Here is a 230,686-nt window from a genome sequence, read left to right as displayed (position 1 = left end):
ACAGCCCGACGGGGCCATGGACGGATCCAATCGGCCAAGCGCTCGTCTCCCGATCGACGCCCGGCGTCGAGGACGTGACCTGGTTGTTCGATCCGGCCGTCTTCATCGACGACGACGGCAAGGCTTATCTCTATTTCGGCGGTGGCGTCCCCGAAGGCAAGGACGAGATGCCGAACACCGCGCGCGTCATGCAGCTCGGGGCCGACATGACGAGCGTCGCGGGCGAAGCCGCCGTCATTCCCGCGCCGTTCATGTTCGAGGACTCCGGCATCAACAAGCGCAACGGAATCTATTACTACACGTACTGCTCGAACTTCTACGGCGGAGCTCGGCCGGAAGGGAGTCCGTCCGGAGGAGAGATCGCCTACATGACGAGCAGTCATCCGACGGGGCCGTGGACGTACCGCGGCACGATTCTGAAGAATCCGGGCTTCTTCTTCGGCGTAGGCGGGAACAACCATCACGCCATTTTCCAATTCGGCAAGGACTGGTACATCGCCTATCACGCGCAGACGCTATCCAATGCCATAGGCGTTCCGCAAGGATACCGGTCGACCCATTTGAACAAGATCGATTTTAACGCGGACGGTACGATCCAAGAAGTGCTGGCGGATTACGGGGGCGTTCCGCAGCTGAAGCCGCTCGATCCCTATACCCGCCATGCCGGCGGCACGATGGCATGGAGCGCGGGCGTCGAGACGGGCACCGCGTCCGGCGCCGGATCCGACGGCAACGATCGATTGGCGGTTACGGCCATCGACGACGGAGACTGGATGGCCCTGTCGAAGGTCGACTTCGGCTCGAAGGGGGCTTCCGCCTTCCATGCGGACGTATCCTCGGCAAGCGAACCGGCCGCCATCGAGCTTCGCCTCGACCAGCCGGACGGCAAGCTCGTCGGAACGCTCTCCGTTCCGCAAGCGCCGGCTTCGGATTGGATCGAAGCGAAGGCGGAAATCGCGGGCGCCGAAGGCGTGCGCGACATCTACTTCGTCTTCCGAGGCAAGCCCGGAAGCCGATTGTTCAAGCTTGGCGATTGGCGGTTCGGCGAGTAAGACAATTCCAGCGTATAGAGCGGCCGTTCGGGAGTTCAGATTCCCGAACGGCCGCTTTTCTTGTCCGTCATACAGAATGTATAAGTTTTAGCCCTATCCATTTCTGTATGACCTTCGATAAAAACGTGCCGCCATCATCTGAGGACGGCGGAGCTGGTTTTACTTGCCGTTTAGAAGAGGCTATCTCATAAGGTTGTATGGGGACCCGAGAGTCGGCAGCGCGGTTTTAAATGCGGCTTCATTGACATCAATTGACGATCTTTCCACTCATGACGGCCGCCTCGGACGCATGGCTATTTGCGAAGCTGGTTTCGAATGACTCAGTTGGGTCTTGGTGCAAATTCGTCCGATTCCGGCCGATGGTTCGCCACTAGTGTAAGCCAATCGGTTCCTTGTTTGCGCTCGGTTCGGGGTCGCTCAGTATATTAGTTGCATTCGTACATCTATTTGGGGCCATTTCGGGAGGGTGGAGCGATTTACTTGTAAAAGTACATCTAATTTAGCGGAAATCCGTCCTATTAGCAGAAAATGGATTAATTAGTTGTACAATTGCAACTAAATGACCGTTAAGCAGGAATATAGCAAAACTAGATGTACATTTGCATCTAAATCGCCGGATGCGGGGTAGGCAACACGGAAAGCGGATTCCGGCGTTTTCTGCTTTGCGTCTTGCCGAAGGTAAGCTTGGAGGTCGGATGGCTTTTGCTTGCCCATCTTTTGTTGAAGAAGGAAGCAGTGAATCGAAAGCGAGAAATGGCGGTGCAGGGATCATCTCCCCAAACACCGCCCTTTCTTGTTTTCGACGTTTTGGGATTAAGGAGAGCTGTCTGGAGAGCTGTCTGTCGCGTGAACAGACTTGCATTTGAGATCTTTAAAAGGGTCTCCGATAAAACCCTGCCGCCGTCCAGGAAGACGGCGGTGCCGTTTTTACTTGGTATCCTTCCGCTAAGAGATATCGTTGCTAGGGTTATCGGGTATAATCTCGCGGATTGTTGGAAGCGGTGTCCGGTTTTACAATCGAGGCACGACGGTTTGTGCCATTCGGATATCGTAGACGAAAGAGAGTGATACCTATTGTGTTGAAGCGTCTTCTGCGTCATCGGTACTTTAAGCCCGCGTGTTGGACCCTCGTTGTCGCCGGCCTGTTGACCTGGTATATGTCGGGCTCGTCCGCCGGATCCATACACGCGAATCTCGTTCCGGAATTGGATAAGCTGCAGGCTTACTCGCAAGGAAGCTACCAGAACTACCTCAACCCCATCACAGAAGCGGCCAGGCCGTTGGAGCCGGTCCGGATCAAGGGCGAGTCCTACTCCACGGCAGACGGGTGCGATTGTCAAATCTTGCAGGATTACGAGGGCGCGGAAGGCAACGTTTTGCGTACCGGCGATTCCGGATCGGTGACGTGGCGCTTTAACGTTCCGTCGGAGGGGCTGTATCAGCTGAAGCTGCGTTACTACACGGCCCCGGGCAAGAGCGCGGCGATCGAGCGCAAGCTCTCCATCGACGGCAAGGTCCCGTTCGATGAAGCGTCTTCCCTTACGTTCGACCGAGTGTGGCGCAACGCGACGGAGGCGTTCAAGAAGGATAACCGCGGCAATGAGATCCGGCCCAGCCAGGAGGAGATACCGGCATGGCTGGAAGAGCCCTTTAAGGATCCGCAGGGGCTCTACGCCGAGCCTTTCCGCTTTTTCTTCGCCAAAGGCGATCATACGTTGACTTTAACGGGTCTCCGGGAGCCGATGGTCATCGATTATATCGAGCTCTATCAAGAACCGGAATTGACGTCCTACGCCGAGATTCAGAGGCAATACGAAGCCAAGGGGTATGCGAAGGCGCAAGGCGTCGCCGTCAAGGTTCAGGCCGAGCATGCCGCATACAAGTCCTCGCCGACGCTCTTCCCGGTGGCGGACCACTCCAGTCCGGCGACCGAGCCTTACAGCGCGTCCAAGATCCGCCTCAATACGATCGGCGGAACGAACTGGAAGCTGCCGGGCCAATGGATCGAGTGGGAGGTCGAAGTACCGGAGGACGGCCTTTACGAGTTGGGACTGAAGGTTCGCCAGGATCAATTGAGAGGCATTTATTCCAACCGGAAGCTCTATGTCGATGGGGCCGTGCCTTTTAAAGAAGTGGAATCGCTGCCCTTTTATTATAATTCCGATTGGCAGATGTTCGTTCCGGGACAGGAGAAGGGGGAGGGGAAAGAGAAGGAGCCCTACCTGTTCTACTTGACGAAAGGCAAGCATTCCATCAGGCTCGAGGCCGATCTTGGCGAAGTGTCCGCGCTCGTTCGCAGCGTTCAATCCAGCATGATGGAATTGAACCGGATGTACCGGAAAATCATCGTCATCACGTCCGCCGATCCCGACCCGATTCGGGATTATCAGCTGGGCAAGCGGCTGCCGGAGATCCCCGAGATCTTCCGGAAGCAGAGCGATATCGTCTATACGGTGGCCGAGAAGCTGAAGGGGCTCACGGGAGAGAAGAGCGACAAGACGTCGATTCTCTACCTGATGGCGGATGAGCTTCGCAGGTTCGCGGACGATCCGGAGACGATCCCGAAAAACCTGAAGCAGTTCAAGCTCGATCTCGGCTCGCTCGGCAGTTGGCTGCTGACGGTTCGGGAAATGCCGCTGCAAGTCGACTACTTGGTCGTATCCAGTCCGGACCGGAAGATGCCGAGCCCGACCAAGGGGCTCTGGGCATCCGTCGAGCATAACCTGGCTTCCTTCGGATATTCGTTCATCGAGGATTACAACTCGATCGGCAGTACGGCCAAGGACGGCAAGAAGATCACCGTCTGGATCGGAGCCGGGCGCGATCAGGCCCAGGTCATCAAGATGATGGTCGACGATTCGTTCACGCCGGACAAGAACATCGGCGTCGATCTGAAACTCGTCGACATGAGCGTACTGCTGTCCGCGACGCTGGCCGGGCAAGGGCCCGACGTCGCCATGATGGTCGGCAACGGCGATCCGATCAATTACGCCATGCGCGGTGCCGTATACGACATCAGCCGATTCCCGGATTACGCGGACGTCGCGAAGCGGTTCGCCGACAGCGCCTCGGTCCCGTACCGCTACAACGGAGGCGTCTACGCCTTGCCGGAGCAGCAGGTCTTCGACGTCCTCTTCTACAGGAAGGACATTCTGGAGGAGCTAGGCCTCAAGGTGCCCAAGACTTGGGACGACGTCTATAAGCTCATTCCGTTCCTCAAGAAGAACAACATGGACTTCGGCCTGCCGATCGTCAGCTCGACGGCGCAACAGGCAGGCGCTTTGCCGATCAACGACGCCTTCGCTACATTCCTCTACCAGCACGGAGGCAGCTTCTACAAACCGGACGGCTCGGCTAGCGACCTCGACAGCGAAATCGGCATGTCCGCGTTCAAGCAATTGACGGACCTGTATACCGACTATAAGTTCCCGATCGACTACGACTTCGTGAACCGGTTCCGGCTCGGCGAAGTGCCGCTAGGCTTCGCCGCCTATACGACCTACAACACGCTGTCGGTGTTCGCGCCGGAAATTCGCGGCCAGTGGGGCTTCACGCTCGTTCCGGGCACGAAGAAGGACGACGGCTCCGTGGACCATTCGGTGGCCAGCTACGGCTCGGCAGTCATGATGCTGAAGGCGGCCAAGGAGAAGCAGGCGGCCTGGGAATTCATGAAATGGTGGACCGACGAGAAGACGCAGGTGCAGTACGGCCGCGAAATGGAAAGCTTGATGGGCGAATCCGCCCGCTATCCGACGGCGAATCTGCAAGCGTTGTCCGACCTGCCGTGGCCGGTCGAGGATTACAAGACGTTGGCCGAGCAGCAGAAATGGGTGAAGGGGATTCCCGAAGTGCCCGGCGGCTACTTCACGGGACGGATTCTCGACAACGCCTTCCGAAGGGCCGTCAACGCGGGCCTAAACCCGCGGGATGCCCTCTACGATCAAGTCATCTTCATGAACAACGAGATCGCGAGCAAGCGGAAGGAATTCGGATTGAATGGAAGCGGATCGGAGGGAGCAGTCGATGGACAGGGCGGAAATTGAAGGGCCTTCCCGGCAGGAGCAGGCGGCGCGTTCGATGTTGCCTTCCGCGCTGAGATGGCGGTTGCTGGAAGCGAAAAAGCACAGGCATTCCTATGTGCTGTTGGCGCCGTACACGATCTTGTTCCTGCTTTTTACGGTGCTGCCGGTATTGATAGCGATCGTGATCAGCTTCACTAGCTTTAACTTGCTCGAGTTCCCGAAGTGGGTGGGTTGGCACAATTATACCCGCATGTTCTTGGAAGACGAGGTCTTCCTCATCGCCGTGAAGAACACATTCCTGTTCGCAGGCATCGTCGGGCCGCTAAGCTATCTGATGTGCTTCGTGTTTGCCTGGCTGGTCAACGAGCTGAAGCCGAGGACGAGAGCGCTGATGACCCTGTTCTTCTACGCGCCGTCCATCTCGGGGAATGTTTTCTTCATCTGGCAAATCATCTTCTCCGGCGACCGTTACGGGTACGTCAACGGCTTCCTGCTCGATCTTGGCATCATACAACAACCCATCATCTTCTTGAAGAACGAACAATACGTGCTCTGGATCGTGCTGCTCGTTCAGCTGTGGCTGAGCTTGGGAGTCGGCTTCCTCGCATTCATCGCAGGCTTGCAGACGGTGGACCGCACGTTGTTCGAAGCCGGCGCCGTAGACGGCATTCGCAACCGCTGGCAAGAGTTGTGGTTCATCACGCTCCCGTCCATGCGCCCGCAGCTCATGTTCGGCGCGGTCATGCAAATCACCGCGTCGTTCGCGGTCGCCGATGTCTCGACGCAGTTAGCGGGCTTCCCAAGCGTCAACTACGCGGCCCATACGATCGTCACGCATCTGGAAGATTACGGCTCGATTCGCTTCGAAATGGGGTATGCTTCGGCAATCGCTACCATGCTGTTCATCGTGATGGTCGGGTCGAACATCGTCGTGCAAAAACTGCTGAGGAAAGTAGGCGATTGATTCCCGATGAGCACAATATCCACCGGCAACCAAAAACGATTGAACCGTTCGTTCACGGGGGATCTGTTCCTGACTCTGTTCCTGGCCGTGTTCGCCGCCTTCATGGTCATTCCGCTCGTCTTCACGGTGAGCAACGCCCTGAAGCCATTGAACGAGCTGTTCTTGTTCCCGCCGACGTTGCTGGTACGGCACCCGACGCTTACCAATTTCGCCGATCTGTTTCATTTGATGTCCAATTCGTGGGTGCCGTTCAGCCGCTATGTCTTCAATACGATCTTCATCACGCTCGCGGGAACGGCCGGCCATGTGCTGTTCGCTTCCGCCGCCGCTTATCCGCTGGCCAAGCACCGTTTTCCCGGCGGCAGGCTGCTGTTCTCGATCGTCGTCCTGTCGCTGATGTTCTCGCCGAAGGTAACGAACATCCCGAACTACGTCATCATGTCCCGGCTTGGCTGGATCAACAGCTACGCGGCGATTATCGTGCCGGCATTCGCCGCTTCGCTCGGCCTCTATTTAATGAAGCAATTCATGGAGCAAATTCCCGATGCCTTGTTAGAAGCCGCCAAGATCGACGGCGCGAGCGAATACCGGATCTTCTTCCGGATCGTCATGCCGCTGGTCAAGCCGGCCTGGTTGACGCTGATCATCTTGTCCTTCCAAGCGCTATGGGGAACGTCGGGCGGCAGCTTCATCTATAGCGAGCAGTTGAAGCCGTTGCCCTATGCGCTTGGACAGATCATACAGGGCGGAATCGTCCGGGCGGGCCCCGGAGCGGCGGTCGCGTTGTTCATGATGATCGTTCCCGTCGCCATCTTCATCGTTTCCCAGAGCAGCATCATCCAGACGATGACCAGTTCCGGGATGAAGGAGTAGAGCGATGAGAACAACACGGAACTGGATACGCGCGATCGTTGCATCGACGGCGCTGACCGCAGCATGCCTGATGTTCTCCGGCTATGCGAAGGCCGAAGCCGTGCCCTATATCGGCTATACGTACGACGGATGGGGCGACCGGGTATGGTCGCCTGCGGCCTACGTGCCCGACCGGGTCGTCGACGGCGAGACGCTCGGCATCGGAGGCTTCAACAATCCCGAAGATCTGTTCGTATCCCTAAATAAGCACGTCTACATCGCGGATACCGAGAACAACCGCGTCGTCGAACTGAACGAGAAATATGAATTCGTCCGCCAGATCGGCCAGTTCATCCATCAAGGCAAAACGGATTCGCTCCTTAAGCCAAGGGGGATCTACGCAACCCCGGAAGGCGATCTGTACATTGCCGACACGGGTAACCATAGAGTCGTCCGCTTGAAGCAAGGCGGCAACGAGGCGGACCTCATCATCCTCGCGCCGAAGTCGGAGTACTTCGCCGGCGACTACGTGTTCGACCCGAAGAAGATCGCCGTCGATTCCGCCGGCCGCATTCTCGTCATTGCCGACCGGGTCTTCGACGGCATCATGGAATTCGACGAGAAGGGCATCTTCCAGAACTTCTTCGGCGCCAACCGGGCTACGTACAACGCGGCCGATTACTTCTGGAAGCGTTACTTCGCCACCAAAGCCCAGAAGGAGAGGATGGTGCAGTTCGTGCCGACCGAATATACGAACCTGGCGTTGGACGAGATCGACTTCGTCTTTACGACCAACGCCGAGCGGAACGGAACGCCGATCAAGCGGCTGAATCCGTCGGGGACGGACGTTCTGCTTCGCCAAGGCTTATTCAATCCGATCGGCGACGTCAAATACGACAGCCGCAGCGGCCCATCGACGCTGGTCGATATCAGCGTCGGACCGGACGGTACCTACAGCGCGATCGATGTGATTCGCGGCCGAATCTTCACCTACGATTCCGAGGGCAAGCTGTTGTATGTCTTCGGGCACGACGGCGACCGGGTAGGCAACTTCAAGACGCCTTCCGCCATCGAACGGATGGGAGACTCGATCGTCGTACTGGACAAAGAACTGGCGCGGATCACGACGTTCAAGGCGACGAAGTTCGGCCGGCTGGTCAACGATGCGGTGCACAATCACTACATCGGCAAAGAGAAGCAGGCCGCGGAGCTGTGGCGTGAAGTGCTCTCGCTGGACGAGAACTACGAGCTCGCCTACAGCGGAATCAGCAAGGCCGATTTCCGGGCGGGGGATAACGAGAAGGCCGTGAAGGAAGCGAAGTACGCCTTGGACCGGAACGCTTATTCCAAAGCGTATAAGCACCTTCGCACGGACGTCCTGAAACGGCACTTCAATACGATTCTTACGACGATTCTGGCGCTCGTCGCCGCTTGGATCGCCTGGACCCGGGTCCGGACATTCAAGCGAAGAAAAAGGGGGGCCTCCCATGTGGATCGAACGCTTTAAGTTTCCTTTTTACGTCATCGTCCACCCGTTCAAGGGCTTCTGGGAAATGAAGTACGACAAGAAGGGACATTTGACCGTCGCGCTCGCGATCGTTTTCTTGGTCTCCTTGGCCTCGATGTTCCAATATCAGTACGCCGGATTTATTGTCAATCCTCATTCGCCGTATTCGTTCAACAGCATGATTCAGCTTCGGAACGTCATCCTGCCGTTCTTTCTCTGGTGCGTGGCGAACTGGTCGCTGACGACGCTCATGGACGGGGAAGGCAAATTCGGGGAAATCGTCGTCGCATCCGCGTATGCGCTGCTGCCTATCTTTCTGTTATTCGTTCCGGCTACGATCTATAGCCGGTTCATCACGCAGGAAGAGACGGCGTTCTACTATTACTTGAACGGGTTCGCGATCATCTGGTTTCTGTACTTGATCTTCGTCTCGACGATGACCGTTCACCAGTACACCGTGCTCAAAACAATCGTTACCATTGGCCTCACCGTTGTGTGCATGGGCTTTATCGTCTTCCTGTGCATGCTGTTCTTCAGCTTGATCCAGCAGATGTACAGCGTCTACTTCACGATTTACCGAGAGTTGCAATTTCGTTGATGGGAGGCCGAACCGGTTTGAAGAAAATCGTCAGATTAGCCGTCGCGGTCGTCCTGGTGTTCGGCTCCGGACTCTATTTGTATGCCCGATACAAGCCGCTGCCTGCGCTGAGCCAGTCTGAGCTGCCCGATCTGCGGGACAGCAAGCCGCAAATATCGGCGTCAGACCGTTACGCGAAGCCCGACGCGCCTCTCGAAGGCATGGAAGGCGTGGCATCCAACGGACAGCTGTCTCTATATTACGATCCGAAAACGATGGAGATCGCGGTTCGGGACAAGACGGGCCGCGTATGGCGATCCAATCCTTCGTCTGCGGAGGACGGGATCGCAAACGCTTCCGTCAAGGATCAGCTGTCCTCCCAGATTATCGTCAACTACAGCGACAAGAACGGCCAACAGTCGTACAAGACGTCGAACCAGGACAGCGTTCAACTGAAGCAGGCCGTCGCGGAACCGTTCGAGCAGGGCTTGAAGGTAACTTACACGCTGGGAAAGGCGACCAGCGAGATCGACGTCCTGCCCAAGAAAATAAGCGCCGAACGATACCAGAAGCTTATTCTCGACAAGGTCGGCAAGAAATACAAGCGGTATTTGGTCCAGGCTTATCAGAACGATAAGAACAAGAACGTCTACGAACGGAACGACAAGAGCCTGGCGGCTCTCTTGCTGAACAAGGTCATTGAAGCCTTCCAAGAAGCCGGCTACACGGCCGAGGACCTGGCGAAGGACGACAAGGAAAACGGAAACGGCGGGAGCAACGAAAAGCAAGTGTTCACGATTCCGGTCGAATATACGCTATCGGGCGATCAGTTCGTCGTCAGGGTGATCGGCAGCGGGATTCAGTATCCGGCCTCGTATCCGCTCACGGACATTGCCCTGCTCCCTTATTTCGGAGCCGCCGGACTTCAGGATCAGGGCTATATGTTCGTACCCGACGGTTCCGGCAGCCTGATCTACCTCAACAACGGCAAGGAGCGCTACGATTCGTTCGACCAGCCGGTCTACGGGGACGACGGAGGTACCTGGAACGGAGAGAACGACGACGATCCGACGATCGAGCCTATCCGGCTCCCCGTTTACGGGATCAAAACGCAAGACAAGGCCTTCGTCGCGATGATCGACCAAGGGGCGGCCGCCGCGTCGATTCATGCCGAGGTGAGCCGGAAGCGCAACTCCTTCAACAGCGTCTATGCGAGCTTCAAATATATTTCCGAAGAGAAAGTCAGCCTCACGTCAACCTCCCAGTCGGGAAACCGCAGCAAGGTCATTCCCGTGTTCCAGCAAAGGCCCGTCATGTCCGACTTTAGCGTTCGTTATGCGTTCCTGTCGGGAGATGAGGCCAGTTACGCGGGGATGGCCGACTACTATCGGAACGATCTGTTGTCGAAAGGATGGTTGAGCAAGAAGGAGGAGTCGACAGGCGAATTGCCGTTCTATCTCGAACTGGTCGGCGGCATCCCGAAGCGAAAGTCGGTTCTGGGCATTCCGTACAAAGCCATTGTGCCGCTTACGACGTTCGATCAAGCGCAGACGATCGTCTCCGGTCTCAAGGAACAGGGGATCGACAACCAGAAAGTACGGTTGTCCGGTTGGTTTAACGGCGGCTACTCCCACAAGATAGCCGACACCGTCAAGGTGGACGGCGTCCTGGGAGGCAGTTCCGGCTACAGGAATCTGATCGGCTTCGCGAAGAAGCAAGGCGTCGGCTTGTACCCCGACGTTTCGTTTACGCACCTGTACGCGACGGACGGGAAATATACCGAAGCCAAGGCCGTATCCCGTTATATCAATCATGAGGCTGCCTGGGTATGGGAGCGGACGGATTGGACGCAGCCTCTGTCGCCGAGATTGCTGCCGGACGTCGTGGACGGCTTTTTGAACGCCTACAAGCGATTCGGGGATACCGGCATCTCCTTGCGCAATATAGGGAGCCAGCTCGAGGGCGATTATCGGAACGGACACGTCGTCGACCGGGTTCAATCGCAGGAGATCGACAGGCAGCAGTTGGCGAAGATCGCCGGCCAGCTTCCCGACCTGATGGCAGACGGCGGCAACGCGTACATGCTGAAGTACGCGAAGCATATCGTGGAGGCGCCGATGTCCAACAACGGGGATAACGTCACGGACGAAGCCGTGCCTTTCTACGAGATCGTGCTTCACGGCTATGTCGATTACGCGGGGGCGCCGCTCAACCTGTCTCGCGTCGCGGACGTGAAGAGCTACGTGCTCAAATGCTTGGAGTACGGATCTAGCTTGTATTTCAAATGGATCTACGCGGACAACAGCGAAGTGAGGAATACCGACTTTCAATATTTGTACTCCGTCCATTACGAAACTTGGATGAAGACGGCCGTCGAATCGTACCGGACGGTGTCGAAGGCGCTGGGCGACGTTCAGAACAAGCCGATCGTCGGACACGAGAAGTTGGCCAAGAACGTATTCCGTACAACCTTCGAAGGCGGCAAGACGATTACCGTTAATTACAACGACCATGAAGTCGACGTGGACGGCCAGCGCATTCCGGCCGAAGACTTCCTTGTTGGAGGGCATGGATGATGAGGTTGGCCAAACGTTCGTTCCAACAAAGAAAAGCGCTCACGGGCATGCTTTTCCTGACGCCGTGGGTTCTGGGTTTCCTATTCTTTTTCCTGGTCCCGATTATCGACTCGATCCGGTACAGCTTCAACGATCTCAAGGCGTCCGACAACGGATACACGCTGACGTTCGAAGGATGGTCCAACTATCGTCAGGCGCTCTACGTGGACGCGAATTTCACTCGCAACCTGACGTCGGTCGTCACCGATATGATCGTTAACGTGCCGCTTATCATCATATTCAGCTTGTTCATCGCGGTGCTGCTCAACCAAAAATTTCTCGGGCGCTCCCTGACGAGAGCGATCTTTTTCCTCCCGGTCATACTGGCGTCCGGCGTCATCGCGAGCATCAACAACGCCGGCTTTATGCAGCAGATCTTAAACGCGAGCATGGCGTCGGGCGATCCGTCGGGAGGAACGGTCAACGGCTTCCTGCAGAGCATCGAACTGAAGGGGATGCTGCTCGATATCGGGGTCACGGAATCGATCGTGAACTATCTCACGGGAGCCGTCGACCGGATCTACGAGATTATCAGCCAGTCCGGCGTTCAGATCATTATCTTTCTCGCCGGCCTGCAGTCGATCTCGCCTTCGTTGTACGAGGCGTCCCGGATCGAAGGCGCGACGGGCTACGAGGCGTTCTGGAAAATCACGTTTCCGATGGTCAGTCCGCTCATTCTGACCAACCTGGTGTATTCGATCATCGATTCGTTCCTCAATAACAAGGTAACGCAGCAGATCAACTCGATCGCCTTCCAGACGCTCGATTTCGGTCTTAGCTCGGCGATGGCGTGGGTGTATTTCTCGCTCATTGTCGTGATCCTCGCGATCAGCGTATTTCTCGTGTCCCGCAAGGTGTTCTATCACGATTGAGGAGGGATCTATAGTGGCCAATCCGACCGACGCGGAGGCAGGCGCCGGGCTTGCCGGCGACAGAACCGAGGCGACGTCCGACCTCTACCGATTCAAGAAACGCGTGACGAACCTGAACAAGTGGTCGAAGCTGCTCTGGTCGCTGGTACGGGCGGTGCTTCTCATTGGCATGTGCTTCGTCATCTTGTATCCGATCCTCCTCAAGGTGTCGGCATCGTTCAAATCGATGGAGGATTTGACGAACCCGGCCGTCATGTGGATTCCGGAGCACGCTTCTTGGAGCAATTACAAGCTGGCGATGAACGTCATGGACTATTTCACCGCGATCCGCAACAGCATTACGCTGTCGTTGGTCACGACCGTCCTGCAGACGTTCAGTTGCGCGCTGGCCGGTTACGCATTCGCCAAGCTGAAGTTCAAGGGCATGAACGTTCTGTTTGCCGGCGTGATCCTGACGATTCTCGTGCCGCCGCAGACGATTCTCGTCCCGAGCTACATCAACTTCAAATCGTTCGATTTGTTCGGCCTGTTCCACTTGATCGCCGGGCACGGCATCAACCTGCTCGACACCTATTGGCCGTTCATACTACCGGCGATTACGGGCAATGCGTTGAAGTCCGGCTTGTTCATCTATATCTTCCGGCAGTTCTTCCGAGGCATCTCGAAAGAGATCGAAGAAGCGGCGTTCGTCGACGGGGCGGGCGTATTCAAGAGCTTCCGGTCGATCATGCTTCCCAACGCCATCCCTGCCATGGTCACCGTGATGCTCTTCGCGTTCGTCTGGCAATGGAACGATTCGTACTTCTCCTCCAACTTTTTGCCAAGCATGAACACGCTGACTACCGCAACGCAAGCCTTGCCCTACAAAGTCAACGTCATGCTGAACCAGACGGCCAGCAACGTCGATCCTTTCTACGCGTCGATGCTGGTAGACACCGGGCTGCTGCTCTCGATCTTCCCGCTTATTTTGATGTATCTGTTCGTGCAGCGATATTTCGTTGAAAGTATCGATCGAACGGGACTTGTGGGTTAGCAGAGCGGATTCCGAATAGTATAATCGCTAAGGTCAAAAGTGCATTTACCCGGATTGTTGCCGCTTGCGATGGCGCTTTACAATAATTCAAGAATCCATTTCATAACGATAATGTCGTTATATGGAGTGAAAATCATAGGGGAGGTATGCAAGTTGATTCGAACAAAAAAGATGCTTCTGTTGAGTTTGACCGCCGCTTTCGCTTTCTCGCTGACCGCATGCGCGGGAAGCGGCACCAATAATTCCGCAAGTTCCGATCCGAGCGCGAGCCCCGATGCCTCCGCATCGGCTAATCCGAGCGCCGAAGCTTCTCCGTCCGCAAGCTCGGACGATGTGGATTACGATCTCGGCGGGCGCACGATTACGATCGCTTCGTGGTGGGATCCGACGCCCAAGGGCGAAACAGAAGAGGAAAAGAAGATATTGCAAAATATCGCCGAGTATGAGAAGCAATACAACTTCAAGTTGAAATTCATGCAAGTGGATTACGGGCAAATCGCCGACAAGACGGTCAGCTCCGCGCTGGCAGGGCAGCCTTTCGCCGATGTCGTCCGCTTGACCCCAAGCTGGATTTATCCGGGCATGATCAAGAAGGGCATTCTTCAACCGCTCGACGATCTGATGGAAGTGGCCGGCATGGACAAGCAAACCTATAACGATCCGATCATTAACAAGCTCTCCACTTATAACGGCAAGCTCTACGGGTTCTCTCCGGGTCGGGTGTTCACCTACACCGGCATCCTCTATAACCGCACGTTGTTGCAGAAGCTGAACATGAAAGATCTGCAGGAGTACGTCAAGGATGGCACCTGGAACTGGGATACGTTCAAGAAGGTAGCCCAGGAAGCCACCCAAGGCGATTCGTACGGCCTCGCCTCCTGGAACGGCAGCATTCTGGATAACGCGCTTCTGTCCAACGGAGCCGACCTGATCGACCTCGAGTCCAACAAGCAGACGCTTGACGATCCGAGGACCGTCGAAGCGATGCAATTCACGCAAGACGTCAGCAACGCGACCTTCATTCCGAAAGGCGTCGCCAAGGACTGGCAAGCGCCGACGCCGGCCTTCCAGAAAGGCAACGTGCTGATGATGGATATCGCCAACTGGCAAGTGCCGGACATGAAGCAGAAAATGAAGGACATCGACCTCGGCTTCGTCCCGTACCCGAAGGGGCCTTCCGCTACCGCATTCTATTCGAACGACAGCGGGGAGCACTTCTGGACCATTCCGAAGGGCGTCAAGGACCCCGAGAAAGTCTTGTACCTGGTGAGGAAGATCTACGACGTGCCGTCGGACGAGGAATACCTGGGTCAAACGTGGCTGGAGAAGGAATACGCGAAGCAAGAGGATATTGACGCGGCCATCGAAGCCTCTAAAAATCTGGCCGTTCTGAACTATCCGCTGTTAATGTCGGTCTACAGCAATGATTTCTACGCGATGCTCGATGAGTTGACGACGCAGAAGAAATCGCCGGCGGCGGCGACGGCCTCGCACAAGAACGTTTTCCAGAAGGCGCTTGACGATAACGCGGGGGATTCGCACGGGAAGTAAAAAGCAGCCGGTCCAAGAAGGCTGGATCCAAGACGACTTTCATTCAAATGGCGGCGCAAGGGAGCTCATCCCTTCGCCGCCGTTTTATTTGTCATTCGGAATGTAAAAGTTTAACCCTCCCCCCCCCCCACCCCCCGCCTCGTGCGATTCAGGAAGGAACAAGCTGCTTCCTGTACATGTTCGCGCTGATTCCGGTATATTCTTTGAACCTTTTGTAAAACCAGTCGAGTTCCGAATAGCCGACTTCGTTCGCAATCTCGTAGATTCGCATGTCCGTTTGCTCCAGCAGCCGCTTTGCCTTTTCCATTCGCTGCTGCAGCAAGTACTCGTTAAAGGTCATGTTCTCTTCGTTTTTGAATTTCCTACCCAGATAAGCGCAGTTAAAGTGCAGGGCGTCGGAGATTTTCTTCAACGTGATGTTCCGGTGCATTTCCGCCTGCACGTAATTCATCACGATCTCCACGACCGAAGGCTGCGTCGAGCGCTCCTTGGACGACTCTGCCGGAATCGGTCTGTCGGGAGCGGTCCGGCCTGCCAATTCTCGTCTCACGTTCCGAAGGCTTGCCGTCAGATGGAAGCTCTGAACGGGCTCGGCCAAGTAATCGCTTGCTTGATGGATCAGCGCTTGCCTTACCAGCGCAAAATCGGCGCTGCCCCCGAGAAGAAGGATCGGCACCCGGCTTGTCTGCCGAATCTGCTCGCATAACTGCAACCCGTCGGATTGCAGGCGCTTCATATTGATCAGGACGAGGGAGAAGTTCAGCTTGTCGAATAAAGTGCGGGCCTCGGCGCCATGAGAGGCTCGTGCCCGAATTTCAAAGCCTAGACGGGCCCAGTCGATCAACCGTTCCGTGGCTTCCCTTGATTGCGCGTCCGAATCTACATGCAACACCTTATACAAAACAGCTACCTCGCTTTCATTAGGAATGGCTGGCAAAAGAGGGTTTTCGGATGGCAGCCGCATTCAATGACTGCGCTTTCATTATGATTCACCCGAAACGAGACGGGCAATGTGCAACTTTTTATTTAGGGTGCAATTGTTTACCAGTTGGATCGGCTCGCCGCTGCGCGAGCATCGGCCATGGCACAACAACTATACAACAACGGGTTGTTTGCCAAGGATGGAAGCATTACATTTATTCTCAAAACCACAATCAGAGGGGCTGCAGATGCATATGAAAAGGAAAATAGCGAGCCTGGCGGGACTGGCGCTGATCGCGGCATTAACCGCCTGCGACGGACGCGAACCCGGCGGCGTCGCTCCCGGCGGCAGCACTCCGGCAACGATAGTGCCGGGGCAACCTTCCGCCAGTCCCGCGGCGACGGCACTCGCCGCGGCAACTCCGTCGTCCGTCCCATCCTTGTCTCCGACCCCGTCCGTGCAGACGGACATTCCATCGGTGGCGGAGACGTACAAGGCTTATTTTCCGATCGGAACCGCGATCGAGCCGTATGAGACCGAGGGACTGACGGGGGAGCTTCTGAAGAAGCACGTAAACGCGATCGTCGCGGAGAACGCCATGAAGCCCGATGCGATCGAACCGGCGGAAGGCGACTTTCGTTGGGAGCAGGCGGACGAGATCGTGAACTTCGCGAAGGCGAACGGGATGGCCGTTCGGTTCCATACGCTAGTCTGGCATAACCAGACCCCGAGTTGGTTCTTCATGGACGCCGAAGGCCATCCGATGGTCGACGAGACCGATGCGAAGAAGCGGGAAGCGAACAAGAAGCTGTTGTTGAAACGGTTGGACACGTACGTCAGTACGGTCGTCGGACGGTACAAGAACGACATCAAGTCGTGGGACGTGGTCAACGAAGTCATCGAACCCGGGGACCCGGACGGCATGCGGAACAGCGATTGGCTTCAGATTACGGGAAAGGATTATATCGCGACGGCTTTCCGTGCAGCTCGCAAAGCGGGAGGACCGGACCTGAAGCTATACATGAACGATTACGGGACGGACGATCCGATCAAGCGCGACCGGCTTTTCGAACTGGCGAAGGAGCTGTTGGCCAAGGACGTGCCCATCGACGGCATCGGACATCAGACGCATATCAGCCTCGTCTATCCGCCCGTGGACGCGATCGTCGAATCGATGAAGAAGTTCCGCGAACTCGGCTTGGATAATATCATTACCGAGCTGGACATGAGTCTCTATGCCTGGAACGACCGCAGCGATTACGAAGAAGAGGTGCCGAAGGATGTGCTGATGCGGCAAGCGGACCGGTATCGCGAGCTGTTCGACGCGCTTAAGGCGAACAAGGGGCTCGTCAGCGCCGTCACGTTCTGGGGCATCGCGGACGATCACACTTGGCTGAGCACGTTCCCGATCCCGCGCACCGAAGCGCCGCTGCTGTTCGACAAGCAGCTTCGGGCGAAGCCTGCGTTCTGGGCTGTCGTTGATTCTTCGAAGCTGCCTTCGGAATAAGAAAGGGGAGGGATGAGCAAGTGCCGTAAGAGGCGGCTGCCGCCCTTCTTTGCGATTAATCCGCGGTTTTCAGCACGGATTTGCGGAAGGAGCGGGGCGTGCAGCCCGCGATCTGGCGGAACTGCCTGGAGAAATGCTCGACGTTCGGGTAACCGCAAAGGGCGGCGATATCGGCAATTCGCTGCGGTCCGTGAACGAGCCTTTCCTTGGCAAGCCTGATTCGGCACTGAATGACGTCTTCCATGCAGGAGATGCCAAAGGCGGATTTGTACAAGGACTGCAGGTAGCCCGGGCTTAGATGCACGTCTTCCGCCATGGAGGCGACGGACCAGGGATGACCGGGCTGTTGGTGGATTTTTTTGCGCAGGTCCAGCAGTCGGTGATAATAAGGGGACTTTTCCGTCGATTGGGACGCTTCGAGCATTTTGTTAAACAGGATTCGGAGCAGATAGTCGATGGACAGTTCCCGGTAGCCGCCGTCCAGGAAGTTTTCGACCGCCAGCAGCTGAAACAGCTTGCGGCCGTAATCGGGATCGGGCATCGGAATCGGAATGCCGAGCGGCAGCGTCGTCTCGGTCAAGAAAAGCTCGCCCGTGTTGAAGCGGACCCAATCGTTCACGAACCGGTCCGAACAGGCGCGGTAATAGATTTTTTGCCGGGGAGGAAAGAGAACGGCGCAGTTCGCCGGATACTCCCGGATGTCTCCGCGGACCCAGATTTCGGCCGGTGTCTGCGTCAGGATCAGCAGCCAAAAATCATGGCCTTCCGGAATGTCGTAGACGAAATCGTCCGGGTGGGCCGCATCGTATCCGACGTAGTAGATCGTGGTCATCGTCCCAGCTCCGATCTGAGAATAGATCAAATTAATGAATGCATTCATCATTGTTGATCGAATGGCAGTCGCCTATACTTTCTTTATATTCGAATCTACGTTTGTCGTAAAGATCAAAAGGATGCGAGAACGAAACCGCGAGGTGCCGCCAATATGAAAAGTTCCCCCTTTATTCTTTGCTATACGAGAGAGGTGCAGAACGAGCAAATCTATGCGCCGAAGCTCGCCTACAGCATGCATCTGGCCTACAGCGAGGACGGCAAACGCTATCGGCCGCTGAACCATAACTCCGGCGTCCTGTTCGCCCTGGCTACGGAAAACCCGAACGGGTCGCTTAGCGCCAAATGCTTGCGTCATCCCTACCTGTTTCGGATGGCCGACGGCGCCTACGGCGTGGTCGCCGTGCGTACGGAGCCGGATGGCGGGCCCGACGTTTCGAGCCGGGGCTCGGTGCTGCTGTTTGTCACGGAGGATTTGCTGCAGTACCGGGAGCTCGGACTGCTGAATTTGAAGGGAGACCGGGAGATCCGGGACGTGAAGTGCGAATATGATGCGGCAAACGGCAACTATATCGTTCACTGGAGCGACGGAAACGGGAATGCCTATCGCAACGTGATTGCCGATCTCGCAAGCCTAAACGGAGCTTCGGCGCCCGAGCCGGCCGAGCCGTTTGCCGTGGGCGGGATATCCGCCGATATCGAAGGAATCGTGCCGCGCAACGCGATCTCGGTCACCCCCGAGGTGGCGGAGAGGCTCGTTCGCAAGCTTACGGTCCCGACGAATATTCGTAACGAAGTGCCGGAACGCGTCGTCGCCCAGTCGGAAGCCGAATTAAACGCAATCCGAGCGATAGCCGTCTACAGCGACGGGACGAAGGCCGAGAAGCCGGTCGATTGGCGCGCGACGGAAATCGATTGGAACCGACCCGGCACCTATCGGATTGCAGGCCGCATTCGTCAGGATCGATTCCCCTTTCCCGTCGCGCCCCATCGCGCCGATCCTTGCATCGCCAAATGGAACGGCAAGTTCTATTTTATCGCCACCAACGATGCCGACGGGAATCGGTCGCTCTCCATTCGGGAGGCGGACACGATCCCGGAACTGATCGCGGCGGAGGAAACGCCGATTCTGAACACGGAAATGTACGACCATCTGAAAAGCTTTTTGTGGGCGCCGGAGCTCCACGCCATCGGCGGCGAGCTGTATCTGTTCCACGCCGGCAGCACGGGCGAATTCATCCATATCCAATCGCACGTCATGAAGCTGAAGAAGGGTGGCAACCCCGTGGCAGCGTCGGATTGGGAAGCGCCGGTCCGCGTCGTCCGAAGGGACGGCAGCCCCCTCTTCGAAGCGGGCATTACGCTGGACATGACCGTCATTCAATGGAAGGAACGGGTCTATGCCGTGTGGGCGCAGCGACAGCTCGTTCCCGACGATCTGGGTTCCTGGATTTACATCGCGGAGACGAATCCGGGCGAGCCGTGGAAGCTGCGAACCGATCCCGTCCTGCTCTCCCGGCCGGAATACGGTTGGGCGAACAACCGGACGTTTGTCGACGAGGGGCCGTTCGCCCTCATCACGGACCGGAAAATCTTCCTTACCATCGCCGGCGCCCTCGTCGACGCCACCTACTGCGTGGGCTTGCTCAGCGCGGATCCCGAGGCCGATCTGCTCGATCCGGCCAACTGGATCAAGCGGAATTATCCGCTGCTGACCTCCAGAAGCGTGCCGGGCGAATATGGTCCGGGGCACAACTCCTACGTGACGGACGATGACGGCGTCATCTGGAACGTATATCACGCCCGTACCGGGATCGATGAGCCGAGATGCTCGGGTCTTCGCCGCGTTCACTTCGCCGCGGACGGGGAGCCGGTGCTGGATCTGACAGAGGGGCGGGACGTGGCTCCCGAACGGGCCGAGGTATCGATGGTTGTCGTGGTGGAGGGCTAGTGAGCGTGCGGTATCACAATGAATGAAAGCGGTTCCCGAGCTAAGGACTGGAGGAGACGATTCGTGAAAGAGCTGAAGGGAAGTCAAGCCATCGTGCGCGATGGCGAATTATTACGCAGGCGGGCAGCAAACCGGGCGTATTTGATGAAGCTGGACAGCGATCATCTGCTCTTTAATTACAGACTGGAGGCCGGCCGATATGCCGGTCGGGGCATTCCCGAGGGAGCGCACGGGGGCTGGGAGTCGCCGGTCTGCCAGCTGAGAGGGCATTTTCTGGGACACTGGTTATCCGCGGCGGCCATCCATTATTTTGAAACCGGCGACCCGGAGCTGAAAGTGAAATCGGATCTTATCATCGATGAACTGGCCGAGTGTCAAAAAGACAACGGAGGGCGGTGGATAGGGCCGATACCCGAGAAATACTTGCATTGGATCGCGAACGGAAAGAGCATCTGGGCGCCGCAGTACAATCTCCACAAGCTATTGATGGGACTCGTAGACGCGTATCTCTATGCGGGGAACCGGAAAGCGCTGGAGATCGCTGATGCGTTCGCGGAATGGTTCGCGGAATGGAGCGGTCGATTTTCCAGGGAGCAATTCGACGACATTCTGGACGTGGAGACCGGGGGAATGCTGGAGGTTTGGGCAGATCTGTTGCAGATCACCGGCGAGGACAAATTCAAAACGCTGCTCGAACGTTATGTACGAAGCAGGCTGTTCGATCCCCTTCTCGAAGGAAAAGACCCGCTGACGAACATGCACGCGAATACGACGATTCCGGAAGTGCTCGGCTGCGCCCGGGCGTACGAAGTGACGGGCGAAGCGCGGTGGCTGGAGATCGTGAAGGCTTATTGGAATTGCGCGGTGACGGAGAGAGGCTACCTGGCGACGGGCGGACAGACGGCCGGCGAAGTGTGGATGCCGAAGCGGAAGATGAAGGCCCGCCTGGGGGACAAGAACCAGGAGCACTGCACGGTCTACAACATGATCCGATTGGCGGAGTTTCTGTTCCGGCATTCGGGCGACCCCGCCTATGCCCAATATATCGAATACAATCTCTATAACGGTATCATGGCGCAAGCCTACTATCAGGAGTATCCCTTGACGGGGTCCAAGCACGAACATCCTTCCACCGGACTGTTAACGTATTTTCTGCCGATGAAGGCCGGCTTGCGCAAGGAATGGAGCACGGAGACGGACAGTTTTTTCTGCTGCCACGGTACGATGGTACAAGCGAACGCGTCCTGGAGTCGGGGCTTTTATTATCTGGACGAGGACGGCATCTTCGCTTGCCAATATTTCGACTCCGAAACGACCGCGAGTTTCGGAGGGGACCCCGTTCGAATCATTCAATCGCAAGATCGGCTGAGCGGAAGCATGCTGGATTCTTCGAATACGGCGGGTTATCAGGACTTGAACGAAACGACCGCGAGATACGAAAATAGGCCGCCGTATCGAAAGCACGATTTCGTCATTCGCCTTTCCGGGCCGAGCGCGTTTACGTTCCATTGCCGGATTCCGGAGTGGATCCAGTCGGAGGCTCTTGTTTACGTGAACGGCACCCTTCATGGGAAATCGTCGGATAGCGGCCGCTTCTATTCCGTGCATCGAACCTGGAAGGACGGGGATACGATCAGCCTGATCCTGCCGATCGGAGTCCGCTTCATTCCGCTGCCGGACGATGAGAATATAGGCGCTTTCCGTTATGGTCCCGAAGTGTTGGCGGGCGTATGCGAAGCCGAAAGAATGCTGTACGTGGAGAATGAAGACATTGCTTCCGAAATCGAGGCGGAGAACGAGCGCGAGTGGGGAAGCTGGCGATTCTTCTTCAGAACGGTTAATCAGGACCCCGGCATCTCGCTCAGAAGGATTCGGGATATCGGGTACGAACCCTACCAGATTTATTTTCAGGTGAAAAGGGCGGGGAGCAAGTGGAGGAACAAATAAGCATGCTGAACGGATATCGAAATCGTGAGTAGAGGAGGAAGAAACGCATGACGCAACTGCAACCCAAAGACAACGTTCCAAGCCTGCATGAAACGTTCCAGGCCCATTTCCGCGTCGGCGCGGCGGTTAATCCGGTCACGTTGGTCTCGCAGCGCGAGCTGCTAAGTCGGCATTTCAACAGCGTGACGGCCGAGAACGAGATGAAGTTCGAGCGACTGCAGCCGGAAGAGGGTCGCTTTACGTTCGAACATGCGGACAATCTGATCGATTTTGCAACGTCGCACGGCATGGGCGTCAGAGGACATACGCTGATCTGGCACAATCAGACGCCCGCGTGGGTGTTCGAACATCGGGAAGGCGGACCGGCGGACCGGCAGACCCTGCTCGCACGGATGCAATCCCATATCGAGACGGTCGTCTCGCGGTACAAAGGGTTGATCTACGCGTGGGACGTGGTGAACGAAGCCGTCTCCGACAGCGGCGGGGAGCTGCTGCGACCGTCCAAGTGGCTGGACATCGCCGGCGAGGACTTCATCGCCAAGGCGTTCGAATACGCCCACGCTGCCGATCCGAACGCCTTGTTGTTTTACAACGATTACAACGAGTCCGTGCCCGAGAAGAGAGAGAAGATCTACGCCCTGGTCCGGTCGCTCAAGGACAAAGGCGTTCCCATTCACGGCATCGGCCTTCAAGCGCATTGGAACCTGGAGCATCCGGCGTTGGACGACATCCGTCAAGCGATCGAAAGGTATGCGAGTCTCGGCTTGAAGCTGCACGTCACCGAGCTGGATGTATCCGTCTTCCGGCACGAGGATCGCCGAACCGATCTGAAGCGGCCGGAAGCGGGGATGCTCGAAAGACAAGCTGAGCGTTACGGGCAAATGTTCCGGTTGTTCAAGGAATACGACGGGCATGTCGACTCCGTGACCTTCTGGGGCGCGGCCGACGATTATACCTGGCTCGATCATTTCCCCGTGCGCGGGCGCAAAAACTGGCCGTTTCTGTTCGATGCCGCTCATCAGCCCAAGCCGTCTTACTGGAACGTTATCGATGTCGCGCGTTCATGAATGCCGTAACCGGACATGGCGAGAAGGAGTGAAGGAAAACGATGTGTTCAACGATTCTAACGAACCCCGTCATCTGGGCGGACGTTCCGGACGTAAGCGTCATCCGGGTCGGCTCCGTCTACTATATGGTCAGCACGAGCATGCATTCGATGCCGGGCTGTCCGATCATGAAATCGGAGAACCTGAACGACTGGGCGCTTGTCGGTTACGTCTTCGAAACGCTTGAAGACAACGACGCCCATCACTTGCTGGACGGGAAGGGGATTTACGCCAATGGCTCATGGGCCGCCAGCCTGCGCTATCATGACGGCGTGTATTACGTCGCCTTCTCTTGCAACGACATGAACCAATTTTATGTGTACCGTACGATGGACATCGAAAACGGACCCTGGGAGCGTTTCGTCATTCCGGGGCTGCATCACGATCCGAGCCTGCTGTTCGAAGACGGCCGCGTCTACGTAATCTACGGCAATGGCGACATCCGCATCCGCGAGCTGACGGCGGACGCGACCGCCGTTCGAGAAGGGGGCATCGATCGTCTGCTGTTCGAGACGGAGCGCGAAGGAATCATGCTGCGCTGCGAAGGCTGTCATGCCTACAAGCTGAATGGCTTCTACTATTTGTTCTTCATCGAATGGCCGAATACCGGCAATCGCCGCCGCAGGCAGGTCGTCTATCGGTCGCGAGAGCTGCTCGGGCCATACGAACGCCGCATCGTCCTGGACGACGACATGGGCTATCGCAACAACGGCGTCGCCCAAGGGGGCATCGTCGATACGCCGGACGGAGATTGGTACGCGGTGCTATTTCAGGACCGCGATGCCGTCGGCCGCGTGCCGTGCGTCGTGCCGATGGTTTGGGAGGACGGTTGGCCGGTGCTCGGCTCAGACGGCAAGGTACCGGGGACGTTCGAGGTGCCGCTGCCGATCTCGGAGCCCAAGCCGCTCGTAATCAGCGACGAGTTCGATTATGCCGAGAATCGGCTGGCGTTGAACTGGCAGTGGAACCACAACCCGGACGTCAGACTGTGGACGGTGACGGAGCGGCCTGGCTGGCTGCGGCTGAAGACAGGTTCGATTGCCGACCGGATCGAGCGGGCTCGCAATACGCTGACGCAGCGAACGGAAGGCCCGGCCTGCTCCGGGACGACGCTGCTGGACGCGGCGGGGATGAAGCCGGGCGATCGCGCCGGCTTGGTCGCGCTGCAGAGCCGCTTCGGCTTCGTCGGCCTTCGGGTCGGCGAGAACGGCGAGCGCCGCGTTGCCATGTGCGTGCGAGGGGAGGACGGCCGCGAGGTAATCGTTGAGAGCTTGCTGTATGAGCATGATCGAATCCTTTTGAGAATCGATTTTAATTTCAGGGATGGAGGGGATTCCGCGATCTTTGCCTATTCGTTCGACGGAGAAGCGTGGAAGACCATCGGACGCTCGTTGGAAATGAAATATACGCTCGATCATTTCATGGGCTATCGAATCGGCTTGTTCAACTACGCGACCCGAGAGATTGGCGGCTACGCCGACTTCGATTACTTTCGGTACGCCAAAGAGAGTGCCGCCGACTCTTGATCTTCACGGAATTCATTCTCAGGGAGAATCCAGCGAGATTCTCCTTTTTCACGTTCCTGCTTCTCTGCGTGCGACACAAGAGCGATCCTGCAACGCTCTTCCTGTAACGCTCGGTCCCTTGCCTTCAATCGCAAGATATCGTCTGGAATATACAGCGCTTACAAATAGGTAAACGATGGTGAAGCAAGTAAAAAGATGCGCGTTGTTCGGACCGTTTCCGCCTTTCTATAATGAAAGCGTAAACAAAATAATCGCCAACAGAATGAAGGGAGCGACACGGTGCAAACGCGACTTTACAGCAAGAAAAGCATTTCCATACGCAAATTTCTCTACATCCTGCCGTTTATGATCTTGCTTGGCGTCTTCGCCTACTACCCCCTGTACGGGTGGGTTTATGCCTTCTTTGACTACATGCCGCCGATTCCGCTGTCCGAATCCCCGTTTGTAGGGTTCAAGTGGTTTCATTCCTTGGTCGAGAACCAGGTCAAGGTCGATCAACTGCTGCAGGTCATCAAGAACACGTTCGGAATGAGTGGCTTGGCCCTACTCTTCTCCTGGCTTCCGATGATCTTCGCCATCTTCCTCACCGAGATCAAAGCCGTCCGCTTTCGAAAGTTCATCCAGACGGTTACCACCCTTCCGAACTTTATCAGCTGGGTATTGGTCTATTCGCTGGCCTTCTCGATGTTCTCCAGCGAAGGGATCGTCAACGGCATGCTGAAGCAGCTCGGACTGACCGATTCGCCGATCCTGTTCCTGCAAAGCTCCGATCACGTGTGGCTGACGATGTGGATGTGGATGACCTGGAAATCGTTGGGCTGGTCGGCCATCCTGTATATCGCGGCGATCATGGGAATCGACGATTCTCTTTACGAAGCGGCGCATGTAGACGGCGCGACACGTATGCAGGTGATCCGGCATGTCGTTCTGCCAAGCATGCTGCCGACGTATTTCGTGCTGTTGATGCTGCAGATCGCGAGCTTCCTCAACAATGGCCTGGAGCAGTACTTCGTCTTCCAGAACGCCTTCAACAAGGAAAACATCCAGGTTTTGGACTTGTACGTTTACAACCTGGCCATGGGAGGCGGCAGCTATTCCGTGTCCGTCGCGATCAGCATGCTGAAGAGCTTGATCAGCGTTGTGCTTCTCTTTTCGGTGAACGGATTGTCCAAATTGTTAAGAGGAGAGAGCATCGTATGAGCGACAGCGCAGCCGAGTTGGCGCCGCGCGAGCCGGCGCATCGAGTCGACAAAAAAATGAAGTTTCAGGTCAGCGCCGCGGACAAGTTCATGACGGTTTTGATTTATACTCTGTTTTCCCTGTTCGCTCTTGTCTGCATCTATCCCTTTTATTCCATCATCATTAACACGATTAGCGCCAACGATCTCAGCGCCAAAGGCGATGTCGTGTTTCTCCCGAAGCATATCCACTTCCAGAACTACTTGGACGTATTTAAGATTCCGGGCCTGGGGAACGCGGCGCTCGTCTCGTTGGGAAGGACCGTCATCGGAACGACGTTGACGGTAGGGGCTTCGGCATTCCTGGGCTTCATGTTCACCCAGGAGGATATGTGGGGGAGGAGGTTCTGGTACAGGTTCACGGTGATCACGATGTTCTTCAATGCCGGCATTATTCCGTGGTATTTGACCATGAGGTCGCTGCACCTGACCAACAATTTTCTGGCTTATGTGCTGCCTACGATCGTCGCTCCTTTTTTCATCATTCTGGTCAAGACGTTTGTCGAATCGACGCCGAAGGAGCTGCAGCAGGCGGCCAGCATCGACGGCGCCGGGACGTTGACGCTCTTCTTTCGCATCATGCTGCCCATATGCAAGCCCATTTTGGCGACGGTCGCGATCTTCGCGGCCGTGGATCAGTGGAATTCCTTTCAGGACACGCTGCTGCTGGTGACGGACAGCAAGCTCTACAGCCTGCAGTTTATTCTCTACAACTACATCAATCAGGCCAGTTCCTTGTCGACCATGGTCAACCTGCAGAACGCCGGCTCGACGGCTATGGCCAGCCTGGCGACCAAGCAGACGACGACTTCGATCCGAATGACGGTGACCATTATCGTCGTGGCGCCCATTTTGCTGGTGTACCCGATATTCCAACGGTTCTTCGTAAAAGGGATTATGATCGGCGCGGTGAAAGGTTGACTTGCGCCTGTGCCATTATAATACATTGACCAAGTGTGGGGGGTAAACATGAGCAAAAGCAGAAAAATCGCAAAAAAAACGATGGCCGCGTCCATCGCGGGTCTGTTCCTCGCATCGGCGGCATTGACCGGATGCAGCGGCGGTTCCGGCAAGGCATCGCCATCCGCCGCGCCGTCCGTTCCAAGCGCAGGCGCGAGCGCTTCCCAAGGCAGCGGCGCGATCGATCACAGCAAGCCGCTGACGATCACCGTTTTCGACAACGCGGCCAATTACCAAGGCGAGCAGACGGGGTGGTACGGCAAGCTGGTCAAGGATAAATTCAACATCACCTTGAACATTCTTTCTCCGCAGGTGGCCGGCGATCAGCTGTTCAAGACGAGAACGGCGGCGGGCGATCTGGGCGATCTTCTGATCGTCGACAACAGCCAGTTGGAAGAATTGATTCCGGCCGGACTGGTCATGGATATTACGGACAAGCTCAAAAACACGAAGTACTTGTCCGCATACGCGGACAATCATTTCAAGCCGTTTAACGCTGCCTTCGACAAAGTCAATCCGGAAGGGAAGATTTACGGCTTGCCGACGTTCGAAGCCGATACCTCGCCCACGACCTTCTCGGAGGAGATTCCTTACTCGAGCCCGATTATGCCTTGGGATTATTACAAGGGAGTCGGGGCTCCCAAGCTGAACAATCTGACCGATCTGCTGAACGTCTTGAAGCAGATGCAGGCCAAGTACCCGAAGACGCCGGACGGCAAGCCGATCGTTCCGATCACGCTGTGGAAGGATTGGGACGGCGGTACCGGCGCCATGGAGAACGTTCGCTGGCTCAGCAACTGGTACGGCTATGAGAAGCCGGACGGCACCACGACGATCCAGTTGAACGCGAAGGGCGATATCGTGCCGATTATCGACGACAACAGCATGTACAAGCAGATTCTGAAGTTTTATTTTGACGCCAACCAGATGGGCCTCGTCGACCCCGACTCGCCGACCCAGGACTGGAACAAAGTCGCCGAGAAGCTGACCAACAAGCAGGTTCTTCTCTTGTGGTACTCCTGGCAGAGAGGCTTCTACAATACGATCGAGAGAGGCAAAAACGGCGACGGCAACGTGGCGGTTCCGATTGCCGATACTCGCATCATTCAGAGCAGCGACGCTTATTACGGCAGCGGAAGAGTGTTCGCGATCGGTTCGAAGGCGAAAGATCCCGACCGCATCATGGAATTCATGGATTGGCTCGTCTCTCCGGAAGGTCTGCGCTACTACACGAACGGCTTCGAAGGCTTTAATTACGAGAAGACTTCGGACGGCAAGTTCAAGCTGACCGAAGTCGGTCAGACCGCCTTCCAGAACAATACGCCCGTTCCGGACGAATACGGCGGCGGCGGGTACCAGGACGGACAGAGCAAGATCAACAGCATGATCATGAGCGACTTCGTCATCGATCCGGATACGGGAGAATTCTATAACAACAACTACTGGAGCTCGACCATCGAAGCGAACAAGACCGCTCTGACGACGGATTGGCAGAGTGCCTACAACGCCAAGAACGCGACGGACTATTACCTGAAAAACAACATGATCGACATCGTTCCCAATATCAACACGAGTCTCGGGACCGATTCCTCGGATATCAAGAACAAACGCAGCCAGATCTCGGACTATGTGAAGAACACATCCTGGAAAATGGTCTTCGCGAAAAACCAAGCGGAATTCGACCAGCTGTGGACCAAGATGCAGAAGGATGTGGAAGGCCTCGGCTGGAAGGACGTTGTGGCCGCCGATACGGCCAAGGCACAGAAAATTGTAAAAATGCGTGCCGACGCGCAAGCCGGCAAGTAAGCTCATCTTTTACTTCATCAGGAGGGGACATATCCAAAAGATATGCCCCTCCGAATTGATTTAACCAGGTCGATGAAGGAGGATGCCAAGATGCGCAGAGTCGTTCAGGTAGAAAACGGAACGGTACGGGGATTGCCGGCAGCCGACCCCCGGATTACGAGCTTCAAAGGGATACCGTTCGCCGCTCCGCCCGTAGGCGACAACCGCTGGCGCGCCCCGCAGCCCGCTCATGATTGGGAAGGCGATCTTCAAGCGTTCGAATTCGCGCCGGTTTCGATGCAAGTGAGGCAAGAGATCGACGTTAACAACATCTACACCCGGGAATGGGCGGTAGAGCCGGACATCGCCATGGACGAGGACTGTCTCTATCTGAACGTATGGACGCCGGCAGGCCGCGCCGATGAGAAGCTGCCGGTGTACGTGTGGTATTTCGGCGGAGGCCTGCAGGTCGGCCATACAGCGGAAATGGAGTTCGACGGCGAACGCATCGCCCGAAGGGGCATCGTTGTCGTCACGATCAACTATCGTCTGAACGCGTTCGGATTCCTATGCCATCCCGAGATCACGGCGGAATGTCCGGAAACTCCCGCGAACTTCGGCCACCTCGACCAACAATTCGCCACGCGATGGGTGAAACGAAATATCGCGGCTTTCGGCGGCGATCCGGACAATATCACCATCGGCGGACAATCGGCCGGCGGCGGCAGCGTGATGAGCCAGCTCGCTTCGCCTCAGAACGAAGGGCTCTTTCAAAGGGCGATCGTTCAAAGCGGGGTATTCGCGAAGCTCTATCCGGGCGCCTCTTCGCCCAGGTTTCTGCGCGATCTGAAGGAAGCCGAACGGGAAGGCGTGCGATTCTTCGAATCGCTCGGCGTATCCTCGCTTGCGGAAGCACGCAAGCTGGATGCGGTATATGTTCGCGATAAGTACCTGGAGTCCAAAGCATTCTGGGGCACCGTTGTCGATCGCAAGTTCTGCGTAGGCAACGCGTTCGAATTATTTCTGGAGAACAAGCGCTGGATGGTGCCGGTGCTGTTCGGCCATACGTCATCCGAATTTTTCAGCGTTCCGGATGTCGGTAAGCTTGATGAATTCAAGCGCATGGCGGTCGATCTGTTCGGTGACGATGCCGAAGCGTTTCTCTCGCTTTGCGATGCGCATTCGGGCAACCTGGACGAGGTTGTGAACAAGGCCTCGGTGAGCGGCATCGAATACGCGATACGCATTGCCGGGCAGGCCAATGCCGATACCGGCGCCCATATCCCGCTGTACTACTACCAATTCGATGCGGACATCCCGGGATGGGATCGCCCGGGAACGTTCCACTCGGTGGATCTCTGGTTCTTCTTCGAGACCCTTGCCAAATGCTGGAGGCCGTTCGTCGGCAAGCATTACGATCTGGCCCGCCAGATGTGCCAATATTGGGCGAACTTCATCCGAACCGGAGATCCGAACGGCCTGGATTCGACGGGAGAGGACCTGCCGAGATGGGAGCCCTATACGCCGGAAGCGCCGTACGGCATGCGATTCGCGGATCAAGCGGCGTTTGCCAGGGAGCAGCCGAGAGATACGATGAAGTTTCTCGTAAAGCAATATTTCAAGAAAAACAAGCCGTTGGGAGCGCAGGAATCAGGATCGGCTTTTGATGAATAATTGCGATTAAAATTTTGTCAATGATGGTGAATCATGTAAAAAGTCGGACATTGTTCGGCTTTTTCCGCCTGTCTATAGACTGCATCCAAAAAGGGGTATGGTTATGTACATAGACAAAATTCGTTCGCTTTTGGCCTTAAGTACGATCATGCTGCTCTCGTCGGCGCTCGCAGCCTGCAGCGGCAACGACGGCAACCCGAACGGCAACGCTTCTCCGGCGAATACGTCCGGTCCGTCGGCGGAAGAGACCGGCGGGACGGGCGCCGTGGCAGACCCGCTCGGCAAATACGATCCGCCGATCGAGATCGCCACGGTGCGCAACTTGAGCGACGTCGTGGAGAACAACGTGCTGGGCGTGCTGAAGGACGAAACGTTCGAAGATAACCGCTGGTCCCGACTGTATGAAGATCAGCTTGGCATCAAGATCAAATACAACTGGGTCATCAAGGGCAACGAAACTTCGGATCAATACTTGCAGAAGCTCAATGTAACGTTGGCCTCCGGCGATCTCCCGGATATCATCCCGGTCAACGCCACCCAGCTCAAGCAGCTTGCGGATTCGGACCAGATCGAGGACATGACGGCGCTGTACGAGAAATACGCCTCCCCGCTCACCAAGAAAATACTGGCGGAGGAAGGCTCGGGACCGTTCGACGCCGCGACGTTCGACGGCAAGCTGATGGCGATTCCGCAATCCGGTTCGTCGATCGAGCAAGCCATGTTCCTTTGGATCCGGACGGATTGGCTCGACAAGCTGGGGCTCGAGCCGCCGAAAACGATGGCGGACGTCGAAGCCATTTCGAAAGCGTTTGCGGAACGGGATCCGGACGGCAATCAAAAAAAGGACACCTACGGTCTCGGGGTTACGAAGGATCTGTGGGGCGGCGCGATGGGACTGGAGGGCTTCATGGCCGGCTACGGCGCCTACCCGAACATCTGGCTGGAGGATTCGACCGGCAAGCTCGTGTACGGCAGCGTTCAGCCGGAGATGAAGAAAGCGCTTCAAGCGCTGCAGAAGATGTATCAAAACGGGGAGCTGGACGAGGAGTTCGGGGTGAAAGACGGCAGCAAAGTCTCCGAAACGATCGCCGAAGGCAAAATCGGCATGCAGTATGGCGGACAATGGAACTCCATCTGGCCGCTGCAGCTGAACAAAAATAACGAACCGAACGCGCAGTGGAGGGCATTCCCCATCGTCACCGCATCCGGCGAGGCGCCCAAGGTTCCGCTGATATTCAGCACGACCAAGTTTTTCGCCGTACGCAAAGGCGCAGCGCATCCGGAAGCCATCATCAAATTGTTCAACTTGCACGTTGAAAAGAACTGGGGAGAGACCCAGGAGATCGAAAAATACTATGCTCCACCCAATGCGGAAAGCGTCTGGCAGCTGTCGCCATTCCAGCCCGCGCCGGTCAAGAAAAATCTGGAATCGTTCCGGGCGCTCGAGGAGGCGCGCAAGACGGGCGACAAGTCCAAGCTGGCGGGCGAAGCCAAGACGATTCAGGAAAAGCTGGACGCCTACGCGTCCGGCTCCAAGGAAGGCTTCGCGCTGTGGGGATGGGAACGCATTTACGGCCCCGAAGGCGCGGAAGCCGTCGTCGATCAGTATGACAAAAACAAGCAGTTCCTGCTGGACAAATTCGTAGGCGCGCCTACGCCGACGATGGTCGAACGCAAATCGACGCTGGAAAAAATGCAAAACCAGGTGTTCGTCAAAATTATTCTGGGCGCCCCGATCGAAGAATTCGACAAATTCGTGCAGGACTGGAACAAGATCGGCGGAGAGCAAATGACGGCCGAGGCCAATGAATATTACGCCTCCATGAAGAAGTAATCGCATCCGTGCGCAAGAACTTCGTGAAAGGGATTGTGCCCGGAAGCGTGAAAGGATAGGATCGAAAGGAACGATAAAGCATGGAGGCGCGCCGTGTTCAATACGCCGATGTTTTCGATTCGCAACACCCTTTTTCTCCGATTGATCCTGACGTTTCTGCTGATCCTCATGCCGCTTCTCCTTCTCGGGCTTTATTTGTACCAGTGGTCCGTACAGACGGCCAAGGCGGATATCGGCAAGACGGCGCTTTCCCAAACCTCGTTTTACCTGACCCTCCTCGAAAACGAGGTGGAAAGGATCAAGCTGCTCCAATTCGGCCTGCTGGAGGATGATGGTCTGAACGCGTTGACGCTGCTGTGGGATCGGATGGGGACGATCGAGCGGACCGACAAGATCAACTCGCTTCGAAATCGGCTCTATCTGATCCAGAACAGCAGCATGTACATCAAAGAAGTCAGCGTCTACATCCGCCCGATCGGCCGGGCGGTTTCGTCCGTCGACGGCGTTCGTTCGCTCGACGAGAAGAGGTATGCCGACATTTGGTCCGTCTACGGCCGCCGCGGCTCTCGAATCGTCGAATGGCGAAACGGGCTGTTCCTAAGCGCGGCCAAGCAGAGCGGAACCCCAGGGGGACAGCCGCTCTTCGTCGTCGAGATCGAATTGGACCAGCAGAAGCTGAGAGAATCGCTCGCCCAGTTCAATACGTATGCGGGCAGCGGCACCTTGTTTGTCTCGCCGCATCATGAAATCAAGCTCGCAAGCGGAGCTGTCGAGCGCTTTCTGCAGGAGGCGTCCGCTTTCGCAGAGCAGCACGCAAGCCCGGAGGCCGATTACGGGGAATCCCAGGAGATCGGGGGCCATGCGTATTATACGGTCCACGCCGCATCCGACAAGCTTGATTTGGCCATTTACCGATTTATTCCGTCCGATGTCATCCGCAAGCCGATGGACAAGTTCTACACGTGGGCATGGTTGTTCGCGGCGGCGGCGCTGGTGATCGTCGCGTTGTACGCCGTCTCGACATACAAGTTCATTCACAAGCCTCTGCTAAGGCTCGTGAAGAGCTTCCGGCGCGTGGAGAACGGAGATCTGGATCAAGTCATCACGCACGCGTCCAAGGACGAATTCGGCTATTTGTACAGCCGTTTCAACCAGATGGTCGCAAACCTTCGGTCGTTGATCGACCAAGCGTACAAACAAAAAATCATGACCCAGCGCGCCGAACTGAAGCAGCTTCAATCGCAGATCAATCCGCATTTTCTGTTTAACAGCTTTTTTATTCTGAACACGATGGCCAAAACGGGGGATATGGAGCGGGTTGAACAATTTACAATTCAACTGGGCGAGTATTTTCAGTTCGTCACGCGCAACGCCTCGGACATGATTTCGCTGGGGCAGGAAATTCAGCATGCACGCACGTATACGGATATTCAGGTGCTGCGGTTTTCCAGGCGCGTCAAAGCGCGGTTCGAGGAGCTCCCGGCGAAGTACGAACACCTTCGCGTGCCCAGGCTGATCGTCCAGCCGATCATCGAGAACGCGTTCGAGCACAGCCTGGAACGCATTGAAGAAAACGGTCTGATCGTCGTCCGCTTTGAAAGCGCGGACGATCAGTTTGATATCGTAATCGAAGACAACGGCGATCAACTGACGGACGAGAAACTGAATGCACTGTCCCTGGCGCTGTCGGACAGGGACGCGCTCGCGGAGACGACGGGAATGGTCAATATCCATCGCCGTTTGAACATTACATTCGGCGAGAACAGCGGGATTAGGGTAGACCGAAGCCCATTAGGCGGGCTACGCGTAACTCTTCATTTCCAATGGGAAGGGGCGAACCGATGTATCGATTGTTGATCGTCGACGACGAAGAGATGATTACCGACGGCTTGTACGAGACGCTGTCCGGACAGGACCTGGGACTGGACCTGTACAAGGCCTATTCGGGCCGGGAAGCGCTGGCCTGGCTCCATCGGACACGCGTGGACATCGTCTTGTCCGATCTCCGCATGCCCGGCATCGACGGGATGCGGCTGCTGTCTCTGATCAAGACGAACTGGCCGCACTGCCGGATCATTTTTTTGACCGGATACAGCGACTTCGACTCGGTGTACCAAGCGATTCAGACACCTGGCGTCCATTATTTGCTGAAGAGCGAAGGCTATCCGAAGGTCATCTCGGCGGTCAGGCAAGCCATCGCCGAGCTGGACGAGAGTTTACGCATGGCCAACCTCATCCAGCAATCGAAAGAAAAGCTGAACACGCTGGAAGTATTGGCGCGAGGAAACTACTTTCAACATCATCTGCACGGAGTGAGAATGCCGGAAAGCCTGGATGAAGATTTTCGGAAGCTGGGCATTCCTTTGGATCCCTCGCTGCCGGTATTCGTGGCGCTGGGCGACCTGTCCCAAGATTCTCAGAGGCCTTCCTATGCCAATCGGCAGGAAGCCGCGCTCGCCGTAACGTTGTTGGCGGAGACGTTCCTGTCCGTTCAGACCCGAAGCCTCGGCATGATCGATCGATTCGGGGACCTCGTCTGGCTAATCCAGCCCAGGCGCGCTCTGGAGGACGATTCCCTAACGGATGATCGGGCGCCGACGCTCCCTTATTTAGAGGGGCAGTTCGAGTTGATTCAGCAAGCGTGCACGGAGAATTTGGATTACTCCGTCGCCGTTTCGCTGGGCGACCGAGCTTGCGAATGGAAGACGCTGTCTTCGGTCTACGAAAAAATCAGGAGGCAGCGGCAGCTGCGAATCGGCGACGGCGCCCAGCTGGTACAGACGGTACCGCTGGAATCGGGCGAGCCTTCCTGCACCGTCAAAGATCGCTCGCCGCGGGAAAAGTCGGATGCGCTAACCGCTTTATTGGATGCGGGGCGCCGCGATGATTTTTTCAAGCTGTTCGACGAAATGACATCACCGGACCGGGAGCTTGGCGCGCCTCATCTTGTGGAACTGTATTACACGATTGCGCTCGTCCTGTTGTCTTACGTGAACCGCTGGGAGCTGGAGGACAAGGTCCCGGGAACCGCGGCGTTTATGCGACAGGAAGAGCATCCTTCGTGGGCAGAGGCATTCGCGTTTTTGCGGACGACGGCGGACCGGCTCTTCGAGCTGAGGCGAACCGGCGAGCGCAACCGCGCGGCCGAAGCGATCGGGAAGGTTCGCGCCTATATCGATGAGCATCTCGCGGAAGACCTGTCGCTTGTTCGTCTGGCCGGCTATACCCATTTCAATCCGTCGTATTTATCGCGTCTCTTCAAGCAAGAATGCGGCTTCAATTTGTCCGAGTATATCGAAGCGGCCCGCATCGAGCGGGCCAAGACGCTGCTTAAGCAAGAGGAGCGGAAAGTTTCGGAGATCGGCGTGCTGGTCGGGTACGAAGCCTCGCAATCGTTTACCCGTTTCTTCAAGAAGGCGACCGGCGTGACGCCGCAGGATTATCGGGAAGCCGCGCGGCAGTAGCGAACGGGGGCCGGCGCGGACTTGAGAACGAGCAGGTCCTGGATTCTGTATTCGGATTTCAGAGGGGAAACGGTTGAATATTGGATTTGATTCAGATTTATTCGCCTATCCCGTAGATGGAACATCATAACATGTGGATCTATCTCGAGACGACCTTACAGGGTCGTCTCTTTTTAACTTCCATAAAATCTGAAACGATTTATTATTCTCTCTACTAGGTATTTTGGATTTGGTTCTTTACACTTGATTTATTGAGTTGTACAAGGAGTGAAAACGCGTGAAAGCAGCTATTTATGAAGGGAATAGTGCCATACGGATCAAGGAATGCACCCCCGTCCCTCCTGCGTCGGACGAGGTTCAGATTGCAGTCGCTTATGCGGGGATCTGTGGAACGGATTTGCATCTTTATCACGGTCGAATGGATCATCGCATCGTATTGCCGCATGTAATGGGACACGAAATGTCGGGTGTAGTCCGATCCGTCGGTACGGACGTTACCCATGTGGCCGGGGGGGATCGGGTAGTTGTCATGCCCTTGATCTCCTGCGGGGAATGTCCGGCCTGCCTTGCAGGGCATGGGCATATCTGCCAGCGTTTGAAATTCATCGGCATCGAGACGCCGGGGGCGTTTCAATCGTATTGGACCGTACCCGCCCATGCCGTATTGCCGATCCCCGATTCGCTGTCTTTGAAGCTGGGCGCGCTTATCGAACCGTTGGCGGTCGCCTGTCACGACGTTCGTATTGGAGAAATCCAAAGCGGCGAATGGGCGGTGGTTTTGGGAGGTGGGCCAATCGGAACATTGATCGCGCTTGTCGCCAAGGCGTATGGAGCGAATGTAATTGTCTCCGAGATAAATCCATATCGGATCGAGCTGCTTTCGAAGCTTGGAATCGAGGCGATCAATCCGCAAAAACAGGATATCGTCGAATATGTCGAGCGAATGACGGGAGGGGCCGGTTGCGATGTCGTATTCGAAGTGACTTCCTCCTCCGCGGGTGCGCGTTTGATGACACAGCTTCCCCGAACGCGCGGAAGAATCGTGGTGGTCGGTATTTTCAACGATCCGCCTCCGGTAGATCTTCATCGGTTTTTCTGGCGGGAGTTGAAGATGCTCGGGGCGCGCGTGTACGAAAAAGAAGATTTCGAAGAGGCGATCGCGCTCGCGTCCTCCGGCGATCTGCCGCTGGAGCGGCTGATCAGCGATGTCTATCCGTTGGAGCGTCTGCAAGACGGGTTCCGGCAAATGGAATCCGGGGCGGGCGTCATGAAGATTTTGCTCGACTGCGTCGGAGATCCGGAGGAGGGATAATATGCAAGCCAAACAAGCCGAACATCAACCGATGGTCAGCCTGCGGGTCGATCGTCCCTGTCGTCCGCCCGAATGGGCGGTATTGCAGCAGCAGTTGATGGATGATCTCAATAACGCTGCCGAGGCGTTCGTCGAGCGATACGTCCAGCCGGACGGAACCCTGTTATGGAGGAGCGTCTGGCCAGGCATGGACGGCTCGGACGACCCCTACGAGGGTTTCATGAATCTTGCGCTTCTGTACATCCTGGGCGGCCATTCCGCCTTGTATGAGCATGCCCGTAAAGTGTTCGACGGGATTACGTGGCAATGGACGGAGTACGGGCAGATTTATCGCGAATTCGACGGGTATTACGATTGGATGCATCACGGAGAAGGCTGTCTGTTCTTCTATTTTCTCGGCCTGGCGGATCCGGAGAGTTTGAAAGACAGGCAAAGGGCGCGTCGCTTCGCGCAAATGTACACGGGAGAAGATCCGGAAGCGCAAAATTATGACCGGGAGAAGAAGCTGATTCGTTCACCGATAAACGGCAGCCGCGGTCCCCGATTCGTCATGACGGAGGAGGATTGGATCACCCACCGTGGCATCCTGGACGATTATTTACCTCCCTTCGAAGATTTGACCGGCGTCGACATCGCGAGCGGCAAATGCCCTTGGTCGGACGATGACGTGTTCAGAGATATTATTCGAAAAATGAACGACCGGATGGCAAAAGGGGACGTTCCGTTGAATCTCAACGCGACCAGCCTGATCGCGCACGCGTACATGCACAGCGGAGACGAAGAGCTGATCCGGTGGGTTGTCGAATATGTTGGCGCATGGAAGAAAAGGGCGGAGGCCAACGGTGGCATCATGCCGGATAACGTAGGCTTGTCCGGCGTCATCGGCGAGTATAACGAGGGCAAATGGTGGGGCGGCTACTACGGTTGGCGCTGGTCGCACGGTCTGTTTACGATCGTGGAGCCGTTGACCAACGCGTCCATGAACGCCGTGCTCTTGACTGGAGATCGGGGATGGCTTGACGTCGCCAGGCGTCAGTTGGATCTGAATTGGGAGCTTCGAAAATCCTCGGACGGCAGATGGCTTGTGCCGCACAAACATCTGGACAGCGGTTGGACGGACTACAAGCCGGCGAATCCCGCTTATCCGATTTACCTCTGGACCGTATCCATGGACCCGCAAGATCTCGCCCGCTACGATCGGCTGGACGTCGCCGAATTCTACAAGGAAATCGAGATCCCGATCGTATCCGGCCGCAACCCGCATACCGGCAAAGAAACGAAACACTATATCGCCAATACCGTTCCATGGTTCGAATACATTCGCGGCAACGATCCGACCTATCCGGAGAAAATCCTGAAAGCCAACCTTGCGCTCGTCCAGAGGCAGCTGGATAAAATGAGGTCGCCGGAAGGAGATCCGGAAGGTTGGGTCTCGGACGGGTACAATCTGCAGGAGTTGTCAAGCATTCACAAGTGGCAGGAAATGTGCCCGGTCTACCCGGAAGGCTTGCTGCAGTTGACGCTGGGCGCGCCCATGCATATTTCCCACGGAGGCCTCCAGCACGCAAGGGTTCGGTATTACGATGCAGCAGCCGGAAGACCGGGATTGCCCTTCAAGGTCAGCGCGCTGGTGGAGCGGATCTCGGACGATTCCGTGACATTGACGCTGATCAATACGGACGATGCCGAAGAGAAGGAAGTCGTCATTCAGGCAGGAGGTTTCGGTGAGCACCGTTTCACGAAAGCGGAAGCGCTGGACGAGTGCGGCGAACCCGCCGTTTCCGTCCAACTCGCAGATAAATGGCTGCTGGTCCAACTCGGACGGGCAGCCGGCGCGAGGATGGTGTTGACGATGGAGCGCTACGTCAATCCTCCTTCGTACGCCACGCCGTGGAGCCGGCGAGATGCCGCTCCGTTGATTCAATCGAGAACGATTACCTGATGCACAAGGAGGCGCAGCGGCCATGAGGCGAAGGAATAAACACGACCTCTCGATGGCGGGGTATCTGTATATCGCACCCTGGCTGGCGGGATTTCTTTTACTGACCGTTTGGCCGATGATGCAATCCGTCTACTTTTCGTTTACGAATTATTCCCTGCTGGAACCGGCGCAGTGGATCGGCCTTCGAAATTATCGGCAAATTTTCACGGAAGACACTTCGTTCGTCCATTCGCTCAAAGCAACGACTCTTTTCGTGTTCCTCTCCGTGCCTCTGAAGCTGGCGACGGCGCTCCTCATCGCCATCGTATTAAACAGGAAGCTCAAAGGCATGCATTTTTATCGCACCGTCATTTATTTCCCTTCGCTGATCGGGGCAAGCGTGGCGGTGGCGATCCTCTGGAACAACGTGTTCGGCGTGCACGGGCTGGTGAACCAGTTGTTGTCCTACTTGCATATCGAGGGCAAGAACTGGATCGGGATGCCGGAAACGGCGCTCGGTACTTTAATCGTGCTGGCGGTCTGGCAATTCGGTTCCTCGATGGTTATTTTTCTGGCCGGACTCAAACAGATTCCCGGAGAATTCTACGAGGCTGCCGCCGTCGACGGCGCCGGCAAGCTTCGGACTTTTTTCCAGGTTACGCTACCCCTGCTGTCGCCGATCATCCTGTTCAACCTGGTGCTTCAGACGATCGGCTCGTTTCAGATGTTCACGCAAGCCTTCATTATTACCAAGGGCGGTCCGGTGGAAAGCACGTATATGTATGCGCTGCTGCTGTTCGATAAAGCTTTTGCCCACTTCCAGATGGGGTATGCATCGGCTTTGGCTTGGATTTTGCTGGCGATCATCGCCGCGGTGACTGCGCTCATCTTCGCGACAGCCAAGGCATGGGTCCACTACGAGACGGATGGAAGGTGATCGCATGAAAGTCGCAAAAAGGAGCGCAATCGGTTCTCACCTCTTGCTCGCGGTCATCAGCGCGGCTATGATGTATCCAGTGCTTTGGTGGTTCGGAGCGGTGTTTAAACCGATCGAAGAGATGTCGTCGGCGAACCTGATTCCGCTTCGCCCGACGTTGAAGAACTTTACCGAAGGCTGGAATGCCATTACCCATTATTCATTTGGCGTGTTTTTCGGAAATACGCTGGCGCTGTCGGCAACGCTTGTGGCGGTGTCCGTCGTGTCCTGCAGTCTAGTCGCTTTTGGCTTCGCCAGAATGAACTTTCCGCTTCGCAACTTCTGGTTCTCGATTGTGCTTCTGACCTTGATGCTGCCGAACCAGGTGACGATCGTTCCGCAGTATGTCCTGTTCGACTCGTTTCGGTGGATCGACACGTATTGGCCGTTCGTCATTCCGCATGCGCTGGCCGGCGGGATCGGGGGCTCGTTTTTCATCTTCCTGTTTGTCCAGTTTATCCGAGGCATTCCGAAGGAACTGGACGAAGCGGCGAAGATGGATGGGTGCGGTTCGTTCAAGATATATAGCCGGATCATCGTACCGCTGCTAGTGCCCGCGATCGTAACCGTCTCCATCTTCTGTTTTCTGTGGAATTGGGACGATTTCTTCGGCCACATGATCTATCTTCAATCGGTTGGCAAATTTACGGTCGGACAAGCGTTGAAGCTGTTTGTCGATTCCCAATCGGCGGCGCCGTGGGGACAACTGTTCGCGATGTCGCTGCTGTCGATCGTACCGGGTACCGTGCTGTTCTTTTTTACGCAAAGATACCTGGTCGAAGGGATTGCAACCACCGGCCTCAAGGGATGATCGGACATGATGGATCGCTTGTTTAAAAAATGGCATATCCGCCACCTTTACTTCTGGAGCATGACGATATTCGTCGTGCTTCTGTTTGCTGTTGTCATCTGGACCAGCTATTATTTCTCCGTTCAAGGCATCATTCGCACCACTTCTTCCCATCAGGAGAGAATTTTGGCGCAATTAAACGAGAAATTGCGGGCGAGGTTCTCCCTGATCGAATCCGTTTCGTTGTCCGCCGTTCGGAACAATCAGTTGATGAATTTGTTAAGCGAGCCCAAGGAGTCCTATGAGAACCTGGTCGCGGTACAGAACGTCGTTGCTTCGCTGCAAACCTTGACTTTCAGCACGCCATCCATTCTGAATATCGACGTCTACGTCCGGGAAGCTCCCCGCAGCGGAATCAACGACCCCGTACGGTTTTTGGAACTTGCGGCCATCGAAAAAGAAGATTGGTACTCGCAAATCGGCCAATCGGATTTCGCGTGGATCGGCGAGCATCGAACCATTGCCTACACGGGCGAAACGTCCGTCGTCAGCTTCGCGAGAAAGTTTTATTCCTCCGGCGGCGATTATGGAGGCATCGTCATGATCAACATGAAAGCGAGCGAGGTGCAGCAGCTTCTGCTAGAGGAGAACGTCGAGCCCAGTCGGCAATTGTTCGATTCGGGAGGACGGCTTATTACCCGCGTCGGCCGGGATTTCCCGCTATCCGACATCCCGGAGTTGGATACGGGCGAAAGACTCGTTGATTTTCCGCCCGCAGCCAATGGATACCGGCTTGTTCCCGGGCAAGCGCTAGTGGTATGGACCCAGATCAAAGGCTCGGGTTGGCTGCTCGCGGAAACGACGCCATGGAAGGGCTTGGTCGCGGGGAGCGCCCGTATGGCGAAATTTCTGCTCGCCATCGGGTTAACGGCTGTTGCCGCGCTTGTCCTGTTCTTCTTTCTGCTGAACCGAAAGTTTACTCAGCCCATTTACCTGCTGCTGCGGGCGATGAATCATTTCCCGGCAGAGAAGGGCAGGTCGATGCTGCCCGAAGACTACCGAAACGAGTTCGGCCAGTTGTTCCACGGTTATCGAAAGCTGCTGTACCGGATCGAAGAATTGTACGAGACGCTCCGTCTTCAATACCGCAAGCAAAAAGAAGCGGAGATTGGCGCGCTCCAAGCTATGATCAATCCCCATTTTCTGTACAACACGTTAGATCAGCTGAACTGGATGGCCATCAAGGACGGCAACGACCGAATGAGCCATGTGCTCGAATTGACGGGGAAAATGCTGCGGATCGGCTTGTCTAACGGAGAGTCGCTGATTCCGCTGTCCGCTGAACTCGAATTGAGCGAATGCTATATAAAAATTCAACAGATTCGCCTGGGCGACCGGATCCGCTACGAGATAGACGTTCCGGAAGAAACGAGGAGCTGTCTGGTCCCGAAGATGACGCTTCAGCCTTTTATCGAAAACAGCATCCGCCACGGTTTTCACGGGCGCAAAACCGGCGAGATCGCCATTCGCTGCCAAAAGGAGGAGCGCGGCCTGCGATTGATCATTGAAGATGACGGAAAGGGATTGCCGGAGGAAGCCGCGCGGTTGTCTGCCCGAACCCGTGGAGGCTACGGACTTCGCAACGTCAGGGAGAGATTGTCGGCGTTCTTCGGCAGCGGAGCGGCGCTCGAGATCCGCGGTCGCGACGAGGGCGGAACGCTCGTCGCGCTGTTCATCCCGGAGCTGCGAGACGTGGAAAGCGGCGGAGGGGAGAGGATACCATGAAGAGCATCCTCATTATTGACGATGATCCAAACGTATTGGAGGGCATGAGAGAATCCATTCCCTGGGAACTGCTTCAGGTGCGGTGGGTCGGAGAAGCGATCGATGGGCAGGAGGGGCTCCGGCTGGTACGCGAGCTCCATCCGGACATCGTTCTTACGGATATCAACATGCCCGAAATGAACGGGCTGGAGATGATCGCGGCATTGCGAGAGGAGGGCTTCAACGGCAAATTCGTCATTTTAAGCGGCTATTCCGATTTCGAATACGCCCGTCAAGCGGTCAGACTTCGCGTGGACGACTATTTGAGCAAGCCCGTCACGATGGAAAGCTTGAAAACGGTTCTTTCCAGGGTAACGCAAGGGTTGGAGCAGGACCGGTCGAATGAGAGCGAGTATAGGAAGCTGCAAGATCAGATCAAACGATACAAGCCTTTCGTCATTCAAGAATGGCTGAAATCGATTTTGACGGGAGGTCCTTCGGAATATACGGACGAATGGCCGGAGATTCGGGAGATCGTCGCGGATTGGAATGGACGGGACCATCGAATATTGAGGCTGGATCTCCCGTTCGTACAACGATGGGATGCCTGGGAGAGGGATCGGAACTTGCTGCGATTTGCGGTGCAGAATGTCACGAGCGAGATGGTACGGGAAACTTTCCCTGCATTCGATTACGTCGAATTGCACAGCCGACGATATGCCGTCGTCTTGCACGGAGAGCCGCATCGGCCGCTCAGCGGTCTCGAACGCGAAGCCGAATGGCTGAGGGCCGGGCTTGCGTCTTATTTGGGCACGAAGCTGAAGGTACCTGTGCACATCAAGTTGAGCCGCGTCCAACCGGATTGGAGAAAGTTATCGGATGCGTTTAATGGCATGCTCGAGCAACCCGAAGTTGCCTTTCCTTTGTTCAGCTCCCCCGAACGTTCCTTTAAGTTTTACCAGGAGTTGGCGCATGTGGTCCGCCGGGCAGACGAGAAGGAAGCGCGGAAGGTGATCGCCGAATTTATCGGCAAACATGCTTCCGGGCGCCCGTTCGATGAGCAAGAGTTGCGGCTATGGGGAGCGGAATTGTGGGCTACGCTCGCATACTCGCTGTACGATCTCGGGATCGAACTGGATCTGATTGCGCCGAAGTTCGACCTGCCGGCAGAGCTGGGCGGCGACGCTTCTCCGGAGGCGCTGGGGTTATGGCTGGAACGGATGGTCGAGATCGTCATGCGGAGCAAGCATTGGACCGATAACGCCAAGCATCGGCAAATGATCGATTTTGCCGTTCGTTACGTCCATGAACATTATCATGAAAACATTACGCTCGGTCTGCTGGCGGATGAAATCCATATTTCCAAAAACTATCTGGGGCAGATCTTTCGTAACGGCACGGGCGAAACCTTCAATCAGTACGTCACCAGGATTCGCATGGAGAAAGCCAGACAGATGATATTGGAGGGAAAGCTTTATATCTACGAAATTGCGATGAAAGTCGGGTATTCCAATATTCCGTATTTCAGCAGCCAATTCAAAAAGTTTATAGGCGTAAACCCCGCAGATGTTCTGAAGAATAAACCTTAGCGTTTCCTGCGATCCGTGTTTAATAAAACTTTTTGTTGGTTTGTCTCATTTGAGAGCGCATCAGGGATGCCTATAATCAGAAGGGAAATAGCATGGAGAGGGGATATCAAAATGACAAAAGCAAGATGGCTCGGACTAGGCGCGACCGCTCTTTCCCTTGTTCTGGTGATTACCGCCTGTGGCGCGAATTCGAACGATTCGAAGGGAAGCGCGAATTCGCCGTCCCATTCGAAGGCCGGTTCTGCAGTTCAATTAGGCATTACCTGGGCGGGATCCCAGGTCCGTCACGATGCTACGCTGGCCGCGCTGGACCTGTACTCGAAGAGCAATCCGGACGTCACGTTCGAACCGACCTACATGGGGTTCGATACTTATTTCACCAAACTGGCGACCCTTTCGGCCTCGCGCAATCTTCCGGACATCATGCAGATCGATACGGGGAACCTGATGGACTATGCGCTTCGCAACCAACTGGCGGATCTGTCCGGCGGAATCGATACTTCGAATATGAATGAGAAGCTGCTATCCGCCGGAAAAGTGAACGGTAAGTTGTACGGAATTCCTTTAGGCGTAAACACGATTACCTTTATGTACAACAAAGCCGCATTCGACAAGCTGGGCATCCAGGTTCCGGAAAAAGGATTCAACTGGGATGAATGGGTAAAGATCGCTAAGGAAACGAAACCGAAGCTGGAAAAAGGCAAATATTTTATGATGGACTTGTCTATGGCAACGGGCACTACAGAATCGGACAAGTACGAGATCTACCAGTTAGCCTATGGGAAGGGGTTCATCCATACGCCCGACGGCAAATTCAATATCGATAGGGATACGTACATCCAATTCAACAAATTATTCGCGGATCTTCGTAACGAAGGAATCGTTCCTCCGGCGAACGTTACGGCGGGGCACAAGCAAAACGATCCGCAATTGGATCTCTTTATGAACGGAACGATTCTGGTCCAACGGGAGTATGCAGCCGCCTTCCCCAATTTTGAAAGCGTACACCCGGGACAATTCGCGATGACATTGGTTCCGTCCGCCTCGAATGCGGGGGGCTTCATGCTTCCTTCCCAGTTTTTTACGGTCAGCCAAAATTCCAAGTATCCGGATGAAGCCCGAAAATTCATCGAATGGTTCGTCAACGACAAAGAAGCCGGTCGGGCGTTGACGCTTGCGCGCGGAGTTCCGGTTTCCAAGCCGGTGCTCGACGACCTGTCGCAGACCCTGGATGCAACGGCCCAGATGCAAATCGATATTATCGATCGCGTGGCGACGGACGCCAATTCGTTCTCCAGCAGGCCGAAAGGTTACGGCGCCTGGACGGACGAGTGGACAAAGATCTCCCAAGCTGTCGCGTTCGACAAAATGGCGCCTGAAAAAGCATACGACGAGCTAAAGAAAAAGTGGGACGAAATCATAAAACTGTAAAATAGCTCATTCCAGGCCGGGAAACAAAATCGGCCTGTTTTTTTTGCGTTTTATGGACAGCATCCTTCACAGCACCGAAGCTAGCATCTTCAAATATGGCAACGCTTTCTTAAGGAATCACAAAGGTATTCAAGAAGTATGCGGGCATCACGCCGGGCGCTTGCCGGGAAAACGAACAGGCCGAGGAGGACACAGACGGCGAGCGGGAATGAGTCTGCAAAGATAGCAAAATACAGCATACATTCGCAACACCCGTTGAGGTGAACGCGCGATAGCGTTGCTACAATAGGAATGTATACCCAGTTTGGCGTGCGATATATTGCCGAATCAACCTTAATCACGGAAGGATGAGAATGGAAGATGGCGAACTTGGACGCAGCTCCATTACCCGATAAAGATCTGCGAGCGGTTCGGAAAGAGCTGCAGGGCACGGTCCGGGAAATCCATTATCCGGTTAACCATTACATCCATTCGTCGCGACAGTTGGCGATCCCTCGCCACTTCGATGCCAAAGAAGCGGGAAGAGAAACCGTTGAAGGGAACCCGATCGAAAAAACCTGCCGCATTTATCTGCCTGCCGGCTATGACGAAAAGGATACGGATACCCGGTACAATGTGATGTATTTGCTGCATGGGGTCGGAGGAGACCAGGACGAGTGGCTGGGCGGCAACGGTATAGCCGACGGCAACTATATCTTGTGCAATCTTATCGACAACCTGATCGCGAACGGCGAGATCGAACCGCTGATCGTCGTCTTTCCGAACGGCAGAAGCGCGCACGACTGGAGGGACCGCGCTTTTACTCCCGCGGGCACCAACATGCTCGGTTTCTATTACTTCGATTACGAGCTGAGATACGATCTGATTCCCTTTATCGAATCGAATTATGCTACCATCTCCGACATCATGGACGGTTCCCCCGAAGGAATCGATCGCAATCGCTTGCATCGGGCGATCGCGGGTTTGTCGATGGGCGGGATGCAAGCCCTGAACCTGGTCCTCGGAGGGCACCGTTACGATTCGGTTCTGTATACCGGAACCCAAAGCAGCTGGAAAAACGGGCTGGACGAAACGGTGCTTGCGCCGGGAATGGCGGATCTGTTCGCGTATGTCGGCGCCTTTTCCAACGCGCCCACTTCGAGCGGCGGAAATCGATTGGGCACCCGATTGGCGGAAAGCGGCCGCAAGCTTCAACTGCTGCATATGACTTGCGGCGACGCGGACGAAGTGGCGCTAGAATCCTACCGCCGGTCCGTCGATGGGCTGGCGGAGGCGGCGGGAGAAGCGCTTGGCGAGTTCTATCAGGCTCTGATCAAGGATGGGCATCATGATTTCCGCGTGTGGAACAACAGCTTGTACCACTTCATCCGATTAGCCTATCGGAAGGCGGAGGAGAGAGGGAAACCGTCCATGTGACGGGCGATTATTTTCCTTGCCGCGGGTTGTCTGCATGCTGCCGGCGTTTGTAGACGGAAGGCGTCATGCCGGTCAACGATTTGAACGTTTTGTAAAAATAGGACTCGCTCTCGAAGCCGCACCGGCCGCATATCGAACTGATGTTTTCGTCCGTTAGCGTCAATAGCTCTTTTGCCGCCATGATCCGTTTGGCCGCGACATAGTCCGTTACCGTCATGCCCGTCAGTTGCTTGAATACGCGTGAAAAGTGGGAGGGCGTAATCGACGCCCGCCGGGACAGGCCCGACAGTTTTAGCTCCGGTGCGGCTACGTTTTCGTCGATGAATGCCAGCGTTTCCCGCATCCATGTCGGTTCCAGTCCCGCATCTCCGCCATTCTCCCCCGCGTCCGAAACGGACATCCGGTTCAACGTCAAAAGCAGGTCGTGCAGCCGAAGCATGATCGAATGGCGATATCCGGTCTGCCGCCCGAGAAGCTCCTCCTGCATCGCCTCGATCAGGCGGACGATCGCTTCCCGATCCGGACCTGCTGTTTCGAGCTTATATCTCCGTCGTTTTTTCGCATAATCGAAGCAGCGGAGCGGGGAATAGGCTTCGCCCAGGTCCGTCGGACGGATCAGCGAACGGCCGAAAAAAATCGCCGTCGACGTCACCGGCGTGATAGTGTCGGGAAACGCGCGATGAATGGTATTGCCGGGAATGAGAAACAAATCGCCGGGGCACATATCGTAAAACGCATGATTGACGAAAAGAACGCCTTTCCCGGCGTAGACGTAGATCAACTCGAAGCCGTCGTGCAGGTGGTCGGGCAGCTCATGCTGGGGCGACTTCGTATCTTGATAGACCAGCCGGAAGGGAAATCGGTCGCCGTTTTCGAAGTGCTTGCGAAGCGGTTCCATGAATGCGAAGCCCCCTTTAATAAAAAACCTCTTAGCTGCCATTATGATAGCAAAATAGAGCAGATAATCGCAATATAAGTGGAGGAATGAGCGTTATTATGCAGTTAAAATAGAATTTGGAACATAAAATGATTACGTCAACCTGCCATTGTTCATCCCTTACCAAGGAGCGAAAGCAAATGAAGTACAGGACGCTTGGCAAAACGGGGCTGGAGGTTTCCGTTCTGAGTTTTGGGGCCTCGTCGCTCGGCTCGGTATTTCGGGATACGGATGAAGGCGACAGCATCCGCACCGTTCATGAGGCGCTGTCCGCCGGCATCAACTACATCGACGTATCGCCGTATTACGGCATGACCAAGGCAGAAACGGTGTTAGGGAAGGCCATGAAGAACATTCCTCGCGACACGTTCTATCTGTCTACCAAAGCCGGACGCTATGGTCTGGACGATTTCGATTTCTCGTCTAAGCGGATAGCCGCCAGTCTCGAAGAGAGCCTGAGGCGGCTCAACACCGACTATGTCGACATCCTCTTCCTTCACGATGTAGAGTTCGCGGAGCCGGGCGTGATTTACGAAGAGGCGATTCCCGCGCTTCATCGGCTCAAGGAACAGGGAAAAATCCGCCATGCCGGCATCTGCGGGCTGCCGCTCGATCTCTTCCGGCACATGCTGCCCGACATCGAAGTGGACGCGATCATCTCCTACTGCCACTATTCGCTGAACGATACGTCGCTTCTGGAGCTTCTGCCGGAGTTGGAGCGACAGCGGGTAGGCTTGGTTAACGCTTCGCCGCTTTCGATGGGGCTTCTCGGCACGAGGGGAACGCCGCAATGGCATCCCGCCAGCGCCGAAGTGAAGGCGGCGTGCAGGCGGGCGGCCGAGCATTGCGCCTCCAAAGGCGTCGACATCGCCCGACTCGCGGTTCAATTCTCCACTTCGAACGAGCAAATCCCGACGACGCTTGTGAGCACGGCGAACCCCGAGAACATACGGAAAAATGCCAGCTGGGCAGAGGAACCCACGGATCCGGAGTTGCTGGAGGAAGTGCTGGACATTCTTGCTCCGATCCGGGACAAAACCTGGGTCAGCGGCATCCCGGCGTACAATCAAAACTTGAATCTATAGCATTGAAGAGAGGGACTTCGCCATGAGAGGTATGATTTGCCGAGAAGTCGAACAGTTCGAATTGATCGAGCTGGAGGAGCCCGCCTTCGTGCCTGGAGAAGCGATCGTTCGAATCAAGCGCATCGGCATCTGCGGCACGGACATGCATGCGTACAAGGGAAACCAACCCTTCTTCTCCTATCCGCGTATTCTGGGCCACGAGCTATCGGGCGTCATCGAGCGGATCGGCGATAACGAAGAAGGATTCCGCCAAGGCGACCGGGTTAGCGTTCTCCCGTATTTGCATTGCGGCGCATGCGTGGCCTGCCGCAATGGCAAGACCAACTGCTGCACGCAAATGCGCGTGCTCGGCGTCCATATCGACGGCGGCATGCGCGAGTTGATCTCCGTGCCGGTTACGCATCTGATCAACGCGAACGGGCTGTCGCTCGACGAAGCGGCGGTCATCGAGCCGCTCAGCATCGGCGCCCATGCCGTGCGTCGATCGGAGCTGAGGCCTGGAGAGAACGCGCTTGTCATCGGCGCCGGACCGATTGGACTTGGCGTCATGGCATTCGCCAAGCAACGGGGCGCGCAGGTCATCGCCATGGATATCCATGACGAACGGCTCGCCTTTTGCCAACAGTGGGCAAAGGTCGACCATACGGTTCATACACGGAAAGATCCGGACTTGCAGTTGTTGCGCTTGACGGAAGGCGAATATCCGACGGTTGTCTTCGACGCGACCGGGAACGCAGCTTCCATGACGGACGCCTTCCGGTATGTCGCGCACGGCGGCAAGCTTGTGTACGTCGGGCTTGTGAAGGGGGAAATTGCTTTCGACGACCCCGAATTTCACAAACGCGAGATGACGCTGATGGGCAGCCGGAATGCCACGAAGGAGGATTTTCTCCATGTGCTCGAGGTTGTAGGAAGCGGCGCAATCGACGTAGGCAGTTATATAACGCATCGATCGTCGTTCGAGGAGATGATCGATCGATTCGACGACTGGCTGGATCCCAGGTCGAACGTGATCAAAGCGATGGTGGAACTGTCATGACGATGAGAATCGACGCGCACCAACACTATTGGAAAATCGACCGCGGCGATTACGGCTGGATCACCCCCGCCATTCCGACGCTTTATCGGGACTTTCTGCCCGATCATCTCGCTCCCCATTTTGCGGCGTTTCGAATCGATGGCAGCATCGCGGTGCAGGCGGCGCCGACGCTGGAGGAAACGCGATACCTGTTGTCTCTGGCGGAGCAGCATCCTTCCATTTTGGGGGTCGTAGGCTGGCTGGATCTGTTCGATCCCGAGCATCGGAAACATTACGAAACGTTCAGACGCCATCCCAAATTCGTGGGCTTCCGCGTGATGATTCAAGAAATGCCCGACGCGGAGCGAATGCTGGAACCGGCTTTTGTCGAGGCGCTTCGCGGATACGCGGAGGAGGACGTGCCGGTCGATTTGCTGTTAACAAGCAACCAACTGGATGTTGCGGTACGGTTGCTTCATCGCGTGCCTGGGCTTCGGGGCGTCATCGATCATATCGCGAAGCCGCGAATCAGGGACGGCGAGATCGAGCCTTGGCTCGAGCGCATGAGAGATATGGCCCGATTGCCGAATATTTGGTGCAAGCTGTCCGGGATGGTGACGGAGGCGGAGCACGAGCGCTGGGAGCGGGAAGATTTCGTTGCTTACATTCAAAATACGATCGAGCTGTTTGGGCCGGATCGCGTGATGTTCGGAAGCGATTGGCCGGTATGTCTGATGGCCGCCCGGTATGACCAGGTTGTCGACATTTTGGAGCACGCTCTCCCGGATCGCTGGGGACCTTCGGAGCGGGAGAAATTGTTCGGCGCCAACGCGAAGACGTTTTATAAGCTGCAAGCGCTTTAACGTACCGACGAGAAGGAAAGGATGGAGTCCGGCATGCATGAGGAAAGGTTCGAGTCCAAGGATCGGCTGTATTTTCGTTCTCCTGCATCGCATTGGGAAGAAGCCCTTCCGATCGGCAACGGAAGGCTGGGCGCGATGGTGTTCGGAGATCCGCGCTCCGAACGGCTTCAACTCAATGAGGATTCCCTATGGCACGGCGGATCGCGGGATCGTCACAATCCGGATGCCTTGAAGCATCTCCCGGAAATTCGCCGCCTTCTTTTGGATGGGAAGCTAAAGGAGGCCGAACGTCTCGCTTCGCTTGCCCTGACCGCCATTCCCGAAACCCAACGTCATTATGTGCCGCTCGGGGACCTGTATCTTCAATTCGAAGCGCCAGCCGATCAAGAGACAACGGATTATGAACGGGAGCTCGATTTGGCGAAGGCCGTGGTGAACATATCCTATATGCGGGGGAAGGTGAGCTACCGTCGTCAAATGTTCGCCAGCTATCCGGACGGCGCGATCGTGATTCGATTGACGGCCGATACGCCCGGCCGGATTTCGTTCACGGCAAGATTGGGACGGGAGAGATTCCGCTATGTCGACCGCATTCGCGCGGAGGATGGACATGCCATCGTGATGAGCGGCAACAGCGGCGGTGGCGTCGACTACAGCGGCGTGCTCCTGTGCCGTCCGGAAGGGGGGCGCATGCAAACGATCGGGGAGCATCTCGTCGTTGAGAATGCCGATGCAGCCACCTTGGTCATTGCGGCTGCCACGAGTTTTCGGGAATGCGACCCGGAAGCTGCGGCAATTGCCAACGCCAAGCGAGTTGCTTCGCGGCCGTATCTGGAGGCGCTGGCCGCGCACGAGGAAGATTATCGCAAGTTATACGGCCGGATGACGCTGCGGCTTGACGGCGAATCCGATGTCGCGGAAGAAGACACGGCGAAGCGACTGGAGCGGATGAAGGCCGGTGCGGAAGACCCCGGACTGCTGGCTCTCTATTTTCGGTATGGCCGTTATCTCCTCATCGCTTCGAGCCGTCCGGGATCCCTGCCCGCGAATTTGCAAGGGATTTGGAACAAGGATATGCTGCCGGCTTGGGACAGCAAATTCACCATCAATATCAATACGCAAATGAACTACTGGTCGGCCGAAATTTGCCACTTGTCCGAATGCCACGAGCCGCTCTTCGAATTGATCGAGCGAATGATTCCGAACGGACGCCGGACCGCCCAAGCGATGTATGGCTGCCGCGGGAGCACGGCCCATCACAATACCGATTTGTGGGCGGACACCGCTCCCCAGGATCTTTGGCCGGCGTCCACCTATTGGCCGCTTGGCCTGGCTTGGTTAAGCCTGCATCTCTGGGAGCACTATCGATTCGAGCCAAACGACGCGTTTTTGAAGCTCGCCTACCCGATGATGAAAGAAGCGGCCGTTTTTCTTCTCGATTATATGGTCGAGCTTCCGACGGGAGAACGGGTTACATGTCCTTCTGTCTCTCCCGAAAACGCGTATCGTTTGCCAAGCGGAGAAACGGGCGTTCTCTGCTACGGGCCGTCCATGGACAGCCAGATCGCCTGCGAATTGTTCCTCGCTTGCCTGGCGGCAGGCGAACTTTTGGAAACGGATGCGGACTTCCTGGCCGCGCTAAGGCAATCGATGGAACAGCTGCCGCAGCCCCGCATCGGACGTCATGGGCAAATCCAGGAGTGGATGGAGGATTACGAGGAGGTAGAGCCCGGCCACCGTCATATTTCGCATTTGTTCGCCTTGCATCCCGGAACGCAAATAACGCCAGATAAGACGCCGGAATTAAGCATGGCTGCACGCCGAACGCTGGAGCGCCGACTCGCCAACGGGGGCGGCCACACAGGCTGGAGCAGGGCGTGGATCGTGAATTTTTGGGCGCGTCTCAGGGATGCGGATGAAGCATATGCGAACGTCAAGGCGCTCTTGACACATTCCACCCTGCCCAATCTGCTTGACAATCATCCGCCGTTTCAGATCGACGGCAACTTTGGCGGGACGGCGGGCATCGCGGAGATGCTGCTGCAAAGCCATGCGGACGAGATTCATTTGTTGCCCGCATTGCCCCGGGCCTGGCCGAACGGCGAAGTGACCGGGCTTCGCGCACGCGGCGGCGTAACGGTGGATCTTGCCTGGCGGGATGGCCAATTGAAGCACGCCGTGCTGAGGCCGGAACGGGACGGTGCGTACCGCATTCGGTGCGATCAGCCGATTCGCTTGACGGTCGAAGGTGCAAGGGGCGGATCCGGACAATGGGATGACGCCGTTTTTTCAATCGAAGCAGAGGCGGGAATGAAGATCGTTTTGCGCGCTCATCCGGCTCCAGATTCTATCGTTTAAGATTTCAGGGCGCCCAGAGAGAGCCGCATTCGTCAATGAATCAAGAAATAGGGAGGGAGGATGCTTGCATGCTTCATACGGAAATCGCCAAAGGTCCTTTTGAGCCTACCTTCGAATCGCTGAGGACATTTGAATGCCCGGATTGGTTCCGGGATGCCAAGCTCGGCATCTGGTCGCACTGGGGCGCCCAATCCGTGCCGATGTACGGAGACTGGTACGCGAGGAACATGTACTGCGAAGGTTCCGATCAATACCGGTACCACATCCGGCATTACGGCCATCCCTCCGAATTCGGATATAAAGACATCGTGCAGCTCTGGAGGGCGGAAAAGTTTGATCCGGAAGGCTTAATGGATCTGTACGTGGCCGCGGGAGCCAAATATTTCGTGGCGCAGGCGATGCATCACGACAACTTCTTTAACTACGATTCCCAAATTCACAAATGGAACTCGGCCAAGATGGGGCCTAAAAAAGACATCGTCGCCCTCTGGAAAGCGGCGGCTTCGAGGCGGGGATTGCCTTTCGGATTGACCGAGCATATGGGGGCTACATTCAGCTGGTTTCAATGGAACAAAGGCTATGATAAAGAAGGCCCGTATCGAAACGTTCCGTATGATGGAAACGATGCGAAATACGAAGATTTGTATTTGCCGAACCGGGAACACTTCGCTCCCGATCGAAAGCACTTCGATCTGGATCCGTGGTATACGTCCAATCCCTGGTGGCACCAGCGCTGGTTCGATGTGATGAAGGAAGTCATCGATCGGTATCAGCCGGATCTCCTATACTCGGACGGCGGGCTGCCGTTCGTCAACACGTGGGGAAATACGGACATTTCGCTGGATCATCCCGCGTTCACGCCCGGTCTCCTCGCGGTCGCACATTTGTACAATACGAGCGCATCGCTGCATGGAGGCGTAAACCAAGCGATCTACAATCAGAAGGACCGCCGCCAAGAAATCTACTCCATCGGAGTGCTCGACATCGAGCGCAGCCAGGAGCCGGATATCAAGCCCGAGCCTTGGCAGACGGACACTTGCGTAGGCGATTGGTTTTATCATGTCAAAACGGTTTATAAAAAACCGGGGCATGTCATCGAGATCTTCGTCGACATCGTCGCCAAGAACGGCAATCTGCTGCTCAATGTCCCTCAGAAACCCGATGGCACGATTGACGATGAATGTCGATTCATTTTGAAGGAGATGGCCCGATGGACGGAGATCTGCTCCGAAGGCATCTACGGTACCAGACCATTTCGCGTTTCGGGAGAAGGAGCTTCCAAAGTGGTCATCGACCACTTCAAGGAGGACCAGGTGGACTGGAATGCGTCGGATTTCCGTTTTACGCAGAAAGACAATACGGTTTATGCGTTTCAAATGCGTGCGCCTAACGACAATCGGGCCATCATGCGAACCTTTTCACCGCAGGAGAAAGTAAAGAACGTGCGGCTGTTAGGCGCAGGGGACGTTCCTTTTCACCAAGCCTACGGCGCGCTGGTCGTATCGCTGCCGGACCGGTTGCCGACGCCTTATGTAAACTGCTTGGCGATCGAGTTATAAGTCGGGGCGGGCTGGTTTAGGCCGGCCTGCCTATAAGCGACGAAATCGTTGTGAACGATGAAACGGGAAAGGAGGTCATTTTCATACCGCTATTCCGGTCGAATGCTTGATCCTTGACGGTATCGAGCATAATCGTTATTATAGACACATAAAGTCTGAGTTTGGGGTGATGACGAATGAAGTTCTCTAAGGCTACCGATTATGCCCTCCATACGATGCTTTTTCTTACTGCGGCGACTCCCCAAAAGCCAATGGGTGTACAACAGTTGGCGGAGCGGCAAAATGTGTCTCCGACCTATTTGTCCAAAATCCTGACCAAGTTGGTGAAGGCGGGCATGATTGAATCGATAACGGGGGTGAATGGCGGCTATCGACTCAAACGAAATTGGGAACAGATTTCATTCCTTGACATTATACATGCGATTGAAGGCTCAGCCTCCTTGTTCGATTGCAGTTTCGATCATGGACCGGGATGTCCGATTCAAAAGGTGGTGCTAGCGGCAGAAGAGAAGATGGAAGAACAGTTGAGAAATCAGAAAATGTCGGATCTTGTGCGGGAAATGAATATCGTGATCTAACCCTTCTTTTTTATTCAATTAAAGACAACTGGTGCCTTTAAAATCTATAAAAGGAGATCGCGAAATGGATGTATTCAAAAACCAGTATGATTTGATCCAACGCACAAGGGAATCGTTATTTCGTTATTGCGAAACTTTGTCCCCTACAGATTATGTGAAAGAACTTGAAACCTTAGGCGGAGTTTCGATTCGCAGTCTACATTTGCATGTTGCCGATTGTTATCGAGTATGGTTGGGGGTTCGTGCCCTTGGTCAATCGCTTCCCAAAGTAAAGCCGGAATCCGTTGGCCATGTACAGGAAATGCGTGAAGTTTTTAAGAAAACGGATGCCCTGGTTCATGAATTTCTGAATGAATATAAAAACAAAGGGGATCCTGCCGTTCAAGCATCCTGGCAGAGCGGCAGCGTAGAGTTAACCGAATTATGGCTATTTACGCACTGCATCACCCACGAATTTCATCATAGAGGACAAATTGTCAAAATGGGCCGGCAACTCGGGTATATCCCGCCGAAAATGAACCTTGTTAAACCTTAGTAATTTCAAGGCGGGCATGATTGAATCGATAAGGAGGTGAATCTTTTGCGGAACGGAAGATCGTTAGATAACCCTTTTTTTGATCAATTAAAGATAACGAATGCCTTTAATATCTAAAATATCGAATGATCACTGGGAGAGTGGAGAGTATACAAGCGGTAACCATAGAAGATCAGCAGCATCAAGCGGTGCAAAAATATAAAGTCGTTCCCATCATGATTTCGTTGCTATTAAGCGGATTTATTGGGATGTTTAACGAGACGGCTTTAAACGTAGCGCTCAGCGATTTAATCAACCTGTTTCATATCACCGCCGCAACGGCCCAATGGCTGACGACGGGTTACTTACTGACCCTGGGCATATTGGTTCCGGTATCCGGGTTGTTTCTTCAATGGTTTACAACCAGACAATTGTTCACGGCTTCGCTCCTCTTGTCTTTACTCGGCACAGCGGTGGCGACCGTTGCCCCGGGATTTGAATTGCTCATGATGGCACGGGTGATTCAAGCTGCTGGCGTAGCGCTCATACTCCCGCTGATGTTTCACACCGTACTGGTCATTATTCCACCCGAGAAGAGGGGAGGAACCTACGGACTGATCGGGCTTGTCCTTGTAGTTGCTCCTGCTGTCGGACCTACCCTTTCCGGTCTGTTGATCGAGCATCTTAGCTTTAACTGGATTTTCGGATTGTCTCTTCCTGTTTTGGCGTTCTCTCTTTGGTTTGGAATGCGATATATGCAAAATATATCGATGATTACCAAGCCGAAAATAGATATCTATTCGCTTATCTTATCTACGCTTGGCTTCGGCGGGCTTGTATTTGCTTTAAGCGGCGCCGGGGAAGGAGAAGGAGGGCTTGGATCACCCAAGGTTGTGATTCCGTTGATTGTCGGCTTATTGGCGCTTTTGATATTTGCGGTACGTCAATTGCGAATGAAGCAGCCCATGATGGACTTGAGGGCATTCAAACAGCCCATGTTTACGATTGGCACTGTTAATCTTATGATTGCCGTCATGGTGATGATGGCAGCCATGCTTATGTTGCCCATGTATTTGATTAGAGGCCTCGGTCTGAACGCTTTTTCTGCCGGACTTATTTTGTTGCCCGGGGGGATCGTGAACGCGATCATGCAGCCGATTATGGGCAGATTATTCGATAAAATGGGGCCAAGATGGGTTGTTCCCGCAGGTTTGGCCTTGATATCCGTCGTGCTCTGGTTACTCTCAGGTATTACGACAACGACGACCATCACCCCAATCATTGCGCTTCATACCTTTTTGATGATCGGGATCTCCATGGTATGGATGCCTTCGCAGGCGAATGGTCTGAACCAATTGCCTCCTTCACTTTACCCGCACGGCAGCGCAATCATGAATACGGTCCAGCAGGTGGCGGGTGCGATCGGCACAGCGGTTGCGGTAAGTATCATGTCGGTGGGCATGAGCAGCTTTCTGAAGCAAACGACAGACCAGGCGGACCCAGCCGACGAGGCGCTTGCTTTGACAGCAGGCATACAGCATGTTTTTGAAATGGCGATTGTTGTTGCGATTGTAGGTTTTGTCATCTCTCTTTTCATGAAGCGTGTTCGTGTATCGGAGCAGAAATAACCCTCCATGCTTAGAAGCCGAATATTGAACGAATGAATCAATCAATATAAACAAGGAGGATTTGAAAAATGGACCATGCAAAGCATCTGGACGTAGCGATTATCGGAGGAGGACCGGCCGGTTTGAGCGCCGCTCTTATCCTGGGGCGCTCGAGAAAACGAGCTGCCGTCATTGACGAGGGCCGTCCACGCAATGCTGTCACTCGCGAGGCGCACGGATTTCTGACACGCGACGGGATTAGCCCGAGCGAATTCCGCGGGATTGCGAAAGAACAGTTAGGCAAATACCCGTCCGTGTCCCTTCTAGAAGATACGGTGGTGTCGATTGAAGGAGAGGACGGGCGCTTTCTTTTGAAGACGGCGCAAGGGGAGATGATCACCAGCCGCAAGCTGCTGTTTGCCGTCGGCATGAAGGACCGGCCGCTGAATATTCCGGGCCTGTCCGAGGTATACGGGAAAAGCGCGTTCGTCTGTCCCTATTGCGACGGTTGGGAATTAAAGGACGAGTCGCTGGTTGTCATCAGCAGAGGAGCCGCGCTTATGCACTTTGCTCCCCTTCTGTCGGGGTGGACGAAGCGGTTTGTCGTCTGCACGAACGGACCGGACGAGCTGAGCGAGGCCGAGCGTGAAGATCTGCGCAACCATCAAGTGCCGCTGTTCGATTCCCCCATTCGTTCGATCGATTCCAGCGCCGGAATGGTGAACCAAGTCGTGCTCGAAGACGGGACGACGCTTCCGTGTACGGGTATCTTCTTCAAATCGGAGCTGGTACCGGGATCGGACTTGCCGCAGTCGCTAGGCTGCCGCGTCTCGGATGCGGGCGTTGTATCGGTCGACGAATTCGGAAAAACGAGCGTTCCCGGCATTTACGCTGCGGGGGACGCGGCCTCGCAGGCGCATCAAGCGATTGCCGCAGCCGCTTCGGGAACCATGGCAGCGGCGTCGATCAACCATGAATTGAACAAAGAGGCTTGGCTGCGCGAATAGCAAGTCCAATACGGATGGATGGCTCCCCGCGGCTTTGCAGCCTTGCTGCTCGTCGCGGGATCAGCTCGTTAGGGGCGGAAATCTCAAGACGAACGCCGCGCCGCCGCCCGGCTCGTTATGGGCCGAAATGCGGCCGCGGCACCGCTCGACGATGGCGCGGGAAATGGCGAGGCCCAGCCCCGTCTCTCCGTTCTTTCCTTTGGCAAACCGCCCAAAAAGCTGGGATAATAACGGCTCGGGAATCCCTTCGCCGTCGTCGGTGATGCCGATGTCGACGATTCCTTCGGCGTCGGCGGAAGCCTTGATGCGAATCGTTTCCTTGGCATATCGGGCCGCGTTGCCCAGAATGTTGATGAGCGCTTGCAGCAGCTTCTCCCGATCCGCGTAAATCAATAGTTCTTGTTCGTTGTCGAGTCCGTTCAGCTCAATCTGCAAGCCGTTCTTGACGAGCAGCGGATTGATGCGCTCCAACGTCTCCGTGACTAATTCCCGGACCGGGACGCGGTCCATATGGAAGATCCCTTCTTCGCTTTCCAGCTTGGCGAGAAGAATCATTTCCGTCACGATTTTTTTCAGACGATCGCATTCCTTGACGATGACATCCAAACCTTTATCGGCATGATCCCCCGTAAAGATGCCGTCCTTGATGCCCTCGGCGTATCCCTGAATGGACATAAGCGGCGTCTTCAATTCATGCGAGGCATTTTGGAAAAACTGCTTCTGCGTATGCTGGTATTTCTCCAGTTCGCCGGCGAGGTCGTAGACGGCCTTCGCGACATCTCCGATCTCTCCTCCCGTTTCAATCAACCGGACTTCGGAGAAACGGCGCGTCTCCACCTTGCGCAATTCCTTCTTCAGATCCCCGAGCGGTTTGACGAGTCTCCTCGTGATGAGCATGCTCAGTAGAAAAGCGAAGATCCCTCCGACGGACAGGATGATCATCAACCGTTTAAACAAGGCGAGCTGCATCGCTTTGATCTTGCTTAGCGGCGTTGCCATCACGGCCGTCACACTTTGCCATTCCGGTTCGACGCCTTGGCTTGCCTTTATCGTTTCGACGATATATCGATCGTCTGTTCCTTGCCAGATTCCTCCCGAGCTGGGGATGCCTTTCACCGATAGGTCCATCAATGCCAGCGTTGCTTCGTCGGACAGCGTACTATAGACCACTTTCTCCCCGGGCGCGATCAGTACCGCGTCCGTGATCCCGGCAGCAGGGATCGTCTTGGCGATGGACAGCCCATCCGTTTCTTGCGTCGGTTTCTGCACCGGCATGACCGGTGATAGGTTCATCAGCACGCTGGCTTGATCCCGCATCTCTTTCCGTTGGTTGTCCACCAAATTATCGAGCAGCAGCGGATAAAACAGAACCGCCGTAATCGCCAAAATACATAGCAGCAGCAAGGCAAAAGAAAGATGAAGCCGATATATCATTTTCATCTTAGGGCCCCGTCCTTTCCGTTCGCAGCCGATAGCCGTGTCCCCATACGGTATCGACCGGAAGCTCTTTTATTTTTCTGCGCAGCCGCTTCACCAGATCGTCGATCGCCCGGTCGCTGCCGTAGTAGTCGTCTCCCCAAATTAAGATCAGCAGCTCGTCCCGGGTGAACGCTCGATTCGGCTGTTCGGACAACGTCTGCAGCAGTTTAAATTCCTTCAGCGTCATTTCGACTTCTTCCCCGCGCCAGAATACGCGCCGTTCCTCCAAGACGAGCCGCAGTTCGCCCACCTCGATCGCCGTATGCCCGGGCTGCGAAGGGACGGGATTCTCCAGGGCCTGCCGAATCGAGCCGACCCGGTGGAACAAACGGTTCACGCGCGCGACCAATTCTCTCGGGCTGAACGGCTTCGTCAAGTAATCGTCGCCGCCGAGCTCGATTCCGAGGATGCGGTCGACTTCTTCATCGCGGGCCGAGATCATGACGATCGGCACTTCCGCCTCCTTGCGGAATAGCCGGCACAGCTCGAAGCCGCTCATCCCCGGAAGCATAATGTCGAGAATCCACATGTCGGGCGGATCGTTCCTCCACAGCTCCAACGCGTCTTCCGCCGTCGACAGCGTCATCGTACGGTATCCTTCTTTATTCAAATAAGCCCCCACGATTTCCCGGATCTGGACATCGTCGTCGACTACGGCGATTTGATAGGACTTCATGGCCAACCTCCCAACCTTAACGAGATCGATTTTAACATAAAAGATTCGGCTACGGCCCGATTCCACACTTTTTACACACCGCTTCCAAATTTACTACCCGGATTGGTTTGTACACTATTCGAGGTAGAGCAGAACTGTTTCGCGCAGATCGTTTACCGGCTCCCGATTGGAGGTTTCTTCATGAAATTGCGCCGCCTGGCCCGCAGGGAGCTTCTGGCTGCCCTAGGTTTTCTGGCTCCGAGCCTGGCCGGATTTTCCGTCTTCTATCTCATACCGTTCGGCCAGAGCGTCCTGACCTCGTTCCTGGATCGAATGGGAGAAAGCTTCACGTTGTCCAACTACAAGGAATTGCTCCTCAGCTCCTCTTTTCAAAAAGCGGCGTCCAACACGTTCTGGTTCACCGCGATCAGCGTGCCGATCCTTGTCGCCGCATCGCTCATGCTGGCGTTGCTCTTAAATCAACGAGTATTCGTCCGCAACTGGCTTCGTACCGCCTATGTACTGCCGCTAGTTGTACCGGTCGCTTCGATCGTGCTTGTCTGGCAAATCTTGTTCGATTGGAACGGCGCATTAAACGCCGTTTTGCAGCATTTCGGCTTTGGCCGACACGACTGGATGAAGTCCGAATGGGCCGGCTTTGTGATCGTGCTGGTCTACGTATGGAAAAACATCGGATACAACGTCATCCTGTTCCTGGCCGGCTTGCAGAACATTCCGGATCAATATTATGAAATCGCCGATCTGGAAGGGGCTGGCCCCGTTCGCAAGCTGTTCGGAATTACGCTCGCCTATTTGACGCCGACGACGATTCTGGTCGTGCTCATGTCCATGCTGAATTCGTTCAAGGTGTTCCGCGAAACGTATCTCGTCGCCGGCGCTTACCCGCACGACCGCATCTATATGATGCAGCACTACATGAACAACATGTTTCTGTCCCTCGATATCCAGAAAGTTTCGTCAGCGGCGGTGTTGATGGCGGTTTGCATGATGGCGCTCGTGTTCATCCTGTTCCGCACGGAGCGGATGTTCCGCTCCTTTATGGAGTAAGCGCCAGATAACCTCACAAAGTGGGGCGTTTGCTTCGAAGAAAGAGGTGAATAACGCGATGAAGGAATGGGTCGCACCGCTGCTGCGCTCGTTGTTGCTGATCGCCATCGCCGTCCTGCTGCTGATGCCCGTCGTCTTGACCGTCGTCAGCTCCTTCATGACGGAGCGGGAAATTGGAGCGAATTACGGCATGCTGGGCAAAACCGACACGAGCGTATTCGTCAATCTCAAATGGATTCCCGACTGGGTGTCGTTCCAGCAATATGATCAAGTATTGATCGCGACGCCGAAGTTTTTGTACTTGTTCTGGAATTCCGTATCGCTGGTGGCTCCGATCATCATCGGACAAGCGTTGGTGGCAACGCTCGCCGCGTTCGCGTTCGGAAAGCTGGTCTTTCCGGGCAGGGACGGATTGTTCTTCCTTTATTTGATGACGATGCTGATGCCGTTTCAGGTGACGCTCGTGCCCAACTACTTGATGGCCGACCGGCTGGGCCTCCTGAATCATCCCGGCTCCATCATATGGCCCGGCGTGTTCGGCGCTTTCGGCGTCTTTCTGCTTCGGCAATTCATGCTCCACATCCATTCGGCTTATATCGAAGCGGCCAAAATGGACGGAGCGGGCTATGTGCGCATATTCGTATCGATTGCGCTGCCGATGGTGAAGCCGGGCATCGCCGCGCTTGTCGTGCTCCTGTTCGTCGACTATTGGAACATGGTCGAGCAGCCGCTTGTTTTTCTGCAGGATGCCGAGATGCAGCCGCTTTCGGTGTTCCTCTCCCGCATCCAGGAAGATGCGTTCGGCGTCTCGTTTGCGGTCGCGGTTGTGTATATGACGCCCATGGTGCTCCTGTTCTTAAGCGCCGAACGGTATTTTGTCGAAGGAATCCAGCTATCCGGCGTGAAAGGCTGAGCGAAAGGGGATGGGCCATATGGTACTGCGAAGACAACGGATTGCCGGCATTGCATTGGTTGCGTTCCTCCTCGTATTGGCGGGGTTGACGTTGTTCAGCCAAACGCTTCAAACCGCATTGCTGCCCAAAGTGGCGACAGCGAAGCCCGCGAAAAAAACGTTGGCTCATCGAATCGAAGGCAGCGGCGAGATCGCGCCGCGCCGGCAAATCGAGTTAAACAGCGAAAGCGGCTGGAAGATAGCGAAGGTACATGTCCGCGAGGACGAGCAAGTAAAGAAAGACCAGGTTCTCGTTACGTTCGACGGAACGGAGGCGCAGCAGCAGCTTCTCGATGCGGAAGACGAGCTGAAGAAACGGAATTTGAATCGGGAACTGCTGCAAGAGCAGTTCATGGACGCCCAGCGAACAGGAGACGAGGAGGTGATTCGCAAAGCGAAACGCGACCTGGAAATGGATCGGCTGGATCGGGACATGGCGACGCGGAGAATCGAAACGCTGCGCAAAGATCTGGCACGAAAACGTTCGTTGACAGCGCATGCGGACGGCAAAGTGTCGAATCTCCAAGCCCGCGAAGGCATGAGCATTCCCCAAGGCCAGCCGGTGCTGACGTTGGTGGAAGCCGGCGAGGGGTTCCAATTCACCTTCACGGTGGATAAAGATTCCGCCGATTTGTTGCGAAAGGGCGAGAAAGTGCCCGTTAACGTGAACGGGGATAAGCCGCGGCAGATGGAAGGAACGGTCGCCGAAATCAAGGATGCTTCCCCGGGGAGCGACGGCGGAGGATCGGCAGGCAAGCCTGACATGGGGAGCGGCAACCCGGACGGGAGCGCCAAGGCTCAAAAAACGATCGTCGTGTACCTATCGGGCGACGGTTTGCAGGGAGGTGAATCCGCCAGCATTTTCTTGGAAAAGCCGTTCAAAGAAAAGGGGCTTGTCATCGACAAAAAGTGGCTCAAAAAAGACGGAACCGGAAGCTACGTATTCGTCGTTCGCGAGAGGCGAAGCTCGCTCGGCAATACGTACACGGTTCAGAAAGCCTATTTGAACACAGGCAAGGGGAACGACGAGGAGATCGTCGTACTCGGAGGCGTTTATCCGGATGATGACATTGTGACGGAGGCGAGCGCGCCTCTGCAGGAAGGCAACCGGGTTCGATTAAATTGAGAGGATGATTCTTTTGAAAAAAATAGGATTCTTCATGATGCTGTCCATTGTTCTGATATTATCCGCCTGTTCCGGCGCCGGGGAAGGCGAATTCAAGGGCGATCCCATAGGCGATTCCAAAGGCGAGGCGAAGGGCGGCAAGACAACCGTCGTCGTATCCGTCATGATGAAAGACCGTTTCTTGGAAACCGCGGCGCGGGAATTCGAGAACAAGCATCCGGACATTCATATCGACATTAAAGAATACAAAGCGTCGGCGGATAGCGGAGAAGGCGGCATGATGGAGGCCATCTCGCTGGCAGACGTGGAGAAGTACGTGCAATCGGTGACGACGCAGGTCATCTCCGGCAAAGGGGCCGATCTGATTCTCATGAACGAATTGCCCCAGGACAAATTCGTCGCCAAAAAACTGCTGGTCAACCTGAACGATCTGCTGTCCAAAGACGGCTCGTTCGATCGAAACGCGCTCTATGCCAATATTTTGGAGGCGTCCCAAGACGGGGCTGGCCTGTATGCCATACCGCTCTCCTTTTCGCTCTCCCTGTTTCAGGGAGATGCCGAGCTATTGAAGAAGGCGAATATTTCGGTCGACAAAAATGAATCGTGGACCTGGAGCCAATTTAAGGATGTCGCCAAAAAATTGAAGCAACAAGGCGATTCCGAAAAGTTGATTAACCTGGCTCCCACGCAGCTGCTCTTCGATTTTATCGAGGACCATTACGCCGAACTCGTCGGGCAGGGCAAGCCGAATTTCGACTCGGATCTATTCCGCAATATGATGAAGGAAATCAAGTCGATGTATGACGAAGGCCTGCTCAGCGACGGATTATCGTTCGGTGACTTCAATGCGGCATTTCAAATAGCGAACATCTTCAGCCCTCAGCAAGTCATGATGATCCCAAAGGGACTGGAATTTTACCAGAAGCCGAGCGCGAGCGGGAAAAAGAACGGTGCGCCGTTCAAGTCCAGTTACAGCTTGGGGATCAACAGCAAATCCGACGTTCAATCGGAAGCTTGGGAATTCATCAAGTTTTTGCTTTCCGATGACATGCAAGCTTCGCCGGAACTCTTTGGAATACCGATGAATAGAGGCGTCGCCGAAAAGAAATTTGGCGAAGCGCTGCAAAAGATCGAGAACGGAACGCTGGAAACGATGGCGCCGAAAGACACGCTGCCGGATGGCGGAACGGCGAAAAAACGGATGACTGAGATAGAGAAGCTGATCTCGGAAGTGAACGTCCGGGTATCCAGCGATATGAAGGTGCTGACGATCGCCAGGGAGGAGTTCGATAGCTACATGAGCGGGCAAAAGTCCGCGGAAGAAGTCAGCAAGCTGATCCAGAACCGCGTGAAGACGTATTTGAATGAGTAACGAAAGAGCAGTAGCGACGAGGCTCAGCGGATTGTGCCTAAACGGCAAATCCCTGAGCCTTCTTTTATAGACCGCGCCATAACAAGGTTCTGTAATTTATCGAAACGGATTCCGTTTGTTCTGCAACGCACGAATCGTAGCCGTGATTCCTTCCTCGAATGGAGTCGCCTTTGCCGGTCCGATCAAACGCTCATATTTGTCTCCGCTCAAGACGAGCGGCTCTTCGGTCAAGTAAAGCATCTCTACGATTTCCTTCATGACCGGTACGGACATGCCAAGCAGAGATAGCCCTATTCTTCCCAGCGGAAAGACCGGTTTGGCGCTTTTGCTTGCCTGCCGGGCTATCCGAACGATTTCTTTGCCTGAGATTAATCCCGCACCCGGAATATGCCAATTCTGCCCGTAAGCCTTGTCCCTGCCGGCCAGCTCCGCAATCATGTACGCCGCGTCCGGCAAGTAAATATACTCCCTCGGCACGCGCATATTGCCAATGAAAAACGCCATCTTGCAGGCTGCAATCGATTCGAGCGTAGAGCCGAGATAAGAAGCCTCATTAGCCGTCGGACCGTAGTAATCGGGCAGACGGGCGATCAAGACCTTGGCCCGGCTCCATTTCCCATCGAACAACATCTTCTCGTAAGCGAGTCTTGTCTTGCCCTTCCTCGTGTGAGGCTGCTTCGGATGCTCCTCGGTCGCCCGGTCCATCCGTCTTCTTCCATAGGGGTAGATCCCATCGATGACGACGACTTTTAAGCTCAGGCGATCCGCCGCTTCCATAACGGATTCTCCCAGTGGGATGAGCTTGGTTGCCATCTCGTGATACAGCACGTTCGCGCAATGGAACATGACGTCTGCGCCTTCCGAAGCGGCAGCGATGCTATCGGGTTTGAACGCATCGCCTATGGCGATTGTCAAATGCTCAGGTTCGCCTAACCTGCTCCTTAGCTGCTCCAGCTTCTGCCGAGATCGTCCGAAGGCCACCGTTCGTATGCCTCGCTTGACCAGCTCCTCCGTAACGGCAGCGCCGGTTCCTCCCGTTGCTCCTATAACCAATGCTTTTTGCATGGCAATCACCTCATGAAAGGAAATGTTATTGACCAATCACTAATATGAAAACAATATAACACGCTGTTATTGATTGGTCAATCACAAAACCTCAGATCGGGAAGTTGGGGATGATCATGGGCGTGGTGAAGGGGAAGCGACAATATGATGGCCAAGGCGGCACGGCATCGTGAAATTCCGCCTTGGCTTTTTCCGGGTTCGCCTAATTTACGAACAAGAAGTTACTTCTGCGCGATCTGAATGAGGTTGCCGCAAGTATCGTCGAAGACAGCGATGGTAAGTTCGCCCATTTTGGTCGGTTCCATCGTGAACTTTACGCCGTTTTCCAATAAACGTTTATACTCTGCATGAATATCCGCAACGCCAAACATCGTTGCCGGGATGCCATCGGCAAATATCTTCTGTTGATACTCTTTGGCGGCAGGATGGTCATTCGGTTCGAGCAACAGCTCGGTACCGTCTTGCTCGTCGGGAGAAACAAGCGTGATCCACCTAAATTCTCCGACGGGAACGTCATGTTTTTTTACAAACCCCAGCTTTTCTGCATAAAACGCCAGCGCCTTGTCTTGATCTTGAACGAATATGCTGGTGACTATGATTTTCATTGTGTTTTTGCCTCCTTTGATATTTTAGTCATTCAAGAAAATTACTCGACCCATCCTTTCAGCAAGTTTTTGAGCGGTTCGTTGTTGAAGATCACCACTCGATATTTTCCTTTTTTCTCGGATGTTACGAGCCCTGCCTCTTCCAATACGGAAAGATGTTTAGCGATCGCCTGTCGCGTAATGGAGAGGTCGTGCTTCGTAATGAGTCGGACCGTAAGCTCATACAACGTCTGCTCGTTGCGTTCGGACAGTTCGTCTAAAATAAGCCGCCGAGTCGAATCGCCAAGTGCTTTGAATATAGCGTCTTTGTCCCCGTTCATATCTCGATTATAAGCAACCCCGTGGTTGCTTGTCAAGGATGAGCAACTGAAAAGTTGCGTGACAATGCATCACTTACGAAAGCCTGACTTCCCATAGGATGTCGCTTGCTTCCCTACATTTCATACTTTGGTAACAAATATAGCACGAAGTAGTCATCAGTTTCCTGGTACTCCCTTGCTAAAATGTACGATGTAACGTCAAGCGGATGAGAGGGAGGTGCTTCATGCCTGCTCGAATCAAAATCATTTCATGCATCAGCATTATCCTCTTGCTGATCATGATATCCTTGCTTTTCATCCGGATGACTGTGCGGCCTCCCGGGAATACAAGGGTGATTCTGGACCATTCCTTGCAGATGGTCATTACTCCGCCTTGCTTTAACTCGGCAAAAGTCACGAACAATATAACGGACTCCAAGCTCTCGCGGGCTATGAAGCTGCAGTACAAGCCGGATTCGACCTGCACGGAAGAGTCGCTGGCTGGTTTGAAGATGACATTGCTCCAGGTTCTCATGGAAAAGATCGGAGTAAAAAAGGGGGCATGGGATTGGTGAACAGAAAGCTACATAAGGCATTATCGGTATTGATAATGATTGCGGCGGTTCTGATCCTGTTGTCGGGTTGCTCGTATTTTGACATGAAATCCGCTCATGGCGATGTCCCGGACATTATTGACGTAAACATCGAGACTAGCCCGGATCAACTCTTACCGAATCAGCCGGTCACGATTAGCGCGATCATTTCACAGGGAGGGGATGCGGTCAACGATGCCAACAAGGTCGAATTTGAAGTATGGAAGCGGGGGGAGAAAAATCACGAAAAACGGAAGGGGAAGCATCAGGGAGAGGGCAAATACAGCATAGAAAGAACGTTCCCTTCGGACGGCATTTATTATGTTATCGCACATGTATCTGCCCGCGATATGCATAACATGCCGCGCCGCCAATTGATTGTCGGCACCGTTTCAGATGATGAGATCGCACAGGCGAATGCCAAACCGGATCAGAGTACGTATATGCATTGATGTTTCTTATCTAATCATATTTTTCGGGGTAAAGGAGGAAGGATAATGAGAATAAGATTGATTTTATTTACGATCTCTATCGTAACCGTTCTAGCATTGGCCGCATGCGGAGGCCATTCGAGTCGGCAGAAGCAAGATGGCCCAACCGCCACGACGGATTCAGATTCATCCATGACCAGCACCTTGTATAAGCAAAATTGTTTGTCTTGCCATGCCGCCGATCTAAGCGGGAAAGTCGGTCCGAACTTGAAAACCATCGGGTCAAGGCTGTCCAAGGAAGAGATCGCGGAGAAAATAACCAAGGGAACCGGCGGAATGCCTTCCTTTCAAAAACGTTTATCCGCGGAGGACATTGATGCAATCGCATCCTGGCTGGCCGACAAGAAGTAAGAGGAGGGTATGACTTTGATTCAAACCAGAAATGGGTTCATTCTTGCAGCATTCCTTGTTTGCGTTCTGCTCATCGCTGCTTGCGGGGATGGCAAGCCGAACAAGCTCCAGTATCAACTCGAATCTTTTCAATACACGGATCAGGAAGGAAATCCGAAAACTCTTTCGGATCTGAAGGGCAAGGTTTGGGTAGCCGATTTTATGTTTACGCACTGCACCACCGTATGTCCCTTGTTGACCGCCAATATGGCGGAGCTGCAGCAGGAACTGAAAGACGCGGGAATCGAGGCTGAGCTTGTCTCGTTTTCCGTCGACCCGGAGAATGATCATCCTGAAGCGATCAAAACCTATATGAGTAAGTTCAGCGATGACCTCACGAACTGGCATGGGCTTACGGGGTATTCGTTCGATGACATCCAAAGCTATGGCCGTAATAATTTCAAAATGGCGATACAGAAAGATACGGCTTCCGGACAAGTGATCCATGGCACCTCATTCTTTCTAGTTGACCAGACGGGAACCGTCGTTACCTCCTATGATGGTCAGGAGCCACCGTTCGATAAGATCAAAAAAGACATAAAAGCTTTGAAGCGCTAAACTGCATCTGCACATGATTGATCGGAATTGAAACCATGAACGGGAATAGGAGAGGGAACTATGGTTATTCCGGGAGGGATAGGGACAAGACGTGAGATCCACAACCCGGTATTGCTCGATTGGATCCGTAAACGCCATGAAGAGGTTCAATGGACGACTTCCGTTTGTACAGGGGCTTTGCTGCTGGCCAAGGCCGGACTGCTTGACGCAAACGCGCGACAACGCATTGGGCAAGCCTTGAAAGGATGAGAAACGGATATCCCGAAGTAACCGTCGTCGAAGGTGTGTAGTTTGTGGACGAGGGTCGAACTCGCATGAGAGAAAGAGCAAGCAGTCAAGGTTTAAACTTTATGCTGATTTTAACGGTTCGGCCGACCGGTTTCCTTTCGAGCAGCCCTTAAAGCGGTCCGCGTTCAAAATTTACTTTAATGTTCCCCCAAGCCAGCCATCCGGCTGGCTTTTACATTTTTCCTATTTAGGTTGTCGGACCTCCGAAACCGCGCCTGGCTTTGATACAGGGCATCAATCGGAAAGGCTCTCAAGTCTGCAAGGTAGGTACAATTGCGGTTTCAACCGTACAGTTTTCCCGCAATCCGCCGACTCGCGATTTCTGCCCCGGATATCGGACAATTCGTACGATAAACGACCAAGTTGTACCTATCTTGGGAATGGTGCCCTGATCTACAATCGTTGTACGGTAAGCGCTCTCATAACTGATAGTCCCAGGGAAAGGAGGTTGCGAAGAGAGCGCGCCAGACCGTCTCTCGCGGTCGAAGGACTTTTCTGCATAAGGGCAAGACCACTTTTCATTCAAAGGGGTTGCAGAAATTGAACCATCATTCACACCGGCGTCGCAAGGGTTGGATCGGACTGCTGCTCGCGATCATCGTCGTTGCGCAGATCGGATTCGTCGGCCCGAGGCCGAACGTAGCGGCGGCAGCCGACAACGGACTGGCCTTGAAGCCGTACATGGGTTGGAGCAGCTATAGTCTGCAGGTGTACGACGGCCAAGCCGGCAATTGGATCTCCGAAGCGAAAATCAAGAAGATGTCTGACGCCATGCACGAGAAGCTGCAAGCTCACGGCTATAACTATATCAATATCGATGCGGGCTGGAACGGCAGCATGGACGGCTACGGCCGACCGATCCCGAGCGCGCAGCTGTATCCCGGCGGATTCGAGAATCTCGTCGACTACGTGCACCGCAACGGGCAGAAGCTCGGGATCTATCTCATTCCGGGCGTATCCCCGGCCGCGGTCGAGCGGAACCTCCCGATCTACGATCCTTCGGGGCCGTCCGGCTGCACGATTGGGGACATTGTTGTCAAGCCGTACAAATATGCGGATTACTGGAATCTCGGATACAAGATCGACTTCAGCAACCCCTGCGCGCAGAAATATATCGATTCGATCGCCGATCTCATCGCTTCATGGGGCGTCGACTTCGTCAAATTCGATAGCGTGACGCCCGGCTCCGGGCATAACGACACCTCCATCGACGCCCGCGACGACGTCAAGGCATGGTCTCAGGCGCTGAGCAAGCATCGTATCTGGTTCGAGCTCAGCTGGGCGCTCGATCACAATTACGCGGATTATTGGAAGCAGTACGCCAACGGCTGGCGCGTGGACTGGGATGTGGAAGCGTACGACCGCAACGTCGGGATGACGCAATGGAGCAATATCGCCAGGCTGTTCCCGGACGCGGCGCTGTGGTGGCGCGATGCCGGCCCCGGGGGATGGAACGACTTCGACTCTCTCAACGTCGGCAACGGCGCGACCTCCGGGCTGACCAAGGACGAGCGCCAGACGGCCATGACGCTGTGGGCCGCCTCGTCCGCGCAGCTCTACACCGGCGACGACCTGTCCAATCTGGACGCGTACGGTCTCAGTCTGCTGACCAACGACGAAGTCATCGCCGTCCAACAGGCCGGCCATCCGGTGCATCCCGTGTCGACGGCGACCGACCAGCAAGCTTGGTATGCCAACAACGGCGACGGGACGTACACGGTAGCCTTGTTCAACCTCGGCAGCAAAGGCGCGACGGTCGGCGTCAACTGGCGGGATATCGGGTTGGACGGATCCGCCTCCGTACGCGATCTGTGGAGCCACGAGGAGCTCGGTACCTATGATGCCGGCATCGCGCCCGTCTACCTGGAGCCGCATGCTTCCCGGCTGTTCAAGGTTACGGCCAAGAGCGGCACGTCCGCGGTCAACGACGACGACACCGGCATGAGATACGCCGGAACGTGGACGCGCAATGGCGGCAACGAGCTGGTGCGGGACGCGCAGGACCTGACTGTCCTCGTCGCGGATTCGTCGCCGGCAGGCGCTTCGCAACAGACCGCCGAAGGGACGGTCAGCGACAATCAGGCGCAGCCGGACGCGTTGGCCGCGGATGCCGCGGATCCCGCCGCGGTCTCCCATACCGTCCTGATTAACGACAACGATCCGGCGATCCAATATGCCAACCGCTGGGGCTACAGCAGCGGACGCTCGTTCGGCGACTACATGGGCGACGTCCACTACGGAGAGCCCGACAACGGCACGCAGCCGGAGGCTTCGTATACGTTCAGCGGCATGGGCATCGAGGTGCTGGTCGAAATGAGCCCCAGCAGCGGCAAGTTGGACGTCTATGTCGACGGCGAATTCAAGGAGACAGTCGACGCCGAAAGCCCGACGCAGGCGGGCCAATATGCCGTGTACGGCATCTCGGGCCTGGATCAAGGGCCGCACACGATCAAGATCGCGCGGAACGACGGCGGCCAGTACTACTTCTTGCTCGACGCCTTCAAGGTGACGACGGACACGCTGCTTGGAACGCCTTCGTCGAACAGCTTCAACAAGGATCAACCTGTGGACGTCGCGACGCCGCTCCCGTTCGGCTCCGCATCGCTCGCCGGCATCAAGAACGGCGCGGCGGCGCTGCAGCTTGGCACCGACTATGCGGTCAGCGACAACGTCGTGTCGATCAAGTCGGACTACCTGATGCGGCAGCCATCCGGCCAGTCGGCCGAGTTGACGTTCGAATTTGCCGGAGGCGATACGCAGCGGCTGACCTTGGCGATCTCAGGAACGTCGATCGACCCGACGGCCGCCAGCTTCGACAAGCGTCCGTCGGCCCAGTCCGATCTCGCGGTGAAGCTGACCCTCCCCGACGGCAACAGTCTGACCGGCATTAAAAACGGGGACGGCAGCCTGAAGGAAGGCGAAGATTATGCCGTAGCCGGCGACGTCGTCCATATTCTGAAGGCGTATCTAGCGAGCCTCCCGATCGGAGTGACGACGTTGACGTTCGAGTTCGCCCGCAGCGACGCGCGGACGCTTGCCGTCACGGTGAGCAATTCGTCCTCGCCGGGGCGCTACGCGATGGTCAACGACGACGATCCCGCCATCCGGTACACCGGGGCATGGAACCGCAGCAGCGGCCGCAACTTCGGGGATTACAAAGACGATGTGCATTGGGTCGAGAACAACGGGGACTTTTTCACGTATACGTTCCAGGGGACGGGCATCGACTTATTAACCGAAGTCGATCAGGGCCAAGGGAATATCGAGGTCTATATCGACGACGCGAGCCAAGGCTTGTTCAGCACCTATGAGGCGAATGCCCACAACAAGCCGCTACAGACTGTCTTCTCCATCTCCGGGCTCGCGAACGGTCTCCATACGATCAAAGCGGTAAAGCGATCTGGCCAATTCATGCTGCTGGACGCGCTGCGGGTGCAGCTCCCTGATCTGCTCGACGTCTCTTCGGTCGACTACGACAAGGCCGCTGCCGGGCAGACGGGCTTAAGCGTGAACGTGCTCGCCAGCATCGATAGCTTGACCGGCATCTCGAACGGCGCGAACGCGCTCGTCCGCGACGCGGACTATACGGTCGAAGGCGGCCGGGTTACGATCCTGCCGGCCTATCTGGCGGCGCAGCCGGTCGGCACGACGAAGCTGACGTTCAGCTTCGCAGGCGACTATGGCGACGATGTGCACGCATCTGCGGAGAACGGCGCGTTCTTCCAGTACACGTTCAAGGGCACCGGCGTGGAGCTGCTGTTTCCGACCGGCCCTAGGCAAGGCAATATGGACGTCTATATCGACGGACAGCTGAGACAGACCGTCAGCGCCTACGCGGCGGCTCGCAATGCGCAGCAGCAGCTGTTCGCGATCAGCGGTCTGACCGACGGCACGCATACGATCAAGGTCGTCAAAGCGTCGGGCGAGCTGATGCTCGTGGACGCGCTCCGATTCGCCGTGCCGGTATCCGCAAGCGGGCCGGATCCCGGCTCCCCGGGCGACGGTGGCGGCGGCGGTGGGGGCGGTAATGGCGGTGGCGGCAGCGGAACCGTCGATACGACGCCGATCGTCACCGTTAAGCGGACGCAGCAGCCAGATGGAACCTTCAAAGACGAGGCGAAGCTCACGGGCGACATCGCAAAAGCGCTGATCGACCGGCAGCAAGCGTCCGGCTCGAAAGCGATCGTCGTCGCCATCCCGGATGCGAAGGACGAGGCCTCGTTGGCCAGCGTGACGCTGGACCAAGACGCGGTCGGCCGGATCGCCCGCAGCGGGCTCGATCTGGACCTCGATACGGCCAACGTGAAGATCCATATCCCGAACGCCTCCCTCCAAGGACTGGACGGCGACGTGATCTTCAAGCTCGTGCCGGTCAGATCGACGGAGCGAGGGGCGCAGATCGCGCAGCGCGCGAACGGGACGACGATCGTCACCGCGGCGACGGGCGGCGCCAAGGTCGCGCTGAACGGACGGCCGATAGAGATCGAGACGAACCTGCAGAATCGCGAAGTGACGCTCATGCTTCCGCTGCAAGGCGGCAATCCGAGCGCAGCTGAGCTCGGACGGCTCGGCGTCTACATCGAGCACGGCGACGGCACGAAGGAATTCAAGAGAGGAAGCGTCGCGGCATTCGGCGACAGCGTTGGTCTCCGGTTCACGACTTCCAAGTTCAGCACGTTCGCGCTCGTCAAAGCGGCCGATACGTCCGCCGCCGCGCATGCCGCCTATATCCAAGGCTTCGAAGGCGGACTGTTCAAGCCGGAGAAAGTCATCACCCGCGCCGAGATGGCGACGATCCTGTCCCGTGTCGCCACGCGCGATGGCGGCGGATCGCCCCGCACATACAGCGACGTTAAGCCGGGGCACTGGGCAGCGGAAGCGATCGCCCAGGCGACGGTCATGGGACTGATGAACGGCTTTGCCGACGGCACGTCCAAGCCGGAGCAGCCGATCACCCGCGCCGAGATGGCGGTCCTCGCCGTACGCGTCACGGCAGCTTCGTCGGCGCCGGGCGAAGGCTTCAAGGACACGATCGGCAGTTGGGCGGAGAACGAGATCCGAACCGCGCAAGGCGCAGACTACCTTAAAGGCTACGAAGACGGCACATTCCGGCCGAATGATTCGTTGACACGGGCCGAAGCGGTCGTCATCCTTAACCGGACGTTAAGCCGAGGGCCGCTCAACGGCCTCGAGCAGTCACCGTGGCGGGACGTTCCAAGCAGCCACTGGGCCGTTCGCGACATCCTCGAAGCCTCGGTCGACCACAACTTCGCGCCGGCCGATAGCGGCGGAGAGCAACAGACCCCTTAATCTCGGATTGGCACGCGAAGAAGCCGAAACGTCTCCTCACCCGGAGCGTTTCGGCTTCTTGCTTTCCCGCACGCATCCAGCTCGATCAAGGCCGCCCCGACGGCATCGCCCGCCCCGGATTTTATACGCTTCTAGTCCATGTCACGCTCTCGAGCGCATCGGAATTAAAATTAGTACCAAATTCATTTAATCCATTCCATTTTATTGATTGCGGTTGCGAGTATCATTATTTACATGACATAAAAAAAGGGATGATCAAATTGAAAGCGGTTTTAGACAACGAAGACCCTATCCAAATGAGCCGAAAAATCCTCCGAAAAAATGGCTTCTTACATGCCTTAAAAAGAGATTATCTGCTGTATGGACTCTTACTGCTGCCAATCGCGTATTTGATCATCTTTAAATATGCTCCCATATACGGCATTTTAATGGCGTTTCAAGATTACAACATCTTTCAGGGAATCGGCGGGAGCGAGTGGGTTGGGCTTGACGTCTTCAAATTCATTTTTCACCAAAATAGCTTTTACCGTGCGCTTACCAATACACTTGTTCTAAACCTTCTGGATCTGGTAGCGGGTTTCCCGGCACCGATCATACTGGCCATTTTGTTGTTTGAAATCCGGTATGTGAAATTTAAAAAAGCGACCCAAACGGTTCTGTATTTGCCGCACTTCTTGTCGTGGATCATTATCGGAGGCATGGTGTATCTGATTTTTTCCTCACACGGCATGGCGAATAGCTTGTTAAACGGCCTTGGTTTGGGCAGTATCGAGTTTCTTTCTCAAAAAACGAACTGGCTGGTCATGTATGTCATTGTTGGGATCTGGCAAAATGCGGGATGGGGTACAATCCTATATTTAGCCGCAATGACGGGGATCAATAGGGAGCTATTCGAGGCGTCAGATATCGATGGATGCAGCAGACTTCGTAAGATCTGGCATATTACTTTGCCCGGAATTAAGCATACCATTATTATTTTGCTGATTCTCCAAATCGGCAGGATGGTCTCGATCGGATTTGATCGGCCATTTGTGATGGGAAATTCACTGGTAAGCGAATACTCCGATGTCATCAGTACGTTTGTATACCGGGTAGGCATTGGTTCCGGGGATTTTTCGCAGGCTACGGCAGTCGGGCTATTTCAGTCTGTGGTAGGGTTGATATTTTTAGTGACAGCCAATTATATCGCTAAGAAAGTCGGCGAGCAGGGAATTTGGTAAGGAGGGTGAGACTGTTGAGCAGCAAACGAAAAACGAATGCGGCAGATATCGTGATGGTCGTATTTCTTACTGGCGTAGCGATTACTTGTCTGGTTCCATTTTTATATATGATTGCTCTTTCGCTAAGCTCGAATAATGCGATTATTTCGCAGAAGGTTAGTCTTTGGCCGGTAGAATTCACACTTGAAACCTATAAAACGATCTTAAGCGATACCGAAATGATTTATACGCTGGGCTACACGATCGTGCTTACCGTTTTGTATACATTCGCTTGCATGTTCTTAACGATCTGTGCAGCGTATCCGCTTACAAAGAAAAGATTAAAAGGAAGAAACACGATCTTAACTCTGATGATCTTTACCATGTATTTTGGCGGAGGTTTAATACCTACCTACATTCTGGTAAAGAACCTGGCATTGACAAATACGATGATGGGCTTGATTTTGCCTGGTGCGATGAGCGTTTTCAATATGATTATTCTCAAAACCTTCTTTACAGAGCTTCCGGAAAACCTGGAAGAATCGGCAGCTATCGATGGCTGCAACGATCTGGGGATCCTTGTACGAATTGTGCTTCCGTTATCTTTGCCTGCGATCGCAACGTTAAGCCTCTTTTACGCGGTGGACAGATGGAACGGTTTCCAGGACGCGCTTTTTTATATTACCGATAAGCATCTGTTTCCGATTCAATTGAAACTGTACCAAATCATTTCGGCCAATCAACAGTTAGATACCCAGCAAGGCGAGGGCAGCGTCGGAGCTTATATTGTTCCCGAGTCGCTGAAAGCTGCAAGCGTCATGTTTGCAACCGTTCCCATCCTACTTGTTTACCCTAAACTTCAAAAATATTTTGTTGATGGCGTCATGACGGGGGCCATTAAGGGGTGATATCCCGGGCGATCCCTGCAGAAAGGGGGGTGAATTCTCTGCCGATCAGGCAGGAAAAGAAAAAGAAGCGACTCCACTCCGGAGAGGCGCTCAAACGGATGGCAGCAAATCTTTAACATGACTATTTGAAGAAGGAAGGGTTAACATGAAAGTGAAAAAAATGTTGGTTCCATTGTCGGCTTTGACGTTATTGACAAGTGTATTGGCAGCGTGCTCGAACTCCAACCATGAGGCAAAAGAAAGCGGGCCATCTTCATCGTCTACGTCAACGTCAACATCGTCGACAGAGAAAAAGCCTTCGGGTTCGCCGGTTACCCTGACTGTGGAAATATTTGATAGAGGCATACAGGGGCAGCCGGACTTGAACAACAATACTTGGACCAGATACATCAATGAACATTTCGGAAAGCCGAACAATGCGGTCGTGAAATTCGTTCCGGTCCCCAGATCGCAGGAAGTGGACAAGCTCAATGTACTGATGGCATCTGGCGAGGCACCGGATATCTCGTTTACTTATGACAACACGACCGTTTACAGGTACGCTAAAATGAACGGCATTATGCAATTGAATGATTTGATGGCTGAGCACGGCAAGGACTTAACGAATTATTTGGGGGAAAAAGTTCTTTCTTATGGCGTTTATAACGGGAAACAGATGGCGATACCCGCCAAAAGGACTTCCCTGGCCTGGGGCGGCATGTTTATCAGAAAGGATTGGCTCGATAAATTGGGGCTGCCGCTTCCGACAACCCGAGATGAATTATATAATGCTTTAGTTGCATTCAGAGATAAAAATCCCGGAGGCGTCGATGGAGTGATCCCTTGGGGATTGGCAGCAACCGGTATGAACTACGGAACCGGAAATTTAGTTGACTCTTTCTGGAAAGCGCAGTCGGAGGAAGAATTCGTTACGGGTACGGGATGGCTGAGACCCGGAAACAAGGAAGCGATGAAATATCTCAACAAGCTCTATAATGAAAAATTAATCAGCCCTGATTTTGCCTTGGATAAAACGGCCAAGCAAGTGGATGCAGACGTTACAAACGGCAAAGTCGGATTCTTCAGCGCCAACTGGGACTATCCGTTAAGGCAAAATATCAGCGAACCCTTAAAAGCGAATGTGCCTGAAGCAAATTATGTTCCGATCGACACGTTTAAGAATGATGAAGGAAAGTACAAGAAAATCGCGTACAACGAAAACGGAATCAATATCATCATCCCCAAGAGCAGTAAAAATGCGGAACTGGCCATTAAATATCTCAACTGGATGTCCAGCCCCGACGTCTTATTCTTCCTGCAATACGGGGAGGAAGGGGTGAACCACAAGATGAATGCGAATGGGATTCCGGAGGTAATCAACCAAACAGGGGACAATATGCAAACCAGCTATTTGAATCTTGATTATACCTTGGTTGTAAATGGCGTGGAGCTTGGCGACCCGGAGAAGAATATCAAAGCTTTGGCTGCGACGGCTCCCGGATTGGAAGAGGTTGCAGAACAATCGTACAAAATCAATACGACGGACACCTACACAGGCTTCTACTTTGATACGCCAAATGAGGCCAACATTAAGTTTGGGAAAACGCTTGGCGATTTGAACAAGCAAATGACGGATAAGCTGATTTCCTGCAAGCCTGCAGAATTCGACAATTTGTATGATAAGATGGTTGCGGAGTATATGGCGGCAGGCGGGCAGGCCGTTGCGGATGAAAGCATAAAAATTTACAAAGCGATGCAAGCGAATAAAAAGTGAAAATGAGATAGGCATATAGGCCGTTGATCCGATCAGCGGTCTATATCAATTTAACAGTGATCAAGGGGGTTCTTATGTATAGCGTTATTATTGTAGATGATGAACCTTGGGCCATAAAAGGAATACGGAATGTATTTGACTGGAAGAAGTACGGTTTCGAAATAACGGGTCAATTTACGAGCGCCCATCAGGCATTCGAGTTTATATGCGAGGAGAGTCCCGATCTGGTTTTTACGGATATCAGAATGCCTGAAATTTCCGGTCTCGACCTGATCGGGATGACCAAAAAAAAGGGATTGGATGTCGAGTTTGTGATTGTAAGCGGTTTCTCGGAATTCGCCTATGCGCAGGAGGCTTTAAGATATGGCGCGCTGGATTATTTCCTAAAGCCCATCGATATTGAAATGGCAGATCCCTTAATCGAAAAGCTGGCCTTGCACTTTTCCAAAAAGAGAAGTATTCGAAATAACTTCATTATAGAGGCGTTAACCTCAACGGATAAAAATGAACGAAAGCATTTAACGCAGCTTTTCGATGTTTCATCCAACGATTACTTTCGCGTGCTGATCATTTATTCGAATAGCGAGAAAACGGGTGAACGAAAGTTATTCGGTATGAAACATACAGTGGAAGTTGAACTTGGATCAAAAAAGACGCTGTATATTCTCAAAAGCGACAATAGAACGGATTTGGAAGATCGATTGGATGCGGCGGCTTTCACTGGTTCAGACATCAAAGCGGTAGGAATCAGCAGCATTTCGAATCGTTGCGAACATATTCCGAAGCTGATCAAAGAATCGGATCTCGCGGCGTCAAAAGTATTTTTGCATGAAGAAAACGGTATATTTTGGTACGAGCAAAAGATCAATCGGGTGAAGCCGTTCATCGATGAAATCTCTTCGATGATCCAGGAGAAGAAGTTTGAAGAAATGGATGACGTCATGTCGGGACTCCTGATCTTCTTCAAACATCATCATCTAGGCATGGGAGAGGTGGTTTATTTATGGAATCAAGTGGTCAGCGTATTGCTGGGCACCTTTTACGAAGAACTGAGGGACATGGAGCTTGATTTCCTGAATTACGCCGAACTGAAAGAGCGATTTGAGAATTTCGATTCATTATGCAGCTTCTTGCATGATGTTTTTACCTATATCAAGGAGCTGAACAACCAGCTTAGCAATGATGGCGATATCAACTCTTATTTTACCCAGATGGTCAAATACATCGATCAGAATTACCAGAGCAAGCTATATCTAAAAGATCTATCCGTAAAGTTCTTTATCAACCAAGTCTATTGCTGCCAACTGTTCAAAAAAAATCTGGGCAAAACCTTTTCGGAATATATCACGGATTTGAGGATCAAAAAAGCTTGCGGGTTATTGAAAAATACAGAACTGTCTATTGAAGAGATTGCCGCAAAAGTAGGATATGTGGATTACTATTATTTCAATAAAGTATTTAAGAAACAATGCGGGATAACGCCTTCGAGATTCAGAAAAAGTTGATCATCGGAGTGGAGAATGTGCAGATTAGCAGACTGAAACTGAAGCATCAGATCTTACTCATCTTTCTATTTGCCATTATTATTTTTACAACCATGGAGTGCTTTTTTTATTTCAGTTTTTATAATCTGACGCAGAAAAGAGCCGCCAATTATGGAAATACAATCATTGAACAAACGCGCCAAAAAATAGACTCCGTGTTCAACGATATCAAAGTCAGTACAAGCATTGCGGTCAACAATAAAAAAATACAAGAATTTACCATTGAAGACGATGATTATAAGAGGGATTTTGATTTAGGCACCTATGTCATTGATCTAATGGAATATATGAGGTCCTTTAATTCCTATGTGAACGGAATTGTGATTAACGATAAACAAGGAAGACGGGTTAGCAGTTTAGCAAACGCAAATGGAGATATTTTTTTTCTAAATCAATATGATGAATTTATTTATGCCTATAAAAATGACAGCGACTTTTTTAAAAGAGGAACGTTCACCCATCTATTAAAAGAAAAAAACACGGGGAAAGATTATTTCTTTTATTTAGCACCCATTATCGAATCGATTGGCGGGATCCATTTTTCTCAAAAAACAGGCTACTTTTCGGTCATGGTGAATATGGAAAAAATGCAAGAGCTAGTTGAGAATACGGAATTGACGCCTCATTCCACTTTGTATATTTTGAACAGCCGAAATGAGGTCGTTGCATCCAATAATGCAAATTTCCGCAACGTTTTATTCAAGGATATCCTTTCCGGTGATCGGACTAGTTTATCCAACGGGCTGAAAACCAAAATAAACGGGGAAGACGTACTCGTTCAAGAAATTGGCTTGGAGCAGGCGGAAGGGTGGAGCATCGTAAGCATCGTTCCGGTGCAAGAACTGACGACGGATATGAATGCGATTAAAAATACAAGTATTATAGCGGGAATTGGCATCATTCTAAGCTTGATCATTTTGGGGTACTTTTTCTTGAATAATCTGACACGACCTGTCATGGGGCTAGTAGCAGATATGAGAAAAATCGGTGAAAGAGATTTGGGCTTTCGAGTAAAGGTACGCTCGACCAATGAAGTCGGCGTTTTGGCCTATTCGATCAATAGCATGATCGATAAAATGGAAGACATGACGCGAAATATATTCAATACACAGGCGAGATTATATGAGTCGGAGTTGAGCAAGAAGCAGGCTGAATTTTCCGCCTTGCAAAGTCAAATCAATCCGCATTTCCTTTATAATACATTAAATTGCATCAGCAGCATTGGACTTGAATACGGAAGCAAGGAGATCGCGCAGATCGCCTCCTGTATGTCCAAGATCTTTCGATATAGCATTAAAAAGGACGATCTGGTTTTGATCAGTGAAGAAATTCAATGCATTAAGGCCTATATGAATATTATCTCCATTCGATATGAAGACAAGTTTTCGATGGAAATCAATGTGGATGACCAGCTCTTGGAAATGAAAACGCCTAAAATGATATTGCAGCCCATTGTTGAAAATTCAGTCTATCATGGACTGGAAAGTATGGACGCAGGAGGAAGTCTTAGGGTAAGCGGGAATATCGATGCGAATGGAGATGTATGCTTCCAGGTGTCGGATTCCGGAAAAGGCATAGGCAAGGATGAGCTGGAAGCCATCAAAGCGAAACTGAATATGGAATATTCGGAGAGAGCGGAAATCAGTCTTGCCGGAAAAAGTATCGGTCTATCGAATATCCATAATCGGATCAAGCTGCTGTTTGGAGAAGGGTATGGGGTAGAGATCGAAAGTCAGATGGGTGATGGCACGACAGTATTCGTTAAGATCCCCTATCTGGAAGAAAAAGGTTGATCCGGACCAACCGAACGATTTCCAAACTTCCCTTCAGTGCCAGAACCGCAGTCACGACCTTCAGCCATACGAGGACGTCCGGCTGATAGATGGTCGCGATATGCCATACCGGCACAACTTGCGTCAAACTCAAAATCAGGATGATAATCAGCCCCGCAAAATGAATAACGATATTGATTATCGCTTTGATCGATATTTCGGAACGGCCTGAATGGTCAGGATTCAGCGGCCCAAGGCAGCGCTTCGCCGTTCGAACGAACGCGTATAATAACCATGCGCTGAACAGGAGAATCAATCCGTTTACAAGCCAGTATTTCTGCGAAATGCTGAGACCGGATCCTCCAGTCGGTTGATCATTCAGCAAGTTGATGACCCCGGTAGCGATGTGGGTCGTCGTGATGATGTGCGATTTGAATAAAGTGGAATCGATCGCGTCAAGTACGTTGGCGAACACGATGACTCCCAGTTGTCGTTCCGGCACGATATAAGTTTGCGCTTGAAAGCCGATCGAGCCGCCCGGCTGGCCGATAACCGGCACACCGTTAATACGTGTTGTCATCCAACCCATGGCGTACGTTCCCGGAACGGGTTCGGTCTGCATCAACCGAATGCCTTCCGAAGAGAGCACGGAACGGTCTTCGAATCGGCCGCCGTTCATTTGGGCGATCAAGTAGTGGCTCATATCCTTCGCGCTCGTATAGAGGTAGCCGGCCGGCGCATCCCCCGCAATATACACATAGGGGCCATTGTAGGCAAAGTTGTATCCGAATATCCGACGGTAGGGCGTAGCGAGTCCGTGTTCAGCCGCTTCATCGAGCGTAACGAAGCTGTTTTGCATAGACAGAGGGCTGAAAATATGTTCCTTCACATAGTCGCCATAGGACTGGCCGGTCACTTGTTGCACAATATAGCCGAGCAGTACATAATTGGCGTTCGAATACCTGTAGGGATGTTCGGATGGCGTGGGTTGCTTTAAAAACTTTTCCGCATAAGACATGGCGTTTTTCTCCAGCGCATCTCGATAGGGATCGTTGGCGCTTGATAGCGTATTGCTGAAAGTCGAGATTTGGGTGAACCCGCTAGTTTGGTTAAGCAGCTGACGTACCGTAATGGACGCTGCACCGGCAAACTTGGCGTGAATATAGCGCTGTATAGGCGCGTCTAAATCGATTTTTCCCGCTTCGGCAAGTTGCAGGACGGCCATGGCCGTCATCGATTTGCCGATCGAACCTAACCCGAAAGGGGTATCAGGGGTTACAGGACGACCCGTCGAGTCGGCTTGGCCATATCCCTTCAGGTAAAGAATGCGATCCCCCTGTACAATCCCGAGAGACAAGCCCGGGAGATGCTGTCGTTTCATTTCGCGAGCAATATACGCATCCACATCGGAGAAGTCCGAAGCTCCCGATCGATCTGCTTGTTTGATTCCGTCACTTCGCGCCGAGCTGAACAGGGGCAAGATGGACAATCCGCACAAGAAAATCGCTAAAATCCTCATTCTCATTTTCATTTTCGTTGTCATTTCATCCCATCCCGGTTATTTCTGATGATTGGTTAGGCCTTGCATAATGAATTCGGCTAAATACTGAATCAACTTGGGGAAATGTTGAATACCGATGTCATCTTTGTGCATGTCGATGTAGACCAACGAATCCAAGAAAGCGGGCAATAGATCGTCGTCAATATCTGCCCTGATTTTCCCCTGAACCTGCCACTTTTTGAATAATTCCATGTAAAAACCACGAAAATAATCCATATTTTTGCTGACATCATTTCGATAGTATTGTTCAAGTCCTTTATAGAAATCCCGACTGTACCATTCTTTCAAAATGGGATTGGTATGAATGGCCTCGATATTCCTCGAGATCAGTTGATGAATGACGTCCACCGGCTCCTGATCCAAATCAATCGATTCCATGAGCCGTTTCTTGAAGCTCTCGTTCTCCTGGATATAAACTTCCAAGAACAGCTGCTCTTTGGAGGCATAATAGTTATAGAAAGTGCCAACGCCTATGCCGACGGCTTGGGCGATTTCTTTGATATTCGTTTTCTTGAATCCCTTTGTGCTGAACAAAGCCTTTCCGTGATTAAAAATGTCCGATTTGATATCCATTATCTCTATCCCTCATTCTTGTGAATGAATATTTAAAAATTCATTCACATTAAATCACACCCCTTGCTGCACTGTCAAACTTGCAGGCAGGATGGACCGTAGCTCGCTTACTGAAATGATAGCATGATTTTCCGGGTATTTATGAAATCCGCGAAAAGCGTAGAGGATCTGCATAAGTTCTCGACATTTGCAGTGTACACTGGCTGTGAATGGCAAGTCTGGTGGATCGGATTCAGGGATTTCGGTTTGTCACAACAACAATGAGGAGGATTTCACAATGAAAATGAAGCTCGTTTTATTCGTGCTCATTTGTTCCTTTCTGCTTGTGCCGGCGATTGCCTCTGCTGAAGCGACCAACGGCAATGTCGGATACGGGCTAACCCCCGGGCGGCTCTGGGCAACGACAGATGCGGGGTTGGGACTGATCAGCGCAATCCTTGCCGGGCTGTCTCTGGCCCGCTCCGCCGGTCGTTTCGGTGGCGGCGGCGGTCGACGTGGGGCCTCTGCGGCCATGGTGGTGGGCCTGATCGTCATTGCCTACGCCGGGGTGCATGTGACCCTGTTCCCAGGCGGTCCCGGCACCGGCGACGGGCGAGTCGGAGCCATCTTTGCCATCGTGTTGGGGCTGCTGAGCATCATCCTCGCCGGGGTCACGCTGATCCGCTCCCGCCGCGCCGGCTGACTTGACCATGGGGCTGGCCAAATTGAGGATAGGAGGGAAAGGGGATCGAGTGATGAAACGAATGGTAGAGAATGTATTCAATATTATCGACGTTGTCGGGAATGTTCTCATGATCGGAACGGGGCTTGTTTTTTTATTCCTCAAAAACAATGATGCTTTTCTAAGCTATTTGGATGCGAACTGGACCAAAAGCCAAAATGATTACACCCTTGATGAGTTGAGTCAAGCGGGGACGATGTTTATTCTGCCCGGAATCATTGGCCTTGTGCTGGGGATCCTGGCGATTTATTTATCGAAAAACAATCGGGATCGGAAGATTGTCGGATGGATGCTCCTTGTCATATCGGTCGGCAGCTGTTTTGTTTCGCTGTTTGCGGCCATACCCAATCTATTCTATATGATCGCAGGGATCATCATGTTGGTCGGGAATCCAAAGAAAATCAGAGCGTAACAAGTCATGACAGTTGACCGCCGGGATTGCGCCGTGTTACCCTTTTTTAAGAATGAGAAAGGGTGCTGAACGTGCTGTACATCAAGTACGTGAAACTCGTGCGAAAAGTTCGCTCCGTACAATCGAACGCGATGAAGCGTTGTACGGAGCTTAATCGGGGGGCGTAACGCTCCTTCTATTCATCGGCTGAATCGTCTTTCAAACAGCGTGGACCCCTACGCTTGTTTGCGTATGACGAATGAGCCGCTGAACTGTGATTAAGGGCCATCGACAGCGTTTTGTCGGTGGCTCTTTGTGCGTGCAGCGATTTTCGGCGGGTGATCGCCTTTTCGAAATCGCATGATTTTCGCCAAGCAGAGGGCCGGTGTCGCAAGCGATGCCGAACCCTCTGCTTTTTTATTTGACCAAGAAATGAGGAATCGCGATGAGTTTGCTGAAGGTCGAAAACTTGTCCCACAGTTTTGCGGATAAGAGGCTGTATGATAACGCCTCCTTTGATTTGTATAAAGGCGAACATATGGGGGTTGTCGGTCAAAACGGCTCCGGAAAGAGCACGCTGATCCGAATATTGACGGGGGACGTCGTGCCGGATCAAGGCACGGTGCAATGGCAATCCGACTTGAAGATCGGTCATCTGGACCAATACGCCGAATTAAGCGGCGGCCGGACCATTTCGGAATACCTCCAAACGGCGTTCGCGCCTCTATACGAAATCGAAACGAAGATGAACGAGCTGTATGGGGAATGTGCCGTTACCGGCGATGAGTCGAAAATGCTGCAGGCGGCCGCGTATCAGGAGCAGCTCGAAGCCCAGGATTTCTACACGATCGAAAGCCGGATCGGGAAAATGGCCGCCGGCTTGGGCATCGACGCTTTGGGAATGGACCGCCCCATTCGCGAACTAAGCGGCGGGCAGCGGGCAAAAGTGATCTTGGCGAAGCTGCTTGCCGAAAAACCGGACGTTTTGTTGTTGGATGAGCCGACCAACTTTCTGGATCAAAACCATGTGGACTGGTTGGCCGGCTTCCTGACGAATTTCGATGGCGCCTTGATTGTCGTTTCGCATGACTACGATTTTTTGGAAAGGATCTCTACCTGCGTCTGCGATATCGAATTCGGAACGATCCGAAAGTATTACGGCAGCTATTCGGACTTCCTCCGGCAAAAGGAGCACCAGCGGCAGGATTACGTTCGCCGGTTCGAGGCACAGCAAAAACACATTGCCAAAACGGAGGAGTACATCCGCAGAAATAGAGCCGGCGTCAACGCCAAAATCGCTCAAGGTCGCAAAAAGCAGCTTGAAAGGATGGATCGGCTGACGTCCCCGACATTTACCCACTCGCCGTCGATCCATTTCCGTGAAGGGCCGCTTACGGCTCAGGTTGCGCTTGCCGTTCACAATCTGGAGGTCGGATACCGTTCGTCCCTGCTGCCCCAATTGAATTTGAAGGTGGCCGGCGGTCAAAAGCTTGTCCTGACGGGCTTTAACGGAATCGGAAAATCCACCTTGCTGAAAACGCTGGTCGGACATCTTCCCGCCAGGGCCGGCTTTTACCGGTTTGCCGAGCAAGCATCAATCGGATATTACGAGCAGGCGTTGACATGGGAAAACGACGCGTTGACGCCCATTCAAGTCATTTCGGAGCGTTATCCGGAATTGAATGACAAAGAAATACGCCGGCAATTGGCGCTGTGCGGGGTGAGAGGGAACCTTGCTTCGCAGCCGATCGGAACTTTGAGCGGCGGGGAGCAATCGAAAGTGAAATTATGCAGGCTGCTGCTGTCCCCTTGCAACTTCTTAATTCTGGACGAACCGACCAATCACCTGGATGCGGAAACGAAAAAAGCGCTGCGAAACGCTTTGGCGCAGTTTTCGGGCAGCGTGCTGCTCGTATCCCACGAGGAGGGCTTCTACAAGGATTGGGTCGATCGCATCGTCCAATTGGATCGTATCTGAAACCCGCCACTTCCCTAAATCCGGCAAACCTCCTTCGGGCAGGCCGGGCAGGACGGGCAGCCGCAAATTTGCCGCAGCGCCGGCAGGTCGACGATCATGGGCTCGCCAGCGCCCCCGGCTTGCCGTACAGCAGCAGATCCCGGAGCTTCGACTCGGCGGCTGGCCCCGCTTTCTTATGGCGGCGTTGCTTCGGCGGCTTCGGTTCGTTCCAAACGCATGGAAACTCCGAATTTCTATATCTATTGTTAAAATTAGTACTTTAAGAAACCGCGTCTAACCCTTCATTATAAAGGAATGACATCGACAAGAGGGGTCTTGGACACGATGATGAATAAAATGATCATGCGCAAAACGTACCTTCGGGTATTTGTTACTTCGGCTATTTTAATAACGGTCATTGTTAGTGCATTTTCTCTCTATTTGGTACAAAGGTTCTCCCAATCTGCGCGGGATGAGGTTCTCTCGACCATTCAGAATCAGCTGAAGCAAGTGCAAAAAAGTGCCGAATTTACGCTGTACAAGCTTCGTTTATATGGCATGCGTATGTTCGCGGATGAATTGGTTCGAGAATGGTTTTCAAGCCCGAACGATCCGCAGCTTCTCGTTCGTCTGTCGAACAGTATGAAGGAATATGCCGCGTCCGAGCCTTTTATACAAAATATTTACTTAATCAGTGCAAGAGAGAACAGGGTATGGACACTGCGCGAGTCGATGTTCGACAATAAAGATTTTTTCGATCAGGCGCTTCTTCAGAAGGTAAGGAACGACAGGAGCCCTTATTTTCGTTTTCATGGGCATAGCGACGGAAAGCGGTCTTATATCTATTTGGCGATTCGCGATAACTCCATGAAAAATTCGGACGGATACCTGGTCATGATGGTCGATAAAAGCGATTTCGATCAAAATGTTTTGCAGTCCGAGATTTATAGCCAGATGCAGCTCATCGTAACGGATGACGCGGGGAACTTCATACTGGGGAACGATAACGAACCATTGCTGACGGCCATAAAAAAGTTCGGAGCAATGCCGGACAGCCGATTCGATTGGAAGGTAGACGGTCGAAAGTGGTTCGTGCACACCGCGCAAATCGAACCTGAGGGATGGTACGTATACCAGTTTACGCCTTGGGACGTCTGGCAGTTTAAGCTGAATGAGCTGCGTAACGCCATTTTGTTATCGGCAGGGGTCATGCTGACCCTGACGCTATTCTTTCTTTTTTGGGTTTCCCGCCGGCATTACATGCCATTCAGCGAGCTGATCGGCTTGGTTCAGCGCAATGGGACTGAGCCTGACGGTAGGGGCCGCCTTCAACCTGAACATCAAATCCTTCGTAGCGGGATCGGCAAGCTGGTAACTCAGGTCGAGCAAATGAATCAATCGGTTAAATCCAATCAGCAGATGATTCGAGAGGACATGCTGCGGCTGTGGATTCGCAATGGGACGCTGCCGGCAGTGTCGCGGGAATCGCTGATCGAACTGACGAAGGTTGCGAATGCAAAGCAGTTGGGACTCGCAGTAGTCAGAATCGAATATTATCCCTCGTTCGAAGAGAAGTATAACTACTATTCGAGAAAGCTTTTGAAATACGCCATGGGCAACATTGCACAGGAAACCTTGCGTTACCACGATGCTGATTGCGAAACTGTGGATTTTGACGATGACCATATCGTTTTGTTTTGGGCCAATACCATGTCCGAGGATGCCATCCATCGGATGCTGACCGAAGTGAAGGAAAATATCAACCGGTGTTTGAATATGGCTACGGTGTGCTCCTATCATTTGACTCATGAGCAGGACTTCAACCTTCAGTCCGTCTACCGGCAGGCACTGGAGTTTTCAATGCTCAAATTTTTAAACGGCGAAGACAAGATTTATGATGAGAGAGATTGGAGCAGGTTTCAATCGCAAAACTTGGAGCCGTTCTCTGACAAGTTGGTTCAACAGCTTCTTCAATCCGTAGGAAAAGGCGAGGAACATGAGGCGTTCCTTGTCATGGAGCAATTGTTTGCGCGCTTGCCGCACTTGCCCTTTGAAGAATGCAGATTTCAGCTTATACGGCTGGTTTATGAAATGAAAAAGATATTTTTGCGGGCAGGGACACTTCAGGACTTCGAAGGCGTTTCGCGCCAATTGGATCGCTTTGCCAACCTGAACGAGGTTTATACCTGGTTGAAGAAGGAGATTGTCGTCTTCAAGGAACGAAACCAGAAGCCGAACCGTGAGACACGCAAGGAGGATGTCGTCGCTTCCGTGGTCGATTACGTGAACCAACATTTGCAGGAAGCGGTGTTAACCATCGAAGAGATTGCCGAACATATCGGTCTTTCTCCGAACTATGTGCGCACGATATTCAAAGATATTTTACAGATCTCGCTCTCGGAGTTCATTCTCGGCTTGCGGATTGAAAAGGCTAAAAAATTGTTGCACTCGACGGAATGGCCGATTACCCAAATCATGGATTCTTCGGGGTTCCAGACGAAGAGTCATTTCTTCACGGTGTTCAAGAAGGCGACAGGAAAGACCCCCATGCAATACCGATTTGAAGCGGACGATCACAGAATGTAAATAAGGATTCCATAAAGAACCTCGATTTCATGGACCGATGAAATCGAGGTTCTTTTGCGTTTTGTGATAACGAGAACCGGCAAAAACCGCGTGAAAACAGCTTTTTGATAGAACGAGAACTATGCAGGACCGAGAATCATCCGATAAGATGGGGGCACTGAAAGGGGAGGGCACGATTGAGTTTCTTGCGAGAGCTTCATAAAAACAAAAGTATTTATGCGATGGCTTTGCCCGGACTTCTTTTTCTCCTTGTTTTTGCCTACCTGCCCATGGTAGGTCATGTGATTGCATTTAAGAAATTTTCCGTATCGAAGGGGATTTGGGGGAGCGATTGGAACGGATTCAATAACTTTAAGTTTCTTTTCGGCAGCAACGATTGGATCCATGTGACCCTCAATACGATCGGATTAAACGCTTTGTTTCTCACCTTCGGTCTCGGTCTTGCCCTGATTCTATCGATCTCGCTGAACGAGATTCATCTCCGGCTCTACAAGAAGCTGGCGCAATCCGTTATTTTTCTGCCTTATTTCGTATCCTGGCTAGTGGTCAGTCTGATGGTGTTCGGCTTGCTCAATTCGACCAACGGGATGATTAATCACCAACTGCAGTCGCTTCATATCGGCGCGATCGATTGGTACAGCTCGCCGGCCTATTGGCCGATCATCCTGACCGTCATCTCCATCTGGAAGTTTTCCGGGTACAACTCGATTATATTTTTGGCGGCCATATCGGGCATCTCGGACGAGCTCTATGAGAGCGCGCGAATCGACGGGGCCAATCGGCTTCAACAAATCTTTTACATTACGTTTCCTCTGTTGAGACCCACTTTGATTATTTTGACGCTGCTTGCGGTCGGACGAATCTTTTATGGCGACTTTGGCATGATCTACGGCATCGTCGGCGAGAATTCGCTGCTTTATCCGACAACCGATGTGATCGATACCTTCACATTCCGTGCGCTTCGCGGATTGGGCGACTTCGGCATGGCTTCTTCGGTGGCGCTTTACCAATCCGTCATGGGTCTGATTACGATTCTGTTGTTTAACGGGCTTGTGAAAAAATACGATCCAGATTCCAGGCTTTTCTAAAGGAGATCCCGCAAATGCAACAACGCAAGAAAAGTATCAGTGATTGGGTCGTGAGCGGATCCGCTTATCTGGTTGTGACGCTATTCGCGCTATTTTGCTTCATTCCATTCTGGATGGTCATGATCGGATCTTTTACGGACGAGAGCAGTCTCCGAATGGAAGGATTTCAGTTGATCCCCCGCAAGCTAAGCTTGTACGCGTATGAATTCCTGCTGCACGGCGGACAAGTGTACAGAAGCTATCTCGTTACGATTGAAACGACAGTCATCGGCACGCTTGCGGCGGTCTTGATTAGCGCCATGTTTGCCTATGTGCTGGCTCATCGCAAGATCAAGTACAAAAATGCATTGTCGTTTTTAACTTATTTTACGATGCTGTTCGGTTCAGGGCTTGTCGGCTTCTACATTCTGGTCGTCAATTGGCTGCATTTGAAGGATACGCTCTGGGCTTTGATCCTGCCGTATCTCCTGAACCCGTTCAATACTTTCGTTCTGGTTTCCTTTTTTCGTACGGTCCCCTATGAACTGAATGAAGCCGCGACGGTCGACGGCTCGGGCGAATGGCGGACGTTCTTCCGCATTATACTGCCGATCACGACGCCGGTCCTTGCCACGACTACGCTCCTGTACGCCTTGCAATATTGGAACGACTGGTGGCTTGCCTTGTTATTCGTCGACGACTACACGCTGCATCCGCTTCAAATCATGATCCGGCAGCTGATCTCCAATATGAACGCCGCGTCCTACATTCAAGGCGCGTCGGCGAGCCAACTCCAGCAGATACCGGCTTATGGCGTGCAGCTTGCAACCGTATGCGTGACCATTGGCCCGATCGTGTTGTTGTACCCCTTCTTGCAGCGTTACTTCGTTAAAGGGCTGACGATCGGCTCGGTCAAAGGTTAATTCCGGCTATAACCGGTACCCGGTTGAGCATATAAAGAAAGATTCCAGGGAGGTAGCAGAAATGAAAAGAAAATGGATGCTGTTGGCGTGCTTGATGTCGCTGACCGCCTCGGGCGTTTTGGCCGGCTGCAGCAGCAACAACGACACCAAGGAAGCGGCAGGAACGAGCGCTGCCGGGAATCAGAAAGCGGAACAGGATAAGGCGCTAAGTCCCGCTACATTAAAGATTTATATTCCCGGAGACCGTCCCAAAGATATGGATGCCGTAATCGCCGAAGCGGAAAAGCGGATGGCCGGAACGCTCAACGTCAAGCTTAATATCACGTTCATTCCATGGTCGGATCTGGACAATAAAACCTCGCTGGCGCTCGCTTCCGGGGAAGCCGTCGACCTGATCTTCGATGCGCCATGGCTGCATATGAACAAAATGATCGCATCCGATACCTATGAGGATCTGGAGCCGCTGCTGCAACAGTACGGTCAAACGATATTGAAAACCCGGCCGCAGGAAATGTGGGATGCGAACAAATTTAACGGCAGCATTTACGGAATACCTCTCGGCGTCTCTCAATATCAGATCAAAGGCTTCTACATTCGAAAAGATCTGAGAGAGAAATATGGCATGCAGCCGCTTAAAACGTTCGACGATCTCTCGCAGTACTTGTACAAGGTGAAAGAGAACGAGCAGGGAATGAGTCCCTTGACGACGCTTGTGTCGACGGACCGCATCACCAATGCATATCCCTTCTACTTCAATTCGGCGTACGATATCAAGCAAGAAATTCCCGAAATGTATCCGTTTTTCTATAAGAAAAATAACGACGGAAAAATCTACACCCTGTTCGAAAATAAGGACGCTGACATCTGGTCGGGCATTCAGAGCATGCGAAAATGGTATCAGGATGGAATCATCAACAAGGACAATCTGGCGGTGCAGAACGAAAGAGATTTGTTCACGGCAGGCAAAACGGCGGCGATTACTTCCGCAGACGTCGGGATCCCGTCCTCGATTCAGGACGCGGTCAGCAAGCTTGGCGGATCGGCCGAATGGGTCACCTTTATGGATCCGTCCCAAAAGTACCAGACCGATTTTAAACAATGGAATTTCATCAGCGTGCCGAAGGGCAGCAAAAATAAAGAGCGTGCCATTATGTTCTTGAACTGGGCGAATGAAAAAGAAAATTACGACTTGCTCAGCTACGGAATCAAGGGGAAAAACTGGCAGGCGGTCGGCGAAGACGGCTTTAAAGCGCTTAACGGCGATTACCCGAACTTTGGCTTCGATTGGATCTGGAATCCGACGTATGAACGCTACGACGCTTCCTTGTCGCCGGAAGAACTGAAATGGTGGAACTGGGCGAAGGATGCGGGGAACTTTACGAAGTCGAAAGATTCCGGATTCACCTTTAATCCGGAGCCGGTACTGCAAGAGATGGCAAGGCTGAAGGCGAACTCGTATGTCTACCCGATTCTCTTGGGCACGCTCGATCCGGACAAAGCCTTTGCCGACTTCGAAGCCAAATACGGAACGGATCTGAAAAAAATTCAAACGGAATATCAAAAGCAACTGGATGCTTATCTAGCGGAGCAGAAGTAAGGGAGACTCATAGATGGCCATTACAAGATTTCCTCACAATCCCATCATCGAAACGAAAGACGTAAGGCCATTGCGTCCCGATTTTCAGGTGGTCGGGGTGTTTAATGCAGGGGTTGCGACTTTCCGTAACGAGGTTATATTGTTGCTGCGTATCGCGGAAATGCCGATTCAATCCGACGAGAACCATGTGCTTGTACCCGTGTTGAGCGAAACCAACGGGGAATTGGAAATCATCCGTATCACCAAGTCGGACGACCGGTATGACCTGTCGGACTCTCGAGTCATCAAGCAACGGGGAAGGTACGCGTATCTGACTTCCCTATCTTATTTGCGAATGGCGCGGAGCACGGACGGCATCCACTTTAAAGTGGATGCCGGCCCGACTATGCTGCCGGGCGGCCCGCTGGAGGCGTGGGGCATTGAAGACCCGAGAATTACGCAGATCGGTCATCAGTATTTCATCACGTACAGTGCGATCTCTTCGAAGGGCGTTAGCGTCGGTGTCGCCGTGACGGAGGATTTTGTTACCTTTGCACGATCCGGCGTGATGCTTCCCCCCGAGAATAAGGATGTTGCGATTTTTCCGGAGAAAATAGGCGGTAACTATTATGCGCTTCATCGTCCGGTGCCGAAGGCGATCGGTTCTCCCGAGATGTGGCTTGCGCAATCCCCCGATCTCCTACACTGGGGACAGCATCAGTTTCTGATCGGTCTGCGGGAAGGGCAATGGGACGGAGGGCGAATCGGCGGCGGGGCCGTTCCGATCAAAACGCCTGAAGGATGGCTTGTCCTGTATCACGGAGCGGACGAGACGGACCGCTATTGTATGGGCGCGCTGCTGCTGGACCTGAAAGATCCGGTCAAGGTGATCGCGAGATCTCGCGTGCCCGTACTGGAGCCGGAAGCGGAATATGAGGTGAACGGATTTTTCGGCCGGGTCGTGTTTTCGTGCGGAGCCATTTTACTGGATCGATCGATTCGCATGTACTACGGTGCCGCGGATGAAGTGATGGCAGGCGTAGACATCCCCTTGGAGGATATTTACTATACGCTTTACTAAATGGGTTGGAGGCAGTGCAAGCTGCCTTCTTCCTTCCATCAATCGGAAAGCGCTGTCAATAGCTTTTTAGTTTCGTTTAACAAAGGAGCGCATGTGGATGGCTAATCAAGTGCAAAGGGTTGTAAAGAGGTGGATCTGTCTTGTACTCGTTTGTTCGATGATATCGTCCATCTGGTTATCCTCGTCCGCATCGGCGAGCACGCCCGGGCAAACGAAATCTCCTCAAGAGATCGCCGATATGAAATTAATGAAAAAGCGGATGGTTGAATTCTACATCTCCAAAGATATCATCAATGACGGAACGAACGGCCGGGTCGAATGGACCTTCAAATCGCAGGCCTCTACTTACTTATCTAGTCAGAAGCCGGATGGGAGCTGGGCGGATGTCGATTACGCGAGCAAGCAATCCGCCGCCAACGGACGAGGCTGGCCGTCATACCTGGCATTGGATCGGATGCAATCGATGGCTGCGGCGTTCACGGACCCGAAGGACCCAAACTATCACAGTGAAGCGCTGCTAGATGGCATCAAGCGGGCGTTGGATTATTGGTTCACGGTAAAGCCGACTTCAACCAACTGGTGGGAAAACACCATCGGCGTACAATTAAGGTTGGAGAAAGTCGGGCTTTTATGCGAAGGATACTTAACGGCAACGCAACTCTCCAATATCGTCGGCACGCTGGACAGCAGCCCGAACACCGTCGATGGAGCCAATTCGTCCTGGTACAATCAAAATTATATGTATCGGGGCGTATTGCTGGAGGATGCCGGGATCGTCCGGAAAGCCGTAGATGCGTTTAACGTGCTGTCCAATGTGACGACCACGGTGACGGGAATCCAATCGGACATGTCCTTCTTTCAGCATGGCAAAACCAATTATACGACGGGCTATGGCAGAAGCTTTGCCAGAGACATGTCGTTCTGGGCTTACATCACCTCGGGTACCATGTTCTCGTACAGCGAGGCGGCGATCGATTCATTATCGTCCTACTTGCTGGACGGCACCCGGTATCTCGTGAGAGGCGATGTCGCCGATCTGGGCATGGGCATGAACGGACCGGACTGGCCGGATTACACGAGTGCGGCCTTGACCTTCTATGAAGATCCGATGCAATGGATGGAGGCGGCCAATCCGAAGCGGGCTGCGGAGTTTGCGAGTTTTCTGGACAATATCCGCAACATCGGCACGAGTACAAGCAACGGACTGAGCGCTAACAATATGACGCAATGGCAGACGCTTGTCTCCTCCCATATGCGGGACGACTACGGAATTACGGTCAAGATGTCCTCCAGCACGGTTAAAGGCGGCGAATGGAGAACGATTCATCCCGACGGATATAACCTGTTATACTGGACGCCGCAAGGGGCCACCGCCATTCAGCGGACGGGCAACGAATACAGACCCGTCTATCCGTTAATGGACTGGGCTCACGTTCCCGGCACGACGGCCCCTTACGTACTCACGAAGGACGGGAACTTCAACAATCCCAAGACGTTCGTAGGCGGCGTGACCAACGAGCGTAATGGAGCCACCGCATTCGACTTCAACAAGCTGAGCACAAGCGGCAAAAAAGGCTACTTCTTTTTCGATGACGAAATGGTGGCGCTTGGCGCAGGAATCGCTTCGACCAACACCGCCGCGATCCACACGACATTGAACCAGAGTATGGCGGTAGGCGATGTGATCGTGGACGGTAAAGTGATAGCGGACGGAACGACGCAGACGAACGGGAAATGGGCCTATAACGATCGTATCGGTTATGTATTCCCGAATCCGACGGATTTTCAAGTCAAACGGGAGACGAAAACCGGCAAATGGAGTGACGTCGTCGCGGGAAGTTCGACGGAGCCGATCACCAAGCCGATTTTCTCGATCTGGCTCGATCATGGTGTGAAGCCCACAAACGCTTCCTACCAGTACATTGTATTGCCGAACAAAACCTCCGAAGAGGTCGGCAGCTACGCGAGCGACAACCCGATCCGCATTCTTTCGAATACGGCGTCGGTCCAGGCTGTTCGGCACAATTCGCTTGGGATTGCGGAAATGCTGTTTTATCAACCCGGGACGGTAACGGTGAGAGACGGTTTGACGGTCACGGTGGACAAACCCGCCATGGTCATCGTTGACGAATCCACAGCACCCGTCCGTATCTCAGTCGCCAATCCCGAAACACCGGGGATTACAGTGAACGTAACGCTGAACCGGGACGGAGAAAAAACGACGACAACCTATAAACTCGGCAAGGATATATTTGCCGGCCGAAGCATGACCGTAAGCGAGGGAACCTCCATCGACGATAGCGGATTCGATCTCGCTTACAGTAAAGGCGCGACCGCTTCCTCCAGCAAAGGCAAGCAATTTGCCTCGAATGCTACGGACCTTTACAGAACTTCCTATTGGAATTCAAATGCTTCAAACAACGAATGGATCTATGTGGATCTGCAGGATCAATATTCGATCAATAAAGTAAGGCTAAATTGGGGGAAGGCGTACGGGAAAAGCTATAAAATTCAAGTATCGAACGATGCTGTCGCCTGGAGGGACGTTTACACGACTTCGATGGGGAACGGCGGAATCGACGACATTTCTTTCGGAAAGGTCAGTGCCAGGTTCGTCCGGATGCAGGGCGTACAGCAGGGTGCCGGGGACGGCTACTCGCTTTATGAATTTAACGTCTATGAAGCGGTGGCACCCAATCTCGCAGAAGGCAAACCGGTAACGGCAAGTTCAACCAGAGCCGCCGACGTGTCGCCCGGGAATGCGGTCGATGGCTCATTGACGACCCGCTGGGGCTCCAACTATTCTGATCCGCAGTGGATCTATGTCGATCTTGGCGCAAGCCAATCGATCGAGAAGGTCACGCTGCATTGGGAGACCGCGTATGCAAAGGAGTATCAAATTCAGGTTTCCGACAATACAACGGACTGGAAGACCGTATACAGCACTACAAGCGGGGACGGCGATATCGATGAGATCATCTTCGAACCGGTGAATGCAAGATACGTTCGGATGTATGGTACGAAAAGAGCGACCACGTACGGCTACTCGCTCTGGGAATTTAAAGTGTACGGTGCCGAAACCGTACAGAGGGTTCCCGCCCGACTCGAACTTCAAGCGACGCCGTCTTCCGTAACGGTCGGAGACGACGTGTCCGTCTCGGGCGTCGTGTACGACGGCGACAATGCTCCGATCCCTGGCGTGGAAGTCGAAATCGCGGCTTCGTCGGGAAGTTTCGAAACGGCTAAAGCAGTAACGGACGCGAACGGCGGATTCAGCACAGTCTATATGGTGCCGTCAGTTGCCGGTGACGTGACGATTACGGCAATCTTGCCCGCAAGCCCGTCCGTGACGGATACGATTACCGTTTCCGTAAACAAGGGCATACAAGTGCCCGCTCGAATCGAACTCCAAGCGACACCGGCTTCCGTGACGTTCGGAGGTGAAGTGTCCGTCGTGGGAATCGTCTACGACGGCGACGATCTTCCGGTCTCCGGCGTGGAGATTGAAATCGCGGCTTCATCGGGCAGCGTCAGCTCCGCCAGGGCGGTAACGGATGCGGACGGCCGGTTCAGCACAGTCCTTACGGCGCCGTCCGCCGCCGGAGAAGTGACGATGACGGCCGTCTTGACCGCGAATCCGTCCGTGAAGGGGACGACCGTCGTTTACGTAAATGAAATCGTACAAGTGCCCGCTCGAATCGAACTCCAAGCGACGCCGTCTTCCGTGACGGTCGGAGACGACGTGTCTGTATCGGGAGTCGTGTACGATGGCGACGATCTTCCAGTCTCCGGCGTAGAGGTCGAAATTTCGGCTTCGTCGGGCAGCTTTAAAACGGCCCGGACGGTAACGGACATGAACGGCCGGTTCAGCACGGTCTTTACGGCGCCGTACGCCGCCGGAGAAGTGACGATGACGGCCGTCTTGACCGCAAGTCCGTCCGTGACGGGAAGAATAACCGTTTCCGTAAACGAGCGTTCGAGCGGCGGGAACGGAGGCGATTCGGGAGGAGGAACGCCCGGGACTCCGCCGGTAGCCCCCGAACATCCGAACGATGATCCGGGCACGCCGGACGATCCGGTACCCGGCCATGCCTTTGCCGACATTGCCGGTCATTGGGCCGAAGCCAATATCTTGAAGGCAGAGAAGCTGGGAATCATTACTGGCTATCCGGACGGATCGTTCCGGCCCGATCGCACGGTGACGCGTGCTGAATTCGCGGTGATGCTGGCGAAAGCACTGAAGCTTCAGAATGAAGGGGCGGCTTTGTCCTTCAAGGACGCGGACCGAATCGGGCAATGGGCCCGGACAGCCGTCGCGCAAGCCGTAAGATTGGGTCTTATCCAGGGCGATACGAACGGCAACTTCCGTCCGGACGCGCTCATGAAGAGATCGGAAATGGCCGTCATGTTGGCGAGAGCTTTAAACCTGGCGCCTGAAGCCCGTTCCGCCGGATTCGCTGACGATCGCGATATACCGGTTTGGGCCGTGGGGGCGGCAGCCGAGATGAAGAAGTTGGGGATCATGCAGGGGAAGGGCGGCAACGGCTTTTTCCCGAAAGATGTCGCGACGAGGGCGGAAACGGTCACGGTACTGCTCAGGATGCTTACAGCGAAGGATCAAGAATAAAAGGTAAAACCATTCGAAGCGAATCGAATAGGTGAGTTTCTCGAAAACCCCTTCTCCAACGTATTAAACGGAGAAGGGTGTTTTTGCCTTACATCGTTCTCGTCGTGCTCCCCACGGAAAATGGGCCTCGAATGCGGATGTGCTCGAAGGGAGAGGTCGGGTTCGCCAATCGCCATAACATGCGGTCGGCGGCCCGGTAGCCGACTTCCTTGATCGGAAGATAGGGCCTGGACATGAAGGGGAGACGGTCTGTCTGTTCGTTCAATATCCCCACCATCGAGCAAGCTCGGGGAATATCCACACCTGCCTCTGTCAAGGCGTAATAAGCGGGGGCCACCTGCTCGTCCACCCCGCAAATGATGGCAGTCGGATGAAGCGCTTGAAATTGGTCCAGAAAATCCTTTGCCCACTCGACCTCGCATCCATGAAACGGCGCGGTCGCATGTCGGGCCGGGTCCGCCGGCAGCCCCTGCTCGCGCATGGCCTCTTGGAAAGCTTGCCAGCGCAAGCGAAAGCCGCGCTGTTTGACGATATCTCCCGCGTACATGATGTTCCGATGGCCGGCTCGTACCAGATGCCGGACGGACTGATGAACGGCTTCGTCTACGTCCCAGATGACGGAGTCCACCTGTGATTCGGGCGGCGGGAAGTTGAGCAGAATCCGCGCCATCGGCAGCTCCAGCAATAGCTGCTCCATCTCGCGGTCCATCCGCGGGGCGATGAAGATGCCTTCCGCATAGGCCAGCCCCGACTCTTCCACCCAATCGCGGAAGCTCTGCGCTCCCAGGTGAGGGGGGGTCAGGATAGGATCGACAGCATGCCCGAACTCGGTGAAACGATCGTGCAGCCCGGCGAGCAGCAGCCGGTTGAAGTTCATGGACTGCTCGTTGTGCAGCAGCACGAACCGCCGTTTCAGGAGCGGAAAAGGCGATATTCGCTCATAGGCCAAGGTGCTCTTCTGATCCCGGGTCAGGTAACCCATTTCCTTTGCCAGCTTGAAGATCTCGCTCCGCGTCTCCTCGGACATGCCCGGTTTGCCCGTCAGCCCCTTGGAGACGGTCTGCACCGACAGGCCGAGCCGGACTGCGAGATCAGCCAGCGTCACTCGTTTGCGCCGCATGTTTGCCACCTTCGTTCGTCCATTGTTCTGTTCTTATATTAAACAAAAGTTAAACTAACTTGAAATGTTTTTCTCCTGCATAATCGAAATAGGAAAATCGGCTTCAGGCGACAGAGAGGGAGAGAATCAGAATGAAAGTGATGGATGCGGACATCGTCGTATGCGGAGGCGGGCCGGCCGGCGTGAACGCGGCGATAGCCGCCGGGAGAACCGGCGCAAGGACAATGCTGATCGAACGATACGGCTTTATCGGCGGGATGTCGACGGCGGCGCTCGTCTATCCGTGGATGACGTTCCACACGCTAAGCGGCAAGCAAGTCATCAAGGGGATCGCGCAGGAGATCGTCGACCGGCTGATGGCGATGGGCGGCTCCCCAGGCCATCTGCGGGATACGGTCGGCTTCACGAATACGCTGACCCCCTACCATCCGGAGATGTACAAGGTGCTGGCCGTCGATATGCTGAAGGAAGCGGGCGTGAAGCTGATGCTGCACAGCTTCATGGACGAAGTGCGGACGGCGGACGGGGAGATCGAGGCGATTCAATTGGCGACGAAGTCCGGCAAGATCCGGGTACAAGGCAAGCTGTTCGTGGATGCGACGGGGGACGCCGATTTGGCTTATCAAGCGGGCGCGCCCTGTCTCGTCGGCCGCGGCGGCGACAATTTGACCCAGCCGATGACGATGAAATTCCGGATGCGGGGCGTCGACTTGCAGAAGGTCAAGCAATATATGATCGACCATCCGGACGAGTTCTACCACAAGACGCCGTTCGACGAGCTGACGCATCTGCCGCTCTCGGGCATTCAAGGCTTCAAGAAGCATTGGCAAAATGCCAATCTGCCGATCAACCGCGAGCAGGTGCTCATGTTCACCGGCCCGGCGGAGGATGAAGTGCTGGTGAACACGACCCGGGTGCAGGGATTGAACGGCCTGGAAGTGGAGGATTTGACGGAAGCCGAGGAGCTGGGCCGCAAGCAGGTGCTCATGGTGGCGGCGTTCATGACGGCTAACCTGCCGGGTTTCGAGAACGCCTCCATCTCGAACGTCGGCGCGCAGATCGGCATTCGCGAGACGCGGCGAATCGAAGGGGCGTACACGCTGCAGGCCGACGATGTCATTCAGGGCCGCCGGTTCGACGACGTCGTCGCCCGCAGCGGCTACCCGATCGACATCCACGATCCTTCGGGCAAAGGCGTGACGGCCGCCTGGGTGCAGGGCGACGGCGCTTACGACATTCCTTACCGCTGCCTGCTTCCGCGCAAGGTGCGCAATCTGCTGGTGGCGGGACGCTGCATCTCGACTTCGCACGAGGCGCTGGCGACGACGCGGCTGACGCCGAGCTGCATGGCGACGGGGCAGGCGGCGGGAACGGCGGCCGGGCTCGCCGTCCGGCAGGGGGTCTCGCCGGCCGAGCTCGATGTCGTGCTCCTGCAGCGGGAGCTTGTCGCGGGCGGAGCCGTTCTGGCGTAGCCAGTCGACGCGATTCGACAAAGAACCCGAAGAGGATCTATCCTTCTCGGGTTCTTTTGTAATACAGTAGAAAGACATCTGGCAAGGGGGCTCCACCATGATCCGCAACGCCTCGCGTTTCGTCTCCATTCGAACGAAGTTCCTCATTTTGTTCGGTCTTATGATTACGCTTCCATTTTTATTGAGCGGTTTCTTGACCTACCAGCGATATTCCTCGAACGTCGAGCGGGACGCCCAAGCGTACTCGGAGCAGATCTCCGAGCAGGTCGCGATCAATCTGGAGCGCTACGTGCAGGACATGGACCGGATTACGCTCTCGATCTATTACGACTCCGGCGTCATGGCCGTGCTGAATCGCCACAAAGATCCGGGCGCCCACAGCGGCTACTTGACGGTCAGCGAAGTAACGAGCATCAACGAATTAATCTCGTCCCAGATCATCGAGCGGACGGAATTGGAAGGCGTGTTTATTTTCGCGCTGGACGGCAGCCTGTTCAGCAATCTGCTGGAGACCGTTCAGCGAAGCTGGGAGACGTCGTCCAATTCTTGGATGGAGCAGGCGAAGCGGAAGGACGGGGGCTTGGTCATTCTTCCTCCGGAGAACGAAACCTATTATCGCGACGCGCCGAAGCAGGTTCTCTCGCTGGCGCGGCTGATCAAGGAACCGACCACGAACAAGGATCTCGGCTATGTGAAGATCGATCTGACCAGCGACGGCTTCGAGAAGATCCTCTCCAGCGTCAAGGTGACCGACAACAGCAAACTGTTCGTTTTCAACGACGACTTCCGGCAGCTCTATCCGTTCGATGAGGCGGGAAGCGCGAGCTACCGGAGCATCGCGGACGCGCCGTCCGACCGCTGGCTGATCTCGAAGCGCTCCACGAATTACGGCGGCTTGACCATCGTCAGCGCCGTTCCGCGGGACGACGTGCTGGCCGATGCTCGGCAATTGACCAGCTTCACGCTGTGGATCTCCGCGGCCGCGCTGGTTCTCGCGTATCTGCTGGCGGTGCTGACGTCGAACAACTTCGTCAAGCCGATCAAGCAGTTGCTGAACCGCATGCGGCGCGTGCAGAACGGCGATTTCGAAGGCAGAGCCAAGGTCATCTCGCGGGACGAGGTCGGGCTGCTGACCGAAGGCTTCAATACGATGGTCTCGCAGCTCAACATCATGATCAAGGATATCTACGAGCTGCGGCTGAGGGAGAAGGACGCGGCGCTCAGCGCTCTGCTCAGCCAGATGAATCCGCACTTTCTGTACAACACGCTGGAATCGATCTCCATGGCCGCCCATCGGGAGAAGCACGAGAGCCTGTCCGAAGTCATCGCCAGCCTGGGCAAGCTGCTTCGGTACACGGTGAACAACAAGGAACGGAGCGTGCACTTGCAGGATGAACTGGCGTTCGTGGAGAGCTACTTGAATATTCAGGCCTTCCGCCTGGAGGACAGGCTGCAGTTTGACATCGTGGTCGACTTCGCGCACGAGCTGGCGATCGTGCCGAAGCTGATCCTGCAGCCGCTCGTCGAGAACGCGATCGAGCACGGGCTGGGCGAAGAGCCGATCAAGGTGACGCTCGTGTCCAAGGTCTCGGGTCAAGATCTGCTGCTGTGCGTTCGGGACAACGGACGGGGAATCGATCCCGCTCGGCTGCAAGAGATCCAGCGGAATGTCTACGAACCGGAACCTCCCGTGACCGCACGCGGCGCCGGGAAGCGCACGAAAGGCTTCGCGCTGCGCAACATCCACCAGCGGCTGAGGCTGCTCTACGGCGAGCCGTACGGGTTGGAGATCGAAGCGTCGCATGCGGGCGTGTCCATCCATGTTCATATGCCATTCCAATGGGAGGAGGACGGAAATCATGAAGATATTGATCGTTGAGGATGAGGCCAAGATCCGTCAGGGAATCCGCGCGCTGGTGGAGCAGATCGTGCCCTCCCGCCTGCAGGTGACGGAGGCGGCGAGCGGCAAGGAGGCATGGGAATGGCTCCGCAGGCAGGAAGAGGTCGATCTGGTCATTACCGATATCCGCATGCGGGAGATGAACGGCCTCGAGCTGATGGGGCTGGCCCGGCAATCCCACCCGAGCGCCGCATTCATCGTCATTAGCGGCTACGACGAGTTCGCTTACGTGCGGGAGGCTCTCCGTTACGGCGCGGCCGATTACTTGCTCAAGCCGATCGAGCGGGTCGAGCTGGCGCGCGTGCTGCACAGGATCAGGGAGGAAGCGGATTCCCGCAAGGGCGAAGCGCCGGACGATGCGCCGGACGATGCGCCGGGCGACGACAACGAACGACTGCTGATCCGCAAAGTGAAGAACTTGGTGAACGAGAGGCTCGATCGGGAACTGTCGCTGTCCTATCTGGCGGAGCATGTGTACCTGCATCCGAAATACCTCTCCGACATGTTCAAGCGCGAGACGGGGCAAAATCTGTCGGATTACGTCACGGAGCGGAGAATGCACAAGGCGAAGAAGCTGCTGAAGGAGACTGCGCTCAAAGTGCCGGACATCTCGCAGATGTGCGGCTTGGCCAACCACAAGTATTTCCGTGCGCTCTTCAAACAGCATGCCGGATGCACGCCGAACGAATTCCGGGACGCCTGAAACATCTTACGATTTCGGCCGTTTTATGGATTTCGTGGCGTTACGGCGGATGCGGGAGAGGCGGTAAGATTAGACCTGTAAGCGCTTAATACGAAAAAGCGGGGGAGACACGAACATGAGAAAAGCTACTACGGCGACTTCCGTCGTCTTGCTGACAGGGCTGCTGCTGTCGGCTTGCGGCGAGGGAAGCGGCGGCACGTCCTCGCCCACGTCGGGTGCGGCCACCGGTACAGCGTCCGCAGACGCGGGCAAGCCGGTCAAGCTGACGTTCAGCATCTGGGGGAACGACACGCACAAGAAGATGTACGAGGACATGATCGCGGAGTACAAGAAAACAAAGCCGAACGTCGACGTCGAGATCATGACGATTCCGGCCGCCGATTACCAGCAGAAGATTTCCGTTATGCTGGCTTCCAAGACCGCACCGGACATCATGTGGATGCTGGAGCGCTCGATTCCGCAGTTTTTGAGCTCGGGGCAAGTCGAAGACATCTCTTCGATCAAGGACGGCTCGGACTACGACTTCGCGGATTTCATTCCGTCCACGCTCGAACTGGTGACCCAGGACGGCAAGCTGTACGGCGTCCCGTTCTCCACGCCGCCGAACATGATTTATTACAACAAGAAGCTGTTTGAGGAGAAAGGCTTGAAGACGCCGTCGGAGCTTTATCAAGAAGGCAACTGGACGTACGACGAAATGGTGAAGGCGGCCAAAGCGATCTCCGATCCTTCTAAAGGCATCTACGGCATGGATCTGATCTTGCCGAGCAGCTCGTGGACGGAGAGCTGGATGGAATCGCTCATTACCGTCATGTGGGCGTACGGCGCCGATTATTTCAGCCCGGACGGCAAAAAGTTCGCGCTTAATACGCCGCAAGGCCAGCAAGCGGTGCAATTTTTCAGCGATACGATGTTCAAGGACGGCATTCATCCGAAGCCCGGCGACCAGACCGGATTCGAATCCGGCAAGATCGGCATGCAGCAGAATCTGCTCAGCTATATCGGCAAGGCGAAGGCCATCACCGACTTCGACTGGGATATCGCGCCGATGCCGAAGGGCCCGGGCGGCAGCCAAGGCACGACGATGGGATACGCGGCTTACATGATCACGAAGGATAGCCCGCACAAAGCCGAAGCGCTGGATTTCCTGAAGTTCATGTCCAGCAAGGAGAACATGACGATCACTTCGCAGTTCTTCGTGCCGGGCCGCAAGTCCGTGCTCGAGTCCGACGAATTCCTGAAGCAGGGTCCGTCGCCCGAGAGCGTCAAGACGGCGATCCTGGATCAGATGGCGAGCGCGAAGGTCAGGCCGGGCTTCGCCAACTACCAGCTGATCAACGACAAAATGAAAGAAGACTTCGATATGATCTATACCCAATCCGATACGATTCCGAACATTCTGAAGAAGATGGAGAGCGATCTCAATCCGATTCTGGCGTCGCAATAACAGAGAGAGCGTGACAATTGCCAAGTGACGAGCTTGGCAATTGTCATGGAAGGGGTGGAAAGCATGAGCGTTACTTATAGCAGAATCAAGCGCAGAAAAGCGATATACGGCTACTTGTTCATCGCTCCGATCATGCTGGGATTTTTGTTCTTCATGGCTGGGCCCATCGTCGGGGCCTTCGGCATCAGCTTCACCGACTATTCGCTGCTGAAGCCCAGCTCGTTCGTCGGCCTGGACAACTATCGGCATGTCTTCGCGCAGGACGACACCTTCTGGGTGACCGTGAAAAATACGCTTTACTTCTCGGCGGGACTGATCCCGTTGAACCTGACCCTGGCGCTGGCGCTAGCCTTGCTGCTGTCGAGCAAGCTGCGGGGGATGGGACTGTTCCGCACCGCGATCTTCACGCCAGTCGTGACGTCCGTCATCATCTGGGCCATCGTCTGGAAGTATATTTTCGCGACGGATGCCGGTCTGGTGAATCAGGTTCTTCACTTCTTCGGAATCAAAGGTCCGGCTTGGCTGTACAACAAGCATCTCGCCATGCCCGTCGTCATCGTGACCAGCGTGCTGAAGAAGGTCGGGATGAATATGGTCATCTTCCTGGCCGCGCTGCAGGACGTGCCGAAGATGTATTACGAGGCGGCGACGCTGGACGGGGCATCCAAGTGGAAGCAGTTCACGAAGATCACGCTGCCGATGATCTCGCCGTCCCTGTTCCTGACGCTGATCATTACGCTGATCGGCTCGCTCAAGGTGTTCTCGCAGATCGTCGTGATGACCGGCGGCGGACCGGGCACCAGCACGAGCGTTTTGGTCTATTACATCTACAAATTGGCGTTTAAAAACTATCAGCTCGGCTACGCCTCGGCGGTGGCTTTCATCCTGTTCTTCCTCGTATTGGCGCTGACGCTCGTGCAGTGGTCGCTCCGGAAAAGGTGGGTGCATCATGAGGAGTAATGCGATGCGATTCTTCGGCAACGGCTTGCGGTACTTGCTGCTGACCATCGTCTCCGCCCTGATCGTCATTCCCTTCTTCTGGATGGTGACGACGTCGCTGAAGGATCAGAACAAAATATTCGAGTTCCCGCCGCAATGGCTGCCGCATCCGATGGTCTGGTCGAACTACAAGGAAGTGTTCACGGCGCAGCCGCAATTTCTGCTGCATTATTGGAACAGCGTTTATATCGCCGTCCTGGTCACCATCGGCACATGCCTGGTGGGCGCGCTCGCCGGATTCGCCTTCGCCAAGATCTCGTTCCCCTTCCGGAACTCGCTGTTCCTGGTGCTGCTGAGCGGCATGATGATCCCGAACGAAGTGACGATTATCCCGAACTTCATCTGGTTCTCCAAGCTGGGGCTGGTGGACAACCATTTCCCGATCATCGTGCCTCCGATTCTGGGCGCGGGCGGCATCTTCGGCGTCTTTCTGCTGCGGCAATTCTACATTACGATTCCGAAGGAACTGGACGAAGCGGCCGAGATCGACGGGTGCACGCCTTGGACGACCTTCTGGCGGATTATGATTCCGATGACGGCGCCCGCCTTCGCGACGCTCGCGATCTTCACGTTCCTGAACAGCTGGGAGGATTTTCTGGATCCGCTGATCTACTTGAACTCGTCGAAGCTGTTCACGCTGCCGATCGCGATGAACCTGTTCACGGACACGGCCGGGACGGCGTGGCATCTGCTGATGGCCGCCGCCGTCATGACGACGGTGCCGCTGCTGCTCGTCTTCTTCTTCGCGCAGCGGAAGTTTGTCGAAGGGGTCTCCACGACCGGACTGAAATAAACCTCTTGATCGCTCGAACGGTTCGGGCGGTCAAGTTTGCGGCGATTGAAAGCGCTTAACATCACCAGGGGAGGACGAAGATCCTTGAAATGGCAAGGAAAAACATGGGCAACGCTGGGCGACAGCATTACGGAAGCGAACGGCTATCAGCCGCTTGTTCGCGCTGCGCTCGGCTTTGCCGAAGTCGCGAACGAGGGCAGAAGCGGCTGTCCGATGACGGCGGGAGGAGACACGGACGAAGGCTCGACCGTGAGGGTCGGCGCCGGCCTCGGCCGTTTCGATTGCGTCACCGTTTTCGCCGGCGTCAACGATTTTCGCTTGAGCAAGTCGCTAGGAGCGCCGAGCGACACGGATATTTATACGTTTTACGGGGCTTACGCGACCTTGATCGAAGGGATCCTGAAGGCTCATCCGGCTTGCCGGCTGAATTTGTGGACGCCGCTGCACCGGGACAAGGACGGCTATGACGCGGATACCCGCAACGGAGACGGTCGCCGCCTCGACGATTACGCGGAAGCGGTCCGCTGCTTGGGGATGCGCTACGCGCTGCCTGTGCTCGATCTGTACAGGGAAAGCGGAATCCATGCGCTTACGCTGCCGCTGTTCACCTCGGACGGGCTTCATCCGAGCGAGGCGGGACATGCCCGCATTGCGGGCATGGCGGCCAGCTTTCTGGAACGGCTATAAATATGGAAGGGAGAATCAGCATGTTCAAGAAGATGATTGCGGTCTTTCTTTGCTTCGCTTTATTGCTCGGCTCCGGATGGGTCGGCAAGCCTTCGGGGGCCAGCGCAGCGGCCGGACCGTGGAACTTGATCAACGACGACATGTCCGATTTCGTTGCCACGGGATGGGAGGACTTCGGCACCGGCACCGGCGCGGTTGTACAGGAAGACGGATTTGTGGCGATCCACGATCAAGGCACCGCTAAAGCCCGATATTTGCTGAAGAATATGGCTACGCCTACAGGAGCATTTACTTTCGAGATCAAGGCGAAAGCCGACGCGCTGAATACGCTGAACGAGATCAGCATTCGAAGCGACAGCTACCTGATCAGCTTCTACTTAACGTACGGAACGAGCGGCAAAGTGCAGAGCAATGCGACGAGTCCCGCCAAATCCGCAACGTTGGATACGACGATCTACCATACGTACCGATTGGTCGCGCATGCCGATTACACGTACGACCTGTACGTGGACGGCGTTCTTGTATGGGCGAACGCACCGAAGCTTTCTGCAACCGGCACTTCCCTGATTAAGATCGGCGGCGATTCCGCTTCGAAAGCGGAGTTGCTCGTCGACCATATCCGTATGGGAACGGGGGAAATATTGCCGTCCGACGCCGCCATCGTCGCGATACCGTCCGTGACGGTCAAGACGTCGGCAGGCCAACCGCCGGCGATGCCTTCCGTCGTGACCGCCGTGTACGATGATGAATCGACAGCGGCGCTTCCGGTCGTCTGGCAGCCGATTGATCCGGCGAGCTACGCAAGCGAAGGCACGTTCACGGTGCATGGGGACGTCACGGGAACGAGCATCCCCGTCGCCGCGACCGTTACGGTGAGCGCAGCCGTCGTGGCGATATTGGGCTTCGAACCGGTTGCCGTTACGACGCTCGCACGGACCGCGCCTGTCTTGCCCGCTACCGTCAACGCGAACTATGCGGATAGCTCGACTGCCCCCGTGCCGGCCAAGTGGGATAGTATCCCAGTGGCGCAATATATGACGGCGGGTACATTCGACGTGTTCGGCACGGTTGACGGAACGCACCTCCGGCCGGTTGCTCATGTGACAGTGGAAGAGGCGGCCGCGGATGAATTCGACAATCTGCGGAAGAAGATCGCCACGATGCTTACCGGCGGCGACGACTATGATCCGCTTGACCCGGATATTGCCGCCCAAATCGCGGTTGTAACCGCTAAAGCGCAATCCCATTGGAGTGCCATGGACAAGTCTGCCGGCAGGACGTATTTGTGGAGCGACTTGGCCAGCGCGACGGATTCTGATTGTGACTGTCGCAGTTCGGCGGATATGACCGCGTCGTATACGCGATTGAAAGAGATGGCGATTGCCTATTCGACGAAAGGGTCGGCGTTATACCATCATGCCGGGTTGTTGTCGGATATTAGCCAGGCGCTGGATTGGATGTATGAGAACCGCTATAACGAAACCGTCAAACAGACCGATAACTGGTGGGATTGGTGGATCGGCGCGCCGATCGCGCTCAACGAGACGGTCGTCCTCCTGTACGACCAACTGCTGCCGTCGCAAATCACGAACTATATGAATGCCGTCGATCGTTTCACGCCGATCGTCAATATGACGGCCGCGAACCGCGTTTGGAAGAGCCAGGTCGTAACCGTTCGCGGCATTATCGTCAAAGATCCCGCGAAAATCGCACATGCCCGGGACGGGTTAAGCGACGTATTCCTGTATACGACAACTAGCGATGGCTTCTACCGGGACGGCTCCTTTATTCAGCACGAAGTCTTCCCGTATACCGGCGGTTATGGCGCATCTATGCTGGCTAGCCTATCGGATTTGCTCTATCTGCTTAACGGCACTCCGTGGCAGGTGACCGATCCGAACCTAGAGAACGTCTATCAGTGGGTGTACGATTCCTTCGAACCCGTTATGTACAAAGGCTTGGTCATGGATATGACGCGCGGGCGAGAGCTTTCGCGCTCCTATGCTACCGATCATCTGGCTGGTCAACGGATCATCCGGGCGGTCATGCGGTTGTCCGAGAGCGCGCCGGCGGAGCATGCCCAGGCTTTCAAGAACATGGTCAAGCACTGGGTCCAATCTGATGAGTATGTCAACTTTTACAAAAATAATTCCATCAACGATATCGAAAGAGCCAAGGCGATCGTCCTGGACGACTCGATCGAGGCGCGCGGCGAAATGAATGCTTATCGTCAGTTCGCGGGCATGGACTCGGCCGTCTTGCGTCGTCCGGATTACACGATGGCGATCAATATGTTCTCGTCGCGTACCGCTAACTTCGAATCCTCACACACCGAGAATTTGAAGGGCTGGCATACGGCGGATGGCATGACGTATTTGTACAACGGCGATTTAGGCCAATTCAGCGACAATTACTGGCCGACGGTCAACGCCTACCGATTGCCCGGCACCACCGTGGATACGCTCGCCCGAACGGATGGCAAGGGCGGGACCAAGAAAAGCAAGTTCAGCTGGGTGGGCGGTACGGATTTGCTTGGCACATACGGCGTATCCGGCATGGAGCTGGACGGGCTCTTCAGCACGCTGACGGCCAGGAAATCCTGGTTCATGTTCGACGACGAGATCGTCGCGCTCGGCGCGGGCATTAAGAGCACCGATAGCCGAACGATCGAGACGATCGTGGACAATCGCAAAATCGGCGCCGCCGGAGACAACGCGTTCACCGTGGACGGCGTCGCGCAACCGACGAATACGGGATGGAATGCCAAGCTTAAGTCGGTCAAATGGGCGCACCTGGCGGGCTCCGTGCCCGGTTCGGATATCGGCTATTATTTCCCTGAGCCTGCAACCGTAAATACGCTGCGCGAGTCGCGCACCGGCAACTATACCGATATTGACGGAAGAAAAGGGACGCCGAGCACGCCGATCACGAGCAACTACTTGACGCTCTGGTTCGATCATGGCAAAAATCCCGCGGGCGCAACTTACGAATACGTGACGCTGCCGAACGCAACGGCGGAAAAGACGGGCAGCTATGCCGACAATCCGGATATTGAGGTGCTCGTCAACTCTTCGAGCGTGCAAGCCGTCAGGGAGAAGAAGCTGAACATGGTCGGGGCCAATTTCTGGAACGACGGGCTGGCGACGGTTCGCGTTGGAGGCGCCGACTGGATCACGAGCAATCGGAAAGCTTCCGTCATGACGCAAGTTACGGGATCCAGCCTGCTTGTGTCCGTCTCCGATCCGACTCAATTGAACACGGATACGATCGAGGTGGAAATCCACCAAGGGGCTACAGGCGTCATTACAGCTGATCCCGGCGTAAAAGTGCTGCAATTAAGTCCAACGGTCAAATTGTCCGTGCGGACGGCAGCCGCTAAAGGGGCCGCGTTCCACGTGAACCTCAATCTTGCCCCGGCTGCATCTGTGCCGGCTGTGCCGAACTTGACGGGTGCTACCGCTGGCAATCACACAGTTACTTTGCAATGGGACAGCGTGAGTTTGGCGTCCGGGTATTACGTCATGTACGGAACGGAAAGCGGGAACTATACGAATAAAATTCCGATCGGTTATACGAATAACTTCAAAGTAGGTGATCTTGCTGCCGGCACGACATACTACTTTGCCGTATCGGCTTACAATGCGAAGGGCGAGAGCGAGACCTCGGCTGAACTTGCCGTGACGCCGACGGCAGCGGCATGGGATCTGATCGACGACGATATGAGCGATTACACTGCTGGTTGGTACGGTCAGGGCACCGGCACGGGATCGATTGCTCAGCATGACGGATACGTATCGATACGGGATGATGACACCGCCAAAGCGTACTACTTGATTCGCAGTGGTTTTGCTGCGCCCAAAGGAGCGTTCAGCTTCTCCGCGAGGGCAAAAATTAGCGAAGCAAACACGATAAACGAATTTACGATTCGAAGCGATGAATACTTGATTAGCTTCTATCTGACCCATGGGAAGGAAGGCCAGCTGCTTAACATGCCATCCAAAGCGACGAAGAGCTATACGTTGGATACGACGGTGTATCATACGTATACGGCTGTCGTTCATGCTGATTATTCGTACGATCTGTATGTTGACGGCAAGCTGGCTTGGTCAGGCGCAAACAACTTGGGTCATGGAACTTCGCTGATCAAAATTGGCGGTGATACCGCTTCGCTCGCCTGGATCGACCTGAATCACTTCCAGATGGGCATGGGCGAAATCGTGCCGCTCCCTGCCATCGTCTCGGTATCGCCAGTGAATATCGACACGATCGCGGGAACAGCGCCCATACTGCCCGCCCAGGTCGCCGTTACGTTCGAAGATGAGACAACCGGGACGCGGGCAGTCATCTGGGATACGATCGACCCGTCCGCTTATGCGCAAGCAGGTTCCTTCACGGTGGAGGGAGCGGTGCTGGGCACGGTGCTGCGCGCGAAGGCAAAAGTTACGGTAACGGGTGATGGTGAGGACGTGACGATTGTCGGGATCGAGCCGGTCGAAGCGACGACGACTGCCGGGACGCCTCCACAGTTGCCGGCGGACGTCAAAGTCGTCTACAGCGACGATTCTTCGGCAAGGCTGCCGGTGGTGTGGGACAGCATCGCTCCATCGCAATATGCGCAATCGGGCACTTTCAGCGTCAACGGCCATGTAGAGGGAACCGCGCTGCTTGCCCGGGCAGATGTGACTGTGCAAGCCCGTCCGTCAGGCGGGTCAGGCCCAGGAGGCGAAACCCCTTCGACGCCCGGCACGGGTACGGGACCAGGAACAGGTACAGGAACAGGTACAGGTACGGATGAGCCTGCCGGAACACCGAAAGCGACTGCGACTCCTGTGGAACGGACGGACTTGAGCCCGCAGACCGCGCAGACGATCGGCGAAGGCATCATTTACCGGGTAGGCGCGGAACTGGACGGACAACCGACCGAATTTCCGGTGGACGGCGCGCTGCAGGTTGCGGTTCCCTATCAACTGAAGCCGGGAGAAGACACGTTGAAGGTGATCGTCAGCTATATTGATGCGGCCGACCAACTTCAAGTCGTTGTGAACGGCGTCTATCATCCGGACACGGGTCTTGTGGTGTTCACCGCTTCGCAAGCCGGAGACTACGCGGTTTATTATAAAGAGGTAAGCTTCAACGATATCGCGTCGCTCGACTGGGCAAAAACTAGCATCGAAGCGCTGGCGGCGCGGGAGATAATTAAAGGAACGGGCGAGGGCAGCTTTGCTCCGAAACGCCCGGTTTCCAGAGCCGAATTTGTGTCGATGCTGGCGAGAATGTTCGGACTGTCGGCAGCTGCGAGTGGCAGCCACGGATTCTCGGACGTTCATCCCGGCGACTGGTATTACGGTGCGGTAGCAGCCGCGCAGTCTCTTGGCATCGTTAACGGCAACCCGGACGGCAGCTTCGGAGCGAGCGAACAAATCTCGCGGCAGGATATGGCGGTAATCGTTCAACGCACGTTCGAAGCGCTGAAGATTCAACCGGAAACGAAGGGCGAGCAGACTCCGTTCGGCGATGATGCGAACATTGCTGCTTATGCTGCGTCAGCGGTGAGCCTGATGCAGAAGGCGGGCATCCTCGAAGGCAGCAACGGATCGTTCCATCCGAAGTCGTCTACGACAAGGGCGGAAGCGGCCGTCATGCTGTTCCGATTGCTCGGTTATACGAAATAAAAAGAAATAGTCGATCGTCAAAAGGTTGAGCGGCTGATACAGGCTGCTCAACCTTTTTGACGTTTACAAGCGCAAGAAGCCTTTCACTTCTTGCTGGCTTCCCGGCTGCGGCGCCGGGAAGCCTCGTCCAATACGGACTGGATCGTGTGCTGCCGCAAATAAGCGTACAAATGTTGTTCCGCGCCGTCCATGACCTTTTCGACCAAGCATACGTTTTCCTCGGGACGGTCCGGATGCGGATGCCCGGCTTCCTCTTCGGCGAGCAGCCGGTGCTGCCGAGAGCCGGCGTTGGAGCATTCGAACAACGGCTGTCTTCCTTCGATCACTTGAACCACGTCCAAAAAGGTAATCCGATCGGCAGGCCGCGCCAGCTCGTATCCGCCGTTCACCCCCGGAACCGCGCGCACGATGCCGTCCTGCCTCAGCTTGGACATGATCTTGGACAGATAGCTTTCCGAAACGCCGAGCGTCGAAGCCAATTCCTTGATGCCGATATGGTGCGGACGATTCGCGTTAGCCAAATGAAGCAAGGCGTGCAGCGCATAATCCGTGCTTTTGGAATACTGCATGAACCGCTCCTCCTTCCGCAAAAAACGTTAATTATAGATTTGTGATGTCCATCGTAAACGATTCGACTTCCGCCGGTCAAGCCGCGTGCATGCCGACATTCGTGCGTGGTCGAAAGCAAAATTTAGTATAATGAATGGACAAACCGCCTCCGCGAAGGAGTGAGCCGATCCCGGGTCGCGATTTACGCGGTGCGCAACCTGAAGCAAGTGAAAGCGTAGCGGCTCACGCGGGGAAAAGAACTTCAAAGACGCCTCCGGCCTTGAAGTTCTTTTTCGTTTCCGGCGGCATCCGACTTGGCATTTGTCCCAGTAAACTTTAAATTTGTCTAATAGGTGCCCCCCGTCGCGGATGCTATGCTGGGTGGAGAGGGACCGGGAAGGAGGACGCTGCCGTGTATGCCGTATTGATCGTGGAAGACGAACCGAACATCCGCGGAGGTCTGGTCCGCCATTCGGTGTGGCGAGAGCTGGGGGTCGATCGCGTCCTGGAAGCGGACGACGGCGTATCCGCCCTGGAGCGGATCCGCGAGGAACCGGGCATTCGGCTGGTGCTGACGGACATCCGCATGAAGAAAATGTCGGGCATCGAATTCATTCGGGAGCTTTACGATACGTTGTCGTTTCAAGGAAAAGTGATGATTCTAAGCGGTTACGACGATTTTCAATATGCGCGGGCGGCGATGGCATACGGCGTCGTCGATTATTTACTCAAGCCGGTCGACATGGCCGAGCTGGCCCAGGTGGCGGGTCGGGCGATCGCCCGGCTGGAAGAGGAGGACCGGCAGTTCGAAAGCTTGCGTTTGATGGAGCATGCGATGCCGAAGCTGAAGGAGGAGCTCCTCCAGCGGACGGTCGAAGCGCCCTCGGGCGGAGAGCCGTCGGCGCAGCTGTGCAAGGAACTGCAAACGCACGATCTGATCTGGCTGACGACCGGTCCGCTCGTTCTGATGGTGCTCGAAGCGGACAATCTGCGGGTCGCATCTTCCCGCGAGCAAGCTGCCGATCCGGGTCTCGTCAGCTTCGCCATCGGCAACGTGCTGGAATATTCCTTGTACGAATACGCCAGGACGACGGGACCCTATGTCCGGTTCCGCTCGGCCCGCCACGACCGGTGGATCGTCGTCTTTGGCGAGTCTCCCGGCGGGAGTCGCGACGCCAGGATCCGGCTGGACGAATGGGAACCGGTGCTGAGGAGTCGCATGCGGACGTACGTCAAAGTCGGCGTCAGCATCGCGTTCGTCGAAGGCGAGGAGAACGAAACGCCGGGCGTCCTGTACCGCAAGGCGCTGGAGCGGCTGGAGCGCATTCGCCTGTACGGTTCCGGGGAGGAAGAAGACGCGGAGGCGTTCCGGGAAGTCGATATGCTGTCGGGCGCGCAGGCGCTGGTCGATCTGCTGAAGCACGGCGATGCTGGAGACGTGTCGGAAGCGACGGCGCAATTCCCGTTGCTCGTTCGGGAGTGGAACGTCGGCAAGCTGCGGGATTTGCACCACCGGGCGTTCGAGTGGCTGCTGGACGTATTCGAAGCGGCGCGCAAATCGGGGTGGAAAGAGGAACGCTGGCGCCGCAACCCGCTGGAGCTGTGGGAGCGCGTGCAGGCATACGACACGGTGGAGGCGCTGCATGCGTTCGTGGCCGGGGAGCTGCTGCAGGTGAACGAGGAGCTGCGCGGGACGCCGCGGAACCAAGTGCTGCTGGCGGCCGAACGGTATATAAGGGATCACTTCACCGAGCCGCTCACCGTGCAGGCGATTGCCGAGCAGGCGTACGTCACGCCGGAATGGCTCAGCACGCTGTTCAAAAAGCATCACGGCTCCACCGTGCTGGACTACATCACCCGGCTGAGGATGGAGAAAGCCAAGGAGCTGCTGCAAGACGTCGGCCTGAAGGTGTATCAGATCGGCGGCCTGGTCGGGTACCGGGACGCCGTTTATTTCTCCCGGCTGTTCCGCAGGACGACGGGCCTGACGCCGAAGGAATATCGCAATCAGAAAGGAATCCGGACGGATGAATGAGCGGCTGCGCTGGAACCGGCTGTCCATGCGTTATCGGGTCCTGTTCGTTTTTTTCATTCTGATCGTCGTACCGTTTCTGCTGGTCGGATATATCGCGCTGTCCAAATCCGAGAAGACGATCCGAAGCACGAATCTGGACGCCGTCGTCCTGACGGGGAAAAATTTGAATTACTACTTCCGCTACGTGGAGAAAGAGCAGGACAAGCTGATGGCGTCCGACGACATGCAGCGGCTGATGAGCAAGGGCAAACGTCTGCGGTCGGACGAGATCGTCTTCACGGACGAGCTACTCTCTTTCGTGGACGACATCAACTACTCCAACGCCTTGTTCAAAATCCGCGTCCTGCCGCTCGATCCGTACGCGATGCCGACGTACATGCGTTCCGTGTACGGCATGTCGGACGTGGGCGCGCAGCCGTGGTATCGCGAAATCGTGACGAGCGGCCGGTCGTACTGGAAGGTATTCGAACCCGCCGAGCTGCCGGGGGTCATTCTCGAACCGACGCTGGGCAGCGTCAAGCGGCTGCACAGCCTGAAGACGTACGAACCGCTCGGCGTCGTCGTCATGGATATTCGCCCGTCCGTGCTGGCCGACTTCATCTACCCGGTGAAGCAATTCCCGAACCAGCTTCTTCTGCTGCTGACGAAGGACAACCGGCTCGTCTATTCGACGAAGGGCAAGTACGACGATACGGTGCTCGAAGCGGGGCTGATCCGGGCGCTTGGCCGCGCCGATGCGTCGACGACCTTGACGTACGGCGGCCGGAAATCGCTCGTCAGCGTCACGACCCTGAAGGACGACGAGCTGAAGCTGGTCAGCATTACGCCCGTCAAGGACTTGGACAATCCCGTCTCCGTCCTGAGCCGGCTGAACTATACCTTCCTGCTGTTCTATTTCCTGCTGTCCATTTCCCTCGCCGCGTACATTACGGTGACCTATACGAATCCGATCTCCTCCCTCGTCCGGGAGATGCGCGCGGCGGTGCGCCACCGATTCGGCGAAGCGGCCGTCGTCGAGTCGCGGTTCGCCGGAAGGCGGGACGAGATCGGCTGGCTGTACCGCGGGATGTATAACATGATCCGGGAAATTCAACGGCTGCTGCGGGAAACGAAGGCGTCCGAGAAGCGAAAAAAGCAGCTCGAATTCGAGGTGCTGAACTACCAGATCAATCCGCATTTTCTGTACAACACGCTGGATACGATCCGCTGGAAAGCGGAAGCTCGCGACGCCGGCGACATCGGCGAGCTCGCGAGCTCCCTGGCGTCACTATTCCGCCTGACGCTGAACCGGGGCCGGGCGCTCACGACCGTTCGCCGCGAGCTGGAGCTGCTCCGCTCGTATTTGCGCATCGAGACGGCACGTCGGGACGGTCCTATTCCGGTGATGTTCCGGGTGGAGGACGAGCTGCTGGACTTGCCGCTCATGCGCCTCGTGCTGCAGCCGCTCGTGGAGAACGCGATCCGGCACGGCATCGCGGACAAGGGGGACGAAGGCATGATCGTGATCCAGGGGAGCCTGGAGGAAGGGAAAATCGCGCTGTGCGTCTCCGACAACGGCCCCGGCATTCCGGAAGACATCCGGATCCGCCTCCTCGATCCGGACGCCGCGTTCCGGCAGGAGCGGGAAGGCGGTCTTGGGCTGCTCAACGTTCATGAACGTTTGCAGCACTATTTCGGGGCGCCTTACGGGCTCGAGGTCGTCAGCCGCCCGGGGAAGGGAACGACGGTCGTGCTGCTTCATCCGATCTTGCCCGATACGGAACGGGCGGGGATGGAGGAGTAAACGCGAAAACCGCTGCTCGGCCGTTTCTGAAAAGCCTCCCGATGGAGGCTTTTTTTGTCGCATAGCAAGGCGCGGGCAATCGCTTAGATTTGTAACAGTAAACCTTAGACCTGTCTCGTATCGGGCGCCGCAGTCCGGGTGTTATGCTCATGGGCAGGGAGGGAAGAAACGATGTTTGGAGCGGAGAAGAGACGAACGCGAAGCCGTCCATCGACATTCCGGGCGTTCCGGTCGCAGCTGCCGCTGCAGTTGATGATTTGGCCGTGCATGCTGTTTTTGCTGATTTTCGCCTACATTCCGATCGCCGGCAACCTGATCGCGTTTCAGGCATTCGACCTTTCGTCGGGCTTGTTCGGAAGCCGGTTTGTCGGTCTTGCGAATTTCACCGAAATGTTCTCGGACGCAAGCTTTTATATGGCGATGAAAAATACGGTCATCCTGAGCTTGCTGAACATGCTGATCGTGTTTCCGGCGCCGCTGTTGTTCGCGCTGATCGTGAACGAAATTCCGTTTTTGCGGTTCAAAAAGCTGGTGCAGACGAGCAGCTACCTGCCCAACTTTATCTCGTTCGCCATGGTGGCTTCGATGTGGATTTTTCTGCTGGACCCGAAGGGGATGGTGAACCAGTCGCTGCTCCTGCTGCATCTGGTCCGGCATCCGATCGAGTTCTGGACGGAGCCGGGGCTGTTCCGGCCCTTGTCCGTCCTGATCGGCATCTGGAAGGGCGTCGGCTGGGGGGCCATCATCTATCTGGCGGCCATCTCCGGCATCAACCCGGACCTGTACGAGGCGGCCAAGATGGACGGAGCGGGGCGGATCCAACGGATCGTTCGCATTACGCTGCCCCAGCTGATCCCGTTGTTCTCGATCCTGTTCATCCTGAATATCGGGACGCTGTTTAACGGCAATCTGGATCAATCGGTGCTGCTTGGCAATTCTTTCAACAAAGAGACGTCTTACGTGATCGAGTATTACTCGCTGCAGATGGGGCTGGAGCTGACCCGCTACTCCTATGCGACGGCCGTCAGCTTTTTCCAATCGGTCATGGCCATTTTGCTGGTGCTGATCGCCAACTGGTTTTCCGGCAGGGTGTCCGGCAACCGGCTGTTTTAAATCAAGCCGAACGGGGATGACTTCCAATGCACGCTTACTTGAGGCTGACGACGGAGGATAAGGTCGTAAACGCGATCGTGCTGGCCGTATCCGTCCTCGCGCTGCTGGCGACTTTGTATCCGGTCTATTACTTGCTCATCTACGCGCTCAACGATCCGATCGACGCGGCGGGCGGAAAGATGTACTGGTTTCCGCGGCAGTTCACGCTGGAGAACTTCGCTTACGTATTCAAAAGCCATCAACTGCTCCAATCGTTCCTCGTCACGGTCGCGCGCACCGTGCTCGGCACGGTCTCCGGCGTGCTGTTCACTGCGATCGCGGCTTACGCGCTGTCGAAAGAGCGGCTGATGTTCCGAAAGGCATATTCGATCGTCGGGCTGGTCACGATGTATTTCGGCGGCGGGCTCATTCCGAATTACTTGCTTTATCAGAAGCTGGGACTGCTCAATACGTTCTGGGTGTATCTGGTTCCCGCGCTGTTCAGCATTTATCACGCCTTGCTGTTTATGGCCTTTTTCCGGCAAATGCCCGCCGAGCTGGAGGAGTCGGCAAAAGTGGACGGCGGCGGCGAGTTCTATATTTTCGCGAGGATCATCCTGCCGCTGTCCAAGCCGGTGCTGGCGACCGTCGCCCTGTTCGTGGCCGTCAACCATTGGAACGACTGGTTTTCCTCCGCCTATTACGTATCGAACCAAAACCTGTGGACGATGCCGACGATCATCGTGCGGATGCTGTCGGACAACTCGATTATGGAGAACATGAAAAATATGTCCCCCGGCATGCGGACGGATCCGCTGTCTACGCTGCAGGCGATCAAATACGCCACCTTGATCGTCACCATTTTGCCGATCACGATCGTCTATCCGTTCATTCAAAAATATTTCGTGCAGGGCATGATGGTCGGGGCGATCAAGGCGTAGCGCCCGGCGTTCCGGATACGGTATCAAAGGCTTGCGGGCCTGATGATATAAAATGACAGGTACAAACCAGGGGAGGAAACAAAACAATGAGGAAATCGGCAAAGGGCTTGTCCGTCTTGCTCGCCTGCGGCATGGGAATGGCCTTGCTTGCGGGATGCGCAGGCCAAAACGACGCGAACGGCGGCGCGACGCCGACGTCGGGATCGACTGCGTCCTCGGCGTCGCCGGGCGGGGCCGACACGCCGATGACGCTAAGCCTGTATTCGGACAGAGCCTGGTACAGCGACTGGACGGGACCGGGCGCCAAGCGGATCGAGGAGAAGACGGGCGTCCGGTTCACGGTCAAGAAGCCCGTGCAGGACGACGGGGACGGCAAGGACATCGCGCTTATGATCGCCAGCAACAGTCTGCCCGACGTAATGGTGGTCGATGCCGGCAACAAGATGCTGCAACAGTTGATCGACGGCAATTATTTGTACGACATGGATGAGCTGATGGACCGCTACGCGCCTCAGCTGCGCCAAATTCTGAACGAGCAGTACGGCCCCGAGCTGTTGACGAATTTCAAGGAGAAGGACGGCAAGACGTATAAGCTCGTCTCCGGCTACCAGACCGAGAAATATCTGGACGAAGCGAAGAAAAACGCCGGGCTCGCGCCCGTGTGGCTGCCGCAGCTCGTCGTCCGGAAAGACTACTACGACGAGATCGGCCGTCCGGACACGTCCACGCCTGACAAATTCATCGACGCGTTGGAACGGATGGCGAAAAACCATCCCGACAAAATCCCGTACCTGGGCGACAAGAGCCAGCATACGGGCGACTTGGGCTGGTTCGTTCCCCAGTTCGGCATCGCGCCCTACTACGTGGACGGCAACGAGGTCAAGAACGAGATCCGCGATCCGAAATGGAAGGACATGCTTCAATTCGGATACCGGATGGCGAGCAAAGGCTTGCTGACCAAGGAGTCGTTCGTCAATACGAACGACGTGACGGCTCAGAAGGTCGCCGCCGGCGATTCGATCGTCTGGGCCTACAACGCGACGGCGGAAAACGCCGCCCCGCCCAAAGACAATCCGAATACGAAATTCGAGATGCTGCAGCCGTTCGACTCCTATATGTACGCGACGGTCCCCGCCGGCTGGATGGCGCTCGTCATTCCGAAGAGCAACAAAAATCCGGAGCGTACCATGAAGCTGCTCGAATACGCGGCGTCCAAGGAGGGGCAGGTCGATTTCTTCCTCGGCGTCGAGGGGAAAAACGCGGACGATTTCCAAACGTTAGCCGACGGCCCGCACTTTTACTACGACCAAGCGGTTCAGAACGACTATTTCTCGCAGGGCAAGCCGACGCGGACGAAGCCTTTCGCCGACGCGTTGAACAAAGATTGGAACGGGACGTGGAACCAAGTCGGCTTCGGCGAACCGATTCTGCTGATCGACAATTGGGCCGTGGCCAACGCCGTCCAATGGGACCCTTCGGACGAGAAGAAGGTCGCGTACGACAAGCTGATGGCGCCCAAAATGAAGTTTTTCCCCGAATTCAACTTCAAGATCGACAGCGCCGGCGAATTCGGGGTGATCGCCGCGAAGCTCAAATCGTTGAAGGAGGACTACGTGACCAAGCTCGTATTCGCCAGCTCCGACGCGAACTTCGAATCGACGTTCAACAGCTTCCAAAAGGTGGCCGATCAGCTCGGCGTGGGCAAGCTGGAAGCGGAATACACGCGGCAATACGCGGAACTGAAGCAGAAGCTGGGCCAACCGTAAGACGGAAAGAGTGGAGGTAACCGTATGCATACCTTGGAAAACGAATGGCTGACCGTTCAAATGCATGAATGGCCGGGCGTTCGGCAATATTGGCACAAACCGACCCAGACCAGGATGGGGGGCAGCGGACCGGACGGACGTCTGGCCGTCAACGGCGAGACGACGGATTGGGGAGACTGGGACATCCGGGTCTCTCTGTCCGCGGACCGGACGGCCGTTTCCTACCAGCTGCGCCGGCTGCGCGCCGATCTGAGCATCGAGATGGCGTACCGCCTCGAAGGTCATTCGGTCGATCTGACCGTCACGGTGACGGACGATGCTTCCGAGCCCGTGGAACGATTGGACTGGATCGGCATGCCCTTGCTGTCGTGCGACCATCCGTCCTTTCGGTTCGATCGGACGGAGGCGCGGCAGAAAAGCTGGAAGCTGATTCCCGGCGGCGGCAGAGGCTTGTACGACCGCGTACGGGTCCGGGACAGGATCGGCGACGCCATCCCGGACCGGGCCGACGTTCCGACCATGCACGCATGCGCCTTCGACGGGCGTCTGTGCTGCTTCGTACAAACGAATGATCCGGTGCTTCCGCTCGAGACCCGGCTGTCGGAAGACAAGCGGTACGTCGGCCGGGCCGGCGGGTTCTCGATCGCTCCCGGCACCTACCGGTACCGGGTCCGCAACCGGACGATGGAGCCGCTGCGGCTGAAGGCGGTGTTTCTCGAAGATATCAACGGCGACGGCTCGGCGGACGAATGCGATTATCAGCTATGGCTGAACCGCCGGTTCCCGGACGCCGATCCGCTGTATAAACAATCGATCTGGTACCAGGTGTTCAACGCGGAGAAAGAGCGGGGCGTGCTGACCACCTTCAAGGAGACGCTCGAAATCATCCGTCACATCCACAATGTCACGGGAGGTGTCCCTCAGGTCGCTTATCTGGTCGGTTGGCAGTTCGACGGACACGATACGGGGTATCCGTCGCTCGATCGCATCAATCCGAAGCTGGCCGAGCGTCCGGAGCGGGCGAGCGAGGAATTGCGGGAGCTCGTCCGTCGCGCGAGGGAAGACTACAACTGCATCGTCAGCTACCATATCAATCTCGACGACGCCTACGTCGACGCTCCTGACTGGGATCCGGCCATTCTGAGCCGCGATCCCGACGGCGAGTCGCGGATCTGGCTCGACACGGCCAAGCAGCGCGCCTTTCATATCAATCACACCAAAGACGTGGAGAGCGGCCAGGCGTTCCGGCGAATCGATGCGTTCCTGCAGGCGGTTCCCGTGTCGCGCACCGTTCAAGTGGACGCGTTCCGCAACACGAATGCCAGCTGGGAGCCGGATGGCGGCTACATCGGGCCGGTGGAAGAGCTGATTTGCGGGATGCTGCCGATTCTCGCCTACTTCCGCGAAAGGGGCATCGACGTTTCGACGGAGGGGCAGAACGGCATGCCGATCGAAGACGCCGGCCTCTTCAGCGCCTACTGGCATTACTCCCCCTCGCTGCTGTACCACGGCAAGATCGTCGGCGGCGGCAGCGTCGATCTGAACGCCATCGTCTGGGGCAAGGGAGCTTCCTTCGATGCCGACATTCTGTACCGGGGCGAACCGACCAGATTGCTCGGGGAACAGTTCCTGGCGAACGATTTCGAATCCAAGTGGGGGCAGATCGTCGATATTATTTACCTGGGCTCGCTGCTCTATCAATTTTATTTGGCCCGGGAAATGGTAGAGTGGCGGGAGGACGAGGAGCGGGTATTCATCCGATACGGGGACGGCGTGACGGTAGACATTCGGAAAGAGACGGAGCAGTTGGCCGTCCGCTGGGGACGCCTTGCGATCGCAGACAACGATGACCGCTTTATTCCGCTCGGCGACCGGATCTATCTGTACAGCCGGCAAGGAAGCGACCGCGAATGGGCGCTGCCCGAGGATTGGCAGGCCGCGGAATTCGCCGCGTACCGCATGTCCGGCGGCGGCCGGGAGCGGCTGCGGGAATTCCCGGCCGGGGCCGAGTCGATTCGGATGCGGATGGAGCCGCGCGTGCCGGTCATGCTGGAAAAGAAAGGCGGCTGACGGCTGACCGGGGGCAGGCCCGATCCGCCGCCGGCGGCACCGCCCGACCGCGATTCGGCTAGCGCGACGGTTGTCGGCTCGCCTCGTCCCTCTTTCGACTTGTAAAGCCAAGAAGCCTTGAGAAATTCAAGGCTTCTTGGCTTTACGCCTAACGCTCTCCTGCGAAGAAGGGCGGCCATGTCGGCATTTCGTTCGCCTTGGTGTGCGACCGCCACCATCGTGCTGCGTCCTGAAGCATGGAGCCTTCGGCGCCACGCGCGCCGGGAGAGGCACGAAAATGGGGATGTAAATCGGACGCGGCGGTGCGCTGCCCGGTTCGACATTTCGTTGCCAGGTCCATTGACACGCGATTCTTATTGTGGTTATTATGGATTCATGAAATCCTTAATTAAAGCAGCTGTTCTGTCGGGCGAGGAAGGGATCGTTCGGATGCTCGCCATGGATACGATTGTCTACTTTTATTATGGACATCATAAGTCTATAAAATCTGCAAGACGAATGGAGGAAAACTCGAATGCGTTATGATTGCGCGATTGTAGGAGGCGGACCTGCGGGGCTGAATGCGGCGCTGGTGCTCGGACGGGCGCGGAAACGCGTCGCGCTGCTGGACAACAGCAAGCCGAGGAACGGCGTGACGCACGCTTCTCACGGCTTCATCACGAGAGACGGGGTTCAGCCGTCGGAATTTCGGCGTATCGCTTATACGGAGGTGCTGAGCTATCCAACGGTGGAGCATATCCCTGCCGAGGTCGCGGATATTCGCCGAGTCGGCGACGGCTTCGTCCTGTGCACCTCGAACGGCGAGCAGGTGGAGGCGCGCCGGGTGATTCTGGCGGCGGGGCTGAAGGAAGCGCTGCCTGACATCGAGGGACTGCGGGAATGTTACGGGAAAAGCCTGTTCAACTGTCCGTTTTGCGACGGGTGGGAGCTTCGCGACCGGCCGCTGGTCATCGTGGGAGAGCAACCCGGCGTCATGCACGTCGCGAAGCTGCTGCTCCATTGGAGCCGGGATGTAGTCGTATGCACCAACGGCCATGCCGATATGCTAACGGAAGAAGAGCGGCGGCTGCTGGCCACCAGGGACATCCGGATCATCGATACGCCGATCGCGGCCATGGTCGGGCGCGAAGGCCATCTGGAGCGAGTGCGGTTCGCCGACGGGACGGAGATTGAGCGCAGCGGAGGCTTCGTAGGCCCCGCCTTGATTCCGAATGTCCGGTTCGAGGAAGCGCTGGGCTACGAAACGACCCCGAACGGCGGCATCGACACCGACGAGTGGGGTCGAACGACCGCGGCCGGCGTATACGCGGCCGGAGATACGGCTTATGTGATGCCTTCGCAACTGATCTATGCGGCCGCTTCCGGCAGCAAGGCAGCGATGGCCGTCATGGCGGATGTGACGGAAGAGGAATGGAAGCAGTCTTAACGAAAGGGCGAAGATCATGGCCGTCGGCCAGGCCGGCGGCTTTCAACAGCTCCGCAAAGGTCTAGCGCAAGCCAGTGCCGAATTGGCGCTTGAATTCCCGCAAGTCAGTGCCGTAATAACGCATGAATTTCCGCAAGTCAGTGCCGTAATGACGCATCGAATTTCTGCAATTCAATGTCGTAATGGCGCATGAATTTCCGCAAGCCAATGCCGTAACGACGCATTGTCGCCTGCGTCGCGTCCGAGCGGTCTTCGCCGGCCACCTTCTGGGCGGAGCAGACCTTCCGCTGCTGCCATCTGTGCGGCGTCGGATTGTATGCGAAAATTCGAATACAAATGGCCGCTGTACCGAGAAAAGGCCGAATTGTATTCGTTTTTTCGTGCTTATTTATCGATTTTGCGATTTCACGGTCCGTTTGTATATGAAATTTCGAATAGAACGCCATCGTTCGCGAACATCCACACCAAACGGCTTTTTCAAGCCCATTTCCTCTCGGATCGACGGCGTCGGTTGGCAAACTTAGCTCCGACCGAATCCTTCCGTCTATCGGAAGGCTCTCGTAACGGTAAACTTTCCTTGGCCCCAGTCGAAGTGGCGCAACGTTGGCAAGAAGCCCGGCAAGTCTTGAAATTCAAAGCTTCTCGGCTTTGAAAGCGGGACTGGACGCGGGTCGCCCGTTTTTTCTTGGAAACAACCGATTGACGGAAGAGAAAGCTGCTGCTACACTTGTTTAAGCGTAATAATTACTATAAAAGAGCTTGATTCTTTCTTTTTTTCGCCTAAATAGTAATTATTACATATAAAATGGAAATCGGATCGAAGATCCGGCTATCCCTTGGGAGGGAGAAAGGAGGGGATCGCGTTGCTGCTCGCCTCAATGCAGGGCGTCCGCTTCGGCTACGGCGACGTTCCTTGCCTGGACGACGCGGATCTCGCGATTTACGCGGGCGAATTCGTCGCCGTCACCGGACCGAACGGCGCCGCAAAAACGACGCTGCTCAAGCTGCTGCTCGGACTGCTGCAGCCATGGAAAGGCGAGGTGCGGCTCGCGAGCCGCAATGCCGAAGGCGCCAAGCTCGGCATCGGCTACGTCCCGCAGCAGATCGCCGCCTTCAACGGCGGATTCCCCAGCACTGTCCTGGAGTTCGTCCGCTCGGGGAGATTCGCGCGCGGCTCCTGGCTGCGGCAGCTTCGGCCGGACGATCACCGTCAGACCGAGCAGGCGCTGCGCCAAATGGGCATGTGGGAGCTGAGGCACCGCAGAATCGGCGAGCTGTCCGGCGGGCAAAAGCAGCGGGTGTGCATCGCCCGGGCGCTGGCGCAGACGCCCGATCTGCTCGTATTGGATGAGCCCACGACCGGCATGGATCAGGAAAGCCGGCTCGGCTTTTACGACCTGATGCGCCACCAGGTCAAGGACCGCGGGCGAACGGTCATCATGGTTACCCACGGTCTGTCCGAGGCGGAAGATTACCTGGATCGGACCGTCACGTTGGAGCGAAAGGAGGGCGGTGGCTGGAAATGCTGCACTACGACTTCATGCAGCGGGCATTTTTCACCGGCGGGCTAATCGCGCTCCTGGCGTCGGTGCTCGGCGTCTACCTGATGCTCCGCCGTCAGGCGCTCATGGCGGATATGCTGTCGCATGTTTCGCTGGCCGGCGTGGCCGCCGGCGCCTATCTGCATCTCAACCCAACGTTGACCGGCTTCGCGGTGGCCGTCCTGGGCGCCATCGTGGTGGAGTATGTCCGCAGATTCTACAAAACGTACAGCGACATCGCGGTCGCAATCGTCATGGTCGGCGGCTTGTCGACCGCGGTCATCCTGATGAGTTTGAACCAGGGCATCAACAAAAGCTTTTCGTCGTATCTGTTCGGGTCCGTCGTCGCCGTGAACCGGACCGAGATGATGCTGATGATCCTCGTGGCGGCGGTCGGCGGCTTGTTCTTTACGATTTTCCGCCGCCCTCTCTATCAAATCGCGTTCGACGAGGATACGGCGAAGGCGAGCGGGCTGCCCGTGCGGCCCATCTCTCTTTGCTTCAGCATCCTGACGGGGATGATCGTGGCCGCGGCGATGCCGATCGTCGGCGTGCTGCTGGTGTCTTCCTTGATGGTGCTGCCCGCGGCGCTGGCGATCCGGATCGCGTCGAGCTTCGCCGCGGCACTCCTTCTCTCCATGACGTTCGGACTCGTCGGCGTATTTTCGGGCCTGACGGCTTCCTACGAATGGAGCACCCCGCCGGGCGGGACGATCGCTTTCGTGCTGCTCGTTCTATGGGCGGGCGGCATCGGCGTCAGGAAGGCGTGGCGGAAGCTGGGCAAAAGAAGGCCGCACTCCCGACCGGAGGCGCAGACGCCGGTCTCTTCTCCGATTCCGCGTCTCGCCGAGGAGCGGTCCGAGCTTTGAGGGTCCGCCACGGACTCTCAACCATACGAAACGATTCAGGATATAGGAGGACATGAACATGAAAGCACGTTTTGCCAAGTCGTTGGCGGTCGCGGTCGGTTTGGCGCTGCTCCTGGCCGGTTGCGGAGGCAAGGGAGAAAATGCGAATGGAGCGTCGCAGAGCCCATCCGCCGGTTCGGACGCCGGGAAAAGGCTAAAGGTCGTCACCACGTTTTATCCGATGTACGAATTCAGCAAGCAGGTGGGGGGCGAGCATGCGGACGTCGTCGCGCTCGTTCCGCCGGGCGCCGAGCCGCACGACTGGGAGCCGAGCGCCAAAGACATGGCGAAGGTGAAGGAAGCGGACGTCTTCGTCTACAACGGCTTGGTGGAAGGTTGGGTCCCGCAAGCGCTCTCCAGCGCGGCGAACGACAAGCGAATCGTCGTCGAAGCGAGCAAAGGCATCGAATTGATGGAAGGCTTGCCCGAGGAAGAAGAGGAGCACCACGATCATGCCGGGGAAGACGGTCACGCCATGGATCCCCACGTCTGGCTCGATCCGGTGCTGGCCCAGCAAGAGGTCGCTTCGATCCAGGCGGCTTTCTCGCAAGCGGATCCCGCGAACCAAGCGGCGTACGAGAACAACGCCAAGGCCTACATCGCTCAGCTCCAAGCGTTGGACGAAGCCTACCGGGCGGGCTTGCAGGACGTGAAGATGAAGGCGTTCGTCACCCAGCATGCCGCGTTCGGCTATCTCGCCAAACGATACGGGCTCACGCAAGTGCCGATCGCCGGACTTTCCCCCGATCAGGAGCCTTCGCCCGATCAGATGGCCGACATTGTGAAATTCGCCAAGGAACGCGCGGTCAAGACGATCTTCTTCGAAACGCTGGTCGACCCGAAAGTGGCGAAAACCGTTGCGGACGAAATCGGAGCCCGTACGGACGTGCTGAACCCGATCGAAGGGCTGACCGATGAGGATCAAAAGAACGGTCTGGATTACATCGGACTCATGAAAAACAATCTGGAAGCGTTAAAGAAAGCGCTGAATGCGTAAAGCGGGCGAACAAGTTCCGTTTCGCCGTCGCGGAGCAAAGAGGTCGTCGTTCGGAACGCGCGAGTCGCGGCGGATCATGGGCGACTACATCCTGACGGTGAAGGATTACGTCGCGCGCCCGGACGCTCGGTGTCGTGCGAGCGGCGGGTGCTCGGCAGCGTGCGGGTGATGCCGGTCTACCTCGCCATGGGCGAAGCGGCGGGTCTGGCTGCGGCGCTTGCGGCGAGGCTGCCGGGCGGAGACGTGCACGCGGTCGACGTCGGCCGTCTGCGCGGCCGGTTGAAGGAAGAGGGCGCCTACCTCCCCGACGTCGAACAGGCGGATCCGGTCGCGAAATAAAACGGTCTCCTTTAACGGCAAGGCTTCAGACGAAAAACAACCTTCCGCCCCGTTCGGTCAGGGTGGGAGGTTGTTTGGTTTGAGCGCCTTGCACGATTCAGGGTTATTCTTCTGTTTAAGGCAACTTTCCGCCGGGCATCAGCTGCCTTCGTTTGAAGTAACGGTTATAAATAAGGAATCCAATCGTGTCCATCTGGAAATTGAAAGTTTAGTGAAGATTTCAGCCATGCCTTTTCTTGCGGTAAAAGAATGGGCAGTACGGTTTGAAAATCTAGACAGTCTTTCTCCCTTACTTGCGAAGCCCCTCCTTTATAAAGAAGCTGAATCTCGGGTCTCATGTAAGGTATTCCTTCCATTGTTTTCAGAAATAACTCATCAACCGGTCTTGTTATCAAGTGATTTCGATTGTATATCCACGAGGGCCCCGCTGTATTCAATAGCATCATTTGAAAAACAAAAGGGGTATCTTTACTTCTGCTCACCCATATATCATTTGTTGTGTGCAAGTATTCCTGGTCTTGCCAAAGAGTAAGTTTTCCTTCTTCTGCTTTATATAAAACCCAATCTTGACTCAAATATGGATATGCAAGCAGGTGCTGTTCCCTTGTGATCGCAATGTCTACATCACTATGCTCCCGTGTTTGTTTACCAAGATGTAAATCCAGTGCCCAACCGCCGGCAATGCACCATTGAATCGGAATTTTAGAGAAGATATCATTTATTTCCGGTATGGTTAGAGGCGCCCAATTATAGATGTCCGATCTCAAATTACCCACTCCTTCGCTTTCATTTTGAAGATGATCCCGGCTTCAGGACTTTGTTGTTGCATTAACCTCAGTCAGTTTCTTCGTTCATGCTCTTCAGCTGTTTTCGGAAAAAACGATAAGAAGCGCAAATCAGCACGAGTACCCCCGAGTACATGAGCAAGCTTTCGATCGCTACCCGATCAGCCAGCGGCCCGAAGATAACCATACCTAACGGCAATGAGCATGAATTCGCAATTTGAATCAGACTGAAAACCCGACCATGCATGGAAGGCTCCACTTTTTCCTGCAAGGAAACCGTAATAGGTGCATTAAAATAAGGGCCTGTGATTCCGATCAAAAAATTAAACAGCAAATAAAGCGAAAATAAGGGGGCAACACCTAAACCGACCATCAGCAGACCGTATAACGCGCATGCAAGCGTAGTGGTGCTCATACGATTGCGAAAACCACCCCATAACGCAACCAATACCCCGCCGACAGCGGTTCCGGCGCTGTACGTCATTTCGTTTACCGAGAGTCTCCACACTTCCGGGCCAAAAGATCGGCTGACCATTAAAGGAGTTAGGAAAGCGGCCGGACTGATTAAAATCATGACGATCGCCAAAAACACGAGCAACCGCTGGATATAGGCATTTTCTTTCAGATAACCGAATCCTTCTCGAATGCCTTGCAGTTGAGATTGCGGTTTGATCTGGAGGGAAGCCGGCACTTGGATCGCGAACATCAGGCTGATCCCGATGGCGGCCGTGAACACATCGATAAAAAACGTCGTTTCGATGCTGACCATCGAAAGAATGACCGCGCTTGCCGCGGGAGATAGAAGCATCGTTAACGATGTGATGCTGCTATTTATTCCGTTGATCCGCATCAGCTTATCCTTCGGAACGAGCTGGGGAATCAGCGCGTTAACCGCAGGGGTCTGTACTCCAGTCCCTGCCGAACGAATGAGTAGCGCAGTAAAAAGCAACCAGACGCTTTTATAACCCGACAAAAACAGGATCGCCAAAATCAAGGTTACGAAAGCAATCGTTCCATCCGCCAGCATCATCATTTTCTTTCGATCAAAGCGGTCGATCCATACGCCCGCAAACCATGATATGGCGATTTGCGGAAGAAAGCCGCAAAGGGTGGAAATCGTCATCATCGCACCGGATGAAGTCGAAAGCGTAATGTACCATATAATGGCGTACTGAACCAAAGAAGAGCCGAACAAGGAGACGGTTTGGGCGACCAAAAACAGACTGATTTTCTTTTTCCAATTATCGCTGATACGATCCATGAAAGAAACCTCCTAAAGTAGACTAAAATGACCAAATAGAAAAAGCAGAGGATTAAGCGTCACTGACGACGCCGGCCCTCTGCTTGACGTGTTTCATCCGATTTCGTCGAAATCGAAGCACGCAAAAAGGGCCACCGACAAAGCGTTGTCGATGGCCCTTGATCTTCTTTCATCAGCAAAATAGTCATACTTAAAAAAGCGTTAGACTCCACGCTTTTTTAAAGACGATTCAGCCGATGAATATAGGAAGCTTGCTGCCTCCTTGATTAAGCTCCATGCAACGCTTCATCGCGTACAATTGCACGGAGCAAACTTTTCGCACAAGTTTAACGTATCGAATATATAACACGTTCAGCACCCTTCCTTAATCTCAGAGATTCTAGCATACGCTCTTTCAGGCGTCAATTCCTCATGCGTATCTCGCACAGACGCTATACAACCTCCGGGTTAGTCAGCAAAATTTCCTCTGCGACTTCACAAAGATAGGGAAGGAAATCGCTGACATCTTTAGCTCGTTGCCGAATGTCGTCCCACGACCGAATGCCAAGATCGGCAACCAATTCGTCAAAGGAAGGCGCGTACACGAGCTGCAGCTCCGGGGCATCCGCAGCGAGAATTTTGTGGCACCTTGCGAAAGTCGCCACCATCCAGAAGATGGCTTCGCGGTGACAGCCCGATCGTATCAGCTCCCGGCTCCCGTCAATGACGATCGGCCTTGCCGCTGCCGTAATGTCGGAGCTGAAGAAGAACGGCGTTTTTGCAACGGCTGACGCTGTATCGAAGGTACTGGCAAGCGCATTTAGATGCACTTCGACACGCTCGGGACTTAAGCCCGCGCATCCGAGCAGCTTCAGCAGGTGCGGATATTCGTTCGTGCGCCCATACGCCTGAAGGACTTGGTGTGCAGCTAGATAACGTTTTCGAACCGTCGGATTACGAAGCGCAGCAACCAGGAGGAGGTGAGTCGTTACGCCCGTCGGGAAAAGCCATGATGTAACCAGATCGTGCCACGGCGCGGAGGGATCGAGGGACCCCAGCCCCCGCTCGATCGACTGCAGCACGTTTTCGCAGCGACGGCGTACCCATACCCGTTCCGCAAAATGACGGGATACCTCCTGTTGCACCCTTCGAAGATATCCCGTGGGATCATTAATGATCGTGTCCGTCCGGAAGCTGCCGGCAAGATGATAAGATGTCAGAACGTCCTCGGTTGAAGAAAGCTGGTGCCGGGATAGATAGGAGATCTCGACGAGCACGCCCAAATGGATCAATTTCCCCGGTTTGAGCGGAAGGTCCTTCCGGTCCAGCACGACCATGACATCGATATCGGATCCGGCGGACATCTCCGTGTCGTCCGGTAGCCCTACCGTCGAGCCGCTGAAGTACGCCCCCATGTATCCTGCTTCTCGGCTGATGCGGCTTGCCACCCAATCGACTGCCGCTGCCCGTGCATCCCTAACCTTCATGGCATCCTCCTCTAAAACTCAAGTATTTCAGCTGCCGGGAACCTGCCTAAAACGAAATAACCCGCCCAGGTTGTCGCCACTGTAACGGGTTATTTTCAGGCCGCTAGGGTAATCCCAGCAATGCAGTTGTGCGAAAGTCGGTGATGACGTCGCCGACTTCTTTTTTCTTTTCTAAGCTTACCATACCCATCTTAGACGCGCTATTTCAGCTATTTAGGTAAAAATGGGAATTGCAACATGTAACAATTGCCAGCGAACCTGTTTCCCGTTTTTTCGTAAGATGAGGGGCGGTTTCGTCCAAATAAGCGCGCATACAATCGTTAGAAAGAAAATCTCCGATTTTTGGGCCGATTAAGCGCTGTGACAACCGTAGCGTAGAAATGTTCCAAACAATGACGGGGGTAGTTCGTGCAATGAGGCTCGGTTCTGCAAAAGAACACTTTACTTTTTCGAGCCTCTACATTAGAATAATTCTTATAATAGAGAAAAAACAATTGAATACGACTTAAACGAGTTCGCGCTCGTTTCGCATGCTGCTCCCGTCTCGGGGGCAGCATGTGCCATTTTAAGGGCAGTAAAAATGCAAATCATTCTCAATGAATAAGGAGCGTGACCTGTATGAACGCATTTTCCATGGGCCCGGCGGAAGGATTGGCGCGCGAGCGTGCGGCCGGTCATCCGGCGGCCGGCAAACCCCGCTCGGCGCGCCTGATCGCGCAATACGGCGAGGGGGCCGCAGCTTTGGCAAGCGGCGCGCTGATGGTCGTCGCCTGGGGGCTAGGCCATGCGAACCACGGCTGGTCGGTCGCCGTCTATTTGCTGGCGTTTGCGGTGGGCGGCTTTGTGAAGGCGAAGGAAGGGCTGCATACGCTGTTCGCGGAACGGGATTTGGATGTGAATCTGCTTATGATCGTAGCCGCGCTGGGCGCGGCGAGCATCGGCTATTGGTCGGAAGGGGCGCTCCTGATCTTCATCTTTTCCGTCAGCGGCGCCTTGGAAAGCTATACGATGGAGCGCAGCCGCCGGGATTTGTCCTCGCTCATGAACGTGAAGCCGGAGACGGCGGTCCGCTGCCGGGACGGCGAAGAGACGGTCGTGCCCGTCGAACAGCTCTCCGTGGGCGACCTAGTGCTGGTTCGGCCGGGCGAACGCATCCCGGCCGACGGCGTCGTCCGGGAGGGCGCCTCGGCCGTGAACCAAGCTTCGATCACGGGGGAATCCGTCCCGGTGGACCGATCGGTTGGCGACGAAGTGTTCGCCGGCACGGTGAACGGCCAAGGGGCGCTGTTCGTCGAAGTGACGCAGCCCAGCGAATCGACCCTCGTTGCGCGGATCATCCGCCTCGTCCAGGAGGCGCAAAGCGAGAAGCCGGCATCCCAAATGTTCATCGAGCGGTTCGAGCGTCTCTACGCGAGAGCCATCCTGTCGGCGACGCTGCTGCTCATTCTGCTGCCGCCGCCGTTGTTCGGATGGACCTGGTCCGAGACGCTGTACAAAGCGATGGTGTTCCTCGTCGTCGCTTCGCCTTGCGCCCTGGTCGCCTCGATCATGCCGGCGATGCTGTCCGCCATTTCCAACAGCGCGCGCAAAGGCTTGCTCTTCAAAGGCGGGGCGCATCTCGAAAACTTGGCCCGGGTTCGCGTCGTCGCCTTCGACAAGACGGGAACGCTTACGAACGGCCGTCCCGTCGTGACCGATCTCGCGGCTTTCGAAGGAATGACCGAGACCGAGCTGCTGCTGGCGGCGGCTTCGGTCGAGTCGTTATCCGAGCATCCGCTTGCCAAGGCCATCGTGCTTCGGGCGGAAGCCCAAGGGCTCAAGCCGGAGCGGCCGACGTCCTTCGAAGCGCTAACAGGATGGGGGATCCGGGCGACTTGGAGAGGAGAAAGCTGGGAGATCGGAAAGCCGGCGGCCCAGCGCGGGGAGCGGTGGACCGAGGAAGTCCAGTCGGTCATAGACCGGCTTGAGCGGCAGGGGAAAACGGTGACGGTCATTCGCCGCGGCCAGACTGCGGTAGGTGTCGTCGCGCTTCAGGACACCGTCCGGGAGCAGGCGAAGCTGGCCGTCGCCGCCATCCGCAACATGGGCGCGGAGGTTGCGATGCTGACCGGGGATCAGGAGCGGACCGCGCGGGCGATCGCGAAGGAAGCCGGCATTGGGCTCGTGTATTCCGAACTGCTGCCCCAGGATAAGGTGAACGTGCTGAAGGACTTGCGCCGGGTCTACGGACCGGTCGCGATGGTCGGCGACGGGGTGAACGACACGCCTGCGTTGGCGACGGCCTCCGTCGGCATCGCGATGGGGGGCGCCGGGAGCGACGCCGCCCTGGAGACCGCCGACCTCGTGCTTATGAACGACGGCATCGAGCGCATCGCCGGCGCCATCGCGCTGGGCAGGCGGACACGGACGATCGTCAAGCAAAACGTCAGCTTCGCCGTGGCGGTCATCGCATGCCTCATCGCGGCGAATTTCGTCACGGGAATCGCCCTGCCGCTGGGCGTGGTCGGGCACGAGGGGAGCACCATTCTCGTGATTTTAAACGGACTGCGGCTGCTTCGCGGCTGACGAGAACGACTGATGTTCATTGCTGCATCCCGTCCGTCTTGACCCCTCGAAGGCCTTCGACTAGACTTGGGATGATTGGAAAACTCGGCTCGATAGGGGTTGGCTATGGATAGCTACGATATCGCCAGGCTTGCCGGCGTATCCCGCAAAACGGTACAGCGCGTGCTTACGCAGGCTCCCAACGTCAAGCCGGAAACCCGCGAGAAGGTGCTGCGCGTCATGGAGCAGCACAAGTACGAGCCGAACGCGTCGGCCCGCAAGCTGTCGGCGCGCAAGTCGCATACGGTCGGACTGTTCGTCGTTCAGGATGCAAGCCGCTATACGCTCCATACGGACGATCTGTTCTTCGGCGCCGTGATCGGCGCGTTGGTCAGCCGCTGCGCGGATCTCGGCTACCATACGCTGGTGGCGATGCTGGACGTGGCCGACCTGTCCCCGATGTTCAGCATGTACCGGCAAAAGAGCATCGACGGCGGCTTTATCGTCAGTTGGTCGGACATGCGGGAGGCGGTCGAGCGGCTGCGGGATGCCGGCTGCGAGGTCGGCGTTTTCGACGAAGGCTTTTTCCCCGTCGGGCGGTCGGACGTACCGATCCCGCGTTTGGACAATTACCGCAGCGCGGGCGAAGTCGCGAACTATTTGGCGGAGCTCGGCCATCGGCGCATCGGCATCGTGACGGGCAACATGGACAACCATACCGCTCATGCGCGCTTCCTCGGCTTTGCGGACGCGCTGTGCGAAAGAGGCGTGCCGCTCGCGGAGGACCGCATTCATTACGGGCAATTCACGGAAGCGGACGGCGAGCGGGCCGTGGCACGGTGGCTGGCCGAAGACCGGCTGCCCGAGGCGGTGTTCTGCTGCAACGATCTGATGGCCTACGGCGTGCTGAAGGCGTTGGCGCGGCGCGGAATTCCCGTGCCGGAAACGATATCCGTCGTCGGGTTCGACGATCTTCTCATCTCGGCTTATACCCATCCGCCTCTCACGACGATGAAGGTGCCGCGCGTGGAGATGGCGGTCAACACGGCCGACGGGCTGATCGGGAGGCTCGAGGGATGGGAGGAGGGGCGGATGCCGCATGCCGGCTTCGTCGCGGAGCTCGTACAAAGGGCGTCCTGCGCGCCAGCCCGCCGACACGACACGATTCGTCAAGATTAGCCGTTGACAGCGCTTAGGTCGACGGCTTATATTCGAATCGATAATGTCCCACGTGAGACAATTTTACCGAATCGGGCGCAAGCCGCCTGATGGGAAAGAAGGTGGTTCATGGCCGAAATGTTCTGGAGACAGGCGAGGATGTAGACGAGTCTGCTAGGCATGCCGCATGACGATTCGATCATTCTGAGGAAGGTGCGAATGATGAGAAGAAGAACGTTATGGCTGCTTTTCGCGCTGGTATTGGCCGTCGGCTTTCCGATGTATTCCGCTCGCGTCTCCGCCGCCGATTATACCCAAGGCATCGCCGTCTCGGGTTCCACGGCGACGATCTGGTTCGCTTCCTCCGTCAACACATCGTGGGTCGACGTTCACTATCAGCTGAACGGAGGCACCCAACAGAACTTCCGCATGAGCTACAATTCGGGGCTTGCCCGCTACGAAAAGCAAGTGACGGGCGTCGCTTCCGGCCAAGTGCTAACCTACTCCTTTACCTACAACAACGGTACGCCCGCCTACGATACGCCGACCTTCTCCTACACGATCGGGAGCGGCGGCGGGAATCCGGGAACCGGCATCGGCTCCATCCCGGCTTCCTCGATCCCGATGCCGACCGGCAGCGGCGCCTTGTCGCTCAAGGTAATGAACGGCACGAAAGGCGCTTACGCCGACGGGCAGATCTACTGGGGCGTCATCGGCATCAATCCGGCGAACAACGCCTGGAGCTATCTGGACCTGAACGGCAATCTGATCGCGATCTCGACGGCGTTGAACGACGCGGCCGGCCATCTGACGAAGAACGGCCAGAACTACGCGAATATCTACCACAAAATCAGCGACGCCAGTTGGGTCAATCTGCCGAAGATCACCGCGGGACGGCTGTTCTTGTGCGTCGGATCGCCGTGCTACATCAAAACGTTCAACGACGGCTTCGCCGGTCCCGACATCAACAATCCCACCGATCCGAATCTCAACGTCTATTTCGACTTTGTCGAATTCACCGTGGACAACGCGGGCTATCACGGAAATACGACGCGCGTCGACGCGTTCGGCTTCCCGATCCAGCACCGGCTCGTCAATAGGGCCGGCAATTACGACCGAACCGTCGGAGAGCCCGAGTCCGAGACGCGCTCAGGACTGTTTTCGGCTTACGCGAACGAAGTCCCGCAAGCGTTCAAATCGCTCGGAACGGTGCAGGCGCCTTACCGCATCGTGGCCCCGATCCACGGCTCGTTCGCCGCGGGCGGCGCCAACGCCAACTACTTCGCCGGGTATTCCGGCTACAACACCCAAGACATCCTGCGCTGCGACAACAGCGTCACCGACGCGTCCGTATGCGCCGCGATCAACCGCCATGTGTATACCAGCTCGAACTGGAACAACGTCGCTGCCTACTACCAGGCGGCGCCGGCCAACTACTACGCCAAGTTCTGGCACGATCACGGAATCGACCGCCTGGCGTACGGCTTTGCTTATGACGACGTCAACGGGCAAGCTTCGTATCTCGAGGTCGGCGATCCGAAGGGACTGATCGTCAGGGTCGGCTGGTAGCGGCTTTGCAAGTCCGGTAGAAAAGGGGAATACCCGGGAGTGAAGATCATCTCCCGGGTATTCCGCCTCGAAATAGGCGCGGTCTTTTGGACAAGATTGTTCTTAACTAGAGTGTACTTCCAATCTTAAATGTCCCACGTGGGACAAATTTAACAACCTATTTTGCAAACGATTACATACCGAGGAGGATTTCCATGAAGCGCTACCGCTTTTACACGAAAGGCGCGCTGATCGCGCTGGCGGCCATGCTGGCTTTCGGCCCCGCGGCTGGCGGCAGCGCCGCCGCCGCGAGCGCCAAAGCGCCAGGCCCTCACTGGGCGGACCGTGCCCTGGACAGATGGAAGCAGGCCGGCATTCTGCAAGGCTATCCGGACGGCACGATGAAGCCGGAGCGCCCGATCTCGCGCGCCGAATTCGCGGCGGTCGTCAATCGCCTGTTCGGCCTCGAAGCCCGTTCCGAGGCTTCGACGACCGATACGCCGAGCGCCTGGGCGGCGGCGGAGATGGCCAAGGCATTCGCGGCGGGATACCTGTCGCCGGACGACGGGGGGAGAGCCGCCGCCGATCGGGCGATCACCCGCGCGGAAGCGGCGCTCGCGCTGAACCGCCTGTTCGCGCTCCAAGCGCCCGCGAAGACGGGCGAAGGCGGCTGGCCCGATCTGAACGGGCTGACCGAAGAGACCGGCGGCGCCATACGGGCCTTGACCGCGAACGGGATTCTCCAGGGCTTGCCCGACGGCACTTTCGGTCCGAACCGCATCCTGACCCGCGCGGAGCTCGCCACGATCGCCGACCGGCTGATCGCGCTGCTGGTCCAGAAGAAGGGGACGGCCGAGCCGGGGGCCGTGAACGGCCACGCGGTCGTGAGCGCCGACGGCGCGACCTTGCGTGGAGCCGACATTGCCGGTAATCTCTATCTCGCGCAAGGGATCGGCGAAGGGGAGGTCTCGCTGCGGCAAACCCGGGTGGCGGGAACGACTTTCGTCCGGGGAGGCGGCGTTCACAGCATCGAGCTGACGGATGCCTCGCTGGCCGAAGTCCGGATCGAGAAGGACAACGATCTCGTGCGGCTGTACGCCCATGGCGGGACGACGATCGGCACCGTACGGTTTGTGCGGGGCGGGACGCTGGAGGCCGACGACGAGACGTCGAAAGGCATTTCCGACGTGCGGATCTCCTCCGGCGCGAAGGAAGTGCATCTCAAGGGGAACTTCGCCCGCGTGTCGACGGAGCCGCAAGCATCGCAGCAGGTGCTGCTGATCGTCTCGGGTCATGTGTCCGAGCTGCGGGTCGACGGCAGCGCGCTCATTCGCTTGACCGACGGCGCCGTCATCGACAAGCTGCGTGTCTCTGCGAGCGCTACCGGATCGTCGATGGAAGGGACGGGCCGGGTCGGAACGATAGAAGATCTCTCGAGCGGTTTCGTCAATCGTCTGGGAAGCGGCAGCGGTAGCGGCGGCGGAACGACGCCGACCGCGACGCCGACGCCGTCGCCATCGTCAACCCCGGCGCCGACCCTATCGCCTACCGAATCGCCAACGCCGACCCCATCGCCTACCGAATCGCCAACGCCGACGCCGTCGCCAACCGCATCGCCGACGCCAACCCCGTCGTCGTCGCCGACCCCGACAACCGACCCTGGCGAGAGCGATTGGAAGCTGGTCTGGAGCGACGAATTCGCCGGCGGAGCCATCGATCCGTCGAAGTGGACGTACGACACGACCAACGGGGAGTCCGTCGGCAACCCGGGCTGGGGCAACAACGAGCTGGAATACTACACCGACCGTCCCGACAACGCGAAGGTGGAGGACGGCAAGCTGGTCATCACGGCGAAGAAAGAACTGTACGGAGGGATGCCGTACACGTCCGCCCGGCTCAAGACGCTCGGCTTGTTCAGCCAGACGTACGGCAAATTCGAGATTCGCGCCAAAGCGCCGACGGGCAAAGGTCTCTGGCCCGCCATCTGGATGCTGCCGGAACACAACGAATACGGCACTTGGGCCGCCTCCGGAGAGATCGACATCATGGAAGGCTGGGGAAGCAGGCCGGGCACGGTCGCGGGTACGATCCATTACGGCGAGCGGTGGCCGGGCAACGTCTATTCCGGCGCCAGCTACGACTTGCCGAACCAAGGAACGATCGCGGATTACCATACGTACGCGCTGGAATGGGAACCGAACGAAATGCGCTGGTACGTGGACGGGGAGTTGTATTCGACCAAGAAAGACTGGTACAGCAAAGGCGTCGGCCAGCAGCCCAACTACGCCTATCCGGCGCCGTTCGATCAACCGTTTCACCTGCTGATCAATTTGGCCGTAGGCGGCAACTTCGACGGCAATCCGACGGAGAATACGGCATTCCCGGCGCGCATGGAAGTCGATTACGTGCGGGTCTACGCCAAAGACCAATATGGTCCGGCGACGCCGCCTTCTTATCCCAAGGAAGCCTATGCGCCCGGCTCCAGGCTGCCTCAAGGGCCGGACCGGGATCTGGTGTACAACGGAGAATTTCGGGAGAACGTCGAAGGCGATGCCGGCATGGGCGTCCCGGACACGGCCTATTGGGCGCTGTACCAAGATCCCGGCGCTTCCGGCGCCGTGACGATCGAGGACATCGGAGGGGAGCGATACGCCCACGTCGCGATCGCGCGAGCGGGCGGCAATTTCTACTCGATTCAGCCGCAGTCCATCGTCTCGCTCGCCAAAGGGCGCGCTTATAAGCTGACGTTCGACGCCAAGACCGATACGGCCCGGAATATGACGGTTCGCTTGACAGGCGGCGAGTCGCGCGGGTTCCCGGCGTACTCGCAATCGCTGAACGCCGCCTTGACTTCGCAGTTCCGTTCCTACGAGATGACCTTCCTGATGAAGGAAGCTTCCGACCCGGCGGCCCGCATCGAGTTCAATCTCGGGACGGACGCGCATCCCGCCTGGTTCGGGAACGTGAAGCTGGTCGAGATCGACGGCATCCCGTTCGATCACGATTCCGCGAAGCAGCCGCAGGAGGACGGCAATCTCGTGTACAACGGCACGTTCGATCAGGGCGAGCCGGACCGGCTGAGCTACTGGCATCTGACAACCGAAGAGGGCGCTTCCGCCACCGCCTTCGTCCCGATTAATCCGGCATCGGAGCGTAAGCTGAACGTGGCGATCACGGACGGCGGCGCCGCCGCGGGAGACGTGAAGCTGCTGCAAAAAGGGCTGCTTCTGCAGCAAAACCAGGACTACGAACTCCGGTTCGACGTCCGGGCCGCGGCACCCAGAACGATTCAGGTCGGCCTATTCCGCAAAGACGGCACGCCGATCGCCGTCCGGGAAGCGGACCTCTCCGCGTCCGCGCAGACGATCACGGTCGCCTTCGAACGCATCTCCGCGGATACCGACCCGGAGGGGCAGCTCGTCTTCTTGCTCGGCGGCGCTGCGGACAGTCTGCAAATCGACAACGTGAAGCTGCTCCGCACGAGCATGTCGTTCGACCCCGATACCGTGTTCTATCCGCTTCGCAACGGAGACTTCGGCAACGGGCTGGACGCCTGGGACGTATCGGGCAACGCCGACCAGGCCGGGGCGGCCGGAGCGGGCGCGATTCGCATGGCGGCGGATGAGGAGGGAGCCAAGCTCACGGTCGACAACCAGGGAGGGCGGCCTTGGAATGCGCTGTTGTTCCAGCAGGGCATTCCGGTGAAGGCCAACGTGCCCTACGAGCTTCGTTTCGAGGCGCGCGCCACCGTCGACAGGCCGATGGAAGTCGTGATCGAAAACGCGGGTCCGAGAAAGCTCGACGAGATCGTCGATCTGACCAGCGAGAAAAAGACGTTTGCGTTCGAATTCAAGACGGGCAAGGACGAAAACGTCGACCTCAAGTTTTTGCTCGGCCTGATCCGCGATAGCGACCCGAGGCTGGGGACGCACGACGTCTTTTTAAGCAACATCGTCTTGCAGGTCAAAAACGCGCCGGTCGCGTAGCCGCCGTCCCTGCGGAAGGACGCCTCCGACAACGTACTGGGGCGGGACATCGAGATCACGTTCGCGGATCGGGAGGATTGGCGGTCGAAGGTGACGGCGGTGGCCATCGACGGCAACGCATTGAACCGGGATCAGTACGGGCTGACGGCGGGGCGTCTCCTACTTCGCGCCGACTGCTTCGCCGCACCGGGCAGCCACGTCGTGACGGTATCGGCCGCGGGATACGCCGATGCTTCCGCCCTGCAAACGATCTTGTCCGGCGACGGCAATCTCGTCGTCAACGGGGATTTCGCGTCCGGCGCGAGCCGCTGGCTGACCTGGTCCGGGGAAGGCGGGGCGGCCGAGCTGTCGGTCGCAAGCGGCGTCGGCACGGTTGCCGTTGCCGCCAAGGGCGGCCCGACTTGGGCGAATCAGCTGTACCAGGAAGACATTCCGATGTCGGCGGGCAAGACGTACGAGCTCCGCTTCGACGCCGCGTCCACGGCGACCCGACCGATCACGGTAGAGTTCACCAATACGTCGGCCGGCGCGTTATCGTTCGTTCTGACGCCCGAGACGACGACCTTTGCCAAGACGTTTACCGTGGCGACCGACGCTCCGCTCAAGCTGAACTTCCTGCTCGGCAACGTCGTCTTCGGGGACGCGGTCACGCCGGACGGCGCGCATGCCATTTCTTTGAGCCATATCTCGGTCAAGGAGGTCGAGGCGCCGACGCCAACCGGACATGAATTGCTGAACGGCTCGTTCGACAGCGGCACCGACCACTGGAGCCTGTTCAAGAAAGCGGGCGAATCCGATGCGACGATGGACGCCGCGGACGGCGTCCTGCACGTCCGGTGGACGAATTACGACGGTTACGAGTACTGGGCGACGCAGGTGTATCAGGAAGATCTGGCGTTGACGGCGAGCAAGACGTACGTCCTCTCGCTGCGGGTCCGATCCTCGATCGACAAGGATCTGCTCGTCTCGATCGAAAACGGCGCGAATTCCGGCATCCAGTACTTGCCGGTCCAACCGGTTCATCTGACCGGGGGAGGCGATTTCCGCACCGTTACGTTCGAGCTGACCCCGGGAGCGCAATCGGTCTCGAATGCCAAGCTCGTCTTCCAAATGGGCGGCAATCATGCAGGCTCCCACACGATCGATTTGGACGATATCGTGCTGACCGAGAAACCTTAAGGAAAGACCCGCTTTTAGGAGCGATCAGCGGGTACAGCTGAATATCGAGCAATTCCGTTTAGACCAACCTAAATGGAAGATTTATGGGCAAGACAGCAAGAACAAATGGCATTTCGTAGCGGATTATGAGCCGGACGAGCCCCCCTCATGCCGATTAGGCGATGGGAGGGGCTTTTTTCACGCGAATTATGCGCTTTTGCTCTCCGGCTCCGCGGCGAGGACGAGATTCTTTCCGCTTTCGGGGATGACCCGGGCGGAGATAAAGGCGACGATCGGCACGGTCAGCACGACGCCGATGCAGCCGGTGAGGCCCTGAACGATCTCGACGGTCATCATGTTCATGTTGGTCAGCTGCGAGAACGGCACCTTGACCGCGTACAGGATCATGAGGGAGGCGAGCGTCGTACCGGTCAGCGCCAAGATAAGCGTGTTCGCCATCGTCCCCATCATATCGCGTCCGACGTTGATGCCGGAGCGGTACAGCTCGCGGCGGCTCAGATTCGGGTTCGTCTCGTACACCTCCTGGACGGCTGCGGCGATCGAGATGCCGACATCGATGATCGCGCCGAGGGAGGAGAGCATGATCCCCGCGAACAACATACCGCCGAGCTGAAGGCCCGTCTGGTCGGCTACCACGACGAGCACCTCGACCTCCGCCGTATTGTACCCGGTAATGTGCGCCCACTGGCCGAAGGCGTAGGCGAGAATGCCCGACAGCGCGACCCCGCTGATCGTGCCCAGGATGGCGGCAAGCGACTTGGGCGTCCAGCCGTTCAGCAGCAGCAGCGTGACGCAGGTCGTCAGGACGACGATCAGCAGGGAGGCGAGCAGCGGCGAGTATCCTCTGTACAGCATCGGGATAAATAGATAGACGATGCAGGCGAGCGTAAACAGAATGCCGAGGACGGATTTCAGCCCCTTTTTGCCCCCGACCCACCAGAGCAAGCCGAAGAAGATCAGGAACATCGCGAGCAGGATCGGCGCTCGGTAATAGCTGTAGACCGTCACCAAATAAAAGTCCTTGCCCGCCGAGTCAATGTTGGCGATAAGCGTCTGTCCCGGCTTGGCGATGACGTTCAGGTAGACGCTCACATTGTTCGTGACGGTGTGAACCTCGCCCTTGTGCTCCCCGGACAAGATCCGTACCTCGATGTCCTGATAGCCTTGATACGTATTCCCCCGCCCCGAATCTTTCTCCAATTCCTCCTTCAATACGCGCAGCACTTTTGCTTTTACGTATTGTCTGCCGCCCGTACCGCTCTTCTCGTTGTACTTGGGCTCGGGCGCCCGGCTGAACAAAAACATGGCAACGAACAGGAGCAGCAGGACGACGGCGAACAAAATAACTCTCGTTTTTGGAGCCGATGCAAACATAGTGATCCTCCGATAAGAGCGCCAGGGTACGACGGCTTGCGCCGGCCGCACCTAGTGCACGAGTGAATTTTACATGGTTTTTACGAATCTCAACTAGAACGGTAAGACGAGTTTGCTATGATCGGTCGCAGGACGGACATGCCTATCAGCTCGGGAGGACGAAACGTGAACATCGGACGAATCGCATTCGGCATTGCCCTATTGGGACTTGCGCTGCTCGGCTGGACGCCGGCCGCGTCGGCCCACGGCAACAACAGCTTGGCCTATTCGGATCTCGTCTACGAAGACGACGCGATCTGCTATACGCTGCAGATCGACCTATACGACCTACGAGCGATCGTTACGCCGGATGATCCGGATATCGAGAGCGAGACGCCGGAGGCGGTGAACCGGTTCTTCGCGACCGCCGGGCCGAAGGTCGAAGAGGCGCTGCTCCCTCATTTGCGACTCTATGCGGACGGGCTGCCGCTGCGCGGCAAGCTGGTCTCGCTGCGCGGCATCGCGAAGGAGGGCGAAACCCAGGCGTTCGCCGAGGCCGTACTGTCGTATCCGGCGAACCGCCCGCCCGCGCAGTTCGCGCTGGATTACGACTTCGTCTTCGACAACGATCAGTGGCACGTCAATTACGTGAACGTATCGCTGGGCCGATTGCAAGGGACAGGCGTCCTCGTGAGCCAGCTCCGGGAGCTTCAGCTCGGCCGGATGAGTCTAGCGGAAGCCTTCGAGCGATACAGCCTTCTCGGCTTGAAGTCGTGGCTTACCGGGTTTGCCTCGCTCTTGTTCGCGGCGGTGCTGCTCTTGTCGGGCCGTCCCTTGCGGCAGGCGATGACCGCCGTCGCCGCTTTCGCCGGTGCCGGTACGCTGGCGTTGATCCTGACCGCCGGGCTGCAAGCCGCTGTCCTGCCCGAGCGCTTCGTTGGTGCCGTCTGCGCGCTGAGCGTCTTTGGCGTCGCGCTGCACGGACTGCTCTCCGCCGGCCCGAGGAGCCGGATCTGGCTGGCGGGCGGGTGCGGTCTCGTCCACGGCCTCGGCTTCGCGCAAACCTTGTCCGGCATGCGGGTCGACGCCGAGCTGGCCGCCGCATCTCTGACCTCCTATGGCTTCGGGCTCGCTGTCGGGCTGACGCTCCTTGCGCTTGTCCTGTATCCGGCTTTTCGATATGCTTCGCGCCTCAAACGCTTCGCCCCGACGCTTCTCTCGGTGATCGCGCTAGTTGGCCTGGCCGGCTTTTTGTCGGTCGCCTATCGGTAAGACAACATTTTCTATCTATTAATATAGCGCCGCAACATTTACACAAAGTTAATTGGGACTCGCATCTTTGTTAATAGTTTAAAGCTATAGTTCTTAGTGCTAGAGAGAAGTTAAATATGACTAGAAGAGGTGAGTAGTTTCATGTGGAAAAGATTAGACCCCAAACAGCAGCGTTGGGCGAAGCTTGGCGCCGTGGTGCTGTCCGCGCTGCTGATCGTCTCGGCGCTGCCGTTCCAGTTCGGCGGGCACGACGCCAAGATCGTTGCGCCGAACGTTGCGCATGCGGCCGTTCCGTACGCGGTCAGCGACATCGCGCTGAATCCCGGCGCGAACGAATCCGAGTTGAACTTCACTTGGTACTCGCCCGACCAGCCGGCGGCGGCCGTCGTGCAGATGGCTAAAAAAGCCGACATGACAGGGGCCGACTTTCCCGTCGAACAAGCTTTGAAGTTCAGCGGTACATATTCCCCAGCGGCCAGCGTCGCCTCGACGGTCTATTATTCGAATAAAGTGACCGCCAAAGGGCTTGCACCGCAGACGAAGTACGTCTATCGCGTCGGCGACGGGACGGACGGCAACTGGAGCCCGGTCTACGACTTTGCGACGCAGGACCCGTATAATTACACGCTCATGTTCGTAGGCGACCCGCAGATCGGCGCTTCCGGCAGCGTGGCGAAGGACACCGAAGGCTGGACCAAGACGCTGAACCAGGCGTTCAGCAAGTTCCCGAACATCAGCTACATCATGTCGGCGGGCGACCAGGTCGAGCACAGCACCAACGAGTCGGAGTACGACGCTTTCCTAAGCCCCGACCTGATGCGCAACCTGCCGATCGCTTCGGTCGTCGGCAACCACGATACGAGCGCCAACTACCAGTATCACTTCAACGTGCCGAACCTATCGGAACTGGGCGATATTAAGAACAGCGGCGGCGATTATTACTACACCTATGGCGACACGCTGTTCATGGTGCTGAACACGAACAATACGGATGGAGCCGTGCATGTACAGTTCATGGAACAAGCGGTAAAGGACGCGCCGAACACGAAATGGCGGATCGCGACGTTCCATCACGACATTTACGGCGCCGGACCGCACTCAACGGAGGCCGTCATTACGGGGCTGAGACAATCGCTGTTCCCGGCATTCGACAAGCTCGACGTGGACATGATCTTCATGGGTCACGACCACTCGTTTGTCCGGACTTATGTCATGAACGGCGACAAAGTCCAAGGCAGGCAACTCGTGGACACCAAAGGCAGAGACGTCAATCCGACCGGTTCGACGTACGTGACCGCCAACTCCGCGAGCGGCAGCAAATACTACGAGCTGATGACGACGCCGGAGGTGTATTCGGAAGTCCGCACCCAGCTGAAGACCCCGACGTTCTCGGCCATTCACGTGACGCCGAGCAGCCTCACGGTCGATACGTACCGCTCGGACACGCTGGAGCGGGTCGATACGTACGGCTTGGTGAAGGAAGCCGAAAACGCCAAAGTATACGCCAAAACGACGCAGCAGTCCGATCCGAACGCCGAGCTGGACTATTACTATGCGATCGGCAACGCCAACGCGGTGAAGAAGATCGACGCGGCGTTCCCGTACGATAACAAGAAGCTGAAGTTCAAACAAGCCGAGCTGGTCACGCCGGATAACGGAACGTTCGTGGCGAAGGATGAAGGCGACAAGATCAGCATTCAGGCGACGCTGGACAAGCCGATCCGTTCCGAGTCTTACGGCTCTTACACGGATGTCGTCAAGCTGACGTTCGAGCTGGTCAACAAGCAGATCGTCACCGTAGCTGAAGTGCGTCTCGGTAAATCCGAGCTGACGACGCTGAATAAACATAGCGAAGTCGCCTCCCGGATTACGGGGGACAAAGCCGAAATTTCGGTTAGCGTGCCTGGCGGTGTGCCTGGCGGAGGCGGTTCGCCGTCGAACCCGACGCCGACGCCTACCCCGACACCAACACCGACACCAACACCGACACCTACGCCAACACCAACTCCGACGCCTACGCCGGCGCCAACCCAACCGCCGACATCCGGTAACGGAAGCGGTACGGCCAAATCGTTCGTGGACGTACCGGCTGGCTATTGGGCTGCCGATGCCATTCAATTGCTCGTCTCGAAGCAAATCTTGAACGGAACGAGCGATTCCAAATTCGAGCCCGGACGTACGGTCACCCGCGCGGAATTCACCGCGATGCTGGTTCGGGCGCTGGACCTGACGAATAAAGGCGGCGTGTCCTTCCAAGATGTCAAAGCCGGCGCCTGGTATGCGGATGCGGTAGCCGCGGCGGTGGAAGCGGGCATCGTCAAGGGGCAGAGCGCCTCGACCTTCGGCACCCAAGCGCCGATTACGCGCGAAGAGATGGTGACGATGCTGATGCGCGCGTACGAATACGTGAACGGCAAGCCTGATGCGGGTACGAGCGTCAAGTTCAAGGATGAAGCCAAGATCTCCAAGTGGGCGGCCGCGTCCGTGAAGTCGGCCTCCGCGCTTGGCCTGATCGGCGGCACCGCGCCGAATACGTTTAATCCGCTGGGCAAGGCTACGCGTGCCGAAGCGGCGCAAGTCGTCTACAACCTGTTGACGAACTAACCGGATTCGTATTCAGCTTTCACTAGCAGGCGGGGATGCCATTTTCGCGAATGGCGTCCCTGCCGTATTTGCGGGAGGAACTTTCATGCTTCGCAGTCAAGTCGCATGGCGCTATGCCCTCTGCCTGTCGGCCGTGCTGGCGCTGCTGCTGATTCCGCCAGGACGGCAAGCAGACGCTCATGCCTACAGCGCGGGCTATACGACGCTTCAATTCACGAAGTCGGGCGTCGAAATGACGTATACGCTGGACGAGCTGTCCGTCATCGAGCTGACGGCCGCCGATGCCGACAAGGACGGCAAAATCGAGCCCGAAGAGCTCGAAGCCGCGGCCGACGAGGTGAAGACGCTGCTGCTCGGGCACATTCGTCTCGCGGTCGACAAGGCGGAGCAAGCGGCGACCGGCCCGGTCAGCTTGACGATGGAGCGCCAAGGAAGCGCGGCGAAAGCGGTGCTGAAGGCGTTTTATCCGCCGGTATCCGCCGGTCAAACCGTCTCGCTGACGGATCGGCTCTACGAAGGCGACGCGGCGACCAATTACGTCAACTTGGTTACCATCCGGTACGGGAGCGGCAGCGGCAGCGCGGCCCTTTCCGGCCCGTACCGGGAATGGTCGATGCCGCTCACCGCCCAAGCGGCCGCCGGCCTGCCAAAGGACGCGGAAACCGGTTCGGAGGCGGAGAGCGCCGGATCGGGCGGGGGCTGGTATTCGTTTTTCGTCCTCGGCATGAATCATATTTTGACGGGCTACGACCATCTGCTGTTCTTGTTCTCCCTGCTCATCGCCCGGCAAAAATTCAAGCAGTACGCCGGCATGATCACCGCGTTCACGATCGCGCACAGCATGACGCTGACGCTGACGGTGCTGGGCGTCATCGACGTGCCGGGAAGCATCGTCGAGCCGCTTATCGCGCTCAGCATCTGCTTTGTCGCGGTGGACAACGTCGTGCGCAAGCAGGTGAGCCACCGATGGGTGCTGACTTTCCTGTTCGGCTTGATCCACGGCATGGGCTTCGCCGACATCCTCGTGGAGATGGATATTCCGCGCAGCGCGCTGGCGGCGGATCTCATCAGCTTCAACCTGGGCATCGAGGTCGTCCAGGTGACGCTCGTAGCCGCGCTCCTGCCGCTGCTGATGCTGCTTCACCGCTGGAAGTTCTCCAGGCGTGCCGTCATCGCGGTTTCCTCCCTGGCCTTCATGCTAGGCGGGATCTGGCTGGTGGAACGAATCGTTTTGAATTCGTAAAGGCAAGAAGGGTTAGCCGGAGTAGCCCGGCTAACCCTTCTTTATTATAGCGAAATGGCTGCAAGCCAGCGGTGGTCGCCGTATTGGGAGGCAATCGGAACCGGTGGCCCTGTCGACCGTTAAGAAAGCAGGACCGCGAGCAGAGCGAGCGCGGCGGGCAATCCTTGCACGAGCAGAATCGATTTTTTGGCGGTGAAGCCGCCGTAGACGGCCGCCACGATCACGCAGGCCAGGAAGAAGATCTGAATCTGCTGGCCGAAGGAAGCGCTTGGATGGAACAGGCCCCACATCAGGCCGGCGGCGAGAAAACCGTTATACAGCCCCTGATTGGCGGCGAGGCTTTTGGAAGCTTCCGCGACTTCCTTGGTCGTTCCGAAGGCTTTCCTCGCTCTGGGCGTCGTCCACAGGAACATTTCCAAGATGAGAATGTACATGTGCTCGATGGCGACAATAGCGACTAGAATGAGACTTAACAACCTATCCTTCCTCTCTGGGGTTAACGAGGCTAATGCGTCAAAGCCTCTAACCTATTGGATAATATTGTAACGTGAAAATGAGAAGAAAGAAAGAAGCACACGGCTAGAACAGCACCGCCCTCCTCCGGATTAATGCAGCGTTAACAGCGTCTTGATCCCGGATTGACGCACGGCTGGTAAGCTGGGGACAAGGAAGGATCTCAAGGAGGGATACGGATGAAGCAGTTCGGCGAATCGTTCGCAGCGTCGATGCCGGTCTTAGCCAGCGAATCGCTCGGTTGGGATCGCGTGCGGATGTCGCAATGGTACAGCCCGCAGCAGGCGTTCGCGGCTTCCGAGGCGTCCAAGCATCTGGTGTGCATTCATTGCACCTCTTATTACGAAAATTACTATACGATCCACGTCATTCCCACCCACGAAGTGGTGCTCTGCCCCTGGGAGAGGGCCTCCCTCTACTTTCTGAAGATCGAAATCGAACCTTCGTTGGTAGACGAGCTTGCGAGAGCGTCCGTCGGAGGGCTTGTCCGGCTGACCCGGCAGTACCACGTCCGCGATCCGAAGCTCCTGCAGCTGGGGCTGTGGATGTTCGAAGAGCTGCGCGGCGGCGGAGCCAAGGGGGCGGTCTACGCCGAGTCGCTGGCCCGCATGCTCGTCATTCATCTTCTCCACCATTACGGGACGCTCGCGGCAGACGGCGTCACGCCGCCATCCGGCTCCGGAAGCCGCGAGATCGAGCAAGCGATCCAATCGATGCGCGCGAATCCGGAGCGCGACATTTCGCTTCTGGAGCTTGCCGGAGCGGCGAATTTGAGCCTATCCCATTTCATCCGGCTCTTCAAGCAGCAAACCGGCTATCCGCCGCACCATTACCTGATCCGGCTTCGGATCGAACGTGCGAAGACGCTGATCCGCAAAGGCCAGTCGGGCCTCAAGGAGATCGCCGCCCAGTTCGGCTTCGCCGACCAGGGCCACTTTACCCGCTCGTTCAAGCGCATCACCGGCCTTACGCCGATGCAGTACGCGTCGGAGGCCGCCGGGGATCGACGCTCGGGGACCCGTTGACCGCATCTTACGCATTCGCACCCAGCCCAGCGACAAAGCTTGCGAGATTCTCCCAAGCCGTAACGCCCGGGCTTTTTTGCCGTTAAGGCGCACGAACGTCAGGCCTAGCCCTATCGCTTTCTCGGAATGGCATTTTTGTTCAACGATCGGCGCATTTTGTTCAATAGGCGAGCCGGCGTCGGACGATAGGATGAGAGTAGAGCCGGGCCATCGGCCGGGCCATCCATTCCATCTTTCGATAGGAGGAGTCATGCAATGAAATGGGGTAAAATGTCGGGTCTGCTGCTCGCCGGCGTGCTGACGTTCGGTTCGATGTCGTACGCGGCGTCCGGGACGCCGTCCTCCGTCGCCGCTACCGCCGCGCAGGCTTCGTGGCACGAGGTGTCGGTTCAGACGTTCTCGCTCTTGGACGCATTCGAACGCGGACAGGGCGTCGCGACGGACGGCGCGGCATGGATGTTCAACTCGACGCTCGGACTGCTTCGCACGGCGTTGGACGGCCAGACCGTGCTCGCCCGCAACGCGGCCGCCATTCCGCTCGCGATCGCGCTGAAGGGCGGGGATCATATCGGCGACGTGTCCTACTACGACGGCAAAATCTACGCGCCGATCGAGGACAGCAAAAACTATCAGCATCCCTACATCGCGATCTATGACGCGAAGACGCTGAAGTACACGGGTAAATCCTACGAGCTGCCCCTCAATCTGCATCCGGGCGGCGTGCCTTGGGTCGCCGTCGATGCGGATCGCGGCCAAGTCTACACGGCGGCATGGAGCAACGCTACCGTCCTGAACGTCTTCAGCCTGAGCGACATGCATCTGATCAAGACGGTGCCGCTCACCCAAAGCATCGACCGGATCCAGGGCGCCGAAGTGTACAACGGCCTGCTCTACGCCTCTTCGGACAACGAGGCGCAGACGGTCTATACGATCGATCCGGATACCGGCGCGGTCGCCGCGGCTTTCGACCGTCATCTTCCGAACGGAACGGAGGCGCAGGGCATCGCGGTCCTTCCGACCGCGGACGGGGCGATTCTGCACATTCTCGACGTCGGCGCGTCGCGGGTGACGATCAACTTCAGAGGCTACGCTCCATAATCGCGTTCCACAATCACGCACCGCAATCACACGACATAAATCAACGATATCGGTTATACGGGGAGAGACTTCGTTCATGCGGAAATTAAGCCAATCCACCTTGCTCTTGCTGGCCGGCGCGCTGACGCTGGCCGGATGCGGCCGCTCCGTCGGCGACGAGGCGAACGCGGCCGCGCCTTCGCCCTCCGCGGACCAAACGCAGCAGCCGTCCGCTTCGCCTTCGGCGGAACCGTCGAAATCGCCGGTGGAGATCACGTTCTATTACCCCGTCAACGTCGGCGGGCCGCTGACCAAAGTGATCGACGGCATGGCCGCCGACTTCACGGCCAAGCATCCCGACATCCGGGTCAAGCCGGTCTACACGGGCAACTACGGCGACAACACGGTCAAGGTGCAGGCTGGCATTCAGGCGAAGCAGCCTCCCGACGTCGCCGTCATGATGTCGACGGAGCTCTACAGCTTGCTGGACATGGACGCCATCCTGCCGCTGGACGATTTGATCGCGAAGGACGCGGACTTTAACGCCTCCGACTTCTACGAGGCGTTCCTCGAGGACACGCGGACGGAAGGCAAGACGTACAGCGTGCCGTTCCAGCGGAGCACCATTCTGCTCTACTACAACAAAGACCTGTTCAAGGCCGCTGGACTCGACCCGGAGAAGCCGCCGCAAACGTGGGACGAGCTGGTCGAGGATGCGAAAAAGCTGAACCGCGATGGCCATCAGGGCTTGGAGATTCCCGGCAACGACGACTCCTACTGGATGTTCCAGATGTTCGCCCGCCAGGCGGCGAGCGATCCGAAGGCGAACATCATGTCCGACGACGGCAAGAAGGCGATGTTCGACACGCCGGAAAACGTCGGGGCGCTGCAATTCTGGATCGACTTGTCCCGCAAGCACAAGGCGATGCCGGAAGGCATCATCGACTGGGGAACGGTGCCGACCGACTTTATCGCCGGCAAAACGGCGATGATGGTTCACACGAGCGGCAACCTCACGAACGTCAAGAACAATGCCAAGTTCGACTTCGGCGTCGCGTTCCCGCCCGCCAACAAGCAGTTCGGGTCGCCGACGGGCGGCGGCAATCTGTACATCTTCAAGGGCACGTCCCTCGAGAAGCAGGCGGCGGCCTGGACGTTCGTCCAGTACATGACCGCGCCCGAGCAGGCTGCCCTGTTCAGTTCGTCCTCCGGCTACGTCGGCGTCCGGAAGTCGGCGTACGACACCGAGGCGATGAAGGCCTATACGTCCGGTTTCCCGCAAGCGCTCGTGGCGCGCGACCAGCTGGCGTACGCGTTCCGGGAGCTCTCGACGCACAATCACGGCAAAGTGTCTTCGGCGCTGACCAATCAAATCCAGGCGGCGCTGTCGGGCCAGACCGACGCGGCGACCGCGCTGAAGCTCGCCCAGCAGGAAGCGGAGCAAGCGCTCGCTCCGTTCAACAAGTAACGGCATACGGACGCGCGCGGCAGGACGAACGGACCTACGTTCGTCCTGCCCGTTCGCATCCCGGAGCCGCGAGGAGGCACATGACATGCGGACCGGTTGGAACGAAAGAGTCGGCAGAAACGCGTTCGGATGGGGACTCGTGCTCCCTTCGCTGCTCTTTTTAGGCTTGTTTACGTATTATCCGATGTTCCGGGCGGCGAGACTCAGCTTGTTCGAGCTGAACTTGGCGACGCCCAAGCCCCGCTTCGTCGGGTTCGGCAACTTCGCCGCGCTGCTGAAAGACCCCGTCTTTCTGAAAGTGTTCGTCAACAACGTCTGGTATGCCGCCGGCACCGTTCCTCTGGCCATGGCGCTCGCGTTCGCGATGGCGCTGTTCGCGGACAAGGCGATCAAAGGCCGGACGTTCGCGCGCGTCGCTTTTTTTTATCCGAACATGATTCCGATGATCGCCGTCGCGAACATCTGGCTGTTCTTATATACGCCTCATTTCGGATTGCTGGCAAGGCTCGCTTCCTGGGTGTCCGGGCAAAACACAAGCCTCCTGGGCGGTCCCCACACCGTCCTGGGCGCCATGATCGCGATGGCGGTCTGGAAGGAAGCCGGGTACTTCATGATCTTCTACCTGGCGGCGCTGCAGCAAATTCCAAAGGATCTGTACGAGGCCGCTTCCGCCGACGGTGCGAGCGCATGGACGGCGCTCGGACGGATCACGATCCCGCTCACGATGCCGACGACGCTGTTCGTGGCCGTCATCGCGATGACGAACGCGTTCAAGCTGGTCGACCATCTGTGGATCATGACGAAAGGCGGCCCCAATCACGCCAGCAGCTTGCTGCTCTACCACATCTACGAGACGTCGTTCCAATTTTTCGATCAGGGCATGGCCGCGGCGATGACCGTGGCGATGGTCGCGCTGCTGCTGCTGATCTCCGCGCTGCAGGTGTTCGGTTGGGATCGCAGCATTCATTACGAATGAGCCGAGGAGAATGATGGATGAACAACCCTGAACTGACCTGGGGATCGACGAAGGGGGCGCGCAAGCGAGCGTCCTCGCGGGAGAAACGCGCGGCGCTCCGCCCGCGCGGCGGGGGACTGACCGCGCTTTGGCATCTGCTCATGCTCGCCGTCGGAGCGGTCTGGCTCGTTCCGTTCGTCTGGGTGGTCCGTACGGCTTTCCAGCCTCCGTCCGCCGCGGCGGGAAGCGGCGGAGCCGGCGGTTGGACGTCCTGGACGCTCGCCAATTTCATGCACGTATGGGAGGGAGCGCCGTTCGGCCGGTATTACGTCAACACCGCGCTGATCACCTTCGGGATCCTGCTCGTGCAGCTCCTGACCGTCACGCTCGCCGCCTACGCGTTCGCCCGGGTCCGATTCGCCGGCCGCGGCCTCCTGTTCGCGCTGTTCCTGGCGCAGATCATAGTTCCCCCGGACGCGCTCGTCTTTTCCAATTACCAGGTGCTGAATCAGATGGGGCTGCTCGATACGAAGCTCGGCATCATGCTGCCCTATTTCGCCTCGTCGTTCGGCGTCTTCCTGCTCCGCCAGGCGTTCCGGCAGCTGCCGTACGAGCTGGAGGAAGCCGTCCGCCTGGAGGGCTGCTCGCGCCTCGGCATCCTGGCGAGAATCTATGCCCCGTTGTGCCGCCCGGTCTACGTGTCGTTCGCGATCGTGTCCGTCAGTTTCCATTGGAACGACTTCCTGTGGCCGCTCATCGTCGCCAACTCCGACACGAACCGGCCGCTCACCGTGGGATTGGCGCTGTTCGCCAAGTCGACGGAATCGGGCGCGCAGTGGTCCTACGTATGCGCGGCGACGCTGCTCGTCGCGGCGCCGCTGATCGCGTTCTTTCTCGCGTTTCAGCGCAAGTTCATCGACAGCTTTATGCATGCCGGCCTGAAAGGCTGACCAAAAGTGAGGGGGATGTCGCATGAAGATCGCTCTGATCGGCGACCTGCATTATCCATTCCGGCTGTCCGACCGGGACGCCGCGGAAGCGGCCCGGGACGCGTTCTACGAGCGTGCCCTGGGCGCGTTCCTGTCCATCGAAGCCGACCATCACGTCTCGCTCGGCGACCTGACGCACGAAGGAGAGGCGGAGGCGTTCGAGCACGTCTACGGCTTCGCGCGCCGGCGGCATCCGGAGCAACGGCTGCTTCACGTGTTCGGCAATCATGATACGTTCGCGCTGGCGAAGGCCGACATCCGGCGGTGGACGGAGAGACCTCGCTACGAGGAGATCGCGTCCGCGGATGTTCGGCTGCTCTTCCTCGATACCGCCAGGGAAGCCGATCGCGGCAATTGGGGCGGGACGCTGGACGGCGAGCAGTTGGATTGGCTGGGCGAGCGGCTGGCGGCGGAAGACGCCAGGCCGCTGCTGATCTTCGCGCATCATCCGGTGCCGGGCACGACGGACCGATCGGACGAAGCGATGATGGGCCTCGATCCGGAGCCGGGAGAGGCGTTGCTGTCTTTGCTGAAGCGCCGAGGCGGTCCCGCTCTATACATGAACGGGCATAATCACGTGCAGTCGCTCGTCTCGCGCGGCGGGCTTCATTTCTTCCAGGCGGCCTCCGTCCTTGACGTGCCGGTCGCTTGGCTGCTGTTCGCGGACGCAGAGGGTGTGCAGGCCGAAGCCGTGCCGCTGTTCGCGGAACTTCCGGAGGAACGGGTCTTGGAATGGACGACGCTCGTCGGCAGACACATGGACGATTACCTGCGGCACCCGCGCGCCGCGGGCGACGGCTTTTCGGCCGAATGGCGCGTGTCGTGGGCGGGAACGGATGCGGATCGGGGCGGGGAGGGAGCCGCGCGATGACGAACCGGGCGCCCGTCAAGCTGGCGATCGTCGGCGGCAATCGGGGCGCGAGCTTCCTGAACGCGCTCTATTCGCTGTCGAACCGCATCGAGCTGACCGCCACCTGCGATCTGAACGAGTGGGTGCTGAAGCAGTGGAAGGAGAAGTTTCCGCGGATCCGCACGTACCGGGACTACGACGAGATGCTGAAGGATCCTTCCATCGACGCGGTGTTCATTCTGAGTCCGATGCACCTGCACGCAGCGCAATCGATCGCCGCCTTAAAAGCCGGCAAACACGTGCTGAGCGAAGTGATTGCCGTGCAATCCGAGGAAGAGGCCTGGGCGCTGATCGAGACGGTGGAGCAGACCGGGCTGAAGTACATGATGTCGGAAAACTATTGCTTCTCCCGCTCGAACCTGACCGTGAAGCATATGGCCGAGATGGGGATGTTCGGCGAAATCACCTACCTCGAAGGCGGCTACATTCACGAGCTCCGTCACTTGATCCACGATCCCGAAGGCTCGCTAACCTGGCGGGGCCGGCTGCATCGCGAGCTGAACGGCGTCAACTATCCGACGCACGCGATCGGCCCCATCGCCCAATGGCTCGGCGCGAGCCAGCCGGCCGGCGATCGGCTCCGCGCCGTCTCCGCCTTCGCGTCCCCGTCCCGCTCGCTGCAGCTGTACTTTCGGGAGTCGTTCGGCAGCGAGCACCCTGCGGCGCGGGAAGGCTACTGGCGGCAGGGCGATTCGGCCGTGGCGACGGTCCGCACCGAGCAGGGCGTGCTGATGACGCTCCGCGTCGATTGGACTTCCGTCCGCCCGCACAACAAAACCCACTTCGTCCTGCAGGGGACGAAGGGCGCCTACCTGTCCGCCCGCCATCCGGGCGAGGAGGATCTCGTCTGGTTCCGCGGTTTGTCGCCGACAAACGAGGAAGACGGCTCGGAGCGGTGGGAGCCGCTCTCCCGGTACCAGCCGGAGTTCGACCATCCCAAGTGGCGGACGTGGGGCAAGTTCGCATCCCAAACGAAGCATGGCGGCGGCGACTTTCTGGTGCTGGAGGAGTTCATCTCGGCGATTCAGGAGGACCGGGCGCCGCTCGTCGACGTCTACGACGCCGTCGCCTGGAGCTCGATTTTCTTCCTCTCGATGGCTTCCGTCGAGGCCGACGGGGCGCCCGTCCCGATCCCGGATTTCAGGACGGGGGTGCGGACGAAATGACGGAGCCCGGGCGCTCGAAGCTGTGGATGCGGCGGGATTCCCTGGAGGGCTTGCCGCCTTCCTACTGTCCGCAAGGCTGCCAGATCCGCGTTTACCGGGATGGGGATGCCGAGGCTTGGGAACGAATCGTCGCCATCGCCTTCGGCGAGCCGATCCCGTTCGCGGACAAGGTCGCGAGCAGGCCCTCCTACCGGCCCGACCGCGTCCTGTTCGTCTGCCGGGGGTTCGAGCCCGTCGCCACGGCTTCCGCGCTCGAACCCGACGAGCCCGAAACGCGGGAGCCGTACGCCGGATACGTGCATATGGTCGGCGCGCTGCCGGCCTACGCCGGCCTCGGGCTCGGCTATGCGGCGACGCTCGCCGCGCTGCGGAAGATGGAGGAAGAGGGCAAGCGCAGCGCCCTGCTCAAGACCGACGATTTCCGGCTGCCCGCGATCCGGACGTACCTGAAGCTGGGCTTCGTGCCCGATGCCCGCGAGGCCGATCACCAGGCGCGCTGGACGGAGATCATCCGCCGGATCGCCGCCTGGAATCGGACGCGCTTGCCCTAGGCGGCAGGAACGGCTTAGAAAAAGTTGTTCGCCGCGATCAGCACGAGGATGATGCCGCTCGCGAGCGTGCCGAATTGCCCCAGCGTAAACGAGCCGATCCGGACATTCGCGACTTTGGCGCCCAGCCAGACGCCGAACCACACCGTGACGAAGCTGCCGATGGCGGCGAGCAGCGAGATCCACAAAGGAGACAAGCCGAGCAGTCCCGCGCTTAAGCCGTTGGTGAGGGCGTTGGCCGACAGGGCGACCCCGAGCACGAGGGCTTCCCCTACGCCGATGTGCTGCGACCGGTCCCGGTCCGCGAGCTCGGGATTTCGCAGAAGGCCGCTTAATCCGGTCGCCGCGGACGCTTCCGCGGGCGCCTCCGCCGACTTCTTGTCGGCGGGGGCTTCTTGGCGTTTGCGGGGCACCGCAAGCAGGATGATCCGGATTCCGATGACGAACAGGAGGAAGGTGCCGAGCAGCACGGGCAGTATGCCGGGAAGGATGGCGGAGATCCACTTGCCGAACCAGATGCCGGAGTAGCTGAAGGCGAAGCATACGGCGGCGATCAGCAGATTGGAGAGCAGGCCGATCCGGATTTTGCGGATGCCGTACGAAATGCCGACGCCGAGATTGTCGAGGCTGGACGATACGGTAAAGCCGAGAATCAACAAACCTGTCATGGGGAGCCACCTCTTGTTGTGCGATTTTGCTAATAGACTATGTGGCGTTGAGAAAATCGTGCGAGTCCATGCGAAATTCTCAACGCCGAGCGAAGGATTCCTACGATTGCGGGGCAAAAAACAACGTCCGGACACATATAGATAAAATTAGAAGCCTGAGGGAGGGATGCGGGAATGGATGCGCAAGATCGACCCGAGGAACGCCGTATCGGATTTCTGATCAAGCAGCTGCTCGACGAGCAATCGCTTTCCATGCGCAGGCTGGGCCACCTGTGCGGGATGGATGCGGCGACGATCTCGCGAATCGTCAACGGCAAGCAACAGCCGAAGCTGTATCATCTGCGGCAGTTCGCCGAGCATCTGCGCGTCCCGCTCGACTCGCTGCTCGAGGCTGCAGGGTATGGGGCCGCAGGCCCCAAGAACGACGGCGGCCCCAAGGTCCTCGATTCGCTGGACGCGATCCGCGGCATGCTGGACGAGACGCAGTTGTTCGACCCCGAGGCGACGACCGCCCGGATCGAGCAGGAGCTACGGAAGTACGAGCAATACGCCCAGACGGAGGAAGGACACCGGATGATCTGTTTCGACTTCGACGCCAAGGTGAGCCAGGTGAACGGGATCGGTCCGTTTATCGAACATCTGAAGGAGATGCATGTGCGTTACTGTGACGAGAAGACGCCCGGCCACGTGCGCGCCGTCCTCGGCAGCGGGCTGCTGTACTTTATCCTGTCCGCGGACATTATCCCGGATTATCTGTTTCCGATCGGCTATTTGGACGACGCGATCGCCGTCCATCTGGTGCTGGACCGGCTGAACGAGAAGGGCTCGGCCTAACGAAGCGCGCCGCGGGCGAGCGGGGCGCGTTTGACTGACCGGACAAGCACGAAGGATTGGAGCTCGTCGCCGACGAAGATCTCGTCTAGAAGCGGGTTTGCCTAGCGGCAAGCTCCTTTTTTCTGCGTTGGACCATCCCGCTGATGGAATTTTTCTCGGAGTACGGAGATGCGGGAGAATGGATGCACGACTTTGGATTTCGGATGAATAACAGTTCGGATGATAGGTTGCAGGGGCGGATGGCGGATGTATGGATGTACGGATGCACGTGTGCAACGGTGTATGGATACACGGATGAACGGATGAACGGATACACGGATGCGTGGATACACGGGTGTACAGATTCTCGGATGTACGGATGGAGCAAGCGCTAACGGATACAGGAGCCGCTATTTGGCGCCAAAATCCTGTATGGCGGATTTAACGGTTCCATACGCGCTTATTGGGGGCCATAGAGGAGATTTGCGGTCTTTCGGAATGAAATAGCGTCTCTGGGATCCGTTAGAATGGAATAATTCCGATTTTAAGAGAAATAACGGCATCCAGATCCGTTAGCCGCCTTGCTGCGATCCATTAGCCACCTCCTGGTGATCCTTTAGCCGCCTCCTGGCAATCCGTCAGCCGTCTCCTGGCAACTCGTCAGCGGACTCTCCGGCGCCCGCGGGTTCGCCGGTCCCGTACACGTTTTCCTTCGCTTTCCGATCCGGGACGCGACCTGCCAAAAAAGGCATTGTGAGCGGTTGCGTCCTGTGATAATGTTAAAAACAAACATCAAATGTTATTAACGAAAGGGGTCTCTTCATGATCTTGCGGAGCGAAGTGAGAAGGGCGCAGGAGCGGACGGCGAAGCTGTTCGCGCGCGCAGGCATCGTCTTGACGGCCGAGGAACGCGAGGGCATCGAGGTTGCGGGTTTCGGGCTCGGCCAACTGGACAAGCAGGGGCTCGAGCTCGTCACGTACGTGAATACCGACCGGTACTGCGCCAAGGAGCTCGTCCTCTTCCCCGGACAGACCTGCCCCGAGCATCTGCATCCGCCCGTCGATGGCGAGCCGGGCAAGATGGAGACGTTCCGCTGCCGCTGGGGCGTCGTTTATCTCTATGTAGAGGGAGAGGCGACGAAGGACATCCGCGCGATCGTCCCCGCCGGGAGCGAGGCGCACTATACGGTGTTCCGCGAGATCGTCCTGCGGCCCGGCGAACAGCACACGATTCCGCCGGGCACCAAGCATTGGTTTCAAGGCGGGCCGGAAGGCGCGGTCGTCTCGGAGTTTTCCAGCACGAGCCGGGACGAATACGACATATTCACGGACCCCGGCATCGTCCGCGCGCCGATCGTCACGGAGGACGAGGCGACGGCCGAAGGGCAGCCTGACTAACGGGAGGAACGACGCTGCATGGGCCAAACCCTCCTACAGCGGCTGCGCTCCATCGCCGGACCGCGGCGATGGAGCCGGCTGCGGCCGCGACAGACCTACATCCGGATTTTCCTGGGCTTGAGCTTGCTGTTGGTGCTCGTCTCGGTACCGTTCGTGTTTTTGCTCACGGATCAATTTTCGAAGTACGCGATGAAGCAAATCGACCGGGTGAACCGAGCGGAAATCGCGCACTCGCGCGACAACACGGCGTTCATCTTCGACAAAATGATGGCGTACGGCTTTACCATGTACGCCGACAAGAGCATCCAAGCCTGGATGATGGCCGGCGAAGAGTCCCAAGGCACCCAGGTGGAGGCGCTGTCGGCCGCCGCCAAGTACAGGACGACCGAGCCATTCCTGGACAATGCGTATTTGATCAACATGCGGACAGAGCACGTCATCGACCTGAAGTACGGGATTTCGACGTTCGCCGCTTTTCCGGACCAAGCGATGCTGGCGCTCGCGCGAACGCCGAAAAACGCTTATCAGCGCTTTTTCGTCCATGAGGTGAACGGCACGCCGACGCTGACGCTCATGATTCCGACCGTGCCGTCCGGCCAGCCCTCGTACGGCTATTTGGTCCTCCTGCTGAACGACGCGCTGGTCCGGCAGTATTTGCTCAAGGACGGCGATGCGTCCGGACTCCGGTCGTTCATCCTCGACCGCGACGGGGCGGTTATGCTGGGTGACGACGGCGATCCCGATCTGAACATCGCTGTGGCGGCCCGCTCGACGGAGGGAATGGGGAGCTATACGCTGTCCTACGGAGGCGAGTCCTGGTCCGTCCAATACGCCTCGATCGAGCCGCAAGGTTGGGTATTCTACCAGATGGCGAAGCTGGAGGGCATCCAGGCCGACTTCCACGCGTTCCGGACGAAGCTGACGATCGTGCTTGCAGGGATGGTCACGCTCATCCTGCTTGTCCTGTTCTGGAACTCCCGGCGAACGTACAAGCCGATCTCCCAGCTCGCGGACCGGCTCGACCGCAAGCTCGGACTGAGCGGGCGGCTGCAGCCCGGCGAAGCCGCGAAGGATGAATACAGCGTCATCCGCGACGGCATCGAGCTGATGGAGGACCGGATGGGACAGCTCGACGCGTCCATGCGGGAGCATCGCAACGTGATCAAAGCCGAGTATTTGCGGCAGTGGATCCTTCAGGGCAAGCTGATCGCGCCGGTCGAGCAGTACGTCCGCCAGCAGTCCAAGCTGTTCGAGAGCGCGGACCTTCATGTCATCGTTTTCCGCATGAATGGCTACGGCGCGTTTAAGGAACAGTACGGCTTCGCGTCCCGCAAGCTGATCAAATACGCGATGGGCAATATCGCGGAGGAGATCCTTCAAATGGCGGGGCATGCCGAAGCCGTCGATCTTGGGGGCGATCATCTCGTCCTGCTCTTCGCGGGCCGGGACGTAGACATGGATCGCCTGACGGCGCTGCTGGAGGAGGCGCGGGCGCAGATCCGCCAGTGGACGCAGATCGAGATCACGATCGCCGCCAGCGAACCGAAGCACGTACGCGACGACATCCGCGCGATCTATCAGCACATCCTCGAGCTGACGATGCTGCAGTTCGTCTCCGGGGAAGACAAGGTGTTCCTGGAGCGGGACTTCGAGGCCTACATGCGGAGCGTCCAACCGCTGCCGGACGACCAGCTGGTGGAAGAGCTGATCAAGCAGGTGCGAATGGCGAAGCCCGAAGAGGTGTCTGCCGGCCTGGACCGGCTATTTGCGCACATGCAGACGATGCGGTACGCGGAGAGCAAGTTCCAGCTGTCGCTCCTGCTGTATACGCTGTTCAAGACGTTTAACAAGCTGCCGTCGCTCGAAGCCGCCCAAGATATCGAGCAGATCCTCGCTTCGTTCGATACGCTGGCGGGCGTGCGTTCATGGCTGGAGCGGGAATTGAACGCCGTCATGGAGGAGCTGAGCAGCCGCAAGGGCGCGAGCCGCCGGGAAGAGATCGTCACGGAAATCGTCGAGTACGTGAAGGATCATCTCCACGATCCGATGCTGACGATCGAGGAGATCGCCGAGCAGGTGTCCTTGTCCACGCGGCACGTGCGCCAGCTGTTCAAGGAGGCGATGGATGTCACGTTGTCGGACTACATCCTGCAGGAACGCATCGCGAAGGTCAAGGAGCTGCTCGTCACGACCGAATGGACGGTGACGGATATCGGCGAGCGGGCGGGTTTTCAGACGAAAAGCCATTTTTTCACGATTTTCAAAAAGGCGACCGGCATGACGCCGAGCCAATATCGGGACCGAGGATGAGGGGAAACTCCAAGCGTCAAGGGAATGGCAGACCATTGACAATGGGGGCCGGACGTTTTATGATTAACGCTGTTGCCAGTTCATAAACGTGATTATCATTCGTATAACTCCGCGATCGGGGCGGGGGTCTCTACGGGAAGCCGATACTTCCTTGCTACGAATATCGTTTCGCCCATCCGGCGAATCGCATATTCCGGGCAAGGAAGTTTTTTGTTTTTCCCCCCGGCGCGAAGCGAAAGGAGCATGCATCCAGATGAAATACAGAATAGCGGTATTGCTAGGCGCGGTCTGCTACGGCATCTTGTCGACGATCGTGACCAAGGCGTACGGCAATGGCTTTACGCTCGGACAGGTGGTCGGCAGTCAGCTCGCCACAGGCTGCCTGCTGGCTTGGGCGCTCGTGTTGGTCATGGCCGCGCGCCAGCGGCGGAAGAGCGGGGGACAGATGACGCATCCGCCGGCGAACCGGGCGGCTCCGCGAGCGACGTGGAAGCAGGCCGTCTTGCTGATGGCGGCGGGGATGCCGACCGGACTGACGGGGCTGTTGTATTACGAATCGCTCCGCTACATTCCCAACTCGCTCGCGATCTTGTTGCTGTTCCAGTTTACGTGGATGGGCGTCCTGATCGACGCGATATCCCGGAGACGGCGTCCGAACGCCGCGCTGCTCGTGACGCTGGCCGTCCTGCTCGGCGGAACGCTGCTTGCGGCGGGCATTCTCGACCGCGGACTGGACGCGTTCCGGGGCCTCGGCGTCCTGTTCGGCTTTTTGTCCGCCGTGAGCTACACGGCGTTTATCCTGATCAGCGGCAAGGCGGTGCCTACGGTCCACCCCGCGCAGCGCAGCGCCTGGATGATCACGGGCGCGATGCTGTTCGTGTTCGTCCTGTTCCCGCCCGCTTTCCTGTTCGACGGGACGCTGCTCGGCGGCCTGCTGCCGTTCGGCTTCCTGCTCGGCTTGTTCGGCGCATTCCTGCCGCCGCTGCTGTTCGCGATCGGCGTCCCGCGTATCGGGGAAGGGCTGACCGGCATTCTCGGCGCCGCTGAGCTGCCTGTCGCGGTGATGCTGTCTTCGGTCGTACTGCACGAGCGGGTGAGCGAGCTGCAGTGGGCCGGGGTGACGCTCGTGCTGCTGGGCGTGGCGCTGCCCGAGTTGTTCAGGCGTTTGTCCCGCGGCGCGCCCCGTTCGACCGGCGTTTCCTCCTAGCGCTTACCGGATCATACCTGCACAATACGTCGCCGATGATACGCGATGGGCCGGAAAGAACTAATATCCCCTGAAGGCGTCCTTTTTCAATTTCTGCTTGGATATCTTTTTCCCTTGCAGGAAAGCGGAAACGGACGCTACAAGCGATTTCGGTCCCGCAACAAAGAACGTTCCGTTGTCCTTATACCGGGCGATAAACGATTCGATTTCCTTCTCCAGATTTTCTCTTGAATCCAGATAAGTGACGTCAGCGACGGAACGATCAGCCAAAGCATCTAATTCATCTTTAAACAGATATGATTTTTTGCTATCCGTATAGAGGAGATGAATTTGTTTGTTCTCTCCATTCCCCGAAGCAGCATGTTGCTTTAGCATCGACCGAAAAGGCGTAATGCCGATTCCGCCGGCGATCAAGAGGGTAGGGTTGTTGTTCTTCAGGGAAAAAGATCCGATGGCTCCGCTCATTTTTATTTTCATGCCTGGTTTCAATTCCAACAGCGCTTGTTTAAACTCGCTGGGCTGATCGCCGATTCGAGTTGTAATCCTGACCACATTTTCTGCGGGAGCCGACGCGAGGCTAAATGGCTTTGTCGCATTTTTGATTGGTTTATGAGTGATGCTGATCAAGCCGTATTGCCCGGGTTCCCAATGCAAATCTGGATCTTTCTCGAATAAAAACGAATAGATATTCTCGGATTCTTTGAAACTGTCTATGAAGGTCATTTCTCTTTTGTTGAAGACGGCAGCTAAATCTTTAAAGAAGCCCATTTCATCAACTTCCTTTCCCATCATGAAATCCTTCTACCCCAAGCGATCGTGGGTGGGGTCCATTCCTTCGTCAAGCAAGGCGTCCCTCGCTCGAACATAGGACACCATTAGGTGTCGTTTTGATTTTAGGACACGATTTGGAGTCATGTCAACCCATTTTGCAAAAACAATAAAAAACCCCCTTTTTCAAGGGGATTTCATGGTTGTACAATGGGGCTATTTCCGCCAAAAAGTCGAACAGTCGGCTTTATCCTGGATATTGAACTGAATCATTCGTTCCAACAAGGAGTAATCCATCGAACGTTACAACAGCCAAATGCTGCTTGGACGCGCTGAAGCCGATGATAAAGGTATCGTGATCGGTAAACATCGGTTGGTTCCAGGCAATTTTGGGCTGCAGGTGCGGAAATTTCTTTGTTACCCAAACCAAAACTTCTTTCATTTGTTCCCGGTGCTCCGGCTCATCGATCCGAGATCATAATCATCGAACGGTTCCTCGGAACAACATCGACTCGGCGAGTTCTTTAAAATGACAGGGTGTCATCTTTAATTTGTGAAGTGTAATGAATGCGCTTACCTTCTATAATTTACCTGGAAGGAGGTGACAGAGAGCGTTCGCGGATCCGGGAGCATGCAGCTCTCGCAATGCGCAACAAATAAAGCAGTTTGGAAGCAACCACCAAAAATTGTAGGAGGTTGAGGATGATGAAGTGGAACAAGAAAATGCTGACGGTCGTTGCTGCGGCGCTCATGAGCTTTGGCGCGCTTGCGGGTACCTCCAGCGCGGCGACGGATTACTGGCAAAATTGGACCGACGGCGGCGGGACGGTCAATGCCGTCAACGGATCCGGCGGCAATTACAGCGTGACATGGTCGAACAGCGGGAACTTCGTCGTCGGCAAAGGTTGGAATACCGGATCGCCCACCAGGACCATCAACTACAATGCAGGCGTCTGGGCGCCTTCCGGCAACGGGTATTTGACGCTTTACGGGTGGACGAGAAACTCGCTCATCGAATATTACGTCGTGGACAGCTGGGGCACCTATCGGCCTACCGGCACGTATAAGGGCACCGTGACTAGCGACGGGGGCACTTATGACATTTATACGTCTACGCGATACAACGCGCCATCCATCGACGGCACCCAAACGTTCACCCAGTTCTGGAGCGTCCGCCAGTCGAAGAGAGCGACCGGGAGCAACGTCGCGATCACATTCAGCAATCACGTTAACGCATGGAAGAGCAAAGGCATGAACCTTGGAAGCAGTTGGGCCTACCAGGTGCTTGCGACAGAGGGATATCAAAGCAGCGGGAGCTCGAACGTAACGGTGTGGTAACCGTTCCATGATCGGCAAGGTACCCGAAGGGCTTTAAACGAATTTCAGAATATTGAAAAATATGGCCCGGAATCGGGACAAGGCCTGCCGGCTCTCGCAGCCGGCGGCCTTCTCTATTTCAACCCAAGAAGCATTGTCGCCTGCTCGAATCCGATTTCCATCCGTTAAAAGGAGATCAAGTTATGAGAAAGCCGTTCCTTTTCCTTCTCCTCGCCATCATGGTCGTTGCCGGCGTCGCTTGCGCGCAAGAAAAGCCCGATAGGAAGGAAGAGCCCGCCAAACTTGCCAAGCTTGGAACGCATGAGGGACTGGTATACGTCAAAGGCGGGACGATGTTAAATGCGAAGTCCAGCGGCTATGGAAAAAACGTCACGCTGCCGAACTTTTATATCGGCCCATACGAGGTCACGCAAAAAGAGTGGATGGAGGTCATGGGAAGCAATCCGTCGGAGTTCAAAGGAGACCATCTGCCGGTTGAAATGGTGAGCTGGTACGATGCCGTGTCGTACTGCAACCAAAGAAGCATCAAAGAGGGCTTGCAGCCTTACTACAAAATAGACCAAAATCGCAAAGACCCGAACAATAAAAGCGAGTTCGATCCGATCAAATGGACGGTGACGATCCAAGAAGGCGCGAACGGGTACCGGCTGCCGACGGAAGCGGAGTGGGAATACGCCGCGAGCGGCGGCCAGTTGAGCAAGGGCTACGCTTACAGCGGAAGCGATCACGCGGATACGGTCGCTTGGTATTGGAGGAACGCGGGAGATCGATACTTGTCCGGGGAATGGAACTGGCCGATCATCGAAAACAATCATAACCAAACCAAACCGATCGGCGTCAAGAAGCCCAACGAGCTGGGACTTTACGATATGTCGGGAAATGTAAGGGAATGGTGCTGGGACTGGTACGAAGGCGCGGACGTCCGGAGCGGTTCCTTCCGGGTCGTGAAGGGCGGCGGATGGATCGGCGACGTCAGCAACGCCGAGATCTCCTTTCGTGGCAAGTTTGAAGCGAGCGGCTTCGGCCCCGATCAAGGGTTCCGCGTGAGTCGCGGCGAGTAAATGGGAACCAGACCGGTTGCCGCCACAGGCCGTAGAGATATTCGCAGAGAAAGCTGCCCCGCGCTTGGCGCGAAGGCAGCCTTTTTGCATTCTCGCTGCAGCTTGGAAGAACCAGTTTAAGCTCGATGATGGGAAGGGGGTGCCTTCACCTTAAAAGTTTTAATGATATTCCATGCAACAATCATCATCCAAATGCTGTACCCCACGATAAAAACCCGGTTCGCCCAACCCGTCCAATCGCCGGGCCCTCGGGTTCCTTCAAATTTCGTTCCGCCCCCGGCTATAAAAGCGATCAAACTAAGCCAAATTACAGCCGTTGCTGCCCAAAGCAGGCGCCGAGCCTGATGGTTGAATGACCTGCGGCGGCTAAACGCCAAACTGATCAAAGAAGCAGCGATCGGGGCAACGGGAATCACCATCACGGATCCCCAGGCATGCCATGCGCCGTGCGTCGACCAGTGCTCTCTGCTGATCGTGATCGGATCCGTTTGAAACAAACCGGCAATAATGATTCCCGCCGCAGCTATCAACATGAAAAATAGCCCGATATACCCGCCGATCGATCGGATGCTCGGCTCAATTGCCGCTATCAAGCTCAGGCAGCCAAGCCCCAAGCCCAAAAAAGCAAGTTGCATCAACCAGCCGAAGTCGCCAAGCTCATATTCGCTAATCATCCTCCAGGAGGGGGCAAATTCCGGCTCCAACGCATGAAGGGCAATAAGGATCACCACAAATGCGAGGGTGGCCGTGAATGACACCCATGCGGCGCGGTTGGAAAAACTAGAAATGCCCTTCGAAATAAGATTACGATACTGCTTCACCGTAGTCATCCTTCTTCCCTTGATTGGTTCTCCCAGATTTCTTGTCGCGCTCGATCATAGGACGGATCTTGAAGGGATTCGATGAGTTTGGTAATGAAGCTGATTTCGGCTTTCATTAACGCGAGACCGTACTCCTCCTCGGCCAGAAAAACCCATTGCACACCGTTATCCGTTGACTTGCGAATCAGGTCTTGACTCTCTTCGGTTTGTTTGATCAATGCCTCAAGCCGCTTTCCTAGAAGTTCAGTCAATTCAACTGGCGTGAGGATGATCATGAGCGATAAGGCGACACCAAAGTGTGGATACTCCTTGCGCGGTTCGACTACGATCTCTCGCATCCAGTCGAATAATTCCGTCCTTCCGCTTTCGGTGATCCCATAGATCGTACGTTCCGGACGCTGCGTATCCCGAATCGTTTCCTGTTCGGAAACGAAGCCCGACTTGCGCAGCTGCTCCATCACCATGTAAAGGGAACCTTGGTTGTACTTGATGTTGCGGTCTTTACCGTGCTCTGTGAGCATCCGCCCCAGCTCGTAAGGATGCATCGGTCGAACCAGTAGATAAGTTAGCACGGCTAGCGCGAGCGGGTTAGACACCTTGCGTCTTTTTGCCATCCATAACCCTCCAGCTTCATTTGCTCCGATTATAAATAAACCAATTACTTGATGTCAAGTAATTGGTATCAAGTAATATTTCTGTCTGTTCGTCATCGGAAACGCATTGCGGCGGATTGGAATAAGTGTACAATAAGGAGGACATTCCGTATTTTTGCACGTCGTTGATAATGAATCTATTTGTACCTGTACGCCCGAACGAAAAAAGAGGTCTTTCACGAACGTTCCATGAAAGACCTCCCATTGCAGGCTTTATTTACGAAGCGCCCTGTCGATCGTCGCGGCGATATACCAATGGTTTCCGAACGGGTCTTCCACGCCTCCCGAACGTTCCCCATAGTCATGATCTTGCGGCTCATACAGGGAGCGCGCCCCCGCTTGCAGAGCCCGGTCGTATACCGTATCGGGATCGTCCACGAAGAGATGGATCGCGCTTTTCATCGGCGGGAAAGCCGGATTCGTTCCTCCGCCGATCTCGATGATGGCATCCCCGATTCGGCAGGCGGCATGTTGAAGGCTTCCGTCCGGTCGATTGTGCCTTTCCAGCTCCTCCGCATCGAAGCACTGTTTCATAAATTCAATGAATCGCTCCGCCCCCGCGACGATAAAATACGGGGTTACGGCAGTATAGCCTTCCGGTCTCCTTTTTGTTGCCATGGCCAGTCCTCCTTCTAGATTGGTTGTGAACCCTAACTTCCATAAGTATATTCTCGGAAAATCGGAACGTATTGGATAAAATTGATCTTAGGGAGGGGATCGCTTGATTTTCCATGCGCGCAAACCCGGACAACCTCTGGCGAAATGGATTGAGAAGATATGGATCTGCGAGAACTACCATCCGAGCCATGAGCTCGAAATGAAACTTCCCGACGCCTCGTTGACATGGATTATCAACCTCAAAGAGGATCGGTTTCGATTGTTCGAGGGCCGCCGTGCGGATCGCCGGATCATCCTGCCCGGCAGCATCATCGCGGGTCCGAAGTCCTCCTACTACTATCTGGATACGGCATGCCAAGAATCCTGCGTAGGCATTCGATTCAAACCGGGAGGAGCGCTTCCGTTTCTCGGCCCTTTGGTTGGGGAATTGAAGGATATCGACCTGCCTCTCGCGGAGGGGCTCGGCCGGCATTCGCTCGTGAACGAGTTGCGGGAGCGGCTGCAGGAGACTTCCGGATCGGAGCAGCGGTTTCAATGGGTCGAGCAGTATCTTCTGCGCCGTTTGACGAAAAAAAGGACGGTTCCGAAAGGCCATCCGGCCGTCGCCTACGCGCTTGAAATGTTCGAACGTGCCCCGGCGAACGCGCCTTCCATTGCCGATATCGCGGACATGGCGAATTTGAGCACGGAACGATTGATTCGCGTCTTCAAGGAAGAGGTAGGATTGACGCCCAAAAAGTACGGAAGCATCGCACGATTCCAGCAGTCGCTGCGTATGATCGGGGAAGGGCGGACAAGTCCGAATATCGACATGGCGCTATCCGGCGGTTATTACGATCAATCCCATTGGTACCGGGAATTCCGGAAGTATGCCAATATGACCCCGACCGCACTGTTACGCAAGGAGGGCCGGATCGAGAACCATATCCCCTTGGCGTGACAATCCCATCATTCCACGAACGCCATGCAAGAGGCTCCAGCCGTCGGCCGGGGCCTCTTTGCTTTCTTTTGCGACGGCCGAAAACCGCGCCGCAATAGGCTCCGCGGGCGGTATTTCCGTTTTGCGAACCGTCTTCCGGATCGAGAACCATCCGTATTTTCCGTCCTTTACCGCCATTCCGCAGGCTTCTAGCCCGAGTTCCCATATGAGAACTATACAGACCGCACGGCGCGGGCCTAAGCTGGACGCAGACAGATAACCACACTTCATCGTTCGGCAGGAGAGGAGCAGACAATCCGTGACGTTGGTCAGAGAAATCGTCAAAAACAAATATTTGTACTTGCTGGCGCTGCCCGGCCTCTTGTTCCTGATCGTGTTCGCCTACGTTCCGATGGCGGGGCACCTGATCGCGTTCAAGCGATACCGGCTCGCCGACGGCATCTGGGGCAGCCAGTGGGTCGGGTTCGACAACTTCAAATTTTTCTTCATGAGCAGCGACTGGTACAAGGTCACGTTCAACACCATTTTCCTGAACGGCCTGTTCATCGTCTGCGGGCTCGGGATCGCGCTGATCCTGGCCATCTTCCTAAACGAAATCCAGCAGATCGTCTTCAAGAAGATCGCCCAGTCCTTCATCTTCATGCCCTATTTCATTTCGTGGCTCGTCGTCAGCATGATGGTGTTCGCCTTCCTGAACACGACGGACGGCATCCTGAACCGGACGCTCGAGGCCAACGGCATGGACACGCAAAACTGGTACTTGATGCCCCGCGTCTGGCCCGCCATCCTGACCGTCATCTACGTCTGGAAGTTCGCCGGTTATTACTCCATCATCTTTCTCGCGGCCATTACGGGCATTTCCGGCGAATATTACGAGAGCGCGCGGATCGACGGCGCCACGCGGTTTCAGCAGATCATCCACATCACGATTCCGCTCATCCGCAACGTGCTCATCGTCCTGGCGCTGCTCGGGGTCGGGCGGATCTTCTACGGCGACTTCGGCATGATCTACGGGATCGTCGGCGACACCGCGCCGCTTTATCCGACGACCGACGTCATCGATACGTACTCGTACCGGGCGCTCCGCCAGCTGGGCGACTTCAGCAAGTCGTCCGCGGTCATCCTCTATCAATCCGTGATGGGGCTCGTGACGATCGTGATCTTCAACTACATCGCCAAAAAAATCGACAAAGATTCCGGCTTGTTCTAATCGAAAACGGGTAGGTGCACACATGGAACGTTCTCTGCAGCAATCGAGAGCCGTCCGGACGAAAGCGGTCAAAGTCCGAACGGACCGCTCGTTCTCCGAAAAGGCGTTTGTGTTTTTCCTTTACGGCTTTACCGGCGTATTCGCGCTAATCTGCTTCTTGCCGTTCTGGCTCGTGGTGATCAATTCGTTCGCGACCGAAGCCAGCATCAAGCAGCATGGCTATCAGCTCTTTCCGAAAGATTTCTCCCTGAACGCCTATCAATACCTCGCGCACGGCAAACAGGTCGCGAGCAGCTATCTCGTCTCCACGTCCGTTACCGTCATCGGCACCGTACTCGCGGTCCTCATCACGGCGATGTACGCGTACGTGCTGGCCCATCCCAAAGTCAAGTACCGGAACGTCATGTCGTTCCTTACTTACTTCACGATGATTTTCGGCGCGGGGCTGGTCGGCTTCTATATCCTGATCGCGAACTGGCTTCATCTGAAAGACTCGCTCGCCGCACTCATCCTGCCGTACCTGCTCAATCCGTTCTTCGCCTTCATCATGGTCTCGTTTTTCCGGACGCTGCCGTACGAGATCAACGAAGCCGCGACGGTGGACGGCGCCAACGACCTGTCGATCTTCTTCCGCATCATCCTTCCGATCTCCAAGCCGGTGATCGCGACGGTAGGCTTGTTTTACGCGCTGCAATACTGGAACGACTTTTTCCTGGCGCTGCTGTTCATCGACGATTACAAGCTGCATCCGCTGCAGATGATGATCCGCCAGCTCATCTCGAACATCAACATCGGCGCGTATGTCGGCGGCAGTCAGACGACTTACTCGCAGCCGCTGCCGACCTATGGGGTGCAGCTGGCGACGGTATGCGTGACGATCGGTCCGGTGTTCCTGCTGTATCCGATGATCCAAAAATATTTCGTCAAAGGGATTACCATCGGGGCGCTAAAAGGGTAGGCTTGAACCGGAGACATCCGGACGAGCATAGATACAACCACACGAGGAGGTCCAACCATGAAAGGGACAAAAAAAGGGGCGGCCCTGCTGGGCGCGACGCTGCTGCTGACGTCGATCGTCGGCTGCAGCTCCAAATCGAATGAAGCCGGAAGCTCTCCGAGCGGCTCCGCCGGGGCGGCGTCGCCGTCCAAGGCGGCCGAGGGCGCGAAGCTGCCCCCGGTCACGCTGAAGATCATTTTGCCGGGCGACCGGCCGGCCGATATGGACGCCGTGATCAAGGAAGCCGAAAAACGGATGGCGGACACGATTAACGTCAAGCTCGATCTCGTCTTCGTGCCGTGGTCCGACTTGGCCCAGAAAACGCAAGTCATGCTCGCGTCCGGCGAGAACGTCGACCTCATCTTCGACGCGCCGTGGCTGCACATGGAGCAGATGATCAGCGCGGGCTATTACGAGCCGCTCGAGGATCTGCTGAACCAGTACGGTCAGGACGCGGTGAAGGTGCGCTCGCAGCAAATGTTCGACGCCAACAAGTTCCAGGGACATATCTACGCCTTGCCGATGGGCAACACCCATCTCGCGGGACGGACGTACCTGGTCCGCAAAGACCTGCGCGAGAAATACGGCTTGCCGCCGATTCAAAGCTACGACGACCTGATCAAGTTCGCTTACAAGGTCAAGGAAAACGAGAAAGGCATCGTCCCGTTGCTCGCCTACGGCCAAGCCGGCCAGAAGGACGTATCCTGGGGCGCCTTCCGGGCGTTCATGGAGTACGACCCGCAAATTCTGCGCTCCGACGCGCTCGGCCAGAGCCTTGTGCTGTACTACAAAAACAACGACGGCAAAGTGTACAACCTGTTCGACGAGATGGAGCCGCGCGTCTGGTCCTGGATCCAGGACGCCCGCAAGCTGTATCTCGACGGCCTGATCCATCCGGACATTCTCGCGCTGAAGGACATCGACTCGGTCATCAATTCCGGCAAAGTCGGCGCCGCCGTCTACAACGAATTCGGCGTGCCGTCCAGCATGAGCGCCGCCGTCGCCCAAAACGTGCCGGGCGCGGAGCTGGAGCCGGTCACCTTCATCCAGATGGAGAAGGGCAAAAACATTACGAACTTCAAGCAGGCGAACTTCCAGGCGATTCCGAAGGTCAGCAAAAACAAGGAACGCGCCATGATGTTTCTGAACTGGACGGCGCAAAAGGACAACTACGACCTGCTCGCCTACGGCATCGAAGGCAAAAACTACGAAAAAGTCGGCGAAGACCAATACAAGCAGATCGGCTCGAACTATTCCTACTTCCCGTACGCCTGGATCTGGAACCCGACGACGGACCGGCTGAACGCCGGCTTCGACGCGGAAACGATCAAGCACTATCAATTCAACAAGGACGCCGACAACCTGACGCCGAGCATCCTGACCGGCTTCTCGTTCGATCCGGGTCCCGTCATGAACGAGATCTCCCTGTACAACGCCACCGAAGACAAGTACTACAACTCGATCTTCGACGGCGTGGTCGATTCGGACGAGACGTGGGCGAAGTTCAAAAAGGAAGCGTCCGCGAACGCCAAAAAGATTCAGAACGAGCTGCAAAAGCAAATCGACGCCTTCCTGGCGAGCAAGTAAGACGTCCGCAAGGACGGCCGCCCAGGCGCATCTACGGCGGGCATTCGGAGCATCGCGACACCGGATGCCCGCTTTTCCATGGAAGGAGACCCGCACATGAACGACAATCAAACGCCCGTCCGCGTGCGTTACGGCGGAGATTACAACCCGGAGCAGTGGCCGGAGGAGGTCGCGGCGCGCGATCTCGCGCTCATGACGGCGTCGGGCGTCAACACGGTGACGCTGAACGTATTCGGCTGGGGCGCGATTCAGCCGGAGCCGGACCGATACGACTTCGGCCGTCTCGACCGGCTGTTCGACGCGCTGGATCGCCAAGGCATCGACGTCGTCCTCGCCACGCCGACGGCCGCGCCGCCCGCCTGGATGTACGCCCAGGACCCGACGCTGCTGCGGGTGGACGAACGCGGCCTGCGCTTGCCGCATTGGAGCCGGCAGGGCTATTGCCCGAACCACCCGCTGTACGAGCGGGAGAGCCGGCGAATCGCCCGCGCCTTGGCCGAACGGTACGGCAAACGGCCGAACCTCGTCCTCTGGCATATCAACAACGAATATCTCATGCCTTGCTATTGCGATCGCTGCGCGGACGCGTTCCGCGCCTGGCTGCGGGATCGGTACGGCTCGCTGGACCGGCTGAACGAAGCCTGGCAGCTGAGCCAGTGGAGCCTCCAGCGGACGGACTGGGCGCAGATTTCTCCGCCGGTCGGCGGGATGGCGCATACGAGCGCCAGCCTGGACTACCAGCGCTTTCTCTCGGACAGCCATCTGCGCGGGTTTCTGGCCGAGAAGGAAGAGATCGTCCGGATCACGCCGGACATCCCGGTCACGACCAACTTTTACGCGCTGGACTTCCGGGGGCAAATCCATCATCGGTGGGCGCCCCATCTGGACGTCATTTCGTGGGATTCTTATCCGCCGCACCGGGATCACGCCGTCTGGGCGGCGTTCCGGCACGATTATTTCCGCGGTCTGAAGCGGCAGCCGTTCCTCCTCATGGAGCAGGCGACGAGCGGCGTCAACTGGAAGCCGTACAATCCCGCCAAGCGCCCCGGCATGATGAGGCTGCAGAGCTATCAGGCGCTGGCCCGGGGAGCGGAGGCGATCCTGTTCTTCCAGTTCCGCCAAAGCCGCGGCGGGGTGGAGAAGTTCCATAGCGCCATGGTCAGCCACGGGACGGAGACGGACAACCGGATCTACCGGGAAGTCCGGCAGCTTGGCGGCGAACTGGCCGGGCTGGGCGAGCTCGCCCGCAGCCGACAGACGGCCAAGGCCGCCGTGCTGTACGATCAGACGATCGACTGGCTGATCGACTGGAACCGCGCGAGCCAGGACGTGTCTTACCGCGAGACGGCGACGGCGTTTTACCGGCCGCTGTACGAGGGAAATATCCCGGTCGACGTCGTCCATCCGCTGTCCGACCTCGGCGGCTACGACCTCGTCGTCGCCCCGATGCTGTACATGTTCGAGGAAGGCGTGCCGGAGCGGCTGCGCGATTACGTGGCACAGGGCGGCAAGCTGGTCATGAGCTATTTGAGCGGAATGGTGAACGGCTGCGACGTGGTCGCGCACGGCGGCTTTCTCCGCCCGATCGACGACGTGTTCGGCATCCGCGTCGAGGAGTGGGACGCCTTCGAGCCGGACATGTCCAACCGTATTCGCTGGTTGTCCGACGAAGGGAACGCCGACGCGGAGGCTTCGCCGGCAATCGGCGCAGACGGCGCCTTTCGCGCCGAAAAATGGGTGGAGGTCGTCCACCTCCGCGGCGCGGAGGCGCTGGCCGTCTTCGAGGAGGACTATCACGCCGGCGCGCCCGCGGTCACGCGGCACCGGTACGGCCAAGGCGAGGCGTACTATGTGGCGACGCACCCGGAGGACGCGTTCCTGCGCGAGCTGCTGCTCGGCATCTGCCGCGCGCACGACGTGAAGTCCGCCTGCCCGAGCGCGCCGGCGGGCGTGGAGGTGACCGTCCGGCAGGAAGGCGGGGCGCACTACTGGTTCGTCTTGAACCATCGGCCGGAGCCGGTCGCCTGGTCGATGCCGGAAGCGGCGGGCGGGTATGAGCTGCTGGAGCAGCGAAACCTGACGGACGGGTGGATCGCGTTGGAAGGCTACGGGGCGCTCGTCATCCGGCAGGGAAGCGGGGGACCTGCATGAGCGGGCCGTATCGGCAAGTAGAGGCCGAGGAGACGACGGTCGAAGGGATCGCGGCGGTCCGGCTGGAAAACGCCAGGCTCCGCGTCGTGATCCTCGTCGGCAAAGGCGCGGACGTGTGGGAGCTGATCTACAAGCCGATGGAAGCGGACGTCCTGCTGAAAACACCTGAAGGGCTCGCGCCGCTGCGCGGCCGGGATCTGCGGCGGTCGCCGCTCGTTCATTACGCCAAGCCTTACCCTGGCGGCTGGCAGGAGCTGCTGCCGAACCGCGCCCGGTTCGGGGAAACGGACGTCGGCGCGGACCGCGAGGGCGAGTCAGCGGGCCTGCCGTGGGACTGGGAGCTGCGGCGGGAACCGGGCGCCGTCGTCCTGCAGTGCAGGGTCGCGCTGGCGCACGCCCCGTTCGCGATCGGCAAGACGTTCCGGCTGCGCGCGGACGCGCCGGCGCTCGAGATCGAAGAGGAGGCCGCCAACATCGGCCGGACGCCGGTCCGCTTCATCTGGACCCATCATCCGGCGTTCGCCGGTCCGCTCGTCGGTCCGCTCGCAAATGTCGTCCTCCCCGAGGGGAGCCATGCGTTCGACGTGCTGCGCTACGAGCGGGACCGGTCCGAGCCTCCGTCCCGTTACGAGGAGGATCCGCGCGCGGCGACGCTGCCGAGCGGGCGGACGCGGGATCTGACCCGCGTCGAGCCCCGATCGCCGGACGGCGAGGCGATCTACATCGCGCTAGCGGGCTTTGCGGTCGGCGAAGCGGGTATCGACAATCCGGAGACGAACCTCTCGCTGCGGCTGTCGTGGGATGCGGAGACGTTTCCTTGCCTGCGCTATTGGTCCCGGTGCGACGACGAGCTGTACACGGTCGCGCTGGAGCCTTCGAGCGCCCGGTTCTCGGATCTGGAAGACTGCGAGCGGTATGGCGGGTCCCTCGTCCTGGCGCCCGGCGAGCGGAAGAAGACTTGGCTGCGCGTTCGGCTCGATCGCTTGAACGAACGCGAAGAGATGCAGGGGAAATAAGGAAACCGGCTGTGCGCCGGAGAGGAAAGGGGGTGAGGACCGCAAGAAGAAGATGCACGGGAAGCGGGTATTGCCTTGATTTTCGCAAGCGCTTTCTTTCCATTTGAACAGGATGAAGGAGGACGATCAAAATGAAAACGAAAACCCTCGCGGGCGGGCTGCTCGCCCTGACGCTGGCGTTCGGCGGCTTGTCCGGCCCGGCCGGCGGTCTCGCCGTGCCGCACGCCCAAGCGGAAACCGCCGCTGCTGCGCAGGGCATGGTCAATCTGCTGGCCGCGGACACGGATGTCGGCTTCAACGGCGGCGTCAGCCCGTTCACGCTGTCGAACGCGGCGTCCGGCGGCTCGCAGCAAATCGTGCAAGTAAACGGAAACAACGCGCTCGAGCTGCGCGACGCTTCGCAAGGGACCAATCTGTCCAGTTATTTTTACCAGCGTTGGTCGAGCGGTACGCTGAAGAACCGCATCAACGAAGTGTACAATCAGCCGGTCGGCAGTCCGCCGGTCGAATTCGTGCTTTCCTACAAGCTCATGCGCAGCGCGGCGAGCGACAAGCCCGTCGCCAAGGACATTTACGCGCAGATCCAGTTCGGCAATTTCGACAACGTCCTCGTGCCCCGCTTTCCCGTCGCCGCAACGAGTTTCACGGGGACGGCGGCGTACCAGAGCACCTCGGGCGACCTTGGGACGGTGGATGACCGCGACATCGCGGGTTACCGGTTCACGGTAACGCCGAACGGCGGACAACGCACGATTTCGACGGTGGAGCTGGGCTTTTCCGTCCGCGTCGACACGGGCGGCACGGACGAAGCGTACGTCGTCGACGATCTGGCGGTGTACGAGGTAGGCACCGTGCAGGACGACGAAGCGCCGACGGCGCCGGCCGGGTTGACGCTCGCGGGCCAGACGGACACGAGCGTCTCGCTGAGCTGGACGGCTTCGACGGACAATGTCGGCGTCAGCGTCTACGATATCTATCGGGACGGCACGCTCACCCGATCGGTGCCCGCGGCATCCACGACGGCGGAAGTGGTCGGTCTGACACCGAATACGACCTACGTCTTCACAGTAAAGGCGAAGGACGCCGCCGGCAACGCTTCGCCGGCCAGCAACGCGCTGACCGCGACGACGAATGCGTCGGCGGGCGGCCTGCCGGCGCCGTTCGGCGACCGCGACATCGGCAGCGTGGGGATCGCGGGCAGCGCCGCCTACGATCCAAGCGCGGACAAGTTCACGGTTCAAGCGTCCGGCGGCGACATCTGGGGGACCGAAGACGCGTTCCGCTTCGTCTATCGGCCCTGGACGGGCGCCGGACAGATCGTGGCGCGCGTCGCCAGCGTTCAGAATGCGGCCGAGTGGACGAAGGCGGGCGTCATGATCCGCGCCAGCCTTGACAAGCAAGCGCCTTACGCGATGATGGCGATGACGCCGGGACGCGGCGTCGTGTTCCAGGACCGGCTGCAGGCGGGCGGCGCCTCCACGCTGACGAACGGGACGAGCGCGCAGGCGCCGTACTGGGTGAAGCTGGTGCGCGACGCAGCCGGGATTAGCGCTTACGATTCGAGCGACGGAGAAAACTGGACGCTGATCAAGAAAGAATCGATCAGCCTGCCCGCAACGGTCTATGTCGGACTCGCGGTGACGAGCCATACGAATACGCGGCTCGCGGCCGCCGAATTCGACCATGTCGCGGTCGGCGAGGCGCCCCCGGCGGAGGCGGCGTACGCGCCCTTCCCGGGAACGGTCGAAACGCGCAAGGCATGGCTGTGGAACAAGACGAAAACGATGCAGGAGGAGAGCGGGCCGATCAACATCGCGCAGTACGTCGCCCAGCTCGCGGACGGACAGAACGTCGCGAACAACTTGACCAAGCTGGACAATATGTTCAAGACGTACGACTGGGAGCAGTACAAGACGATGGCCAAAATGTATGCTTACCTGATGGTCGGCGACCGGTTCGACGCGACGATGATGGATCACGTGCGGCAGTATTTCGCATCGTACGCGTACGCCGAGCTTCCGCAAACCGAAAATCTCCGGATGAGCAATTATGCGACCGGCTACCTGGTCGGGCAGTACTTTCCCGATCTGGCCGATCTGAACGGACGTTCCGGCGCGGCGCTGAAGAGTCTGAACAAGGCGAACGTCGTGGCGATGATCGAGGCAGGCGTGCGCAAAGGCTGGGCCGAGTACGAAAGCCCGGAATACACGTTCATGACCTACTTCTGCCTGAACGCGCTGTATCAATATTCGGACGAGGCGGACTTGCGCCAAAAAGCGAAGATGGCGATGGACGTCATGTGGTTCGAATGGGCGAATGACTGGATCGACGGCTATGTCGTGTCCTCCATCAGCCGGGCGAAAGGGGACTCGGTCTCGGCGAACGATCCGACCTGGCGGGGAGCCGACCATACGGCATTGGCCTGGTCGTACTTCGGCGCGCACCGCGCGCAGCAGGCGGTGGGCGAATCCGATAGCGACGCGCCTTCGATGTACCGGCCGTTTCTCGAATATCTCGGCCTCGTCGTCTACCGTGGGATGACCTACGAGCCGCCCGAGATGGCGATTCAAATCGGCCGGAACGCCGCCAAAGACTACGCGTCCCGCAAGACGACGCTGCAAAACTCGAGCGGACGGGGGATGAAAATTTTCCGCCAAGCCTACGTGAAGCCGACGTGGGGGCTGGCGACCGAAGTGCAGTACAACCGCGTGGACAACTGGATCGAAGATTTGCCGCTCGTCCTCCGCTGGCATTCCGACGCGCCGAATCCGCTGTTCCGGCTGTCGGCCGACCAGGGCAACAGCCCGATCGGCAACTACAGCCAGCCCGCCAACCTGCGGATCATGCAAGACGGCCCGGCGGCGGTCGGCGTCTACAAGCTGCAGAACAGCCCGACGTCCAATTATTTGAACGCCCTGTTTCCCGACACCGGCTCCCTCGTCGCCCGCGAGGAGCAGGCGGGATGGGTGTTCGCCAACGCAGGGACGATATACTTCGCCTTTAAAATGATCAAGCCGTACGCGTGGTACCATCAGACGTCGACCGATCCGGCGAACAAGGTCAAGACGACGGCGCAGCTGCATCCGACGGCGCAGCTGCTTTACAGCTACGACATTTTGCGCAGCCAGGCCGACACGAACGGCTGGGTGCTCGAAACGGCCGGTTCTTCTGAATACGCGGACTTCGCGGCCTTCAAGAGCGCCGTGCTGTCGAATACGACGGTCGATGCGAGCCATATCGACGAAGCCAATCCTCGTCTCGTCTACCGCAACTTGCACGGCAACACGATGGACATCGTGTTCGACTCGGCCGCCGCGGCGTACGCGGGCACGCACAAGATCAACGGCGTGCCGATCGATTACAACACCTTCAAGCTTTTCGACACGCCTTGGCTGCGGCAGGATCCGAACGGCGCCGTCTTTACGGCGACGCTGAACGGGGATAGGCTTACCTACGACTTCGCGAATTGGACGGTGTCCCGGGGACCGGTCGTCCCCGCGCCGCTGTTCGAGGACGGGTTCGACGGAGGGCTCGGCAATTGGGATCTGTTCGGCAGCGCGGACTGGCAGACGCAGGGCAGCGGCGCGTCGGCCGTCTTGACCGGCTCTACGACGCAGACGTTCCCGCAGCGTGCGGTCGTCAAGCCGTCCAAGCTTCCTTACGAGACCCAAAACTACAAGCTGTCTTTCCGCGCCAAGGGGGACCGGTTCCGCACGATGTTCCGGTACACTTCAAGCACGGCTTACTACTTCCTGGAGTTTAAAAACGGGCAGTTCGCGGAGTTGTGGAAATACCCGAATGCCTCCGCCAGCGTCCAGGTTGGAACGCCCGTCGATCTCGGCGCGGCGCTGCCCGGCTTCTCCCTCGCGGACTGGCACGACTACGAAGTGGAATCGAACGGCAGCCAATTCAAGCTTTCACTGGACGGCACGACCGTCGCGACCTTCACGGATGCCTCCCTCGCGGCGGGCGGCGTGGGCTTCGCCTTGAAAAGCGCGGGATCGGCGGTATCGATGAGCGTCGATCGGGTCACGGTTTCGCCGCTCGGCTGAGGCAAGTCTGCGAGGATGATCGGAGGGGGCCGGCTGCGCGCCGGTCCCTTTTCCTCGAGCGGGCAATGGCGAACCTGTTTCCTAACGACCGAACAAGTCTATATGAACACGGTAACCCGTTTCAACGGTTAACTCGCGCCAACCGCTTTTTCTTCGTTCGACGCCAAGCCAAGATGCGACTTTTACCGGGTAATATCGTCCTTCCCTCCCGTTTTCGGATGTTTCGGCATCCGTTAATCTGTTACCTGTAAGCACTTACAAGCAACCCAGAGAGAAGAATCGGAGGAGGACGGATGGAACTCGTTACTGTCGGCAAGGCCAAAACGCGAGAACAACCGCTCGGCCGGCGGCTGAGGAGGGTGTGGAAATTCAAATGGCTGTACGCCATGCTGCTTCCCGCGCTGGCGTGGGTGATCCTGTTCGATTATCTCCCGCTTTACGGGATCAGCATCGCGTTCATGGACTATAACGTCATTCAAGGCTTTTCCGGCAGCCATTGGGCGGGCTTGACGTACTTTCGCACGCTATTCGAATCGGAGATGTTCGTCAACGCCTTCAAGAACACGCTGATCATCAGCCTCTACAAGCTCGTCAGCGGCTTTCTTTGCCCGATCCTGTTAGCGCTTGCACTGAACGAGATTCGAGTTGTCTGGTTCAAGAAGACGCTGCAGACCGCCGTTTACCTGCCGCGCTTCGTGTCCTGGGTCGTGTACGGGGGAATTATCGCCCTGCTGCTCTCCCCGGAGACCGGCATCGTGAACAAAGTCATCGAGTTTTTCGGCGGCAAGCCGGCTTACCTGCTCGTCGAACCCGCCTACTTCCGCACGATCCTGGTCGTGACCGACGCGATGAAGGAGATGGGCTGGGCCGCCATCATCTACATGGCTGCCATCGCCGGGCTGAACCCGGAGGTGTACGAGGCGGCGATCGTGGACGGAGCCTCGCGGTTGCGCCGAATCCGCCACGTGACGCTGCCGGGCATCACCAGCACCATCATCGTTATCTTCATCCTAAGAGTCGGATACCTCATGAGCGCGGGTCTCGACCAAGTCATCAACCTGTACAACCCGATGGTCTTCGAAGTCGGGGACATCCTCGACACCTATATCTATCGGGTCGGCATCGAGCAATTCAGCCTCAGCCTGGCGGCGGCCGCCGACGTGATCAAAGGGGTCATCGGCTTCGCCATGGTGCTGCTCGCCAACCATCTCGCCAAACGGATCAACGATTCGGGCATTTTCTGACAAGGGGGAATCGGATCCATGAAGCTTACGAGAGGCGAGAGCGCGTTCGGCGTCGCCAACTATGTTTTGCTCACGCTCCTGACCGTCGTCATCGTCATTCCGTTCTGGTACGTGATCAGCGTCTCGGTCACGCCGTATTCCGTGTTCAGCGCCAAGAACGGCATGGTGCTGTTCCCGACCTCCTTCAGCTTCGATTACTATGCCTACCTGCTGAAGAAAGGCTCGCTGATCTACGGCGCTTACGGCGTCACGCTCCGCAACACGGCGGGAGGCGTCCTGCTCGCGCTGCTGCTCACCGCGATGGCGGCCTACGCGCTGGCGGAAAAGCGGCTGCCCGGCCGGCGGTTCCTGCTCCTGATTTTCGTGTTCACCATGCTGTTCAAAGGCGGCATGATTCCGACTTATATCACGATCAAAAACCTGGGGCTGCTGAATACCGATTACGTCCTCATTCTGGTCATGGCTTTCAGCGCGTTCAACATGATCATCATGAAGACGTTCTTCGAAGGCATCCCCGAGAGCCTGCGGGAATCGGCCGCCATCGACGGCGCGTCCGAGCTCCGCATTCTCCGCTCGATCGTCATCCCGATTTCGATGCCGGCGATCGCCTCGGTCGGCCTGCTCTACCTGGTCACCTACTGGAACGACTTTTTTAACGCGCTGCTGTACGTGACGGATTGGCACAAAGCGCCGGTTCAGCTCGTCTTGCGCACCATCGTCGCCAGCTCCAGCTTGCCGCCGGAGCTGCTCGAAGCGGCGGGGCGAACGCCTCCGCCCACGATCGGCATCCAGATGGCTGCCATCGTCATCGTGGCCTTGCCCATGCTGATTCTCTACCCGTTCGTTCAGAAATATTTCGAACAGGGCATGATGATCGGCTCGGTGAAAGGATAGCATCAGATTATTCTAGGGGGATAACGCGACATGACAAAAGGATTCAAAAGTTGGGGTTACGGCGCCTTGTCGGTGCTGCTCGTCAGCACGCTGACGCTGGCGGGATGCGGCAAAAGCAACAATCAGCAGGCGGAGGGATCGTCCTCGCCGTCGCCGGAAAGCTCGCCCTCCGCGTCGGCGTCCGCATCGGCCGCTCCTTCGGCTTCGGATGCGCAGCCTTACACGCTTAAGTGGCTGAAGGCGCAGGACATTTCCTTGCCTTACGATCCGACGAAGGACGTCGTCAAGCAAGCGATCGAAAAGAAGCTCGGCATCCAGATCGTTCCCGAGATGGTCGACGTTCAGCAGTACAAGACGAAGCTCAACCTGAAGATGTCGAGCAACGACATCCCGGACGTGGCGCGCATCGACTTCGCCGACGACTTCCAGAAGTACGCGCTCCAAGGCGCCTTCGTCGACCTGACCGACCTCATCAACGAAAAGGATACGCCGAACATCATGAAGGAAGTGCCGCCGGAAGTATTCGAGCAAGCCAAGGTGAACGGCAAGATTTACGGCATCCCTTACCAGGGCGGCCCGGGCGCCGGCTACCGCTGGAATCTCGTGCTCCGGACGGACTACCTGGCGTCGGTCGGCGCCGAGGCGCCGAAAACGCTCGACGAATACTACGAGGTGCTGAAGAAGATCAAGGCGGCGAAGCCGGACGTCATTCCGCTCGGCGGCTATACGGCGCAGATCGGCCAGACGAAGTACGCGAACAACTCCTTCGACCAAATCTTCGGCGCATTCGGCGTCACGCCCGGCTTCTTCACCGAGAAGGACGGCCAGTTCGGCAACTACGACATCGACCCGCGCATGCGGGATGCGCTGCTGTTCCTGCAGAAGATGTATAAGGAAGGGCTCATCGACAAGGAGTTCGCGACGATCAAGGAAGAGCAGCTGCGCGCGAAGCTTTACAGCGGCAAGCTGTTTTCGTGGATGGGCTGGTGGTCGACCGCCAACGACTACGACACCCAGGTGGAGACGAACGAGCTGATCAAGAGCGGCAAGCTGGCGGCGGACGGCAAGCTGCCGAACCAGGCCGACGAGCCGTTCAAGTACTTGACGCTGCTCGGTTCGCTGGTCGGCAAGGACGGCACCGCGGTCGCCCCGATGGGCGCTCCGTTCTCCCAAATGAACGCGATCAGCACGAAGACCAAGGATCCGAAAAAGGTGCTGTCGATCATCGAGGATTCGCTCTCTCCCGAGAATCAGATGCTGACCGTCTGGGGCATCGAAGGCGAAGACTACAACATCGTGGACGGCAAGCTGAAGACGGTTACCGATCTGGTCGATCCGCAGACGCAGCAGGACAAGAACGGCAATTTCCGCGGGACGCAAAGCTATCTGTTCGCGCCGGGCCTGAAGGGCTGGCCGCGTTATCTCGAATCGCTCCCGCTGCGGTTCTCCCAATCGCTCGACGTCGCGATCAACAACAAGTACCAGATCACGGACGCCTCCAATTACCTGGATTCGCCGACGAAGATCGCCAAGCTCGTCGAGCTGAACACGATGCGGGACTCGGTCTTCACGCAGATCATCATGGGCGCCGACATCAAGAAGTTCGACGACTTCGTGACCAAATGGAAGTCCCAGGGCGGCGACCAGATTCTGAAAGAGCTTGAGGAATCGTTCAAAAAGAAAGCCGGCAAGTAAAATACGACGAGGCAAGACAGTCTCCCGCCCGTTCCGGCAGTCCCGGACCGGCGGGGACTGCTTTGCCGTTTGCGGAGGCGGTCTCATCATGAACAAGCGTTTCAGCATGCTTCTTTATCTGCTTCTCGTATCGGCTCTTCTGTTCCAGGGCTTTCCCCTCCCGGCGTCCGCCGAGGAGGCTTCAGAAACACTCGCGGCGCCGGACGCGCCGCTATTTGCGGACGGCTTCGAAAGCGGGCTCGGCAACTGGGACACGTTCGGCAGCGCGGCCTGGCAGGTGCAGGGGAGCGGGGCGGAGGCGCGGCTCGCCGGCGCGACGGCCGAAGCTTCGCCGCAGCGCGCGGTCGTGAAGGCGTCGAAGTTCGCCTATACCAACGCGGACTACAGCTTTTCCTTTGCCGCGCAGGGCGACCGCTTCCGGGCGTTGTTTCGCTACAGCTCCGGCACCAGCTATTATTTTTTGGAATTCAAAAACGAGAACCGGGTCGAGCTGTGGAAGTATCCGAACGCCTCGGCCAGCGTTCAGGTGGGAACGACCGTCGATCTCTCGACGACGCTGGCCGACTTCCGGCTGACGGACGTTCACCAATACCGGATCGTCGCGAAGGGCAGCGCCTTCGCGCTCGACGTCGACGGCGTCCGGGCCGCGGCTTTCACCGACGCGTCGCTTCCGACCGGCGGCGTGGGCTTTGCCTTGAAGAGCGTCGGGCCGGCGGTGTCGGCCGCATTCGCGCGGGTCGAGGTGCGAAAGCTAGACGATCCGGCCGGCGCCATAGCGATCCGGCACGCGCCCGCGGCGGAGGTGCCGTATTATGCCGATCTGCCGGTCCTTTTTACGGTCGCGGATGAAGGCGCTTCCTCGGTGTCGGCCAGCGTCTACTACGCCTATGGCGACGGGACGCCGAGCCTGGCGCTGCAGGCCGCATCGGTCGGAAGCGCCACGTATTCGGCGACGATTCCGGGCACGAACCGCGCCGGGTTCATTCGCTACCACATCGCCGCGCAAGACGACGCGGGTCGGACGGCGCGGTATCCGGCGACGGGCGAGATCGTCGTGCCGATCGGCGCGCTTCTGCCGTACGCGAACGACTTCGAATCGGATGCGCCGAACGGCTCGCCCGCCGGCTGGACGACGGGGGGCAGCGCCCGGATCGCGAAGCTCCCGGACGGGAACCAGGTGCTGCGCCTGAACGGGTCGGGCAGCGCCAAGCTGAATCTGCCCATGTACCAGAACGCGGACAACTTCGTCGTGAAGTTCAAGGCGAAGTACGAGCGCACGAGCGACGCGGTCCAGAACACGTGGCGGCTGCGGTACCGCGCGACGGACGACGCGAACAACAACGCGTTGGAGTGGGCGACGCACAATTCGAAGTATTTCCTCATGCGCAAGACGACGCTGGGGGGCAACTACTACATCGCCAACTACGTGCAGTCGCTGCTCGGTGACTGGCACGATTACGAGCTGCGCGTGAGCGGCATCAAGCACCGGCTGTTCATCGACGGCGCAGAGGTCGCGAGCGGAGAAGATTCCGACGCGCTCGCGCGGACGAAGGGCTATTTCCAATGGAACGTCGTCGGCGGCATCGACCTGATGGTCGACGACTTCGAGATCGCGCCGATCGCGCTGCCTTACGTGGTCGATCTGCAGCCGGCCGGCAACTATACGGGCATCTATACGACGGAGGAGGCGCCCGGCCTCGCCTTGTCGCTGGACGCGGGAGCGGCCGCGCACGCGTTCCGGATCGACTATGCCGTGCGCCGGGCGGACGGAGACAAGGCGCTCGTCGTCTCCGGCACCAAGTCGTATGCGCTGGGAGCGGACGAACGGCTCTCCGATACGCTGAGCTTCGCCCCCGGGCTTAGCGCCGTCGGGACGTACGACGTGTCGGCGAGCTTCGCGGTCGACGGCGATGATCAGCCCGGCTTGGCGAAGGCCATGCGTTTCGCGATCGCGAGCCGCGCCGCGCCCGTCGGGCCGCCCGATCTCGACAACGAGAGCGTCTTCGGCCTGAATACGCATTACGCGCTGAATTGGAAGGACGACATCATCGACGGCGCCCGCAAGCTGGGCGCGCGGCACCACCGCTCCGGCATCGTCTGGGAAACGGCGGACAGGAATGCGAAGGACGCCTCCGGCACCAAAATCTATGACTATACCGAATCGGACGCTTTGCTGAACAAGCTGTACGGTTACGGGTTCAACCAGATTACGGTGCTCGGCATCGACAAAAACGCGTACTATCAGAACGGCACCGTCAATACGGCCGCTTCGCTGCAGGCGATGGGCGATTTCGTCTACCGGACGGTCGACCGGTACAAGGGGAAGATCCGGCAGTGGGAGATGCCGAACGAGCCGGAGATCTTCTCCAAGCCGTACATCCCGGAAGAGTTCGTGCAAATCCAGAAGACCGCCTATCTGAACTTGAAGAAGGCGGACCCCGACGCCATGCTGCTGGCCGGCGATCATACCTCCAGCGTCCTCAGCGTGCTGCCGAAGGAGTTGGCTCTCGGCTCGTACGATTATGCCGACGCCTATTCTTTCCATCCTTACGTCTACAATTCGATGCCGGACGGCTCGCTGTCGAAGCTGATCGGCGGCGTCAAGGATCTCGTGAACGCTTACGGGGGCTGGAAGGATTATTACTTGACCGAGGGCGGCTGGCCGACGGCCAAAGCCGGCTATCCGTCCGTCTCGGAGGAGACGCAGCGGGACTACATCGTCCGCGCATTCCTGAACTACATGACGATGGATCAGGTGAAGGCCTACGAATATTACAACTATAAGAACGACGGCACCGACGACCGCTATTACGACATCTTCTGGGGCATCACGGACAACGACGGCCGGCCGAAGCTGGCTTACGCGGCCGTCAACCAGCTGATGACCGAGCTGGATCGGGCTAGGTACGTCGGCACTTGGGACGCGGGAGATCCGAACGTCTCGGTGGAGGTGTTCCTGAACGGCGCACGGCCCGTCGTCGTCGCATGGCGCCATGTCGACGCCAAGGACGATCCGGCCGTCAAGCCGGCGACGTCCGTCGTCTCGCTGCCGTTCGACGCGGCGGGCGTGACGGCGAAGGACGTGAACGGCGTCGCGCTGCCGCTCGCATCGGCGAACGGCGCGTCGCCGCTGACCGTCGGGAGCGCGCCCGTCTACTTGACGGGCGTGCCCGCAAGCTTCGTCCGCCAAGCCGCGGCGCAACTGATCGAGGCCAAGCGCGCGGAGGCGTCCGCCAAGCTGGAACGGCTGCGCACGGCCGAGAGCGGCGCCGCCGTCGACGGCGATCTGGCGGAGCTGAACCGGATCGCCTCCGCGCTCGGGGCGGCCGCCGTCAGTCCGTCCGGCGCGGCCGGGCTCGAGCGGGGCATCCGGGACAGTTACGCGCTCATGGCGCGAATCGCCGGACAGATCGCGGACGGGACGGTGGAGCGGGCGCCCGCCGACGTGGTGCTGGAGGCCGTCTACAATTTAGCCGAACGCGCCTCCGTTGCGCTGGCAAGCGCGCTGGGCGACGCCTCGCCGAACGGATTGGATTACAAGCCGGCCGTTCAAGCCGCGGCAGCCGCCTTCGCGGCCAAAAAAGGCGACGACGGCATCCTGCCCGTCTCCGCCGCCGCGGTGCTGCGGATGAACCGGTACGGCCGGCTGGCAGAGGCGGCCCACGCGCGGGGCGACTACGCGGAGAGCTACGCTTACAATCTGCTGGCGCGCGAGTTCGCGGGCGCCGTGCAGGCGATCGTAGGCTCCGAGCCGGTTCGCTTCGCGGGCATCCGCGCCGTCGTCACGCCGATCCAGGCGAACGGCGAAGCTGGCCAGACCCGGAGCTTCACGCTGTCCCTGATCAACGATACGGACGTTCCCCGCCCCATCGACGTCTTGCTGAAGCTGCCGGAGGGCTGGGCGACGACGCAGCCGCCGGCAGCCGAAACGGCGACCGTTCCCGCACGCGGATCGGCGGATTTGCCCTATGCCGTGTCCGTGCCGGCGGACGCGGCCAACGGAAAGTACGCGATCGGGTTCGAGGTCCGCTATGCCGGCGCGTTAATCGATACCGTGAAGGCGCAGCTGACGGTAGAGGACGGCATTAGCGCCAGAGTGCTGCCCGTTCAGCAGCCGATCGGGGAGCTGAACGTCGTCACGGTCGAGCTCACGGGCACCTCGTCCGCCGACAAGTCGGGTACGGTGGCGATCCGCGGACCGGACGGGGCCCTGCTGGAGCCGATGACGACGAACGTCTTCAGCGTGTTGAAGAAAGGCGACAAGCTTCGTCTGGCGTTTCGATGGACGGATCACGCACTCGCGCCGTTCAACGAATACCCCGTCGATCTTCGCGTCGAGGAGACCGGCGGCCGAACGATCTTCCGGGATGCCGCGATGCCGCTCGACTTCAATCTGGCGCAGCGCGCGCGGGGCGTGACGGTGGACGGGGACCTGTCCGATTGGAGCGACGCGTATCCCTTCCATCTGCGCACCAAGTTCCAGCACGCGAGCGGGTACCACGACCCGGACAATTTGGAGGCGATCGCCTATGCCAAATGGGACGCGGACGGATTGTACCTGGCGGTATCGGTGACGGACGACATCCACAAGCAGTCGGAGAACGCGGCGAACCTGTGGAAGAACGATTCCGTTCAGATCAGTCTCGATCCGCTGCTGAACAGGGAGTCGCCGTACGGGCCGGACGACGTCGAGTGGGGATTCGCGCTCACGGATGCGGGGGCGCAGCTCGTGCAGATCTTCCAAGCGACGGCCCCCAACCCGAACGGCGAAGCGAGCGGGCAGACGCCGTTCGCCGCGATCCGGGACGAAGCGGCGCACCGGACGATCTACGAGATGAAAATCCCGTCGGCTTACGTCAAGGACCTGCGGCCGGCGCTTGGGGGCCGGATCGGCCTGAACGTCGCCGTCAACGACGCGGATCTCCAGAACGGCCGCGACGACTTCATTCAGTGGACGCCCGGCACGGCCGACGCCAAGAACACGTCGCTGTACGACGCGTTCCTGTTCGTCGACGTGCCCGTCGCGGCGACGGGCGTCGCCGTTTCGCCGGGGACGCTGCTGCTGCGGCCCGGAGAACAGGGCGTCGTCAAGGCGACCGTGACGCCCGCGAATGCCGCCGATCGCAGCGTGACTTGGTCCAGCAGTGACGAGCAGGTTGCCCGGGTGGCCGGCGACGGGGTCGTCCGGGCCGCAGCCGAAGGCACGGCCGCGATCGCGGCGACGACGACGGGCGGGGGCTTCAGGGCGACCGCCGAGGTGACGGTGGACGGCACCCCGCCGACGATCCGATATGCCGGCCCTGCGGCCGTCTCGCGATTGGGAAAGGGAACGCTGGTCTTCGACGTCCGGGATGCGCTGAGCGGGATCGCGGAAGCGGCCTTCGCCTTGGACGGCCATCCGATCGCGAACGGATTCGCCGTCGCTCCATTGTCCCTGGAAGCCGGGGACCATCGCCTGACCGCCGAAGCCGCGGATCGGGCGGGCAACCGATCGACGGCCGAAGCGACGCTTCGGGTCACCTTTGATGTCGGGGAGCTGGACGACATGCTGAATTTCGGTTACGCGCAAGGCTGGATCCGGGCGAAAGACGTTCTGCAGAGCCTGTTGGCCAAGGCCAAGACCATTCAGCAGGAGAGCGCGAAGGACAAGACGAAAGTGAACTATAAACCGCTGTTGCAGGAAATTCAGGAGCAAAGCGGCAAGAAGATCGAAACCGCGTTCGCGGAAAGCCTGCAGCGGGATATCGCTTATTTGCAACGGACCTAATCCTGGATCCATCGAATGGTTCGGGAAATTGGACGATGGTACATCCGGCAAGCGGATCGGAGGGAGAACATGGCAGCCACCCCGGAGAAACGCAAACCCCCGGCGAGCCTGATGCATCAGCTCAGCCTTCCGATCTACGCGCTCATCGTGACGTTTATCGCGCTGTTCGCGGCCTCGGCCAGCTACATCCTCATTCGGGTGCAGAACGACCATACCCGGCAGTTGGCCGAGCAATCGACGGCGTTCGTCCGACGGAACCTGGCGTACCAGTTCGATACGATGAATAACATGGCCGCATTCCTGCTGACGAACCAGTCGATCGAGAATTTGCTCGAGAGCGCCCATCCGGCGCCGTTCGAGGCGGTCGAAGACTTTTTCGCGCTGCAGGCGAATCTTCAGAACCTGTCCCTGCTGTCGCTCCTGAACGATTCGGGTTCCGGCACCGCCGTTCAGCAATCCTACGCCGTGTCCGTCGCGCTGGGACCGGGGAGCGGGCTCTACGCGCTGGCCACCGATCATTACGATCCGGTCACCGGCATCTACAAGGACGACGACCTGTGGGAGCAGCCGTGGTACAAGGCGCTCAGCGGCGGTGAGCGGCAGAACGCCTGGTGGGGGCAAAGGGCGGGTCGCGCGAGCGCCGCGATGATCTACTCGGCGACGCGCAAGACGAGCATCAAGGACGGCCGGACGATCGGAACGGTCATCATCGGCGCGGATACGGGCAGCATTCGCAGCGTCTTCGACAACGCCGCGCTGAAGCAAGGCTATCATCTGCTGATGGACGAGAGCGGCAGGGTGATCTACAGCGAGCGATACCGGTTCCTGGAGCCGGTCGGCGACCTGCCGTACGTCCGCGCGGCGGCGAACGCGGAAGGCTCGTTCGTGGCGCGGATCGACGGCGAGCGCCATCGCGTCATGCAGGAGACGATGGACAACGGCTGGAAGCTGCTGACGATCGTGCCGGAGAGCCACTTCAATCGGTATACGTGGGCCATCTCGGCCATCGGCGCCGTTACGGCCGCGGCCGCGCTGCTGATCGCCGGCTACTGGGTCCGGCGAATCGTCGTTCGGGTGACCGTGCCGATCACGCGTCTGGTCGGCGCCGTTCAGCGTCCGGAGGTGCTGGCTTTCGAGGAGCCGCTGCCGTCTTTGCATTCCGGCATCTATGAGGTGGACGCGCTGAACCAGAAGTTCGCCTCCATGCTCGTCACCATGCACGGGCTGATCGAGAAGTCGTTCGCCGAGGAGATCGAGCGTCGCCAGCTGCAGCTGGAGCTGTTGAACGCGCAGATTAACCCGCACTTCCTATATAATACGCTCGATCTGATCAATTGCCGGGCGATCCTATCGGGGGATGAGGAAACGAGCGCGATCGTGCGTTCGCTGGCCAACGTGTTCCGGTACGGCCTGAACCGGGGGCAGGCGTGGATCCCGCTGTCCGGGGAGATCAAGCAGGTCGAAGCGTACCTGCATATTCAGCGGATGATGATGGAGAATCTCCGGGTCGACATTCAGGTCCCTGCCGATCTCGCAGATATTCCGATCCCGCATTTCTGCCTGCAGCCGCTGGCGGAGAACGCCATCGTCCACGGCTTCGCCGGCCGGACGGGCGACTGCCGGATCTCGATCTCGGCCGCGATCGACGGAGCGACGCTCGTGCTGCGCGTGGCCGACAACGGGCGGGGCTGCGACGCGGAAACGATGAACCGCGCGCTCCGGCATCCGCCGTCGGGCGGACCTGGACCGGCCGGGGAGGCGGCGGATGGCGGCGGATCCGGCTACGGCTACGGCACGATGAACGTGCACCGCCGGATTCAATTGCACTGCGGGGAAGCGTACGGCCTGCGCTATGTGCTAACGGACGAGGGCACTTGCGTCGAAGCCGTACTGCCTTTCCGAGATGATCGTTCCCTAGCGGAGAAAGGAGCGGAAGCCTGATGTTCAAGCTGTTGATTGCGGAGGACGTGAAAACCGTGCGGGAAACGCTGGCGCGCTCCATCCCGTGGGAACGCCTCGGAATCGCGCTGATCGGCGCCGCCGAGAACGGGGAAGAGGCGCTTGCCTGGCTCGATCGCGAAGCGCCGGATCTGCTGCTCACCGATATCGGCATGCCGAAAATGAACGGCTTGCAGCTGATCGAGGCGTTCAAGGCCCGCAAGCCGGACATCCGGTGCATCATCCTGTCCGGCCTGAACGAATTCGAGCACGCCCGGCAGGCGATCAAGCTGCACGTGCAGGAGTACATCCTGAAGCCGATCGATCCGGGCGAGATCGTCCGCGTATTCGAGCAAGTCGTTCGGGAGCTGCGCCAAGAGCGAGCGGCCCGCGAAGGCGGCGACGCCGCGGCGCGTCGGCTTCGGGAGGAGCTGCCGCGCTTGACGGAGACGCTGTCCGCGGGCGCTGGCACCGGGGATTTCAAGAAGAAGAAGCTGGTGGAGCAGGCGCTCGGTTACCTGAAGCAATCTTACGCGCGCAAGGAGCTGGCGCTGTCCGAGGTGGCCGCCTCGGTCGGGCTCAGCGACAAATACTTGAACACCCTCGTGAAGGAGGTGACGGGGATGACGATCAACCAATTGATCGTCAGGCTGCGCCTGGAGGAAGCGGCGCGGCTGCTCAAGGACCCCGCCATTCGCATTTACGAGATTTGCGACCGGATCGGGTATACGGACCAGGACTATTTTCGCGAAACGTTCAAAAAACAATTCGGCCTGACGCCGAGCGAATACCGCAACGAATATCTCTAGCACCGTCCGAAGCGCAAAAAGGAGAGAGTCCGAAGATGATACAGAACGAGAAACGGCTTGCGGAAGCGGCCGGCCGCGTGTACCGGTACATGATGCACAGCAAGCCCGAGGAATGGGGCGGTCACAAATGGGCCGATTGGGCGATGAATATCGACCGCTGGGACTGGAATCCGGGCGTCGGCCTCATCGCGGCGGAAGCCTACGGGGAGCATGAGGGGGAGGCGCTGCGGGACGTGGAGGCGTGGATGTCCCGTCATTTGGGGAAGCCCGTGTCCCCGATGGTGATCAACACGGCGGCGCCGTTCGCCGTGCTTCCCGGCCTGGCTCGGGAAACGGGGCAGGCGCGCTACGGCGCGGAGGCCAAGGCGATCGCGGGCTGGCTGATGCGGGAGGCGCCGCGCACGCGCAGCGGCGCGTACGAGCACACCGTGACGGAGGACGCGTCGTTCCGCGAGCAGATCTGGGCGGATACGGTGTTCATGGCGGTGCTCTGCCTCGCCCGCACCGCCCGGATGACCGGCGACGGACGGATGGCCGAAGAGGCGATCCGGCAGACGCTGCTCCATCTCCAAGCGCTGCAGGACGACGAGACCGGCTTGCTCTATCACGGCTGGAACGGCGAGACGAAGGACTGGATGTCGGCGGCGAAGTGGAACCGGGCCAACGCCTGGAACGCGCTCGCCGTCCCGATGATTCTGTCGGAGGCGGAGACGCTGTCCGGGGAAAGCGCGGCGATCGATGAGATCCGGTCGAGATACCGGCGTCTGGCGAAAGGACTGGCCGCGACGCAGCTTCCCGACGGCTTGTGGCCGACCGTGCTGGACCGACCCGGCTACTACGCGGAGACGTCGGGATCGGCCGGGATCGCCTGCGGCTTGCTCAAGGCGGCGGCGACGGGGCTCCTGCCCGCTTCCTACGCCGAACATGCCGAGCGCGCGCTGCCCGCCGTCCTGGAGCGGGTCGGCGCGGACGGCGCGGTCGCCGGCGTCTCCGGCGGCACGCCGGTGCTGGACACCGTCGAAGCCTATGGCGAGGTGCCGGTCTTCCCGACGCTGTACGGTCAAGGCCTCGTCCTGCTGCTGCTGACCGAAGCGCTGCGGAAGCGGGTTTAGATCAGCGGGCTCGTTTGGCGTCGCCGGCGGGATATTCCGGTCTTTTCTCTCTTCGATCCGCATAAGATGGCACAACCAACTTGTCCGATCGAAGGGAGGCGCGTGGATGAATATGCTGCTGACGGGATGTCTCGCCGCTTCGCTCAGCACGGCGATCGGCGCCTTCCCGGCGATGCTGTTCACGCGGGTGACGCACCGCGGCCGGGATGTGCTGCTGGCGTTCACGGCCGGCATCATGGTCTCGGCGTCCACGTACGGCCTCATCCCCTCCGCCCTCAAGCTGTCCAATCTGTACGTGCTGACGGCGGGGATCCTGCTGGGCACCGCCATATTGACGCTGATGGAGCGCTTCGTGCCGCACGAGGAGCCCCGTCATGCCGCGGATCCGTCTGAGCGCAGAATCGGAAGCACCTACCTGTTCCTGGCCGCGATGACGCTGCACAATTTGCCCGAAGGGCTTTCGGTCGGCGTAAGCTACGGGAGCGACAACCAGAGCCTCGGCGCGATCGTCGCCTTGAGCATCGGATTGCAGAACGTCCCGGAAGGCTTTCTGATCTCACTATTCCTCCTCACGCATGGCATGCGCAGAAGGGAGGCGCTCGGATGGACGGTCATGACGGGCCTGGTGGAGCTCGTCTTTTGCGCGCTCGGCTACGGGTTCGCCGGCAGCTTTGCGGGAATCGTGCCTTACGGCCTCGCATTCGCGGCCGGGGCGATGCTGTTCGTCGTTTACAAGGAGCTGATCCCCGAGAGCCACGGCGACGGCAACGAGCGGGCGTCCACCTTCTCTTTCATTCTTGGATTGCTGGCGATGATCGGGGTGACGCATCTGCTGCAATAAAGGGGGGCTTTGTCCCAAAAAACGGTTTGACACTCGACCGTCCTCGTGGTAAATTATATTTCGCTGACGTTGAAAGACAGACGCGCATGCGGTCGTGGCGGAATTGGCAGACGCGCTGGATTCAGGTACTAGTGCGAAAGCTGCTCATAAATCCCCAAAACCCTTGTAGTTATGCGGTTTTATCGGTGTTACAGTTTCAAGTTCTCTCCTGTAGTTCTCTCCTTTATCCGAGGTATAGGTTGAGGCAAATTGTGCGGTCATGGCGGAATTGGCAGACGCGCTGGCTTCAGGTGCCAGTGGTAGCAATACCGTGGAGGTTCGAGTCCTCTTGACCGCACCACCCTAAGAATGAACTAGCTCTTGAATCTGTCCTTGGGACGGTTCAGGAGCTTTTTGCATGATTGGGATTTGCAACATGTTGCTCATGACCTGCGCCGACGAAATCTTGGAACTGTAGTCCAGATGAGCATAAATGCCGGTTTGATCCGCTCCCCCAGCTTGTCCACGTAAATATACCGGCAGTCTGAATACGTTCGCCCAATCGACCAACGTCAACGTCCACAATCGGCTCATTTGCTACGATATTCTCGACTTGGGCAAGCAGCTTCTTCCCATCGGCATGCTGGTCGTACTCGACAACATCTTGAATCGGATTACGCAAAATCGCGCCAGAGGCAAGAATACGTTTATCTTTATTGATGAAATCTACCTTCTGTTCCAGCACGAATATAGCGCTAACTTTCTTTTCACGCTCTGGAAGCGTGTCCGAAAGTATGGCGCTTTTTGCACAGGATTACGCAAAATGTGGACGATTTGCTGCAAAGCCATACAGCCCGCCTTTCGTTTGTCGCGCTAGCCGCGTATAACACCGTATTATACGAGCCGTTTTTGCCCTTTCAGAAATGCCTGAAATCCTTACGCCATAAGGCTTATTGCCCCATATAATGATACTTAACTGCACCTGCAATTAACGTCACTTATAAATGTGAAATAGCTTCCCGTGTTGTCCACGTAGCACTGGCGAATGCTTTGTAATTGGTAACGGCTGCTTGGAAATCCCTTTCACTTGTCGCTGCTGTGGCATCGTATACAACAGCTGTTTCAAACCCATTTTCGATTAAATCCCTCATGTGAGACTCTACACAAATGTTGGAAAGTACTCCCGCAATAATCGTCTTTTCCTTTCTATGTTGTCGTAGCTGGTATACTAAGTCATTTGTTTGTGGACTAGCAACCTTGTGTGGTGTTGATACGACTGTTCTCCTATCAAAAATGTAAGGTTTGAAAGAGTGAACAAAGTCAGCTCCAAAAGATGGTGGTATGTACACATTTACCATTTGATACATTCCAAGACCTAATAACATCTTTTGTTCATTACCTGTAAATTTCCAGTCATAATCATGAGGATATAAATAATGGGGAGATATGAAAAGCTGATATCCTTTATTCAGGGCAGTGCTCATTAATAATTCAAGGTTTTGTATCGTGTTGTTTTTTTCAATAGTATCTTTTGTCAGATGATAGCCTCTTCCCCCAGGACACATGAAATCATTTTGTGGGTCTGTAATTACAATGGCGGTATTACTGGGATGTGGTTGAAACAGCAAGATAGATACCTCCCTCGCAGCTTATTCATAAATATGTATAGGCATTAATATGTATTTGCAGTTTGTTTGGTGTAAGTAGTGATAAGAAAATAATTGTGCACTTAAAACGGGGCAGTTAGGTTTAGCAAATAGGGGATACTCCCCACCGACATGGCATGCAAACAAGTAATAGGTATTCACCTATGCATACTTAGGTGAGTATCTTATTGCTGAAGCGAGTAAGGGGGAATCGGTGTGGGATACTTTGTCAGCGTAGAATCTGGCGTAAATTTATACGTTGAGGATATAAACCCAAAGGGTAGCAAGACGATTGTGTTTTTGCACGGTTGGCCGTTAAGCCATAAACAGTTTGAGTACCAGTTTGACGTTCTTCCCGCGATGGGATACCGGTGTATCGGAATTGACTGGAGAGGCTTCGGGAAGTCGGATAAACCATTCTCTGGTTACAATTTTGACCGTTTGGCCGATGATATTCGTGTTATTATTGACGCCCTTCAACTGAACAACTTCACACTCGCAGGGCATTCCACCGGCGGATCGATCGCGATTCGTTATATGGCCCGACATCATGGGTACGGAGTATCCAAACTTATCCTCATTGACGCTGCAGCTCCTACCGGTTTTACCAGAGAAACGGCCGATCGATTGCTTTACGAAGTTCGAAACGACAGACCAAAGATGATGCGGGGAATCACTGATATGTTTTTCTTTCAATATATCACCGGCCCCTTTTCGGACTGGTTTATGCAAATAGGATTCGAGGCGGCCGGGTGGTCAACAGCAGCGATCATCGTAACGCTAAGAGATGAGAGACTGGACGTCGATTTGCCGAAAATTGGGGTGCCGACCTTAATCGTTCACGGTACTCACGACAAAGTAATCCCATTCGCACAAGCACAGGAAATGCATCGTCAAATCATAAACTCACAGCTTGTTCCGTTCCATTACAGCGGTCATGGTGCTTTCTGGGAAGAACGTGAAAAGTTTAACTATCTAATAACGGAGTTTATTGGTTGATTTGCTGTTCAGATAAGGGAGACGATAGTTGAGCGATCCAGGAGCAATTTGCCGCCGAGGCAGCTGCTCCTTCTGGCATTAAGCTAGACGGGTACTATACATTAAACACCAAGAAGACAGAAAGAAACTTCGAATATGGGAACGATCGGTAAAAATAATTCTTTACTGATCGTTCCCAATATGTTATACCTATTAGTAAAGGAGGGAGGGGAAAATGCCCAGAGTCAAGGAATTTGATGAGGATGAGGTACTGTTAAAGGCAATGCGGTTATTCTGGGAGCAAGGTTACGAGAAGACATCCATAAACGATCTGGTTGAGCGTATGGGTATCCATCGAAGAAGCCTGTACGACACATTCGGCGACAAACATCAGTTGTTTCTGAAGGTGATCGAACGTTACGAAAAGATGTTGAGCGGGCATTTTCAAGCAGGCATCGCCCGGGCCGATAATCCAAAACAAGCCATACGTTTTCTGTTTGACTACATGATTGAAGGATACGAAGAGAAGCCTTCGGGATGCCTGTTTGTCAATATGGCAGTGGAACTTGGTCCATGGGATTCCGAAGTGGATGTCAAGGCTGGTGAAAGCTTCGACAAAACGGAGCAACTTCTTACCGATCTTATCCGGATGGGACAGGAGAATGGAGATTTCAATACGGTCCGTAATGCAGGCGAACTCGCTGAGAATATTCACAACACGATGTTAGGACTTCGGGTACTTGCCCGGACTACGGCCGGCAAAGAGAAGCTTCATCGTATCGCCGATTCCGCTTTGGCTATGCTTGATTTCTAAACGGAACAGCAGTTGTTATACCTATAATAGAACGATCGTTCCCGAATGGACGTTGCAAAATTCTTAGGAGGCGTAATCGATGAGCTACTACAATTCCACCAATGGTCAGGTATCTTAAAACGAATCGCTTCATGCCGCCGTGATCGATTGGAAAAGCTTTGCTTTTGGTGATGAGTATCAGACGCTCATGCTTAAGAGTGTCGAATTACTTGATAGGAAGAAAAGCGATAAATTATTGATGGATGCCCGTCAAGGCTCCGTCATCAAAGCGGAAGATCAGATATGGACGGAGGAAGTGTTTGTTGAGCGAGCTCACAGCAGCGGACTGCGTTATCTCGCGATGGTGCAACCCAAAAGCGTGGTGGCTAATTCGAGCTTGAGGCGGACGATCAACAGACTCGGGGCATTGCCCTATCAATATGTAGAATTCAGTGAATGGAAAGAAGCTGTTCAATGGCTTAATAATTCCATGACTCAAGAGAACAAAATTATTTAAAAGGAGAATGATTACGATGAGCAAAGTTTGGTTTATTACAGGAGCTTCCGCCGGATTCGGAAGGCAGTTTGTCGAGCAGTTGCTTCGGTCCGGTGACAAAGTTGTCGCGACGGCTCGAAGACTTGACGCCATTGAAGATTTTAAACGTCTAGCACCGGACCGGGTCCATCTCGCTCAACTGGACGTCACCAATAAGGAACAAATCCGTTCTGTCGTCCAAGAATCTGTCGATACATTCGGAAAAATTGACATTGTCGTAAATAATGCCGGATATGGATTGTTTGGCATGTTGGAGGAGTATACGGACGAGCAAATCCGGAAGCAATTCGACACGAATGTGTTTGGCGTATTGGACGTGATTCGGGAGACACTCCCTGTTTTCAAACGCCAGGGCTCGGGATATTACGTTAATTTTTCGTCCTTCTTCGGAACTTGGTCCATGCCGCCGTATAGCGTGTACGCTGCAACCAAGTTCGCAGTGGAAGGCTTTTCCGAAGCATTCGCACAAGAGTTCGCTAGCTTCGGAATCAAGACGACAATTGTGGAACCTTCCGTATTCGCAACCAATTTTTTTGGACACTCATTGGATCAGACCGAGAAGAAGTCTGAATATGCGCCGCTGTATAACGCCTACGACAAAGGTATGTCGAACATAAAGATCGGTGATCCTGTCAAAGCGGTGCAATATATCATTTCCGTTATTAACAGCGATAATCCGCCGCTTCGTTTGCCGGTTGGCTCCCAAGCAGCGTATACCATTCGCGAGGCTTATACCAAACGGCTTGAAGAGGTCAATTCGTGGTCGGAGCGAGCGGCTGAAGCGGATTAATGAGGCAGAAGCAGGCTCACCGATTTGGAGCGCACTTCGTAATGCGAAACCATACACATTTCTCGCGCATCCATCGATGAAATGCTAAAGCTCAAAGACTATATCGATGTGCTGATTCCGCGCGGCGGCGCTTCCCTGATCCAGAATGTCTTAAACAATGCCACGGTACCTGTTATTGAAACAGGTACCGGCATCTGTCATATTTACATCGACAGAAGTGCTGATCCATCAATGGTTCGCTCCATTGCGCTTAATGCCAAGACACAGCGCCCATCCGCATGCAATTCAATTGAAACGCTCCTTGTGCATGAGGAGTATGCGATCAGGGAACTGCCTTCGCTTACCTTCTTCGGAAGGCATTGAAAAATATTGGGTAGCCTAAAATGGAAGCGCGAAGAAACCGTTTATGTTGGAGATAGTAATGATGATATGTTGGCAGGCCGAGATGCCGGGATAAGGACATTGGCAGCGCAGTGGATGACTATGGTTCAGGATCAAGAGTACAAAGCAGCTCCCAACCAACAATCAATCGAATATAGGGATCCAGGAATGAATTCAGCACTTGTGATCATAAATTCGTCATTGCAGAAAAGTTGAAGTTGACTATTGCAATTTCTTGATTCCGGGTATACAATACAGTTATCTTAAATCTAATATAATTAATTTTAAGGAAATGGGGTGAGAAGATGGATGATCGGGAGCTTTCATTGAGAATTTTAGTAGTCCTTTCTAAAGCCTATAAGGTAATTACGGATCGTGCTGTGAAGAGTATGAAAAAAAATGGGTTATCCGAAAATGAATTCATTGTGCTGGAACTGCTGCATCATAAGGGCAGATGTCCCCTGAACCAAATTGGTGAGAAGATCCTTGTAACGAGCGGAGGAATCACCTATACGATTGACAAACTGGAATCGAAAGGCTGTTTGAAGCGTGTCGCTAGCCCGGAAGACCGCCGAATTACTTATGCCGAAATAACAGATGAAGGAACGAAGCTTATAGAAGAAATCTTTCCAGCTCATGCCGAAGTCATTCAATCGATGATGAAAGATCTTACGATCGAAGAAAAACAGATGACAATCACACTTTTGAAGAAGTTAGGTTTTTCGGCTCAAGCATCAAGCTAAAATTTTTTATCAAATACCTTAAATCTCATATAATTAAAACTAAAATAAAATGGAGGTAATGAAAATGATGGCAGTTGGATTGTTAATTATTCGTTTGGTTGTTGGATTGGCTTTTGTCGGTCACGGCGCGCAAAAATTGTTTGGTTGGTTTGGCGGTTATGGCCCGAAAGGAACAGGCGGATGGTTGGATTCGATCGGAATCAAACCGGGTGTGCTCGCAGCTGTAGCGGCCGGGTTGGTCGAATTTATCGGCGGAGCCGCTTTTGCAGCAGGTTTGTTCACTCCGGTGGTTGCAGTCCTTTTAGCACTTACCATGGTGGTCGCCATTGTGAAAGTGCATGCTCCGAATGGTTTCTGGAACACTTCAAACGGCTATGAGTTTAACCTGATCCTCATCGCGGTCCTTGTTGCAGTGGCGTTGATCGGTGCCGGCGATTATTCACTTGATGCGTTAATGTAATATCACTATAAGATAGGGAGGGCTTTAAATGAACATTCAAATATTAGGTCCTGAATTTCAAGCTAAAGAGGAATTCGACGGCGGCAAAATAAAGGCTCAGAAACCTATTGGTTTCCCTGGGCAAGGTGCTAAAACGGTTAGGCTTGGTCCTCTTTTCTATTGGGGTTGGGGGCATGCAGAAGCGGAAGGAGGTCTTGGTTTTCATCCTCACCAAGGGTTTGAGATCATGACTTATGGAATTGCCGGCCGCAACTATCATAGAGATACAATCGGTACCGAAAGTATCCTTGGACCTGGCGATCTTCAACTTATGCAAACGGGCTCGGGTATTCAACATGCCGAACGCGTCGAGGCGGGCTCCGAGGCATTTCAAATCTGGCTTGAACCTTATTTGAATGAAGCGGTAAGGCGTGTGCCAACCTATACTTTTTTCAAACACGAGCAGTTTCCTCAAGTAAGCCAAGAAGGGGTGAACGTAAAGACGATTTTGGGAGAAGGCTCGCCCATCCTCCAATTGGTAACAGATGCGCGAATGTTTGACGTCGAACTTCAGCCGGGAGCGTCGTATGCTCATCGGTTATTGCCGAACCGGACGCTTGCCGGATTGGCGTTTAGAGGGACCGGCGGTTCCTTGTTGGTATCCGGTCAAGACTCCGTCTCTTTTAAAAATAAAGACTTTGCGATTGTTCAAAGTGAACAAGAGAGCGATATTAATATCCGCGCCGAAGGAGAAAAGCTTCGAATCTTTCTAATCGAAGTTCCTAAGGAAGTCGAATATCCATTATATAATAAAAGAAGATAATAGAAGAAATCATGGTGCTGGCCAAACGTATCACTCTTCATCCAGTCCTGGCGTTGCGATTCAAGAAGTTCTGCGTCAGCAACTGAGTGGCCCAAAATCGCTGAATCCCTACAAACGAGAGCAGTTGATATTGGTCAAAGCCGAGCAGTTCTTTGAAATATCGATACCCCGTCTCGATGTTCCATCGCACGATTATTCAATATCCTGGAAAAAGCTCGAAGCGCTCGAGCGGCACAAGAAGGAACGCCGGCGACCGTCGAGCGCTTTGAACTCATCAATCGTACCGATCGAGCACCCTGCCCTTCCTCGTATGCGGCTGTTTCGGGTGCTCTTCAGTCAACGATCCATCTGCACACGAAGGATAGATGCCTTCGATCGTGAATGGCTCTTGCGGATCACTCTGACTTATCAATGAAATTGATTGTTGAATTCCTCGTCGGATTTCGTTAGATATAAAATACCTTCTATAATACCTAGGATGCCCGGAATAGATGTCCAGCAGAATAACAGGTATATGATGCCCCACCCGATTTGTCCTAAATAAAACTTATGAACCCCAAAACTTCCAAGTACGATTCCAAATACCCCAGCTGATACCCTATTTTTCATCTTCACACTTCTCCTAAAAGGGTTCGATTCCCATCATTTAAGTATCAATTAACGCTGGAATCCATGATTTATGAAATGAGTTGAACGTAAATAAATCGCTAACAAGAGTACAGATAGGAGACTTGAGACTGCGCGCATTTGATTCCAAAATGTCCACCTTGCTAAAATATGTCCTGCCACAAGATCATTTCTTGAAATCGTTAAATCTAATTCGGCCATTTCCTTATTCAAAGGAATATTCAAACCCAGCGATACGAGCAATACTCCGCATAAATAAATTCCAGCTGCGCAAATAACGAGCCAAACATAAGGGAGTTTGGGGTTTTTCAATGCGATCACCAGCCCTGCTATGTGAAGCATCCCCGTGCCCCCAAAGAGAATAAAAAAAAGCGGACTACTGCCAATCGCGTGGTTGATCGCATTCATCGAGTGAACAGCTGGCAAAGCGCCCATTTTGTTTAGCCCTGGCATGATAGCGATGGCAAAGGCCACAATAAAGCCGCTCATCATCCCCGTACCTACTAAACAAGCATACAGCAACGCCTGTGTAACTCTCAGATGGTACTCCCCCTTTTTCTGAAATGCGTCGACTCGCCAATGTGGCTCGCGTTTGATTTACATCGGAATATGGATTCATTAGGTTACCTATTATGCATGAATCTATATTGAGCTAATGTTTTAGAACCCCATAGAAATGTAACGATTAAAGCTGCAAACGCTGTGACGATAAACATAGAGAAGGGGGCGATCGTTGAATCGTAATTGGGAAGCAAAAACGAACAAACATTATTCATAGCATGAAATATGGCTGCTGCAAGTACATTTTTTCCGGTGTTTTTGTATACCCACACGATGAGGACTCTCAGCAAAACGGAACCCGCACATTGCCACCATATCCATTCCGGCGGGTGGAGTTGAAGATGGGGGACGATATGCCATATTTGCCACACAACCCCCAACATGATACTGGCACCTAGTGCCTTCCACCGATTCTCTAACATGTCATAGGCGTATCCTTGCCAACCGATCTCCTCGCATATTCCTGCGATTAAAAACACGAAGAACAAGGCCAGTATCTTTAAGATGGAAAAATGCAATTCTGGGATAGAGCCCTCCATTAATTTCATGAGTCCATATGCCAAAAACATCACAATAGGCTCCATGAAAAAGATGGGCGCAAACCAGATCTTTCTCTTGATCTTCCTGTTAAAAGTTTTTCTTAAAAGTTGTTTGATGCCGTCTGGCCCATTATTTCTATAGACAAGGATCAAAGCCGCAATCATCGGGCAAACAAACATAAGCGCACTTATGGGGAGGTTTATGGGGATTTCTTGCTGCAGAAGCTGTTCAACTGCCATCCCACTCAACCAGAAAGGAATTGCGAGAATGAACACCAGCAAGAAAAAGATCCAAGGCGTGCGATTTGACGATTTATTATGGATGACCATCCTATTTATCACTCTATTCGATCGAATGAAATAGGCTCATGGTAATCATCGTAAAGACTTGACGTTCCAAGTCATCGCGGGAATATTGATTTGGGTGGCTAAGAAAGTACTTCGAAGTACTCTCCAGCGTACCGAGCATGCCGACCGCAGCGATATGCGAGTCCAGATCGCGGAGATAATTTTCATCACATTTTCCTTCTTCCAAAATATTAGCCAGGAAGTTGAGATGCTCCTCTCTGAGCAGTTTTAACTCATCCAGGACGTCTTCTTCAAACCCGTTGGAAATATCATTGAATACCATATGCGACAAATGGCGGGATTCCAGAAACAAATCAAGGTGGTGGCGAATGGTTTGCTGAATTTTATCCATGAGCGGGATTGAAGATTGCAGGTCAGCCTCAATCCGCCGAATAAAGTCTTCAAAAGTACGCTTGACAACCGTTTTAAACAGCTGGGATTTACCCGGAAAGTTGTAATATAAAGTGCCTTTGGCTACCTGCGCACGTAGGGCAATTTCGTCCATGCTTGCACGGTGATATTCATTTTCAGAAAACACCTCAATGGCAGCTTTCATAATTCTGTCTTTACTCAAATAGGATCTACCTTTCACTGCATATTTTTCGAATCATAAAATAAACTGACTTGCAAGTCTAAAATAGGTTAGCATTCTGAAAAAAATTAGTCAAGTCATGTAACTTCTATCTTGTCATTTCTATCTTCGCTAAACGAAGGACTGAAAAAAAGGGGCTCGAGATGGAGTGATCCATTCCCGAGCCCCTTGGTCGTTGATGCCCGTTTATTCGGAGGAAGGATGATAATGGCCGTGTTCATCATGATCATGGTGATGGACGTGATGTTCATGAAGATGGTGCTCATGGCCACGTTGATGGTCGTGATGCTCATGTTCATGATAATCGTGGTCGTCGCCATGATGAGTATGATGCGAATTCGCCAGATGCGAAGGATGCAGGTCCGCCTGTGCAATCACCCTGTTCCCGATGACTGCGCGAAGCACGTTCGGACGCTCGTCCAAGTCTCGAGTTCCCGCGCCGTAGCCGACGGACAGGACGGTCATGGCGGGCAGCGTGACGCGGAAATCGTCGGCGAGCGCGCAAACAATTCCGGCTCCTGTCGGCGTGGTCAACTCTTTTGGTATCGGCAGCGGTGCCAGCGGCTTGCCCTTCATCAGTTCCAGCGTCGCGGGCGCGGGTACCGGATAAACGCCGTGCGCGCAGACGACGGTGCCATAGCCGAGCGGAACGGGAGAGCAGCAGATCGCATCGATTTCCAGCGATTCGAGTGCGAGCGCGACGCCGACCGTATCCACGATCGAATCGACCGCGCCCACTTCATGGAAATGGACTTTTTCTAAGGGAATGCCATGAATCTTGCCTTCCGCCTTGCCGATCGCTTCGAAAATGGCCAAACTTCTGGCCGTTGCCCGCTCGGGAAGTCCGGCGGCGCGAATCATCTTGACGATGTCGCTGTAATGCGCATGATGCGCGGGTTGAACGTTTGGATCCGGAACGACGTCCGCCTTGAGGGCGGAAATGCCCCGTTTGTCCACGCGGTTCCACCGCAGGGAGTAGGCGGGCAGGGCAATCTTGGCCAGTTCCGTCTCGATGTAGCGGGGGTCTGCGCCTGCGTCGACGAGCGCCCCGAGCGCCATATCGCCGCTGATGCCGGCTATGCAGTCCAAGTAGAGGATTTTCACGATGCTAGTTCTCCCTTCGGATTTGCTTGTGAATCGAGGCGGCCGCATAGGCCGCGCCGAAGCCGTTATCGATATTGACGACGGTTACCCCGGGGGCGCAGCCGTTGAGCATCGCGCCCAGCGCGATCAAGCCGTTCAGGCCGGTACCGTAGCCGATGCTAGTAGGCACGGCGATGAGCGGCTTCGCCACCAAGCCTCCGAGCACGCTCGGCAGCGCCCCTTCCATGCCGGCGATGGCGATGACGACGTCCGCGCCGCGGATTCGTTCGAGCCGAGCGAACAGACGGTGAATGCCGGCCACGCCGACGTCGGTAATCCGCTCGACCCGGCTGCCCATCATCTCCAGCGTAACCGCCGCTTCTTGGGCGACGCGCAGATCGGAGGTGCCCGCGCAGACGACCGCGACGTACCCGCCGCGTTCCGGCTGCGGAATCGCGCTAAAGCCGGTCAGCATCTGGGCGTCCTCGTGGTACTGGAGCCCGGAGACGCAGTCGGTTACCCGCACCGCTTTCGCGGCGTCTACGCGAGTCACGAGCAGCCTGGAGGCGTGCGCGCTCATGCGCTCGGCAATCCCGATCAACTGCGCGGAGGTTTTGTTCTCGCCGAAGACGACTTCCGGAAAGCCGAGACGCTTCTCTCGGTCAATGTCCAGAAGGGCATAATCGTTTACGGGGTCCGCACCGTTCCGTTGGTCGTCCATCACGCACCTCCTTTCGGAAGCATCTCGTTCATGCTTCCGGTTCGGTACCCTTGCAGGTCGAGCGTGACGTACTTGAACCCGAAGCCTTGCAAGGCCGAGGCGATGGAATGATGATGCTCGATCGCTTTGGCCATGTCCTGGGGCATCAATTCCAAACGGGCTATTTCGCCGTGATGTCGGACCCGGACCTGGTAAAACCCGAGATCGAGCAAATATTGCTCTGCCTTGTCCAGCCGATCGATCTTCTCGCGGTCGATCGGCGTGCCATACGGGATACGGGACGAGAGGCAGGCGAAGGATGGCTTGTTCCAGGTCGGCAAATTCAGCTCTTTGGACAACGTGCGAATGTCGTCTTTGGTCATCCCTGCTTCCAGGAGCAGGCTGCGGACGCCTTCTTCGGTCTTGGCCATGAGGCCCGGACGATAGTCGCCGAGGTCGTCCAAGTTGGTGCCGTCCAGCATGTACGGCAGGCCATGCTCCGCCGCCAGCCGTTTCAGATGCGCGTACAGGCCTTTCTTGCAGTGGTAGCAGCGGTCGGGCGCATTGGCGACGAACGCGCGATTGTCCAGCTCGGAAATTTCCGTCAGCAGATGAGGGACTTTCATATCGGACGCCAGCTTCACCGCGGCGTCGAATTCGCGGCTCGGGAACGTTTCGGAAGCCGCCGTAACGGCGGTAACGCGGTCGCCCAGCTCCTGCTGCGCCCGCTTGAGCAGAAACGTACTGTCTACGCCGCCGGAGAAGGCGACCAGCGCGCTGCCGAGCGAACGAAGCAACGATCCGAGCAAGGCGTCTTTGACTTCCAAGGATAAGGCTGCGACGTCTTTCATCGTGAGGATCCTCCCGTTCATGAAAAGAATTATGCCAATCATTAAGAAAATGCCTTGCGAACTGGACGCAACAGGTCTCCGCGTTCGATATTGATTATAAAAGACAGAGGGAATCAAGTAAATAATTTATTTAATAAGAAAATACTTTTCATTTGGCCGGCGACTTGATAAACTAGGTGCCAGAAGTTCCTGTATTCAACTTAAAACTTAATCATTAAGTGAAAGGCGGTGCTCGCATGGCATCCGTGAGAGCAGTATTGTTCGATTTCGACGGAACGATCTCCACCCTCCGCGCGGGTTGGGAAGAAATCATGAGACCTTTCATGAAAGAATCCATTGCAGGCGGCAAAGGATTGACCGAAGCGCAGGAAAAGGAGCTGGAGCGCGAAATCGACGATTATATCGATCAGTCGACCGGCATCCAGACGATTTATCAGATGCAATGGCTGGCGGATCAGGTGAAAGAGAAGGGCTGGAACGAGCGCGTTCTGGACCCGTGGGCATACAAGGCCATCTATAACGAAAGACTGCTGGCGCGGGTGAATGAACGCGTCAAGCAATTGGGCGAAGGCAATTTGCAGACGGAAGACTATCTGATCAAAGGAGCGGCCGCTTTCATCCGGGAACTGCATGGCCGAGGAATCGAGATGTATGTGGCGAGCGGAACGGATCACCCCGATGTCGTGCGGGAAGCCGAGGTGCTTGGCATCGCTTCGTACTTGACCGGGATTGCCGGCGCTCCGGTCGGCAAGGCGGAATGCTCCAAGGAGAAGGTGCTGCAGGATTTGATCCGGGACAAAGGGTTCAGCGGACCGGAACTGGCGGTGATCGGGGACGGCAAGGTTGAGATCCGGCTTGGCAAAGAGGCAGGCGGCATTGCGCTCGGGCTGGCGAGCGACGAGGAACGAAGAGAAGGGCTGAATCCGGTGAAGCAACGGAGGCTCGAGGCAGCCGGAGCGGACTGGATCGCGGGAGATTTCAGCCGTCCCGAAGACTGGCTGTCTCGATTGGGGCTATAACCGAATGCCATCCTACTATAAACGTTATCGCAATCATGGCTGCCGGCTTACGGAAGATTTGCAATATAAGGGATACCGCACCCTGATGCTGGAGAACGACCTTATACAGGTTATTTTACTCCTGGATCGGGGAGGGGAACCGGTCCGCTGGCTGCACAAGCCGACGGATACCGACTTGATTTGGCATACGCGCACGGGGCTGCTTCCGGCACACGGTCTGTATCCCGACTATCAGATGACTTATTTGGGCGGTTGGCAAGAGATGATGCCGGAGGTGAGCCGGACGCACGAGTACCGGGGCGCGACGGTGCACCGGGGGGAAACGTCCATCACGCCTTGGGATTACGAGCTGATACGCGAGGATGAGGAAGAGCTTCGCGTGCAGTTGACCAACCGCCTTCGTTCGTTGCCGCTGAAAGTGGAAAAAACGTTCATTTTGAGGCGTGGGGACACGGCGGTGCGCATGGAAGAGAGAGTGTACAACGAGTCGCCGGTGAAGATCGAATTCAATTGGGGACATCATCTGGCTTATGGGGCGCCTTTCCTGAAAGGACATTCGCGCATCGGGTTCCATCCCGGTTCCGTTGTGGTGAATATGGAAACAGGGGAAAGAAGCGTTTGGCCGGCGATGCCGGGGGCGAATTCACAGGTCGATCTCTCCGTCATGGCGTCGCCCGGGACGCCAAGGCCGCTCCTAGCCGTCGAATCCCGGGCGGGGGAATACCGACTTGACGCCGGCGATCATGCCGGACTTTCGTTAACCGTTCGTTGGGACGCGGACATATGGCCGTACGTTTGGTACTGGCAGAACTTCGCCGCCGACCCGGACGCTCCTTTCTTCGGAAACGAGTACAACATCGGACTGGAGCCGTTTAATGTACCGCCCAAGTGGACGTTAGCCGAAGCGGCGGAGCGGGGGGCTGCCCTGAAGCTCGATCCGAACGGCAGCTTGTCCGCCTGGCTTGAGATTGAATTGAGCAAGGAGGGAGAAAAGGATGAGACATGAGCGACTGTCGTTCGATGCGGTCAAGACGAATTCCGTGTTCGACCGGCGCAATCTCGTCACGATCCGCAATATGGCTCAGCCTTATTCGGACGTGCCCGAAGCGTGGCCGCAAGCGCGGAAAGAGCAGGAAGCTTTCGCGCGGTTGATCGACGCCGTCGTCGCCGCCAGAACGTCGGGAAAGCCGGTCATTTGGTCCATGGGCGCCCACGTCATCAAGAACGGCATGTCCCGCTACGTCATCGAAATGGTGCGGAACGGCATCGTCACCCATGTATCGGGAAACGGGGCGACCAGCATTCACGACTTCGAGCTGGCGTTCCTCGGAGAGACGTCCGAAGACGTCGCCGCCGCGATCGAGGACGGCTCTTTCGGGATGTGGGAAGAGACCGGTCGTTACATGAACGAAGCTATAAAGCTCGGCTCTTCGGAAAACCTCGGATACGGAGAGAGCCTTTACCGCTATTTGAACCGTCACCCCGAACGTTTTCCCCATTACGACGATTGCGTCTTCGTCCAATGCCAACGTTCGGGCGTGCCTTATACGTGCCACATCTCGATCGGCACGGATATCATCCATCAGCATCCGATCGTCGACTTCGAGGCGCTGGGTCGAACGAGCGGCAAAGATTTCGAGACGATGTGCCAATCCGTGGCGGAGATGGCGGACGGCGGCGTTTTTCTCAACTTCGGTTCCGCGATATCGGGGCCGGAAATCTTCCTGAAGGCGGTCAGCATTTGCCGGAATGAAGATCTTCCGATGTCGTCGGTCGTCGCGGCGAATTTCGATATCGTGCCCGTGTACGCGGATGATGTGCCGCCGGCAATCGCCTCCGAGTTCTACTATCGCCCGCGCCGCAATTTCATCGACCGTCTCGGGCAAATCGGCGGGCAGGGGTATTTGTTCCACGGCCTTCATCAAGCGACGATTCCGAATCTGTTCCACGGTGTGCTCCGGCGCAAACGGGAACTCGGCGTTTCGTTCCCCCCCTATGAGCGCGTGGAACGTCTGTCGCGCGAACGCCGGAAGCTGTATCCGGTCGCGGAGCGGCCGGCATCCCTCCGCATCGAAATGTTGGAGAAGCCGTCGCCGTGCAAGGAATCCGACTGGTCCGGCCAATGGGACGAGACCTTCCGCATCTTAACCAAGCGCATAAGGGAAGCCCGCAATCAAGGAGGCGAGGTGATCGTCTCGCTCGGAGGCAACGTGATTGGCAACGGCGTATCGCCCGACCTGATCGAGCTGATCGAGCAGGGGGTGATCACTCATCTGGCGCTGAACGGCGCCGGAGCCTTTCAGGACGTGGAGCTCGCCGCATTCGGCCAGACGGAGGAGCTGGATGCCGGAGCGCTGAGCAGCGGCAAGCTCGGCATGTGGAGAGAACCGGGAGCGCTCGTTCACCGCGCGCTCCGGGAAGGGTACGGCAAAGGGCTCGGTTACGGAGAGAGCTTGATTGATCACATGAACCGTCATCCCGAGCAGTATCCGTATGCCCGATTCAGCTTGCTTCATGCTTGCAGCCGTGCGGGCATCCCCTGCACCGTCCACGTCACGCTAGGCACGGACAGCATTCAACAACATCCGGACGTCGATTTCTCCGTGCAAGGAGGCGCGAGCGGCCGAGATTTCCGGATTTTCGCCGGCACGGTGACCCGTTTGGACGGGGGCGTCTATATGAACTTCGGCTCGACGGTTACGGGACCGGAGGTGCTGCTCAAAGCGCTGTCGATCGCGCGCAATCTGGGCTACAACGTCAGCCGGATCACGACGGCGAACTTCGATATCGTCAAGCTTGGGGATTATCATCGCAAGGTCGGTTACGATGACTGGGACTATTACTACCGTCCGCGCAAGAACATCATTCACCGCCCGACAAGCCTGGGCGGGGACGGATTTCATTTTGAAGGCTTGCATCAAGAGACCATTCCGGCCATACGGCAAGCTTTGGCGAATCGTGGAGACAGAGGGAGAGCGGAGTAATGGAACTCATGGAGAAAAGCCGGATGCAGCCGATGGTTCGGCGCGCCGACGGCATCACCGAAGCGCGTATGGGTCAACTGCTGGATGGTTTCGGCTCGCTGCGCGCGGGGGTGGTCGGAGACGTGTGCTTGGACGCCTACTGGATAGCGGACCTTACGCGCAGCACGCTGTCGCGCGAAACGCCGCATTATACGCTGCCTATTGTAGACGAGCGGTATTCGCCCGGCGCGGCAGGCAACGTTGCCGCCAATCTGGCAGCCTTGGGCTGCGGCAAAGTGATGGTTTGCTCGGTCGTAGGCGACGATTGGAGAGGCGGACTGTTAAAGGGCTTGCTGACGGCCCGCGGCATCGAAACGTCTTATTTGATCACCGACCGCGATTGGATGACGCCCGCTTATTGCAAACCGATCCGCACCGGCTTGCAGAGCGTTCAGCAGGAGGATGCGAGGCTCGATTTCCAAAACTTCGGGCCGCTGCCCAAAGCGCTTGCCGAGAAGCTTGGCGAAATGCTGGATGCCATGGCTTCGCAGTGCGATATCATCGCGGTGACCGACCAACTACCGTTCGGCGTCATCGGGGACGGGATTCGCGGCAAGCTGGCGGAATGGGCGGCGAAAGGGAAAATCGTCATGGTAGACAGCCGCGAACGCATCGGATTGTACCGGGGCGTGATCGTGAAGCCGAACGAGGTGGAGGCCAGCGGTTGGTTTCGCGAAGAGGCGACGGCAAGGACGCCGGAGGAATGGGCGGATTTGGCCCGCCGCTTGTCGGGAGAAGTACAGGGCGTCTGCTGCATGACGCTTGGCTCCGAGGGCGCGATTTGGGCGGAAGGGGACAACTGCGTATTCGTGCCGACCCGGCCGGTGCCGCCTCCCATCGATATTGTCGGGGCTGGAGACGCATTCGCCGCGGCTTCGTTATGCGCGCTTGGCGCCGGGGGGACGGGGCCGGAGGCGGCTGCGCTCGCCCATTGCGCTTCTTCGGTCGTAATCCGGAAGATCGGCACGACCGGAACCGCTTCACCGGACGAAATTCGCTCGGTCCATGCCGAGTAGACCACACGCCAATGTCATTCGAAAGGGGCAACGAGAATGCTTTCCAATTTGATCGTTGATCGCTGGTTGTCAAGCTTGACGGCCAAATATCCGGATTTGTCGGCATGCCGGGAGGATATCGAGGCGGGTTACCGATGCTTATCGCGGGCGTACGAAGCAGGGGGCAAGCTGCTCGTGTGCGGAAACGGCGGAAGCGCCGCCGACAGCGAACATATCGTAGGCGAACTGATGAAGGGGTTCATGTCCAAACGGCCGTTGTCCTCGGACCGGCGCGGCTTGCTGGAATCTGCATTTCAGGAGGACGGCGCGTATCTTGCCAACCATCTGCAAGGGGCGCTGCCGGCGATCTCGCTCGTCAGCCATTCCGCCCTCATGACGGCGTATGCCAACGACGTCGCGGCGGACATGGTGTTCGCCCAGCAGGTGTACGGCCTCGCGAAACCGGAGGACGTCTTGGTTGCGATCAGCACGTCCGGAAATTCGGGCAATGTCATTCGTGCGGTTCAGGTTGCCCGTGCGCTGGGGTTGGCGACGATCGGACTCACCGGAAGCGGGGGAGGAAAGCTTGCCGATTTGTGCGATGTGACGATCCGGGTGCCTTGGACGTCGACGCCCGACATCCAAGAACGCCATCTTCCGATCTACCACACCTTGTGCATGATGGTCGAACAGGACTTTTTCGGGGACCGGCACGAGGGCGGAATCGAGGAGAATCGAAATGTTCGAGGAGCATAAGCGGGAGCATCGGGAAGACGGAATGGTCATGCTGCAGACGAACATTGACGACATGAACCCGGAGTTCTGTCCGTACGTGAGCGAACGGCTGCTGTCGGCGGGTGCCCACGACGTCTTCTGGATTCCGATCCTGATGAAGAAGGGGAGGCCGGGTTTGTTGCTGAACGTCTTAACGAACGCCGACCGGCTCAATGTGATGGAGTCCATCGTCTTCGAAGAGACGACGACGCTGGGCATGAGGTATATATGGACGGAATGCAAACGGCTTGAGCGCCATTCGGTCGATGTCGAAACCGCTTGGGGGACGATCGGCGTCAAGGTGGGCGTCATGGGCGGGAAAACCGTACAATTCGCCCCCGAATATGCTCATTGCGAAGCGGCGGCCAAAGCGCATGGCATTCCCTTGAAGACGGTATACGAGGCGGCAAGGAACGCGTATCGGATCTTCGTTCAGGAGAAGGAGGGCGAGGCGGAGTGAAAACCGATTTTTCCACGGGGTTTCGGGACTTATGGAAATACATCATTCCTCTATTGCTTCTTCATGGCGCAGGCGCCGCCATGCTCGGGGTTACGGCCGGCACCTATCCCGCCTTGTGGGGGATGGGCTTGATTGCGTATACGCTGGGACTTCGGCACGCGTTTGATGCGGATCATATCGCCGCGATCGACAATACGGTCCGAAAGCTGACGCAGCAAAACCGGAATCCGCTGGGCGTGGGCTTCTTCTTTGCATGCGGACACGCTTCCGTCGTCCTGCTCATGGTAATCGCCACAACGGTCTCCATGCGCTGGGCGCAGCGGAAGCTTCCGTTGCTGCAGGAAATCGGAGGCGTCGCTGGCGCGACCGTTTCCGGCATGTTCCTCATCGTCGTAGGGGTCGTCAATCTGTTCATTCTCGTGAACTTGCTCGGGGTTCGCCGCAAATACCGGGCAGGAGCGCTTGCCGCATCCGAACTCGAGAAATCGCTGCACGGTCACGGATTCCTGGCCAAGCTGACGAAGCCGCTCATCAAGCTGATCGGCCGCAGCTGGCATGTCTATCCGCTTGGCTTCCTGTTCGGTCTCGGCTTCGATACCGCCAGCGAAATCGCGCTGCTCGCGATGTCCGGCACGGCCGCGAACCAAGCATTGCCGATCGCGGGCATTCTCGCGCTGCCGCTCCTGTTTGCCGCGGGCATGACCTTGATGGACACGGCGAACGGCGTCATGATGGTCAAAGCCTACCGCTGGGCGCTCCAGGAACCGCTGCGGAAGCTCCATTACAATCTCGCCGTCACGTTCATCGCGGTCGCCGCCGCTCTCTCGATCGGAGCGATCGAATTGACGGAGACGTACTTGGCCAAGTGGGACGGCAGCGGGAATATCCGGCAATGGATCGAGAAAATCGAGCTAGGATGGTGGGGTTACGGTCTTGTTCTTCTCTTTGCCGTTGCATGGATCGTAGGTTACGCTGGGTGGAGAAAGGGAGAACGATCATTCCCCGGTCGGTTTTTCCGTCTTTAGCGCGAAAGAAGGGACGGATATCCATGACGAACTCCCCCTGGATATGAATGTCGTTCCAGGGGGGTTCATTTGATTTGCGCATCGTCCTACGTCTTCGGGCCGGCCAGCGTCTGCAGCGGCTCGTTCAGAAGGGCGCCGAACACGAGCGCTACCGCGCCGACCGCGTTCTGGGACGCGCCGAAAGTGGCGGATTCGATATGCAGCCGATCCCTGACGAAAGCGTACATCCTTGCCTTTACGCGGCTGCGGATTTCGGAAAGGTGCATCGTCAAATACGGGTAAAGCTTGCCTCCTAGTACGATGACTTCCGGATCGTACGTGTTGAACAACGTCGTGAGGGCGCATTCGAGATAATAGAGCGTCTCCTGCATGCATTGCACCGCAGCCGGATCTCCCTCGCGCACGGCCTGAAAGAAACCGTCGATGGTGTTGCCTTCCGACCATCTGCGCAGGATGCCGGGGATCGAGCCGACCGTTTCCCAGCAGCCTTCGTTGCCGCACGCGCATATTTCGCCTCCGGGCAAAAGCGTGATATGGCCGACCTGCCCGTACAAGCCATTTGATCCGACGACGAGCTCGCCTTTGGCGACCACTCCGCCGCCGATGCCCATGCCCATCGTGACGAATAACAGGTCCTGTGCTTTGCGCCCGAGTCCGTACCATCGTTCCGCCAGCGCCGACGTGCGAGCGTCATCCTCGATGAAGACGTTCAGCCCGAATCGGCGTTCCAGCGCGGATTGGATCGGGTATCCTTCCCACCCGGGGAAATTCGGAGGGCTGAGCAGCTTGCCCGTTTTTTTGTCCATCGGACCCGGAATGCTGACGCCCAGCCCGATGACGGGGCTCTTTTTGTCGGCGGCATCGGTCTTGAGCGATTCCAGGTGAGGCGCAACCAAGTCCAGCACTTGCTCCGGATCGCGGATGCCGACGGTGTTGCCTTCCACCGATTTGATCATGCGCCCCGCAAGATCGGCCAGCACCACTTCGAACGAGGTCCGTCCGATATCGAGACCGATGATCGTATAGCGGTCCGTGCGCAGCTTCAACATGACCCTTTTGCGGCCGACGGAACCGGAGGACGTTTCCGATTCGCGGATGAGCCCCGTCTGGAGCAACTCCTGGGTGAGGTTGGTGATCGTTCCCGAAGTCAGTCCGGTCAACTCGACCAATTCGACGCGCGAGATCGATTCATGCTCCCATATCTTCTGCAAAATGTCGGCCATGTTTTGCTGCTTGACTTTCTGCAAATAAACCGGTTTCAGGGTGGTCATTGATCAGTTCTCCATTTGCTTTATTTATTAAAATTATTATACTGAACTTGAATTCATTGCGCAAAAGGATGGGGAGATCGCTTTCAGCGTGTCATTCGCGAAATAAACTTACTCATTAAGCTATTATCCAAAGCCGACATGCGGCTAACTCGACAAAAATGGAGGTTGGTCCAACGTGGAAGAGATTCAGGAGCAATCGCGGTCAGTCATGCCCCATGGCCGCACGACGCCACAACGCTTCGGCGCCGCCGGTGACGGGGCGACCGACGATACGGAGGCGATCCAGGCCGCCTTGAACGCGCTCGGATCGTCCGGCGGCGGTACGCTCGATATCGGGAGCGCGCGTTACGCGGTAGGCAACCTGAACGTACCGCCATATGTCACGATTCGCGGCGAGTTGGCGAACCCCGAGCAAGTGCACGGGGCCACCGTGAGCTATTACACGCTGCCGTCCAGCTTCATCCAGCTGATCGGAACGACGATTACGTTAAACAGCGGGTCCGTGTTCGAGCGGGCGGTCGCGATCCGGGAAGGACTCTCCCTGCCGGCGGCGACCGACGAGCAGGCGGCGATCGTCATCGGCCAGTTCTCCGGCACGGCGTTCATTGCCGCCGATACGGGGGCGGCGATCCAGGATGCGCTGATTCTCGGTCACGAGCTGGCGTACTCCTCCGACTGTCCGCAGGGCGGCGGACGGACCCGGATGAACAACGTGAAAATCGATGCCCACAACGGCGTGGCCATCCGCAACGAATACGACATTGCCCGGCTGCACGACGTCCACTGCTGGCCGTTTCTCACCGTGCATGCCGCCGGCGTCACGCCCGCCAGTCTCCGCAGACCGGGAACGGCATTCTCACTGGCCCGCGTCGACGATTGGTCGCAGCTTTCCCGATGCTTCGCATACGGGTATACGATCGGTTTTTCGTGCGACGGCACCTCCAATATCCGGCTGTTGGAATGCGATGTGGACGGACCCGATACGGTTCCGGGCTCCCGCGGATTTTCCATCACGGGCGAGGCGAACAAGACAAAGCTGATCGGATGTACGGTCAACTCGCTCGAAACGGCGCTCTACATCGATTTAAACGAGATGTCGAAGTGGCCGGAAGTGAGCACGGTGGATTGCTCGTTCGCGCCCGGCGTGACCGGCGTCGACTTGGTTGGCGGTTTTCTGATGTCTGTGAACGATAAGTTTTACAGCGGTACTTACGGTTACGCGATCGGGGCGGGCGCTCATTTCGCGAAGATCATGAGTCCATACTGGAACAACGTCCCTCAGGCCGTCACCGTCCATCCCGAAGCCGAAAAAAACGTCGAGCTGCTGCTGCCGAAGAGCGGGCATAACGTGAGCAACGCGTACGCCAACCAGATCAACGGAAACCTGTCCGTGCGGAGCTACGATCAGCCGTCGGCTGCCGGCACGGGACCTTGTTTCGACTTGAAGGGCAATTATGCATCGTCGACGGGGATGTATGCGAGGTTGCGCGCCAGTCTCGCGAGCGCGAGCCCGGGCCGTGAAGCCGCCGACCTCTTGATCGCCGCGTCGAGCGGGGGCGAGCTGGTCGAGCGATGGAAATTTCATCACGAAGGACATTTTTATCCCGTTATCGATCAATCTGCCAATTTGGGAGGCGCGAATCACCGTTGGGCGTCCGTATACACGGTGAACGGCGCCATTCAGGCTTCGGACGCCGCCCAGGTTGCCGATGTGCAAGAGATTGATGAGGTGTTGTTGGACGCTTTCGCGTCGATCCGGCCCAAGCAGTTCAGGATGAAGGATGCGAAGGACGCGAAAGGGAGTGCCGCGCGCTGGCACGTCGGATACTTGGCGCAGGACCTCGAAGCGGCGATCCGCAGCCAAGGCGCCGATCCGGCGAAATACGGGCTTTGGTGCAAGGATGAGGTGGTTGACGAAATCGGCATGGGGACCGGTGTATACCGGCAAAGCTTGCGCTATGAGCAAATCGCCGTGCTGCGGGACGCGTTGGAGCGGCATTCCCGCGCTTCAGGCGGTTGAGCGGGTCAATCGAGTACAAGGGAGGTTGCCTCAGGCACCCCGGTCCATCTTCTTCATGGATCGCGGGTGCCTTTCTGTTTGGGACGACCATTGAAAATAGGAACTTTACAAACAAGTAAACATTGATTATATTAATAAAGACAACATTAATACATGTTTATTGAGTTAATACAACCTTCTGAAATCGAGTTGGCGTTCATCGAAGTCGTTTTTTTTAGGTCTTATATCTTAATGATTAAGATATAGGTGCATGGCGATAAACAAATGAAAGGAGGGATCGGCAGGGGAGGGACCATTTTTCGAGGACGAGTTGTAAGCGCATTCAAGCTGAGAAGGTCGGTTCTCTTTTATGGGGTCGAGCAAGGGCTCAATGGACGAGGAGGGGTATTGTGATCAAAGCTCGGCGCATGGCTCAATTCTTATGTTTATCCCTTGTCATCACCCTGTTTGCCTGTGTCGGCGTTCTGCCCGGCAAGGCTGCGGCGGCAACGGGGGCCTCGGGCGATTATCTGGAATTCACGGTAGTCAATGACGCTTCGGCAACCGCGAACCGATACGCTTATGCGAAGTTCTCCGATGCCGCCTATACGTTTCAGCCGGGCGATTATATCGAATACGACGTCAAATTGCTGAACAACGTCGGCGATGCGGGCGGCATCGATATTTATACGACGGCGGGCACGCCATTCCGCGACGCAGCCGGTTGGAGAGACCAGAACGGCATCGTCGGCCATCCGGAGCGGGATCTTTCTTCCTACGCTTTCAGACAATGGTTTCATCGCAAATTGGCCGTGCCCGCTTCGATGATCGGGCAGACGTCGGCGCATTGGGACATTGTCGGAGAGAACAATACGGCTTCCATCAGCTACAAAGCGCAATACGACAACATCGTGGTTACGGACGGTAACGGAAACGCGAGAGCCGTCATTTTCCGCGATGCTGGGGATTACAACGCTTCCGGCAACGTGCTTGTCGCGGGCGTCGCATCCGCTTCCGTCACGCTGGCCGATCTCGGCAGCGTATTGCCTGCAAGCCCTTCGGGCGATGTGCTTGATTTTACGGTGACGAACGGAACGGGCACCGCGAACAAATATGCGTACAAGAAGTTTTCCGCGGCATCGTATACGTTCGCATCCGGCGATTATATCGAATATGACGTGAAGCTATACAACGCGATCGACGGTTCGGGCGGCATCGAGATTTACAATTCCGACAACACGTACTTCCGCGATACGACGGGGTGGCAGGACCTGAACGGGCAGAGAGGCCATCCGACGGAAAACATTTCGGACACCGCATTCGCCAAATGGACGCATCGCAAGCTGGCGGTTCCGGCGGCCATGGTCGGCAAGACGTCGGCGCAATGGTTCGTAGCCGGGGAGCACGACGCCGATTCGGTCGTTTACAGGGCGCAATACGACAACATCGCGGTGACGAACGGTTACGGGATGGAGAAGTTCAAGGTCTACAAAGATGCGGCGGACCAGAACGCAACCGGCGACATGAACAGCGCCGGCATCGCGTCCAGTTCGATCACGGCCGGCATCTACGTCGCGGGCACGGTGACGCCTGCGGTCGTCGCGCCGGTCCATGCGGCGGAAGATATCGTCATCGCCGGCGTTTCCGTGACGAGCGCGCCGTACAATGCCGACAATACCGGCGCGGTCGACGCGTCCGCCGCGATTCAAAGCGCGATCGACGACGTGTACCAGGCAGGCGGAGGCGTCGTATGGATGCCTGCCGGCAAATACAAGGTGAGCTATACCCTCAACGTCCGGAACCATGTCACGCTGCGCGGGGACTGGAGGGATCCCGACGTCGGCTCGGGAAGCTACGGTACCGTTATCCTGGCCTATGCGGGCAAGAACGGAACGCAGTCCGATCCGGGGCTGATCCGCATCTGGGGAAGCGCTGGCGTGAACGGTCTTTCCGTGTATTACCCGGAGCAGTCGGCGACATCGCCCGTGCCTTATCCTTATACGTTCGATATCGTCGGCAGGTCGGTCGGAGAAGATGGATATTTGACCGCCGCCGTGCAGAATGCCACGCTGCTCAACAGCTACCGGGGCATTACCGCCAAAGTGCACGAGATGCATACGATCCGCAACGTCAAAGGAACCGCGCTCATGAAAGCGCTTGCCCTGTACGATTCCGCCGATGTGAGCGAGGTCGAGAACGTCGCGTTCAACACGTCCTACTGGGCAAACCTTGACGTTTCCCTCTCCCCGAGCAAACCGACAAGCGCGCAAATCGCCGCATGGACGCGGGCGAACGCGACGGGCATGGAACTGTCCGGGCTGGAATGGGACAGCTTCAACCATATCCGCTTGACCGACTTCAAAATCGGCGTCGACGTGATCCCTTCCTGGCGGTCGTTTAACGGGCATTTGTTCGACGTCTCCGTCGAGGGCAGCAATATCGGGCTTCGCATCGACAACATTCCGGAGCAGCTAGGCATGGTCATCGCCAATTCTTCCTTCAAAGCGAATCAGGGAACGAATCCCGTCGCGGTTCGCATCAACAGCGACAACGCGACCGCGATCCAGTTCAACAACGCCGTGATCGGCGGCGGAGCGGCGAATGCGGTTCAACTCGCCGGGAATGCGATGGTCAATTTCCAGAACTGCACGTTCGACGATTGGTCCGGCACGTACGCGCTCGTCGCAAGCAAGGGAACGCTGGCGGTCGAAGGCTCGACCTTCGCGCCCGCGCTGTCGTCGGCCAAGAAGGGCGTGCAATTGCTGGCCGGCGTATCGTCGGCCGTATTGCTCGGCAATACGTTCACCGGAACGGCCGGCTATCTGCTCGATAATGGCAGCAGCGGCGACGTCAATAGGCAGGATACCGGCTACGCGCTGGAAAAATCCGATGTCGGATCGTATCCGTACAAGACGGCGAGGCCGAAGCCGGCCAGCAGCGCGTTCTACAATGTCAAGGATTACGGCGCGGCCGGGATTCCCTCCAACGTCAATCCGACAGCCGACGATACGAACGCCATCCAAGCGGCTCTCGACGCGGCGGGTTCGTCCGGCGGAGGCACGGTTTATTTGCCCGCCGGCATCTACAAAGTTTCCGGCCATCTCACCGTACCGGCCGGTGTGGAACTGAGAGGGAGCGACGACGTTCCGCATCGGGCGGCGGTATACGGCCCGTCGACGGGGACCATCCTTTATGCTTACGAGGGCAGAGGGACGGCGAATCCCGACGCGGCAACTCCTTTCATTCTGCTGAACGGCGCGAATGCCGGAGTCAGGGGCTTGTCCGTTCATTATCCGGAGCAGGCGACGGACAGCACGTCCAACATCGCCGCCTATCCATGGACGATTCGCGGCGATGGCAGCGGCGTATACGTGATGGATGTCAGCTTCGTCAACGCTTACAAAGGCATCGATTTCGCCACCAACGCCACGAACGGCCACTACATCAACCATGTCGGCGGTACGGTGCTGAAGGATGGCATTCGCGTCGGCAACAGCACGGAGGGCTGGGTCGAGCACTGCCTGTTCAACATCACGTATTGGGGAAGAGCGTACGGGTTGCCCGGGGCTTTGGAGGAAGGCTCGATGATGTTCCCGGTCGCGGGCGCCTACGTCAGCGCGAATCTAAGCGCGTATACGGTAAGCGGAGGGGCGCAGAACGAGCATTTGCTGAATACGTTCGTGTTCAACTCCCGCAACGCCTTCACCTTCGAATCGACGGCGAATGCGGTCGTGCTCAACAGCGCCTCCGACTACCGCGGCAATGCGATCCGGGTGACGGGCACGGGCGCCGGCGGCGTCAAGATCGTCAATTTCCTGAGCAGCAGCTTCATTGACGGCAACGGAGGGTCGGACGGCCTGTACAATGGCGGCGGAACGGTGAAGGTATTCAACTGGAATACGAAGGACGATTTCAACTACGTGCTCCACATTGCCGGAGGAACGACGGTCGTGCAGGGGACTTCGTTCGCCCATGATACGGCGAACGTCACCGGAGGCAATCTGACCGTAAACGGCGCGTATTTCCGGGACGGCGGAACGCAGGCTTCGGTCGGCTCGGGTGCAACGGGGAATTTCTGGGGTAACATCGGCGGCGGCGGGTTTACGGCCGCCTACGCCCCCGGTGCAAGCGGAACGTCGGCTCACCATATCAGAAGATGAGTCTAGCAGCTGAATAACGGACTGAGCAGGCCCTTTCCCTGCGGGGTTACGATATCGCATGGGGGAGGGCGGCCTTCCGATCAATTAATTTAATCAATAAGTAATATCTATGAAATTCGACGGCTTACGAGGTGGTACCGTGGGGAACATCGTGTTCAAGCACCTATTCAAGCAATACAAAGGAGAGGACCAGCCGGCCGTCCGCGATTTTCATCTGCAAGTCGAGGACGGAGAGTTCCTCGTGCTGGTCGGCCCGTCCGGCTGCGGCAAATCGACGACGCTTCGCATGCTGGCAGGCCTGGAGGATATTACGAAGGGCGAGCTGTACATCGACGGCAAATTCGTCAACTACACCTCCCCGAAAAACAGGGACATCGCCATGGTCTTTCAAAACTACGCCTTGTATCCGAATCTGTCGGCTTACGAAAATATGGCGCTCGGTCTCAAGCTGCGGAAGACGCCCCGGCACGACATCGAACAGCGCGTCAATCGGGCCGCCCGCATTCTGGAAATCTCCCATCTGCTCGAGAAGAAGCCGAATCAGCTGTCCGGCGGCCAGAAACAGCGCGTGGCGCTCGGCCGGGCGATCGTCCGGGAGCCGAAAGTCTTTCTCATGGACGAACCGCTCTCCAATCTGGACGCCAAGCTGCGCGCCCAGATGCGGGCGGAAATCATCAAGCTGCACGGCACGATCCGAACGACGACCGTCTACGTCACGCACGACCAGGTGGAAGCGATGACGATGGGGACGCGCATCGTCGTGATGAAAGGCGGCGTCATCCAGCAGGTCGCTCCTCCGAGGGAGCTGTACGATGCGCCGGCTAATTTGTTCGTGGCCGGATTCATCGGCTCGCCGCAAATGAACTTCCTAGAAGGGACCATTCAGCAGCGGGACGGCACGGATTACTTCGAGAATCGGCGATTCCGGCTGCCGGTCGCGCCCGGACATGCGGCCGATCTGCGGGCCGGCGGTCGGAACCTGAGGCAAATCGTGATGGGCATAAGGCCCGAGCATGCGGCGATTCTGCCGCCCGGGACCGCGGATGACGATGAGCGGACGGTTACCGGTGTCGTCGAGATGATGGAGATGCTCGGGGCCGACGCCTATGCGTACGTGAAGTCGGGCGAGCAGTCGCTGATCGTACGGACGGAAGCCCACACGCCGCTGCAAGTCGGCGACCCTGTCAGGATCCGGATCGACATGGGCAAGGCCCATTTCTTCGATCAAGAATCCGGACTGTCGCTCCGAACTTCGGGGGACGTGAGCGGATGAGCGGAAAATACCGGAAACGGCTGCTGTTCGCGGCGCTGCTCATCGTCCTGATCCTATTGTCGTTCAAGCTATTCGGCCAGAAAGACCGGCAGGTGTTCGCTACCGATGTGGAGGCTGGCGAGCTGCTCGATTTCAAGCCGTCGACCGGTTCGATCCCGTATGCCATGCTGCCGGGCACGCAGGGGGAGAAGGATGGTGCTTTGCCGACGATTGAGATCGATGCGGCCCGGTATGTATCCGCCTCGCGCGATGCCCAAGTTGCGGTCAAGACGGATGCAGACGGACAAGAGGCGCTGTATTGGAACAACGACGAGGGCTGGGTGGAGTGGCGGGTGAACGTGCCCACGGCGGGCGCCTATCAGCTGGAATTCGACTATTCGCCGCTGCCGGGAAGCTATGCCAATATCGTCCGCGGCTTGCAAATCGACGGGGAAACGCCGTTCGCCGAGGCGGAGAGCCTCGTGCTCGAGCGGTATTGGAAGGACGCGAAATTTCCGTACGACAGAAATGAAATCGGCCAGGAGATCCGTCCGGTTCAGCAAGAAATCGAGGGTTGGAAAACGACGGCCGCCGCCAATTACGCCGTGTCGTCCTTGCCGTTCCGGTTCAAGCTGTCTCAAGGTGTCCATACGATCAGGCTCGTCGCCGAAAAGGAGCCCGTTGTGATCCGCAAACTGCGGTGGATGCCGCAGCCGGACATTCCCGATTATGTCGAATACAAGCGCAAGCATCCGGACACCGCAAACGCGGGGAAATCGTGGTATCAGGTCATCGAGGCTGAACGGTACGAACAGAAATCGAATGCGGCCATCCAGACGATGCCTGTGTCGGAGCCGAATATTTCTCCGGACCCAAAAGGCAGGATCGTATACAACACGCTCGGCGGGGACCGTTGGCGCAACCCGGGCGACTGGGTGGAATGGACGGCCGAGGTGCCGGCAGACGGGTGGTACGTCCTCGACCTGAAATTTTACCAAGGCTACCGCGGCGACTTCAAAGCCTTCCGCACGTTCATGATCGACGGCGAAGTGCCTTTCCGCGAGATGCTGCACTACGCTTTTCCTCCGAATGGCGGCTTCGAGATCGATTCCGTCAAGGATAGCACCGGAGCGCCGTACCGCTTTTTTTTGACCAAGGGCAAGCACACGCTGCGAATGATCGCCGACGCTTCCCCGCTGCACCCCGCGCTGCTGGCGCTCCAAGACGTGCTGGCCGAGCTCGGCGCCCTGGATCAATCGGTCCGGATGATGATGGGCAACTACGGAAGCGGCTCGGGCGCCACCGCGCAAAATCTCGACACGCTGCGAACATGGAATTTGACCAAATACGATCCCGGATTAAGCGGGAAGATCGAGAAACAAATCGAACGGCTGCGGCAAATTGCGGCTTATCTGGACGGCATCAATCAAAGCAAAACCGATATAACCGACGCGATCGACGTGGCAATCGATATGCTGCGGCATATGGCCGATAACGTGAACGGAATCCCGAATCGGCTCACCGATTTCTCCACCATGCAGAACAATATCGGCACTTGGCTGTCGCAGCTCGACAACCAGCCGCTGCTGCTCGACTACATCGTCGCGCGAACGCCGGAAACGGCAACCGGCTTGAAGGCGCCGACGTCGCTGAGCCGCATTCCGTACTCGCTGGTCAATTTTGCCCGCACGTTCTACATGGACTACGATACGCGAAAGCTCAACCGAAAGGGCGCGCTTACGGTGTGGATACAGCGCGGACGGGATTACGCGGAAGAGCTTCGCCAACTGATCGAGTCCGATTTTACGCCGCGAACCGGGATCCGGGTCAACGTGAATCTGATGCCGAACCCGAATCAGCTCATTCTGGGCAACGCTGCCGGCGACCGGCCGGACGTCGTGCTCGGCGCCGGGACGGAAATGCCCGTCGATTACGCGATGCGGGGAGCCATTGCCGATCTGTCGACGTTCCCGGAATTCCTGGAGGTCGTCCGCCGATTCCATCCCGGCGCGATGCGATCGTTTGCTTACGACGGGGGGACCTACGCGCTGCCCGAGGTGCAGAACTTCCTAGTGCTCTATTACCGCACCGATATTTTCGAGCGGCTCAAGCTGAAGGTGCCGGACACCTGGGACGACGTCTACAACATGCTGCCCACGCTGCAGGAAAACGGGATGACGATGTTCGTGCCGCCGAAAGACTTCGTCCCGTTCTTCTACCAAAACGGCGTCGAATTCTACGCTCCTAACGGAAAAGCCGACAATCTCGGCAGCGACGGCGCGCTTGCGGCGTTCCGGCAGTGGACGGAGCTGTACACCAAATACTACTTGCCGCTGGATGCGCCGGCTTTTTTCAATCATTTCCGGAACGGCGACATTCCGACCGGCATCGCCGATTTCAATACGTATCTTCAACTGCAGGTAGCGGCACCGGAAATCACCGGGCATTGGAAGATCGCGCCGGTACCGGGCATCCGGCAGGCGGACGGCCAAGTCGCGCGTTGGACGGCGCAGGGCGTATCCGGCGCCATGATCATGAAGAAGAGCGACAAGCAGCAAGATGCATGGGAGTTTCTGAAATGGTGGACGTCGGACGACGTGCAAACCCGGTACGGCAACGACATGGAATCGTTCTACGGCCTGGAGTACAGGTGGAATACGGCCAATCTGAAGGCCATGTCCTCGCTATCGTGGCCCGCGGGCGATTTCCGGACGATCAGGGAACAAACGCGATGGGTGAAAAACATGCCCTACGTGCCGGGATACTATTTGCTCGGAAGGGAAATGGATTTCGCATGGAACGCCGTGGTCGTGGAAGGCAAGCCGCCCAAAGAATCGCTGGAGAAGGCAAGCGTCGCCTTGCAGCGCGAAATGCAGCGCAGACAAGCGGATTTCGACATCTCTGGGCGCGACGACCTTCGCGTACCGCAAGTCGATCAACCATTGGATTGGGGGGATGTTGAACGATGACCGGACCGATGCCAACCCCCGCCCATGCCGTTCGTAACGTCAGGTCCTCGGTCGTCGCGGGAAGACTCCGGCGTTTCGCCCGGGAAATCTGGAGCGCGCGGGTAACTTACCTGTTCCTCGCGCCGTTCATGACGGTGTTCCTGCTGTTTATCGTCATCCCGGTTTTCATGGCGGCATTCTTAAGCTTCACGTCATTCGACGGCTTCGCATTCCCGAAGTTCGTCGGGTTTCAGAATTATATCGCGCTGCTCACGCAAGATATCGTCTTCTTGCGCTACGCGCTGCCCCATACGTTCAAATTCGCGCTTATCGTCGGTCCGGGCGGGTACGCGCTCGCGTTTCTGTTTGCCTGGCTCATCCATCAGCTGCCGAAGAAGTGGCGGGACTATTACACGCTCGCTTTCTATGCGCCTTCCATGGCCGGAGGCGTGGCGCTGTCCGTCGTCTGGATCGCCGCATTCAGCGGCGACCGGGTCGGCTACCTGAACCATTTCCTGCTCCGGATGGGCTGGATCGATCTGCCGCGGGTATGGCTGCAGGATCCGCGTTACTTGATGGACATTATGATTCTCGTTTCCCTCTGGATCAGCTTCAGCGTCGGTTTCCTCGCCATGTTGGCCGGGTTTCAGAACGTCAATGCGGAGCTATACGAGGCAGGCCGCATCGACGGGATCCGGAACCGGCTGCAGGAAATTTTCTACATCACCATACCGTCGATGAAGCCCCAAATGCTGTTCAGCGCCGTGATGTCCATCGTGACGACGCTGAAGGCGGGCGGCATTTCCGTCCAACTGACCGGCATGCCGATTACGCCGCAATATGCCGGCCATCTGATCGTCAACCATGTGGACGATTACGCCTTCATCCGGTTCCAGCTCGGGTATGCGTCGGCCGTATCGGTCGTGCTGCTCGTTATTTCCTACCTGGTGATCCGGTTCGCCTACCGGCTGTTCGCCCCGAAGGAGGGAGATTGATGGCCCTCTTCAAGCGGATCCGCAAAATCAAGGCGTTCGACGTCTTCCTTGTTGCCGGATTAACCGCGCTTGCGTTGTTCATGCTGCTGCCGATCGTGTTCATCGTCAATCACGCGTTTAAGCCGCAGAATGAGCTGTTCTTGTTTCCGCCTACGTTTTTCGTTAAGCACCCGACCTTGCGCAGCTTCGAGCTGCTGTTTCTGCACGCGGGCAGCGATGTCGTGCCTTTCACGCGTTACCTGTTCAACAGCGTGTTCGTGGCCGGAATTACGTTGGCGCTGGTCATCCTCTTCAGCGCAATGGCCGCATATGTGCTGGCGAAGAAGAGCTTTCCGTTCAAGTCGCTCGCGATGTCGCTCATTATGATCTCGCTCATGTTCGCCCCGGAAACGGTGCAAATTCCGCGGTATCTGATCATTAGCGGATTGCACGCGAACAATACGTATTTCGGGCATGTGCTGCCGTATCTCGCTTCGCCGGTCGCCGTCTTTCTGCTGATCGGATTCATCGCGCAAATCCCGAATGAGCTCATCGAAGCGATCAAGCTGGACGGAGCGTCGGAAGGGCGCATATTCACCCGCCTCATCCTTCCGCTGTCCGCGCCGGCCTTGGCGACGATCTCGATCTTTACGTTCCAGGGCGTATGGACGGACGTGGAGACTTCTTCGCTGTTCATGCAGGACGAAACGATGCGGACGCTTGCCTTCTACGTCAACAGTCTGGTGAGCGGGCTGCAGAACAGCGTCGCCGGACAGAACATGGCGGCCGCCGCCGGCTTGCTCGTTTTTCTGCCGAACCTGATCATGTTTCTGCTGTTCCAGAGAATGGTCATGGCAACGATGGTTCATTCGGGCGTGAAATAGCCCATGGAAGCAAAGGAAGAGATGACCATGTGGAAAAGAATGGCGGTTCTCGTGCTGGCCACCGCGTTCCTCCTCGTATCGGCGCCGTTGCCGGCGTCGGCTGAGCTGCCCTACCGCACGTACTTTAACGATGCCAATTCCGGCGATTGGAGCCGGATTCAAGCCGTCTATGTGCCGAATCGCACGATTTCGCTCTCTTTGGAGGAGCCGGTCGATTTATTCATCGGAGACGACGACGACGCTTACGTCGTCGACCGCGCGGCGAACCGGGTCGTCGTCATCCGCCGCGACGGCACCCTCCGCCGGACGATCGGCGATGCCGAAGGCCCCGGCGCGCTCAAGGTTCCGGAGGGCGTATTCGCCGCTGCCGATGGGACGGTATACGTCGCGGACACGGGCAACGAACGAATTGCCGTCTATAGTCGGGAAGGCCGATGGATACGCGAATACAAGAAGCCCGATTCGCCTTACTTACCCGCGGATACCTATTTCGTTCCCTCGAAAATCGTCGTCGACAAGCGCGGCGTGATGTATATCGGCATCAGCGGCTCCGAACTGGGCTTGCTCCGGGTAGACCCGGACGGCCGCTTCACAGGCGCGTTCGGTTCGAACAAGGCGGAGCAGTCTTACTCTAACTGGCTGAAGCATCTGATTTTGAACAAGGAACAGCTGGAGAAGGAGGTCGCCAACCGGCCCCGCGCGATCACGAACGCGACCATCGGCTCGGACGGATTTATTTACACCGCGTCGGCCGGAAGGGGCAGCGGCAACATCCGGAAGCTGAATCCCGGCGGTTTCGATACGTTTCGGAACAAAGCCTTGCAGAATACGGAAGGGATCGTCGACGTGGCCGTCGACCGGGAAGGTTTCCTATATGGCATCGATTCGCATAACGCGGCCTTGACGCTCTACGATCCGCTGGGAAATGCTCTGTTCGCCTTTGGCGATATCGATTCCGAGTCCGTGCGCAAAGGCGTGTTCGGTTTCCCGACTTCCCTGGCGGTGAACTCCGCATTCGAGATCTGGGTGGCGGACAGCAAGCTGAAGAACATCCAGACGTTCAAGCGTACCCCGTTTGGCGACAACGTGCTCACCGCCATCATGCTGTATTCGAAAGGCGATTACGAGAAAAGCAAGCCGTATTGGGAAAGCGTGAGCGCGCAGAACGAAATGTTCAACATGACGTTCCAGGGGCTTGGCAAAGTCGACCTGGAAGAGAAGGAGTACGCGGAAGCGATCGAAAATTTCAAGACCGCGTATGACGTCGACG

The 230,686-nt window shown here is 56.7% G+C and carries 173 protein-coding genes, 1 tRNA gene, 5 pseudogenes and 1 riboswitch (2 of these 180 only partly in view); of the genes and pseudogenes, 145 read left to right on the top strand and 34 right to left on the bottom strand.

All coding sequences use genetic code 11. The features are described from left to right. The 11 genes and pseudogenes from LKX83_RS03030 to LKX83_RS02985 all read left to right on the top strand — a co-directional run. A protein-coding gene (locus tag LKX83_RS03030) for a glycoside hydrolase family 43 protein (protein WP_227880697.1) crosses the window boundary here: on the top strand, window positions 1-1,052 show its 3' portion. 565 nt of this gene lie to the left of the window's left edge; only the last 1,052 of its 1,617 coding nucleotides appear in the window; its start codon lies off the left edge, out of view; the stop codon is at window positions 1,050-1,052. A 642-nt stretch (window positions 1,053-1,694) separates the two neighbouring features. After that, window positions 1,695-1,820: pseudogene (locus tag LKX83_RS34680) on the top strand (transposase); the annotation flags it as partial. A gap of 308 nt (window positions 1,821-2,128) precedes the next feature. After that, on the top strand, window positions 2,129-5,095 hold the full coding sequence (locus tag LKX83_RS03025) for an extracellular solute-binding protein (protein ID WP_227880696.1): 2,967 nt from the start codon (window positions 2,129-2,131) through the stop codon (window positions 5,093-5,095). Between the two features lie 34 nt (window positions 5,096-5,129). Further along, window positions 5,130-6,038 carry a carbohydrate ABC transporter permease gene (locus tag LKX83_RS03020; RefSeq protein ID WP_227880812.1) on the top strand — a complete coding sequence of 303 codons (909 nt, stop codon included), beginning with the start codon at window positions 5,130-5,132 and terminating at the stop codon, window positions 6,036-6,038. A gap of 6 nt (window positions 6,039-6,044) precedes the next feature. After that, entirely contained in the window at window positions 6,045-6,911 is an 867-nt protein-coding gene (locus LKX83_RS03015; RefSeq protein ID WP_227880695.1) for a carbohydrate ABC transporter permease, read from the top strand. Between the two features lie 4 nt (window positions 6,912-6,915). Beyond that, a complete protein-coding gene (locus LKX83_RS03010; RefSeq protein ID WP_227880694.1) occupies window positions 6,916-8,397 on the top strand; it encodes an NHL repeat-containing protein in 1,482 nt (493 codons plus the stop codon). Continuing rightward, window positions 8,378-8,995 (top strand): Yip1 family protein, encoded by a 618-nt coding sequence (locus LKX83_RS03005; RefSeq protein WP_227880693.1) that lies wholly within the window; start codon window positions 8,378-8,380, stop codon window positions 8,993-8,995. The genes LKX83_RS03010 and LKX83_RS03005 overlap by 20 nt, the downstream gene beginning before the upstream one ends. 17 nt (window positions 8,996-9,012) lie before the next feature. Continuing rightward, window positions 9,013-11,550, top strand: a complete 2,538-nt coding sequence (locus LKX83_RS03000) for a DUF5696 domain-containing protein (protein WP_227880692.1) — start codon at window positions 9,013-9,015, stop codon at window positions 11,548-11,550. Then, window positions 11,550-12,461 carry a carbohydrate ABC transporter permease gene (locus tag LKX83_RS02995; protein WP_370639009.1) on the top strand — a complete coding sequence of 304 codons (912 nt, stop codon included), beginning with the start codon at window positions 11,550-11,552 and terminating at the stop codon, window positions 12,459-12,461. The genes LKX83_RS03000 and LKX83_RS02995 overlap by 1 nt, the downstream gene beginning before the upstream one ends. A 13-nt stretch (window positions 12,462-12,474) precedes the next feature. Further along, window positions 12,475-13,494 carry a carbohydrate ABC transporter permease gene (locus LKX83_RS02990; protein WP_370639008.1) on the top strand — a complete coding sequence of 340 codons (1,020 nt, stop codon included), beginning with the start codon at window positions 12,475-12,477 and terminating at the stop codon, window positions 13,492-13,494. A gap of 153 nt (window positions 13,495-13,647) precedes the next feature. After that, window positions 13,648-15,045 (top strand): ABC transporter substrate-binding protein, encoded by a 1,398-nt coding sequence (locus tag LKX83_RS02985; RefSeq protein WP_227880690.1) that lies wholly within the window; start codon window positions 13,648-13,650, stop codon window positions 15,043-15,045. Window positions 15,046-15,193: 148 nt separating this feature from the next. On the opposite strand, the gene LKX83_RS02980 is transcribed toward LKX83_RS02985, so the two are convergent. Next, a complete protein-coding gene (locus LKX83_RS02980) occupies window positions 15,194-15,937 on the bottom strand; it encodes a response regulator transcription factor (RefSeq protein ID WP_227880810.1) in 744 nt (247 codons plus the stop codon). Between the two features lie 283 nt (window positions 15,938-16,220). On the opposite strand from LKX83_RS02980, the gene LKX83_RS02975 reads away from it, so the two are divergent. Beyond that, window positions 16,221-17,474, top strand: a complete 1,254-nt coding sequence (locus LKX83_RS02975) for an endo-1,4-beta-xylanase (RefSeq protein ID WP_227880689.1) — start codon at window positions 16,221-16,223, stop codon at window positions 17,472-17,474. 55 nt (window positions 17,475-17,529) lie between these two features. On the opposite strand, the gene LKX83_RS02970 is transcribed toward LKX83_RS02975, so the two are convergent. After that, window positions 17,530-18,306: a helix-turn-helix transcriptional regulator gene (locus tag LKX83_RS02970; protein WP_227880688.1), complete on the bottom strand. Its 777-nt coding sequence runs from the start codon at window positions 18,304-18,306 to the stop codon at window positions 17,530-17,532. 153 nt (window positions 18,307-18,459) lie between these two features. Here LKX83_RS02970 and LKX83_RS02965 point away from each other — a divergent pair, with 153 nt between their 5' ends. From LKX83_RS02965 to LKX83_RS02875, 19 genes are all read left to right on the top strand, one after another. Next, window positions 18,460-20,256, top strand: coding sequence for a family 43 glycosylhydrolase (locus LKX83_RS02965; protein WP_227880687.1), 1,797 nt, complete (start codon window positions 18,460-18,462; stop codon window positions 20,254-20,256). 63 nt (window positions 20,257-20,319) lie between these two features. Then, window positions 20,320-22,203, top strand: a complete 1,884-nt coding sequence (locus LKX83_RS02960; RefSeq protein ID WP_227880686.1) for a beta-L-arabinofuranosidase domain-containing protein — start codon at window positions 20,320-20,322, stop codon at window positions 22,201-22,203. A gap of 47 nt (window positions 22,204-22,250) precedes the next feature. Continuing rightward, a complete protein-coding gene (locus tag LKX83_RS02955) occupies window positions 22,251-23,270 on the top strand; it encodes an endo-1,4-beta-xylanase (RefSeq protein WP_227880685.1) in 1,020 nt (339 codons plus the stop codon). Window positions 23,271-23,311: 41 nt separating this feature from the next. Further along, entirely contained in the window at window positions 23,312-24,835 is a 1,524-nt protein-coding gene (locus LKX83_RS02950) for a glycoside hydrolase family 43 protein (RefSeq protein WP_227880684.1), read from the top strand. 279 nt (window positions 24,836-25,114) lie between these two features. Next, window positions 25,115-26,035: an ABC transporter permease subunit gene (locus LKX83_RS02945; protein WP_227880683.1), complete on the top strand. Its 921-nt coding sequence runs from the start codon at window positions 25,115-25,117 to the stop codon at window positions 26,033-26,035. Then, window positions 26,032-26,994 (top strand): carbohydrate ABC transporter permease, encoded by a 963-nt coding sequence (locus LKX83_RS02940; RefSeq protein WP_227880682.1) that lies wholly within the window; start codon window positions 26,032-26,034, stop codon window positions 26,992-26,994. The genes LKX83_RS02945 and LKX83_RS02940 overlap by 4 nt, the downstream gene beginning before the upstream one ends. 48 nt (window positions 26,995-27,042) lie before the next feature. Beyond that, window positions 27,043-28,839, top strand: coding sequence for a type 2 periplasmic-binding domain-containing protein (locus tag LKX83_RS02935; protein ID WP_227880681.1), 1,797 nt, complete (start codon window positions 27,043-27,045; stop codon window positions 28,837-28,839). A 90-nt stretch (window positions 28,840-28,929) separates the two neighbouring features. After that, a complete protein-coding gene (locus tag LKX83_RS02930; protein ID WP_227880680.1) occupies window positions 28,930-30,492 on the top strand; it encodes a carboxylesterase/lipase family protein in 1,563 nt (520 codons plus the stop codon). A gap of 103 nt (window positions 30,493-30,595) precedes the next feature. Next, on the top strand, window positions 30,596-32,326 hold the full coding sequence (locus LKX83_RS02925) for an extracellular solute-binding protein (protein WP_227880679.1): 1,731 nt from the start codon (window positions 30,596-30,598) through the stop codon (window positions 32,324-32,326). A gap of 93 nt (window positions 32,327-32,419) precedes the next feature. Further along, a complete protein-coding gene (locus LKX83_RS02920; protein WP_227880678.1) occupies window positions 32,420-34,183 on the top strand; it encodes a sensor histidine kinase in 1,764 nt (587 codons plus the stop codon). Further along, on the top strand, window positions 34,168-35,790 hold the full coding sequence (locus LKX83_RS02915; RefSeq protein WP_227880677.1) for a response regulator transcription factor: 1,623 nt from the start codon (window positions 34,168-34,170) through the stop codon (window positions 35,788-35,790). The genes LKX83_RS02920 and LKX83_RS02915 overlap by 16 nt, the downstream gene beginning before the upstream one ends. A 277-nt stretch (window positions 35,791-36,067) precedes the next feature. Beyond that, window positions 36,068-37,102, top strand: coding sequence for a zinc-dependent alcohol dehydrogenase (locus LKX83_RS34205; protein WP_227880676.1), 1,035 nt, complete (start codon window positions 36,068-36,070; stop codon window positions 37,100-37,102). 1 nt (window position 37,103) lies between these two features. Beyond that, window positions 37,104-39,044, top strand: coding sequence for a DUF8034 domain-containing protein (locus LKX83_RS02905; RefSeq protein WP_227880675.1), 1,941 nt, complete (start codon window positions 37,104-37,106; stop codon window positions 39,042-39,044). Window positions 39,045-39,066: 22 nt separating this feature from the next. Beyond that, complete coding sequence (locus tag LKX83_RS02900; protein ID WP_227880674.1) at window positions 39,067-39,960, top strand: carbohydrate ABC transporter permease; 894 nt, start codon at window positions 39,067-39,069, stop codon at window positions 39,958-39,960. 4 nt (window positions 39,961-39,964) lie between these two features. Continuing rightward, window positions 39,965-40,810 carry a carbohydrate ABC transporter permease gene (locus LKX83_RS02895; RefSeq protein ID WP_227880673.1) on the top strand — a complete coding sequence of 282 codons (846 nt, stop codon included), beginning with the start codon at window positions 39,965-39,967 and terminating at the stop codon, window positions 40,808-40,810. A gap of 6 nt (window positions 40,811-40,816) precedes the next feature. Further along, window positions 40,817-42,574, top strand: coding sequence for a cache domain-containing sensor histidine kinase (locus LKX83_RS02890; RefSeq protein ID WP_227880672.1), 1,758 nt, complete (start codon window positions 40,817-40,819; stop codon window positions 42,572-42,574). Continuing rightward, window positions 42,571-44,142: a response regulator transcription factor gene (locus LKX83_RS02885; protein ID WP_227880671.1), complete on the top strand. Its 1,572-nt coding sequence runs from the start codon at window positions 42,571-42,573 to the stop codon at window positions 44,140-44,142. The genes LKX83_RS02890 and LKX83_RS02885 overlap by 4 nt, the downstream gene beginning before the upstream one ends. A gap of 111 nt (window positions 44,143-44,253) precedes the next feature. Then, the gene (locus LKX83_RS02880) at window positions 44,254-45,573 is read left to right on the top strand and encodes an ABC transporter substrate-binding protein (protein WP_227880670.1); all 1,320 of its coding nucleotides are present in this window, start codon (window positions 44,254-44,256) and stop codon (window positions 45,571-45,573) included. A gap of 360 nt (window positions 45,574-45,933) precedes the next feature. Further along, complete coding sequence (locus tag LKX83_RS02875; protein ID WP_227880669.1) at window positions 45,934-46,989, top strand: alpha/beta hydrolase; 1,056 nt, start codon at window positions 45,934-45,936, stop codon at window positions 46,987-46,989. 7 nt (window positions 46,990-46,996) lie between these two features. On the opposite strand, the gene LKX83_RS02870 is transcribed toward LKX83_RS02875, so the two are convergent. Then, window positions 46,997-47,887, bottom strand: coding sequence for an AraC family transcriptional regulator (locus LKX83_RS02870; RefSeq protein WP_227880668.1), 891 nt, complete (start codon window positions 47,885-47,887; stop codon window positions 46,997-46,999). 179 nt (window positions 47,888-48,066) lie between these two features. Here LKX83_RS02870 and LKX83_RS02865 point away from each other — a divergent pair, with 179 nt between their 5' ends. The 9 genes from LKX83_RS02865 to LKX83_RS02825 all read left to right on the top strand — a co-directional run bounded on the left by LKX83_RS02865 (window position 48,067) and on the right by LKX83_RS02825 (window position 58,515). Next, window positions 48,067-49,011, top strand: a complete 945-nt coding sequence (locus LKX83_RS02865; protein WP_227880667.1) for an aldo/keto reductase — start codon at window positions 48,067-48,069, stop codon at window positions 49,009-49,011. A gap of 22 nt (window positions 49,012-49,033) precedes the next feature. Further along, window positions 49,034-50,050, top strand: coding sequence for a zinc-binding alcohol dehydrogenase family protein (locus tag LKX83_RS02860; RefSeq protein WP_227880666.1), 1,017 nt, complete (start codon window positions 49,034-49,036; stop codon window positions 50,048-50,050). A 2-nt stretch (window positions 50,051-50,052) separates the two neighbouring features. After that, window positions 50,053-50,892, top strand: a complete 840-nt coding sequence (locus LKX83_RS02855; protein WP_227880809.1) for an amidohydrolase family protein — start codon at window positions 50,053-50,055, stop codon at window positions 50,890-50,892. Window positions 50,893-50,925: 33 nt separating this feature from the next. Continuing rightward, window positions 50,926-53,250 (top strand): glycoside hydrolase family 95 protein, encoded by a 2,325-nt coding sequence (locus LKX83_RS02850; RefSeq protein WP_227880665.1) that lies wholly within the window; start codon window positions 50,926-50,928, stop codon window positions 53,248-53,250. Between the two features lie 68 nt (window positions 53,251-53,318). After that, window positions 53,319-54,809: an alpha-L-fucosidase gene (locus tag LKX83_RS02845; RefSeq protein ID WP_227880664.1), complete on the top strand. Its 1,491-nt coding sequence runs from the start codon at window positions 53,319-53,321 to the stop codon at window positions 54,807-54,809. Window positions 54,810-54,985: 176 nt separating this feature from the next. Continuing rightward, entirely contained in the window at window positions 54,986-55,387 is a 402-nt protein-coding gene (locus LKX83_RS02840) for an Rrf2 family transcriptional regulator (RefSeq protein ID WP_227880663.1), read from the top strand. Between the two features lie 64 nt (window positions 55,388-55,451). Beyond that, on the top strand, window positions 55,452-55,922 hold the full coding sequence (locus LKX83_RS02835; protein ID WP_227880662.1) for a DinB family protein: 471 nt from the start codon (window positions 55,452-55,454) through the stop codon (window positions 55,920-55,922). A gap of 215 nt (window positions 55,923-56,137) precedes the next feature. Continuing rightward, window positions 56,138-57,529 (top strand): DHA2 family efflux MFS transporter permease subunit, encoded by a 1,392-nt coding sequence (locus tag LKX83_RS02830; protein WP_227880808.1) that lies wholly within the window; start codon window positions 56,138-56,140, stop codon window positions 57,527-57,529. A gap of 68 nt (window positions 57,530-57,597) precedes the next feature. Continuing rightward, a complete protein-coding gene (locus tag LKX83_RS02825; RefSeq protein ID WP_227880661.1) occupies window positions 57,598-58,515 on the top strand; it encodes an NAD(P)/FAD-dependent oxidoreductase in 918 nt (305 codons plus the stop codon). Window positions 58,516-58,575: 60 nt separating this feature from the next. Here LKX83_RS02825 and LKX83_RS02820 read toward each other — a convergent pair whose 3' ends face one another. Together LKX83_RS02820 and LKX83_RS02815 are read right to left on the bottom strand one after the other, a co-directional pair. Continuing rightward, entirely contained in the window at window positions 58,576-59,955 is a 1,380-nt protein-coding gene (locus LKX83_RS02820) for a sensor histidine kinase (RefSeq protein ID WP_227880660.1), read from the bottom strand. A gap of 1 nt (window position 59,956) precedes the next feature. Next, complete coding sequence (locus tag LKX83_RS02815) at window positions 59,957-60,670, bottom strand: response regulator transcription factor (RefSeq protein WP_227880659.1); 714 nt, start codon at window positions 60,668-60,670, stop codon at window positions 59,957-59,959. Between the two features lie 180 nt (window positions 60,671-60,850). On the opposite strand from LKX83_RS02815, the gene LKX83_RS02810 reads away from it, so the two are divergent. Genes LKX83_RS02810 through LKX83_RS02795 form a run of 4 tightly spaced genes read left to right on the top strand, consistent with a single transcriptional unit; the run spans window position 60,851 to window position 65,167 of the window. Then, on the top strand, window positions 60,851-61,717 hold the full coding sequence (locus LKX83_RS02810) for a carbohydrate ABC transporter permease (RefSeq protein ID WP_227880658.1): 867 nt from the start codon (window positions 60,851-60,853) through the stop codon (window positions 61,715-61,717). A 58-nt stretch (window positions 61,718-61,775) separates the two neighbouring features. Then, window positions 61,776-62,630 carry a carbohydrate ABC transporter permease gene (locus LKX83_RS02805; RefSeq protein WP_227880657.1) on the top strand — a complete coding sequence of 285 codons (855 nt, stop codon included), beginning with the start codon at window positions 61,776-61,778 and terminating at the stop codon, window positions 62,628-62,630. A 19-nt stretch (window positions 62,631-62,649) separates the two neighbouring features. After that, window positions 62,650-63,795: an efflux RND transporter periplasmic adaptor subunit gene (locus LKX83_RS02800; RefSeq protein ID WP_227880656.1), complete on the top strand. Its 1,146-nt coding sequence runs from the start codon at window positions 62,650-62,652 to the stop codon at window positions 63,793-63,795. Between the two features lie 13 nt (window positions 63,796-63,808). Next, window positions 63,809-65,167: an ABC transporter substrate-binding protein gene (locus LKX83_RS02795; protein ID WP_227880655.1), complete on the top strand. Its 1,359-nt coding sequence runs from the start codon at window positions 63,809-63,811 to the stop codon at window positions 65,165-65,167. 96 nt (window positions 65,168-65,263) lie between these two features. Here the strand turns inward: LKX83_RS02795 and LKX83_RS02790 are convergent, their stop codons facing one another. The 3 genes from LKX83_RS02790 to LKX83_RS02780 all read right to left on the bottom strand — a co-directional run bounded on the left by LKX83_RS02790 (window position 65,264) and on the right by LKX83_RS02780 (window position 67,157). Further along, window positions 65,264-66,232, bottom strand: a complete 969-nt coding sequence (locus tag LKX83_RS02790) for an SDR family NAD(P)-dependent oxidoreductase (RefSeq protein ID WP_227880654.1) — start codon at window positions 66,230-66,232, stop codon at window positions 65,264-65,266. Window positions 66,233-66,453: 221 nt separating this feature from the next. Continuing rightward, window positions 66,454-66,837 (bottom strand): VOC family protein, encoded by a 384-nt coding sequence (locus tag LKX83_RS02785; RefSeq protein WP_227880653.1) that lies wholly within the window; start codon window positions 66,835-66,837, stop codon window positions 66,454-66,456. Window positions 66,838-66,878: 41 nt separating this feature from the next. Continuing rightward, a complete protein-coding gene (locus LKX83_RS02780) occupies window positions 66,879-67,157 on the bottom strand; it encodes an ArsR/SmtB family transcription factor (RefSeq protein WP_227880652.1) in 279 nt (92 codons plus the stop codon). 224 nt (window positions 67,158-67,381) lie between these two features. Between LKX83_RS02780 and LKX83_RS02775 the strand changes: the two genes are divergently transcribed. The 11 genes and pseudogenes from LKX83_RS02775 to LKX83_RS02725 all read left to right on the top strand — a co-directional run bounded on the left by LKX83_RS02775 (window position 67,382) and on the right by LKX83_RS02725 (window position 81,963). Further along, window positions 67,382-67,711 (top strand): hypothetical protein, encoded by a 330-nt coding sequence (locus tag LKX83_RS02775; RefSeq protein ID WP_227880651.1) that lies wholly within the window; start codon window positions 67,382-67,384, stop codon window positions 67,709-67,711. Then, window positions 67,708-68,181: a FixH family protein gene (locus LKX83_RS02770; protein WP_227880650.1), complete on the top strand. Its 474-nt coding sequence runs from the start codon at window positions 67,708-67,710 to the stop codon at window positions 68,179-68,181. The genes LKX83_RS02775 and LKX83_RS02770 overlap by 4 nt, the downstream gene beginning before the upstream one ends. A 45-nt stretch (window positions 68,182-68,226) precedes the next feature. Beyond that, on the top strand, window positions 68,227-68,571 hold the full coding sequence (locus LKX83_RS34105; RefSeq protein ID WP_304518289.1) for a c-type cytochrome: 345 nt from the start codon (window positions 68,227-68,229) through the stop codon (window positions 68,569-68,571). Window positions 68,572-68,586: 15 nt separating this feature from the next. Further along, window positions 68,587-69,168 (top strand): SCO family protein, encoded by a 582-nt coding sequence (locus LKX83_RS02760; protein ID WP_227880649.1) that lies wholly within the window; start codon window positions 68,587-68,589, stop codon window positions 69,166-69,168. A gap of 60 nt (window positions 69,169-69,228) precedes the next feature. Beyond that, window positions 69,229-69,455 (top strand): annotated as a pseudogene (locus LKX83_RS02755) (DJ-1/PfpI family protein); the annotation flags it as partial. Between the two features lie 541 nt (window positions 69,456-69,996). Further along, the gene (locus LKX83_RS02750; RefSeq protein WP_227880647.1) at window positions 69,997-74,766 is read left to right on the top strand and encodes a X2-like carbohydrate binding domain-containing protein; all 4,770 of its coding nucleotides are present in this window, start codon (window positions 69,997-69,999) and stop codon (window positions 74,764-74,766) included. Between the two features lie 296 nt (window positions 74,767-75,062). Beyond that, a complete protein-coding gene (locus LKX83_RS02745) occupies window positions 75,063-75,986 on the top strand; it encodes an ABC transporter permease (RefSeq protein ID WP_370639017.1) in 924 nt (307 codons plus the stop codon). Between the two features lie 14 nt (window positions 75,987-76,000). Next, window positions 76,001-76,873, top strand: coding sequence for a carbohydrate ABC transporter permease (locus LKX83_RS02740; protein WP_370639007.1), 873 nt, complete (start codon window positions 76,001-76,003; stop codon window positions 76,871-76,873). Window positions 76,874-77,018: 145 nt separating this feature from the next. Then, window positions 77,019-78,626, top strand: coding sequence for an extracellular solute-binding protein (locus tag LKX83_RS02735; protein WP_227880645.1), 1,608 nt, complete (start codon window positions 77,019-77,021; stop codon window positions 78,624-78,626). Between the two features lie 74 nt (window positions 78,627-78,700). Then, window positions 78,701-80,131: a response regulator gene (locus tag LKX83_RS02730; protein WP_227880644.1), complete on the top strand. Its 1,431-nt coding sequence runs from the start codon at window positions 78,701-78,703 to the stop codon at window positions 80,129-80,131. 17 nt (window positions 80,132-80,148) lie between these two features. After that, on the top strand, window positions 80,149-81,963 hold the full coding sequence (locus LKX83_RS02725; RefSeq protein WP_227880643.1) for a sensor histidine kinase: 1,815 nt from the start codon (window positions 80,149-80,151) through the stop codon (window positions 81,961-81,963). On the opposite strand, the gene LKX83_RS02720 is transcribed toward LKX83_RS02725, so the two are convergent. Further along, window positions 81,932-83,485: a serine hydrolase domain-containing protein gene (locus LKX83_RS02720; RefSeq protein WP_227880642.1), complete on the bottom strand. Its 1,554-nt coding sequence runs from the start codon at window positions 83,483-83,485 to the stop codon at window positions 81,932-81,934. The two genes, LKX83_RS02725 and LKX83_RS02720, sit on opposite strands and share 32 nt — an antisense overlap. 15 nt (window positions 83,486-83,500) lie before the next feature. Continuing rightward, entirely contained in the window at window positions 83,501-84,076 is a 576-nt protein-coding gene (locus tag LKX83_RS02715) for a TetR/AcrR family transcriptional regulator (RefSeq protein ID WP_227880641.1), read from the bottom strand. A gap of 277 nt (window positions 84,077-84,353) precedes the next feature. Between LKX83_RS02715 and LKX83_RS02710 the strand changes: the two genes are divergently transcribed. From LKX83_RS02710 to LKX83_RS02670, 9 genes are all read left to right on the top strand, one after another. Further along, on the top strand, window positions 84,354-84,758 hold the full coding sequence (locus LKX83_RS02710; RefSeq protein ID WP_227880640.1) for a DUF6223 family protein: 405 nt from the start codon (window positions 84,354-84,356) through the stop codon (window positions 84,756-84,758). 52 nt (window positions 84,759-84,810) lie between these two features. Continuing rightward, on the top strand, window positions 84,811-85,209 hold the full coding sequence (locus LKX83_RS02705; RefSeq protein ID WP_227880639.1) for a DUF4064 domain-containing protein: 399 nt from the start codon (window positions 84,811-84,813) through the stop codon (window positions 85,207-85,209). Between the two features lie 424 nt (window positions 85,210-85,633). Then, window positions 85,634-87,166, top strand: a complete 1,533-nt coding sequence (locus LKX83_RS02700) for an ABC-F family ATP-binding cassette domain-containing protein (protein WP_227880638.1) — start codon at window positions 85,634-85,636, stop codon at window positions 87,164-87,166. A 324-nt stretch (window positions 87,167-87,490) separates the two neighbouring features. Then, the gene (locus tag LKX83_RS02695) at window positions 87,491-89,731 is read left to right on the top strand and encodes an AraC family transcriptional regulator (RefSeq protein WP_227880637.1); all 2,241 of its coding nucleotides are present in this window, start codon (window positions 87,491-87,493) and stop codon (window positions 89,729-89,731) included. A 386-nt stretch (window positions 89,732-90,117) separates the two neighbouring features. After that, window positions 90,118-90,819 (top strand): ABC transporter permease subunit, encoded by a 702-nt coding sequence (locus LKX83_RS02690; RefSeq protein WP_370639006.1) that lies wholly within the window; start codon window positions 90,118-90,120, stop codon window positions 90,817-90,819. A 14-nt stretch (window positions 90,820-90,833) separates the two neighbouring features. Next, the gene (locus LKX83_RS02685; protein WP_227880636.1) at window positions 90,834-91,721 is read left to right on the top strand and encodes a carbohydrate ABC transporter permease; all 888 of its coding nucleotides are present in this window, start codon (window positions 90,834-90,836) and stop codon (window positions 91,719-91,721) included. A 61-nt stretch (window positions 91,722-91,782) separates the two neighbouring features. Further along, on the top strand, window positions 91,783-93,318 hold the full coding sequence (locus LKX83_RS02680) for an extracellular solute-binding protein (protein WP_227880635.1): 1,536 nt from the start codon (window positions 91,783-91,785) through the stop codon (window positions 93,316-93,318). 13 nt (window positions 93,319-93,331) lie between these two features. Beyond that, window positions 93,332-94,378, top strand: coding sequence for a glycoside hydrolase family 130 protein (locus tag LKX83_RS02675; RefSeq protein WP_227880634.1), 1,047 nt, complete (start codon window positions 93,332-93,334; stop codon window positions 94,376-94,378). Window positions 94,379-94,616: 238 nt separating this feature from the next. Continuing rightward, complete coding sequence (locus LKX83_RS02670) at window positions 94,617-99,005, top strand: polysaccharide lyase family 8 super-sandwich domain-containing protein (RefSeq protein WP_227880633.1); 4,389 nt, start codon at window positions 94,617-94,619, stop codon at window positions 99,003-99,005. Window positions 99,006-99,093: 88 nt separating this feature from the next. On the opposite strand, the gene LKX83_RS02665 is transcribed toward LKX83_RS02670, so the two are convergent. After that, the gene (locus LKX83_RS02665) at window positions 99,094-100,125 is read right to left on the bottom strand and encodes a LacI family DNA-binding transcriptional regulator (RefSeq protein ID WP_227880632.1); all 1,032 of its coding nucleotides are present in this window, start codon (window positions 100,123-100,125) and stop codon (window positions 99,094-99,096) included. Between the two features lie 131 nt (window positions 100,126-100,256). Here LKX83_RS02665 and LKX83_RS02660 point away from each other — a divergent pair, with 131 nt between their 5' ends. The 8 genes from LKX83_RS02660 (at window position 100,257) to LKX83_RS02625 (ending at window position 113,798) form a co-directional block, all read left to right on the top strand. Beyond that, on the top strand, window positions 100,257-101,597 hold the full coding sequence (locus tag LKX83_RS02660; protein WP_227880631.1) for an FAD-dependent oxidoreductase: 1,341 nt from the start codon (window positions 100,257-100,259) through the stop codon (window positions 101,595-101,597). Window positions 101,598-101,694: 97 nt separating this feature from the next. Further along, window positions 101,695-103,476 (top strand): cache domain-containing sensor histidine kinase, encoded by a 1,782-nt coding sequence (locus LKX83_RS02655; RefSeq protein ID WP_227880630.1) that lies wholly within the window; start codon window positions 101,695-101,697, stop codon window positions 103,474-103,476. Then, complete coding sequence (locus LKX83_RS02650; RefSeq protein ID WP_227880629.1) at window positions 103,457-104,200, top strand: response regulator transcription factor; 744 nt, start codon at window positions 103,457-103,459, stop codon at window positions 104,198-104,200. The genes LKX83_RS02655 and LKX83_RS02650 overlap by 20 nt, the downstream gene beginning before the upstream one ends. A gap of 115 nt (window positions 104,201-104,315) precedes the next feature. After that, complete coding sequence (locus LKX83_RS02645) at window positions 104,316-105,647, top strand: ABC transporter substrate-binding protein (protein WP_227880628.1); 1,332 nt, start codon at window positions 104,316-104,318, stop codon at window positions 105,645-105,647. Window positions 105,648-105,710: 63 nt separating this feature from the next. Further along, window positions 105,711-106,607 carry a carbohydrate ABC transporter permease gene (locus LKX83_RS02640; RefSeq protein ID WP_227880627.1) on the top strand — a complete coding sequence of 299 codons (897 nt, stop codon included), beginning with the start codon at window positions 105,711-105,713 and terminating at the stop codon, window positions 106,605-106,607. Further along, window positions 106,597-107,439, top strand: a complete 843-nt coding sequence (locus LKX83_RS02635; protein ID WP_227880626.1) for a carbohydrate ABC transporter permease — start codon at window positions 106,597-106,599, stop codon at window positions 107,437-107,439. Before LKX83_RS02640 ends, LKX83_RS02635 begins: the two co-directional genes overlap by 11 nt. 84 nt (window positions 107,440-107,523) lie before the next feature. Further along, a complete protein-coding gene (locus tag LKX83_RS02630; protein ID WP_227880625.1) occupies window positions 107,524-108,126 on the top strand; it encodes an SGNH/GDSL hydrolase family protein in 603 nt (200 codons plus the stop codon). Window positions 108,127-108,146: 20 nt separating this feature from the next. Next, complete coding sequence (locus LKX83_RS02625) at window positions 108,147-113,798, top strand: polysaccharide lyase family 8 super-sandwich domain-containing protein (protein WP_227880623.1); 5,652 nt, start codon at window positions 108,147-108,149, stop codon at window positions 113,796-113,798. An 83-nt stretch (window positions 113,799-113,881) separates the two neighbouring features. On the opposite strand, the gene LKX83_RS02620 is transcribed toward LKX83_RS02625, so the two are convergent. Continuing rightward, entirely contained in the window at window positions 113,882-114,367 is a 486-nt protein-coding gene (locus LKX83_RS02620) for an RrF2 family transcriptional regulator (RefSeq protein WP_227880621.1), read from the bottom strand. Window positions 114,368-114,759: 392 nt separating this feature from the next. Here LKX83_RS02620 and LKX83_RS02615 point away from each other — a divergent pair, with 392 nt between their 5' ends. The 7 genes from LKX83_RS02615 (at window position 114,760) to LKX83_RS02585 (ending at window position 125,460) form a co-directional block, all read left to right on the top strand. Further along, complete coding sequence (locus tag LKX83_RS02615; protein WP_227880619.1) at window positions 114,760-116,382, top strand: response regulator; 1,623 nt, start codon at window positions 114,760-114,762, stop codon at window positions 116,380-116,382. Then, complete coding sequence (locus tag LKX83_RS02610) at window positions 116,375-118,165, top strand: cache domain-containing sensor histidine kinase (protein WP_227880618.1); 1,791 nt, start codon at window positions 116,375-116,377, stop codon at window positions 118,163-118,165. The genes LKX83_RS02615 and LKX83_RS02610 overlap by 8 nt, the downstream gene beginning before the upstream one ends. Before the next feature lie 171 nt (window positions 118,166-118,336). After that, window positions 118,337-119,278 (top strand): ABC transporter permease, encoded by a 942-nt coding sequence (locus LKX83_RS02605; protein WP_227880615.1) that lies wholly within the window; start codon window positions 118,337-118,339, stop codon window positions 119,276-119,278. Window positions 119,279-119,304: 26 nt separating this feature from the next. Next, the gene (locus tag LKX83_RS02600; RefSeq protein WP_227880613.1) at window positions 119,305-120,198 is read left to right on the top strand and encodes a carbohydrate ABC transporter permease; all 894 of its coding nucleotides are present in this window, start codon (window positions 119,305-119,307) and stop codon (window positions 120,196-120,198) included. 86 nt (window positions 120,199-120,284) lie between these two features. Further along, the gene (locus tag LKX83_RS02595; RefSeq protein ID WP_227880611.1) at window positions 120,285-121,964 is read left to right on the top strand and encodes an extracellular solute-binding protein; all 1,680 of its coding nucleotides are present in this window, start codon (window positions 120,285-120,287) and stop codon (window positions 121,962-121,964) included. Between the two features lie 24 nt (window positions 121,965-121,988). Then, the gene (locus tag LKX83_RS02590; RefSeq protein WP_227880609.1) at window positions 121,989-124,034 is read left to right on the top strand and encodes an endo-alpha-N-acetylgalactosaminidase family protein; all 2,046 of its coding nucleotides are present in this window, start codon (window positions 121,989-121,991) and stop codon (window positions 124,032-124,034) included. 514 nt (window positions 124,035-124,548) lie between these two features. Next, window positions 124,549-125,460, top strand: coding sequence for an NAD(P)/FAD-dependent oxidoreductase (locus LKX83_RS02585; RefSeq protein WP_227880606.1), 912 nt, complete (start codon window positions 124,549-124,551; stop codon window positions 125,458-125,460). A gap of 137 nt (window positions 125,461-125,597) precedes the next feature. Here LKX83_RS02585 and LKX83_RS02580 read toward each other — a convergent pair whose 3' ends face one another. Beyond that, window positions 125,598-125,906: a hypothetical protein gene (locus tag LKX83_RS02580; protein WP_227880605.1), complete on the bottom strand. Its 309-nt coding sequence runs from the start codon at window positions 125,904-125,906 to the stop codon at window positions 125,598-125,600. A 417-nt stretch (window positions 125,907-126,323) separates the two neighbouring features. Here LKX83_RS02580 and LKX83_RS02575 point away from each other — a divergent pair, with 417 nt between their 5' ends. From LKX83_RS02575 to LKX83_RS02560, 4 genes are all read left to right on the top strand, one after another. Next, the gene (locus LKX83_RS02575) at window positions 126,324-127,031 is read left to right on the top strand and encodes a metal ABC transporter ATP-binding protein (protein ID WP_227880603.1); all 708 of its coding nucleotides are present in this window, start codon (window positions 126,324-126,326) and stop codon (window positions 127,029-127,031) included. Continuing rightward, window positions 126,977-127,870: a metal ABC transporter permease gene (locus LKX83_RS02570; RefSeq protein WP_227880805.1), complete on the top strand. Its 894-nt coding sequence runs from the start codon at window positions 126,977-126,979 to the stop codon at window positions 127,868-127,870. The genes LKX83_RS02575 and LKX83_RS02570 overlap by 55 nt, the downstream gene beginning before the upstream one ends. Window positions 127,871-127,928: 58 nt before the next feature. Continuing rightward, window positions 127,929-128,906 (top strand): metal ABC transporter substrate-binding protein, encoded by a 978-nt coding sequence (locus tag LKX83_RS02565; RefSeq protein WP_227880601.1) that lies wholly within the window; start codon window positions 127,929-127,931, stop codon window positions 128,904-128,906. A 129-nt stretch (window positions 128,907-129,035) separates the two neighbouring features. Further along, window positions 129,036-129,245, top strand: coding sequence for an FAD-dependent oxidoreductase (locus LKX83_RS02560; RefSeq protein WP_227880600.1), 210 nt, complete (start codon window positions 129,036-129,038; stop codon window positions 129,243-129,245). A 164-nt stretch (window positions 129,246-129,409) separates the two neighbouring features. On the opposite strand, the gene LKX83_RS02555 is transcribed toward LKX83_RS02560, so the two are convergent. The 3 genes from LKX83_RS02555 to LKX83_RS02545 all read right to left on the bottom strand — a co-directional run bounded on the left by LKX83_RS02555 (window position 129,410) and on the right by LKX83_RS02545 (window position 132,757). Beyond that, the gene (locus LKX83_RS02555) at window positions 129,410-130,021 is read right to left on the bottom strand and encodes a nucleotidyltransferase domain-containing protein (protein ID WP_370639005.1); all 612 of its coding nucleotides are present in this window, start codon (window positions 130,019-130,021) and stop codon (window positions 129,410-129,412) included. Window positions 130,022-130,079: 58 nt separating this feature from the next. Continuing rightward, window positions 130,080-131,291, bottom strand: coding sequence for an MFS transporter (locus LKX83_RS02550; RefSeq protein ID WP_227880594.1), 1,212 nt, complete (start codon window positions 131,289-131,291; stop codon window positions 130,080-130,082). 431 nt (window positions 131,292-131,722) lie between these two features. Next, a complete protein-coding gene (locus LKX83_RS02545; RefSeq protein WP_227880593.1) occupies window positions 131,723-132,757 on the bottom strand; it encodes a hypothetical protein in 1,035 nt (344 codons plus the stop codon). A 618-nt stretch (window positions 132,758-133,375) separates the two neighbouring features. Between LKX83_RS02545 and LKX83_RS02540 the strand changes: the two genes are divergently transcribed. The 6 genes and pseudogenes from LKX83_RS02540 to LKX83_RS34675 form a co-directional block, all read left to right on the top strand. Beyond that, window positions 133,376-135,322, top strand: a complete 1,947-nt coding sequence (locus tag LKX83_RS02540) for a heavy metal translocating P-type ATPase (RefSeq protein ID WP_227880591.1) — start codon at window positions 133,376-133,378, stop codon at window positions 135,320-135,322. Window positions 135,323-135,427: 105 nt separating this feature from the next. After that, entirely contained in the window at window positions 135,428-136,480 is a 1,053-nt protein-coding gene (locus LKX83_RS02535) for a LacI family DNA-binding transcriptional regulator (protein ID WP_227880590.1), read from the top strand. Between the two features lie 258 nt (window positions 136,481-136,738). Beyond that, window positions 136,739-138,028, top strand: coding sequence for a glycoside hydrolase family 64 protein (locus LKX83_RS02530; RefSeq protein ID WP_370639016.1), 1,290 nt, complete (start codon window positions 136,739-136,741; stop codon window positions 138,026-138,028). A gap of 194 nt (window positions 138,029-138,222) precedes the next feature. Beyond that, on the top strand, window positions 138,223-141,993 hold the full coding sequence (locus tag LKX83_RS02525; RefSeq protein WP_227880587.1) for a carbohydrate binding domain-containing protein: 3,771 nt from the start codon (window positions 138,223-138,225) through the stop codon (window positions 141,991-141,993). A gap of 9 nt (window positions 141,994-142,002) precedes the next feature. Further along, on the top strand, window positions 142,003-143,172 hold the full coding sequence (locus LKX83_RS02520; protein WP_370639015.1) for a carbohydrate binding domain-containing protein: 1,170 nt from the start codon (window positions 142,003-142,005) through the stop codon (window positions 143,170-143,172). 10 nt (window positions 143,173-143,182) lie between these two features. Beyond that, window positions 143,183-143,299, top strand: a pseudogene (locus LKX83_RS34675) (DUF3024 domain-containing protein); the annotation flags it as partial. 59 nt (window positions 143,300-143,358) lie between these two features. Here LKX83_RS34675 and LKX83_RS02515 read toward each other — a convergent pair. Further along, entirely contained in the window at window positions 143,359-144,546 is a 1,188-nt protein-coding gene (locus LKX83_RS02515) for a YibE/F family protein (protein WP_227880584.1), read from the bottom strand. Between the two features lie 165 nt (window positions 144,547-144,711). On the opposite strand from LKX83_RS02515, the gene LKX83_RS34200 reads away from it, so the two are divergent. From LKX83_RS34200 to LKX83_RS02500, 3 genes are all read left to right on the top strand, one after another. After that, on the top strand, window positions 144,712-145,797 hold the full coding sequence (locus LKX83_RS34200) for a HupE/UreJ family protein (protein ID WP_227880582.1): 1,086 nt from the start codon (window positions 144,712-144,714) through the stop codon (window positions 145,795-145,797). Between the two features lie 141 nt (window positions 145,798-145,938). Beyond that, the gene (locus LKX83_RS02505) at window positions 145,939-148,401 is read left to right on the top strand and encodes an S-layer homology domain-containing protein (protein ID WP_227880580.1); all 2,463 of its coding nucleotides are present in this window, start codon (window positions 145,939-145,941) and stop codon (window positions 148,399-148,401) included. A gap of 85 nt (window positions 148,402-148,486) precedes the next feature. Further along, window positions 148,487-149,644, top strand: coding sequence for a HupE/UreJ family protein (locus tag LKX83_RS02500; RefSeq protein WP_227880579.1), 1,158 nt, complete (start codon window positions 148,487-148,489; stop codon window positions 149,642-149,644). A 119-nt stretch (window positions 149,645-149,763) separates the two neighbouring features. On the opposite strand, the gene LKX83_RS02495 is transcribed toward LKX83_RS02500, so the two are convergent. Further along, a complete protein-coding gene (locus LKX83_RS02495; RefSeq protein ID WP_227880577.1) occupies window positions 149,764-150,120 on the bottom strand; it encodes a DUF1304 domain-containing protein in 357 nt (118 codons plus the stop codon). Window positions 150,121-150,336: 216 nt separating this feature from the next. Here LKX83_RS02495 and LKX83_RS02490 point away from each other — a divergent pair, with 216 nt between their 5' ends. From LKX83_RS02490 to LKX83_RS02455, 8 genes are all read left to right on the top strand, one after another. Continuing rightward, entirely contained in the window at window positions 150,337-151,182 is an 846-nt protein-coding gene (locus tag LKX83_RS02490) for a helix-turn-helix domain-containing protein (RefSeq protein WP_227880575.1), read from the top strand. A 255-nt stretch (window positions 151,183-151,437) separates the two neighbouring features. Next, entirely contained in the window at window positions 151,438-152,280 is an 843-nt protein-coding gene (locus LKX83_RS02485; protein WP_227880569.1) for a DUF6923 family protein, read from the top strand. Between the two features lie 76 nt (window positions 152,281-152,356). Beyond that, window positions 152,357-153,727: an ABC transporter substrate-binding protein gene (locus tag LKX83_RS02480; protein ID WP_227880568.1), complete on the top strand. Its 1,371-nt coding sequence runs from the start codon at window positions 152,357-152,359 to the stop codon at window positions 153,725-153,727. 85 nt (window positions 153,728-153,812) lie between these two features. Further along, window positions 153,813-154,703 carry a carbohydrate ABC transporter permease gene (locus tag LKX83_RS02475; protein WP_227880567.1) on the top strand — a complete coding sequence of 297 codons (891 nt, stop codon included), beginning with the start codon at window positions 153,813-153,815 and terminating at the stop codon, window positions 154,701-154,703. Window positions 154,704-154,720: 17 nt separating this feature from the next. After that, window positions 154,721-155,632 (top strand): carbohydrate ABC transporter permease, encoded by a 912-nt coding sequence (locus LKX83_RS02470; RefSeq protein ID WP_370639004.1) that lies wholly within the window; start codon window positions 154,721-154,723, stop codon window positions 155,630-155,632. 22 nt (window positions 155,633-155,654) lie between these two features. Continuing rightward, entirely contained in the window at window positions 155,655-156,542 is an 888-nt protein-coding gene (locus LKX83_RS02465; RefSeq protein WP_227880565.1) for a metallophosphoesterase family protein, read from the top strand. Next, window positions 156,539-157,747, top strand: a complete 1,209-nt coding sequence (locus LKX83_RS02460) for a Gfo/Idh/MocA family oxidoreductase (RefSeq protein WP_227880561.1) — start codon at window positions 156,539-156,541, stop codon at window positions 157,745-157,747. The genes LKX83_RS02465 and LKX83_RS02460 overlap by 4 nt, the downstream gene beginning before the upstream one ends. Continuing rightward, the gene (locus tag LKX83_RS02455) at window positions 157,744-158,298 is read left to right on the top strand and encodes a GNAT family N-acetyltransferase (RefSeq protein WP_227880559.1); all 555 of its coding nucleotides are present in this window, start codon (window positions 157,744-157,746) and stop codon (window positions 158,296-158,298) included. The genes LKX83_RS02460 and LKX83_RS02455 overlap by 4 nt, the downstream gene beginning before the upstream one ends. Before the next feature lie 14 nt (window positions 158,299-158,312). Here the strand turns inward: LKX83_RS02455 and ytaF are convergent, their stop codons facing one another. Then, window positions 158,313-158,963 (bottom strand): sporulation membrane protein YtaF, encoded by a 651-nt coding sequence (gene ytaF / locus LKX83_RS02450; RefSeq protein WP_227880557.1) that lies wholly within the window; start codon window positions 158,961-158,963, stop codon window positions 158,313-158,315. Window positions 158,964-159,137: 174 nt separating this feature from the next. Here ytaF and LKX83_RS02445 point away from each other — a divergent pair, with 174 nt between their 5' ends. From LKX83_RS02445 to LKX83_RS02430, 4 genes are all read left to right on the top strand, one after another. After that, window positions 159,138-159,797: a helix-turn-helix domain-containing protein gene (locus LKX83_RS02445; RefSeq protein WP_227880555.1), complete on the top strand. Its 660-nt coding sequence runs from the start codon at window positions 159,138-159,140 to the stop codon at window positions 159,795-159,797. Window positions 159,798-160,598: 801 nt separating this feature from the next. Then, the gene (locus tag LKX83_RS02440; protein WP_227880553.1) at window positions 160,599-161,174 is read left to right on the top strand and encodes a D-lyxose/D-mannose family sugar isomerase; all 576 of its coding nucleotides are present in this window, start codon (window positions 160,599-160,601) and stop codon (window positions 161,172-161,174) included. Window positions 161,175-161,192: 18 nt separating this feature from the next. After that, the gene (locus LKX83_RS02435; RefSeq protein ID WP_227880552.1) at window positions 161,193-163,484 is read left to right on the top strand and encodes a helix-turn-helix domain-containing protein; all 2,292 of its coding nucleotides are present in this window, start codon (window positions 161,193-161,195) and stop codon (window positions 163,482-163,484) included. Between the two features lie 79 nt (window positions 163,485-163,563). Then, window positions 163,564-163,661, top strand: a riboswitch (purine riboswitch). A gap of 76 nt (window positions 163,662-163,737) precedes the next feature. Beyond that, on the top strand, window positions 163,738-164,691 hold the full coding sequence (locus tag LKX83_RS02430; RefSeq protein WP_227880551.1) for an EamA family transporter: 954 nt from the start codon (window positions 163,738-163,740) through the stop codon (window positions 164,689-164,691). 60 nt (window positions 164,692-164,751) lie between these two features. Here LKX83_RS02430 and LKX83_RS02425 read toward each other — a convergent pair whose 3' ends face one another. Both LKX83_RS02425 and LKX83_RS02420 read right to left on the bottom strand, forming a co-directional pair. Then, complete coding sequence (locus LKX83_RS02425) at window positions 164,752-165,459, bottom strand: FAD-dependent oxidoreductase (RefSeq protein ID WP_227880802.1); 708 nt, start codon at window positions 165,457-165,459, stop codon at window positions 164,752-164,754. Window positions 165,460-165,675: 216 nt separating this feature from the next. Beyond that, window positions 165,676-165,901 (bottom strand): annotated as a pseudogene (locus LKX83_RS02420) (iron chaperone). 260 nt (window positions 165,902-166,161) lie between these two features. On the opposite strand from LKX83_RS02420, the gene LKX83_RS02415 reads away from it, so the two are divergent. After that, complete coding sequence (locus LKX83_RS02415) at window positions 166,162-166,797, top strand: glycoside hydrolase family 11 protein (protein ID WP_227880550.1); 636 nt, start codon at window positions 166,162-166,164, stop codon at window positions 166,795-166,797. 182 nt (window positions 166,798-166,979) lie between these two features. Then, window positions 166,980-167,858 carry a formylglycine-generating enzyme family protein gene (locus LKX83_RS02410; protein ID WP_227880549.1) on the top strand — a complete coding sequence of 293 codons (879 nt, stop codon included), beginning with the start codon at window positions 166,980-166,982 and terminating at the stop codon, window positions 167,856-167,858. A gap of 116 nt (window positions 167,859-167,974) precedes the next feature. Here LKX83_RS02410 and LKX83_RS02405 read toward each other — a convergent pair whose 3' ends face one another. From LKX83_RS02405 to LKX83_RS02395, 3 genes are all read right to left on the bottom strand, one after another. Further along, window positions 167,975-168,688 carry a DUF998 domain-containing protein gene (locus LKX83_RS02405; RefSeq protein ID WP_227880548.1) on the bottom strand — a complete coding sequence of 238 codons (714 nt, stop codon included), beginning with the start codon at window positions 168,686-168,688 and terminating at the stop codon, window positions 167,975-167,977. Then, entirely contained in the window at window positions 168,685-169,293 is a 609-nt protein-coding gene (locus tag LKX83_RS02400) for a PadR family transcriptional regulator (protein ID WP_227880546.1), read from the bottom strand. Before LKX83_RS02400 ends, LKX83_RS02405 begins: the two co-directional genes overlap by 4 nt. Before the next feature lie 252 nt (window positions 169,294-169,545). Next, window positions 169,546-169,950 (bottom strand): VOC family protein, encoded by a 405-nt coding sequence (locus tag LKX83_RS02395; protein WP_227880545.1) that lies wholly within the window; start codon window positions 169,948-169,950, stop codon window positions 169,546-169,548. Window positions 169,951-170,053: 103 nt separating this feature from the next. On the opposite strand from LKX83_RS02395, the gene LKX83_RS02390 reads away from it, so the two are divergent. The 16 genes from LKX83_RS02390 to LKX83_RS02315 all read left to right on the top strand — a co-directional run bounded on the left by LKX83_RS02390 (window position 170,054) and on the right by LKX83_RS02315 (window position 196,543). Next, window positions 170,054-170,890, top strand: a complete 837-nt coding sequence (locus LKX83_RS02390) for a helix-turn-helix domain-containing protein (RefSeq protein ID WP_227880544.1) — start codon at window positions 170,054-170,056, stop codon at window positions 170,888-170,890. Between the two features lie 298 nt (window positions 170,891-171,188). Then, the gene (locus LKX83_RS02385; RefSeq protein WP_227880539.1) at window positions 171,189-172,100 is read left to right on the top strand and encodes an ABC transporter permease; all 912 of its coding nucleotides are present in this window, start codon (window positions 171,189-171,191) and stop codon (window positions 172,098-172,100) included. Window positions 172,101-172,122: 22 nt separating this feature from the next. Then, entirely contained in the window at window positions 172,123-173,058 is a 936-nt protein-coding gene (locus tag LKX83_RS02380; RefSeq protein WP_227880538.1) for a carbohydrate ABC transporter permease, read from the top strand. Window positions 173,059-173,115: 57 nt separating this feature from the next. Next, window positions 173,116-174,684, top strand: coding sequence for an extracellular solute-binding protein (locus LKX83_RS02375; RefSeq protein ID WP_227880537.1), 1,569 nt, complete (start codon window positions 173,116-173,118; stop codon window positions 174,682-174,684). A 96-nt stretch (window positions 174,685-174,780) separates the two neighbouring features. After that, on the top strand, window positions 174,781-176,835 hold the full coding sequence (locus LKX83_RS02370) for a beta-galactosidase (protein ID WP_227880536.1): 2,055 nt from the start codon (window positions 174,781-174,783) through the stop codon (window positions 176,833-176,835). Continuing rightward, window positions 176,832-177,851 carry a DUF4432 family protein gene (locus LKX83_RS02365; protein ID WP_227880535.1) on the top strand — a complete coding sequence of 340 codons (1,020 nt, stop codon included), beginning with the start codon at window positions 176,832-176,834 and terminating at the stop codon, window positions 177,849-177,851. Before LKX83_RS02370 ends, LKX83_RS02365 begins: the two co-directional genes overlap by 4 nt. Before the next feature lie 131 nt (window positions 177,852-177,982). Further along, the gene (locus tag LKX83_RS02360; protein WP_227880534.1) at window positions 177,983-181,903 is read left to right on the top strand and encodes a fibronectin type III domain-containing protein; all 3,921 of its coding nucleotides are present in this window, start codon (window positions 177,983-177,985) and stop codon (window positions 181,901-181,903) included. Between the two features lie 293 nt (window positions 181,904-182,196). Next, the gene (locus LKX83_RS02355; protein ID WP_227880526.1) at window positions 182,197-183,147 is read left to right on the top strand and encodes an ABC transporter permease; all 951 of its coding nucleotides are present in this window, start codon (window positions 182,197-182,199) and stop codon (window positions 183,145-183,147) included. 18 nt (window positions 183,148-183,165) lie between these two features. Next, window positions 183,166-184,041, top strand: coding sequence for a carbohydrate ABC transporter permease (locus LKX83_RS02350; protein WP_227880525.1), 876 nt, complete (start codon window positions 183,166-183,168; stop codon window positions 184,039-184,041). 30 nt (window positions 184,042-184,071) lie between these two features. After that, a complete protein-coding gene (locus tag LKX83_RS02345) occupies window positions 184,072-185,736 on the top strand; it encodes an extracellular solute-binding protein (protein ID WP_227880522.1) in 1,665 nt (554 codons plus the stop codon). A gap of 88 nt (window positions 185,737-185,824) precedes the next feature. Continuing rightward, complete coding sequence (locus LKX83_RS02340; RefSeq protein ID WP_227880520.1) at window positions 185,825-191,503, top strand: sugar-binding protein; 5,679 nt, start codon at window positions 185,825-185,827, stop codon at window positions 191,501-191,503. Window positions 191,504-191,572: 69 nt separating this feature from the next. Further along, a complete protein-coding gene (locus LKX83_RS02335) occupies window positions 191,573-193,444 on the top strand; it encodes a cache domain-containing sensor histidine kinase (protein WP_227880517.1) in 1,872 nt (623 codons plus the stop codon). Then, entirely contained in the window at window positions 193,444-194,250 is an 807-nt protein-coding gene (locus LKX83_RS02330; RefSeq protein ID WP_227880516.1) for a response regulator transcription factor, read from the top strand. The genes LKX83_RS02335 and LKX83_RS02330 overlap by 1 nt, the downstream gene beginning before the upstream one ends. Window positions 194,251-194,285: 35 nt before the next feature. Next, entirely contained in the window at window positions 194,286-195,362 is a 1,077-nt protein-coding gene (locus LKX83_RS02325; RefSeq protein WP_227880515.1) for a glycoside hydrolase family 88/105 protein, read from the top strand. Between the two features lie 106 nt (window positions 195,363-195,468). Further along, the gene (locus LKX83_RS02320; protein ID WP_227880514.1) at window positions 195,469-196,203 is read left to right on the top strand and encodes a ZIP family metal transporter; all 735 of its coding nucleotides are present in this window, start codon (window positions 195,469-195,471) and stop codon (window positions 196,201-196,203) included. Between the two features lie 253 nt (window positions 196,204-196,456). Beyond that, window positions 196,457-196,543: transfer RNA gene (locus LKX83_RS02315), tRNA-Leu, on the top strand. Window positions 196,544-196,585: 42 nt separating this feature from the next. Here the strand turns inward: LKX83_RS02315 and LKX83_RS34670 are convergent. Both LKX83_RS34670 and LKX83_RS02305 read right to left on the bottom strand, forming a co-directional pair. Next, the gene (locus LKX83_RS34670) at window positions 196,586-196,927 is read right to left on the bottom strand and encodes a hypothetical protein (RefSeq protein ID WP_255654264.1); all 342 of its coding nucleotides are present in this window, start codon (window positions 196,925-196,927) and stop codon (window positions 196,586-196,588) included. 253 nt (window positions 196,928-197,180) lie between these two features. Continuing rightward, the gene (locus LKX83_RS02305; RefSeq protein ID WP_227880512.1) at window positions 197,181-197,810 is read right to left on the bottom strand and encodes a cysteine hydrolase family protein; all 630 of its coding nucleotides are present in this window, start codon (window positions 197,808-197,810) and stop codon (window positions 197,181-197,183) included. 234 nt (window positions 197,811-198,044) lie between these two features. Between LKX83_RS02305 and LKX83_RS02300 the strand changes: the two genes are divergently transcribed. From LKX83_RS02300 to LKX83_RS02260, 9 genes and pseudogenes are all read left to right on the top strand, one after another. Beyond that, window positions 198,045-198,827 carry an alpha/beta fold hydrolase gene (locus LKX83_RS02300; RefSeq protein WP_227880505.1) on the top strand — a complete coding sequence of 261 codons (783 nt, stop codon included), beginning with the start codon at window positions 198,045-198,047 and terminating at the stop codon, window positions 198,825-198,827. Between the two features lie 214 nt (window positions 198,828-199,041). Beyond that, a complete protein-coding gene (locus LKX83_RS02295) occupies window positions 199,042-199,620 on the top strand; it encodes a TetR/AcrR family transcriptional regulator (protein WP_227880504.1) in 579 nt (192 codons plus the stop codon). A 139-nt stretch (window positions 199,621-199,759) separates the two neighbouring features. After that, the gene (locus LKX83_RS02290) at window positions 199,760-200,116 is read left to right on the top strand and encodes a hypothetical protein (RefSeq protein ID WP_227880502.1); all 357 of its coding nucleotides are present in this window, start codon (window positions 199,760-199,762) and stop codon (window positions 200,114-200,116) included. A gap of 16 nt (window positions 200,117-200,132) precedes the next feature. Then, entirely contained in the window at window positions 200,133-200,945 is an 813-nt protein-coding gene (locus LKX83_RS02285) for an SDR family NAD(P)-dependent oxidoreductase (RefSeq protein WP_227880500.1), read from the top strand. Between the two features lie 60 nt (window positions 200,946-201,005). After that, window positions 201,006-201,287, top strand: a pseudogene (proA, locus tag LKX83_RS02280) (glutamate-5-semialdehyde dehydrogenase); the annotation flags it as partial. 27 nt (window positions 201,288-201,314) lie between these two features. Beyond that, the gene (locus LKX83_RS34195; RefSeq protein ID WP_227880499.1) at window positions 201,315-201,542 is read left to right on the top strand and encodes an HAD family hydrolase; all 228 of its coding nucleotides are present in this window, start codon (window positions 201,315-201,317) and stop codon (window positions 201,540-201,542) included. 89 nt (window positions 201,543-201,631) lie between these two features. Beyond that, window positions 201,632-202,069, top strand: coding sequence for a MarR family winged helix-turn-helix transcriptional regulator (locus LKX83_RS02270; protein WP_227880491.1), 438 nt, complete (start codon window positions 201,632-201,634; stop codon window positions 202,067-202,069). A 64-nt stretch (window positions 202,070-202,133) separates the two neighbouring features. After that, window positions 202,134-202,529, top strand: a complete 396-nt coding sequence (locus LKX83_RS02265; protein ID WP_227880488.1) for a DoxX family protein — start codon at window positions 202,134-202,136, stop codon at window positions 202,527-202,529. A gap of 28 nt (window positions 202,530-202,557) precedes the next feature. Continuing rightward, window positions 202,558-203,331 carry a pirin family protein gene (locus LKX83_RS02260; RefSeq protein WP_227880485.1) on the top strand — a complete coding sequence of 258 codons (774 nt, stop codon included), beginning with the start codon at window positions 202,558-202,560 and terminating at the stop codon, window positions 203,329-203,331. A 408-nt stretch (window positions 203,332-203,739) separates the two neighbouring features. Here LKX83_RS02260 and LKX83_RS02255 read toward each other — a convergent pair whose 3' ends face one another. From LKX83_RS02255 to larE, 7 genes are all read right to left on the bottom strand, one after another. Beyond that, the gene (locus LKX83_RS02255; protein WP_227880483.1) at window positions 203,740-203,940 is read right to left on the bottom strand and encodes a TM2 domain-containing protein; all 201 of its coding nucleotides are present in this window, start codon (window positions 203,938-203,940) and stop codon (window positions 203,740-203,742) included. Between the two features lie 48 nt (window positions 203,941-203,988). Beyond that, complete coding sequence (locus LKX83_RS02250) at window positions 203,989-204,450, bottom strand: anthrone oxygenase family protein (protein WP_227880480.1); 462 nt, start codon at window positions 204,448-204,450, stop codon at window positions 203,989-203,991. A gap of 131 nt (window positions 204,451-204,581) precedes the next feature. After that, window positions 204,582-205,388, bottom strand: a complete 807-nt coding sequence (locus tag LKX83_RS02245) for a CPBP family intramembrane glutamic endopeptidase (protein ID WP_227880478.1) — start codon at window positions 205,386-205,388, stop codon at window positions 204,582-204,584. Window positions 205,389-205,401: 13 nt separating this feature from the next. Further along, window positions 205,402-205,980, bottom strand: coding sequence for a TetR/AcrR family transcriptional regulator (locus LKX83_RS02240; RefSeq protein WP_227880477.1), 579 nt, complete (start codon window positions 205,978-205,980; stop codon window positions 205,402-205,404). Between the two features lie 204 nt (window positions 205,981-206,184). Next, the gene (gene larC, locus LKX83_RS02235) at window positions 206,185-207,102 is read right to left on the bottom strand and encodes a nickel pincer cofactor biosynthesis protein LarC (protein WP_370639003.1); all 918 of its coding nucleotides are present in this window, start codon (window positions 207,100-207,102) and stop codon (window positions 206,185-206,187) included. A 4-nt stretch (window positions 207,103-207,106) separates the two neighbouring features. Beyond that, entirely contained in the window at window positions 207,107-207,802 is a 696-nt protein-coding gene (gene larB, locus LKX83_RS02230; protein ID WP_227880475.1) for a nickel pincer cofactor biosynthesis protein LarB, read from the bottom strand. Then, window positions 207,802-208,632 (bottom strand): ATP-dependent sacrificial sulfur transferase LarE, encoded by an 831-nt coding sequence (larE, locus tag LKX83_RS02225; RefSeq protein ID WP_227880473.1) that lies wholly within the window; start codon window positions 208,630-208,632, stop codon window positions 207,802-207,804. Before larE ends, larB begins: the two co-directional genes overlap by 1 nt. Before the next feature lie 236 nt (window positions 208,633-208,868). On the opposite strand from larE, the gene LKX83_RS02220 reads away from it, so the two are divergent. Genes LKX83_RS02220 through LKX83_RS02190 form a run of 7 tightly spaced genes read left to right on the top strand, consistent with a single transcriptional unit; the run spans window position 208,869 to window position 215,928 of the window. Beyond that, window positions 208,869-209,651, top strand: coding sequence for an HAD family hydrolase (locus LKX83_RS02220; protein ID WP_227880470.1), 783 nt, complete (start codon window positions 208,869-208,871; stop codon window positions 209,649-209,651). A 4-nt stretch (window positions 209,652-209,655) separates the two neighbouring features. Further along, on the top strand, window positions 209,656-210,657 hold the full coding sequence (locus tag LKX83_RS02215) for a DUF4432 family protein (protein WP_227880468.1): 1,002 nt from the start codon (window positions 209,656-209,658) through the stop codon (window positions 210,655-210,657). Continuing rightward, window positions 210,647-212,635, top strand: a complete 1,989-nt coding sequence (locus LKX83_RS02210; RefSeq protein ID WP_227880466.1) for a GSU2086 family protein — start codon at window positions 210,647-210,649, stop codon at window positions 212,633-212,635. The genes LKX83_RS02215 and LKX83_RS02210 overlap by 11 nt, the downstream gene beginning before the upstream one ends. Further along, a complete protein-coding gene (locus LKX83_RS02205; RefSeq protein WP_227880464.1) occupies window positions 212,635-213,690 on the top strand; it encodes a bifunctional heptose 7-phosphate kinase/heptose 1-phosphate adenyltransferase in 1,056 nt (351 codons plus the stop codon). The genes LKX83_RS02210 and LKX83_RS02205 overlap by 1 nt, the downstream gene beginning before the upstream one ends. 36 nt (window positions 213,691-213,726) lie before the next feature. Continuing rightward, window positions 213,727-214,425, top strand: a complete 699-nt coding sequence (locus LKX83_RS02200) for a D-sedoheptulose-7-phosphate isomerase (RefSeq protein ID WP_227880462.1) — start codon at window positions 213,727-213,729, stop codon at window positions 214,423-214,425. Continuing rightward, a complete protein-coding gene (gene larC2 / locus LKX83_RS02195; protein ID WP_227880459.1) occupies window positions 214,409-214,903 on the top strand; it encodes a nickel pincer cofactor biosynthesis protein LarC2 in 495 nt (164 codons plus the stop codon). The genes LKX83_RS02200 and larC2 overlap by 17 nt, the downstream gene beginning before the upstream one ends. Next, window positions 214,900-215,928, top strand: a complete 1,029-nt coding sequence (locus LKX83_RS02190; protein ID WP_227880457.1) for a HoxN/HupN/NixA family nickel/cobalt transporter — start codon at window positions 214,900-214,902, stop codon at window positions 215,926-215,928. Before larC2 ends, LKX83_RS02190 begins: the two co-directional genes overlap by 4 nt. A gap of 86 nt (window positions 215,929-216,014) precedes the next feature. Here the strand turns inward: LKX83_RS02190 and LKX83_RS02185 are convergent, their stop codons facing one another. Then, window positions 216,015-217,199, bottom strand: coding sequence for an ROK family transcriptional regulator (locus LKX83_RS02185; protein ID WP_227880455.1), 1,185 nt, complete (start codon window positions 217,197-217,199; stop codon window positions 216,015-216,017). A 175-nt stretch (window positions 217,200-217,374) separates the two neighbouring features. Between LKX83_RS02185 and LKX83_RS34190 the strand changes: the two genes are divergently transcribed. From LKX83_RS34190 to LKX83_RS02150, 7 genes are all read left to right on the top strand, one after another. Further along, window positions 217,375-219,219 (top strand): tail fiber domain-containing protein, encoded by a 1,845-nt coding sequence (locus tag LKX83_RS34190; protein ID WP_227880453.1) that lies wholly within the window; start codon window positions 217,375-217,377, stop codon window positions 219,217-219,219. Between the two features lie 389 nt (window positions 219,220-219,608). Continuing rightward, a complete protein-coding gene (locus LKX83_RS02175) occupies window positions 219,609-223,358 on the top strand; it encodes a glycosyl hydrolase family 28-related protein (RefSeq protein ID WP_227880451.1) in 3,750 nt (1,249 codons plus the stop codon). A gap of 139 nt (window positions 223,359-223,497) precedes the next feature. Continuing rightward, window positions 223,498-224,631, top strand: a complete 1,134-nt coding sequence (locus tag LKX83_RS02170; RefSeq protein ID WP_227880450.1) for an ABC transporter ATP-binding protein — start codon at window positions 223,498-223,500, stop codon at window positions 224,629-224,631. Continuing rightward, entirely contained in the window at window positions 224,628-227,579 is a 2,952-nt protein-coding gene (locus LKX83_RS02165; RefSeq protein ID WP_227880449.1) for an extracellular solute-binding protein, read from the top strand. The genes LKX83_RS02170 and LKX83_RS02165 overlap by 4 nt, the downstream gene beginning before the upstream one ends. After that, the gene (locus LKX83_RS02160) at window positions 227,576-228,553 is read left to right on the top strand and encodes a carbohydrate ABC transporter permease (RefSeq protein ID WP_227880447.1); all 978 of its coding nucleotides are present in this window, start codon (window positions 227,576-227,578) and stop codon (window positions 228,551-228,553) included. Before LKX83_RS02165 ends, LKX83_RS02160 begins: the two co-directional genes overlap by 4 nt. Next, window positions 228,553-229,416 carry a carbohydrate ABC transporter permease gene (locus LKX83_RS02155; protein ID WP_227880446.1) on the top strand — a complete coding sequence of 288 codons (864 nt, stop codon included), beginning with the start codon at window positions 228,553-228,555 and terminating at the stop codon, window positions 229,414-229,416. The genes LKX83_RS02160 and LKX83_RS02155 overlap by 1 nt, the downstream gene beginning before the upstream one ends. A 27-nt stretch (window positions 229,417-229,443) precedes the next feature. Then, on the top strand, window positions 229,444-230,686 hold the 5' portion of the coding sequence (locus tag LKX83_RS02150; protein WP_227880444.1) for a YIP1 family protein. 776 nt of this gene lie beyond the right edge of the window; the window shows 1,243 of its 2,019 coding nt (coding positions 1-1,243); the start codon lies at window positions 229,444-229,446; its stop codon lies beyond the right edge, outside the window.

This window comes from Cohnella baijiui, assembly GCF_020731285.1.
Taxonomy (GTDB): domain Bacteria; phylum Bacillota; class Bacilli; order Paenibacillales; family Paenibacillaceae; genus Cohnella.
This window is presented reverse-complemented; position numbering and strand designations above follow the sequence as displayed.

Bases quoted from the DNA above. Each gene is read 5' to 3' on its own strand.
- LKX83_RS03020 (WP_227880812.1), top strand. From the start codon at position 5,130: ATGTTGCCTTCCGCGCTGAGATGGCGGTTGCTGGAAGCGAAAAAGCAC.
- LKX83_RS03015 (WP_227880695.1), top strand. From the start codon at position 6,045: ATGAGCACAATATCCACCGGCAACCAAAAACGATTGAACCGTTCGTTC.
- LKX83_RS03010 (WP_227880694.1), top strand. From the start codon at position 6,916: ATGAGAACAACACGGAACTGGATACGCGCGATCGTTGCATCGACGGCG.
- LKX83_RS03005 (WP_227880693.1), top strand. From the start codon at position 8,378: ATGTGGATCGAACGCTTTAAGTTTCCTTTTTACGTCATCGTCCACCCG.
- LKX83_RS02995 (WP_370639009.1), top strand. From the start codon at position 11,550: ATGAGGTTGGCCAAACGTTCGTTCCAACAAAGAAAAGCGCTCACGGGC.
- LKX83_RS02975 (WP_227880689.1), top strand. From the start codon at position 16,221: ATGAAAAGGAAAATAGCGAGCCTGGCGGGACTGGCGCTGATCGCGGCA.
- LKX83_RS02970 (WP_227880688.1), bottom strand. From the start codon at position 18,306: ATGACCACGATCTACTACGTCGGATACGATGCGGCCCACCCGGACGAT.
- LKX83_RS02965 (WP_227880687.1), top strand. From the start codon at position 18,460: ATGAAAAGTTCCCCCTTTATTCTTTGCTATACGAGAGAGGTGCAGAAC.
- LKX83_RS02955 (WP_227880685.1), top strand. From the start codon at position 22,251: ATGACGCAACTGCAACCCAAAGACAACGTTCCAAGCCTGCATGAAACG.
- LKX83_RS02950 (WP_227880684.1), top strand. From the start codon at position 23,312: ATGTGTTCAACGATTCTAACGAACCCCGTCATCTGGGCGGACGTTCCG.
- LKX83_RS02940 (WP_227880682.1), top strand. From the start codon at position 26,032: ATGAGCGACAGCGCAGCCGAGTTGGCGCCGCGCGAGCCGGCGCATCGA.
- LKX83_RS02935 (WP_227880681.1), top strand. From the start codon at position 27,043: ATGAGCAAAAGCAGAAAAATCGCAAAAAAAACGATGGCCGCGTCCATC.
- LKX83_RS02930 (WP_227880680.1), top strand. From the start codon at position 28,930: ATGCGCAGAGTCGTTCAGGTAGAAAACGGAACGGTACGGGGATTGCCG.
- LKX83_RS02925 (WP_227880679.1), top strand. From the start codon at position 30,596: ATGTACATAGACAAAATTCGTTCGCTTTTGGCCTTAAGTACGATCATG.
- LKX83_RS02915 (WP_227880677.1), top strand. From the start codon at position 34,168: ATGTATCGATTGTTGATCGTCGACGACGAAGAGATGATTACCGACGGC.
- LKX83_RS02905 (WP_227880675.1), top strand. From the start codon at position 37,104: ATGCAAGCCAAACAAGCCGAACATCAACCGATGGTCAGCCTGCGGGTC.
- LKX83_RS02900 (WP_227880674.1), top strand. From the start codon at position 39,067: ATGAGGCGAAGGAATAAACACGACCTCTCGATGGCGGGGTATCTGTAT.
- LKX83_RS02895 (WP_227880673.1), top strand. From the start codon at position 39,965: ATGAAAGTCGCAAAAAGGAGCGCAATCGGTTCTCACCTCTTGCTCGCG.
- LKX83_RS02890 (WP_227880672.1), top strand. From the start codon at position 40,817: ATGATGGATCGCTTGTTTAAAAAATGGCATATCCGCCACCTTTACTTC.
- LKX83_RS02885 (WP_227880671.1), top strand. From the start codon at position 42,571: ATGAAGAGCATCCTCATTATTGACGATGATCCAAACGTATTGGAGGGC.
- LKX83_RS02880 (WP_227880670.1), top strand. From the start codon at position 44,254: ATGACAAAAGCAAGATGGCTCGGACTAGGCGCGACCGCTCTTTCCCTT.
- LKX83_RS02875 (WP_227880669.1), top strand. From the start codon at position 45,934: ATGGCGAACTTGGACGCAGCTCCATTACCCGATAAAGATCTGCGAGCG.
- LKX83_RS02870 (WP_227880668.1), bottom strand. From the start codon at position 47,887: ATGGAACCGCTTCGCAAGCACTTCGAAAACGGCGACCGATTTCCCTTC.
- LKX83_RS02865 (WP_227880667.1), top strand. From the start codon at position 48,067: ATGAAGTACAGGACGCTTGGCAAAACGGGGCTGGAGGTTTCCGTTCTG.
- LKX83_RS02860 (WP_227880666.1), top strand. From the start codon at position 49,034: ATGAGAGGTATGATTTGCCGAGAAGTCGAACAGTTCGAATTGATCGAG.
- LKX83_RS02855 (WP_227880809.1), top strand. From the start codon at position 50,053: ATGAGAATCGACGCGCACCAACACTATTGGAAAATCGACCGCGGCGAT.
- LKX83_RS02850 (WP_227880665.1), top strand. From the start codon at position 50,926: ATGCATGAGGAAAGGTTCGAGTCCAAGGATCGGCTGTATTTTCGTTCT.
- LKX83_RS02845 (WP_227880664.1), top strand. From the start codon at position 53,319: ATGCTTCATACGGAAATCGCCAAAGGTCCTTTTGAGCCTACCTTCGAA.
- LKX83_RS02840 (WP_227880663.1), top strand. From the start codon at position 54,986: ATGAAGTTCTCTAAGGCTACCGATTATGCCCTCCATACGATGCTTTTT.
- LKX83_RS02835 (WP_227880662.1), top strand. From the start codon at position 55,452: ATGGATGTATTCAAAAACCAGTATGATTTGATCCAACGCACAAGGGAA.
- LKX83_RS02830 (WP_227880808.1), top strand. From the start codon at position 56,138: ATGATTTCGTTGCTATTAAGCGGATTTATTGGGATGTTTAACGAGACG.
- LKX83_RS02825 (WP_227880661.1), top strand. From the start codon at position 57,598: ATGGACCATGCAAAGCATCTGGACGTAGCGATTATCGGAGGAGGACCG.
- LKX83_RS02820 (WP_227880660.1), bottom strand. From the start codon at position 59,955: ATGAAAATGATATATCGGCTTCATCTTTCTTTTGCCTTGCTGCTGCTA.
- LKX83_RS02815 (WP_227880659.1), bottom strand. From the start codon at position 60,670: ATGAAGTCCTATCAAATCGCCGTAGTCGACGACGATGTCCAGATCCGG.
- LKX83_RS02810 (WP_227880658.1), top strand. From the start codon at position 60,851: ATGAAATTGCGCCGCCTGGCCCGCAGGGAGCTTCTGGCTGCCCTAGGT.
- LKX83_RS02805 (WP_227880657.1), top strand. From the start codon at position 61,776: ATGAAGGAATGGGTCGCACCGCTGCTGCGCTCGTTGTTGCTGATCGCC.
- LKX83_RS02800 (WP_227880656.1), top strand. From the start codon at position 62,650: ATGGTACTGCGAAGACAACGGATTGCCGGCATTGCATTGGTTGCGTTC.
- LKX83_RS02790 (WP_227880654.1), bottom strand. From the start codon at position 66,232: ATGCAAAAAGCATTGGTTATAGGAGCAACGGGAGGAACCGGCGCTGCC.
- LKX83_RS02785 (WP_227880653.1), bottom strand. From the start codon at position 66,837: ATGAAAATCATAGTCACCAGCATATTCGTTCAAGATCAAGACAAGGCG.
- LKX83_RS02780 (WP_227880652.1), bottom strand. From the start codon at position 67,157: ATGAACGGGGACAAAGACGCTATATTCAAAGCACTTGGCGATTCGACT.
- LKX83_RS02775 (WP_227880651.1), top strand. From the start codon at position 67,382: ATGCCTGCTCGAATCAAAATCATTTCATGCATCAGCATTATCCTCTTG.
- LKX83_RS34105 (WP_304518289.1), top strand. From the start codon at position 68,227: ATGAGAATAAGATTGATTTTATTTACGATCTCTATCGTAACCGTTCTA.
- LKX83_RS02745 (WP_370639017.1), top strand. From the start codon at position 75,063: ATGAGCCGAAAAATCCTCCGAAAAAATGGCTTCTTACATGCCTTAAAA.
- LKX83_RS02735 (WP_227880645.1), top strand. From the start codon at position 77,019: ATGAAAGTGAAAAAAATGTTGGTTCCATTGTCGGCTTTGACGTTATTG.
- LKX83_RS02730 (WP_227880644.1), top strand. From the start codon at position 78,701: ATGTATAGCGTTATTATTGTAGATGATGAACCTTGGGCCATAAAAGGA.
- LKX83_RS02720 (WP_227880642.1), bottom strand. From the start codon at position 83,485: ATGACAACGAAAATGAAAATGAGAATGAGGATTTTAGCGATTTTCTTG.
- LKX83_RS02715 (WP_227880641.1), bottom strand. From the start codon at position 84,076: ATGGATATCAAATCGGACATTTTTAATCACGGAAAGGCTTTGTTCAGC.
- LKX83_RS02710 (WP_227880640.1), top strand. From the start codon at position 84,354: ATGAAAATGAAGCTCGTTTTATTCGTGCTCATTTGTTCCTTTCTGCTT.
- LKX83_RS02705 (WP_227880639.1), top strand. From the start codon at position 84,811: ATGAAACGAATGGTAGAGAATGTATTCAATATTATCGACGTTGTCGGG.
- LKX83_RS02700 (WP_227880638.1), top strand. From the start codon at position 85,634: ATGAGTTTGCTGAAGGTCGAAAACTTGTCCCACAGTTTTGCGGATAAG.
- LKX83_RS02695 (WP_227880637.1), top strand. From the start codon at position 87,491: ATGATGAATAAAATGATCATGCGCAAAACGTACCTTCGGGTATTTGTT.
- LKX83_RS02685 (WP_227880636.1), top strand. From the start codon at position 90,834: ATGCAACAACGCAAGAAAAGTATCAGTGATTGGGTCGTGAGCGGATCC.
- LKX83_RS02680 (WP_227880635.1), top strand. From the start codon at position 91,783: ATGAAAAGAAAATGGATGCTGTTGGCGTGCTTGATGTCGCTGACCGCC.
- LKX83_RS02675 (WP_227880634.1), top strand. From the start codon at position 93,332: ATGGCCATTACAAGATTTCCTCACAATCCCATCATCGAAACGAAAGAC.
- LKX83_RS02670 (WP_227880633.1), top strand. From the start codon at position 94,617: ATGAAATTAATGAAAAAGCGGATGGTTGAATTCTACATCTCCAAAGAT.
- LKX83_RS02665 (WP_227880632.1), bottom strand. From the start codon at position 100,125: ATGCGGCGCAAACGAGTGACGCTGGCTGATCTCGCAGTCCGGCTCGGC.
- LKX83_RS02660 (WP_227880631.1), top strand. From the start codon at position 100,257: ATGAAAGTGATGGATGCGGACATCGTCGTATGCGGAGGCGGGCCGGCC.
- LKX83_RS02655 (WP_227880630.1), top strand. From the start codon at position 101,695: ATGATCCGCAACGCCTCGCGTTTCGTCTCCATTCGAACGAAGTTCCTC.
- LKX83_RS02650 (WP_227880629.1), top strand. From the start codon at position 103,457: ATGAAGATATTGATCGTTGAGGATGAGGCCAAGATCCGTCAGGGAATC.
- LKX83_RS02645 (WP_227880628.1), top strand. From the start codon at position 104,316: ATGAGAAAAGCTACTACGGCGACTTCCGTCGTCTTGCTGACAGGGCTG.
- LKX83_RS02640 (WP_227880627.1), top strand. From the start codon at position 105,711: ATGAGCGTTACTTATAGCAGAATCAAGCGCAGAAAAGCGATATACGGC.
- LKX83_RS02635 (WP_227880626.1), top strand. From the start codon at position 106,597: ATGAGGAGTAATGCGATGCGATTCTTCGGCAACGGCTTGCGGTACTTG.
- LKX83_RS02625 (WP_227880623.1), top strand. From the start codon at position 108,147: ATGTTCAAGAAGATGATTGCGGTCTTTCTTTGCTTCGCTTTATTGCTC.
- LKX83_RS02620 (WP_227880621.1), bottom strand. From the start codon at position 114,367: ATGCAGTATTCCAAAAGCACGGATTATGCGCTGCACGCCTTGCTTCAT.
- LKX83_RS02610 (WP_227880618.1), top strand. From the start codon at position 116,375: ATGAATGAGCGGCTGCGCTGGAACCGGCTGTCCATGCGTTATCGGGTC.
- LKX83_RS02605 (WP_227880615.1), top strand. From the start codon at position 118,337: ATGTTTGGAGCGGAGAAGAGACGAACGCGAAGCCGTCCATCGACATTC.
- LKX83_RS02600 (WP_227880613.1), top strand. From the start codon at position 119,305: ATGCACGCTTACTTGAGGCTGACGACGGAGGATAAGGTCGTAAACGCG.
- LKX83_RS02595 (WP_227880611.1), top strand. From the start codon at position 120,285: ATGAGGAAATCGGCAAAGGGCTTGTCCGTCTTGCTCGCCTGCGGCATG.
- LKX83_RS02590 (WP_227880609.1), top strand. From the start codon at position 121,989: ATGCATACCTTGGAAAACGAATGGCTGACCGTTCAAATGCATGAATGG.
- LKX83_RS02585 (WP_227880606.1), top strand. From the start codon at position 124,549: ATGCGTTATGATTGCGCGATTGTAGGAGGCGGACCTGCGGGGCTGAAT.
- LKX83_RS02580 (WP_227880605.1), bottom strand. From the start codon at position 125,906: ATGGCGTTCTATTCGAAATTTCATATACAAACGGACCGTGAAATCGCA.
- LKX83_RS02565 (WP_227880601.1), top strand. From the start codon at position 127,929: ATGAAAGCACGTTTTGCCAAGTCGTTGGCGGTCGCGGTCGGTTTGGCG.
- LKX83_RS02550 (WP_227880594.1), bottom strand. From the start codon at position 131,291: ATGGATCGTATCAGCGATAATTGGAAAAAGAAAATCAGTCTGTTTTTG.
- LKX83_RS02545 (WP_227880593.1), bottom strand. From the start codon at position 132,757: ATGAAGGTTAGGGATGCACGGGCAGCGGCAGTCGATTGGGTGGCAAGC.
- LKX83_RS02540 (WP_227880591.1), top strand. From the start codon at position 133,376: ATGAACGCATTTTCCATGGGCCCGGCGGAAGGATTGGCGCGCGAGCGT.
- LKX83_RS02535 (WP_227880590.1), top strand. From the start codon at position 135,428: ATGGATAGCTACGATATCGCCAGGCTTGCCGGCGTATCCCGCAAAACG.
- LKX83_RS02530 (WP_370639016.1), top strand. From the start codon at position 136,739: ATGTATTCCGCTCGCGTCTCCGCCGCCGATTATACCCAAGGCATCGCC.
- LKX83_RS02525 (WP_227880587.1), top strand. From the start codon at position 138,223: ATGAAGCGCTACCGCTTTTACACGAAAGGCGCGCTGATCGCGCTGGCG.
- LKX83_RS02515 (WP_227880584.1), bottom strand. From the start codon at position 144,546: ATGTTTGCATCGGCTCCAAAAACGAGAGTTATTTTGTTCGCCGTCGTC.
- LKX83_RS02505 (WP_227880580.1), top strand. From the start codon at position 145,939: ATGTGGAAAAGATTAGACCCCAAACAGCAGCGTTGGGCGAAGCTTGGC.
- LKX83_RS02500 (WP_227880579.1), top strand. From the start codon at position 148,487: ATGCTTCGCAGTCAAGTCGCATGGCGCTATGCCCTCTGCCTGTCGGCC.
- LKX83_RS02490 (WP_227880575.1), top strand. From the start codon at position 150,337: ATGAAGCAGTTCGGCGAATCGTTCGCAGCGTCGATGCCGGTCTTAGCC.
- LKX83_RS02485 (WP_227880569.1), top strand. From the start codon at position 151,438: ATGAAATGGGGTAAAATGTCGGGTCTGCTGCTCGCCGGCGTGCTGACG.
- LKX83_RS02480 (WP_227880568.1), top strand. From the start codon at position 152,357: ATGCGGAAATTAAGCCAATCCACCTTGCTCTTGCTGGCCGGCGCGCTG.
- LKX83_RS02475 (WP_227880567.1), top strand. From the start codon at position 153,813: ATGCGGACCGGTTGGAACGAAAGAGTCGGCAGAAACGCGTTCGGATGG.
- LKX83_RS02470 (WP_370639004.1), top strand. From the start codon at position 154,721: ATGAACAACCCTGAACTGACCTGGGGATCGACGAAGGGGGCGCGCAAG.
- LKX83_RS02465 (WP_227880565.1), top strand. From the start codon at position 155,655: ATGAAGATCGCTCTGATCGGCGACCTGCATTATCCATTCCGGCTGTCC.
- LKX83_RS02460 (WP_227880561.1), top strand. From the start codon at position 156,539: ATGACGAACCGGGCGCCCGTCAAGCTGGCGATCGTCGGCGGCAATCGG.
- LKX83_RS02455 (WP_227880559.1), top strand. From the start codon at position 157,744: ATGACGGAGCCCGGGCGCTCGAAGCTGTGGATGCGGCGGGATTCCCTG.
- ytaF (WP_227880557.1), bottom strand. From the start codon at position 158,963: ATGACAGGTTTGTTGATTCTCGGCTTTACCGTATCGTCCAGCCTCGAC.
- LKX83_RS02445 (WP_227880555.1), top strand. From the start codon at position 159,138: ATGGATGCGCAAGATCGACCCGAGGAACGCCGTATCGGATTTCTGATC.
- LKX83_RS02440 (WP_227880553.1), top strand. From the start codon at position 160,599: ATGATCTTGCGGAGCGAAGTGAGAAGGGCGCAGGAGCGGACGGCGAAG.
- LKX83_RS02435 (WP_227880552.1), top strand. From the start codon at position 161,193: ATGGGCCAAACCCTCCTACAGCGGCTGCGCTCCATCGCCGGACCGCGG.
- LKX83_RS02430 (WP_227880551.1), top strand. From the start codon at position 163,738: ATGAAATACAGAATAGCGGTATTGCTAGGCGCGGTCTGCTACGGCATC.
- LKX83_RS02425 (WP_227880802.1), bottom strand. From the start codon at position 165,459: ATGGGCTTCTTTAAAGATTTAGCTGCCGTCTTCAACAAAAGAGAAATG.
- LKX83_RS02415 (WP_227880550.1), top strand. From the start codon at position 166,162: ATGATGAAGTGGAACAAGAAAATGCTGACGGTCGTTGCTGCGGCGCTC.
- LKX83_RS02410 (WP_227880549.1), top strand. From the start codon at position 166,980: ATGAGAAAGCCGTTCCTTTTCCTTCTCCTCGCCATCATGGTCGTTGCC.
- LKX83_RS02405 (WP_227880548.1), bottom strand. From the start codon at position 168,688: ATGACTACGGTGAAGCAGTATCGTAATCTTATTTCGAAGGGCATTTCT.
- LKX83_RS02400 (WP_227880546.1), bottom strand. From the start codon at position 169,293: ATGGCAAAAAGACGCAAGGTGTCTAACCCGCTCGCGCTAGCCGTGCTA.
- LKX83_RS02395 (WP_227880545.1), bottom strand. From the start codon at position 169,950: ATGGCAACAAAAAGGAGACCGGAAGGCTATACTGCCGTAACCCCGTAT.
- LKX83_RS02380 (WP_227880538.1), top strand. From the start codon at position 172,123: ATGGAACGTTCTCTGCAGCAATCGAGAGCCGTCCGGACGAAAGCGGTC.
- LKX83_RS02375 (WP_227880537.1), top strand. From the start codon at position 173,116: ATGAAAGGGACAAAAAAAGGGGCGGCCCTGCTGGGCGCGACGCTGCTG.
- LKX83_RS02370 (WP_227880536.1), top strand. From the start codon at position 174,781: ATGAACGACAATCAAACGCCCGTCCGCGTGCGTTACGGCGGAGATTAC.
- LKX83_RS02365 (WP_227880535.1), top strand. From the start codon at position 176,832: ATGAGCGGGCCGTATCGGCAAGTAGAGGCCGAGGAGACGACGGTCGAA.
- LKX83_RS02360 (WP_227880534.1), top strand. From the start codon at position 177,983: ATGAAAACGAAAACCCTCGCGGGCGGGCTGCTCGCCCTGACGCTGGCG.
- LKX83_RS02355 (WP_227880526.1), top strand. From the start codon at position 182,197: ATGGAACTCGTTACTGTCGGCAAGGCCAAAACGCGAGAACAACCGCTC.
- LKX83_RS02350 (WP_227880525.1), top strand. From the start codon at position 183,166: ATGAAGCTTACGAGAGGCGAGAGCGCGTTCGGCGTCGCCAACTATGTT.
- LKX83_RS02345 (WP_227880522.1), top strand. From the start codon at position 184,072: ATGACAAAAGGATTCAAAAGTTGGGGTTACGGCGCCTTGTCGGTGCTG.
- LKX83_RS02340 (WP_227880520.1), top strand. From the start codon at position 185,825: ATGAACAAGCGTTTCAGCATGCTTCTTTATCTGCTTCTCGTATCGGCT.
- LKX83_RS02335 (WP_227880517.1), top strand. From the start codon at position 191,573: ATGGCAGCCACCCCGGAGAAACGCAAACCCCCGGCGAGCCTGATGCAT.
- LKX83_RS02330 (WP_227880516.1), top strand. From the start codon at position 193,444: ATGTTCAAGCTGTTGATTGCGGAGGACGTGAAAACCGTGCGGGAAACG.
- LKX83_RS02325 (WP_227880515.1), top strand. From the start codon at position 194,286: ATGATACAGAACGAGAAACGGCTTGCGGAAGCGGCCGGCCGCGTGTAC.
- LKX83_RS02320 (WP_227880514.1), top strand. From the start codon at position 195,469: ATGAATATGCTGCTGACGGGATGTCTCGCCGCTTCGCTCAGCACGGCG.
- LKX83_RS02295 (WP_227880504.1), top strand. From the start codon at position 199,042: ATGCCCAGAGTCAAGGAATTTGATGAGGATGAGGTACTGTTAAAGGCA.
- LKX83_RS02285 (WP_227880500.1), top strand. From the start codon at position 200,133: ATGAGCAAAGTTTGGTTTATTACAGGAGCTTCCGCCGGATTCGGAAGG.
- LKX83_RS02270 (WP_227880491.1), top strand. From the start codon at position 201,632: ATGGATGATCGGGAGCTTTCATTGAGAATTTTAGTAGTCCTTTCTAAA.
- LKX83_RS02265 (WP_227880488.1), top strand. From the start codon at position 202,134: ATGATGGCAGTTGGATTGTTAATTATTCGTTTGGTTGTTGGATTGGCT.
- LKX83_RS02260 (WP_227880485.1), top strand. From the start codon at position 202,558: ATGAACATTCAAATATTAGGTCCTGAATTTCAAGCTAAAGAGGAATTC.
- LKX83_RS02255 (WP_227880483.1), bottom strand. From the start codon at position 203,940: ATGAAAAATAGGGTATCAGCTGGGGTATTTGGAATCGTACTTGGAAGT.
- LKX83_RS02250 (WP_227880480.1), bottom strand. From the start codon at position 204,450: ATGATGAGCGGCTTTATTGTGGCCTTTGCCATCGCTATCATGCCAGGG.
- LKX83_RS02245 (WP_227880478.1), bottom strand. From the start codon at position 205,388: ATGGTCATCCATAATAAATCGTCAAATCGCACGCCTTGGATCTTTTTC.
- larB (WP_227880475.1), bottom strand. From the start codon at position 207,802: ATGGACGACCAACGGAACGGTGCGGACCCCGTAAACGATTATGCCCTT.
- larE (WP_227880473.1), bottom strand. From the start codon at position 208,632: ATGAAAGACGTCGCAGCCTTATCCTTGGAAGTCAAAGACGCCTTGCTC.
- LKX83_RS02220 (WP_227880470.1), top strand. From the start codon at position 208,869: ATGGCATCCGTGAGAGCAGTATTGTTCGATTTCGACGGAACGATCTCC.
- LKX83_RS02215 (WP_227880468.1), top strand. From the start codon at position 209,656: ATGCCATCCTACTATAAACGTTATCGCAATCATGGCTGCCGGCTTACG.
- LKX83_RS02210 (WP_227880466.1), top strand. From the start codon at position 210,647: ATGAGACATGAGCGACTGTCGTTCGATGCGGTCAAGACGAATTCCGTG.
- LKX83_RS02205 (WP_227880464.1), top strand. From the start codon at position 212,635: ATGGAACTCATGGAGAAAAGCCGGATGCAGCCGATGGTTCGGCGCGCC.
- LKX83_RS02200 (WP_227880462.1), top strand. From the start codon at position 213,727: ATGCTTTCCAATTTGATCGTTGATCGCTGGTTGTCAAGCTTGACGGCC.
- larC2 (WP_227880459.1), top strand. From the start codon at position 214,409: ATGTTCGAGGAGCATAAGCGGGAGCATCGGGAAGACGGAATGGTCATG.
- LKX83_RS02185 (WP_227880455.1), bottom strand. From the start codon at position 217,199: ATGACCACCCTGAAACCGGTTTATTTGCAGAAAGTCAAGCAGCAAAAC.
- LKX83_RS02165 (WP_227880449.1), top strand. From the start codon at position 224,628: ATGAGCGGAAAATACCGGAAACGGCTGCTGTTCGCGGCGCTGCTCATC.
- LKX83_RS02160 (WP_227880447.1), top strand. From the start codon at position 227,576: ATGACCGGACCGATGCCAACCCCCGCCCATGCCGTTCGTAACGTCAGG.
- LKX83_RS02155 (WP_227880446.1), top strand. From the start codon at position 228,553: ATGGCCCTCTTCAAGCGGATCCGCAAAATCAAGGCGTTCGACGTCTTC.